The 230,686-nt window shown below is 71.3% G+C and carries 193 protein-coding genes, 8 tRNA genes, 1 pseudogene and 1 riboswitch (2 of these 203 running past the window's edge); of the genes and pseudogenes, 136 read left to right on the plus strand and 66 right to left on the minus strand.

Features of this window, described 5'->3' with window-relative positions; all coding sequences use genetic code 11:
- Both ACF07V_RS15880 and ACF07V_RS15885 read left to right on the plus strand, forming a co-directional pair.
- Window positions 1–1,027, plus strand: the 3' portion of a protein-coding gene (locus ACF07V_RS15880) for an acetylornithine transaminase (RefSeq protein WP_392154580.1). The gene continues 170 nt to the left of window position 1, outside the view; the window shows 1,027 of its 1,197 coding nt (coding positions 171–1,197); its start codon lies off the left edge, out of view; it ends in the stop codon at window positions 1,025–1,027.
- A gap of 7 nt (window positions 1,028–1,034) precedes the next feature.
- A complete protein-coding gene (locus ACF07V_RS15885; protein WP_030214728.1) occupies window positions 1,035–1,565 on the plus strand; it encodes an arginine repressor in 531 nt (176 codons plus the stop codon).
- Window positions 1,566–1,574: 9 nt separating this feature from the next.
- Here ACF07V_RS15885 and ACF07V_RS15890 read toward each other — a convergent pair whose 3' ends face one another.
- Genes ACF07V_RS15890 through ACF07V_RS15900 form a run of 3 tightly spaced genes read right to left on the minus strand, consistent with a single transcriptional unit; the run spans window position 1,575 to window position 4,296 of the window.
- Window positions 1,575–2,267, minus strand: a complete 693-nt coding sequence (locus tag ACF07V_RS15890; protein ID WP_392154582.1) for a L,D-transpeptidase — start codon at window positions 2,265–2,267, stop codon at window positions 1,575–1,577.
- Between the two features lie 46 nt (window positions 2,268–2,313).
- Window positions 2,314–2,913 carry a pyridoxamine 5'-phosphate oxidase family protein gene (locus ACF07V_RS15895; RefSeq protein WP_392154584.1) on the minus strand — a complete coding sequence of 200 codons (600 nt, stop codon included), beginning with the start codon at window positions 2,911–2,913 and terminating at the stop codon, window positions 2,314–2,316.
- Between the two features lie 42 nt (window positions 2,914–2,955).
- Window positions 2,956–4,296 carry a hypothetical protein gene (locus ACF07V_RS15900; protein WP_392154586.1) on the minus strand — a complete coding sequence of 447 codons (1,341 nt, stop codon included), beginning with the start codon at window positions 4,294–4,296 and terminating at the stop codon, window positions 2,956–2,958.
- A gap of 148 nt (window positions 4,297–4,444) precedes the next feature.
- On the opposite strand from ACF07V_RS15900, the gene argH reads away from it, so the two are divergent.
- A complete protein-coding gene (gene argH / locus ACF07V_RS15905; protein WP_392154588.1) occupies window positions 4,445–5,872 on the plus strand; it encodes an argininosuccinate lyase in 1,428 nt (475 codons plus the stop codon).
- An 11-nt stretch (window positions 5,873–5,883) separates the two neighbouring features.
- On the opposite strand, the gene ACF07V_RS15910 is transcribed toward argH, so the two are convergent.
- On the minus strand, window positions 5,884–6,393 hold the full coding sequence (locus ACF07V_RS15910) for an HAD domain-containing protein (RefSeq protein WP_392154589.1): 510 nt from the start codon (window positions 6,391–6,393) through the stop codon (window positions 5,884–5,886).
- Window positions 6,394–6,477: 84 nt separating this feature from the next.
- Between ACF07V_RS15910 and ACF07V_RS15915 the strand changes: the two genes are divergently transcribed.
- Entirely contained in the window at window positions 6,478–7,029 is a 552-nt protein-coding gene (locus ACF07V_RS15915) for a TetR/AcrR family transcriptional regulator (RefSeq protein ID WP_392154591.1), read from the plus strand.
- Complete coding sequence (locus ACF07V_RS15920) at window positions 7,026–8,570, plus strand: MFS transporter (RefSeq protein ID WP_392154593.1); 1,545 nt, start codon at window positions 7,026–7,028, stop codon at window positions 8,568–8,570. The genes ACF07V_RS15915 and ACF07V_RS15920 overlap by 4 nt, the downstream gene beginning before the upstream one ends.
- Window positions 8,571–8,643: 73 nt before the next feature.
- Here ACF07V_RS15920 and ACF07V_RS15925 read toward each other — a convergent pair whose 3' ends face one another.
- Window positions 8,644–9,315, minus strand: coding sequence for a lysophospholipid acyltransferase family protein (locus ACF07V_RS15925; RefSeq protein ID WP_392154595.1), 672 nt, complete (start codon window positions 9,313–9,315; stop codon window positions 8,644–8,646).
- A gap of 239 nt (window positions 9,316–9,554) precedes the next feature.
- Here ACF07V_RS15925 and ACF07V_RS15930 point away from each other — a divergent pair, with 239 nt between their 5' ends.
- The 3 genes from ACF07V_RS15930 to ACF07V_RS15940 all read left to right on the plus strand — a co-directional run bounded on the left by ACF07V_RS15930 (window position 9,555) and on the right by ACF07V_RS15940 (window position 11,970).
- The gene (locus tag ACF07V_RS15930; protein ID WP_392154597.1) at window positions 9,555–10,724 is read left to right on the plus strand and encodes a glycerophosphodiester phosphodiesterase; all 1,170 of its coding nucleotides are present in this window, start codon (window positions 9,555–9,557) and stop codon (window positions 10,722–10,724) included.
- Between the two features lie 114 nt (window positions 10,725–10,838).
- Window positions 10,839–11,444: a sigma-70 family RNA polymerase sigma factor gene (locus tag ACF07V_RS15935; protein ID WP_392154598.1), complete on the plus strand. Its 606-nt coding sequence runs from the start codon at window positions 10,839–10,841 to the stop codon at window positions 11,442–11,444.
- Between the two features lie 37 nt (window positions 11,445–11,481).
- Window positions 11,482–11,970 (plus strand): GNAT family N-acetyltransferase, encoded by a 489-nt coding sequence (locus ACF07V_RS15940; protein ID WP_392154599.1) that lies wholly within the window; start codon window positions 11,482–11,484, stop codon window positions 11,968–11,970.
- Here the strand turns inward: ACF07V_RS15940 and ACF07V_RS15945 are convergent.
- Complete coding sequence (locus ACF07V_RS15945) at window positions 11,967–12,383, minus strand: hypothetical protein (protein ID WP_392154601.1); 417 nt, start codon at window positions 12,381–12,383, stop codon at window positions 11,967–11,969. The two genes, ACF07V_RS15940 and ACF07V_RS15945, sit on opposite strands and share 4 nt — an antisense overlap.
- 2 nt (window positions 12,384–12,385) lie before the next feature.
- The gene (locus ACF07V_RS15950) at window positions 12,386–12,748 is read right to left on the minus strand and encodes a hypothetical protein (protein ID WP_389228155.1); all 363 of its coding nucleotides are present in this window, start codon (window positions 12,746–12,748) and stop codon (window positions 12,386–12,388) included.
- 571 nt (window positions 12,749–13,319) lie between these two features.
- Between ACF07V_RS15950 and ACF07V_RS15955 the strand changes: the two genes are divergently transcribed.
- From ACF07V_RS15955 to ACF07V_RS15990, 8 genes are all read left to right on the plus strand, one after another.
- Window positions 13,320–14,375: a methionine ABC transporter ATP-binding protein gene (locus ACF07V_RS15955; protein ID WP_392154603.1), complete on the plus strand. Its 1,056-nt coding sequence runs from the start codon at window positions 13,320–13,322 to the stop codon at window positions 14,373–14,375.
- Window positions 14,372–15,040 carry a methionine ABC transporter permease gene (locus ACF07V_RS15960; protein WP_351188194.1) on the plus strand — a complete coding sequence of 223 codons (669 nt, stop codon included), beginning with the start codon at window positions 14,372–14,374 and terminating at the stop codon, window positions 15,038–15,040. The genes ACF07V_RS15955 and ACF07V_RS15960 overlap by 4 nt, the downstream gene beginning before the upstream one ends.
- 92 nt (window positions 15,041–15,132) lie before the next feature.
- Entirely contained in the window at window positions 15,133–15,987 is an 855-nt protein-coding gene (locus ACF07V_RS15965; protein ID WP_392154605.1) for a MetQ/NlpA family ABC transporter substrate-binding protein, read from the plus strand.
- Between the two features lie 209 nt (window positions 15,988–16,196).
- Window positions 16,197–16,832 (plus strand): GNAT family N-acetyltransferase, encoded by a 636-nt coding sequence (locus ACF07V_RS15970; protein ID WP_392154607.1) that lies wholly within the window; start codon window positions 16,197–16,199, stop codon window positions 16,830–16,832.
- A 73-nt stretch (window positions 16,833–16,905) separates the two neighbouring features.
- Complete coding sequence (cbiE, locus tag ACF07V_RS15975; RefSeq protein WP_392154608.1) at window positions 16,906–18,150, plus strand: precorrin-6y C5,15-methyltransferase (decarboxylating) subunit CbiE; 1,245 nt, start codon at window positions 16,906–16,908, stop codon at window positions 18,148–18,150.
- A 304-nt stretch (window positions 18,151–18,454) separates the two neighbouring features.
- The gene (gene cobT / locus ACF07V_RS15980; protein WP_392154610.1) at window positions 18,455–21,877 is read left to right on the plus strand and encodes a nicotinate-nucleotide--dimethylbenzimidazole phosphoribosyltransferase; all 3,423 of its coding nucleotides are present in this window, start codon (window positions 18,455–18,457) and stop codon (window positions 21,875–21,877) included.
- Window positions 21,878–22,189: 312 nt separating this feature from the next.
- Window positions 22,190–23,422 (plus strand): uroporphyrinogen-III C-methyltransferase, encoded by a 1,233-nt coding sequence (gene cobA / locus ACF07V_RS15985; protein WP_392154612.1) that lies wholly within the window; start codon window positions 22,190–22,192, stop codon window positions 23,420–23,422.
- 83 nt (window positions 23,423–23,505) lie between these two features.
- Complete coding sequence (locus ACF07V_RS15990; RefSeq protein WP_392154614.1) at window positions 23,506–24,324, plus strand: TrmH family RNA methyltransferase; 819 nt, start codon at window positions 23,506–23,508, stop codon at window positions 24,322–24,324.
- A 32-nt stretch (window positions 24,325–24,356) separates the two neighbouring features.
- Here the strand turns inward: ACF07V_RS15990 and ACF07V_RS15995 are convergent, their stop codons facing one another.
- A complete protein-coding gene (locus ACF07V_RS15995; RefSeq protein ID WP_392154616.1) occupies window positions 24,357–25,529 on the minus strand; it encodes a serine/threonine-protein kinase in 1,173 nt (390 codons plus the stop codon).
- A gap of 502 nt (window positions 25,530–26,031) precedes the next feature.
- On the opposite strand from ACF07V_RS15995, the gene ACF07V_RS16000 reads away from it, so the two are divergent.
- The 3 genes from ACF07V_RS16000 (at window position 26,032) to ACF07V_RS16010 (ending at window position 27,770) form a co-directional block, all read left to right on the plus strand.
- Window positions 26,032–26,199, plus strand: coding sequence for a hypothetical protein (locus ACF07V_RS16000; protein ID WP_351188179.1), 168 nt, complete (start codon window positions 26,032–26,034; stop codon window positions 26,197–26,199).
- A gap of 247 nt (window positions 26,200–26,446) precedes the next feature.
- Window positions 26,447–27,409, plus strand: coding sequence for a phosphotransferase family protein (locus ACF07V_RS16005; RefSeq protein ID WP_392154618.1), 963 nt, complete (start codon window positions 26,447–26,449; stop codon window positions 27,407–27,409).
- Window positions 27,410–27,476: 67 nt separating this feature from the next.
- A complete protein-coding gene (locus tag ACF07V_RS16010) occupies window positions 27,477–27,770 on the plus strand; it encodes a zf-TFIIB domain-containing protein (protein WP_116161966.1) in 294 nt (97 codons plus the stop codon).
- 94 nt (window positions 27,771–27,864) lie between these two features.
- On the opposite strand, the gene ACF07V_RS16015 is transcribed toward ACF07V_RS16010, so the two are convergent.
- The 6 genes from ACF07V_RS16015 to ACF07V_RS16040 all read right to left on the minus strand — a co-directional run bounded on the left by ACF07V_RS16015 (window position 27,865) and on the right by ACF07V_RS16040 (window position 28,434).
- Window positions 27,865–27,939, minus strand: a tRNA-Val gene (locus tag ACF07V_RS16015).
- Between the two features lie 28 nt (window positions 27,940–27,967).
- A tRNA-Val gene (locus tag ACF07V_RS16020) sits at window positions 27,968–28,039 on the minus strand.
- A 27-nt stretch (window positions 28,040–28,066) separates the two neighbouring features.
- A tRNA-Val gene (locus tag ACF07V_RS16025) sits at window positions 28,067–28,141 on the minus strand.
- 34 nt (window positions 28,142–28,175) lie between these two features.
- Window positions 28,176–28,247 (minus strand) — tRNA-Val (locus ACF07V_RS16030).
- A gap of 1 nt (window position 28,248) precedes the next feature.
- Window positions 28,249–28,322 (minus strand) — tRNA-Cys (locus ACF07V_RS16035).
- Window positions 28,323–28,361: 39 nt separating this feature from the next.
- A tRNA-Gly gene (locus tag ACF07V_RS16040) sits at window positions 28,362–28,434 on the minus strand.
- 255 nt (window positions 28,435–28,689) lie between these two features.
- On the opposite strand from ACF07V_RS16040, the gene ACF07V_RS16045 reads away from it, so the two are divergent.
- The 3 genes from ACF07V_RS16045 to ACF07V_RS16055 are packed head-to-tail and all read left to right on the plus strand — an operon-like array spanning window position 28,690 to window position 31,484.
- Complete coding sequence (locus tag ACF07V_RS16045) at window positions 28,690–29,775, plus strand: chorismate-binding protein (RefSeq protein ID WP_392154620.1); 1,086 nt, start codon at window positions 28,690–28,692, stop codon at window positions 29,773–29,775.
- Complete coding sequence (locus ACF07V_RS16050) at window positions 29,772–30,602, plus strand: aminotransferase class IV (protein WP_392154621.1); 831 nt, start codon at window positions 29,772–29,774, stop codon at window positions 30,600–30,602. The genes ACF07V_RS16045 and ACF07V_RS16050 overlap by 4 nt, the downstream gene beginning before the upstream one ends.
- 42 nt (window positions 30,603–30,644) lie before the next feature.
- Entirely contained in the window at window positions 30,645–31,484 is an 840-nt protein-coding gene (locus ACF07V_RS16055; RefSeq protein ID WP_392154623.1) for a GNAT family N-acetyltransferase, read from the plus strand.
- Between the two features lie 13 nt (window positions 31,485–31,497).
- On the opposite strand, the gene ACF07V_RS16060 is transcribed toward ACF07V_RS16055, so the two are convergent.
- Entirely contained in the window at window positions 31,498–32,013 is a 516-nt protein-coding gene (locus ACF07V_RS16060) for a DsbA family protein (RefSeq protein WP_392154625.1), read from the minus strand.
- A gap of 147 nt (window positions 32,014–32,160) precedes the next feature.
- On the opposite strand from ACF07V_RS16060, the gene ACF07V_RS16065 reads away from it, so the two are divergent.
- Together ACF07V_RS16065 and ACF07V_RS16070 are read left to right on the plus strand one after the other, a co-directional pair.
- Window positions 32,161–32,574: a hypothetical protein gene (locus ACF07V_RS16065; RefSeq protein ID WP_392154626.1), complete on the plus strand. Its 414-nt coding sequence runs from the start codon at window positions 32,161–32,163 to the stop codon at window positions 32,572–32,574.
- Window positions 32,575–32,696: 122 nt separating this feature from the next.
- Entirely contained in the window at window positions 32,697–32,861 is a 165-nt protein-coding gene (locus tag ACF07V_RS16070; protein WP_392154628.1) for a hypothetical protein, read from the plus strand.
- A 61-nt stretch (window positions 32,862–32,922) separates the two neighbouring features.
- Here the strand turns inward: ACF07V_RS16070 and ACF07V_RS16075 are convergent, their stop codons facing one another.
- Entirely contained in the window at window positions 32,923–33,480 is a 558-nt protein-coding gene (locus tag ACF07V_RS16075; protein ID WP_392154629.1) for a CGNR zinc finger domain-containing protein, read from the minus strand.
- Between the two features lie 192 nt (window positions 33,481–33,672).
- Window positions 33,673–34,086, minus strand: coding sequence for an SsgA family sporulation/cell division regulator (locus tag ACF07V_RS16080; protein WP_015032345.1), 414 nt, complete (start codon window positions 34,084–34,086; stop codon window positions 33,673–33,675).
- Window positions 34,087–34,276: 190 nt separating this feature from the next.
- Here ACF07V_RS16080 and ACF07V_RS16085 point away from each other — a divergent pair, with 190 nt between their 5' ends.
- Both ACF07V_RS16085 and ACF07V_RS16090 read left to right on the plus strand, forming a co-directional pair.
- A complete protein-coding gene (locus tag ACF07V_RS16085) occupies window positions 34,277–34,699 on the plus strand; it encodes a TIGR02611 family protein (RefSeq protein ID WP_392154631.1) in 423 nt (140 codons plus the stop codon).
- 54 nt (window positions 34,700–34,753) lie between these two features.
- A tRNA-Val gene (locus ACF07V_RS16090) sits at window positions 34,754–34,828 on the plus strand.
- 50 nt (window positions 34,829–34,878) lie between these two features.
- Here the strand turns inward: ACF07V_RS16090 and ACF07V_RS16095 are convergent.
- Entirely contained in the window at window positions 34,879–37,542 is a 2,664-nt protein-coding gene (locus ACF07V_RS16095) for an SCO7613 C-terminal domain-containing membrane protein (protein ID WP_392154633.1), read from the minus strand.
- 101 nt (window positions 37,543–37,643) lie between these two features.
- Here ACF07V_RS16095 and ACF07V_RS16100 point away from each other — a divergent pair, with 101 nt between their 5' ends.
- Both ACF07V_RS16100 and ACF07V_RS16105 read left to right on the plus strand, forming a co-directional pair.
- Entirely contained in the window at window positions 37,644–38,090 is a 447-nt protein-coding gene (locus ACF07V_RS16100; RefSeq protein WP_392154635.1) for an SRPBCC family protein, read from the plus strand.
- Window positions 38,091–38,129: 39 nt separating this feature from the next.
- Window positions 38,130–38,201, plus strand: a tRNA-Val gene (locus ACF07V_RS16105).
- 54 nt (window positions 38,202–38,255) lie between these two features.
- Here ACF07V_RS16105 and ACF07V_RS16110 read toward each other — a convergent pair.
- Window positions 38,256–38,984 (minus strand): 3'-5' exonuclease, encoded by a 729-nt coding sequence (locus tag ACF07V_RS16110; RefSeq protein ID WP_392154636.1) that lies wholly within the window; start codon window positions 38,982–38,984, stop codon window positions 38,256–38,258.
- Window positions 38,985–39,105: 121 nt separating this feature from the next.
- Between ACF07V_RS16110 and ACF07V_RS16115 the strand changes: the two genes are divergently transcribed.
- The 3 genes from ACF07V_RS16115 (at window position 39,106) to thrS (ending at window position 43,109) form a co-directional block, all read left to right on the plus strand.
- Complete coding sequence (locus ACF07V_RS16115) at window positions 39,106–39,672, plus strand: DUF4365 domain-containing protein (protein WP_392154637.1); 567 nt, start codon at window positions 39,106–39,108, stop codon at window positions 39,670–39,672.
- Complete coding sequence (locus ACF07V_RS16120; RefSeq protein WP_392154639.1) at window positions 39,672–40,985, plus strand: hypothetical protein; 1,314 nt, start codon at window positions 39,672–39,674, stop codon at window positions 40,983–40,985. Before ACF07V_RS16115 ends, ACF07V_RS16120 begins: the two co-directional genes overlap by 1 nt.
- A 147-nt stretch (window positions 40,986–41,132) precedes the next feature.
- Entirely contained in the window at window positions 41,133–43,109 is a 1,977-nt protein-coding gene (thrS, locus tag ACF07V_RS16125; RefSeq protein ID WP_392154640.1) for a threonine--tRNA ligase, read from the plus strand.
- Window positions 43,110–43,121: 12 nt separating this feature from the next.
- Here the strand turns inward: thrS and ACF07V_RS16130 are convergent, their stop codons facing one another.
- A complete protein-coding gene (locus tag ACF07V_RS16130) occupies window positions 43,122–43,805 on the minus strand; it encodes a potassium channel family protein (protein ID WP_392154641.1) in 684 nt (227 codons plus the stop codon).
- Window positions 43,806–43,870: 65 nt separating this feature from the next.
- Here ACF07V_RS16130 and ACF07V_RS16135 point away from each other — a divergent pair, with 65 nt between their 5' ends.
- Window positions 43,871–44,434, plus strand: coding sequence for an HIT domain-containing protein (locus tag ACF07V_RS16135; RefSeq protein ID WP_225799511.1), 564 nt, complete (start codon window positions 43,871–43,873; stop codon window positions 44,432–44,434).
- 28 nt (window positions 44,435–44,462) lie between these two features.
- Here ACF07V_RS16135 and ACF07V_RS16140 read toward each other — a convergent pair whose 3' ends face one another.
- Window positions 44,463–46,118: a hypothetical protein gene (locus ACF07V_RS16140; protein WP_392154643.1), complete on the minus strand. Its 1,656-nt coding sequence runs from the start codon at window positions 46,116–46,118 to the stop codon at window positions 44,463–44,465.
- Between the two features lie 176 nt (window positions 46,119–46,294).
- Window positions 46,295–48,511, minus strand: a complete 2,217-nt coding sequence (locus tag ACF07V_RS16145) for an elongation factor G-like protein EF-G2 (protein WP_392154644.1) — start codon at window positions 48,509–48,511, stop codon at window positions 46,295–46,297.
- Between the two features lie 281 nt (window positions 48,512–48,792).
- Here ACF07V_RS16145 and pgsA point away from each other — a divergent pair, with 281 nt between their 5' ends.
- The 16 genes from pgsA to ACF07V_RS16225 all read left to right on the plus strand — a co-directional run bounded on the left by pgsA (window position 48,793) and on the right by ACF07V_RS16225 (window position 65,055).
- On the plus strand, window positions 48,793–49,455 hold the full coding sequence (gene pgsA / locus ACF07V_RS16150) for a phosphatidylinositol phosphate synthase (protein WP_392154646.1): 663 nt from the start codon (window positions 48,793–48,795) through the stop codon (window positions 49,453–49,455).
- Entirely contained in the window at window positions 49,452–50,366 is a 915-nt protein-coding gene (locus ACF07V_RS16155; protein ID WP_392154647.1) for a phosphatidylinositol mannoside acyltransferase, read from the plus strand. Before pgsA ends, ACF07V_RS16155 begins: the two co-directional genes overlap by 4 nt.
- Entirely contained in the window at window positions 50,363–51,517 is a 1,155-nt protein-coding gene (locus tag ACF07V_RS16160; RefSeq protein ID WP_392154649.1) for a glycosyltransferase family 4 protein, read from the plus strand. Before ACF07V_RS16155 ends, ACF07V_RS16160 begins: the two co-directional genes overlap by 4 nt.
- 660 nt (window positions 51,518–52,177) lie before the next feature.
- A complete protein-coding gene (locus ACF07V_RS16165; protein ID WP_392154651.1) occupies window positions 52,178–52,813 on the plus strand; it encodes an MBL fold metallo-hydrolase in 636 nt (211 codons plus the stop codon).
- An 11-nt stretch (window positions 52,814–52,824) separates the two neighbouring features.
- Window positions 52,825–53,367, plus strand: a complete 543-nt coding sequence (locus ACF07V_RS16170) for a hypothetical protein (RefSeq protein WP_369143180.1) — start codon at window positions 52,825–52,827, stop codon at window positions 53,365–53,367.
- 114 nt (window positions 53,368–53,481) lie between these two features.
- Window positions 53,482–54,396, plus strand: coding sequence for a pyridoxal 5'-phosphate synthase lyase subunit PdxS (pdxS, locus tag ACF07V_RS16175; RefSeq protein ID WP_184932491.1), 915 nt, complete (start codon window positions 53,482–53,484; stop codon window positions 54,394–54,396).
- A gap of 6 nt (window positions 54,397–54,402) precedes the next feature.
- Window positions 54,403–54,990, plus strand: coding sequence for a pyridoxal 5'-phosphate synthase glutaminase subunit PdxT (pdxT, locus tag ACF07V_RS16180; RefSeq protein ID WP_392154653.1), 588 nt, complete (start codon window positions 54,403–54,405; stop codon window positions 54,988–54,990).
- 63 nt (window positions 54,991–55,053) lie between these two features.
- The gene (locus tag ACF07V_RS16185; protein ID WP_017242256.1) at window positions 55,054–55,806 is read left to right on the plus strand and encodes a YebC/PmpR family DNA-binding transcriptional regulator; all 753 of its coding nucleotides are present in this window, start codon (window positions 55,054–55,056) and stop codon (window positions 55,804–55,806) included.
- A 122-nt stretch (window positions 55,807–55,928) separates the two neighbouring features.
- Window positions 55,929–56,480: a crossover junction endodeoxyribonuclease RuvC gene (gene ruvC / locus ACF07V_RS16190; protein WP_189804416.1), complete on the plus strand. Its 552-nt coding sequence runs from the start codon at window positions 55,929–55,931 to the stop codon at window positions 56,478–56,480.
- Window positions 56,477–57,109 (plus strand): Holliday junction branch migration protein RuvA, encoded by a 633-nt coding sequence (ruvA, locus tag ACF07V_RS16195; RefSeq protein WP_392154655.1) that lies wholly within the window; start codon window positions 56,477–56,479, stop codon window positions 57,107–57,109. The genes ruvC and ruvA overlap by 4 nt, the downstream gene beginning before the upstream one ends.
- Before the next feature lie 32 nt (window positions 57,110–57,141).
- Complete coding sequence (gene ruvB, locus ACF07V_RS16200; protein WP_392154657.1) at window positions 57,142–58,233, plus strand: Holliday junction branch migration DNA helicase RuvB; 1,092 nt, start codon at window positions 57,142–57,144, stop codon at window positions 58,231–58,233.
- A 165-nt stretch (window positions 58,234–58,398) separates the two neighbouring features.
- The gene (gene yajC / locus ACF07V_RS16205) at window positions 58,399–58,872 is read left to right on the plus strand and encodes a preprotein translocase subunit YajC (RefSeq protein ID WP_392154658.1); all 474 of its coding nucleotides are present in this window, start codon (window positions 58,399–58,401) and stop codon (window positions 58,870–58,872) included.
- A 144-nt stretch (window positions 58,873–59,016) separates the two neighbouring features.
- Window positions 59,017–60,771: a protein translocase subunit SecD gene (gene secD / locus ACF07V_RS16210; RefSeq protein ID WP_392154660.1), complete on the plus strand. Its 1,755-nt coding sequence runs from the start codon at window positions 59,017–59,019 to the stop codon at window positions 60,769–60,771.
- A gap of 1 nt (window position 60,772) precedes the next feature.
- Window positions 60,773–61,843, plus strand: coding sequence for a protein translocase subunit SecF (gene secF, locus ACF07V_RS16215; protein ID WP_392154661.1), 1,071 nt, complete (start codon window positions 60,773–60,775; stop codon window positions 61,841–61,843).
- Entirely contained in the window at window positions 61,840–62,391 is a 552-nt protein-coding gene (locus ACF07V_RS16220; protein ID WP_392154663.1) for an adenine phosphoribosyltransferase, read from the plus strand. Before secF ends, ACF07V_RS16220 begins: the two co-directional genes overlap by 4 nt.
- Before the next feature lie 201 nt (window positions 62,392–62,592).
- A complete protein-coding gene (locus ACF07V_RS16225) occupies window positions 62,593–65,055 on the plus strand; it encodes a RelA/SpoT family protein (RefSeq protein WP_392154664.1) in 2,463 nt (820 codons plus the stop codon).
- A 67-nt stretch (window positions 65,056–65,122) separates the two neighbouring features.
- On the opposite strand, the gene ACF07V_RS16230 is transcribed toward ACF07V_RS16225, so the two are convergent.
- Together ACF07V_RS16230 and ACF07V_RS16235 are read right to left on the minus strand one after the other, a co-directional pair.
- Complete coding sequence (locus ACF07V_RS16230) at window positions 65,123–66,352, minus strand: DUF349 domain-containing protein (RefSeq protein WP_392154665.1); 1,230 nt, start codon at window positions 66,350–66,352, stop codon at window positions 65,123–65,125.
- A 199-nt stretch (window positions 66,353–66,551) separates the two neighbouring features.
- On the minus strand, window positions 66,552–67,346 hold the full coding sequence (locus ACF07V_RS16235) for a peptidylprolyl isomerase (RefSeq protein ID WP_392154666.1): 795 nt from the start codon (window positions 67,344–67,346) through the stop codon (window positions 66,552–66,554).
- 162 nt (window positions 67,347–67,508) lie between these two features.
- Here ACF07V_RS16235 and ACF07V_RS16240 point away from each other — a divergent pair, with 162 nt between their 5' ends.
- The 5 genes from ACF07V_RS16240 to rpsD all read left to right on the plus strand — a co-directional run bounded on the left by ACF07V_RS16240 (window position 67,509) and on the right by rpsD (window position 72,611).
- Window positions 67,509–68,216: an MBL fold metallo-hydrolase gene (locus ACF07V_RS16240; RefSeq protein WP_392154668.1), complete on the plus strand. Its 708-nt coding sequence runs from the start codon at window positions 67,509–67,511 to the stop codon at window positions 68,214–68,216.
- 8 nt (window positions 68,217–68,224) lie between these two features.
- Entirely contained in the window at window positions 68,225–69,487 is a 1,263-nt protein-coding gene (hisS, locus tag ACF07V_RS16245; RefSeq protein WP_392154670.1) for a histidine--tRNA ligase, read from the plus strand.
- A 133-nt stretch (window positions 69,488–69,620) separates the two neighbouring features.
- Complete coding sequence (locus ACF07V_RS16250; protein WP_392154672.1) at window positions 69,621–70,247, plus strand: vitamin K epoxide reductase family protein; 627 nt, start codon at window positions 69,621–69,623, stop codon at window positions 70,245–70,247.
- 42 nt (window positions 70,248–70,289) lie between these two features.
- Window positions 70,290–71,642: a replication-associated recombination protein A gene (locus tag ACF07V_RS16255; protein WP_392154922.1), complete on the plus strand. Its 1,353-nt coding sequence runs from the start codon at window positions 70,290–70,292 to the stop codon at window positions 71,640–71,642.
- Window positions 71,643–71,996: 354 nt separating this feature from the next.
- Window positions 71,997–72,611, plus strand: a complete 615-nt coding sequence (rpsD, locus tag ACF07V_RS16260; RefSeq protein WP_041128255.1) for a 30S ribosomal protein S4 — start codon at window positions 71,997–71,999, stop codon at window positions 72,609–72,611.
- Window positions 72,612–72,672: 61 nt separating this feature from the next.
- Here rpsD and ACF07V_RS16265 read toward each other — a convergent pair whose 3' ends face one another.
- Window positions 72,673–74,889 carry an ATP-binding protein gene (locus ACF07V_RS16265; protein WP_392154674.1) on the minus strand — a complete coding sequence of 739 codons (2,217 nt, stop codon included), beginning with the start codon at window positions 74,887–74,889 and terminating at the stop codon, window positions 72,673–72,675.
- 157 nt (window positions 74,890–75,046) lie between these two features.
- Between ACF07V_RS16265 and ACF07V_RS16270 the strand changes: the two genes are divergently transcribed.
- From ACF07V_RS16270 to nusB, 15 genes are all read left to right on the plus strand, one after another.
- Window positions 75,047–75,484 carry a DUF948 domain-containing protein gene (locus ACF07V_RS16270; RefSeq protein WP_392154676.1) on the plus strand — a complete coding sequence of 146 codons (438 nt, stop codon included), beginning with the start codon at window positions 75,047–75,049 and terminating at the stop codon, window positions 75,482–75,484.
- 6 nt (window positions 75,485–75,490) lie between these two features.
- Complete coding sequence (locus tag ACF07V_RS16275) at window positions 75,491–75,844, plus strand: DUF6167 family protein (protein WP_392154677.1); 354 nt, start codon at window positions 75,491–75,493, stop codon at window positions 75,842–75,844.
- Window positions 75,844–78,528: an alanine--tRNA ligase gene (alaS, locus tag ACF07V_RS16280; protein WP_392154679.1), complete on the plus strand. Its 2,685-nt coding sequence runs from the start codon at window positions 75,844–75,846 to the stop codon at window positions 78,526–78,528. The genes ACF07V_RS16275 and alaS overlap by 1 nt, the downstream gene beginning before the upstream one ends.
- A 2-nt stretch (window positions 78,529–78,530) precedes the next feature.
- On the plus strand, window positions 78,531–78,995 hold the full coding sequence (gene ruvX / locus ACF07V_RS16285; protein WP_030693079.1) for a Holliday junction resolvase RuvX: 465 nt from the start codon (window positions 78,531–78,533) through the stop codon (window positions 78,993–78,995).
- Window positions 78,996–79,097: 102 nt separating this feature from the next.
- On the plus strand, window positions 79,098–80,852 hold the full coding sequence (gene mltG, locus ACF07V_RS16290) for an endolytic transglycosylase MltG (RefSeq protein WP_392154681.1): 1,755 nt from the start codon (window positions 79,098–79,100) through the stop codon (window positions 80,850–80,852).
- On the plus strand, window positions 80,833–81,675 hold the full coding sequence (locus ACF07V_RS16295; RefSeq protein WP_392154683.1) for a shikimate dehydrogenase: 843 nt from the start codon (window positions 80,833–80,835) through the stop codon (window positions 81,673–81,675). Before mltG ends, ACF07V_RS16295 begins: the two co-directional genes overlap by 20 nt.
- A gap of 37 nt (window positions 81,676–81,712) precedes the next feature.
- On the plus strand, window positions 81,713–81,967 hold the full coding sequence (locus ACF07V_RS16300; RefSeq protein WP_392154685.1) for a hypothetical protein: 255 nt from the start codon (window positions 81,713–81,715) through the stop codon (window positions 81,965–81,967).
- Window positions 81,968–82,081: 114 nt separating this feature from the next.
- On the plus strand, window positions 82,082–83,266 hold the full coding sequence (aroC, locus tag ACF07V_RS16305) for a chorismate synthase (protein WP_392154686.1): 1,185 nt from the start codon (window positions 82,082–82,084) through the stop codon (window positions 83,264–83,266).
- Entirely contained in the window at window positions 83,263–83,781 is a 519-nt protein-coding gene (locus tag ACF07V_RS16310) for a shikimate kinase (RefSeq protein WP_392154688.1), read from the plus strand. Before aroC ends, ACF07V_RS16310 begins: the two co-directional genes overlap by 4 nt.
- A complete protein-coding gene (aroB, locus tag ACF07V_RS16315; protein WP_389238305.1) occupies window positions 83,778–84,875 on the plus strand; it encodes a 3-dehydroquinate synthase in 1,098 nt (365 codons plus the stop codon). The genes ACF07V_RS16310 and aroB overlap by 4 nt, the downstream gene beginning before the upstream one ends.
- Complete coding sequence (aroQ, locus tag ACF07V_RS16320) at window positions 84,872–85,318, plus strand: type II 3-dehydroquinate dehydratase (protein WP_392154690.1); 447 nt, start codon at window positions 84,872–84,874, stop codon at window positions 85,316–85,318. The genes aroB and aroQ overlap by 4 nt, the downstream gene beginning before the upstream one ends.
- 346 nt (window positions 85,319–85,664) lie before the next feature.
- Window positions 85,665–86,528, plus strand: coding sequence for an AAA family ATPase (locus ACF07V_RS16325; RefSeq protein ID WP_392154924.1), 864 nt, complete (start codon window positions 85,665–85,667; stop codon window positions 86,526–86,528).
- 59 nt (window positions 86,529–86,587) lie between these two features.
- Window positions 86,588–87,700: an aminopeptidase P family protein gene (locus ACF07V_RS16330; RefSeq protein WP_392154692.1), complete on the plus strand. Its 1,113-nt coding sequence runs from the start codon at window positions 86,588–86,590 to the stop codon at window positions 87,698–87,700.
- A 49-nt stretch (window positions 87,701–87,749) separates the two neighbouring features.
- Window positions 87,750–88,316 (plus strand): elongation factor P, encoded by a 567-nt coding sequence (gene efp / locus ACF07V_RS16335; RefSeq protein ID WP_392154694.1) that lies wholly within the window; start codon window positions 87,750–87,752, stop codon window positions 88,314–88,316.
- 2 nt (window positions 88,317–88,318) lie between these two features.
- Window positions 88,319–88,756 (plus strand): transcription antitermination factor NusB, encoded by a 438-nt coding sequence (gene nusB / locus ACF07V_RS16340; RefSeq protein WP_392154696.1) that lies wholly within the window; start codon window positions 88,319–88,321, stop codon window positions 88,754–88,756.
- A 207-nt stretch (window positions 88,757–88,963) separates the two neighbouring features.
- Here nusB and bldD read toward each other — a convergent pair whose 3' ends face one another.
- A complete protein-coding gene (gene bldD, locus ACF07V_RS16345) occupies window positions 88,964–89,464 on the minus strand; it encodes a transcriptional regulator BldD (protein WP_017242229.1) in 501 nt (166 codons plus the stop codon).
- A 246-nt stretch (window positions 89,465–89,710) separates the two neighbouring features.
- Between bldD and pyrR the strand changes: the two genes are divergently transcribed.
- From pyrR to ACF07V_RS16415, 14 genes are all read left to right on the plus strand, one after another.
- A complete protein-coding gene (pyrR, locus tag ACF07V_RS16350) occupies window positions 89,711–90,280 on the plus strand; it encodes a bifunctional pyr operon transcriptional regulator/uracil phosphoribosyltransferase PyrR (RefSeq protein ID WP_392154698.1) in 570 nt (189 codons plus the stop codon).
- 84 nt (window positions 90,281–90,364) lie between these two features.
- Window positions 90,365–91,345 (plus strand): aspartate carbamoyltransferase catalytic subunit, encoded by a 981-nt coding sequence (locus ACF07V_RS16355; RefSeq protein WP_392154699.1) that lies wholly within the window; start codon window positions 90,365–90,367, stop codon window positions 91,343–91,345.
- Window positions 91,346–91,347: 2 nt separating this feature from the next.
- Complete coding sequence (locus tag ACF07V_RS16360) at window positions 91,348–92,634, plus strand: dihydroorotase (protein WP_392154701.1); 1,287 nt, start codon at window positions 91,348–91,350, stop codon at window positions 92,632–92,634.
- Window positions 92,631–93,212, plus strand: coding sequence for a hypothetical protein (locus tag ACF07V_RS16365; RefSeq protein ID WP_392154703.1), 582 nt, complete (start codon window positions 92,631–92,633; stop codon window positions 93,210–93,212). Before ACF07V_RS16360 ends, ACF07V_RS16365 begins: the two co-directional genes overlap by 4 nt.
- Window positions 93,209–94,351 carry a glutamine-hydrolyzing carbamoyl-phosphate synthase small subunit gene (gene carA, locus ACF07V_RS16370; protein ID WP_392154704.1) on the plus strand — a complete coding sequence of 381 codons (1,143 nt, stop codon included), beginning with the start codon at window positions 93,209–93,211 and terminating at the stop codon, window positions 94,349–94,351. The genes ACF07V_RS16365 and carA overlap by 4 nt, the downstream gene beginning before the upstream one ends.
- A complete protein-coding gene (gene carB, locus ACF07V_RS16375; RefSeq protein ID WP_392154706.1) occupies window positions 94,344–97,652 on the plus strand; it encodes a carbamoyl-phosphate synthase large subunit in 3,309 nt (1,102 codons plus the stop codon). Before carA ends, carB begins: the two co-directional genes overlap by 8 nt.
- A gap of 72 nt (window positions 97,653–97,724) precedes the next feature.
- Window positions 97,725–98,834: a quinone-dependent dihydroorotate dehydrogenase gene (locus ACF07V_RS16380; protein ID WP_392154926.1), complete on the plus strand. Its 1,110-nt coding sequence runs from the start codon at window positions 97,725–97,727 to the stop codon at window positions 98,832–98,834.
- Window positions 98,831–99,667, plus strand: coding sequence for an orotidine-5'-phosphate decarboxylase (pyrF, locus tag ACF07V_RS16385; RefSeq protein ID WP_392154708.1), 837 nt, complete (start codon window positions 98,831–98,833; stop codon window positions 99,665–99,667). The genes ACF07V_RS16380 and pyrF overlap by 4 nt, the downstream gene beginning before the upstream one ends.
- Window positions 99,668–99,964: 297 nt before the next feature.
- Complete coding sequence (locus ACF07V_RS16390) at window positions 99,965–100,288, plus strand: integration host factor (RefSeq protein ID WP_030204477.1); 324 nt, start codon at window positions 99,965–99,967, stop codon at window positions 100,286–100,288.
- Window positions 100,289–100,361: 73 nt separating this feature from the next.
- Window positions 100,362–100,925: a guanylate kinase gene (gene gmk / locus ACF07V_RS16395; RefSeq protein WP_392154710.1), complete on the plus strand. Its 564-nt coding sequence runs from the start codon at window positions 100,362–100,364 to the stop codon at window positions 100,923–100,925.
- Window positions 100,926–100,953: 28 nt separating this feature from the next.
- Window positions 100,954–101,226 (plus strand): DNA-directed RNA polymerase subunit omega, encoded by a 273-nt coding sequence (gene rpoZ, locus ACF07V_RS16400; RefSeq protein ID WP_046907460.1) that lies wholly within the window; start codon window positions 100,954–100,956, stop codon window positions 101,224–101,226.
- 111 nt (window positions 101,227–101,337) lie between these two features.
- Window positions 101,338–102,549, plus strand: coding sequence for a bifunctional phosphopantothenoylcysteine decarboxylase/phosphopantothenate--cysteine ligase CoaBC (gene coaBC / locus ACF07V_RS16405; protein WP_392154711.1), 1,212 nt, complete (start codon window positions 101,338–101,340; stop codon window positions 102,547–102,549).
- 277 nt (window positions 102,550–102,826) lie between these two features.
- The gene (metK, locus tag ACF07V_RS16410; RefSeq protein ID WP_392154712.1) at window positions 102,827–104,035 is read left to right on the plus strand and encodes a methionine adenosyltransferase; all 1,209 of its coding nucleotides are present in this window, start codon (window positions 102,827–102,829) and stop codon (window positions 104,033–104,035) included.
- Between the two features lie 93 nt (window positions 104,036–104,128).
- The gene (locus ACF07V_RS16415; protein ID WP_392154713.1) at window positions 104,129–106,258 is read left to right on the plus strand and encodes a primosomal protein N'; all 2,130 of its coding nucleotides are present in this window, start codon (window positions 104,129–104,131) and stop codon (window positions 106,256–106,258) included.
- Window positions 106,259–106,314: 56 nt separating this feature from the next.
- On the opposite strand, the gene ACF07V_RS16420 is transcribed toward ACF07V_RS16415, so the two are convergent.
- Entirely contained in the window at window positions 106,315–106,833 is a 519-nt protein-coding gene (locus tag ACF07V_RS16420; RefSeq protein WP_392154714.1) for a hypothetical protein, read from the minus strand.
- A gap of 229 nt (window positions 106,834–107,062) precedes the next feature.
- Between ACF07V_RS16420 and fmt the strand changes: the two genes are divergently transcribed.
- The 8 genes from fmt to ACF07V_RS16460 all read left to right on the plus strand — a co-directional run bounded on the left by fmt (window position 107,063) and on the right by ACF07V_RS16460 (window position 114,203).
- The gene (gene fmt / locus ACF07V_RS16425; protein ID WP_392154716.1) at window positions 107,063–107,995 is read left to right on the plus strand and encodes a methionyl-tRNA formyltransferase; all 933 of its coding nucleotides are present in this window, start codon (window positions 107,063–107,065) and stop codon (window positions 107,993–107,995) included.
- A 2-nt stretch (window positions 107,996–107,997) separates the two neighbouring features.
- Window positions 107,998–108,354 carry a hypothetical protein gene (locus ACF07V_RS16430; RefSeq protein ID WP_392154717.1) on the plus strand — a complete coding sequence of 119 codons (357 nt, stop codon included), beginning with the start codon at window positions 107,998–108,000 and terminating at the stop codon, window positions 108,352–108,354.
- Between the two features lie 37 nt (window positions 108,355–108,391).
- Complete coding sequence (locus ACF07V_RS16435; protein WP_392154718.1) at window positions 108,392–109,813, plus strand: RsmB/NOP family class I SAM-dependent RNA methyltransferase; 1,422 nt, start codon at window positions 108,392–108,394, stop codon at window positions 109,811–109,813.
- Window positions 109,814–109,962: 149 nt separating this feature from the next.
- Window positions 109,963–110,646 carry a ribulose-phosphate 3-epimerase gene (gene rpe / locus ACF07V_RS16440; RefSeq protein WP_041128223.1) on the plus strand — a complete coding sequence of 228 codons (684 nt, stop codon included), beginning with the start codon at window positions 109,963–109,965 and terminating at the stop codon, window positions 110,644–110,646.
- A gap of 134 nt (window positions 110,647–110,780) precedes the next feature.
- On the plus strand, window positions 110,781–111,830 hold the full coding sequence (locus ACF07V_RS16445; RefSeq protein ID WP_352021719.1) for a sugar-binding domain-containing protein: 1,050 nt from the start codon (window positions 110,781–110,783) through the stop codon (window positions 111,828–111,830).
- A gap of 51 nt (window positions 111,831–111,881) precedes the next feature.
- A complete protein-coding gene (locus ACF07V_RS16450) occupies window positions 111,882–112,334 on the plus strand; it encodes a ribonuclease domain-containing protein (protein ID WP_392154721.1) in 453 nt (150 codons plus the stop codon).
- Entirely contained in the window at window positions 112,324–112,659 is a 336-nt protein-coding gene (locus ACF07V_RS16455; protein WP_392154722.1) for a barstar family protein, read from the plus strand. The genes ACF07V_RS16450 and ACF07V_RS16455 overlap by 11 nt, the downstream gene beginning before the upstream one ends.
- A 101-nt stretch (window positions 112,660–112,760) precedes the next feature.
- Entirely contained in the window at window positions 112,761–114,203 is a 1,443-nt protein-coding gene (locus ACF07V_RS16460) for a GuaB1 family IMP dehydrogenase-related protein (protein ID WP_392154723.1), read from the plus strand.
- 508 nt (window positions 114,204–114,711) lie between these two features.
- Here the strand turns inward: ACF07V_RS16460 and ACF07V_RS16465 are convergent.
- Entirely contained in the window at window positions 114,712–115,707 is a 996-nt protein-coding gene (locus tag ACF07V_RS16465; RefSeq protein WP_392154928.1) for a GDSL-type esterase/lipase family protein, read from the minus strand.
- A 351-nt stretch (window positions 115,708–116,058) separates the two neighbouring features.
- Between ACF07V_RS16465 and ACF07V_RS16470 the strand changes: the two genes are divergently transcribed.
- Together ACF07V_RS16470 and ACF07V_RS16475 are read left to right on the plus strand one after the other, a co-directional pair.
- Window positions 116,059–117,546: an amino acid permease gene (locus ACF07V_RS16470; protein ID WP_392154725.1), complete on the plus strand. Its 1,488-nt coding sequence runs from the start codon at window positions 116,059–116,061 to the stop codon at window positions 117,544–117,546.
- Window positions 117,547–117,556: 10 nt separating this feature from the next.
- The gene (locus ACF07V_RS16475) at window positions 117,557–118,012 is read left to right on the plus strand and encodes an Lrp/AsnC family transcriptional regulator (RefSeq protein ID WP_015032260.1); all 456 of its coding nucleotides are present in this window, start codon (window positions 117,557–117,559) and stop codon (window positions 118,010–118,012) included.
- A gap of 81 nt (window positions 118,013–118,093) precedes the next feature.
- On the opposite strand, the gene ACF07V_RS16480 is transcribed toward ACF07V_RS16475, so the two are convergent.
- Entirely contained in the window at window positions 118,094–118,648 is a 555-nt protein-coding gene (locus ACF07V_RS16480; protein ID WP_392154727.1) for a Repetin, read from the minus strand.
- Between the two features lie 287 nt (window positions 118,649–118,935).
- Here ACF07V_RS16480 and ACF07V_RS16485 point away from each other — a divergent pair, with 287 nt between their 5' ends.
- Together ACF07V_RS16485 and ACF07V_RS16490 are read left to right on the plus strand one after the other, a co-directional pair.
- Window positions 118,936–119,742, plus strand: a complete 807-nt coding sequence (locus ACF07V_RS16485; RefSeq protein WP_392154728.1) for a carbon-nitrogen hydrolase family protein — start codon at window positions 118,936–118,938, stop codon at window positions 119,740–119,742.
- Window positions 119,743–119,827: 85 nt separating this feature from the next.
- Complete coding sequence (locus ACF07V_RS16490) at window positions 119,828–121,525, plus strand: flavin monoamine oxidase family protein (RefSeq protein ID WP_392154730.1); 1,698 nt, start codon at window positions 119,828–119,830, stop codon at window positions 121,523–121,525.
- Between the two features lie 10 nt (window positions 121,526–121,535).
- Here ACF07V_RS16490 and ACF07V_RS16495 read toward each other — a convergent pair whose 3' ends face one another.
- From ACF07V_RS16495 to ACF07V_RS16505, 3 genes are all read right to left on the minus strand, one after another.
- A complete protein-coding gene (locus ACF07V_RS16495; protein WP_392154732.1) occupies window positions 121,536–122,243 on the minus strand; it encodes a DUF5995 family protein in 708 nt (235 codons plus the stop codon).
- Between the two features lie 73 nt (window positions 122,244–122,316).
- On the minus strand, window positions 122,317–123,711 hold the full coding sequence (locus tag ACF07V_RS16500) for a uracil-xanthine permease family protein (protein ID WP_392154734.1): 1,395 nt from the start codon (window positions 123,709–123,711) through the stop codon (window positions 122,317–122,319).
- Window positions 123,712–123,864: 153 nt separating this feature from the next.
- On the minus strand, window positions 123,865–125,079 hold the full coding sequence (locus ACF07V_RS16505) for an MFS transporter (RefSeq protein WP_392154736.1): 1,215 nt from the start codon (window positions 125,077–125,079) through the stop codon (window positions 123,865–123,867).
- Between the two features lie 119 nt (window positions 125,080–125,198).
- Here ACF07V_RS16505 and ACF07V_RS16510 point away from each other — a divergent pair, with 119 nt between their 5' ends.
- Window positions 125,199–126,323: an ROK family transcriptional regulator gene (locus ACF07V_RS16510; RefSeq protein WP_392154738.1), complete on the plus strand. Its 1,125-nt coding sequence runs from the start codon at window positions 125,199–125,201 to the stop codon at window positions 126,321–126,323.
- A gap of 46 nt (window positions 126,324–126,369) precedes the next feature.
- On the opposite strand, the gene ACF07V_RS16515 is transcribed toward ACF07V_RS16510, so the two are convergent.
- A complete protein-coding gene (locus tag ACF07V_RS16515; RefSeq protein ID WP_392154740.1) occupies window positions 126,370–127,113 on the minus strand; it encodes an SDR family oxidoreductase in 744 nt (247 codons plus the stop codon).
- A 143-nt stretch (window positions 127,114–127,256) separates the two neighbouring features.
- Complete coding sequence (locus ACF07V_RS16520) at window positions 127,257–129,629, minus strand: chitinase C-terminal domain-containing protein (RefSeq protein WP_392154742.1); 2,373 nt, start codon at window positions 129,627–129,629, stop codon at window positions 127,257–127,259.
- 244 nt (window positions 129,630–129,873) lie between these two features.
- A riboswitch (FMN riboswitch) is annotated at window positions 129,874–130,004 on the plus strand.
- A 172-nt stretch (window positions 130,005–130,176) separates the two neighbouring features.
- Between ACF07V_RS16520 and ribD the strand changes: the two genes are divergently transcribed.
- From ribD to ACF07V_RS16575, 11 genes are all read left to right on the plus strand, one after another.
- A complete protein-coding gene (gene ribD, locus ACF07V_RS16525; RefSeq protein WP_392154743.1) occupies window positions 130,177–131,271 on the plus strand; it encodes a bifunctional diaminohydroxyphosphoribosylaminopyrimidine deaminase/5-amino-6-(5-phosphoribosylamino)uracil reductase RibD in 1,095 nt (364 codons plus the stop codon).
- A 2-nt stretch (window positions 131,272–131,273) separates the two neighbouring features.
- Window positions 131,274–131,882 (plus strand): riboflavin synthase, encoded by a 609-nt coding sequence (locus ACF07V_RS16530; protein ID WP_086824182.1) that lies wholly within the window; start codon window positions 131,274–131,276, stop codon window positions 131,880–131,882.
- A gap of 68 nt (window positions 131,883–131,950) precedes the next feature.
- The gene (locus tag ACF07V_RS16535; protein ID WP_392154930.1) at window positions 131,951–132,526 is read left to right on the plus strand and encodes a nicotinamide riboside transporter PnuC; all 576 of its coding nucleotides are present in this window, start codon (window positions 131,951–131,953) and stop codon (window positions 132,524–132,526) included.
- Entirely contained in the window at window positions 132,523–133,800 is a 1,278-nt protein-coding gene (locus ACF07V_RS16540) for a bifunctional 3,4-dihydroxy-2-butanone-4-phosphate synthase/GTP cyclohydrolase II (protein ID WP_392154744.1), read from the plus strand. The genes ACF07V_RS16535 and ACF07V_RS16540 overlap by 4 nt, the downstream gene beginning before the upstream one ends.
- A 62-nt stretch (window positions 133,801–133,862) precedes the next feature.
- A complete protein-coding gene (ribH, locus tag ACF07V_RS16545) occupies window positions 133,863–134,348 on the plus strand; it encodes a 6,7-dimethyl-8-ribityllumazine synthase (RefSeq protein ID WP_024760819.1) in 486 nt (161 codons plus the stop codon).
- A 35-nt stretch (window positions 134,349–134,383) separates the two neighbouring features.
- Window positions 134,384–134,656 carry a phosphoribosyl-ATP diphosphatase gene (locus tag ACF07V_RS16550; protein ID WP_116162050.1) on the plus strand — a complete coding sequence of 91 codons (273 nt, stop codon included), beginning with the start codon at window positions 134,384–134,386 and terminating at the stop codon, window positions 134,654–134,656.
- 51 nt (window positions 134,657–134,707) lie between these two features.
- Window positions 134,708–135,556 carry an ATP phosphoribosyltransferase gene (gene hisG / locus ACF07V_RS16555; protein WP_392154746.1) on the plus strand — a complete coding sequence of 283 codons (849 nt, stop codon included), beginning with the start codon at window positions 134,708–134,710 and terminating at the stop codon, window positions 135,554–135,556.
- A 44-nt stretch (window positions 135,557–135,600) separates the two neighbouring features.
- Complete coding sequence (locus tag ACF07V_RS16560) at window positions 135,601–136,053, plus strand: PH domain-containing protein (RefSeq protein WP_392154747.1); 453 nt, start codon at window positions 135,601–135,603, stop codon at window positions 136,051–136,053.
- Window positions 136,054–136,327: 274 nt separating this feature from the next.
- On the plus strand, window positions 136,328–137,851 hold the full coding sequence (locus tag ACF07V_RS16565; protein WP_392154748.1) for a hemolysin family protein: 1,524 nt from the start codon (window positions 136,328–136,330) through the stop codon (window positions 137,849–137,851).
- Window positions 137,848–138,909 carry a hemolysin family protein gene (locus ACF07V_RS16570; RefSeq protein ID WP_392154749.1) on the plus strand — a complete coding sequence of 354 codons (1,062 nt, stop codon included), beginning with the start codon at window positions 137,848–137,850 and terminating at the stop codon, window positions 138,907–138,909. The genes ACF07V_RS16565 and ACF07V_RS16570 overlap by 4 nt, the downstream gene beginning before the upstream one ends.
- Before the next feature lie 85 nt (window positions 138,910–138,994).
- Window positions 138,995–140,134: a CapA family protein gene (locus ACF07V_RS16575; protein WP_392154750.1), complete on the plus strand. Its 1,140-nt coding sequence runs from the start codon at window positions 138,995–138,997 to the stop codon at window positions 140,132–140,134.
- A gap of 12 nt (window positions 140,135–140,146) precedes the next feature.
- On the opposite strand, the gene ACF07V_RS16580 is transcribed toward ACF07V_RS16575, so the two are convergent.
- Together ACF07V_RS16580 and ACF07V_RS16585 are read right to left on the minus strand one after the other, a co-directional pair.
- Window positions 140,147–142,066 (minus strand): AAA family ATPase, encoded by a 1,920-nt coding sequence (locus ACF07V_RS16580; RefSeq protein WP_392154752.1) that lies wholly within the window; start codon window positions 142,064–142,066, stop codon window positions 140,147–140,149.
- Window positions 142,067–142,397: 331 nt separating this feature from the next.
- A complete protein-coding gene (locus tag ACF07V_RS16585; RefSeq protein ID WP_392154753.1) occupies window positions 142,398–143,027 on the minus strand; it encodes a uridine kinase in 630 nt (209 codons plus the stop codon).
- Between the two features lie 228 nt (window positions 143,028–143,255).
- Here ACF07V_RS16585 and ACF07V_RS16590 point away from each other — a divergent pair, with 228 nt between their 5' ends.
- Complete coding sequence (locus ACF07V_RS16590; protein WP_392154755.1) at window positions 143,256–144,671, plus strand: peptidase C39 family protein; 1,416 nt, start codon at window positions 143,256–143,258, stop codon at window positions 144,669–144,671.
- Here ACF07V_RS16590 and ACF07V_RS16595 read toward each other — a convergent pair.
- Window positions 144,619–145,752, minus strand: coding sequence for a tyrosine-type recombinase/integrase (locus ACF07V_RS16595; protein WP_392154757.1), 1,134 nt, complete (start codon window positions 145,750–145,752; stop codon window positions 144,619–144,621). The two genes, ACF07V_RS16590 and ACF07V_RS16595, sit on opposite strands and share 53 nt — an antisense overlap.
- Window positions 145,753–146,281: 529 nt before the next feature.
- Between ACF07V_RS16595 and ACF07V_RS16600 the strand changes: the two genes are divergently transcribed.
- Both ACF07V_RS16600 and ACF07V_RS16605 read left to right on the plus strand, forming a co-directional pair.
- Window positions 146,282–151,705: a sacsin N-terminal ATP-binding-like domain-containing protein gene (locus ACF07V_RS16600; RefSeq protein ID WP_392154758.1), complete on the plus strand. Its 5,424-nt coding sequence runs from the start codon at window positions 146,282–146,284 to the stop codon at window positions 151,703–151,705.
- Window positions 151,706–152,090: 385 nt separating this feature from the next.
- Window positions 152,091–152,747, plus strand: a complete 657-nt coding sequence (locus tag ACF07V_RS16605) for a hypothetical protein (RefSeq protein ID WP_392154760.1) — start codon at window positions 152,091–152,093, stop codon at window positions 152,745–152,747.
- A 214-nt stretch (window positions 152,748–152,961) separates the two neighbouring features.
- Here ACF07V_RS16605 and ACF07V_RS16610 read toward each other — a convergent pair whose 3' ends face one another.
- The 11 genes from ACF07V_RS16610 to ACF07V_RS16660 all read right to left on the minus strand — a co-directional run bounded on the left by ACF07V_RS16610 (window position 152,962) and on the right by ACF07V_RS16660 (window position 162,011).
- Window positions 152,962–153,852 (minus strand): aKG-HExxH-type peptide beta-hydroxylase, encoded by an 891-nt coding sequence (locus tag ACF07V_RS16610; protein WP_392154762.1) that lies wholly within the window; start codon window positions 153,850–153,852, stop codon window positions 152,962–152,964.
- Between the two features lie 57 nt (window positions 153,853–153,909).
- Window positions 153,910–154,071, minus strand: a complete 162-nt coding sequence (locus ACF07V_RS16615; RefSeq protein ID WP_361931631.1) for a hypothetical protein — start codon at window positions 154,069–154,071, stop codon at window positions 153,910–153,912.
- A gap of 88 nt (window positions 154,072–154,159) precedes the next feature.
- Window positions 154,160–154,879, minus strand: coding sequence for a 2OG-Fe(II) oxygenase (locus tag ACF07V_RS16620; RefSeq protein ID WP_392154763.1), 720 nt, complete (start codon window positions 154,877–154,879; stop codon window positions 154,160–154,162).
- On the minus strand, window positions 154,876–156,759 hold the full coding sequence (locus ACF07V_RS16625) for a radical SAM protein (protein WP_392154765.1): 1,884 nt from the start codon (window positions 156,757–156,759) through the stop codon (window positions 154,876–154,878). Before ACF07V_RS16625 ends, ACF07V_RS16620 begins: the two co-directional genes overlap by 4 nt.
- A gap of 30 nt (window positions 156,760–156,789) precedes the next feature.
- On the minus strand, window positions 156,790–157,656 hold the full coding sequence (locus ACF07V_RS16630; RefSeq protein ID WP_392154767.1) for a hypothetical protein: 867 nt from the start codon (window positions 157,654–157,656) through the stop codon (window positions 156,790–156,792).
- Window positions 157,653–158,576 carry an NAD(P)-dependent oxidoreductase gene (locus ACF07V_RS16635; RefSeq protein ID WP_392154769.1) on the minus strand — a complete coding sequence of 308 codons (924 nt, stop codon included), beginning with the start codon at window positions 158,574–158,576 and terminating at the stop codon, window positions 157,653–157,655. Before ACF07V_RS16635 ends, ACF07V_RS16630 begins: the two co-directional genes overlap by 4 nt.
- Entirely contained in the window at window positions 158,573–159,238 is a 666-nt protein-coding gene (locus ACF07V_RS16640) for a TylF/MycF/NovP-related O-methyltransferase (RefSeq protein ID WP_392154770.1), read from the minus strand. Before ACF07V_RS16640 ends, ACF07V_RS16635 begins: the two co-directional genes overlap by 4 nt.
- 5 nt (window positions 159,239–159,243) lie before the next feature.
- Window positions 159,244–159,675, minus strand: a complete 432-nt coding sequence (locus tag ACF07V_RS16645; protein ID WP_392154771.1) for an NUDIX domain-containing protein — start codon at window positions 159,673–159,675, stop codon at window positions 159,244–159,246.
- Between the two features lie 29 nt (window positions 159,676–159,704).
- Entirely contained in the window at window positions 159,705–160,574 is an 870-nt protein-coding gene (locus tag ACF07V_RS16650) for an isocitrate lyase/phosphoenolpyruvate mutase family protein (RefSeq protein ID WP_392154773.1), read from the minus strand.
- Window positions 160,567–161,253, minus strand: a complete 687-nt coding sequence (locus tag ACF07V_RS16655) for a dTMP kinase (RefSeq protein WP_392154774.1) — start codon at window positions 161,251–161,253, stop codon at window positions 160,567–160,569. The genes ACF07V_RS16650 and ACF07V_RS16655 overlap by 8 nt, the downstream gene beginning before the upstream one ends.
- Window positions 161,250–162,011, minus strand: a complete 762-nt coding sequence (locus ACF07V_RS16660; protein WP_392154776.1) for a hypothetical protein — start codon at window positions 162,009–162,011, stop codon at window positions 161,250–161,252. Before ACF07V_RS16660 ends, ACF07V_RS16655 begins: the two co-directional genes overlap by 4 nt.
- A 306-nt stretch (window positions 162,012–162,317) precedes the next feature.
- Here ACF07V_RS16660 and ACF07V_RS16665 point away from each other — a divergent pair, with 306 nt between their 5' ends.
- From ACF07V_RS16665 to ACF07V_RS16675, 3 genes are read left to right on the plus strand one after another with little or no spacing between them, the layout of a single operon-like run.
- Entirely contained in the window at window positions 162,318–163,730 is a 1,413-nt protein-coding gene (locus ACF07V_RS16665; RefSeq protein ID WP_392154777.1) for a helix-turn-helix domain-containing protein, read from the plus strand.
- A gap of 59 nt (window positions 163,731–163,789) precedes the next feature.
- Complete coding sequence (locus tag ACF07V_RS16670; RefSeq protein WP_392154778.1) at window positions 163,790–164,791, plus strand: asparaginase; 1,002 nt, start codon at window positions 163,790–163,792, stop codon at window positions 164,789–164,791.
- A 27-nt stretch (window positions 164,792–164,818) separates the two neighbouring features.
- Window positions 164,819–165,277: a PPC domain-containing DNA-binding protein gene (locus tag ACF07V_RS16675; protein WP_030745675.1), complete on the plus strand. Its 459-nt coding sequence runs from the start codon at window positions 164,819–164,821 to the stop codon at window positions 165,275–165,277.
- On the opposite strand, the gene ACF07V_RS16680 is transcribed toward ACF07V_RS16675, so the two are convergent.
- The gene (locus tag ACF07V_RS16680; protein WP_392154779.1) at window positions 165,264–165,887 is read right to left on the minus strand and encodes a nucleotidyltransferase domain-containing protein; all 624 of its coding nucleotides are present in this window, start codon (window positions 165,885–165,887) and stop codon (window positions 165,264–165,266) included. The genes ACF07V_RS16675 and ACF07V_RS16680 overlap by 14 nt on opposite strands.
- A 330-nt stretch (window positions 165,888–166,217) precedes the next feature.
- On the opposite strand from ACF07V_RS16680, the gene ACF07V_RS16685 reads away from it, so the two are divergent.
- The 4 genes from ACF07V_RS16685 (at window position 166,218) to ACF07V_RS16700 (ending at window position 168,634) form a co-directional block, all read left to right on the plus strand.
- The gene (locus ACF07V_RS16685) at window positions 166,218–166,700 is read left to right on the plus strand and encodes an ATP-binding protein (RefSeq protein ID WP_392154781.1); all 483 of its coding nucleotides are present in this window, start codon (window positions 166,218–166,220) and stop codon (window positions 166,698–166,700) included.
- Window positions 166,701–167,091: 391 nt separating this feature from the next.
- Complete coding sequence (locus ACF07V_RS16690) at window positions 167,092–167,340, plus strand: hypothetical protein (RefSeq protein WP_392154782.1); 249 nt, start codon at window positions 167,092–167,094, stop codon at window positions 167,338–167,340.
- 338 nt (window positions 167,341–167,678) lie between these two features.
- Window positions 167,679–167,924 (plus strand): hypothetical protein, encoded by a 246-nt coding sequence (locus ACF07V_RS16695; protein WP_392154784.1) that lies wholly within the window; start codon window positions 167,679–167,681, stop codon window positions 167,922–167,924.
- Between the two features lie 485 nt (window positions 167,925–168,409).
- The gene (locus ACF07V_RS16700) at window positions 168,410–168,634 is read left to right on the plus strand and encodes a hypothetical protein (protein ID WP_392154786.1); all 225 of its coding nucleotides are present in this window, start codon (window positions 168,410–168,412) and stop codon (window positions 168,632–168,634) included.
- A 119-nt stretch (window positions 168,635–168,753) separates the two neighbouring features.
- Here the strand turns inward: ACF07V_RS16700 and ACF07V_RS16705 are convergent, their stop codons facing one another.
- Window positions 168,754–169,041 (minus strand): hypothetical protein, encoded by a 288-nt coding sequence (locus ACF07V_RS16705; protein ID WP_392154787.1) that lies wholly within the window; start codon window positions 169,039–169,041, stop codon window positions 168,754–168,756.
- A 407-nt stretch (window positions 169,042–169,448) separates the two neighbouring features.
- Between ACF07V_RS16705 and ACF07V_RS16710 the strand changes: the two genes are divergently transcribed.
- The 9 genes from ACF07V_RS16710 to ACF07V_RS16750 all read left to right on the plus strand — a co-directional run bounded on the left by ACF07V_RS16710 (window position 169,449) and on the right by ACF07V_RS16750 (window position 196,728).
- The gene (locus tag ACF07V_RS16710; RefSeq protein ID WP_392154789.1) at window positions 169,449–170,156 is read left to right on the plus strand and encodes a hypothetical protein; all 708 of its coding nucleotides are present in this window, start codon (window positions 169,449–169,451) and stop codon (window positions 170,154–170,156) included.
- Between the two features lie 53 nt (window positions 170,157–170,209).
- Entirely contained in the window at window positions 170,210–171,514 is a 1,305-nt protein-coding gene (locus ACF07V_RS16715) for a hypothetical protein (RefSeq protein ID WP_392154932.1), read from the plus strand.
- Window positions 171,430–174,771, plus strand: coding sequence for a hypothetical protein (locus tag ACF07V_RS16720; RefSeq protein WP_392154790.1), 3,342 nt, complete (start codon window positions 171,430–171,432; stop codon window positions 174,769–174,771). Before ACF07V_RS16715 ends, ACF07V_RS16720 begins: the two co-directional genes overlap by 85 nt.
- A gap of 23 nt (window positions 174,772–174,794) precedes the next feature.
- Window positions 174,795–177,452 (plus strand): RNaseH domain-containing protein, encoded by a 2,658-nt coding sequence (locus tag ACF07V_RS16725; protein WP_392154792.1) that lies wholly within the window; start codon window positions 174,795–174,797, stop codon window positions 177,450–177,452.
- Window positions 177,453–177,668: 216 nt separating this feature from the next.
- Window positions 177,669–178,871 (plus strand): serine/threonine-protein kinase, encoded by a 1,203-nt coding sequence (locus ACF07V_RS16730; RefSeq protein WP_392154793.1) that lies wholly within the window; start codon window positions 177,669–177,671, stop codon window positions 178,869–178,871.
- A gap of 169 nt (window positions 178,872–179,040) precedes the next feature.
- Entirely contained in the window at window positions 179,041–182,202 is a 3,162-nt protein-coding gene (locus tag ACF07V_RS16735) for a DEAD/DEAH box helicase (protein ID WP_392154794.1), read from the plus strand.
- On the plus strand, window positions 182,199–187,709 hold the full coding sequence (locus ACF07V_RS16740; RefSeq protein ID WP_392154795.1) for a hypothetical protein: 5,511 nt from the start codon (window positions 182,199–182,201) through the stop codon (window positions 187,707–187,709). The genes ACF07V_RS16735 and ACF07V_RS16740 overlap by 4 nt, the downstream gene beginning before the upstream one ends.
- Window positions 187,706–194,413 carry a DEAD/DEAH box helicase gene (locus ACF07V_RS16745; protein ID WP_392154797.1) on the plus strand — a complete coding sequence of 2,236 codons (6,708 nt, stop codon included), beginning with the start codon at window positions 187,706–187,708 and terminating at the stop codon, window positions 194,411–194,413. The genes ACF07V_RS16740 and ACF07V_RS16745 overlap by 4 nt, the downstream gene beginning before the upstream one ends.
- On the plus strand, window positions 194,410–196,728 hold the full coding sequence (locus ACF07V_RS16750; RefSeq protein ID WP_392154799.1) for a UvrD-helicase domain-containing protein: 2,319 nt from the start codon (window positions 194,410–194,412) through the stop codon (window positions 196,726–196,728). The genes ACF07V_RS16745 and ACF07V_RS16750 overlap by 4 nt, the downstream gene beginning before the upstream one ends.
- A 205-nt stretch (window positions 196,729–196,933) precedes the next feature.
- Here the strand turns inward: ACF07V_RS16750 and ACF07V_RS16755 are convergent, their stop codons facing one another.
- The gene (locus ACF07V_RS16755; protein WP_392154800.1) at window positions 196,934–199,522 is read right to left on the minus strand and encodes a DEAD/DEAH box helicase; all 2,589 of its coding nucleotides are present in this window, start codon (window positions 199,520–199,522) and stop codon (window positions 196,934–196,936) included.
- A gap of 157 nt (window positions 199,523–199,679) precedes the next feature.
- On the opposite strand from ACF07V_RS16755, the gene ACF07V_RS16760 reads away from it, so the two are divergent.
- Window positions 199,680–202,676 (plus strand): DEAD/DEAH box helicase, encoded by a 2,997-nt coding sequence (locus ACF07V_RS16760; protein ID WP_392154801.1) that lies wholly within the window; start codon window positions 199,680–199,682, stop codon window positions 202,674–202,676.
- A 673-nt stretch (window positions 202,677–203,349) separates the two neighbouring features.
- Here ACF07V_RS16760 and ACF07V_RS16765 read toward each other — a convergent pair.
- Window positions 203,350–203,532, minus strand: coding sequence for a helix-turn-helix domain-containing protein (locus ACF07V_RS16765; RefSeq protein ID WP_392154803.1), 183 nt, complete (start codon window positions 203,530–203,532; stop codon window positions 203,350–203,352).
- 276 nt (window positions 203,533–203,808) lie between these two features.
- Between ACF07V_RS16765 and ACF07V_RS16770 the strand changes: the two are divergent.
- Window positions 203,809–203,949 (plus strand): annotated as a pseudogene (locus tag ACF07V_RS16770) (peptidase C39 family protein); the annotation flags it as partial.
- Window positions 203,950–204,208: 259 nt separating this feature from the next.
- Here ACF07V_RS16770 and ACF07V_RS16775 read toward each other — a convergent pair.
- A complete protein-coding gene (locus ACF07V_RS16775; RefSeq protein ID WP_392154805.1) occupies window positions 204,209–205,303 on the minus strand; it encodes a chemotaxis protein in 1,095 nt (364 codons plus the stop codon).
- 579 nt (window positions 205,304–205,882) lie between these two features.
- Between ACF07V_RS16775 and ACF07V_RS16780 the strand changes: the two genes are divergently transcribed.
- Complete coding sequence (locus ACF07V_RS16780; RefSeq protein WP_392154806.1) at window positions 205,883–206,359, plus strand: SRPBCC family protein; 477 nt, start codon at window positions 205,883–205,885, stop codon at window positions 206,357–206,359.
- A 94-nt stretch (window positions 206,360–206,453) separates the two neighbouring features.
- Here the strand turns inward: ACF07V_RS16780 and ACF07V_RS16785 are convergent, their stop codons facing one another.
- Complete coding sequence (locus ACF07V_RS16785; protein ID WP_392154807.1) at window positions 206,454–207,266, minus strand: universal stress protein; 813 nt, start codon at window positions 207,264–207,266, stop codon at window positions 206,454–206,456.
- Between the two features lie 267 nt (window positions 207,267–207,533).
- Here ACF07V_RS16785 and ACF07V_RS16790 point away from each other — a divergent pair, with 267 nt between their 5' ends.
- Together ACF07V_RS16790 and ACF07V_RS16795 are read left to right on the plus strand one after the other, a co-directional pair.
- On the plus strand, window positions 207,534–208,994 hold the full coding sequence (locus ACF07V_RS16790) for a basic amino acid/polyamine antiporter (protein WP_392154808.1): 1,461 nt from the start codon (window positions 207,534–207,536) through the stop codon (window positions 208,992–208,994).
- A 51-nt stretch (window positions 208,995–209,045) separates the two neighbouring features.
- Window positions 209,046–210,311 (plus strand): arginine deiminase, encoded by a 1,266-nt coding sequence (locus tag ACF07V_RS16795; RefSeq protein WP_392154809.1) that lies wholly within the window; start codon window positions 209,046–209,048, stop codon window positions 210,309–210,311.
- A gap of 69 nt (window positions 210,312–210,380) precedes the next feature.
- Here the strand turns inward: ACF07V_RS16795 and ACF07V_RS16800 are convergent, their stop codons facing one another.
- Together ACF07V_RS16800 and ACF07V_RS16805 are read right to left on the minus strand one after the other, a co-directional pair.
- Complete coding sequence (locus ACF07V_RS16800; protein ID WP_392154810.1) at window positions 210,381–210,881, minus strand: DUF1269 domain-containing protein; 501 nt, start codon at window positions 210,879–210,881, stop codon at window positions 210,381–210,383.
- 50 nt (window positions 210,882–210,931) lie between these two features.
- A complete protein-coding gene (locus ACF07V_RS16805) occupies window positions 210,932–211,426 on the minus strand; it encodes a DUF1269 domain-containing protein (RefSeq protein WP_392154812.1) in 495 nt (164 codons plus the stop codon).
- A 394-nt stretch (window positions 211,427–211,820) separates the two neighbouring features.
- On the opposite strand from ACF07V_RS16805, the gene ACF07V_RS16810 reads away from it, so the two are divergent.
- Both ACF07V_RS16810 and ACF07V_RS16815 read left to right on the plus strand, forming a co-directional pair.
- Window positions 211,821–212,351, plus strand: coding sequence for a ParH-like protein (locus ACF07V_RS16810; RefSeq protein WP_392154813.1), 531 nt, complete (start codon window positions 211,821–211,823; stop codon window positions 212,349–212,351).
- The gene (locus ACF07V_RS16815) at window positions 212,344–213,657 is read left to right on the plus strand and encodes an MAB_1171c family putative transporter (protein WP_392154815.1); all 1,314 of its coding nucleotides are present in this window, start codon (window positions 212,344–212,346) and stop codon (window positions 213,655–213,657) included. Before ACF07V_RS16810 ends, ACF07V_RS16815 begins: the two co-directional genes overlap by 8 nt.
- Here ACF07V_RS16815 and ACF07V_RS16820 read toward each other — a convergent pair.
- Window positions 213,562–216,036: a LuxR C-terminal-related transcriptional regulator gene (locus tag ACF07V_RS16820; RefSeq protein WP_392154817.1), complete on the minus strand. Its 2,475-nt coding sequence runs from the start codon at window positions 216,034–216,036 to the stop codon at window positions 213,562–213,564. The two genes, ACF07V_RS16815 and ACF07V_RS16820, sit on opposite strands and share 96 nt — an antisense overlap.
- A gap of 231 nt (window positions 216,037–216,267) precedes the next feature.
- Here ACF07V_RS16820 and ACF07V_RS16825 point away from each other — a divergent pair, with 231 nt between their 5' ends.
- Window positions 216,268–216,744 (plus strand): helix-turn-helix domain-containing protein, encoded by a 477-nt coding sequence (locus tag ACF07V_RS16825; protein ID WP_392154818.1) that lies wholly within the window; start codon window positions 216,268–216,270, stop codon window positions 216,742–216,744.
- 66 nt (window positions 216,745–216,810) lie between these two features.
- Here the strand turns inward: ACF07V_RS16825 and ACF07V_RS16830 are convergent, their stop codons facing one another.
- From ACF07V_RS16830 to ACF07V_RS16870, 9 genes are all read right to left on the minus strand, one after another.
- Entirely contained in the window at window positions 216,811–217,497 is a 687-nt protein-coding gene (locus tag ACF07V_RS16830) for a 2OG-Fe(II) oxygenase (RefSeq protein ID WP_392154820.1), read from the minus strand.
- A 73-nt stretch (window positions 217,498–217,570) separates the two neighbouring features.
- The gene (locus ACF07V_RS16835) at window positions 217,571–219,244 is read right to left on the minus strand and encodes a B12-binding domain-containing radical SAM protein (protein WP_392154822.1); all 1,674 of its coding nucleotides are present in this window, start codon (window positions 219,242–219,244) and stop codon (window positions 217,571–217,573) included.
- A gap of 70 nt (window positions 219,245–219,314) precedes the next feature.
- Window positions 219,315–222,434 carry an AAA family ATPase gene (locus ACF07V_RS16840; protein ID WP_392154824.1) on the minus strand — a complete coding sequence of 1,040 codons (3,120 nt, stop codon included), beginning with the start codon at window positions 222,432–222,434 and terminating at the stop codon, window positions 219,315–219,317.
- A 127-nt stretch (window positions 222,435–222,561) separates the two neighbouring features.
- Window positions 222,562–224,112, minus strand: coding sequence for an MFS transporter (locus ACF07V_RS16845; RefSeq protein WP_392154826.1), 1,551 nt, complete (start codon window positions 224,110–224,112; stop codon window positions 222,562–222,564).
- Window positions 224,109–224,807: an iron-containing redox enzyme family protein gene (locus ACF07V_RS16850; RefSeq protein WP_392154828.1), complete on the minus strand. Its 699-nt coding sequence runs from the start codon at window positions 224,805–224,807 to the stop codon at window positions 224,109–224,111. Before ACF07V_RS16850 ends, ACF07V_RS16845 begins: the two co-directional genes overlap by 4 nt.
- A 2-nt stretch (window positions 224,808–224,809) precedes the next feature.
- Entirely contained in the window at window positions 224,810–225,844 is a 1,035-nt protein-coding gene (locus tag ACF07V_RS16855) for a radical SAM protein (protein ID WP_392154829.1), read from the minus strand.
- Complete coding sequence (locus ACF07V_RS16860) at window positions 225,819–226,919, minus strand: radical SAM/SPASM domain-containing protein (protein ID WP_392154830.1); 1,101 nt, start codon at window positions 226,917–226,919, stop codon at window positions 225,819–225,821. The genes ACF07V_RS16855 and ACF07V_RS16860 overlap by 26 nt, the downstream gene beginning before the upstream one ends.
- Before the next feature lie 4 nt (window positions 226,920–226,923).
- Window positions 226,924–227,556 carry a GAF domain-containing protein gene (locus ACF07V_RS16865; protein ID WP_392154831.1) on the minus strand — a complete coding sequence of 211 codons (633 nt, stop codon included), beginning with the start codon at window positions 227,554–227,556 and terminating at the stop codon, window positions 226,924–226,926.
- A complete protein-coding gene (locus tag ACF07V_RS16870) occupies window positions 227,537–228,487 on the minus strand; it encodes a S8 family serine peptidase (RefSeq protein ID WP_392154833.1) in 951 nt (316 codons plus the stop codon). Before ACF07V_RS16870 ends, ACF07V_RS16865 begins: the two co-directional genes overlap by 20 nt.
- A 423-nt stretch (window positions 228,488–228,910) precedes the next feature.
- Here ACF07V_RS16870 and ACF07V_RS16875 point away from each other — a divergent pair, with 423 nt between their 5' ends.
- From ACF07V_RS16875 to ACF07V_RS16885, 3 genes are all read left to right on the plus strand, one after another.
- Window positions 228,911–229,741, plus strand: coding sequence for a DUF429 domain-containing protein (locus tag ACF07V_RS16875; RefSeq protein ID WP_392154834.1), 831 nt, complete (start codon window positions 228,911–228,913; stop codon window positions 229,739–229,741).
- Window positions 229,742–229,787: 46 nt separating this feature from the next.
- A complete protein-coding gene (locus ACF07V_RS16880) occupies window positions 229,788–229,934 on the plus strand; it encodes an SCO1431 family membrane protein (protein WP_392154836.1) in 147 nt (48 codons plus the stop codon).
- A gap of 123 nt (window positions 229,935–230,057) precedes the next feature.
- Window positions 230,058–230,686 carry the 5' portion of an acyl-CoA dehydrogenase family protein gene (locus ACF07V_RS16885; RefSeq protein WP_392154837.1) on the plus strand. It continues 544 nt past the right edge of the window, so 629 of the gene's 1,173 nt are visible here — the first part of the coding sequence; the start codon lies at window positions 230,058–230,060; its stop codon lies off the right edge, out of view.

A 230,686-nucleotide genomic window follows, 5' to 3' on the forward strand; every position in this document is an offset into this window, starting at 1 on the left:
CCCGGCCGTCGTCCAGGCCGTGTCGCGGCAGATCGGGTCCCTCGGCCACGTCTCCAACCTCTTCGTCGCCGAGCCGCCCGTCGCCCTGGCCGAGCGGCTCCTCGGCCTCTTCGGCCGCCCCGGCAAGGTCTTCTTCTGCAACTCGGGCGCCGAGGCCAACGAGGCCGCGTTCAAGATCGGCCGGCTCACCGGCCGTTCCCACATGGTCGCCACCGACGGCGGCTTCCACGGCCGGACCATGGGCTCCCTCGCGCTCACCGGCCAGCCCGGCAAGCAGACCCCGTTCCTGCCGCTCCCCGGCGACGTCACCCACGTGCCCTACGGGGACGTGGAGGCGCTGCGGGCCGCGGTCACCGAGGACACCGCCTTCGTCATCATCGAGCCCATCCAGGGCGAGAACGGCGTCGTCGTCCCGCCCGCCGGCTACCTCAGGGCCGCCCGGGAGATCACCCGCGCCACCGGCACCCTCCTCGTCCTCGACGAGGTGCAGACCGGCATCGGCCGGTGCGGCCACTGGTTCGAGCACCAGGCCCACGAGGGCGTCGAGCCGGACGTCGTGACCCTCGCCAAGGGCCTCGGCGGCGGCCTCCCGCTCGGCGCGACCGTCGCCTTCGGCGAGGCCGCGGAGCTCTTCACGCCCGGCCACCACGGCACCACCTTCGGCGGCAACCCGGTGGCCTGCGCCGCCGGACTCGCCGTCCTGGACACCCTCGGCGCCGACGCGGCCCTCGACCACGTGAAGTCGGTCGGGGAGCGGCTGCGGCAGGGAATCGAGGGTCTGGGGCACCCGCTGGTCTCCCACGTCCGTGGTGCGGGCCTCCTGCTGGGTATCGTGCTCACCGGGCCCCTCGCACCCCAGGTGCAGCAGGCGGCCCAGGACGCGGGCCTCCTGGTGAACGCGCCCGCACCCGACGTGGTACGGATCATGCCTCCGCTGGTCCTCACCGACGCCGAGGCGGACGCCTTCCTCCGGGCGCTGCCCGGGGTCCTGGACGAGGCGAACGGGCAAGGACGAACCGGAGAATGAGACGACGATGACCGACGCGCAGGAGAACGAGCACGGCGGGCCGTCCGTTCCGCAGACCCGCACCGCACGCCACCGCAGGATCGTCGACATCCTCAACCGGCAGCCGGTGCGCTCGCAGAGCCAGCTCGCCAAGCTGCTCGCGGACGACGGGCTGAGCGTCACCCAGGCGACGCTCAGCCGCGACCTCGACGAGCTCGGCGCGGTGAAGATCCGCAACACCGGCGGCGAGCTGATCTACGCGGTGCCCAGCGAGGGCGGCTTCCGCACCCCGCAGGCGCCGCTCGGCGAGTCCGCGAAGGAGGAGCGCATGCGGCGCCTCTCCGGCGAACTGCTGATCTCCGCCGAGGCCTCCGCCAACCTGGTGGTGCTGCGGACCCCGCCGGGCGCCGCCCAGTTCCTCGCGTCGGCCATCGACCAGGCCGAACTCCACGCCATCCTCGGCACCATCGCGGGTGACGACACGCTGCTGCTCATCAGCCGCGACCCGGTCGGCGGGCAGGCGCTCGCCGACCACCTCCTGAAGCTGGCCCAGAAGTAGCCCCCGGGATCAATACCGCGTGATCGCCGTCGGACCGCCCCGCGTTCCGACGGCGATGTGCGGTCGGCGCGCGGGATCCGCCCAGGCGAGGACCGCGCGCATCGCGTCGGCCGGCACGGAGACGCAACCGGCGGTCGCCCCGCGCCCGTTGACGTGCAGGAAGATCCCGGCCCCGCGCCCGCGCACCGGACGCTCGTAGTTGAAGCCGATGACGAGCGCGTACGCGTACTGCGTGCCGTACGAGGCGAGATGCTCGGCCTCGCCGGCCCGGCAGTCCCGGGGCAGCCCCTCGACCCAGCGGTTGTACGCGCGCGAGGCGTTGTCCTGGCACCACCAGGACCGCTCGGTGACCCGGGCGTACGGGAAGCGGGTCCCGGCCGGCCGGGACCGCACCCCGAAGGCGTACGGCAGCCGGTAGAGCCCGGTGGGCGTGGTGTTCGTGCCCTGCCGGCGCGATCCGCCCTCGGCGAGCCCGTTGGCCCCGAAGCGGGCGGGCGCGGATCCCGCCACGACCCACCGCCCGCCGCGCCGGTCCCACCACGTCAGCGTGCCCGTGGTGGAGTCCGTGTCCGAGGCCTCGGCCGTGATCAGCTGGGAGCCCCCGCCGGTGTCGGCCATCCGCGCGGGCAGCGGTGCGGGTGCGGGTGCGGGCGCGGCGCCGAGGGAGAGCAGGGCGGTGCCGAGGGCGAGAAGGGTACGCATGCCGCGACGCTAGGACGGCGGTCGTGCGCCCGCCCGTCGTACGGGGCTATTCGGCGGGCAGCGGGGGCAACGGAAGCGGAAGACCGGGGAGTCCGTCCAGGCTGCTCGCGATGTGGTCCTTGCTCGCGCAGTAGTCGCTGAACTCCCGGTCCGTCTTCCGGTTGAAGTACTCGGCGTGCAGCTGCCGGTCCTCCTGGTACTCCATCAGCGGGACGGCGAACCCGCAGGCGTCGCTGATCCGCCGGGCGTGCACGACGACGATCGCCCGCGCGCTGCCCTGCCCCTCGACGGCCTCGGCCGGGAACCGCGCGAACAGCTCGCCCCACCGCGGATCGTCCCGCAGCACGGCCTCGCCCGTGCCGTGCACCCGCACGACGGTCGGCGGCCCCGAGAAGGCGGTCCACATCAGCGTGATCCGTCCGTTCCCCGGCTCCCGCAGGTGCGCGATCGTCTCGGCGCCGCTGCCGCCGAAGTCGACGTAGGCGAGGGTCAGTTCGTCGAGCACGACGAGCGTGCCCCTGCGGCCCTTGGGGGAGAGGTTCACGTGACCGTCGCCGGTGAGGGGAGCGGTCGCGGTGAAGAACACCGGCTGGTCCTCGATGAAGGACCGAAGCCGTCCGTCGATACGCTCGTACGTCTTTGCCATGGTCCGATTCTCGCCCACCCGGGTGCCGTCCGGCCCCGGGCGTCAGCTCCCGAGCAGTGCCCGGGAGTTGGCGCGCAGCTTCGGCTCGGCGTCGTCGAGCAGCGACCAGGCGATCTCCCGAAGGTCCGGTCCGCCGTGCGCGACGAGCAGTCGGAACGCCCCCACGCGCACGTGCCGGGGGTGTTCGGTCCCGAGCCGGGCCCGCAGCCCCGCCACCGGCAGCCGCTCCCGGTAGGGCACGAGGGCGGTTGCCGTCTCCCGTACGACTCCGGGCGCGGGATCGTCGAGGAGCGGCACCAGGCGCGCCGCGTCCACCGCGTCCAGGCCCCGCAGCCCGGCGACGGCGTGGGCCCGCACTCCGGGGTGCGGGTGGCCCGTGAGGTCCCACAGCAGAGCGGCGTCCTCGCGCGCGCCGCACTCGGCGAGCCCGAGGGGAGCGGCCGGGGGCACCGACGCGCTCGCGCACAGGGCGCGGTAGAGCGGTGCGGCCTCCACGCCGTACTGCCGCAGCACGTACCGCGCGCACGCCCGCACCAGGGCCGACCGGTCCGCCAGGTACGCCTCGGCCTCCCCGGGGCGCCCGGCCGGGCGCAGCGCCGTCACCCCGGCCGCGCGCACCCGCGAGTGGCGGGAGCGCAGCAGCGGCAGGAGCACCTCCTCCCCGGTCTCGGGGCCGACCCCGGCGACGGCGCCGTCCGCGCAGATGTCCTGGATCACCACGTCCGGATCGGTGGCGGCGGCCTCGGCGCAGCGCTCGGGGGAGAGGTGTCGCCGCTCGACGGCGATCCGGTGGGCCAGACGCCGGGTCGCCCGGTCGTCGCGGGCGAGGGCGGTGTCGAGGACGGGCACCGGGCCCTCCCGGAGTTCGGCTTCGAGGAGGGTCCGGGCGGCCTCGCCGTGCCGGCGGCCTGCGATCCGCAGGACGACGGGCGCCAGGGCGGCGATCGCGTCGGGTCCGGCACCGGGGAGCGCGGCCCGCAGCAGGTCGCGGGCCGGCCCCCGTACGGCCTCCGCCCAGTCCGCGCAGCGGATCGCCACCAGGGGCAGCAGCGGCCGCAGGTCCGCGGCGGGAAGGAGGGCCGCGCGGCGCAGGGCCGCCTCGCGTATCCGGCCGTCGGGGTGGCAGAGCGCGAGGGCGAGCTCGGGCGTGCCGGGTTCGCGGCGGGAGAGGTTCAGGGTGGGCAGCGGCGCGTCCCAGGACCAGTGGAAGCGGCGGCCGGTCGCCCACGGGTGGTCCGGCAGCGCGGACGGGCGGGTACGGGCGAGCTGCCGCACGGCGAGGTCGAGACCCGTCCAGGCGGCGGCGTCCGAGGTGTCGATCGCCGAGGCGAGCGGCGTTCCCCGGGCCAGTCGGGTGGCTCCTGCGGTGTGGGTGTCCTCCATGGGCGGAGCGTAGGGACAGGGTGTACCGGGGCGCTCATGATTTTCGCCGCCCCCGGACCGCGATTGACAAAACATACGGCCATCCGCATAGTTATGCCTATCAACGTCGACCTAGCGTCATCCGCCCACGTTCGATCGAGGAGCAGCAGTGAGCAGCAACAACGGTGACGTCCGGCTCTGGGGCGGACGGTTCGCCGACGGCCCGGCCGAGGCCCTGGCGAAGCTCTCCGCTTCGGTCCACTTCGACTGGCGTCTCGCGCCGTACGACATCGCCGGCTCCCGTGCCCACGCGCGCGTGCTGCACAAGGCCGGGCTGCTCACCGAGGACGAGCTGACCCGCATGATCGCCGGGCTCGACCAGCTGGAGGCGGACGTCGCCGACGGCTCCTTCGTCGGCACCATCGCCGACGAGGACGTCCACACCGCCCTGGAGCGGGGCCTTCTGGAGCGCCTCGGCGCCGAACTCGGCGGCAAGCTGCGCGCCGGCCGGTCCCGGAACGACCAGGTCGCCACCCTCTTCCGGATGTACCTGCGCGACCACGCCCGGATCATCGGCGGCCTCGTCGCCGACCTCCAGGACGCCCTCGTCGGCCTCGCCGAGGCCCACCCGGACGTCGCCATGCCCGGCCGTACGCACCTCCAGCACGCCCAGCCGGTGCTCTTCGCCCACCACGTCCTCGCCCATGCCCAGGCCTTCTCCCGGGACGCCGAGCGGCTGCGGCAGTGGGACACCCGGACGGCGGTCTCCCCGTACGGCTCCGGCGCCCTCGCGGGGTCCTCCCTCGGGCTCGACCCGGAGGCGGTCGCGAAGGACCTCGGCTTCGAGCGGGGCTCGGCCGGCAACTCGATCGACGGCACGGCCTCGCGCGACTTCGTCGCCGAGTTCGCCTTCATCACGGCGATGATCGGCGTCAACCTCTCGCGGATCGCCGAGGAGATCATCATCTGGAACACGAAGGAGTTCTCCTTCGTGACCCTCCACGACGCCTTCTCCACCGGCTCGTCGATCATGCCCCAGAAGAAGAACCCGGACATCGCCGAGCTGGCCCGCGGCAAGTCCGGCCGCCTCATCGGCAACCTCTCGGGCCTGATGGCCACCCTGAAGGCCCTCCCGCTCGCCTACAACCGGGACCTCCAGGAGGACAAGGAGCCGGTCTTCGACTCCTGCGACCAGCTGGAGGTCCTGCTGCCGGCCTTCACCGGCATGATGGCCACCCTCACGGTCAACCGGGAGCGCATGGAGGAGCTGGCCCCGGCCGGCTTCTCGCTCGCCACCGACATCGCCGAGTGGCTGGTCAAGCAGGGCGTCCCCTTCCGGGTGGCGCACGAGGTGGCCGGCGAGTGCGTGAAGGTCGCCGAGTCCGAGGGCAAGGAGCTGGACGAGCTCACGGACGAGCAGTTCGGCAAGATCTCCGAGCACCTCACCCCCGAGGTCCGCACCGTCCTCAACGTCCCGGGCGCCCTCGCCTCCCGCAACGGCCGCGGCGGCACCGCCCCCTCGGCGGTCGCCACCCAGCTGGTCGAGGTCAAGGCGGACCTGGTGATCCAGCACGCCTGGGCCGAGGCCAAGAAGTAACCCTCGGCACGTCACAGCGCCGCCGCCCACTCCGCGAGCGCGTCGAAGTCCGGTCGGATCAGTCCGATCCGGGGATCGACGTGCAGCAGCAGGGCGGCGGCGAGGTGTTTCTGCTCCACGTACTCGTGGTCGTACGGCGTGATGTCGTCGTCCACCCATGCGAACGGCCGCCCCGCCGCGTACTCCAGGATGTATTGGGTCTTCCAGAACGTCCCGCGCGGGGCGGCTCCGTGCATCTTCGGCCAGTCGATGAACGGCAGCTCGGGCAGCCCGAGGTGGGGTCCGATCCAGTCGTTCGCCTCGCCCTTCCAGGTCGTCGCCCACACCAGCTCGTACGCCTCCGCCAGCGCGAGCAGCTCGCCCCCGTGGTCCGGGTTGAGCCACACCCGCAGCGGCTTCGTCCCGAACCAGCCGCCGGGCCGCATCCGGTGCGTCGTGTACCCCGCCGGACGCCGCTCGCGCTGCGCCGCGTACGGATTCAGCGGCCCGTCGACATCGATCAGCAGCAGCGGCTTCGTCATCGTCACAGCATTCCGTCCCCGCCTCGGTGAGGCGTTGAAATATCGAATGAGACATTGATGTCTCACTCGGTGTATGGTTGTCTCATGTCAGTCGATCGCACCCAGGTGCTCCGTGCCGCCGCCGCCCTGCTCACCCGCAAGGCGACCGCCACCATGGACGAGGTCGCCCGGGCCGCCGGGATCGGCCGGGCCACGCTGCACCGGCACTTCGCCGGGCGGGACGCCCTGGTGCGGGCGCTCGAAGAGCTCGGGCTGCAGGAGCTGGAGGCGGCCCACGACCGGGCCCGCACCGAAGAAGGGCCCGCCGACGAGGCCGTGCGCCGGCTCGTCGCCGAGGTCGAGGACGTCGCCCCGCTGCTCTCGTTCCTCGTCACCGAGAACCAGCTCTTCGAGGGCGACCAGCAGAACGAAGGCTGGGAACGCCTCGACGCCCGGGTCTCCGCGCTCTTCCGGCGCGGCCAGGAAGAGGGCGTCTTCCGCATCGACCTGACCCCCGCCTGGCTCACCGAGGCCCTCTACGGGCTCATCGGTTCCGGCGCCTGGGCCGTGCAGGACGGCCGGGTCGCCGCCAAGGACTTCCCATACATGATCGCCGAACTGTTGCTCGGCGGAGCGCGCAGGAGCGTGGAGAAGTGACCACCAGCAGCATCAGGACCGAGAGCCATATCGAGGGCGTGCACCGCCCCGGCCGGTGGCTCGCCCTCTCCGTGCTCGTCCTGGCCGTCCTCCTCGTGGCGGTCGACGCCACGGTCCTCGGCCTCGCGACGCCCTTCCTCTCGGAGGACCTCAAGCCCTCCGGCACCCAGCTGCTCTGGATCGGCGACGTCTACTCCTTCGTCATCGCCGGACTCCTGGTCTCCATGGGCAGCCTCGGCGACCGCATCGGCCGCAAGAAGCTCCTGCTGATCGGTGCGACCGCCTTCGGCGCCCTCTCGGTCCTGAACGCCTACGCGACCAGCCCCGAGATGATGATCGTCGCCCGCGCCCTCCTCGGCGTCGCCGGCGCGACCCTGATGCCCTCGACCCTGGCGCTCATCCGCAACCTCTTCCACGACCCCCGCGAGCGCAGCCTCGCGATCGGCATCTGGGGCGCCATGGCCTCGGCCGGCGCGGCCGTCGGACCGGTCGTCGGCGGGTTCCTCCTGGAGCACTTCTGGTGGGGCTCGGTCTTCCTCATCAACCTGCCCGTCATGGCCGTCCTCGTCCTCGTCGGCAGCAAGCTGATCCCCGAGTCGAAGAACCCGAACCACGGCCCCTGGGACCTCCCCAGTGTCGCCCTCTCCCTGGTCGGTGTCATCGGAGTCGTGTACGCGGTCAAGGAACTGGCCTCCCACGGCCTCTCCCTCGACGCCGCCGTCGCCGCCCTCGTCGGTGCCACCGCCCTGACCTGGTTCGTCCGCAGGCAGCTGACCCTGCCCGCGCCGCTCCTGGACATGCGGCTCTTCCGCCACCGCGGCTTCTCCGGAGCCGTCCTCGCCGACCTGCTGACCATCCTCGGCCTCTCCGGCCTGGTGTTCTTCCTGTCCCAGTTCTTCCAGCTGGTCCAGGGCCGCCAGCCCCTGGAGGCCGGCCTCGCCGAACTGCCCGCCGCGATCGGCGCGGTGACGGCCGGTCTGATCGCCGGCCTCGTGGCCCGCCGCTTCTCCGTACGGTCCGTGGTGGCCGGCGGTCTCGCGGCGGTCGGTCTCTCCCTCGCCGTCCTGACGACCCTCGACCAGCACACCGGCTACCCGCTGCTCGGCGCGAGCCTCCTGGTCGTCGGCGTGGGCGCGGGCTTCTCCTTCACGGTGACCGCGGACGTGATCCTCTCCAGCGTCCCGAAGGAGCAGGCCGGTTCCGCCTCCGCGGTCTCCGAGACCGCGTACGAACTGGGCGCCGCGCTCGGCATCGCCATCCTCGGCTCCATCGTGACCGGCGTCTACCGCGGCTTCGCCGCCCCGGCCGGTGTCCCCTCGGACATCGCGTCGGCCGCCCACGAGTCGCTCGGCGGCGCGGTCGAGGCCTCCGGCGGCCTCGCCCCCGAGACGGCGACCGCCCTGGTGACCTCCGCCCAGGAGGCCTTCGTCGACGGCCTGCGCATCGCGGCGGGCGTCGGCGCGGCGGTCCTCCTCGCGACCGCGGTGGCGGCCTGGTTCCTCCTCAAGGGCCAGAGGCTGGAGGAGGGCGTCGAGCACTGACGTGCCCGGTGAACGCGGAGGTGCCCCGTACGGCCGACGGCCGTACGGGGCACCTCGACGTCCGGAGGCGGGACTACGCCGCCTTCGCCTTGGTGGCGTACATGTCCACGTACTCCTGCCCGGAGAGCCGCATCACCTCGGCCATCACCGAGTCCGTCACCGCCCGCAGCACATACCGGTCGCGGTCCATCCCGTCGTACCGCGAGAACTCCATCGCCTCGCCGAAGCGCACCGTCACCCGGCCCGGGCGCGGGAAGCCCGCGCCGCCCGGCTGGATCTTGTCGGTGCCGATCATCGCGAACGGCACCACCGGCGCCCCGGTCATCAGGGTCAGCCGCGCGATGCCCGTACGGCCCCGGTACAGCCGGCCGTCGGGGGAGCGGGTGCCCTCCGGGTAGATCGAGAAGATCTTGCCCTCCTCCAGGACACGGCGGCCCGTCATCAGCGCCGCCACACCACCGCGGCCGCCGTCCCGGTCCACCGGGATCATGCCGACGCTGGTGAAGAACCAGGCCATCGCCCGGCCCTTGAGGCCCTTGCCCGTCACGTACTCGTCCTTGCCGATGAAGTAGACCGGACGGTCCAGGCAGATCGGCATGATCATCGAGTCGATGAAGGTCAGGTGGTTGCCGGCGAGGATCACGGGACCGGTCCCGGGGATGTTCTCGGCGCCCTCCACGCGGGGGCGGAACATCAGGCGCATGACCGGCCCGAGCACTGCCTTGATGATCGCATGACGGGACAACGGTTCCTCCGGTGGGAAGCGGGTCGGCCGAGCGGGCGGACCGACGGTTGCAGCTGGCGACGATACTCGCGGGTCACCCTCACGCGCACATCGGGTTCATCGAGTGGATACGCAGTGTTGACGTGTGTTTCCGCCATGTTCCGCCGAGGTCTGCCGCCCGTAGGGGCCCGCTGCCTAGCGTCGGGGACAACAGTTGACAGGTGCGGGACATCACACCGCGGCACACAGGAGGATCCCTCATGACCCAGGGCGAACGCCGGACCCCGGCACGGCGGACGGTTCTCGGAGCGGCGGGCGCCACCGTCCTCGGCGCCTCCCCGGCCCTCGCCGCCACCGGCACCGCACAGGCCGGCGCCCCGGACGGCACGCCCGGCCGCGGCCACGGCTACCGCTCCCTCCCCGTCCCCACCGTCATCGGCCACCGGGGCGCCAGCGGCTACCGGCCCGAGCACACCCTCGGCTCCTACCGCCACGCCCTCGACCTCGGCGCCCACGTCGTCGAGCAGGACCTCGTCCCCACCCGCGACGGACACCTGGTCTGCCGCCACGAGAACGACATCACCGGCACCACCGACGTCGCCGACCACCCCGAGTTCGCCTCCCGCAAGACCACCAAGACCGTCGACGGCACCTCGCTCACCGGCTGGTTCACCGAGGACTTCACGCTCGGCGAGCTCAAGACCCTGCGGGCCAAGGAGCGCATCCCCGGCACCCGCCAGGAGAACACCCTCTACGACGGCCGCTGGACGGTCCCCACCTTCGAGGAGGTCCTGATCTGGGCCGAGGAGGAGGGCCGCCGCCGGGGCCGCGAGATCTGGCTCCACGTCGAGACCAAGCACCCCAGCTACTTCCGCTCCCTCGGCCTCGGCCTGGAGGAGCGCCTCGCGAAGCTGCTGCGCCGGTACGGACGCCACCGCGCGAACTCCCCGGTCTTCCTCCAGTCCTTCGAGCCCAGCAGCATCCAGCGCCTGGCGAAGCTGGTGGACGCCCCGGGCGTCGTCCTGCTCTCCGGCGCGAGCAGCCGCCCCTGGGACTTCGTCGAGGCCGGGGACCCGCGCACGGTCGCCGACCTGGTCACCCCCGAGGGCCTGCGCTGGATCGCCTCGTACGCGCAGGGCGTCGGCCCCACGCTCGACCTGGTCATCCCGAAGGACGCGAGCGGCCGGCTCGGCACCCCGACCACCCTGGTCCGCGACGCGCACGCCGAGGGGCTGATCCTCCACCCGTACACGCACCGCAACGAGAACGCCTTCCTGCCCGCGGACTTCCGCAAGGGCACGGACCCGACGGCGTACGGCGACGCCTTCGGCGCCCTCAAGCGGTACCTGGAGACGGGGATCGACGGCATCTTCTCCGACAACCCGGACACCGCCCTGCTCGCCGCCGCGGACCTCGCCGCCCGCGGCTGACCCGACTGTCCGACTGATCCGAAGGAGGGGGACGTACGGCTCGTACGCCCCCCTCCCGGGTGGTTTACGCCCCGCACCGCAACCACGGCCGCGCACCCCGGCATCGTGCCGGACATGACCACCCCCGAGACCACCCCCAAGGTCGCCCCCGAGACCGCCCCCGCGGCCGCCCCCGCGGCGGAAGACCGCTCCAACGGCCTCCTCGCCGCCCTCGCCCCGCTGCTCTCCGCCGAGTCCGACGCCGAGGCACCGGCCGCCGGCGTCGACCCGGGCGACCTCGAACAGGCCGTCTGGCTCCGCCTCCTGGAGCAGCTCCAGGAGACCGGCACCGCCCCCGAGAGGCCCGCCGAATGGCTGCGCCGGGCCGTCCGCGCGGAGGCGCGCCGCGCCCGCAGGACCCACGACCGCGAACGCCCCTACCGGGAGGAACCCGTTGACGCACCGGGCGGCGCCGAGCCCCACGGCTCCCCGGAGCACTCCCTGCTGGTCGCCGAGGGCCGCCGCACCCTGCGCGCCGCCGTCACCAGGACACCCGGCCGCTGCCCGAAGGTGCTGACCGCGATGCTCGACCCGGAGGACCCCACCTACCGGGAAATCGCAGGAGAGTTGGGTATCTCACAGGGCAGTCTGGGGCCGATGCGTTCCCGATGCCTGGGATGCCTGCGCAGAATGCTGGCTGCAGAGGTTCCCGCCCCCGGTCGACGGGGAAGGGTGCGGTAAACCGATGATCGACCAGATGAGCGGGAGGCGTGCACACATGGGCCTGAGTGTGACCATCTCAGCAGCGGAACCGCAGGACGCGGAGCACATCCTGAAGCTGCAGTACCTCTGCTACCAGAGCGAGGCGGAGCTCTACGGGGACTGGTCCATCGAACCGCTCACCCAGTCGCTCGACGCCCTGCGCGCCGAACTCGACGAGGGGTACGGGCTCGTGGCCCGGCTCGGCGACGAGGTCGTCGCCTCCGTGCGGGCCCGCATCGACGAGGACGGCACCGTGCGGATCGCCAAGCTCATCGTCCATCCGCGCATGCAGCGGCACGGTCTCGGCGGCCGCCTCCTCGACGGCATCGAGCGCCACTTCGCCCCGGAAGCCGAGGAGACGGCGTCCGCCAAGCGCTTCCAGCTCTTCACCGGCCACCGCAGCGAGGGCAATCTCCGCCTCTACCGCAGCAAGGGGTACGCGCAGGTCGGCACCCGCGAGCTCGGACCGAAGCTCACCCTGGTGACCCTGGAGAAGGCCGCCTAGGCGGCCTTGGCCGCCCGCCGCAGCCACCAGATTCCGGTCAGCGGCAGCAGCACCGGAATGAAGACGTAGCCGTAGCCGAAGTCCGACCAGACCGTCGCGTCCGGGAAGGCGGACGGATCGACCAGCGTCCAGGTCCCCACGATCAGCACGCCCGTGAGCTCGGCGGCGCAGCACACCAGCGCCGCCCTGCGGGCCTTCTCCCCACCGCGTACCAGCGTGTACGTGATGAAGACGTAGACGACCGCGGCCACCGCCGACAGGCTGTACGCGAGCGGGGCACGGTCGAACTCGGTGGCGATCTGGTAGATCGAGCGGGAGACGGCGCCGACCGACATGACGCCGTACAGCCAGACGAGCAGCATGCCCGGCCCCGTGACGAGACGGGCCTTTCCCTGGGCCTCGGTCGCGGTCATGATCAGCCCACCGTCCAGATGTCGTAGAGACGCACTTCGAGCACGGCCAGGACGACCGCGCCGGCCGCCACCGTCGCCGAACCCCACCGGCTGCGCTCCGCGAGCGACATGAAACCGGCGATGGGCACCGCGCACAGCGCACCGAGCAGATAGGCGACGAAGATCGTCGTGCCCTCCTCCGCCTTCTCGCCGCGCGCCAGCTGCACGATGCCGACGATCAGCTGGACCAGGACCAGGAAGGTCACCACGGCCATGCCGATGAAGTGCCAGTCCTTGGTCGGCTGATCACGGAAGGCGGCGAAGCCGCACCAGGCGGCGAGGGCGAGCGCGGCCACGGAGACCGCGACCGTCAGGGCGTCAAGCATGCGCCCGAGGGTATTACGGTCCGAATGGCCCGATGCGCGCGCCCCCCGGCTCGCCGGGGAAGGCCGGGGCCCCGCCGGCCGCGTGGCCTTGGCCACACCCCGTACCCGATCACCCTCCCCGCGGAGACCGGGCCGGGGGTCGGATCCCTCCAGGCCACGCACGCAAGGACGAGCCGACGGCCGGATCCGGCGCGTCCGCATGGCGTCTCAACGGCGTCCGCTATTCGGACAGCTCCCTTCCCTTCGCAGCTGCGCATGTTTTACTTGCAGACATGACCACGACGAGCAGCCGCACCCTTGCGACCGAGGCGAACACGACGCCCGGTGCTCGTTGTATGTGTCGAATGTGCGCCAACTGAGGGCCCCCGCCTGAGCCTCGCGCCCCGAAGCGAGACCCCGACGGCCGAGCCGATCCGACCGCCATCCGGCGCCGGACCGTGCCTGCCCCGCGCACCGCTGCCGCCCGGCCACCAGCCGGAACAGCCTCCCCGTGCGCCTGACTGTCCGAAATGACGAATGCCCCGTGCACGACGGACCCCGCGTCGCGCACTCGACAGTGACGGAAACCCCTGTGATCACCACTTCGGGCCTGACCAAGGTCTACGAGTCGCGCGGCCGGCAGGTCACCGCTCTGGACGGCGTCGACCTCCACGTCCGCGAGGGCGAGGTGTTCGGCGTGATCGGCCAGAGCGGCGCCGGCAAGTCCTCGCTCATCCGCTGCGTCAACCTCCTGGAGCGCCCCACCTCCGGCACCGTGACCGTCGACGGCGTCGACCTCACCGCCCTCGCCGGGAAGGGCCGCCGCGCGGGCAAGGACCTGCGACGGGCGCGCAGCAGCATCGGCATGGTCTTCCAGCACTTCAACCTGCTGTCCTCCCGCACGGTCAAGGACAACATCGAGCTCCCCCTGGAGATCCTCGGCGTCTCCGGCGCCGAGCGCTCCCGCCGCGCCCTGGAACTCCTCGACCTCGTCGGCCTCGCCGACAAGGCCAAGGCCTACCCGGGCCAGCTCTCCGGCGGCCAGAAGCAGCGCGTCGGCATCGCCCGCGCCCTCGCCGGCAAGCCCAAGGTCCTCCTCTCCGACGAGGCCACCAGCGCCCTCGACCCGGAGACCACCCGCTCCATCCTCCAGCTCCTGCGCGACCTCAACCAGCAGCTCGGCCTCACCGTCCTGCTCATCACGCACGAGATGGACGTCGTCAAGACGATCTGCGACTCCGCCGCCCTGATGCAGCACGGCCGCGTCGTCGAGTCCGGCACCGTCGGCGAACTGCTCGCCACCCCCGGCTCCCAGCTGGCGGCAGAGCTGTTCCCGGTCAGCGGCGCCCCCACGGGCCCCGACCGCACCGTCGTGGACGTCACCTTCCACGGCGAGGCCGCGACCCAGCCGGTGATCTCCCAGCTCTCCCGCACGTACAACATCGACATCTCGATCCTCGGGGCGGCGATGGACACCGTCGGCGGGAAGCAGATCGGCCGGATGCGGATCGAACTGCCCGGACGGTACGAGGAGAACGTCGTCCCGGTCGGCTTCCTGCGCGAGCAGGGCCTCCAGGTCGAACTCGTGGAAGACGACGAACAGCAGCCGGCCGCCGCGCCCGTGCTGGTGAAGGAAGGTGCCAAGTGACCTGGTCGGAGATGCAGCCCCTCTTGGAGCAGGGCACCGTCGACACCCTCTACATGGTCCTGTGGGCCACCGTCGTCACCGTCGTCGGCGGCCTGCCGCTCGGCATCCTCCTCGTCCTCACGGACAAGGGCGGACTGCTGCAGAACCGGCCGGTGAACAAGGTCGTCGGTGCGATCGTGAACGTTGGGCGTTCGCTGCCGTTCATCATCCTGCTGATCGCCCTGATCCCCTTCACGACCTTCGTCGTCGGCACCTTCATCGGCCCGACCGCGATGATCGTGCCGCTCGCCATCGGCGCCATCCCCTTCTTCGCGCGCCTCGTCGAGACCGCGATCCGCGAGGTCGACCACGGACTCGTCGAAGCCGTCCAGGCCATGGGCGGCGGCATCCCCACCATCGTCCGCAAGGTGCTGCTCCCGCAGGCCCTGCCCTCGCTGGTCTCGGCCGTCACCACCACCGTGATCGTGCTCATCGGGTACTCCGCGATGGCCGGCGCGGTCGGCGGCGAAGGCCTCGGCTCCAAGGCCGTCACCTACGGATACCAGCGCTTCGACACCACCTTCATGCTGGTCACCGTCGTCGTCCTGGTCGCCGTCGTGACCGTCGTCCAGCTCATCGGCGACGGAGTCGTCCGACTCCTCGCCCGCCGGGGCCGTACCGCGTAACAGCCCCGGGCCACCCCAAGACTTCGTTTTCGAAGAACAGCCCGGACTTGTTGTCCAGGCGTCCACCGCTCCACCGGAAAGAGGCACTCTTCGTGCGTAAGAACATCAAGCTCGCCGCCGGTATCGCCGCCACCGCCGCCCTGGCCCTCGGCCTCACCGCCTGCGGCACGTCCTCGGACCCGTCCTCCTCCAAGGACGCGGCCGGCTCCGCCGACAAGCCGCTCGTCGTCGCCGCGTCCCCGACGCCGCACGCCGACATCCTCAACTTCGTCAAGGACAACCTGGCCGAGAAGGCAGGCCTGAAGCTGGAGGTGAAGGAGTTCACGGACTACGTCCTGCCGAACACCGCCACCGAGACCGGCCAGGTCGACGCCAACTTCTTCCAGCACAAGCCGTACCTCGACGACTTCAACAAGAAGAACAACACGCACATCGTCCCGGTGGTCAACGTCCACCTGGAGCCGCTGGGCCTCTACTCCAAGAGCCTCAAGTCGGTGAAGGACATCAAGGCCGGCCAGACCGTCGCCGTCCCGAACGACACCACCAACGAGGGCCGCGCGCTCCACCTCCTCGCCGAGAACGGCCTCATCACCCTCAAGGACGGTGTCGGCACCGACGCCAAGCTCTCCGACATCACCGACAAGAAGGGCCTGGAGTTCAAGGAGCTGGAGGCCGCCACCGTGCCCCGCGCCCTGAACGACGTCGACGCCGCCGTGATCAACGGCAACTACGCCATCGAGGCCAAGCTCTCCCCGTCGAAGGACGCCCTCGTCCTGGAGAAGGCGGAGGGCAACCCGTACGCCAACTTCCTCGCCGTCAAGGAGGGCAACGAGAAGGACGCCCGCGTGCGGAAGCTCGCCGAGCTCCTCAACTCGCCCGAGGTGAAGAAGTACATCGAGGACACCTACAAGGGCTCGGTCATCCCGGCCTTCGGCGCCGCCCAGTAAGGTCCGCCGACCGGCATCCGCGTCCGAGGGACCGTCAGACCGGTTTCGCCGTACAGTCCTTGTGGCGAAGGCCCCCCGCATCCCGTCCGGTGCGCGGGGGCCTTCGTCGCCCCCTCCCCACACCCGACCCGGCCATGCGCACCGGCGGTCGCATGCTGCATGCTGTGCGTTCACGGTCGATTCGGACGGTCCACGGCATGGAGCTGCGCATGACTACCACCTTTCCGGACATCTCCATCAACACGGACCGGTTGGTGCTGCGCGCGCTCGAAGAGGCGGACGCCCCCGCCCTCGCCGAGATGATGAACGACGAGATGGTCGCCGCCTGGACGGCCGTGCCCCAGCCCTACACCGAGGACGCGGCACGCGGCTGGATCACCGAGTACGCCCCCACCGAACGCTCCGCGGGCCGGGGCCTCGACCTCGCCGTCACCGAGTTCCTGACCCAGCGTCTGGTCGGCATCGTCCAGCTGAGCAACACCAACTGGCGGGTCCGCTCCACCGAGATGTCCTACATCATCGCCCCCTGGGCCCGCGGCGAGGGCTACGCCTCCGAAGCCGCGCTCGCCACCGCCCAGTGGCTCTTCGGCGACCAGAAGTTCGAACGCCTGGAACTGCGCACCGCCGCCGACAACACCGCCTCCCAGCAGGTCGCCCAGAAGATCGGCTGCATCAGCGAGGGCGTCCTCCGCAACGCCTGCATAGCCCGCACCCGCACCGAGGACGGCACCTGGGCCGAACTGCGCACCGACTTCATCGTCTGGGGCCTCCTCCCCGAGGACCTCGACGGCGTCGCCGACCAGATGGCCGAGGCCGGCTACTCCTCCTACACCGACTGGAGCTGAGCCCCCGGAGCGATACCGGGGTACGCTCGGCACGCCCCCGACCTGCGACAACACCACAGGGAGACAGACGACGATGGCCGACCGCGTCACGGTGATCGGCTGGGACGGCTCGCCCCTCACCGCGGCGGCCAGGTCCGCGCTCTCCGCCGCCACCCTGGTGGCCGGCGCCGCCCACCACCTGGCGCTGCCCGAGGTGCCGCCCGGAGCCGAACGCATCCGCCTGGGCAGCGTCGACCTCGCCGCCCGCCGCATCGCGACGCACCGCGGCACCGCCGTCGTCCTCGCCGACGGCGACCCCGGCTTCTTCGGCGTCGTCCGCACCCTGCGCGCCCCCGAGCACGGCCTGGAGGTCGAGGTCGTCCCCGCCGTCTCCTCCGTCGCCGCCGCCTTCGCGCGCGCCGGCATGCCCTGGGAGGACGCCCGGATCGTCGTCGCCCACCAGCGCACCCTCCGCCGCGCCGTCAACGTCTGCCGCGCCCACCCCAAGGTCGCCGTCCTCACCTCCCCGGGCGCCGGACCCGCCGAACTCGCCCTCCTCCTCGAAGGCGTCCACCGCACCTTCGTCGTCTGCGAGGAGCTCGGCACCGACCGCGAACAGGTCTCCGTCCTCACCTCCGACAAGGCCGCCGACCACACCTGGCGCGACCCGAACGTCGTGCTCGTCATCGGCGGCGCGGTCGGCGGCACCCCCACCACCCCCTGGCTGATGGGCCAGGACCCGGCCGCCCGCACGGTCCGCGGCTGGGGACTTCCCACCGAGGAGTACGACTCCGAGGGCGAAGGCCCGGGAACCGGCCGGGCCCGCCCCGGCGAAGGCGCGGACCCCGCCCTCCGAGCCGCCCAACTGGCCCGTCTCGGGCCCCGCACCGGCGACCTCGTCTGGGACATCGGCTGCGCCGGCGGCGCCTTCTCCGTGGAGGCGGCCCGCTTCGGCGCCGCCGTCATCGCCGTGGACACCGACCCGGCCGCCTGCGCCCGCACCGAACGGGCCGCCCGCCGCCACGGAGTGCCCCTCCAGACCGTCCAGGGCCGCGCCCCGCACGTCCTGGAGAGCCTGCCCGAGCCCGACGTCGTACGGATCGCGGCCGGCGGCGTCCCGGTCGTCACCGCCTGCACCGACCGGCGACCGGAACGCATCGTCGCCCACGCCTCCACCCGCGACGAGGCCGAGGCGATCGGCGCCGCCCTCGCCGACGGCGGCTACGCCGTCGAGAGCCTCCTCCTCCAGACCGTCGGACTCGACCCGGACGACTGGTCGGAACGCGAGCGTTCGGTCGTGTTCCTGCTGTCCGGACGCAGGATCGACCGAGCCCCGTGACCCGGCCGCCCCGTCGGGGCAGGGTAGGCTGGCCGATTGTTGTACCGCACCGGGACGTTCGGCACTCTGTTCGTCAATGTCCCGAATTGGTGGCCGCTTTGTGCCATCGATGTGGTACCTGACAAGGGGGGACCGCGCGACGTGGCGCAGTCCACAGCGCACCGTGGCAATTCTCCCTGCCACGATGGCCGAGGGCCGCGACAATGTGTGGGTGTCCGCGTGCTTCGTGCCGCGCGGCGCGCGCGCTCGTTCTTGTCGGCGGGCGCAGGTCTGAAGGAGCACAAGCGATGGGCGAGGGGTACGCATGACGGACACCGGCCAGGTCCCGGGCGAGGGGCTGCCGGAGAACGCAGGCATGGTAGAGCAGCCGGGCATCCCCGCTCCGGGCGCGTACACCTTCCTGGACCCCTCCGAGCACACCACCGAGGACGACGACCTGCTCCTGATGCCGGGCGCCCAGGGCGCCTGGAGCGAGCACCCGCCGGGCGTCGTGCCCGCGCCGCCGGTCGCCGTACCGCCGCCGGCACCCGTGGTTCCGAACCAGGGCGTGCCGCACGCCGCCGTCCAGGAGGCCCCGGTCCCGATGGGCGACCCGCTCACCGACCCGCTGCCGGACCCGCTCACGGGCCCGCTCCCCGACGGGGTCGCGCTGGCCGACGTGCTGACGGCCCCGCAGGGCCAGACCCCGCCGCAGGGCGTGCCGCTGGGAACCCCTGCGCACGGCGTGCCGGTCGTCACCGACCACGGCTACGAGCCGGGCATCCTCGACACCGGCGCGCACGAGGCGGCCGGCCGCGACTCCGGCTCCGTCGACCTCGGCGGCGTCCGCGTGCCCCCGCCCGCGGCGGCCGTGACGCCGCCTCCGCCGCGGCGCCCGCTGCACATGGGCCCGCCGGTGCCCGACGCCACCGGTGGCGTCGTGCTCTCCCTCGCCGACCGCGGCCCGGCCGCCGCCCCGGCACCGGCCCCGCAGCCCGTACCCGCCCCCGAGCCGGTCGTGGCGACGACCCCCGCGCCGATGCCGGTGCGGAACCCGGGCCCGCCGACCACCGGCCCCGAGTACTTCGAGATCGCGCAGGACCAGCAGCTCGCCCCGCAGGGCGCCGAGCCGTGGGTCGCGCAGCCGCAGGAGCCGGTGACGCCCGCAGAAACGGTCGTCCCGCCGGTGGCCCAGTTCGTCCAGGTCGAGGGCTCGGTCCCGACGACCCCGCACCTGGCCCCGGTCCCGGCGCCGGAGGCGCCCCAGGCCGCCGAGCCGACGCCGGTCGCCGAGCCGGCGGAGCCCATCGAGCCGCAGGAGACCCCCGAGGCCCCCGAGGCCGTCGTGGAGCCGGCCCCCGAGCCCGTCCCGGCCCCCGTCGAAGCCGGCCCCGAAGCCACTGTCCCCGCCCCGCGCGAGGCCGAGGCGGCCGTCCCGGTCGAGGCGGCCGAGCCGCAGGTGGCCGAAGCCGCCGTCGAGGCCCCGGCCGGGCCCGCGCAGCCGATCGAGGAGCCGGCGCAGGCCGAGGCCGTCGAGGCAGCGCCCGTCGAGGTCGCGCCGGTCGAGGTCGCGCCTGCAGAGGCCGTCCCGGTCGAGGTCGCGCCCGTCGAGGTCCAGGCGGAGGTCGCCCCCGAGGCCGCGCAGCCGGTCGAGGAGCGGGTGGTCCCGGCCGAGGCCGTCGAGGTCGCGCCCGTGGAGGCCCCGGCCGAGCCGGTCGTGGAGCCCGTGGCCGAGGTCGTACCGGAGGCAGCCGCCCCGGAAGAGCCGGCGACCGCGGAGATCCCCGCCGAGGCCCCCGCCCAGCCCCAGGCCGAAGCGCCGGTGGAGGCCGTGGCCGAGGAGATCCCGGTGGTGGCCGAGGAGCCCGAGGCGGCACCGGTCGAGACGGCCCCCGAGGCCGAGTCGGAACCGCAGGCCCAGACGGAGGCTCAGCCGGAGACCGAGGCGGACACTCAGGCACAGCCGGAGGTCGAGGTCCAGGAACCGTCGGAGATCGAGGCGGAGACCCGCCCGGCCGCCCCGGCCCCGGGATACGACGACGCCGAGCGCGAGGCGGTCCTGCGCGTGATGCGCGAGCGCCGCGACATCCGCAACGGCTTCCGCAGCGACCCGATCCCGCACGAGGTGCTCCTCCGCGTCCTCGAAGCGGCCCACACGGCACCCAGCGTCGGCCACTCGCAGCCCTGGGACTTCGTGGTCATCCGTTCCGCCGAGACCCGGCAGACGATGCACGAGCTGGCCCAGCGTCAGCGCGAGGCCTACGCCAAGTCGCTGCCGAAGGCCCGGGCGAAGCAGTTCAAGGAACTGAAGATCGAGGCCATCCTCGACACCCCGGTGAACATCGTCGTGACCGCCGACCCCACCCGGGGCGGCCGCCACACGCTCGGCCGCTACACGCAGCCGCAGATGGCCCCGTACTCCTCCGCGCTCGCCGTGGAGAACCTCTGGCTCGCGGCCCGCGCCGAAGGCCTCGGCGTCGGCTGGGTCAGCTTCTTCGACGAGCGCGAGATGGTCCGTGCCCTCGGACTTCCCGAGCACCTCGAAGTGGTGGCGTACCTCTGCGTGGGATACGTCGACGAGTTCCCGGACGAGCCCGAGCTGATGCAGGCGGGCTGGTCGAAGCGCCGCCCGCTGGCCTGGGTGGTCCACGAGGAGACCTACGGCCGCCGCGCCCTGCCGGGCGAGGAGCCGCACGACCTCCTCCAGGAGACCGTGGCGAACATCCGCCCGCTGGACGCGAAGGCGCTCGGCGAGGCGTGGGAGCGCCAGAAGCGGATGACGAAGCCCGCCGGGGCCCTGGGCATGCTGGAGATCATCTCCGCCCAGCTCTCGGGTCTCTCCCGCGTCTGCCCGCCCCCGATCCCGGAGCCGGCGGCCGTGGCGATCTTTGCCGGCGACCACGGTGTCCACGCCCAGGGCGTCACCCCGTGGCCGCAGGAGGTCACGGGCCAGATGGTGGCCAACTTCCTCGGCGGGGGAGCGGTCTGCAACGCCTTCGCGAACCAGGTGGGCGCCGAGGTCTGCGTCATCGACGTGGGAGTGGCGTCGGAACTCCCGGCCACCCCGGGCCTCCTGCCCCGCAAGGTCCGCCCGGGAACGGGCGACTTCACCACGGGCCTCGCGATGACCCGCGAAGAGGTGCTGGCCGCGATCGAGGTGGGCATCGAAACGGCCCGCGACCTCGTGGCAGCCGGCAACAAGGCGCTGCTCACGGGCGAGATGGGCATCGCGAACACCACGGCGTCGGCCGCCCTGATCTCGGTCTACACCGGGGTGGACGCGGCCGAGGTCACGGGCCGGGGCACGGGCATCAACGACGAGACGCACGCCCGCAAGGTGGACGTGGTCCGTCGCGCCCTCGACCTGCACAAGCCGGACCCGGCGGACCCGATCGGCGTCCTGTCGGCGATCGGCGGCCTGGAGCACGCGGCCCTCGTGGGTCTGATCCTGGGCGCGGCGTCGCTCCGGACCCCGGTCATCCTGGACGGCGTGTCCACGGGTGCGGCGGCCCTCGTCGCCCGCGCCATCGCTCCCGAGTCGCTCGCGGCGTGCATCGCGGGCCACCGCAGCGCCGAGCCGGGCCACGTGGCCGCGCTCAACAAGCTGGGCCTGCGCCCGCTCGTGGACCTGGACCTCCGCCTGGGCGAGGGCACCGGTGCCCTCCTGGCCCTCCCGCTGGTCCAGAGCGCGGCACGCGCGATGCACGAGGTGGCCACGTTCGACTCGGCGGGAGTCACCGAGAAGTAGGACCACGGCGCGTCCCCCACCCACGCACGGAAGCGGGGGACGCGCGGGAACCGGGTTCGGGACGTAAAGCGTGATGTGTGGCCCGTAGGGGCCTGAAGCCCTCAGGCCCCCGCGGGCGCCGCACATCATGCAGTCCCGAACCCGGTTCCGGAGCGTCCCCCACGTCACGGACGCACCGGCGGGACATCCGTCACACCGTGCCAACCCCAGGTCACAGATATCGTGACCGTGCACGCCCCGTGCACGAGCCGCTCCACCGCCGCAGCGGCACCCTCGCCCGCACCGCCACGCTCTCCGAGGAGCCGCTCACCCATGGCAGAGAACGCCGAGCACCCCGCCTACCCCGTCGGACTGCGCCTCGCAGGCCGCCGCGTCGTCGTCCTCGGCGGTGGCCAGGTGGCCCAGCGCCGACTCCCGGCGCTGATCGCCGCGGGCGCGGCCGTCACCCTCATCTCGCCCTCCGCGACCCCGTCCGTGGACGCGATGGCGGAGACGGGCGAGATCACCTGGATCAAGCGCAGGTACGAGGAGGGCGACCTGGCGGACGCCTGGTACGCCCTGGTGGCGACCACGGACCCGGCGGCGAACGCCGCGGCCTCGGCAGAGGCCGAGCGGACCCGGACCTGGTGCGTACGGGCGGACGACGCCGAAGCGGCCACCGCCTGGACCCCGGCGACGGGCCGCGACGCGGGAGTGACGGTCGCGGTGCTCACGGGCCACGACCCCCGCCGCTCGGCAGCCGTACGGGACGCGATCGTCGAGGGCCTCCGCGACGGTTCGATCGCCGCGCCCGCGCACCGCGCCCGTACCCCCTTCGTCGCCCTGGTGGGCGGCGGCCCCGGCGACCCGGACCTGATCACCGTCCGGGGCCGCAGGCTCCTCGCGGAGGCGGACGTGGTCATCGCGGACCGGCTCGGCCCCCGGGACCTCCTGGACGAGCTGCCGCCGCACGTCGAGGTGATCGACGCGGCGAAGATCCCGTACGGCCGTTTCATGGCCCAGGAGGCCATCAACAACGCACTGATCGAGCACGCGAAGCAGGGGAAGTCGGTGGTCCGCCTCAAGGGCGGCGACCCCTTCGTCTTCGGCCGGGGCATGGAGGAAGCGCAGGCCCTGGCGGCCGAGGGCATCGCCTGCACGGTGGTCCCGGGCATCTCCAGCTCGATCTCGGTCCCGGGAGCGGCCGGCATCCCGGTGACGCACCGCGGGGTGGCGCACGAGTTCACGGTGGTCAGCGGCCACGTGGCCCCGGACGACCCGCGCTCGCTGGTCGACTGGGCGTCGCTGGCGAAGCTCACGGGCACGCTCGTGATCCTCATGGGAGTGGACAAGATCGGAAAGATCGCCGAGGCGCTGATCGCCCACGGCAAGAGCCCGGACACCCCGTTGGCCCTGGTCCAGGAGGGCACGACGGCGACGCAGCGCCGGGTGGACGCGACGCTGGCGACGGTCGCGGAGACGGTCAGGGCGGAGGAGGTCCGCCCGCCGGCGGTCATCGTGATCGGCGACGTGGTGACCGAGAGCCCGGACAAGCTGACGAAGTAACACCACCCGACCCGTCCCACGCACGGCGGGTCCACCCCGCCCCACGCATTGGCACCACACCCCGGACAAGGCAGTATCACCTCGTGGCCGAACTCATCACGATCGACGACCCCGACGACCCGCGCCTGCGCGACTACACCGGCCTGACCGACGTCGAGCTGCGCCGCAGGCGCGAGCCGGCCGAGGGCCTGTTCATCGCGGAGGGCGAGAAGGTCATCCGCCGTGCGAAGCAGGCCGGTTACGAGATGCGGTCGATGCTGCTCTCCGCCAAGTGGGTGGACGTCATGCGGGACGTCATCGACGAGGTCCCGGCGCCGGTGTACGCGATCCAGCCGGACCTCGCGGAACGCGTCACCGGCTACCACGTGCACCGGGGCGCGCTCGCCTCGATGCAGCGCAAGCCCCTCCCGGAGGCGGGCGAGCTCCTCGCCGGCGCCCGCCGTGTGGTGGTCATGGAGTCGGTGAACGACCACACCAACATCGGAGCCATCTTCCGCAGCGCCGCCGCGCTCGGCATGGACGCGGTCCTGCTGTCGCCCGACTGCGCGGACCCGCTGTACCGGCGCTCGGTGAAGGTGTCGATGGGCGCGGTGTTCTCGGTGCCGTACGCCCGTCTGGACACCTGGCCCCGAGGCCTGGAGGCGGTACGGGAGGCGGGCTTCAAGCTGCTCGCGCTGACCCCGGCGGAGAAGGCGACCTCGATCGACGAGGCCGCCCCGCACCGCCTGGACCGGGTGGCGCTGATGCTCGGGGCGGAGGGCGAAGGCCTGTCGACGCAGGCCCTGCGGGCCGCGGACGAGTGGGTCCGGATCCCGATGGCCCACGGGGTCGACTCGCTCAACGTGGGCGCGGCGGCGGCGGTGGCGTTCTACGCGGTGGCGACGGGCCGCCCGGGGGCCTGACCGTCCGGGGCCGGGGCCGGTCGGAACCGGCCCTACCCCTGAAGGGCCTGGGCGGCGGCGATGCCGAGGGCCACGACGAGGGTCACGACCACGAAGACGAAGAGCCGCTGGCGCAGCAGCCGGGGGTTGGCGGGGCGGCGGCCGGTCGACGTGGACCGGGCACCGGGCCGGGTCCCGGGCCGGGACTGAGGCCCTCGCGACCCCCCGGTCCGGGGTCCCGCCGAGGGACGGGAGGAGGGCGCACGCCCCGACCCCCGCTCGGTACCGCGCTCCGGCCCACGCCCACCGGGCACGTCACGATCGGTGTACCGCTCGGTGGGCCGGACGGTGTTGCGTTCCTCGGTCCGCTCCCGCTGCACCGGCGGCCGGGAGACGGGAAGCCCCTGGGCCTCGCGCGCCGCGATCTCCTTGAGCCGCATGGACAGCTGCAGGGTGCTGGGACGGTCTTCGGGGTCCTTGGCGAGGCAGGCCCGGATCAACGGAGCGAGTGCGTCCGGCACTCCGTGGAGCTGCGGCTCCTCGTGTACGACGCGGTAGAGCATGACCTCGGAACTGCCGTGCCCGAAGGGGGAGTCGGCCATGGCCGCGTACGCCAGGGTGGCGCCGAGCGAGAAGACGTCGGTGGCCGGGGTGACGGCGGCTCCGCGCACCTGCTCGGGGGCGAGGAAGCCGGGCGATCCGACGGCGGTGCCGACATGGGTGAGGGTGCTCGCACCCGTCGCCCAGGCGATGCCGAAGTCGATGATCCGGGGCCCCTTGGGCGACAGCAGGATGTTCGACGGCTTGAGGTCGCGGTGGACGACCCCGGCCTCGTGGACGGCGACGAGGCCCTCCGAGAGCGCCGCCCCGATCGAGGCCACGTCGGCGGCGCGCAGCGCGCCCTCCTCGGCGACCCGGTCGTGCAGCGAGGGGCCGGGGACGTACTGGGTGGCGAACCAGGGGCGGTCTGCCTCCAGATCGGCGGCGACGAGCCGGGCGGTGCAGCCGCCCCGGATCCGCCGGGCGGCCGACACCTCGCGGGCGAAGCGGGACCGGAACTCCTGGTCCTCGGCCAGGTCGGGCCGGATCACCTTCAGGGCCACCCGCTGGCCGCGCCGGTCGGAGCCCAGGTATACGACGCCCATCCCGCCGGCCCCCAGCCTGCGGTGGAGCCGGAACGACCCGACGATCCGCGGATCCTCGCGCCGGAGCCGCATCATCGCCATGTCCGTCCCCTCGTCCGTTCGACGTGGCACAGCTTACGTAGTGGCGCCCGTACGCGCTCATAGGCCGCGCCCTCGCAGCGGGATCGATTGTCAGTACTGAGGGGGACACCGGGGGACAGGAGGCGGGCAGCGCGGGCCTCAACCCCCGCCCCCGGAACCCCACTTGGCGAGCCGTCCGCGATCCGGCAGGACACCCCGGAGGACGGCCTCCCGGGCAATCGGCCCCACCGGGGACCAGGGGAGCCGGGGAAGTGAGCGAAGTCACGCCGCCACGCCGTCTCCGGGCGACCCTTCCGGGAAGTCCCCGGGTTCCGGGGGTCCGTCTCCACCCAGGGGAGTACGCCGCACGGCGGGGCGTCATCCTCCGGGAGGCCCGGAAGTCGATACGCGGGCATGACGTGCCGCCGCTTCCCGCTCCCTAGTGTTGAGGTCAAGCGGCGGGTGCAGCACTCGTCCCCCGAGGTCACGCACCCGCCGCGCCGGACAAGACAGGAGAGGAACCATGGCCTACACGGCACACCGGACGACCACCCGGCCTTCGAGCCGCCGTCACCCCCTGGTGGCCACCGCCATGGTCCTCCCTCTCGCGGCCCTGCTCGTGGTCGTCTTCGGCGGCTGGGAAGCGGTGGTCACACAGGCGTCGTCCGTGGGCGTGATGCTGGGGCGCTGAGCGGCGCCCCGGACCCGGGAGAGCGGCCCGGGTCGGGACATCCGGCCATCAACCCCGTGGGGACGGGGGTGCGGCGGACGGCAGCGTGGGGCCGGTCAGCTGGGGAGCTGACCGGCCCTCGCGCATTCCCGGGACCGGTCAGGGCGACGGCGGCGGCCGCGGCACCCCGTACGCTCCGGACGGCCGCCGCCGCGGCACCCCGTACGCTCCGGAAGGCGGCGGCCGCGGCACCCCGTACGCTCCGGGAGTGGATTCAGCACCCCGGACGCCCTCCGGCCCCACCGCGCCCCCGCTCCTCCGCCTGACCGCCCTGGCCCACGCGGCGGCTCACCCGGCGGACGATCCCTGCCGCTGCGCGAGCGGCCTGGTCGGGGTGCTGGCCGACCGGGACGACGGGACCGTCGTACGCCACGGGGGCCTCGTCGCGAAGGCGCACGCGCCCGGTACGGACCCCGAGGCCCATCGCGTACGTCTGGCGCTCGCCGCGCACCCGGAGGTCGGCGGGGTCTTCCTGCCGCCGCTGCCGCCGGCACGGCCCGGCCCCGACGCGCTCGACGACCGCCCGGTCACCCTCTGGCCGTACGGTCCGCCGGTCGCCCCCGAGGACCCCGACGCCGCACCGTGGGAGGAGGCGGCGCGGCTCCTCGCCCTGCTCCACCGCACCCCGCCCCCGCCCGGCCGGGCCGGGCGTCTCCCGGACATGCGGGCCCCCGCCAAGGCGGCCCTGGCCGTGGACCGGATGCGCCGCACGGCCCCGGACCACCCGGCGACCGCCACCGTCCTTGACGCCTGGCGGACGGTCCCGGAGGCCTCCGCCGCGTACCGGCTCCTCTGCCACGGCGACTTCCACCTGGGCCAGCTGGTCCGGGACACCCGCTCGGGGCCCCAGGGGCCCTGGCGGCTCATAGACATCGACGACCTGGGTCTGGGTGACCCCGCCTGGGATCTGGCCCGGCCCGCCGCCTGGTTCGCCGCCGGCCTCCTGCCGCCCGAGGTCTGGTCCCGCTTCCTCGGCGCGTACCAGGAGGCGGGCGGCCCCGCGGTGGGCGCCGATCCGTGGGACCGACTCGACGTGCCCGCACGGGCGCTGACGGTCCAGACCGCCGCCCTCGCGCTCGCCAAGTCCACGGCCGAGCGCCGGCCGCTCGACGAGGTCGAGGAAGTGATGATCGACACCTGTGCCCGCATCTCCGGACATCGAACCGGGTAGGCCCTTTCGGCGTCCACGTAAGGTGAAGCCACCATTCGAACGGCAATGTCAGGGAGTTGAGCCGAGCATGCAGTGTCCCAAGTGCCATGCGGCCATGCACACGTACAACCGCAACGGCGTCCAGATCGAGCAGTGCAGCGGTTGCCGGGGCATATTCCTGGACTACGGCGAGCTGGAGGCCCTGACCCGCCTGGAGTCCCAGTGGGTCCAGCAGGCCCCGCCCGCCCCGCCGGCCTACCCGGCGCAGCCGGCCCCCGCCGCGCCCGCCTGGGGCGCCCCGCACCACGGCGGCCACCACGGTGGTCACCACGGCGGCCACTACCGCAAGGGCGGCTTCGGGCGGATGCTCTTCTCCTCCTGACCCAACGGGACCGGTCCCTCCCGGTCCCACCGGTCTCCCCACCGGGGCACGAAGAAGCCCCCGACCGCGAGCTGCGGCCGGGGGCTTCTTCCTCTGGTGCGCGATACTGGGATTGAACCAGTGACCTCTTCCGTGTCAGGGAAGCGCTCTCCCGCTGAGCTAATCGCGCGGGCACACCCGAAGGTGATCGTACTGCGTGCGCGATACTGGGATTGAACCAGTGACCTCTTCCGTGTCAGGGAAGCGCTCTCCCGCTGAGCTAATCGCGCGGGCGCACCCGAGGGGTGCGTGAAGTGTGGTGCGCGATACTGGGATTGAACCAGTGACCTCTTCCGTGTCAGGGAAGCGCTCTCCCGCTGAGCTAATCGCGCGGGGGATCCGAAGACCCGGGATCCGAAGATCCAGTGGACGATACTGGGATTGAACCAGTGACCTCTTCCGTGTCAGGGAAGCGCTCTCCCGCTGAGCTAATCGTCCTTGGAGGTGGAGACGGGATTTGAACCCGTGTAGACGGCTTTGCAGGCCGTTGCCTCGCCTCTCGGCCACTCCACCAGGAGTGATAACGGGGGTTCGGGAAGATCCCCCACATCGAGCGGACGACGAGATTCGAACTCGCGACCCTCACCTTGGCAAGGTGATGCTCTACCAACTGAGCCACGTCCGCTTGTCGTTTCCGTTCCGCTTGCGCGTCCCGGCGACGTGTTGAACTCTAGCGGATTCCTGGGCCAGTACAAAAACGCGTTTCCGCAGCGTGCTGACCTGCGAGCCCTTCAGGGCGCCCGGCCGGGCCCCGCAGAGGTTCGCGTGGCGTTCACTCGCCGTGTCCCCGGGGTGGCGCGGAGCCCCCACCCCACGCGTCCCTCACGCCCTCTCCGTGAACGACCCGGTGCCCGCGCCCGCCCCGACCTAGACTCGATGCGTGCATGACCTTGCCCCCCTGGCCCGCTTCGGCGGCCTCGTCGCGACCGATCTCCGGGACGTCACCCACGACCCCGAGGCACTGGACTCCGCAGGCTTCTGGGCCGTCTGCGCGGACTTCGAAGGGCGCCTCACCTGCGCGCGCTTCGGGGACGTCCGGCCCGACCCCGTTCCCGCGCCCGTCCCGGGCGGCTGGCGCGGTCCCGCCGCCGGTGACTGGACGTCCTCGCTCGACCGCGCCGCGTACACCGCGGGCGTACGGCGCGTGCGCGAGCACATCGCGCGCGGCGAGGTCTACCAGGCGAACCTCTGCCGGGTGCTGACCGCGCCGCTGCCGGACCCGGCCGCCGCCGACGTCGACGCCCTCACGGCGCTGCTGGCCCGGGGCAACCCCGCCCCCTATGCCGGAACGATCCGCCTGCCCGCCCACGGCGTGGAGATCGCCACCGCGTCCCCGGAGCTCTACCTGCGCAGGGAAGGGGCCCTGATCTCCTCCGGCCCCATCAAGGGGACCGCCCGCACCGCCGCCGACCTCCTCCCCAAGGACCACGCGGAGAACGTGATGATCGTCGACCTGGTCCGCAACGACCTGGGCCGCGTCAGCGAGACCGGCACCGTCGCCGTCCCCGAGCTCTGCGCCGTGGAGGAACACCCCGGCCTCGTCCACCTCGTCTCCACGGTGACCGGCCTGCTGCGCGAGGACGCCGGCTGGCCCGAGCTGCTCGCCGCCACCTTCCCGCCCGGCTCCGTCACCGGCGCGCCCAAGTCCAGCGCGCTGCGGATCATCGAGGCCCTGGAGACCGCGCCCCGTGGTCCGTACTGCGGAGGGATCGGCTGGGTCGACGCCGACGCGGGCACCGGTGAGCTGGCCGTCGGCATCCGCACCTTCTGGATCGACCGCCCCGAGGGCGTGCTCCGCTTCGGCACGGGGGCCGGGATCACCTGGGGCTCCGACCCGGAGCGGGAGTGGGCGGAGACCGAGCTGAAGGCGGACCGGCTCGTCGCGATAGCGTCGGGCGCCTACGAGGCATCGGGCGCCCACGAGTCGGGCGTCCGTGAGGCGAGCGGAAAGGCCACTTCCCGATGAAACTCTGGGTCAACGGCGGGCTGCACGACGCGGAGACCGCCCGGGTCTCCGTACTGGACCACGGACTGACCGTGGGCGACGGCATCTTCGAGACGGTCAAGGCGGAGCGCGGCGAAACGTTTGCTCTCACCCTTCACCTGCAGCGCCTCACCCGCTCCGCCCGCGGCCTCGGCCTGCCCGACCCGGACCTCGACGAGGTCCGCCGGGCCTGCGCCGCCGTCCTGGAGGCCAACCCGATGGAGCTCGGCCGGCTCCGCATCACGTACACCGGCGGGCTCTCCCCGCTCGGCTCGGAGCGCGGCGACGCCGGGACCAGCCTGGTCGTCGCCCTCGGCGAGACGAGCCGCCGCCCCGACTCCACCGCCGTGATCACCGTCCCCTGGACGCGCAACGAGCGGGGCGCCCTCACCGGTCTCAAGACCACCTCGTACGCAGAGAACGTCGTCGCCCTCGCCAGGGCGCGCGAGCAGGGGGCCTCCGAGGCACTCTTCGCCAACACCGTGGGGCAGCTCTGCGAGGGCACCGGCTCCAACGTCTTCGTCGTGGTCGACGGCCGGATCCTCACCCCGCCCGTCTCCTCCGGCTGCCTCGCCGGCATCACCCGGGCCCTCGCCGTGGAGTGGACCGGCGCCGAGGAGGCCGACCTGCCGCTGGACGTCCTCGAGTCCGCCGACGAGATCTTCCTGACCTCGACCCTCCGCGACGTGCAGGCCGTGCACCGGGTCGACGGCCGTGAGCTCGCGGGCGCGCCCGGTCCCGTCACCGCCAAGGCGATGCGGGTCTTCGACGAGCGGGCCGCCGCGGACCGGGACCCGGGGCTCGCGTAAATCCGGATGACGGGTGGCGGCCGGGTGGGTAGAACACCTCTGATGACCACCACCCTGCGGCCGTCCGAGCCGCTCCAGCAGTCCGCCGACGGCGGCCGTTCCCGCAGTTTCGACATCTGTGTGAACAGCCGCCGGGTCGGCTCCGTCCACCTCGCCACCGACCAGGCCTTCGGGGCCGCCTCGGGTCTGATCGACCGCCTTCTGGTCGACGAGCCCGACCGGGGCCGGGGCCGGGCCACGGTGGCGGCGCTCGCCGCGGAGGAGGTCCTTCGGAGCTGGGGCTGCGGCGAGGTGCAGATCTCGGTGCCCGCCGACGCCGGGGCGGCCCTGCGGATGGCCCGCTCCCTCGGGTACACCGAGCGCAGCCGGAACATGGTCAAGGAGCTGCCGGCCGAGCCGCCGCCGCTGCCGGAGGGGTTCACGCACCGGCCGGTGACCGAGCCGGAGTTCGAGGCGTGGTCGGCGAAGTCCCGGGCCGCCTTCGCGCAGAGCTGGATCGACCGGGGAGTCCCGGAGGAGCAGGCGCTCGCCAAGGCCGAGGACGGCCGCCGCCGCTTCCTCCCGCAGGGCCTCGCGACCCCGGGCGTCACCGTGTCCGTCGCCGTGCGCGACGGACAGGTCGTCGGCTATCTGTGGGTGGGCCGGCTGGAGCGCGAGCCCGGGAAGGGGACGGGCTTCGTCTTCGAGATCGAGGTCGTCGAGGGACAGCGCGGCAAGGGGTACGGCCGGGCCCTCATGCTGCTCGCCGAGCACATCGCCCTGGAAGCCGGGGAGAGCCTGATCGAACTGCACGTGTTCGCGGGCAACACCCCGGCGATCCGGCTCTACGAGTCCCTCGGCTACCGCACGACGCTCTACAACAGCGCGAAGCCGCTGCTCTGAGAGCGGCCGGCCACTACGCCTCCAGAAGCCGGTCGGCGATCTCCTCGATCCGCTCCCGCAGGCCCTCCTGGCTCTTGCCGCCGTCCAGGCGCTCGCCGCCGATGACGTAGGTCGGGGTGCCGGTGACCTTGATCGCCTTGCCCTCGGCCTCGTCGGCGTCCACGGTCAGCAGGTGCCGCCCGTCGATCAGGGCGGTGTCGAACTCCTCGGCGTCCAGACCCAGCTCGGACGCCACCTCCAGGAGGACCGGCTCGCCCCGGTCGCCGAGCTCGGCGGTCCTGGCGAGCAGCGCCTCCGTGTACGGCCAGCCCTTGCCCTGCTCGAAGGCCTCCTCGGCGGCCTGGGCGGCGGCGTACGCGTGCTTGTGCTTGGCCAGCGGGAAGTGGCGCAGCTGTACGTCGAGCCGGTCGCCGTACTTCTCGCGGAGGGCGCGGACGTCGTCGAGGGCCTGGAAGCAGTCGGGGCACTGGAGGTCGAACCAGGCCTCAAGGACGACGGGGGAGGCGGGTGCGGTGGTGGAGTCGTTCATGGCAGAAGTCTCCCACTGGGACCTGGGGAGGAGATCCCGGCGGGGGTGACCCGGAGATCTCCCTGAGACCGGGCTCGGGCCATGGCCCCGGACGGTCCCGGCGGTGCAGGATGGAAGGGACGTATCGCCCGGCACCTGGAGGATCGCATGCTCGCCGAGACCATCTGTTCCGCGGTGTCCGCGGCGGGCCTGGGCATCGCCGCGATTTCGGCGTACCGGAAGAAGTTCCTGTCCGCCGCCCGGATCGCGGCCTACGCCCTGGTGCCGCTCGGCCTGGTGATGACGGGCGCGGTCGAATGGATCGCCGACACCGCCTTCAGCCCGGTGGCCTGGGCCGGCTTCGGTGTGCTCGGCATCGCCTGGCTGCTCTTCCTGTCCACCCGGGCCGTGGAGCGGCGCCGGGCCGGCCGTGAGGTGACCGCAGGGGGAGCCGAGCCGAGAGCCGTGGCCCCGGCCGCGTCGGCGCCCTCCCGCGCCGTGACGGCGAAGCCGAAGGCCGGCCAGCCGGCGGGCGAGGACTTCAGCGACATCGAGGCGATTCTGAAGAAGCACGGAATCTGATCACTTCTGGCGCTTCCGGTGTCCGTCCCCGTTCCGTGATCCACGGGAAGGGGTGAACGGCCCCCGCGGTGGGGCGTGTTGCGGGAATCGCCGGGTTCGGGGTGCGTCATCATCCCCCCGAGATGCTGGATACCTCGCGGGAGCCCGTGCCCGCCACCACCGACGCCCCTGCCGAAGAGCCGCGCGGCTGCCTGTTCGCGCTCTCCCAGCCGCCGCTGATGATCTTCCTCGGGGTGATCGGCTGTCTGCTGCTGATGGCGGCCGTGCACGATCTCTTCGTGCTGTGACCTCCGGCCCCCGGCTCTCGGCCGCCGGGCTCTCCGCCGCCGGCCGCCCGGCCCGGGGCGGTCAGCCCGCGGCTTCCTTGCGGCGCGCCCGGTAGGCGGCCACGTGCAGACGGTTGCCGCAGGTGCGGCTGTCGCAGTAGCGGCGCGAGCGGTTGCGCGAGAGGTCCACGAAGGCCCGGCCGCAGTCCGGCGCCTCACAGCGACGCAGCCGCTCCTGCTCGCCGGCCACGACGATGAACGCGAGGGCCATGCCGCAGTCGGCCGCGAGGTGGTCCGCCACGGAGGCGCCCGGCGCGAAGTAGTGCACGTGCCAGTCGTAGCCGTCGTGGTCCGTGAGCTGAGGGGTGGTGCCCGCGCTCGCCACCAGCTGGTTGATCAGGGGTGCGGCGATTCGGGCCTCGGGGGCGGAGAAGACCGCCGCGAACCTCTCGCGCACCTCGCGCACGGCGCGCAGGTCCTCGGGTCCGAGGGCGCCCACGCCGCTGACCTTGTGCGCCTCCAGGAAGGCGTGGAGCTCCAGGATGTCCGCGAGCTCGTCGGCCCGCTCGCCCTGGGGCGCGGTGTTCATCAGATCGACGACGGTGTCGAGGGCGATCCGGGTGTCGTGGGGGATCAGCACGATTCGCTCCCTGGCCGGCCGCGGGCGGGTGCCCGCGGAATGGCGCTGACTTTAGCGCGCCCCGGAAAACGACACCGGCGCCCACCACCGCGCCGGCTGCGCGGTGGGGAGCGCCGGATCTCGTGCTTATGTGACTGACCGCGCGGCGCCGTCTCCCCGAGTCGGACGGCGCCGTGCGGTTCTCGGCCTGGCTCAGCTGTCGGCCAGGATGTGGGAGAGCTCCGTATCGAGATCGAAGTGCCGGTGCTCGGTACCCGGCGGGACCGCGGCGTCGGTCCTCTTCAGGAACGACTCCAGGGCCCTCGCCGGGGCCTCGAGCAGGGCTTCTCCCTCGGGGGAGCTCAACGCGATGCAGACGACTCCCTGACCGTGACTACGGGACGGCCAGACGCGGACGTCGCCCGTGCCGGTGGGCCGGTGCAGCCCCTCGGCGAGAAGGTCGCGGGCGAAGACCCACTCGACCGTCTCTTCGGCTCCGGTGTGGAAGGTGGCGTGCACGGCATACGGATCGGCCGTGTCATACCGCAGGCCCGCGGGTACAGGCAGTGAGGACTCGCTCGACACAACGAGGCGCAGGTGCAGCTCGCAGCTGACCGTGGTGTTCATAAGCGCCAGGGCCTTTCGCTCAGTGTGCGCTCGGGGATTCGCACGTCGGCGAAATCGACATGCCACCTCCGGTGCCGTTGTAAACCCCTCTGTCGGTTTTGTGATCGTTCAGGTAGCTCGTATGGGTGCGTGTGACCTGCGGTAATACAGCCATTCCGGTGGGGGCTCCCGGTCCGGTAGGTTGGGGAGCATGAATGCGGAGAGTGACGAGCGCACCGGGGAGTCCGCGGACGGCCAGGACGCCGAACTGGGATCCCGTGCACCGGAGTTCATCAAGTCGCGGCGAGGCCTGCATCTGAGCTGGCAGGTCGGCGTCTTCATCGTGGGACTCGCCGTGGTCGGCGCCGGAGTGGTGATGCTGCCGCTCCCCGGGCCCGGCTGGCTGGTCATCTTCGGAGGCATGGCGATCTGGGCGACCGAGTTCGTCTGGGCCCAGCTCGTGCTCCGCTGGACCAAGCGCAAGGTCACGGAGGCCGCCCAGCGCGCCCTCGACCCCAAGGTCCGCCGCCGGAACATCATCCTCACCACCATCGGTCTGGTGATCGTCGCGGCACTGCTCGCCGTCTACTTCTGGAAGTTCGGCTTCGTCATGCCGTGGAAGATCGACGAGTGACCTTCCGATGGTTCGGGAGCCCCGCTGACATGGGGTAATGTTTGCGGTGCGCCCGGGCGATTAGCTCAGTGGGAGAGCACTTCGTTCACACCGAAGGGGTCACTGGTTCGAACCCAGTATCGCCCACCACCCGGATCGAAGGCCCGGAGACGGAACACCGTCTCCGGGCCTTCGGCGTCTCACCGCATCCGCGCGAGCCGCTCCCGCAGCCGCCGGGCGTCCCGCAGCCGCTGCTCGTAGGTGGCGCCCACCCCGAGCAGCAGCAGCCCCGCCAGGGCCGGCGGCAGCCAGCGCGGCAGCGCGCCCACCGCCTGCACCACGTACGGCGCCAGCTCGTGCAGCCCGTCCAGGGCGAGCACCGCGCCGCCGAGGACCAGGAGCGCCTGGAGCCGGAAGCGGGCACCGAGGAGCGTCACCACGAGCGCCGCGACCCCCAGGGCCAGCGGGCGGGCCCACTCCGGGTCCGTCCAGGCCGCGAACAGGCTCGGCAGCAGCGTCACCGCGAGACCGGGGCCGTACGCCGTCCAGGACGAGGCCTCCGGGTCCCGGCGGCGCCGCAGGAAGCCGACGGCCAGCGCGGGCACCGTCACCGGGAGCGTGTACGCCTCCGGCGTCGTCACGTCCCAGACGGCGAGCCGCACCCACGTGGCGAGCAGGAACAGCACCGCCGCCGTCCACGAGGCGAACCGCCGCCGCTCCGGCCGTACCGCCGTCGCCGCCGCGATCACGCCGCCCAGGGCCAGCGCGAGCGCGAGGAACGCGGGCCGGGACGCGGCGATCCCGAGGGCGAGCAGCCCCACGGCCCCGCCCGTGATCTCGACCGCCAGGGCCACCGGGCGCGGTGCCCGGGAGCCGACGGCGGCGGTCGCCGCCGGGACGAGCAGCAGCGTCAGCGCCGTCCAGTGGTCCTCGAACCCGCCGGCGGCCGCCGCCGCGAGGACGAGCCCCGTCGCCGCGAGCACCGCGCCGGCGGCCGAGGCCACCCGCCGCGCGCCCGCGCCGAGCACCGAGACCCCGGCCAGGAGCGCCAGCAGCGTGCCGAGCGCGAGGAAGGTGGCGCCCCGGACGTCCAGGGCGAGAGCGACCGCGCTCAGGGCGGACCCGAGCCCGCCGGCGTACGCGGTCCAGCCGAGGACGGTCCCGGGCTCCACGGGCCGGTTCCGGCGCGGGGCGGGCGCCCACGTGGGCCAGGTCCCGGACCCGGCGCCGGGCGCCGTGGTGGGTCCTGCGGGCCCGAAGCCCTCAGGTGCGGGAGCCTCCGGCGCGGCCGGGCCGGCTTCCTCGGGGCCGGACGGCGCACCGGCCTTCGGCGCCGCCGTCCCGGGAGCGGCGGGCGTGCGCAGGCCGCGGGTCAGCGGGCCGGGGCGGATCGCGATCGACAGGGCCGCCGCGGTCGTCAGCAGCTGGAGGGCGAGCGTCGCCGCGTACGGCAGGTCGAGGGAGACCGGCAGGGCCGTGAGCAGCGCCCAGGCGAGGGCGAGGGCGCCGCACCGGGCCCAGAGGTGCCGGAGGCTCGCGAGAGCGGCGACGGCTGCCGCGAGGACCAGGATCGCCGTCGCCGGGTAGGAGGCCAGGGCGCGCGCGGCGTGCTCGCCCGACCAGACGTCCGTCGTCCGGGCCACCGGTCCGAGGAGCCCCGCCACCACCGGCGGCAGCGCCCACGCGACCCCGAGCGCCGCGACACCCGCGCCCGCGCCGGCGAGGCCGAGTCGGATACCGCGCGGCAGACGGATACCGGCGTCGGCCGGGACCGCCGGGTCCGATCCGGCATCGCGAGACTCGCCGGCGGCTGCAGCGGAACCGGCTCCGCCCGCACGGGGCACGCCGCCCCCGGAGGCCGCCCCGCCGGGCGTACCCTCCGTCCCGCCGCCGAGGCGCCACACCGAGGCCAGGGCCAGCGCGCAGAGGACGTAGCCCGGCACCGCCCAGTCGGCGGGGAGCGCCGAGCGCAGGAGGCCGCCCACCGCCGTGAGGGCCGCCAGACCCGCGATCGCCGCGGCCGCCGCCGCGAAGGCGGGCGCGCGCCAGGCCGCGTACAGCGTGACCGCCGCACCCGCCAGGAGGAGCAGGGCGCCGCTCCACGGGGTGACCAGGGACAGCCAGCCGCCCGTCAGCAGGGCCCAGCCGCCCAGGGCGGCCGCGGCCGTGCCCGCCGTGATCCGCACCGCCGCCGGCCGGGTCCACAGCACGACCGCCGCGTCCGCCGTCGCCGTGAGGAGCGCCGCCCAGGCGAAGGCCGTCGACCCGCCGCCGGCCGCGAGGACACCGAGGGGCAACGGCAGCTGCGCGGCGACCACCGCCACCGGCAGGGGGAGCCGCAGCCCGGACAGCGCCGAGCCGTACGCCGTCCACGCGCCCGCCAGGACCGCCGACGCCACCGCCGTGTACCCCAGGCCGTCCGTGTCCGGCAGCGCCACCCGGTGCAGCGCGTACGCGTCGAGAACCGTCAGGACGAGGCCCAGCGCCGCCACCGACTCGGCCGTCGACACCAGACCCTTGCGGAGCAGTGCCACCGGCGTCGCGAGCGCCGCACCGGTCACCACGGCCAGGACCGTCGCGCGGGCGCCGATCCCCATCGAGCCCCAGCTCACCAGGGTGAAGGCGATCGCGGCGATCGTCAGCAGCGTGCCGCCGAGCGTCAGCAGCACGTTCTGCGCGCTCCGCGGCGTCGAGTCCGCGACCGGCCGGGGCGGGTGTGCCGGGGCCGCCGCCGCGACCGGCGGGTACAGCACCTGGATCAGCCAGGCGCGGCGGGCCAGCAACTGGGTGCGGCGCGCGTCGAGTTGCACCAGCTCGCGGTCGACGAGCACCAGCTCGTCCGCGGGCGGCAGGGAGTTGTCCATACCCGGAGTGTGGTCCCGGCCACGGCCGGCGGGAATGCGTCCCGGTACTCAGATTCCCGTGATCCCCGCGATTCCCGTCTGAGTACGTCCACACTGGGGGCATGGACTGGTGCCGGTACCGCTTCCGCTGCGTCTGGCGCCTCGCCGCCCCGCCCGAGGCCGTCTACGCGGTCCTCGAACGCGCCGAGGAGTACCCCCACTGGTGGCCCCAGGTCCGCGAGGTCGTCCCCCTCGACGAGGTCACCGGCACCGCCCGCTTCCGCTCCCTCCTCCCGTACGAGCTCGTCGTCACCGCCCGGGCCCTGCGCCGCGATCCGGCGGCCGGGGTCCTGGAGGTCGGCCTCGGCGGGGACCTGGAGGGCTGGGCCCGCTGGACCCTCACCCCGGAGGGCCGCGGCACGCACGCCCTGTACGAGCAGGAGGTCGAGGTCCGGGCCCGGCTGCTGCGGGCGTTCGCCGTCCCCGGACGGCCCGTCTTCCGTGCCAACCACGCCCTGATGATGCGCGGCGGACGGCGCGGACTCGCGGCCCACCTGCGCGCGGTTTGAACCAGGGGCGCGAAGACCTGTATGGTTCAACCCGTTCCCGGGCGATTAGCTCAGCGGGAGAGCACTTCGTTCACACCGAAGGGGTCACTGGTTCGATCCCAGTATCGCCCACCGGGAGAGGCCGGTCCGCCGAAAGGCGGACCGGCCTTCCGCATTCCCGGCCCCTCACGCCGCCGTGCGCAGCTCAGGCCGCAGCGGCCACGCCGGGTCCACCGTCTCCGGCGTCCCCTGCCGGGTGAACCAGGCCTGGAGGCCCCGCGCCTGAGCCGCGTGCCACACCGCCTGCAGCGTGTGGAGCTCCGCCGGTGTCAGCCGCTCCAGGCGGGACGAGAAGCGCCGCGCCACCGCCCGTACGACATCCATCGCCGCCGTCGCGTCCGCCGCCGCGTCGTGCGCGCCCGCCAGCTCCACCTCGTAGTGCGCGCACAGGTCCGTCAGCGTCCTGCGGCCCTTCCGGTACCGGTCCAGGTGCTTGTCCAGGACCCGCGGGTCGAGCACGCAGAGCGGGGTGCCCGCCGTGTAGTTCCCCAGCGACGACGCCCGGTGCCGGCGCAGTTCGCGGTCCAGGATCGTCAGGTCGAACGGCGCGTTCATCACCACCAGCGGCCGCCCCGCCGCCGACTGCTCGGCCAGCGCGCGCGCCAGCTCCTCCATCACCGGAGCCGGCCACCGGCCGTTCCGCTGGAGGTGATCGTCCGTCAGGCCGTGGACCGCCGTGGCCCCCTCCGGCACCGGTATGCCGGGGTTGACCAGCCAGCGCGTCACCCGCGGACGCGCTCCCTCCGTGTCCTGGACGACGAGGGCGGCCGAGACGATCCGGTCCTCCTCGACGTCAACTCCTGTGGTCTCCGTGTCGAAAGCGGCCAGGGGCCCTTCGTACCAGTGCATCGACATCCCCGAACTCCCTGCACACGTGCGGCAGATGGCCAACCCCCTGCCCCGAAACGGTGATACCCGGACTGTTTGCGTCGTACGCGGACCGGTCACAACACAAGGGACGGGGAAGGAAGAAGACATGGCGCTCGCCCAGCCCGAGTCGGGAGGGCTGCCGCCCCAGCGGCTGGCACCGACGCGCGGCTCACTCGCCACCACCGCCTGCATGGAGACCCTTCAGGTGGGATACCTGCACGCCGTCGCCGCCGCGGCCGGCTGCTCGCTGTCCCAACCCTTTCCGGACAACGGCATCGACTGGCACGTGAGCCACAGCGCTCCCGGGCACACCGTCGACGACGAAGTGACCATCAAGGTGCAGCTCAAGTGCACCTACCAGATACCGCCCCGCCCGCCGGGGAACGCGTTCTCCTTCACCCTCGACAACGACCACCTGGTGAAACTCGCCCGGACACCGGTGTCCGTGCACAAGATCCTGGTCGTCATGCTCGTCCCGAGGTCGCAGGAGGACTGGTTGAGAGCGAGCCACGACCGGCTCGACCTGAGGCACTGCTGCTACTGGATCAACCTGGCCGGACACCCGGTCACGGGACGGCGCCGGACCACCGTGCGCATCCCGACGGCGCGGATCTTCGACGACCGGGCGCTCTGCGAGATCATGACCCGGGTCGGCGTGGGAGGGAGACCTTGATGCACCGGCCGATCGACGAACCCGGGTTCGGGAACGAGGGGGACGGGGCCGGGCGCGGCCCCGTCCCCCCGCCCTACCGGCCCCATCCGGCCCCCGGCGAGACCCCCGGGCCCTGGACCGGCATCCCCGCCCCGCCCATCGGGCCCTGGGCCGACACCCACGGCGCACCCGACCCCGGCAGGGTCGACCCGCGGGTCCTCGGCGCGCTCCTCGCCCGCCACGGCTGGCGGCGCCGCGGCGGCGCCGTCGGCCGCTACAGCCGCTGGACCCCGCCCGGCAGCGGCACCGGCACGAGCCTCCTCGTCCCGGAGAGCCGCGCCTTCCCGGACTGCGAGGACCTGCTCGGCGAGGCGCTCACCGCCCTCGCCCGCAGTGCCACGCCCTCCGCCCGCGAGGTCCTCACCGGCCTGTCCGTCCCCAGCGACGAGATCCGCTGGTGGCGCGACGTGCCCCCGGGCCCGGCCGGCACCGTCCCCTGGACCGTGCAGGAGCAGCTCAGGTCCGCCGCCCGTCAGCTCCTCCTGGCCGGCGCCCTCGCCGTGCGCGGCCGGGCCGGCTATTACGGTGCCCGGCACCGGCGCGCCGCCCAGACGTCCCTGGAGACGGTCGTCGTCGGCGCGGCGCCCGGCGGGCGCGGCCTCACGGCCTTCCTGCCGGTGGAGCCGGGCCGCCCGATCGCCGTCCGGCTCTACCACGCGCTGTACGCGGCCCGCGAGGCCGTCGACTACCAGCGGGCCACCGGCGGCATGGAGGCCTTCGACGCGGCAGTCGAGGCGGGCGTGAGCCGTGAGCTCACCGAGGCGCTCGTCGCCCTCGTCCGGGGCACCGAGGGCGCCCGTGTCGCCCTGGAGTGGGCCCCGGCCGCCGGGGCGCCCGAGGGGTGCGCCGCCCGGCCCGAACCGGTCGAGTTCTCGCCCGGAGACCTGCCCGCGCTGCGGGAGGCGAGCGCCCGCTATCTGACGGACGAGCCCTCCGTGCCGGTCCGGCTCACCGGCGCCGTCGTCCGCATGCGCCGCTCGGGGCCGCGCGGCGAGGGGATCGTACGGCTCCGGGTGCTCGCCGGCGCGGAGGTCCCGCACGTCCGGGTCGCCCTCGACGAGGAGGCGTACCGCACGGCCGGCCACGCCCATCTCGTTGGCCTCCCGATCCGGGTGGTGGGACGTCTGGAGAGCCGGGGCGGCTTCCGCCGCCTCACCGACGCCACCGGGGTCGTGCCCGTCCAGGTCGACGAGACGGAACGGGACCGGCTGCTCAAGGCCCTGCACGAGAACCTCGATTTCTTCGAGGAGGCGTGCGGGCCGGAGGAGGAGTAGGGGCGGCGGAGCCGGGGCCCGGGAAACCCTTTCGCGGGGGGTGCGAACCGCTCGGTAAGATCGGTGGCGACGCGGCACCTCGTCTCTGCCGCGCTTCGCCGGCGCCGGCACCTCGTGTCTGCCTGCGCCCCTATGTATGGAGTACCCGTGTCTGATGTCCGTGTGACCGTCCAGTCCGCCTCGGAGGCAGAGGAGAGGGCGGTGAGCGCGGGCACCACCGCCGGCGCCCTGTTCGCCGACGACCGCACCGTCATCGCCGCCCGTGTGGGCGGCGAGCTGAAGGACCTGTCGTACGAGCTCCGCGACGGCGATGTCGTCGAGGGCGTCGAGATCTCCTCCCCGGACGGTCTCGACATCCTCCGCCACTCGACCGCGCACGTCATGGCCCAGGCCGTGCAGGAGCTCTTCCCCGAGGCCAAGCTGGGCATCGGCCCGCCGGTCCGGGACGGCTTCTACTACGACTTCGACGTCGAGAAGCCCTTCACTCCCGAGGACCTCAAGGTCATCGAGAAGAAGATGCAGGAGATCCAGAAGCGCGGCCAGCGCTTCGCCCGCCGCGTGGTGACCGACGAGGCCGCCCGCGAGGAGCTGGCGGACGAGCCGTACAAGCTGGAGCTCATCGGCATCAAGGGCTCCGCGTCGACCGACGACGGTGCGAACGTCGAGGTGGGCGGCGGCGAGCTGACCATCTACGACAACCTGGACGCCAAGACCGGCGAGCTGTGCTGGAAGGACCTCTGCCGCGGTCCGCACCTGCCCACCACCCGGAACATCCCGGCGTTCAAGCTGATGCGCAACGCGGCCGCCTACTGGCGCGGCAGCGAGAAGAACCCGATGCTCCAGCGCATCTACGGCACCGCCTGGCCGTCGAAGGACGAGCTGAAGGCGCACCTCGACTTCCTGGCCGAGGCCGAGAAGCGCGACCACCGCAAGCTGGGCAACGAGCTCGACCTCTTCTCCATCCCGGACGAGATCGGCTCCGGCCTCGCGGTCTTCCACCCCAAGGGCGGCATCATCCGCCGGGTCATGGAGGACTACTCGCGCAAGCGCCACGAGGAGGAGGGCTACGAGTTCGTCTACTCGCCGCACGCCACCAAGGGCAAGCTGTTCGAGAAGTCGGGCCACCTCGACTGGTACGCCGAGGGCATGTACCCCCCCATGCAGCTCGACGAGGGCGTGGACTACTACCTCAAGCCCATGAACTGCCCGATGCACAACCTGATCTTCGACGCGCGCGGGCGCTCCTACCGTGAGCTGCCGCTGCGCCTGTTCGAGTTCGGCACCGTGTACCGGTACGAGAAGTCCGGCGTCGTCCACGGCCTGACCCGGGCCCGCGGCTTCACCCAGGACGACGCGCACATCTACTGCACCAAGGAGCAGATGGCGGAGGAGCTCGACAAGACCCTCACCTTCGTCCTGAACCTGCTGCGCGACTACGGCCTGACCGACTTCTACCTGGAGCTGTCCACCAAGGACCCGGAGAAGTTCGTCGGCTCGGACGAGATCTGGGAGGAGGCCACCGCGGTCCTCCAGCAGGTCGCCGAGAAGCAGGGCCTCCCGCTGACCCCCGACCCGGGCGGCGCCGCGTTCTACGGCCCGAAGATCTCCGTGCAGGCGCGGGACGCCATCGGCCGCACCTGGCAGATGTCGACCGTGCAGCTCGACTTCAACCTGCCGGAGCGTTTCGACCTGGAGTACACCGCCCCGGACGGCACCAAGCAGCGCCCGGTCATGATCCACCGCGCGCTGTTCGGCTCGATCGAGCGGTTCTTCGCCGTGCTCCTGGAGCACTACGCGGGCGCGATGCCGCCGTGGCTGGCCCCGGTCCAGGCGACCGGCATCCCGATCGGTGACGCGCACGTCGACTACCTGCACGAGTTCGCCGCCAAGGCGAAGAAGCAGGGCCTGCGGGTGGAGGTCGACTCCTCCTCGGACCGGATGCAGAAGAAGATCCGGAACGCGCAGAAGCAGAAGGTCCCGTTCATGATCATCGCGGGTGACGAGGACATGGCCGCCGGCGCCGTCTCCTTCCGCTACCGCGACGGCTCGCAGGAGAACGGCATCCCCGTCGACGAGGCGATCGCCAAGCTCGCCAAGATCGTCGAGGACCGCGTCCAGGTCTGACGACCTGAGCCTTCAGGAGGCCCCCGGGGAATCCCCCGGGGGCCTCTCGTCGTCCCGGGTGAAGGCCTGGATCAGCCAGGACGAGAAGGAACCCGTCACCGCGCCGAGCAGGGCCAGGCCCACGCCCATCATGCCGACGGCCACGAGGCGGCCCATCGGCGTCACCGGGGTGACGTCGCCGTAGCCCACCGTCGCCAGGGTCGCGCACGCCCACCACACCGAGTCCCCGAACGTGAGGATCGTCGCGCCCGGCGCGTCGTGCTCGTAGGCGTAGACGGTCAGCGCCCCCGCGAAGCCGAGCAGGCTCGCCGTCATTCCCGCGTACGCCATGACCCGGGCGTAGAGCGTGAGCCGGGGCTTGTCGTGGCGGCGCTGCACCCGGTCGTAGACGCTCACCACCCGCAGCGGGCGGAGCAGCGGCAGGATCACCACGACCGTGTCGAGGAGGTGGTGGCGCACGAAGCGGAGCAGGCCGAGACCGCTCAGCCTGACCCGTACGACATAGTCCACGAGGAAGACCGTCCACGAGGCGTACGTCAGCGCGAGACACAGGTCCCGCGCGAACCCGGGCAGATCGTGGCCCAGGATCCGCACCGCGTACGTGGCGAGAAAGACCAGGGACGTGACCGTGAGCGGGGTCTCCATCCACCGGTCCCAGCGATCCTGGGCGGGGGGGATCAGCGGTCTGTCTCTCATCGGATCAGCATGGCCGCTGCATGGATCTTCCGCCCCGGCGACACGTTCCGAACGGGCGACGCAATATGCTGCTGAGCATGACGACTGAGCCGGAACAGCAGATCGGAGTGGGGACGCAGGACGCGTTCCAGCGCCTGTGGACGCCTCACCGGATGGCGTACATCCAGGGCGAGAACAAGCCGACCGGGCCGGGGGCCGAGGACGGTTGTCCGTTCTGTGTGATTCCGTCGAAGTCGGACGAGGACGGTCTGGTGATCGCGCGCGGCCAGGGCGTCTACGCGGTGCTCAACCTCTACCCGTACAACGGTGGTCACCTGATGGTGGTCCCGTACCGTCATGTCGCCGACTACACCGACCTCGACGAGGCGGAGACGGTCGAGCTCGCCGCCTTCACCAAGCGGGCCATGGTCGCGCTGCGGGCGGCCTCGGGCGCGCACGGCTTCAACATCGGCATGAACCAGGGTGCCGTCGCGGGCGCCGGCATCGCCGCGCACCTGCACCAGCACGTGGTGCCCCGCTGGGGCGGGGACACCAACTTCATGCCGGTCGTGGGCCACACCAAGGTGCTGCCCCAGCTGCTCGCCGACACCCGGAAGATGCTGGCCGACGCCTGGCCGGCCACCCTCTGAAACGTCTGAACGCCACGGAGGACCCGGGTCAGGCGTCGTAGACGTCGGCCTTCTTCGGGCCCGGGTCCTGGATCCCGCCGCTGAGGACGAGCGAGCGGTTGGTGAAGCGCTCCGTCTCCACGTTGTGCTCGTCGAGGACCTTCAGGGTCGCGGCGTGGACGGCCCGCAGCACGGGCGTGGCCATGCGGATGGCGTCGTCGGCCATGAAGCGGTTCTTCCAGAGCGGCCCGGCCCAGACGTGCCGCAGACCGAACGGCTCCGGCAGGGTCATCTTGCCGCCGAGGAACTCCAGGACCGGCGGGTACCAGGTGAGCGGAGCGCGCACCGCGAGCCGCACGATGTCCTGGGTCGTGAGCAGCGGCTGCTGGATCTCCTTCGTCTCCCAGAAGCGGACGGTCTTCGCGACCTCCTTGGTCTTCGCCTTCGGCTTCGTGGTGAAGAGGCCGTGGACGGGGCCGAGCGCGTGGCCCGTGACCTCGATCCGGAGCGTGTGGTGGAGCGAGGTCACGGTCACCATCATGGTGAGGACGAGATTTCCGTCGTAGAGCGTGAACTGCACGCCGAGGTAGTGCCGGTTGCCCGCCCCGAACTGCTGCTCGTTGCAGATGCGCTGTATCTCGTGCGGCTTCACCTGGTAGTGGACGATGTTGTCGCCCTCGGGGCGGGTGACCTCGTCGGCGCCCTCGCCGACCGTGGAGACGATCCAGTGCTTGACGGTCGGCTTGGGGAAGCCGGTCTTCAGCGAGCCGCGCTCCAGGAGCGCCAGCTCGTCGTGGATCCTGCGGACGACGTCCCAGGAGCGGAAGGCGTGGAGTTCCTTCCCGGCCTGCGGGACCAGCTCCTCGGCGAGCGCCCAGCTGCCCCAGCGGGTGCCCAGACCGAGGATCCCCTTCGTGCCCGCGTAGAACACGATGTTGGACTGCTGCTCCGCGGAGAGCTTCTCCAGGTTGACCCGGAGCGCCTCCGCCGACTTCTCGCCCGGGTCCTGCGGGACGGACTTGGGGACGTGGGGGCCGATCCCGCCGCCGCCGAGCAGGCCCGACCAGCGCTCGCGCAGGTCGACGGCGGCCTTCAGGCAGATCCGGCCCGCGAGGTACCAGCCGACGACCGGGGCGACGACCATCGCGCGCAGGTAGTTCGACAGGATCCCGTCGTAGGGCAGCTTGATCAGGACGAGCACGGCGAAGATACCGGCGGCCCAGAGGAGGGCGGTGCCGAGGGCGCTGTTGCGCTTGTTCTCGGAGCCGGAGACGAGACGGCGGAGCTGGATGACGCCGAGCCACAGCAGCAGACCGGGCAGGAAGAGGACGCCGCAGAAGAAGGTGACCAGGGTCAGCTTGATGTCGCGCTGCCTGCGCAGATGGGTGGCGGCCAGGCAGTGCTCGACGACCGGCTGCGGCTCGGCCCCGAACGACTGGATCAGGGCCTTGCGGGCGCCGCCGAGCATGCGGACCTGGACCGCCCGGGAGAAGGCCTCGCCGAGGTCGGGGCTGAAGAGCCCCCACTTCCCCTCCTTGACCGCTGTCTTGTAGAGGTCGTTGTCCGCTTCCTGGATCGTCTTCAGCGGACTGTCGCGGTACGCGGCGGAGGCGAGCGCGTTCGTCGCGCCCGTGCCGCCTCCCGTGCTCTGCAGGGGGATCTGTGCCCCGGGTCCGAAACCGTCGATCGCCACTGCCGCCCCCATCGCGCGCGAGTACCTGTGCGGGCTGTTCCCAACTGCCGTGCCCCGCACACCTTCTGAGCTGGGCACCACAGCGTAACCGGGTACGGCCGGATGCGTCACGGCCTGTGGATGTCGTCGGCCGAATGACGTCCGCCCGGCGAGTGCCGGGCGGACGTGGGCCCCTGTCACTCCGTCAGTCAGGAGCCCTTTTCGGCCTGTTCGCGGATCTTCTCCGCCAGGTGCGGGGGCATCGGTTCGTGCCGGGCGTAGGTGCGGTCGAACCGGCCGGTGCCGTGCGAGATCGAGCGCAGGTCGATCGCGTACCGTCCGATCTCGATCTCCGGCACCTCGGCCCTGACCACGGTCCGTCCCGGACCGGCCTGGTCGGTGCCGACGACCCGGCCGCGCCGCCCCGACAGATCGCTCATGACCGGGCCGACGTACTCGTCGGGGACGAGCACCTCGACCTGGGCGACCGGCTCCAGGAGATGGACGGGCACCTCGGCGGCCGCCTCGCGCAGCGCGAGCGCCCCGGCGGTCTGGAAGGCCGCGTCGGAGGAGTCCACGGAGTGGGCCTTGCCGTCCCGCAGGGTGACCCGGATGTCGACGAGCGGATGGCCGGTCGCCAGACCGCGCGCGGCCTGCGCCCGGATCCCCTTCTCGACCGAGGGGACGAACTGGCGCGGCACGGCCCCGCCGACCACCTTGTCGACGAACTCGACGCCACTGCCCGGCGGCAGCGGCTCCACGTCGATCTCGCAGATGGCGTACTGGCCGTGGCCGCCGGACTGCTTGACGTGCCGGCCGCGGCCCGAGGCAGGAGCGCCGAAGGTCTCCCGCAGCGCCACCTTGTACGGCACGGCGTCGACCTGCACCCCGTACCGGCCGCGCAGCCGCTCCAGGGCGACGTCCTGGTGGGCCTCGCCCAGGCACCACAGCACCACCTGCCGGGTGTCCTGGTTCTGTTCGAGCCGCAGGGTCGGGTCCTCGGCGACGAGCCGGGCCAGGCCCTGCGAGAGCCGGTCCTCGTCGGCCTTGCCGTGGGCCTGGACGGCCAGCGGCAGCAGCGGCTCCGGCATGGTCCACGGCTCCATCAGGAGCGGATCGTCCTTGGCGGAGACGGTGTCGCCGGTCTCCGCGTGGCCGAGCCGGGCGACACAGGCGAGGTCCCCGGCGATGCACTCCGCGAGCGGGCGCTGCTGGCGGCCGAAGGGCGAGGTGAGCCCCCCGATCCGTTCCTCCGCCTCGTGCAGCGCGTGGCCGTTGTGGGACGGGTCCGCGAGGCCGTGACCGGAGACGTGCACGGTCTCGTCGGGGCGCAGCGTCCCGGAGAAGACCCGGACCAGGGAGATCCGGCCCACATAGGGGTCGGCGGCCGTCTTGACGACCTCGGCGACCAGCGGCCCTTCGGGGTCGCAGGTGATCGGGGGCCGGGAGCGGCCGTCGGGGGTGGTGACGGCGGGCGCCTCGTGCTCCAGGGGGGAGGGGAAGCCGCCGGTGATCAGCTCCAGGAGTTCGAGGGTGCCGAGGCCCTGTGTCCCGCCGTCGGCGGCGGGGGCGGCCGCGAGCACCGGATGGAAGGCGCCCCGGGCGACGGCCTTCTCCAGGTCGTCGACGAGGGTCTTCAGATCGATCTCCTCGCCGCCCAGGTAGCGGTCCATGAGGGTCTCGTCCTCGCTCTCGGCGATGATCCCCTCGATGAGCCGGGCGCGGGCCTCCTCGATGAGCTCCCGCTGCGCCTCGTCGGGCGGGTTCTCCCGGCGCTCCCCGGAGGAGTAGTCGAAGATCCGCTCCGAGAGCAGGCCCACCAGGCCGGTGGCGGGCGCGTGCCCGTCGGCGCCCTCGGCACCGCGCACCGGCAGGTACAGCGGGAGGACGGCGTCGGGGTCGTCCCGGCCGAAGAGCCCGGCGCAGACCGAGGTGAGCTCGGTGAAGTCGGTGCGGGCCGTGTCGAGGTGGGTGACGACGATGGCGCGCGGCATCCCGACGGCGGCGCACTCCTCCCAGATCATGCGGGTGGAGCCGGCGACGGCGTCGGCCTCCTGGGCGGCCGAGACGACGAAGAGGGCCGCGTCCGCCGCGCGCAGACCGGCCCTCAGCTCCCCGACGAAGTCGGCGTACCCGGGGGTGTCGAGGAGATTGATCTTGTACCCGTCCCAGCCGACCGGGACGAGGGAGAGCTGTACGGAGCGCTGCTGGCGGTGCTCGATCTCGTCGTAGTCGGAGACGGTCGCGCCGTCCTCGACCCGCCCCGCCCTGTTGACCGCTCCGGCGGTCTGCGCGAGGGCCTCGACGAGGGTCGTCTTCCCTGATCCGCTGTGGCCGACCAGCACCACGTTCCGCACGGCCGAGGGCCGGTCGGCCGTAGGAGCCCTGCCGGCGGCTCCGGCGGGGGTCTTCGCCTTGTCACCCATGATGTTTCCTCCCGACTGCTCGCACGGTGCGGCGGGACGCGGGCGCGGGGGAGTGGTGTGTCGCGGTACGGCTCCAGCGGTGCCCGCGGTGGTCCTTCGAGCTTTGCACCGACGCCAGGACGCGTCCATACGTCGTACACCGCGGAGCCCCCCGGAGGGACCGTCGGCGGGACGCCGACGCGACCGGGCGGGTGCCCGCCCGTACGCCGGGACGCTCGTGGCTACGATGGGTGAGCCGGTGGTCATAGGGGCCGCGCGGCCCACCGAACCTCGGGAAGGCCATGCTGAACAAGTACGCGCGTGCCTTTTTCACGCGTGTCCTCACACCGTTCGCCGCGTTTTTGCTCCGCCGGGGCGTCAGCCCCGACGCGGTCACGCTCATCGGCACGGCGGGGGTGATGGCCGGTGCCCTGGTCTTCTTCCCCCGCGGAGAGTTCTTCTGGGGGACGATCGTCATCACCCTCTTCGTCTTCTCCGACCTCGTCGACGGCAACATGGCCCGGCAGGCGGGGATCTCCAGCCCATGGGGCGCCTTCCTCGACTCGACGCTCGACCGGGTCGCCGACGGCGCGATCTTCGGCGGCTTCGCGCTCTGGTACGCCGGCAAGGGCGACGACAATATCCTGTGCGCCGTCGCGATCTTCTGCCTCGCGAGCGGCCAGGTCGTCTCGTACACCAAGGCCCGAGGCGAATCGATTGGCCTGCCCGTCGCCGTGAACGGCCTGGTCGAGCGCGCCGAGCGCCTGGTGATCTCGCTGGTCGCCGCCGGTCTCGCCGGACTCCACGCCTTCGGCGTGCCGGGCATCGAGATCCTGCTCCCGATCGCCCTGTGGATCGTGGCCGTCGGCAGCGCCGTCACCCTGGGTCAGCGGGTCGTGACCGTACGCCGGGAATCGGCCGAGGCGGAAGCCGCCGCGGCCGGGAGCGGTGGGGCGGCCTCGTGAGCACCCTCAGGGAGCGTCTGAGCGACGGGCTGTACGGCGCCGGCTGGGCGACCGTGAAGAAGCTGCCGGAGCCGGTGGCGACGGGCCTCGGCCGGCGGATCGCCGACTTCGCGTGGAAGCGGCGCGGCAAGAGCGTCCTGCGTCTCGAGTCCAACCTCGCGCGCGTGGTGCCGGACGCCACGCCCGAACGGCTCGCCGAACTGTCGCAGGCCGGCATGCGCTCGTACATGCGGTACTGGATGGAGTCCTTCCGGCTGCCGACCTGGACCAAGGAGCGGGTCGAGCGGTCCATCGACATCAAGGACCGCCACCATCTGGACGAGGGCCTCGCCTCGGGGCGCGGCGTCATCCTCGCCCTGCCGCACCTGGCCAACTGGGACCTCGCGGGCGTCTGGGTGACCCGCTCGGTCGGCGTGCCGTTCACCACGGTCGCGGAGCGGCTCAAGCCCGAGTCGCTGTACGACCGGTTCGTCGCCTACCGCGAGTCCCTCGGCATGGAGGTGCTTCCGCACACCGGCGGCTCCGCCTTCGGCACCCTCGCACGCCGGCTGCGGGCCGGCGGCCTGGTCTGCCTGGTCGCCGACCGCGACCTGTCCGCCTCCGGCACCGAGGTCACGTTCTTCGGGGACACGGCACGGATGCCGGCGGGCCCGGCGATCCTCGCCCAGCAGACCGGCGCGCTGCTGCTGCCCGTGACGCTCTGGTACGACGACACGTCGGTCATGAAGGGCCGGATCCACGCGCCGATCGACGTACCCGAGTCGGGTACGCGCGCCGAGAAGACGTCCCTGATGACACAGGACCTGGCCGACGCCTTCGCCGGCGGCATCGCGGACCACCCGGAGGACTGGCACATGCTGCAACGACTGTGGCTCTCGGACCTGGAAGAGCGGGAGGAGCCGGGCGCGTGAAGATCGGGATCGTCTGTCCGTACTCCTGGGACGTGCCGGGCGGCGTCCAGTTCCACATCCGCGACCTCGCCGAGCACCTCGTCCGGCTGGGCCACGAGGTCTCCGTCCTCGCCCCCGCCGACGACGACACCCCGCTGCCGCCGTACGTGGTCTCCGCGGGCCGGGCCGTGCCCGTGTCCTACAACGGCTCGGTGGCCCGGCTCAGCTTCGGCTTCCTCTCCGCCGCGCGGGTCCGCCGCTGGCTGCACGACGGCACCTTCGACGTCGTCCACATCCACGAGCCGACCTCCCCGTCGCTCGGGCTGCTCACCTGCTGGGCGGCGCAGGGGCCGATCGTGGCCACCTTCCACACCTCGAACCCGCGCTCACGCGCCATGATCGCCGCCTACCCGATCCTCCAGCCCGCCCTGGAGAAGATCAGCGCCCGCATCGCGGTCAGCGAGTACGCCCGGCGCACGCTCGTCGAGCACCTCGGCGGCGACGCGGTCGTCATCCCCAACGGCGTCGACGTGGACTTCTTCGCCCGCGCCGAACCGAAGAAGGAGTGGCAGGGCGAGACCCTCGGCTTCATCGGCCGCATCGACGAGCCGCGCAAGGGCCTGCCCGTCCTCATGCGGGCCCTCCCGAAGATCCTCACCGAGCGGCCCGGGGCGCGGCTCCTCGTCGCCGGACGCGGCGACGAGGAGGAGGCCGTGGCCTCGCTGCCGCCCGAGATGCGCTCCCGGGTGGAGTTCCTCGGCATGGTCAGCGACGAGGACAAGGCGCGGCTGCTGCGGAGCGTCGACGTGTACGTGGCCCCCAACACCGGCGGCGAGAGCTTCGGCATCATCCTCGTCGAGGCGCTGTCGGCCGGCGCGCCGGTCCTCGCCTCCGACCTGGACGCCTTCGCGCAGGTCCTCGACCAGGGGGCGGCCGGCGAGCTCTTCGCCAACGAGGACGCCGACGCGCTCGCGAACGCGGCCATCGCGCTCCTCGGCGACGCACCGCGGCGCAAGGAGCTGAGCGCCCGGGGCTCGGCCCATGTGCGGCGCTTCGACTGGTCGACGGTCGGCGCGGACATCCTCGCGGTGTACGAGACGGTGACGGACGGGGCGGCGGCGGTGGACACGGACGAACGCACGGGCGGCCTGAGAGCCCGCCTGGGCCTGTAGGACGGCTGCGCGGGGCCCCGCCGGCCTGTAGGACGGCTGCGCGGGGCCCCGCCTCCACCTGCTGCTGGGCGGGTGCCCCCGCCCACCCGCCCCCTGCGCCCACGCCCGCGCGTGGTGCCCCCGCCCACCCCCGTGTGGGCCCACGCCCCCGCCGGGCGGCGCCCGCCCACCCGCCGTGTGGGCCCGCGCCTCCGCTGGGCGGTGCCTGCGCCCACCCCCGCGCGGTCCACGCCCGCGCGTGGCGCCCCCGCCCACCCGCCGTGTGGTCCCGCGCCTCCGCTGGGCGGTGCCTGCGCCCACCCCCGCGCGGTCCACGCCCGCGCGTGGCGCCCCCGCCCACCCGCCGTGTGGTCCCGCGCCCCCGCTGGGCGGAGCCCCCTCCCACCCCCGTGTGGGCAATCGTCCCGCTGGGGCGATGGGGGTCCCCCCTGCTCGAGCGAAGCCGAGAGCTTGGGGGAGGGTGGGCACACGGGACGGCGCCCTCAGCGGCGCCTCCGCCTTCCGTGCCTGGACCCGCACCCCACGCCGCGGTGCCCATCGTGGTGCGGGTCAGGGCGCGGGAGCCTCTGGCGCCGGCAAGGGCGCCGTCCGTTGCGCCCACCCGTTCCGCCCCGGGCGGAACGCATGCCCACAACGAGGGGCCGCGGGCAGGCTGCTCGTATGGAAACGATCACCCGGCTCGACCTCGGGCACCTCACCCGCCCCGCCGAGGAATGGGACGGCCCCCACGCGCGCGTGGAACCCGTCCTCGGATATCTCGTGCGGCACGCGGGCGTGCGGCTGCTCTTCGACACCGGGATCGGGACCGGGTCCCCGGAGACCGACGCGCACTACCGGCCCGTCCGGCACCCGCTGCCCGTCGGCCCGGGCGACGTCGACCTCCTCGTCAACTGCCACCTGCACTTCGACCACATCGGCGGCAACCAGCGATTCCCGACCACCCCCGTCCTCGTCCAGCGCACCGAGCTCGCCCGAGCCCGCGCCGGCGCGTACACGATCGACGAGCTGCTGCCCGGCGTCCGGTACGAGGAGCTGGACGGCGAGCACGAGATCGCGCCGGGCGTCCGCGTCGTGCCGACCCCCGGGCACACCGACGGCCATCAGTCCCTCGTCCTCGACCACGGCGACCGCGTCACGGTCCTCGCGGGCCAGGCGTACGACTTCGCCCACGAGTTCGGCAGCCCGTACCTCCCCTGGCTCGACCGGCTCGGCGAGCTCGCCGACGGGCGTCCCGCGCGTGTCCTGTTCGCCCACGACCGTGACCTTTGGGAAGGGGTGCTGCCCCCGCCCCGGTAGCCTGTGCGCCCGTGACCGAAACCCTGATCTGGACCGTCGTCGCGCTGATCCTCATCGGCGTCTATCTGAGCTGGACCGCCGGGCGGCTCGACCGGCTGCACTCGCGCATCGACGCCGCCCGCGCGGCCCTGGACGCGCAGCTCCTGCGCCGGGCCTCGGTCACCCAGGAGCTCGCCACCTCCGGCGTCCTCGACCCCGCCGCCTCGATCGTGCTGTACGAGGCCGCGCACGCCGCCCGGCAGGCCGAGGAGGACCAGCGGGAGGTCGCCGAGAGCGAGCTGAGCCAGGCGCTGCGGGCCGTCTTCGGCGAGCCCGAGCAGGTGGAGCTCGTACGGGCGGCGCCCGGCGGCGAGGAGGCCGCGGGGGAGCTGGCGCAGGCCGTCCGCCGGGTGCCGATGGCCCGCCGCTTCCACAACGACGCCGTGCGGGCCGCCCGCGCGCTGCGCCGCCACCGCAAGGTCCGCTGGTTCCGGCTCGCGGGCCACGCGCCCTTCCCGCTCGCCTTCGAAATGGACGACGAGCCGCCCGTTGCCCTTGCCGATCGCCCGGCCTGACGCTCGTAACCTGGGAAAACGATCCACCGGGTCCACATTGGCCCTTGATGTGGACCGCAGGTGGCCTGTTTCCTCATCTTGTCGTCAACCCCCGTTGTCACGAGTGAGGTATCCGTGTCCACCACGCCTTCCACCACCTTCCAGTCCCCCGAGACCGGCACCGCGCGCGTGAAGCGCGGCATGGCCGAGCAGCTCAAGGGCGGCGTGATCATGGACGTGGTCAACGCCGAGCAGGCGAAGATCGCCGAGGACGCCGGCGCCGTGGCCGTCATGGCCCTGGAGCGGGTCCCCGCGGACATCCGCAAGGACGGCGGCGTCGCCCGCATGTCCGACCCGAACATGATCGAAGAGATCATCGGCGCGGTCTCCATCCCGGTCATGGCCAAGTCCCGCATCGGCCACTTCGTCGAGGCCCAGGTCCTGCAGTCCCTCGGCGTCGACTACATCGACGAGTCCGAGGTCCTGACCCCGGCCGACGAGATCAACCACTCCGACAAGTGGGCCTTCACGACCCCCTTCGTCTGTGGTGCCACCAACCTGGGCGAGGCCCTGCGCCGCATCGCCGAGGGCGCGGCCATGATCCGCTCGAAGGGCGAGGCCGGCACCGGCAACGTCGTCGAGGCCGTCCGTCACCTCCGCCAGATCAAGAACGAGATCGCCAAGCTGCGCGGCTTCGACAACAACGAGCTGTTCGCCGCCGCCAAGGAGCTCCGCGCCCCGTACGAGCTCGTCAAGGAGGTCGCCGAGCTCGGCAAGCTGCCGGTCGTGCTGTTCTCCGCCGGTGGTGTCGCCACCCCCGCCGACGCCGCGCTCATGCGCCAGCTCGGCGCCGAGGGCGTCTTCGTCGGCTCCGGCATCTTCAAGTCGGGCGACCCGGCCAAGCGCGCCGCCGCCATCGTGAAGGCCACCACCTTCTACGACGACCCGAAGGTCATCGCGGACGCCTCCCGCAACCTGGGCGAGGCCATGGTCGGCATCAACTGCGACACCCTCCCCGAGTCCGAGCGCTACGCGAACCGGGGCTGGTAAGCACCCATGAGCACCCCCGTAATCGGTGTCCTGGCGCTCCAGGGCGACGTACGGGAGCACCTGATCGCCCTGGCCGCGGCTGACGCCGTGGCCAGGCCGGTCCGGCGCCCCGAGGAGCTCGCCGAGGTCGACGGCCTGGTCATCCCCGGTGGCGAGTCCACCACGATCTCCAAGCTGGCCGCCCTCTTCGGCCTGATGGAGCCGCTGCGCGAGCGCATCGCCGCTGGCCTGCCCGTGTACGGCACCTGCGCCGGCCTGATCATGCTCGCCGACAAGATCCTCGACCCGCGCTCGGGCCAGGAGACCTTCGGCGGCATCGACATGATCGTCCGCCGCAACGCCTTCGGGCGGCAGAACGAGTCCTTCGAGGCCGGTGTCACCGTGGCGGGGATCGACTCTCCCGTCGAGGGCGTCTTCATCCGCGCCCCGTGGGTGGAGTCCGTCGGCGCCCAGGTCGAGGTGCTCGCCGAGCACGAGGGCCACATCGTCGCCGTCCGGCAGGGCCGGGCCCTCGCGACCTCCTTCCACCCCGAGCTCACCGGTGACCACCGCATCCACGAGCTGTTCGTCGACATGGTGCGCGCGGAACGGTGACACGATCCCGGTAGGATCTCTGGGGTTCGTTCAAGAAGTGGGTTACGCGAAGGAGACAGGCAGATGTCCGGCCACTCTAAATGGGCTACGACGAAGCACAAGAAGGCCGTGATCGACGCCAAGCGCGGCAAGCTCTTCGCGAAGCTGATCAAGAACATCGAGGTCGCGGCCCGCACCGGCGGCGCCGACCCGGACGGCAACCCGACGCTCTACGACGCCATCCAGAAGGCGAAGAAGAGCTCGGTCCCGAACAAGAACATCGATTCCGCGGTGAAGCGCGGCGGCGGCCTCGAGGCCGGCGGCGTCGACTACGCCACGATCATGTACGAGGGCTACGGCCCGAACGGTGTCGCGGTGCTCATCGAGTGCCTCACCGACAACCGCAACCGCGCCGCCTCCGACGTGCGCGTCGCCATGACCCGCAACGGCGGCTCCATGGCGGACCCGGGCTCGGTCTCGTACCTGTTCAACCGCAAGGGCGTCGTCGTGCTCCCCAAGGGTGAGCTGTCCGAGGACGACGTCCTGGAGTCGGTGCTCGAGGCCGGCGCCGAGGAGGTCAACGACCTCGGCGAGTCCTTCGAGATCATCAGCGAGGCCACCGACCTGGTCGCGGTCCGTACCGCCCTCCAGGAGGCCGGCATCGACTACGACTCGGCCGAGTCCAGCTTCGTCCCGACCATGCAGGTCGAGCTCGACGAGGACGGCGCGCGCAAGATGTTCAAGCTGATCGACGCCCTGGAGGACAGCGACGACGTGCAGAACGTCTTCGCCAACTTCGACGTCAGCGACGAGGTCATGGAGAAGGTCGACGCCTGATCGCGGACCTTCCGAGCAGCGGGCCGACGGGACACACCCCGTCGGCCCGCTGCGTTGTCAGTGGCAGCCGATAGCCTGCACAAACAGACTTGCGATCAGCTGGTGATCAGGGAGGGGGCGGCGTGCGCGTACTCGGGGTGGACCCCGGGCTGACCCGGTGCGGCGTCGGCGTCGTCGAGGGCGTCGCCGGCCGGCCCCTGACCATGCTCGGCGTCGGCGTGGTCCGCACGGCCGCGGACGCCGACATCGGCGTCCGGCTCGTCGGCATCGAGCGTGGCATCGAGGAGTGGCTGGACCGCTTCTCTCCCGAACTCGTCGCCGTGGAGCGGGTGTTCAGCCAGCACAACGTGCGTACGGTGATGGGCACCGCCCAGGCCAGCGCGGTCGCCATGCTCTGTGCCTCCCGGCGCGGCATCCCCGTCGCCCTGCACACCCCCAGCGAGGTCAAGGCCGCCGTCACCGGCAGCGGCCGCGCCGACAAGGCGCAGGTCGGGGCCATGGTGACCCGGCTCCTGAGGCTCTCCGCCCCGCCCAAGCCGGCCGACGCCGCCGACGCCCTCGCCCTCGCCATCTGCCACATCTGGCGGGCCCCCGCCCAGAACCGTCTGCAACAGGCCGTCGCCCAGCACGCCGCTGCCCGGCCCGTCACCGCGCTGAAAGGCCGTACCCGATGATCGCCTTCGTGAGCGGCCCGGTCGCCGCCCTCGCCCCCACGACCGCCGTCGTCGAGGTGGGGGGAGTGGGCATGGCCGTCCAGTGCACCCCGAACACCATCGCGGGACTGCGCCTCGGTGAGCACGCCCGGCTCGCCACCTCCCTGGTCGTGCGGGAGGACTCCCTCACCCTGTACGGCTTCGCCGACGACGACGAGCGGCAGGTCTTCGAGCTCCTCCAGACCGCCAGCGGCGTCGGCCCCCGCCTCGCCCAGGCCATGCTGGGGGTGCACAGCCCCGACGCGCTGCGCCTCGCCGTCTCCACCGGCGACGAGAAGGCCCTCACCGCCGTCCCCGGCATCGGCAAGAAGGGCGCGCAGAAGCTCCTCCTCGAACTGAAGGACAAGCTCGGCGCCCCGCTCGGCAGCAGCGGCCTGGTCGGTGCCCAGCGCGCCGCCGCCGCGGGCCCCGCGCCCTGGACCGAGCAGCTGTCCGCCGCCCTGATCGGCCTGGGCTACGCGAGCCGCGAGGCCGAGGAGGCCGTCAGCGCCGTCACCCCGCAGGCCGAGGCCGCCCTCGCCGAGACCGGCTCCGCCCCCGTGCCCCAGCTGCTGCGCGCCGCGCTGCAGACCCTGAACCGCGCCCGCTGACCGCCCGTACGAACGAGAAGGCAACCACCACCGTGAACTGGGACGACGACAGCACCGCCGAGCCGGACGCGCGGATCGTCGGCGCCTCCGCCGAGGGCGACGACCAGGCCGTCGAGGCGGCCCTGCGCCCCAAGGACCTCAGCGAGTTCGTCGGCCAGGAGAAGGTCCGCCAGCAGCTCGACCTCGTCCTCAAGGCCGCCCGCCAGCGCGGTGCCACCGCCGACCACGTGCTGCTGTCCGGCGCGCCCGGCCTCGGCAAGACCACCCTCTCGATGATCATCGCCGCCGAGATGAACGCGCCGATCCGCATCACCTCGGGCCCCGCCATCCAGCACGCCGGCGACCTCGCCGCGATCCTCTCCTCCCTCCAGGAGGGCGAGATCCTCTTCCTCGACGAGATCCACCGGATGTCCCGGCCCGCCGAGGAGATGCTCTACATGGCGATGGAGGACTTCCGCGTCGACGTCATCGTCGGCAAGGGCCCCGGCGCCACCGCCATCCCGCTGGAACTCCCGCCCTTCACCCTCGTCGGCGCCACCACCCGGGCCGGACTCCTGCCGCCGCCCCTGCGCGACCGCTTCGGCTTCACCGCCCACATGGAGTTCTACGACCCGGCCGAGCTCCAGCGCGTGATCCACCGCTCCGCCGGACTCCTCGACGTCGAGATCGACCCCGACGGCGCCGCCGAGATCGCCGGCCGTTCCCGCGGCACCCCCCGCATCGCCAACCGTCTGCTGCGCCGCGTCCGGGACTACGCCCAGGTCAGGGCCGACGGAGTGATCACCAGAGAGGTCTCCGAGGCGGCCCTCAGCGTGTACGAGGTGGACAGCCGCGGCCTCGACCGGCTCGACCGCGCCGTCCTGGAGGCCCTCCTCAAGCTCTTCGGCGGCGGACCGGTCGGTCTGTCCACCCTCGCGGTCGCCGTGGGGGAGGAGCGCGAGACCGTCGAGGAGGTCGCCGAACCCTTCCTCGTACGCGAAGGACTGCTGGCCCGCACACCCCGTGGCCGGGTCGCCACTCCGGCGGCATGGACGCACCTCGGACTCGTTCCGCCGCAGGCAGCGGGCCCGGGAAGCGCAGGGTACGGCACGGGATCGGGACAACAGGGGCTCTTCGGGGCGTGACGGTGTCGACACTCGCCCGGACCGGAACCAGGGTGCGATGCTGGACGTTGTTCCAACGATGCGGACTCGCCTAGACTCCGCCGTTGCCGCCCTTTCTGGTCGGCGCGCCCACCCCCGAAGATCAGGCCGCGGGTTCTCCGCGACCGTGCGAAGGAAACCCGTCCCGTGAGCATCGTGACCCTCCTCCCCTTCATCGTCCTCATCGGGGCCATGTTCCTGATGACCCGCTCTGCCAAGAAGAAGCAGCAGGCGGCGGCGCAGATGCGCAACGAGATGCAGCCCGGCACCGGCGTACGGACGATCGGGGGGATGTACGCCACCGTCAAGGAGATCGGCGACGAGACCGTTCTCCTCGAGGTCGCGCCGGGCGTGCACGCGGTCTACGCCAAGAACGCCATCGGCGCGGTCCTCGAGGACGCCGAGTACAACCGGATCGTCCACGGCGACGACGAGGAGTCGGACACCGACACCGTCGTCCCGGACGACGCCTCCTCGCTGACCGAGGCCGCCGAGGCCACGGACGCGGAGACCGCCGAGGACGCGCCGAAGGCCGACCTGACGAAGAAGTCGGACGCGGCCGAGGCCGGCGCCGAGGGTCAGAAGGACGGCAAGGCCGACGGCGAGACCGACGCGAAGTAGTCGCGGCCGGGGACCGCGCGCACGCCCACCGGCGGGCGCGGTCCCCGGAACGGTTCCACGTCTGCGGGGGCAGGTCCCCACACACACTTCGTGGCCGTCTCACGCATACCCGGCGTGAGGCGGTTGGACAGGGAGATACGACAGGTGGCAGCACCGAAGAAGGGCCGAAGGCCGGCGGGGGGACAGAGCCGTCCGGGCCGCGCCCTGGCACTCATCCTGATCGCCATGGTCGCGCTCACCGGCGGGATGTTCTGGTCGGGGCACACCACCCCGCGCCTCGGCATCGACCTCGCCGGCGGCACGTCGATCACGCTCAAGGCGAAGGCCGAGCCCGGCCAGGAGTCGGCGGTCAACGAGACCAACATGAACACGGCGGTCGGCATCATCGAGCGCCGTGTCAACGGTCTGGGTGTCTCCGAGGCCGAGGTTCAGACGCAGGGCGCCGAGAACATCATCGTCAACATCCCTCGCGGGACGAACGAGAAGCAGGCCCGCGAGCAGGTCGGCACCACCGCCCAGCTCTACTTCCGGCCCGTTATCGCCGTCGCGGCCGCCGCGCCGCAGCCGGCTCCGAGCGCCACGCCCTCCGGCTCGGCCTCGCCGAAGCCGTCCGCCTCGGCCTCCTCCGGCGCGAAGGTCGGTGAGAAGTCGGCGACCCCGACCGCGACCGCCTCCACGCAGGGCCGTGCGCTCACCGAGGGCCTCAAGGCCCCGAGCCCGACGCCCACCGCGAGCTCCTCCGCGAAGCCGAAGGCCACCGCGACCCCGCAGGCGACCCCGAAGCCCGACCCGGCCACCGCCGCTCTGCAGCAGAAGTTCGCCACGCTGAACTGCCTCGACCCCAAGGCGCGCGCCGCCGTCGGCCAGGGCGTCAAGGCGACCGAGCCCACCGTCGCCTGTGGCGAGGACTCCCCGGGCGTGTGGTCGAAGTACCTCCTCGGCCCGGCCGAGGTCGACGGCAAGGACGTCGACGACGCCAAGGGCGTGCTCGACCCGCAGCGCGGCATCTGGATCGTCACGATGGACTTCACCGACGCCGGCTCGAAGAAGTTCCAGTCGATCACCAGCAAGCTGTCGCAGCAGGCCGACCCGCAGAACCGGTTCGCGATCGTCCTGGACGGCGACGTCGTCTCGGCGCCCTCCGTGCGCCAGACGCTCAGCGCCAGCGCCGAGATCTCCGGCAACTTCAACCAGCAGTCCGCCCAGGACCTCGGCAACGTCCTGTCCTACGGCGCCCTGCCGCTCACCTTCCAGACCCAGAGCGTCGACACCGTCACCGCCGCGCTCGGCGGGGACCAGCTGCAGGCCGGTCTCATCGCCGGCGCCATCGGTCTCGGACTGGTCATCATCTACCTGGTCGCCTACTACCGCGGCCTGTCGCTGATCGCCATCCTCAGCCTCGGCGTCTCGGCGCTCCTCACCTATGTGCTCATGGCCCTGCTCGGCCCGGCCATCGGCTTCGCGCTGAACCTGCCGGCCGTCTGTGGCGCCATCGTCGCCATCGGCATCACCGCGGACTCGTTCATCGTCTACTTCGAGCGCATCCGCGACGAGCTCCGCGAGGGCCGCACGCTCCGCCCGGCCGTCGAGCGCGCCTGGCCGCGCGCCCGCCGCACGATCCTGGTCTCCGACTTCGTGTCGTTCCTGGCCGCGGCCGTGCTGTTCATCGTGACCGTCGGCAAGGTCCAGGGCTTCGCGTTCACGCTCGGTCTGACCACCCTGCTCGACATCGTCGTGGTGTTCCTCTTCACCAAGCCGGTCATGACGCTGCTCGCCCGGACCAAGTTCTTCGGCAACGGTCACAAGTGGTCCGGCCTGGACCCGAAGCGGCTCGGCGCCAAGCCGCCGCTGCGCCGCACCCGCCGTGCCCACGCCCCCGTCGACGCGAAGGAGGCGTGAGATGTCGAAGCTCGGCGATCTCGGCGCCCGGCTCCACCGCGGTGAGGTCGGTTACGACTTCATCGGCAACCGCAAGATCTGGTATGGCCTGTCCATCCTGATCACCATCACCGCCATCGTCGCCCTGGCCGTCCGCGGCCTCAACATGGGCATCGAGTTCCAGGGCGGCGCCGTCTTCACCACCCCGAAGTCGGACGTCTCCGTCAGCCAGGCGCAGGAGTACGCGGAAGAGGCCTCCGGCCACGACGCGATCGTCCAGAAGCTCGGCAACGGCTCCCTGCGCATCCAGGTCGGCGGCCTCGACACCGCGAAGTCCGACCAGGTCCGCGCGGAGCTCTCCAAGGACCTGAACATCCCCGAGGAGAAGATCGCGGCCGAGCTGGTCGGCCCCAGCTGGGGTGAGCAGATCGCCACCAAGGCCTGGACCGGCCTCGGGGTCTTCATGATCCTCGTGGTGATCTACCTGGCCATCGCCTTCGAGTGGAGAATGGCGGTCGCGGCACTCGTCGCCCTCATCCACGACCTCACGATCACGGTGGGCATCTACTCCCTGGTCGGCTTCGAGGTCACCGTCGGTACGGTCATCGGTCTGCTGACGATCCTCGGCTACTCGCTGTACGACACCGTCGTCGTCTTCGACTCCCTCAAGGAGCAGACGAAGGACATCACGAAGCAGACCCGCTACACCTACAGCGAGCTGGCCAACCGCTCGATCAACGGCACCCTGGTCCGTTCGATCAACACCACCGTGGTCGCGCTGCTCCCGGTCGCCGGCCTGCTCTTCATCGGTGGCGGCGTCCTCGGCGCCGGCATGCTCAACGACATCTCGCTGTCGCTGTTCGTGGGCCTCGCCGCGGGTGCGTACTCCTCGATCTTCATCGCCACGCCGCTCGTGGCCGATCTCAAGGAGCGCGAGCCCTCGATCAAGGCGCTCAGGAAGCGCATTCAGGCCAAGCGCGCCAGCGCCGCCGCCAAGGGCGAGCCGCTGGACGCGGCGGACGACCTGTCCGCCGAGGCCGCCGTCGTGGGCCCCCGGGCCGGCCGTCGCGGCACCCAGGAGCACCGAGGATGACCGCCGAGGCCCAGGACGTCACCGAGCTCCTGCTCAGCCGCATCCGTGACGTCCCCGACTACCCGAAGCCGGGCGTGCTGTTCAAGGACATCACGCCCTTGCTCGCGGACCCGGTGGCGTTCACGGCCCTCACCGACTCCCTCGCCGCGCTGTGCTCCGCGCACGGCGCGACGAAGATCGTCGGACTGGAGGCCCGCGGCTTCATCCTGGCCGCCCCGGTGGCCGTCCGCGCGGGCCTGGGCTTCATCCCGGTCCGCAAGGCCGGCAAGCTCCCCGGGGCCACGCTCAGCCAGGCGTACGAGCTGGAGTACGGCACCGCCGAGATCGAGGTGCACGCCGAGGACCTGGCCGCGGGCGACCGCGTCATGGTCATCGACGACGTCCTCGCCACCGGTGGCACGGCCGAGGCCTCCATCGAGCTGATCCGTCGCGCGGGCGCCGAGGTCGCGGGCGTCGCGGTCCTCATGGAGCTCGGCTTCCTCCCGGGCCGCGCCCGGCTGGAGCCGGCCCTGGGCGGCGCACCGCTCACGGCACTGATCACGGTCTGACATCGGGGTTCACCCCGATCGGGGCGCTCCGGGGAATCCCCGGGGCGCCCCTCCGCGTTCTCCGGAACACCCCCCGGCCGCGGGGCGCTGCCCCTCCGGGAGCCGTCCGAAACACGGGCGCGTGAGCACGGGAACGGTTGGCTCGATACCATGGCCTTTCCGGGCCTGACCGGGGGACCCGGCACCGCACGAGGAGCGCTCTTGCCAGACGAGGCCCAGTCACTCTCCGCCGCGCAGCCCGACCCGAAGGCCGAGAAGGCCGCGCCGGGGACCGGCACGCCCCAGAACAAGCCGGCGGAGACCAGGCCCACGCCGGCTGCGCCCGCCCCCGCGCCCGCCGCCCCCGAGCGGCCGGCGCCCGCCCGCTCCGGCGGCTCGTCCAACCGCGTCCGCGCCCGCCTCGCCCGGCTCGGTGTCCAGCGCTCCTCCCCGTACAACCCGGTCCTCGAACCGCTGCTGCGGATCGTCCGCTCCAACGACCCCAAGATCGAGACGGCGACGCTCCGCCAGGTCGAGCGGGCCTACCAGGTCGCCGAGCGCTGGCACCGCGGCCAGAAGCGCAAGAGCGGCGACCCGTACATCACGCACCCGCTCGCCGTCACCACCATCCTCGCCGAGCTCGGCATGGACCCGGCGACCCTGATGGCCGGACTGCTCCACGACACCGTCGAGGACACCGAGTACGGCCTGGAGGACCTGCGCCGGGACTTCGGCGACCAGGTCACGCTCCTCGTCGACGGCGTCACCAAGCTCGACAAGGTCCGGTTCGGCGAGGCCGCGCAGGCCGAGACCGTCCGCAAGATGGTCGTCGCCATGGCCAAGGACCCGCGCGTCCTGGTCATCAAGCTCGCCGACCGCCTGCACAACATGCGCACGATGCGCTACCTCAAGCGGGAGAAGCAGGAGAAGAAGGCCCGCGAGACCCTCGAGATCTACGCGCCCCTGGCCCACCGCCTGGGCATGAACACCATCAAGTGGGAGCTGGAGGACCTCGCCTTCGCGATCCTCTACCCCAAGATGTACGACGAGATCGTCCGGCTCGTCGCCGAGCGCGCCCCCAAGCGGGACGAGTACCTCGCGATAGTGACCGACGAGGTCCAGGCCGACCTGCGGGCCGCCCGCATCAAGGCGACCGTCACCGGCCGCCCGAAGCACTACTACAGCGTCTACCAGAAGATGATCGTCCGCGGCCGTGACTTCGCGGAGATCTACGACCTGGTCGGCATCCGCGTCCTCGTGGACACCGTCCGCGACTGCTACGCGGCCCTCGGCACCGTCCACGCGCGATGGAACCCGGTCCCCGGCCGGTTCAAGGACTACATCGCGATGCCGAAGTTCAACATGTACCAGTCGCTGCACACGACGGTCATCGGGCCCAACGGCAAGCCCGTCGAGCTCCAGATCCGGACCTTCGACATGCACCGGCGCGCCGAGTACGGCATCGCCGCGCACTGGAAGTACAAGCAGGAGGCCGTCGCCGGCGCCTCCAAGGTCCGCGCCGACGTGCCGAAGAAGGCCGGCAAGGACGACCACCTCAACGACATGGCGTGGCTCCGCCAGCTCCTCGACTGGCAGAAGGAGACCGAGGACCCCAGCGAGTTCCTGGAGTCCCTGCGCTTCGACCTCTCCCGCAACGAGGTCTTCGTCTTCACGCCGAAGGGCGACGTCATCGCGCTGCCCGCCGGCGCCACCCCCGTCGACTTCTCGTACGCGGTCCACACCGAGGTCGGCCACCGCACGATAGGAGCGCGGGTCAACGGGCGGCTCGTGCCCCTCGAATCGACCCTCGACAACGGCGACCTGGTCGAGGTCTTCACCTCCAAGGCCGCCGGCGCCGGGCCCTCCCGCGACTGGCTGGGCTTCGTCAAGTCCCCGCGCGCCCGCAACAAGATCCGCGCCTGGTTCTCCAAGGAGCGCCGCGACGAGGCCATCGAGCAGGGCAAGGACGCCATCGCGCGGGCCATGCGCAAGCAGAACCTGCCGATCCAGCGGATCCTGACCGGCGACTCCCTCGTCACCCTCGCCCACGAGATGCGCTACACCGACATCTCCTCGCTGTACGCGGCGATCGGCGAGGGCCATGTCACGGCCCAGTCCATCGTGCAGAAGCTGGTCCAGGCCCTCGGCGGCGAGGAGGCGGCCACCGAGGACATCGAGGAGGCCGCCCCGCCGACGCGCGGCCGCTCCAAGCGCCGCTCCAGCGCCGACCCCGGTGTCGTCGTCAAGGGCGTCGAGGACGTCTGGGTGAAGCTGGCCCGCTGCTGCACGCCCGTGCCCGGCGACCCGATCATCGGGTTCGTCACCCGGGGCAGCGGCGTGTCGGTCCACCGCAGCGACTGCGTCAACGTGGAGTCGCTGTCCCGGGAGCCGGAGCGGATCCTGGAGGTCGAGTGGGCCCCGACCCAGTCCTCGGTCTTCCTCGTCGCCATACAGGTCGAGGCCCTGGACCGCTCCCGGCTCCTCTCCGACGTCACCCGGGTCCTCTCGGACCAGCACGTCAACATCCTGTCGGCGGCCGTCCAGACCTCCCGCGACCGGGTGGCCACCTCCCGCTTCACCTTCGAGATGGGCGACCCGAAGCACCTGGGCCACGTCCTGAAGGCCGTACGGGGCGTGGAGGGCGTCTACGACGTCTACCGCGTGACCTCGGCCCGCCGGCCGTAGCGGCACCCACGAGGAAGGCCCCCGGCGCGATGCCGGGGGCCTTCCTCGTACCAGCGGGTCCGGGGCGTCAGCCGCCGAACTCCTCCAGGCCCTTCAGCGCCTGGTCGAGCAGGGCCTGACGGCCCTCCAGCTCACGCGCCAGCTTGTCGGCCTTGGCGTCGTTGCCGGCGGCACGGGCCGCGTCGATCTGCTTGCGCAGCTTCTCCACGGCGTCCTGCAGCTGACCGGTCAGACCGGCGGCACGCGCACGCGCCTCCGGGTTCGTCCGGCGCCACTCGGCCTCCTCGGCCTCCTGGATCGCCCGCTCCACCGTGTGCATCCGGCCCTCGACCTTGGGACGGGCGTCACGCGGGACGTGGCCGATGGCCTCCCAGCGCTCGTTGAGGGAACGGAAGGCCGCGCGCGCCGCCTTCAGGTCCGTCACCGGCACCAGCTTCTCGGCCTCGGTCGCGAGCTCCTCCTTCAGCTTGAGGTTCTCGGTCTGCTCCGCGTCCCGCTCGGCGAAGACCTCGCTGCGCGCCGCGAAGAAGACGTCCTGGGCGCCGCGGAAGCGGTTCCACAGGTCGTCCTCGTGCTCGCGCTGGGCGCGGCCGGCCGCCTTCCACTCCGCCATCAGCTCGCGGTAGCGGGCCGCCGTGTTGCCCCAGTCGGTGGAGTTCGACAGCGACTCCGCCTCGGCGACCAGACGCTCCTTCGCCTTGCGGGCGTCCTCGCGCTGGGCGTCGAGCGACGCGAAGTGCGCCTTGCGCCGCTTCGAGAACGCCGAGCGGGCGTGCGAGAACCGGTGCCACAGCTCGTCGTCGGACTTGCGGTCGAGCCGGGGAAGGCCCTTCCAGGTGTCCACGAGCGCCCGCAGCCGCTCGCCCGCGGAGCGCCACTGCTCGCTCTGGGCCAGCTCCTCGGCCTCGGTGACGAGCTTCTCCTTGGCGGTGCGCGCCTCGTCGGTCTGCTTGGCCTTCTGGGCCTTGCGCTCCTCACGGCGCGAGTCGACCGTCTCGACGAGCTTGTCGAGGCGGGTCGCGAGCGCGGCCAGGTCACCGACGGCGTGGTGCTCGTCGACCTGCTGCCGGATGTGCTCGATCGCCGCGGTGGCGTCCTTCGCGGAGAGGTCGGTGGTCCTCACCCGCTTCTCGAGGAGGCCGATCTCGACAACCAAGCCCTCGTACTTGCGCTCGAAGTAGGCCAGGGCCTCCTCAGGGGTGCCGGCCTGCCACGATCCGACGACCTTCTCGCCCTCGGCCGTCCGCACGTACACGGTGCCCGTCTCGTCGACACGGCCCCACGGGTCGCTGCTCACAGCGCCTCCTCACCATGATGCCGTCGCGGGGTCGTACCCCCCGGGCATCGTCCACAGTTTCCCGGCGGGCCTCGCCCGCCATCGCAGCGCGGCCGACGGCCCACGCTGCACAACGCCAATCTAGGCGAACGGCGGCCCGGCTGTCCGCACTCAGCGCGACCGAGATTGGACGGTCACGCCGGCGTGCGGACGAGCGGGCTCACTTCTTGGTGACGGTCGCCTTCTCGATGGTGACCGGCTTCTTGGGGGCGCCGTCCGTGGCGCCGCCCTCGACACCGGCCTTCGCCACGTCCTGGACCGCCTTCAGGCCCGCCGCGTCGATCTTCCCGAAGGGGGTGTAGGTCGGCGGCAGCTTGGTGTCCTTGTAGACGAGGAAGAACTGCGAGCCGCCGGAGCCCGGCTGTCCCGTGTTGGCCATGGCGACGGTGCCGGCCGGGAAGGTCACCGTGCCGTCCGCGCCCGCCTTGCCGAGGGCGGTCAGGTTCTCGTCGGGGATCGTGTAGCCGGGGCCGCCGGTGCCGTCGCCCTTGGGGTCGCCGCACTGGAGCACGTAGATGCCGTCCGTCGTGAGGCGGTGGCACTTGGTCCCGTCGAAGTACTTCTTGTCGGCGAGGTGCTTGAAGGAGTTCACCGTGTGCGGGGTCTTCGCCGCGTCCATGGCGATCGTGATCTCGCCCTCGTTCGTCTTGAGGGCCATGGCGTACGTGGCCTTCTGGTCCACGGTCAGCTTCGGCTCCGGGCTCGCCGACTCGCTCTCCGTGGGCGCCGGGGTGGTGGGCGTGTCGGTCGCCACGTTGTCCGAGCCCTTCGAGGAGTCGTCCGTCAGTGCCACGGAGGCGTAGACGGCTCCGCCCGCGGCCAGCACCACCGCGAGGGAGGCCGCGATGACGGTGTTGCGGCGCTTCGCCTTGCGCCGGTTCTCCTCCCGCCGCTGCTGCTGCCGCGCGTACTTCTCCCTGGCAAGCTGCCGCCGCCGCTGATCGCTGGTGACCACCGGGTCCGCTCCTGTCGCTCGGTTGTTCCTGTCCTGGCCGGATGTGCCCGTACCGTATACGGGTTGGCTGTGGAACCGGCACCGCCGGTAGGCTCTGATCTGCCGCATTCCGTGTTTCCACGAGTTCCGCGCCCGCGTGCCGGACGACAACTAAGGACGAACGTGCTGATTGCCGGGTTCCCCGCCGGGGCCTGGGGGACCAACTGCTATCTGGTCGCCCCCGCCGCAGGCGAGGAGTGCGTCATCATCGACCCGGGCCACCAGGCCACCCAGGGTGTCGAGGAGACGCTGAAGAAGCATCGGCTCAAGCCCGTCGCCGTCGTCCTCACCCATGGACACATCGACCACGTCGCCTCCGTCGTCCCGGTGTGCGGCGCCCATGACGTCCCCGCGTGGATCCACCCGTCCGACCGCTACATGATGAGCGACCCGGAGAAGGCCCTCGGCCGCTCCATCGGGATGCCCCTCATGGGCGAGCTGACCGTGGGAGAGCCCGACGACGTGCGCGAGCTCACCGACGGCTCCCAGCTGAAGCTCGCCGGTCTGGAGTTCTCCGTCGCCCACGCGCCCGGCCATACCAAGGGGTCGGTGACCTTCCGGATGCCCCAGACCACGGAGATCCCCTCCGTGTTCTTCTCCGGGGATCTGCTGTTCGCCGGCTCCATCGGACGCACCGACCTTCCCGGCGGTGACATGGACGAGATGCTCGCGTCGCTGGCCCGCGTGTGCCTGCCGCTCGACAACTCGACCGTGGTGCTGTCGGGACACGGTCCCCAGACGACCATCGGCCAGGAGCGCGCCACGAACCCCTACCTTCGGGACGTGGCCGCCGGCCTCGGGAGCACGGACGCTCCCCGACGAGGAATGTGACGACTTTCGTGAGCACCTTCAAGGCCCCCAAGGGCACGTACGACCTGATCCCGCCCTACTCCGCCAAGTACCTGGCGGTCCGGGACGCGATCTCCGGACCGCTGCGCAAGTCCGGCTACGGCTACGTCGAGACCCCCGGCTTCGAGGACGTGAACCTCTTCGCCCGCGGCGTCGGCGAGTCCACCGACATCGTCAGCAAGGAGATGTACGCCTTCGAGACCAAGGGCGGCGACAAGCTCGCCCTGCGCCCCGAGGGCACCGCCTCCGTGCTGCGCGCCGCCCTGGAGGCGAACCTCCACAAGCAGGGAAACCTGCCGGTCAAGCTCTGGTACTCCGGCTCGTACTACCGCTACGAGCGCCCGCAGAAGGGCCGCTACAGGCACTTCTCCCAGGTCGGCGCCGAGGCGATCGGCGCCGAGGACCCGGCGCTCGACGCCGAGCTGATCATCCTGGCCGACGAGGCGTACCGCTCGCTGGGTCTGCGGAACTTCCGCATCCTGCTGAACTCGCTCGGCGACAAGGAGTGCCGCCCCGTCTACCGCGAGGCCCTGCAGACCTTCCTGCGCGGTCTCGACCTGGACGAGGAGACCCTGCGCCGCGCCGAGATCAACCCGCTGCGCGTCCTCGACGACAAGCGGGCCGACGTCCAGAAGCAGCTGGTCGACGCCCCGCTCCTGCGCGACTACCTGTGCGACGCGTGCAAGGCGTACCACGAGGAGGTGCGCGCCCTGATCACCGCGGCGGGCGTCGTCTTCGAGGACGACCCGAAGCTGGTGCGCGGCCTGGACTACTACACCCGCACCACCTTCGAGTTCGTGCACGACGGTCTGGGCTCGCAGTCGGCGGTCGGCGGCGGCGGCCGCTACGACGGCCTCTCCGAGATGATCGGCGGCCCCGCGCTGCCGTCGGTGGGCTGGGCGCTCGGCGTGGACCGCACGGTCCTCGCCCTGGAGGCGGAGGGCGTCGAGCTCGACATCCCCGCCGCCACCAGCGTCTTCGCCGTCGCCATCGGCGAGGAGGCCCGCCGCCTCCTCTTCGGCAAGGTCACCGAGCTCCGCAGGGCCGGCGTCGCCGCCGACTTCTCCTTCGGGGGCAAGGGCCTCAAGGGCGCCATGAAGGACGCCAACCGCTCCGGTGCCCGCCTCGCCGTCGTCGCCGGCGAGCGCGACCTCGCCGAGGGCGTCGTGCAGCTCAAGGACATGGAGTCCGGCGAGCAGCAGGCCGTCTCCCTGGACGAGCTCGTGGACGCCGTACGGGCCAAGCTGGCCTGATCCGCCGTGAGGAAGGGCCCGGACCGCACTGTGGTCCGGGCCCTTTCCTTATCTCCCGCGAACGGCCGGACGACAGGTCGGTGTTGCAGAATGACCGTGCCCACAAGGCCGGTCGAGCGAGGGAAAAGGTGACATGGCGAAGGCAGCGGTGGACGAGGTCGGCTCCGGCCGGGACGGCGGCGGCACGATCGGAGCGAGCCGGGCCTTCTCGTGGCTCCTCGTGATCACCGGAGCGGCCGGACTGCTCGCCGCCTGGGTCATCACCATCGACAAGTTCAAGCTCCTCGAGGACCCCAACTTCACCCCGGGCTGCAGCCTCAACCCGATCGTCTCCTGCGGCAGCATCATGAAGAGCGAGCAGGCCTCGGCCTTCGGCTTCCCCAACCCGATGCTCGGCCTCGTCACCTACGCCATGGTGATCGCGATCGGCGTCGGCCTGCTGGCCGGGGCCCGCTACCGCCGCTGGTACTGGCTCGGCCTCAACGCCGGAACGCTCTTCGGCGTCGGCTTCTGCACCTGGCTGATGTACCAGTCGCTGTACGAGATCAACGCGCTCTGCCTGTGGTGCTGCCTCGCCTGGGTCGCCACCATCGTCATGTTCTGGTACGTCACCTCGCACAACGTGCGCCTCGGCGTGATCCCCGCCCCCGGCGGCCTGAAGACCTTCTTCGACGAGTTCACCTGGATCCTGCCGGTCCTGCACATCGGGATCATCGGCATGCTGATCCTGACCCGCTGGTGGGACTTCTGGACCAGCTGACGGAGGCCGGGCTGTCGGTGCGGTGACCTAGGCTTCATGACTGTGGAGCCCGACCTCTTTACCGCAGCAGCCGAAGACCGCCAGGAGAAGGACCCGGCCAGCAGCCCGCTGGCCGTCCGGATGCGCCCCCGCACCCTCGACGAGGTGGTGGGGCAGCAGCACCTGCTCAAGCCCGGATCGCCGCTGCGCCGACTCGTCGGGGACGGCGACGGCGGCCCCGCCGGCGCCTCCTCGGTGATCCTGTGGGGCCCGCCGGGAATCGGGAAGACGACCCTGGCGTACGTCGTGTCGAAGGCGACGAACAAGCGCTTCGTGGAGCTGTCCGCGATCACCGCCGGCGTCAAGGAGGTCCGGGCCGTCATCGACGGCGCCCGGCGCGCGGTCGGCGGTTACGGCAAGGAGACCGTCCTCTTCCTCGACGAGATCCACCGCTTCTCCAAGGCCCAGCAGGACTCGCTCCTGCCGGCCGTCGAGAACCGCTGGGTGACGCTGATCGCCGCCACCACCGAGAACCCGTACTTCTCCGTCATCTCCCCCCTCCTCTCCCGCTCCCTGCTCCTCACCCTGGAGCCGCTGACCGACGAGGACCTGAAGGGCCTGATGGCCCGGGCGCTCACCGGCGAGCGGGGACTCGGCGGGGCCGTGACCCTGCCGGAGGACGCCGAGGCGCACCTCCTGCGCGTCGCCGGCGGCGACGCCCGGCGGGCCCTGACCGCCCTGGAGGCGGCGGCGGGCGCGGCGATCGCCAAGGGCGAGCCGGAGATCACCCTCCAGACCGTCGAGGAGACCGTCGACCGCGCGGCCGTCAAGTACGACCGGGACGGCGACCAGCACTACGACGTGGCCAGCGCGCTCATCAAGTCGATCCGCGGCTCGGACGTGGACGCGGCCCTGCACTACCTGGCGCGGATGATCGAGGCGGGGGAGGACCCGCGCTTCATCGCCCGCCGGCTGATGATCTCCGCGAGCGAGGACATCGGCGTCGCCGACCCCAACGCCCTGCCGATCGCCGTCGCCGCCGCGCAGGCCGTCGCCATGATCGGCTTCCCCGAGGCGGCCCTCACCCTGAGCCACGCCACCATCGCCCTGGCACTCGCCCCGAAGTCGAACTCCGCGACGACCGCGATCGGCGCCGCCCTCGCCGACGTCCGCAACGGTCTCGCGGGCTCGGTCCCCCCGCACCTGCGCGACGGCCACTACAAGGGCGCGGCGAAGCTGGGCCACGCCCAGGGGTACGTGTACCCCCACGACGTACCGGGCGGCATCGCGGCCCAGCAGTACGCCCCGGACTCGATCCACGGCCGCCAGTACTACGAACCCACGCGCCACGGGGCGGAGGCGAGATACGCGGACGTGGTGGAGCGGGTGCGGGCGCGCCTGAAGGGCGACGACTAGAACCGTCCCCGGTGCGAGGCCGCCCCGTGGACCCGGTACACTGGTCCGGATTGCTGCGTCCCGTGCCCGACCCCGGTCGGCACCACCAGAACGGGACAGTCAGCCGGAGACCCGGCCCTCGGGCGGGGTTTCCAGGAGCGTCGCGCACCTTCGAAGGTGTCGCGGGCCACCCATCACCACCCGGATTCCCGGGAGCGGCGATGGGTCGTTCGCGTGCTGCACGTATGTGCCCAGACCTGGGAGCGGCTGCCCGGCAGGTCCGTCCCATACGGACCAGACGGGTTTCCCGGGCTGCGGATGCGACCTCCCCTAACCCTGGTGAAGCCGTATTCGTACAGATAGAGAGGTTGGTTCATGGCGAACCAGTCCCGTCCCAAGGTCAAGAAGTCGCGTGCCCTCGGCATCGCGCTGACCCCGAAGGCCGTCAAGTACTTCGAGGCCCGCCCCTACCCGCCGGGCGAGCACGGCCGTGGCCGCAAGCAGAACTCGGACTACAAGGTCCGTCTGCTCGAGAAGCAGCGTCTGCGCGCCCAGTACGACATCAGCGAGCGCCAGATGGCGCGCGCCTACGACCGCGCCAAGAAGGCCGAAGGCAAGACGGGCGAGGCGCTGGTCGTCGAGCTCGAGCGTCGCCTCGACGCCCTGGTCCTGCGTTCGGGCATCGCCCGCACCATCTACCAGGCCCGCCAGATGGTCGTGCACGGTCACATCCAGGTCAACGGTGGCAAGGTCGACAAGCCGTCGTTCCGTGTCCGTCCGGACGACGTCGTCATGGTCCGCGAGCGCAGCCGCAACAAGCCGCTGTTCGAGATGGCCCGTGAGGGTGGCTTCGCCGCCGACGGCGAGACCCCGCGTTACCTGCAGGTCAACCTGAAGGCCCTGGCCTTCCGCCTCGACCGCGACCCGAACCGCAAGGAAATCCCGGTCATCTGCGACGAGCAGCTGGTCGTCGAGTACTACGCCCGCTGATCTCGGCATTGGCGGCACCCCCAGCGGCAGCGCTGGGGGAGTAGTACCACCCACGCGGTGTTCAGCCCGCCGCTTCCCCGCCCTTTCCGGTGGGGGAGCCGGCGGGCTTCCGCGTTCCCGGGACCCCCGCCGACCTGCCCGTACGGAACGGACGCGGGGCCGTCGCGTCCGCCGGACCGACGAGGGCCGGATCCCGGCGCCTCGCGAGCGCGCGCTCCACGACCTCGTCGAGCGGGAGACCCCGGCCCTCCTGGACCGCGACGCCGAACGCCTCCGCACCCAGGGCCTCCGCCGCCCGCTGCTCGCACAGCGCCCGCGGCCCGTCGAAGGCCTCCGAGCCGAAGAGGCGGATGCCCACCGTGTCCCACACCGGCACCACGGCGCCCTGCAGGACCGCCGCCTCCGCGGGATCCCCCTCGCTGACCGTCACGAGCGCGAGCAGCTCGATCGCCAGGACGAGACCGACCAGGTCACGGAAGGTGTGGTTGATCGAGACGCACTCGGTGAGCAGCTCCCGTGCCTCCCCGAACGCGTCCCGGGTCCACGCCGAGTACGCCAGGACGTAGAGGGCGTAGGCCCGGGTCCAGAGCTCCCCGCGCTCCTCGCAGACCTCCCGCACCTCACGGCAGATCGCGACCGCCCCCTCCAGGTCGCCCCGGAAGGCCCGGGCCATCGCCACCTCGACCTGGCCCATCAGCACGTTGCTGTTCAGCTCGCCGAGCTCCCGGTAGGAGTCCAGGGCCCGCCCGATCAGCGACTCGGCCCGCGGCAGATCGTCCGAGAGCAGTGCGAGGCAGCCCATCCGGTGCGTCGCGTACGCCTCCGCCAGCGCGTTGCGCGAGGACCGGGCCCGCTCCCCGCACTCGTGGAGCGCCGCCACCGCGGCCGTGCCGTCGCCCTGGAGCACCGCCACGTACCCGAGCACCCACAGCGCCTTGAGCCGGGCCTCCTCGTGCCCGGACTCCAGCGCGAGCGCCCGCTCCAGCCAGTGCCGGCCCTCCGAGAGGCGCCCGCAGCCGACCCAGGCGAACCAGAGCGTGCCCGCCAGATGCTGGGCGAGATGGGCGTCCTCCGGGAGTTCGAGGCACAGGTCGAGCGCCGCCCGCAGATTGGGCAGCGCCGCGTCCGTACGGGCCGCCACCTCCGGCTGGCGGGGGCTGAACCACTCCAGCTCGCACCAGGTGGCGAGGCCCATGTACCAGTCGCGGTGCCGCCGCCGCATCCGGTCCGTGTCGCCGAGCGCCGCCAGCCACTCCGCCCCGTACGCGGCGACCGTGTCCAGCAGCCGGTAGGCGGGGCCCGCGGGCGTGTCCTCCCGCGACAGCAGCGACTGCGCGAGCAGGCCCCCGAGCTGGTCGAGGATCCGCTCGGGCGGCAGCTCCCGGCTCCCGCACACGTACTCCACCGCCTCCAGGTCGAAGGGGCCGGCGAACACCGAGAGCCGTGCCCACAGCAGCCGCTCCTCGGGGGTGCACAGCTCGTGGCTCCAGCCGATCGCGGTGCGCAGCGTCTGATGGCGGGGGAGGACCCCGCGCTCCCCGTCCGTCAGGAGCCGGAAGCGGTCGTCGAGACGGTGCAGCATCTGCTCCACGGAGAGGAGCGGAAGGCGGCCGGCCGCGAGTTCGAGGGCGAGCGGGATGCCGTCGAGCCGCCGGCACAGCTCCCGTACGGCCGCCGTACCGGGCTCCGGGGCCAGGACCGGCCCCGTACCCGGGACGAGCGGGACGGCCGGAGTCACCGGCACCACCGGCGCGCCCGCCTCCGCCGCCCGCTCCGCGAGCAGCGCCACCGCGTCCGCCTCGCCCATCGGGGACAGCGCGAACACGGCCTCGCCCGCGACCCGCAGCGGCCGCCGGCCGACCGCGAGCACGGTGAGACCGGGCGCGTGGGCGAGGAGCTCCCGCACCAGCGGCGCACAGCTCTCCACCAGGTGCTCGAAACCGTCCACGACCAGCAGCATCCGCCGCTCCGCGAGGTGCTCGACGAGGACCTCGCGCGGTGCCTTCGGCGTGTGGTCGGTGAGCCCGAGCGCCTCGACCAGGGCGTACGCGACCAGGTCCGGGTCGCGCAGCGGCGCCAGCTCGGCGAGCCGCACCCCTTCGCCGTAGCGTTTCTGCGCTCCCGCGGCAGCCCGCAGTGCCAGGCGCGTCTTGCCGACCCCGCCGACGCCCACGACCGTGACCAGGCGGGATGTCTCGAGGAGCGCCGTCAGTGCGGCCTGCTCGGCGGCCCGTCCGACGAACCGGTTCAGCTCTGCCGGTAGATTGCTCCGTCGCATGGGACACGGAGCGTACTCACCCGCACGCGCTCCGTACAATCGGGTTGCCGCAACTCCCGTCCCACGGGCGGTAATGCGGTACGGCAGGACAGCCCGGGCGCGATAGGGTCGGGGGACGACTTTCACAAGGCCCAACGACAGCAGAGAGCGGTGCACAGTGACCGGTGGAGAGGTTGCCGGGATCCTGGTGGCCGTGTTCTGGGCGATCCTCGTCTCCTTCCTCGCCGTGGTGCTGGTGAGGCTGGCGCAGACGCTCAGGGCGACCACCAAGCTGGTGGCGGACGTGACCGAGCAGGCCGTTCCCCTGCTGGCCGACGCCTCCGCGACCGTCCGCTCGGCGCAGACCCAGCTCGACCGGGTCGACGCCATCGCCTCGGACGTCCAGGAGGTCACCTCCAACGCCTCCGCGCTGTCCACGACCGTCGCCTCCACCTTCGGCGGCCCGCTCGTCAAGGTGGCCGCCTTCGGCTACGGCGTCCGCAAGGCGCTCGGCCGGGGCCGTGACGCGCAGGACGCGCCGCGGAGCGCTGTCGGCCGTACTGTGATCGTCGGCCGTACCGTGCCGTCCTCGCGACGCCGGAAGCAGAAGGGCTGAGCCGCGATGTTCCGCCGCACGTTCTGGTTCACGGCCGGCGCAGCCGCCGGCGTGTGGGCCACCACCAAGGTCAACCGGAAGCTGAAGCAGCTGACCCCCGAGAGCCTCGCGGCCCAGGCGGCGAACAAGGCTCTCGAGACCGGCCACCGCCTCAAGGACTTCGCCCTCGACGTGAGGGCGGGCATGGTCCAGCGGGAGGCCGAGCTGGGCGAGGCGCTCGGCCTTGACGCCCCCGTGGACCAGGGCCCGGAGCTCCCGGAGCCGCGCCGGAGGGCCGCGCTCGGCCAGGCCGCGCGCCCGACCACCTATTCGTTTTCCAAGATGCCTTCGAGTTCGTACAACCGGAATGAGGACCACTGATGGAGTCGGCTGAAATCCGCCGCCGCTGGCTGAGCTTCTTCGAGGAGCGCGGGCACACCGTCGTCCCTTCGGCGTCGCTCATCGCGGACGACCCGACTCTGCTGCTCGTCCCGGCCGGCATGGTGCCGTTCAAGCCCTACTTCCTGGGCGAGGTCAAGCCTCCCTTCACGCGCGCCTCCAGCGTGCAGAAGTGCGTGCGCACGCCGGACATCGAGGAGGTCGGCAAGACCACCCGGCACGGCACGTTCTTCCAGATGTGCGGCAACTTCTCCTTCGGCGACTACTTCAAGGAAGGCGCCATCAAGCTCGCCTGGGAGCTGCTGACCACCCCGGTGGAGCACGGCGGCTACGGGCTCGAGCCGGAGAAGCTCTGGATCACCGTCTACCAGGAGGACGACGAGGCCGAGCAGATCTGGCGCGACGTCGTCGGCGTCCCCGCCGAGCGCATCCAGCGCCTCGGCAAGAAGGACAACTACTGGTCGATGGGCGTCCCCGGCCCCTGCGGCCCGTGCTCCGAGATCAACTACGACCGTGGCCCCGACTTCGGCGTCGAGGGCGGCCCGGCCGTCAACGACGAGCGGTACGTGGAGATCTGGAACCTGGTCTTCATGCAGTACGAGCGCGGTGAGGGCTCCGGCAAGGACGACTTCCCGATCCTCGGCGAGCTGCCGTCGAAGAACATCGACACGGGCCTCGGCCTGGAGCGCCTGGCGATGATCCTCCAGGGCGTCCAGAACATGTACGAGACGGACACCCTCAAGGTCGTCATCGACAAGGCCACCGAACTCACCGGCGTCGACTACGGCAAGGCCCACGAGAGCGACGTCTCGCTCCGCGTGGTCGCCGACCACATGCGCACCTCCGTGATGCTCATCGGCGACGGCGTCACCCCCGGCAACGAGGGCCGCGGCTACGTCCTGCGCCGCATCATGCGCCGCGCCGTCCGCAACATGCGCCTCCTCGGCGCCACCGGCCCGGTCGTCCAGGACCTCGTCGACACCGTGATCAACACGATGGGCGAGCAGTACCCGGAGCTGGTCACCGACCGCAAGCGCATCGAGACCGTCGCCCTCGCCGAAGAGGCCGCCTTCCTCAAGGCCCTCAAGGGCGGCACGAACATCCTCGACACCGCCGTCACGGAGACCAAGGCCGCCGGCGGCACGATCCTCGCCGGCGAGAAGGCCTTCCTGCTCCACGACACCTGGGGCTTCCCGATCGACCTCACCCTGGAGATGGCCGCCGAGCAGGGCCTCTCCGTGGACGAGGACGGCTTCCGCCGCCTGATGAAGGAGCAGCGGGACCGGGCCAAGGCCGACGCCAAGGCCAAGAAGACCGGCCACGCCGACATGACCGCGTACCGGGAGATCGCCGACAGCAACGGCGCCACCCAGTTCACGGGCTACACCAACACCGAGGGCGAGACCACGGTCGTCGGCCTCCTCGTGAACGGCGTCCCCTCGCCGGCCGCCTCCGAGGGCGACGAGGTCGAGGTCGTCCTCGACCGCACCCCCTTCTACGCCGAGGGCGGCGGCCAGATCGCCGACCAGGGCCGCATCAAGCTGCACAGCGGCGCCGTCATCGAGGTCCGCGACGTCCAGCAGCCGGTCCCGGGCGTCTCGGTCCACAAGGGCTCCGTGCAGGTCGGCGAGGTGACCGTGGGCTCCACCGCCTACGCCACCATCGACGTCAAGCGCCGCCGGGCCATCGCCCGCGCCCACTCCGCCACGCACCTGACGCACCAGGCCCTGCGTGACGCCCTCGGCCCGACGGCCGCCCAGGCCGGTTCCGAGAACCAGCCCGGCCGCTTCCGCTTCGACTTCGGCTCGCCGAACGCCGTCCCCGGCGCCGTCCTCACCGACGTCGAGCAGAAGATCAACGAGGTCCTCTCGCGCGAGCTGGAGGTCCACGCCGAGGTCATGCCGATCAACGAGGCCAAGCGCCAGGGCGCCATCGCCGAGTTCGGCGAGAAGTACGGCGAGCAGGTCCGTGTCGTCACCATCGGCGACTTCTCCAAGGAGCTGTGCGGCGGTACGCACGTCGGCAACACCGCCCAGCTGGGTCTGGTGAAGCTGCTCGGCGAGTCGTCCATCGGCTCCGGCGTGCGCCGCATCGAGGCCCTCGTCGGCGTCGACGCGTACAACTTCCTCGCCCGCGAGCACACGGTCGTCGCCCAGCTCCAGGAGCTCGTCAAGGGCCGTCCGGAGGAGCTGCCGGAGAAGATCTCCTCGATGCTCGGCAAGCTCAAGGACGCCGAGAAGGAGATCGAGAAGTTCCGCGCGGAGAAGGTCCTCCAGGCCGCCGCCGGGCTCGTGGACTCCGCCCGTGACATCCGCGGCGTCGCCCTCGTCACCGGGCAGGTCCCGGACGGCACCGGCGCCGACGACCTGCGCAAGCTGGTCCTGGACGTCCGCGGCCGGCTGGATCAACTGTCGGGGGCGTCCGACCGCCCGACCGTCGTGGCCCTGTTCACCACGGTGGGCGGCAAGCCGCTGACGGTCATCGCCACCAACGAGGCCGCCCGCGAGCGCGGTCTCAAGGCCGGCGAGCTGGTCCGCACGGCCGCCAAGACCCTCGGTGGCGGTGGCGGCGGCAAGCCGGACGTCGCCCAGGGCGGCGGCCAGAACCCGGAGGCCGTCGGCGAGGCCATCGCCGCGGTCGAGCGCCTCGTGGTGGAGACGGCGTGACGATGCGCCGCGGCCGCCGTCTCGCGGTCGACGTCGGGGACGCCCGGATCGGGGTCGCCTCGTGCGACCCCGACGGGGTCCTCGCGACGCCGGTGGAGACCGTGCCGGGACGTGACGTCCCGGCCGCCCACCGGCGGCTCCGCCAGATCGTCGAGGAGTACGAGCCCATCGAGGTCGTCGTGGGCCTGCCCCGCTCGCTCAGCGGGCGGGAGGGCCCGGCCGCGACCAAGGTCCGCGCCTTCGCGCGGGAGATGGCCAAGGGCATCGCCCCGGTGCCGGTCCGGCTCGTCGACGAGCGGATGACCACCGTCACCGCGACCCAGGGCCTGCGGGCCTCGGGCGTGAAGGCGAAGAAGGGGCGGTCCGTGATCGACCAGGCCGCCGCTGTGATCATCCTTCAGAACGCTCTTGAGTCCGAACGGGTATCAGGTAATCCGCCCGGCGAGGGCGTCGAAGTGGTCATCTGATCGCGATACGGTAACGTTCCGCGCGATGCGGCGGTGTTCGAACAGCTGCCGCACTACGTAGAGGCGGATCGTCCGGAAGCCTCGCGGCTGTTTTGGGGATCGATGACTGAGTATGGCCGGGGCTCTGGCTCCGAACCGTGGCACCCCGGGGACCCGCTCTACGGGGACCAGGGGTGGGAGGGCCAGCAGCAGTACCCGCACCCGCAGCAGCCGAACCAGTACGGCCACGGCGGCCAGGGCTACGCGGACCCGTACGCCCAGGGCGGTCACGCCGGGCAGGGCTACGGGGGCGACCCGTACCAGCAGCAGGCGCAGCAGCAGTACCAGCAGCAGCCCCAGCAGCAGTACGTCGATCCCCAGTACCAGCAGCAGGCGCAGCATCAGCAGTACCAGCAGCCGCAGCAGTACCAGACGGGATACCCGGGCGGTTACGACCCGCCCGGGCACCCCGCACAGCAGTACGACGGCGGCTGGGAGACCGGCCAGGCGGCGATGGCCTACGGCGCGCCGCCGGCCGATCCGTACGGCGGCCAGAACCCGGACCTGTACGGCACGCCCGAGGCGTACCCGCCGCCCCAGCCGCCCGGCCGCCGGCAGCACCCGCCGGAGCCGGTCGTCGACTGGGCGCCGGAGGAAGAGGCGCACCCGGAGCCGGAGGAGGAGAAGCACCCCTTCTTCACCGGTGGCGACGACGAGGACGACGACTACGACGAGGAGCCGGGGCGCGGCCGCGGCTCCCGCGACGACGACCGCGAACGCCGGAGCAAAGCGAAGAAACGCAAAGGCAAGAACGGCGTGGCCTGCCTGGTCGTCGCCCTCGTCCTGGCCGGCGGCGTCGGCGGCGTCGGCTACTTCGGCTACCAGTTCTGGCAGGGCGAGTTCGGCGCGGCCCCCGACTTCGTGGGCGCGGGCAGTGGCGAGGTCCAGGTCGAGATCCCGAAGGCCGCGGGCGGCTATGAGATCGGCAACATCCTCAAGAAGGCGGGCGTCGTCAAGAGCGTCGACGCCTTCGTCTCGGCGCAGCAGAAGAACCCCCGGGGTCTGTCGATCCAGGCGGGTGCCTACACCCTGAAGAAGGGGATGTCGGCCGAGGCCGCGGTCACGCTGATGCTGAACCCGGCCAGCCAGGCCAACCTGATCATCCCCGAGGGCAAGCGGAACGCCTGGGTCTACGAGAAGCTCGACGAGCGTCTCGACCTCACGCCCGGCACCACGAAGAAGATCGCATTCGCGAAGGCGGACTCGCTCGGCCTGCCCGACTGGGCCAAGAACCACGAGGACGTCAAGGACCCGCTGGAGGGCTTCCTCTTCCCGGCGAGCTACCCGGTCGCCAAGGGCGGCAAGCCCGAGGACGCGCTCCGCAAGATGGTGTCGCGCGCGAACCAGGAGTACACCAAGCTCGATCTGGACGGGAAGGCGAAGGAGCTCGGGGTCAAGGGGCCCTGGGAGCTCCTCACGGTCGCGAGCCTGGTCCAGGCGGAGGGCAAGACCCACGACGACTTCCGCAAGATGGCCGAGGTCGTCTACAACCGCCTCCAGCCGGACAACCGCGAGACGTACCAGCTGCTCCAGTTCGACTCGACCCTCAACTACCTGAAGGGTCAGAGCGAGATCAAGATCTCCGAGCAAGAGGCGAACACCAACACCGACCCGTACAACACGTACAAGCACAAGGGGCTCCCGCCGGGACCGATCAGCAACCCGGGCGGCGAGGCGCTGGCCTCCATGCTCAACCCCACGAACGACGGCTGGATCTACTTCGTGGCCACGGACGGCAGGAACAAGACCGAGTTCGCCAAGACGCACGCGGAGTTCCTCAAGCTGAAGGACAAGTTCAATGCCAACTCCGGCCAGTGAGGCGCGCCGCCGCGCGGCCGTCCTCGGTTCGCCGATCGCCCACTCGCTCTCCCCGGTCCTGCACCGGGCCGCGTACGCGGAGCTCGGGCTGACCGACTGGTCGTACGAGCGCTTCGAGGTCGACGAGGCCGCGTTGCCCGGCTTCGTCGGCGAGCTGGACGCGACCTGGGCCGGGCTCTCGCTGACCATGCCGCTCAAGCGGGCGATCATCCCGCTGCTCGACGAGATCAGCGACACGGCCGCCTCCGTGGAGGCCGTCAACACCGTCGTCCTCCGGGAGGACGGGCGCCGGGTCGGCGACAACACCGACATCCCCGGCATGATCGCCGCGCTGAGCGAGCGGGGCGTCGAGAAGGTGGAGTCGGCGGCCGTCCTCGGCGCCGGCGCCACCGCCTCCTCAGCGCTCGCCGCCCTCGCCCGGATCTGCGCGGGCCCCGTCACCGCCTACGTACGGAGCGAGGCACGGGCCGAGGAGATGCGCGGCTGGGGCGAGCGGCTCGGCGTGGACGTCCGTACCGCCGACTGGGAGCGCGCGGCGGAGGCCTTCGGCGAGCCGCTGGTCGTCGCGACCACCCCGGCCGGCACCACCAACGCCCTGGCGAACGACGTCCCCGACCGGGTCGGCACCCTCTTCGACGTCCTGTACGACCCCTGGCCGACGGCCCTCGCGGCCGCCTGGTCCGACCGCGGCGGCAAGGTCGTCGGCGGCCTCGACCTCCTCGTCCACCAGGCCGTCCTCCAGGTCGAACAGATGACGGGCGTCCCGAGGGCCCCGCTCGCGGCCATGCGGGCGGCGGGGGAGCAGGCGCTGGCGGCTCGGTAGGCTCCATCCGTACCGAGTCGATCACGGGGGAGCGGCAGTGGACACGGGTGGGGAATTCGTCCTGGCCTCGCGATGGGACGTGTCCTGGGACATCGTGCGCGCGGTCGTCATGGGGTTCCGCCACGACTTGCCCGAATGGGTGAGGTATCCACTGCTCGCGCTGGGCTGCACCCTGCTCGTCCACCACGGCCTCGACTGGCTGCGCGAGCGGTTCGGCGCGCCCCTGGAGCACAGCGAGGCCGACCACGGGAGCGGCGAGGCCGTCCAGGAGAGCGAGGCCGACGTCCGATAGCTGGACCGGAGGGCCGGTTCGTCCCCCGGACGTGGGAGGATCGGGGGTGGCGGGCCAGGGCCGCGCACCCGGCCGCGTCGTTGCAGTGCCCAGGCGCGAGCATGAGGAGCATCGTTGAGCAGGTTGCGTTGGCTGACCGCTGGGGAATCCCACGGACCCGCGCTGGTCGCGACGCTGGAGGGTCTTCCCGCCGGCGTCCCGGTCACCACTGAGCTGGTGGCGGACCACCTCGCGCGGCGACGCCTCGGCTATGGGCGTGGCGCCCGCATGAAGTTCGAGCAGGACGAGGTCACCTTCCTCGGCGGCGTCCGGCACGGACTCTCCCTCGGTTCCCCGATCGCCGTCATGGTCGGCAACACCGAGTGGCCCAAGTGGGAGAAGGTCATGTCGGCCGACCCGGTCGACCCCTCGGAGCTCAAGGAGACGGGCCGCAACGCGCCCCTGACCCGGCCCCGGCCCGGCCACGCCGACCTCGCCGGCATGCAGAAGTACGGCTTCGACGAGGCCCGGCCGATCCTGGAGCGCGCCAGCGCCCGGGAGACCGCCGCCCGTGTCGCCCTCGGCGCCGTCGCCCGGTCCTTCCTCAAGGAGGCCGCCGGCATCGAGATCGTCTCGCACGTCGTCGAGCTGGCCGCCGCCAAGGCTCCGTACGGCGTCTACCCGACCCCCGCCGACGTCGAGAAGCTCGACGCCGACCCGGTCCGCTGCCTCGACGCCGACGCGTCGAAGGCGATGGTCGCCGAGATCGACCAGGCCCACAAGGACGGCGACACCCTCGGCGGCGTCGTCGAGGTCCTCGCCTACGGCGTGCCCGTCGGGCTCGGCTCGCACGTCCACTGGGACCGTCGTCTCGACGCCCGGCTCGCCGCCGCCCTCATGGGCATCCAGGCCATCAAGGGCGTCGAGGTCGGCGACGGCTTCGAGCTCGCCCGCGTGCCCGGCTCGAAGGCCCACGACGAGATCGTGCGCACCGAGGACGGCATCAAGCGCACCTCCGGCCGCTCCGGCGGCACCGAGGGCGGTCTGACCACCGGCGAGCTGCTGCGCGTCCGCGCCGCGATGAAGCCGATCGCGACCGTCCCGCGCGCCCTGGCCACGATCGACGTCGCCACCGGCGAGGCCGCGGCCGCCCACCACCAGCGCTCCGACGTGTGCGCCGTCCCCGCCGCCGGCATCGTCGCCGAGGCCATGGTCGCGCTCGTCCTCGCGGACGCGGTCGTCGAGAAGTTCGGCGGCGACAGCGTGCCCGAGACCCGCCGCAACGTGCGGTCGTACCTCGACCACCTGACCATCCGGTGACCGGCGGACCCCTGGTCGTCCTCGTCGGGCCCATGGGCTCCGGCAAGTCCACGGTGGGCGCGCTCCTGGCCGAACGGCTCGGCGCGCCCTACCGGGACACGGACGCCGACATCGTCGCCGCCGAAGGACGCGAGATCTCCGACATCTTCGTCGAGGACGGCGAGGAGCACTTCCGCGCCCTGGAGCGGGCCGCGGTCGCCACGGCCGTCGCCGAGCACGAGGGCGTTCTCGCCCTCGGCGGCGGCGCGATCCTGGACGCCGGGACCCGCGCCCTGCTCGCCGGGCTGCCCGTCGCGTACCTCTCGATGGACGTCGAGGAGGCGGTCCGCCGCGTCGGCCTGAACACCGCGCGGCCGCTGCTCGCCATCAACCCGCGCCGCCAGTGGCGCGAGCTGATGGAGGCGCGCCGCCATCTGTACACCGAAGTCGCCCGGGTCGTCGTCAGCACGGACGAGCGCACCCCCGAAGAGGTCGCCCAGGCGGTCCTCGACGCACTGGAGTTGAAGGACGTATGACGGACCAGGACCAGGTGACCCGTATCCAGGTCGGCGGTTCCGCGGGCACCGATCCGTACGAGGTACTGGTCGGGCGGCAGCTCCTCGGTGAGCTGCCCGGCCTGATCGGCACCCAGGCCAAGCGGGTCGCCGTGATCCACCCGGAGGCGCTCGCCGACACCGGCGAGGCGCTCCGCGCCGACCTCGCCGAGCAGGGCTACGAGGCGGTCGCCATCCAGGTGCCCAACGCCGAGGAGGCGAAGACCGCCGAGGTCGCCGCCTACTGCTGGAAGGCGCTGGGCCAGACCGGCTTCACCCGCAGCGACGTCGTCGTCGGTGTCGGCGGCGGCGCCACCACCGACCTGGCGGGCTTCGTGGCCGCGACCTGGCTGCGGGGCGTGCGCTGGATCGCCGTGCCGACCACCGTCCTGGCCATGGTCGACGCGGCCGTCGGCGGCAAGACCGGCATCAACACCGCCGAGGGCAAGAACCTCGTCGGCGCCTTCCACCCGCCCGCCGGGGTCCTCTGCGACCTCGCGGCGCTGGACTCGCTGCCGGTGCACGACTACGTCAGCGGGCTCGCGGAGATCATCAAGGCCGGCTTCATCGTCGACCCGGTGATCCTCGACCTCATCGAGGAGGACCCGCAGGCCGCCCGTACCCCGGCCGGTCCGCACACCGCCGAGCTACTCGTCCGCTCGATCAAGGTCAAGGCGGAGGTCGTCTCCGGCGACCTCAAGGAGTCCGGCCGCCGCGAGATCCTCAACTACGGCCACACCCTCGCCCACGCCATCGAGAAGAACGAGCGGTACAAGTGGCGCCACGGCGCCGCCGTCTCCGTCGGCATGGTCTTCGCCGCCGAGCTCGGCCGTCTCGCCGGGCGGCTCGACGACGCCACCGCCGACCGGCACCGGGCGATCCTGGAGTCCGTCGGCCTGCCGCTCACCTACCGCGGCGACCAGTGGCCGAAGCTCCTGGAGACCATGCGGGTCGACAAGAAGTCCCGCGGCGACCTGCTGCGCTTCATCGTGCTCGACGGGCTCGGCAAGCCGACCGTCCTGGAGGGCCCGGACCCGGCCGTCCTGATCGCGGCGTACGGCGAGGTGTCCGCGTGACCGAGACGCGTCCGGTTCTGGTGCTCAACGGCCCCAACCTGGGCCGTCTCGGCTCCCGCGAGCCCGACATCTACGGCGCCACCTCGTACAAGGGGCTCGTCGAGTCCTGCCGGACCCTCGGCGCGGAGCTCGGCTTCGACGTCGAGGTGCGGGAGACCAACGACGAGGGCGAGATGATCCGCTGGCTCCACGAGGCCGCGGACCGCTCGGTCCCCGTCGTGATCAACCCCGGCGCCTTCACGCACTACTCGTACGGGATGCGGGACGCGGCCGCCCAGCGGACCGCCCCGCTGATCGAGGTGCACATCTCGAACCCGTACGCCCGTGAGGAGTTCCGGCACACCTCGGTCGTCGCGGCCGTGGCGACCGGGACGGTCGCCGGGTTCGGGATCGGTTCCTACCGGCTGGCGCTGCGGGCGCTCGCCGAGGAACTCGCCGAGTGACCGAGCCCGACGGGGCCTGACGGAGCCCGACAGGGCACCAGGGGGCGTCCCCGGCCGTTCCCCCTGTGGGGGCAGGGGGCGGTAACGTTCCGCCGTCCACGGACACACCGGTCCGGGGATCCGACAGGCGTACGAGACGGAGTGGCACCGGATGCAGCACGCAGTGGGGGGTCCGGCGGGCGGCGGGGACCCCGGCGGTCAGCCGCCCGTTCCGCCGCCGGGCCCGCCGGGGGCCCCGTACCCGGGGCCGGCGTCCGGGGCGCCGCGGCTCGGTGTGCATCCGACGGTCCAGGCCGGGGCCCCGCAGCCCCCGCACGCCGCACCGGGCTGGGGCGGCCCCGGAGGCATACCGCAGCATCCGGCGGCCCCCCAGCACCCGGCGGCACCCCACCCCGCCGGCGCGCCCCACCCGGGCGCCCCGCCGCATCCCAGCTCGGGGCAGCACCCCGCCGCCCCGCCGCATCCCGGCTCGGGGCAGCACCCGGCCGCCCCGCCGCATCCCGGCTCGGGGCAGCACCCCGCCGCCCCGCCGCATCCCGGTTCCGGGCCGCACCCCGCCGCCCCGCCGCGCGCCGACCTCACCGGGCACGTGCCGCTGCCGCCCGTGAGCGCGCCCCTCGCGCCGCCCGTGGAGCACGGCGCCGGGACCGGCGCGGCGACCCTCGCCGTACTCCTCATCGGCCCCGCGGGCGCCGGCAAGACGACCGTCGCCCGGCACTGGGCCCAGCGCCGTCGCGTCCCCACCGCGCACATCAGCCTCGACGACGTCCGCGAGTGGGTCTGCTCCGGCTTCGCCGACCCTCAGTCCGGCTGGAACGAGCACTCCGAGGCGCAGTACCGGCTCGCCCGCCGCACCTGCGGCTTCGCCGCGCGCAACTTCCTCGCCAACGGCATCTCCTGCATCGTCGACGACGCCGTCTTCCCCGACCGGCCCGTCGTCGGCCTCGGCGGCTGGAAGCGCCACGTCGGCCCCGGCCTGCTGCCCGTCGTCCTCCTGCCCGGCCTGGAGATCGTCCTGGAGCGCAACGCCGAGCGCAGCGGCAACCGGCGCCTCTCGGACGAGGAGGTCGCCGCCATCCACGGCCGGATGGCCGGCTGGTACGGCTCGGGCCTGCCGATCATCGACAACTCCACGTACGACGTCGAGACCACCGCCCGCGTCCTCGACGACGTCCTCGCCCGCGCGATCGCGAGCCCGCCCACCTGGTGACCCGCCCGTACGGCCGTTCTGAACAGGACGGCCCGGCGCCGCGCTCGTAGGCTCGGAGCATGTCAGAGGTGTATGCGGACCGCCGTGTGCGGCTGCGCGACCGGTGCGCGGCCGCGGGCAGCCCGGCGGCCCTGGTCTCCCGTCCCGCCAACGTCCGCTATCTCGCGGGTGGTTCGCCGCCCGGCGCCGTCCTGCTCGTCGGGCCGGAGCCGGAGACGGACGTCCTGCTCTGTCCCGTCGCCCCCGGTGGCGAACCGGCCGACGGACGGCTCGACGAACTGCTCCGGCAGCAGGTCCTGCCCACCGGAGGAGGCGATCCGGCGGTCGCCGCCGCCGACCACGCCCGCCGGGCCGGCGCGGACGCGCTCGCCGTCGAGGAACACCACCTGACGGTGGCCCGGCACCGGGCCATGGGCTCCGTCGCCCCCGGACTGCGCCTCGCCGACCTCGCCTGCGCCGTGGAACAGCTCAGGATCGTCAAGGACGAGGACGAGATCGCCTGTCTGCGGATCGCGGCGGAGATCGCCGACCAGGCCCTCGGCGAGCTCCTGGAGTCGATCCTCGTGGGGCGGACCGAGCGCCACCTCGCCCTGGAGCTGGAGCGGCGGCTCGTCGACCACGGCGCCGACGGGGCCGCCTTCCCCACCTCGGTGGGCACCGGCCCGCACTCCGGGCGCCGCGGGCACCGGCCCACCGACCGCCGGGTCGAGGAGGGCGATTTCCTCTCCGTCTGCCTCGGTGCGGACTACCGGGGCTACCGGTGCGAGATCGGCCGCACCTTCGTCATCGGCACCACCCCCGCCGACTGGCAGATCGAGCTGTACGAACTCGTCTTCGCCGCTCAGCGGGCCGGACGCGAGTCCCTCGCACCCGGCGCCGAATACCGGGACGTGGACCGGGCGGCCCGCCAGATCCTGGACGGCGCGGGGCACGCGGAGGCCGCCGTGCCCCTCACCGGGCACGGTGTGGGGCTCGAAATCGACGAGGACCCGCAGCTCTCACCCTCGGCCATGGGTAAACTGGACGCTTGTGTGCCGGTCACCGTCGAACCGGGGGTCCACCTCCCGGGCCGGGGCGGGGTCCGGATCGATGACACGCTCGTCGTGCGCCAGGAGGCGGACGGCGGACCCGAGCTACTCACCATCACGACCAAGGAGCTGCTCGCGCTGTAAGGCGCGTACGCCTCCCAGGTCCCACGTCAGTCCAGGAGATTCCGCAACCGTGGCTTCCACGAACGACCTCAAGAACGGCATGGTGCTCAAGCTCGAAGGCGGCCAGCTCTGGTCCGTCGTCGAGTTCCAGCACGTCAAGCCCGGCAAGGGCCCGGCTTTCGTGCGCACCAAGCTCAAGCACGTGCTCTCCGGCAAGGTCGTCGACAAGACCTTCAACGCCGGTACGAAGGTCGACACGGCCACCATCGACCGCCGCGACATGCAGTTCTCCTACATGGACGGCGACTACTTCGTCTTCATGGACATGGAGACGTACGACCAGCTGCACATCGACCGGAAGAACGTCGGTGACGCCGCCAACTTCCTCATCGAGGGCTTCACCGCCTCCGTGGCGCAGCACGAGGGCGAGGTGCTCTACGTCGAGCTCCCGGCCGCCGTCGAGCTGGTCATCCAGCACACCGACCCGGGCGTCCAGGGCGACCGCTCCACCGGTGGCACCAAGCCCGCCACCCTGGAGACCGGCCACGAGATCCAGGTCCCGCTCTTCATCACCACCGGTGAGAAGGTCAAGGTCGACACCCGCGACAGCAGCTACCTCGGCCGGGTGAACAAGTAACCGTGGCCGCTCGGAGCAAGGCGCGCAAGCGCGCCTTCCAGATCCTCTTCGAGGCGGACCAGCGTGGTGCCTCCGTCCAGGAGGTCCTCGCGGACCAGGTGCGGCTCGCGCGGTCCGACGACCGTCAGCCGCCGGTCAACGACTTCACCATGCAGCTGGTCGAGGGATACGCCGCCCACGAGGCGCGGATCGACGATCTCATCGCGACCTACGCGGTGGACTGGGACCTCGACCGGATGCCCGTCGCCGACCGGAACATCGTGCGCCTCGGTGCGTACGAGCTGCTCTGGGAGGACGGCACGCCCGACGCCGTCGCGATCGACGAGGCGGTGCAGCTCGCCAAGGAGTTCTCCACCGACGAGTCCCCGACGTTCGTCAACGGCCTCCTGGGGCGCTTCAAGGACCTGAAGCCGCGCCTGCGCCGGGACGCGGACGCCTAGTCCCGTACGGCACGCGAAGGGGCCCGCAGCACCGAGTGCTGCGGGCCCCTTCGCGTACCCGCCGGAGACAGGGATCCGGAGATGCGGATCGCCGGATCCCTGGAGCCCCGGATCTCCGCGGATCTCCGGGAAAGAGCAACGGGCCCGTGGACGTCGGATGACGTCCACGGGCCCGGCGGTACGTTTCTGCTGTTCCCTCGTAAGGGGTCAGTTGTCCTCGTGGGCGACCGCGCGGCGCGCGTCCGCGTCCAGGACGCCCCAGCTGATCAGCTGCTCGGTGAGGACCGAGGGGGACTGGTCGTAGATCACGGCGAGGGTGCGCAGGTCGTCCTGGCGGATCGACAGCACCTTGCCGTTGTAGTCGCCGCGCTGCGACTGGATCGTCGCGGCGTAGCGCTGGAGCGGGCCCGCCTTCTCCTGCGGGACGTGGGCCAGGCGCTCCAGGTCAAGGACCAGCTTCGGCGGCGGCTCGGCGGCCCCGCCCGGAGTCGTGCCCGGCAGGAGCTCCTGCACCGGCACCCCGTAGAAGTCGGCCAGCTCGGCAAGACGCTGCACGGTCACCGCGCGGTCTCCGCGCTCGTACGAGCCGACCACGACCGCCTTCCAGCGGCCCTGGGACTTCTCCTCCACCCCGTGGAGGGACAGACCCTGCTGGGTGCGGATGGCACGGAGTTTGGCCCCGAGCTGCTTTGCGTATTCGCTGGACATAACGCTCCCGGACGCTGTGACGACATGCGGCTGCGCCGCGCGGCTGGTAACTCACTGTGAGGTTACGCAGCGTTACACCTACCCGTCAAGCCGAATGGTCCGTACCGCCCCCTCCCGGGGGACGGCGCCCGGAGGGGCGACAGGGGTGCGCGGGAAATGCCCCGCCCGCCCCTGGTAGAGTGAACGGCGCAAATCCGACGTCCTTTAAGAGCCGTCCCGTGAGGCGGAGAAGGAGGTCCGTTTTCCATGGACACTCAGCAGCAGTACGGCGACGAGGCGCGGCCCGTTCTCGAGGCCCCCGACATCGCGCGGGTCCTGACCCGCATCGCCCACGAGATCGTCGAGCGCGCCAAGGGCGCCGACGACGTGGTCCTCCTCGGCATCCCCACCCGCGGCGTCTTCCTCGCCCGCCGGCTCGCCGAGAAGCTCGAATCGATCACCGGCACCAAGATCCCGGTCGGTTCCCTCGACATCACCATGTACCGGGACGACCTGCGGCTGAAGCCGGCCCGCGCCATCGGCCGCACCGAGATCCCCGGTGACGGCGTCGACGGCCGCCTCGTCGTCCTCGTCGACGACGTCCTCTTCTCCGGACGCACCATCCGCGCCGCCCTCGACGCCCTCGGCGACATCGGCCGCCCGCGCGCCGTCCAGCTCGCCGTCCTCGTCGACCGCGGCCACCGCGAACTTCCGATCCGCGCCGACTACGTCGGCAAGAACCTCCCCACGTCGCTGCGGGAGACGGTCAAGGTGCAGCTCGCCGAGGAAGACGGTCGCGACACCGTCCTGCTCGGCTCCAAGCCCGCCTCCTCCTAGCCGGACCGGCACCCCCGACGGGTCCGGGGCACAGCCCTGCGCACCCGCACGCCCTCACCCTCCCCACCACGGAGCGAAACCCCGATGATGCGTCACCTCATCTCGGCCGCCGACCTCACCCGCGACGACGCCGTCCAGATCCTCGACACCGCCGAGGAGATGGCCCGGGTGGCCGACCGGCCCATCAAGAAGCTGCCGACCCTGCGCGGCCGGACCATCTGCAACCTCTTCTTCGAGGACTCCACCCGGACCCGGATCTCCTTCGAGGCCGCCGAGAAGCGCCTCTCCGCCGACGTGATCAACTTCGCGGCCAAGGGCTCCAGCGTCTCCAAGGGCGAGTCCCTCAAGGACACCGCGCAGACCCTGGAGGCCATGGGCGTCGACGCCGTCGTCATCCGGCACAGCGCCTCCGGCGCCCCCTACCGGCTCGCCACCTCCGGCTGGATCGACGCCCCCGTCATCAACGCCGGCGACGGCACCCACCAGCACCCCACCCAGGCCCTCCTGGACGCCTTCACCATGCGCCGCCGCCTCGTCGGCCGCGACGCCGGCATCGGGCAGGACCTCGCCGGCAAGCGCATCACGCTGGTCGGCGACGTCCTGCACAGCCGGGTCGCCCGCTCCAACGTCGACCTGCTCCACACCCTCGGCGCCGAGGTCACCCTGGTGGCCCCGCCGACCCTGGTCCCCGTCGGCGTCGAGACCTGGCCCTGCGACATCTCGTACGACCTCGACAGCGTGCTGCCGAAGTCCGACGCGGTGATGATGCTGCGTGTGCAGCGCGAGCGGATGAACGCCGCCTTCTTCCCGACCGAGCGCGAGTACTCGCGCCGCTACGGGCTGGACGGCGAGCGGATGGCGAAGATGCCCGAGCACGCCATCGTCATGCACCCCGGCCCGATGGTCCGCGGCATGGAGATCACCGCCGAGGTCGCCGACTCCGACCGCTGCACGGTCGTCGAGCAGGTCGCCAACGGCGTCTCCGTCCGGATGGCCGTCCTCTACCTGCTTCTGGGCGGCAACGAGTCCGCCGTCAGCCACACCCGCACCGAGGAGAACAAGTAACCATGAGCAAGATCCTTATCCGCGGTGCCCAGGTCCTCGGCGGCGACGTCCAGGACGTCCTCATCGACGGCGAGACCATCGCCCAGGTCGGCACCGGCCTCTCCGCCGAGGGCGCGACCGTGATCGAGGCCGACGGCCAGATCCTGCTGCCCGGCCTCGTCGACCTCCACACCCACCTGCGCGAGCCCGGCCGCGAGGACTCCGAGACCGTCCTCACCGGCACCCGCGCCGCCGCCTCCGGCGGCTACACCGCCGTCTTCGCCATGGCCAACACCCACCCGGTCGCCGACACCGCCGGCGTCGTCGAGCAGGTCTACCGCCTCGGCAAGGAGTCCGGCTACTGCGACGTGCAGCCCATCGGCGCCGTCACCGTCGGCCTGGAGGGCAAGAAGCTCGCCGAGCTCGGCGCCATGCACGACTCCGCCGCCGGCGTCACCGTCTTCTCCGACGACGGCAAGTGCGTCGACGACGCCGTGATCATGCGCCGTGCCCTGGAGTACGTGAAGGCCTTCGGCGGCGTCGTCGCCCAGCACGCCCAGGAGCCCCGCCTCACCGAGGGCGCCCAGATGAACGAGGGCGTCGTCTCCGCGGAGCTCGGCCTCGGCGGCTGGCCCGCCGTCGCCGAGGAGTCGATCATCGCCCGCGACGTCCTCCTCGCCGAGCACGTCGGCTCCCGCGTCCACATCTGCCACCTCTCCACCGCCGGCTCCGTCGAGATCGTCCGCTGGGCCAAGTCCCGCGGCATCGACGTCACCGCCGAGGTCACCCCGCACCACCTCCTCCTCACGGACGAGCTGGTCCGCTCGTACAACCCCGTCTACAAGGTCAACCCGCCGCTGCGCACCGAGAAGGACGTCCTCGCCCTCCGCGAGGCGCTGGCCGACGGCACGATCGACATCGTCGCCACCGACCACGCCCCGCACCCGCACGAGGACAAGGACTGCGAGTGGGCCGCGGCCGCCATGGGCATGGTCGGCCTGGAGACCGCCCTCTCCGTCGTCCAGCAGACGATGGTCGAGACCGGCCTCCTCGACTGGGCCGGCGTCGCCGAGCGCATGTCCTTCGCCCCCGCCCGCATCGGACAGGCCAAGGGCCACGGACGACCCGTCTCGGCAGGTGAGCCCGCGAACCTGACGCTGGTCGATCCGGCTTACCGTGGTGTCGTGGACCCCGCGGACTTCGCCTCCCGCAGCCGCAACACCCCCTACGAGGGCCGTGAGCTGCCGGGACGCGTCACCCACACCTTCCTGCGGGGCCGGGCAACGGTCGTGGACGGGAAGCTGGCGTGACACCACTCATCGCAATCGCCGCAGAGGCTGCCGACAAGAAATCGGCGGAGGTGACCGACTGGGCCGGGCGGCTCGGCTGGGTCGCCGGACTGCTGCTCTTCGTCGTCCTCGTGTACTGGCTCATGCGCCAGGGCTGGAAGTGGCGCGGCAGCCTCCAGTCGGACCTGCCCGAGCTCCCCACCGCGCCGGAGACCACCGGTGAGGCGAAACTGACTCTCAGCGGGCGCTACCACGGGTCCACGACCGCCGGGCAGTGGCTCGACCGGATCGTCGCCCACGGCCTCGGCACCCGCAGCCGCGTCGAGCTCACGCTCACCGACGCCGGGATCGAGGTCGTACGCCCCGGGGCGAACGACTTCTTCGTGCCGGCCGCCGCCCTGCGCGAGGCCCGCCTCGACAAGGGCATCGCCGGCAAGGTCCTCGCCGAGGGCGGGCTCCTGATCCTCACCTGGGAGCACGGCGGCAAGCAGCTCGACTCCGGCTTCCGGTCCGACCGGGCGGCCGAGCACACGGCCTGGGTCGAGGCCATCAACTCCATGAACGCCGTAACCACCACGACGGAAGGCATCGCACGATGACGACCTCCACCAGGGGAGCCGCCAAGGCTCCCGCCGTACTCGTCCTGGAGGACGGCCGCGCCTTCCGCGGCCGCGCCTACGGGGCCGTGGGGGAGACCTTCGGCGAGGCCGTGTTCTCCACCGGCATGACCGGCTACCAGGAGACCCTCACCGACCCGTCGTACCACCGCCAGGTCGTGGTCATGACCGCCCCGCACGTCGGCAACACCGGCGTCAACGACGAGGACCCCGAGTCCGGCCGCATCTGGGTCTCCGGCTACGTCGTCCGCGACCCCGCCCGCGTCTCCTCCAACTGGCGCTCCCAGCGCTCGCTGGACGAGGAGCTGGAGCGCCAGGGCGTGGTCGGCATCTCCGGCATCGACACCCGCGCCCTCACCCGCCACCTGCGCGAGCGCGGCGCCATGCGCGTCGGCATCTTCTCCGGCGACGCGGTCGCCGACGAGGCCACGCTGCTCGCCAAGGTCCAGGCGCAGCCCCAGATGAAGGGCGCGAACCTCTCCGCCGAGGTCGCCACCAAGGAGACCTACGTCGTCCCCGCGATCGGTGCGAAGAAGTTCACCGTCGCCGCCGTCGACCTCGGCATCAAGGGCATGACCCCGCACCGGATGGCCGAGCGCGGCATCGAGGTCCACGTCCTGCCCGCCACCGCCACCGCCGAGGACATCTACGCGGTGAACCCGGACGGCGTCTTCTTCTCCAACGGCCCCGGCGACCCGGCGACCGCCGACGGCCCCGTCGCCGTCATGCAGGCCGTCCTGGAGCGCAAGACCCCGCTCTTCGGCATCTGCTTCGGCAACCAGATCCTCGGCCGCGCGCTGGGCTTCGGCACCTACAAGCTGAAGTACGGCCACCGGGGCATCAACCAGCCCGTGCAGGACCGCACGACCGGCAAGGTCGAGGTCACCGCGCACAACCACGGCTTCGCCGTCGACGCGCCCCTCGACAAGGTCTCCGACACCCCCTACGGGCGTGCCGAGGTCTCCCACGTCTGCCTGAACGACAACGTGGTGGAAGGCCTCCAGCTGCTCGACCAGCCGGCCTTCTCCGTCCAGTACCACCCCGAGGCGGCCGCGGGCCCGCACGACGCCGCGTACCTCTTCGACCGCTTCGTATCCCTGATGGAGGCCGAGCGTGCCTAAGCGCACCGATATCCAGTCCGTCCTGGTCATCGGCTCCGGCCCGATCGTCATCGGCCAGGCCGCCGAGTTCGACTACTCCGGAACCCAGGCCTGCCGCATCCTCAAGGCCGAGGGCCTCCGGGTGATCCTGGTCAACTCCAACCCGGCCACGATCATGACCGACCCGGAGATCGCCGACGCCACCTACGTCGAGCCGATCACCCCCGAGTTCGTCGAGAAGATCATCGCCAAGGAGCGCCCCGACGCGCTCCTGCCCACCCTCGGTGGCCAGACCGCGCTCAACACCGCGATCTCCATGCACGAGCAGGGTGTCCTCGAGAAGTACGGCGTCGAGCTCATCGGCGCCAACGTCGAGGCCATCAACAAGGGCGAGGACCGCGACCTCTTCAAGGGCGTCGTCGAGGCCGTCAAGGCCAAGATCGGCTACGGCGAGTCCGCCCGCTCGGTCATCTGCCACTCCATGGACGACGTCCTCAAGGGCGTCGAGACGCTCGGCGGCTACCCCGTCGTCGTCCGCCCCTCCTTCACCATGGGCGGCGCCGGCTCCGGCTTCGCCCACGACGAGGAGGAGCTGCGCCGCATCGCCGGCCAGGGCCTCACGCTCTCCCCGACCACCGAGGTGCTCCTGGAGGAGTCCATCCTCGGCTGGAAGGAGTACGAGCTGGAGCTCATGCGCGACAAGCACGACAACGTCGTGGTCGTCTGCTCCATCGAGAACTTCGACCCGATGGGCGTCCACACCGGTGACTCGATCACCGTCGCCCCGGCGATGACGCTCACCGACCGCGAGTACCAGCGGCTGCGCGACATCGGCATCGCGATCATCCGCGAGGTCGGCGTCGACACCGGCGGCTGCAACATCCAGTTCGCCGTCAACCCGGACGACGGCCGGATCATCGTCATCGAGATGAACCCGCGCGTCTCCCGCTCCTCCGCGCTCGCCTCCAAGGCGACCGGCTTCCCGATCGCCAAGATCGCGGCCCGTCTGGCCGTCGGCTACACGCTGGACGAGATCCCGAACGACATCACGGAGAAGACCCCGGCGTCCTTCGAGCCCACGCTCGACTACGTCGTCGTCAAGGCCCCGCGCTTCGCCTTCGAGAAGTTCCCGCAGGCCGACTCCACCCTCACCACCACGATGAAGTCGGTCGGCGAGGCCATGGCCATCGGCCGCAACTTCACCGAGGCGCTCCAGAAGGCCCTGCGCTCCCTGGAGAAGAAGGGCTCGCAGTTCACCTTCGTCGGCGAGCCCGGCGACAAGGCCGAACTGCTGCGCGAGGCGGTCCGCCCGACCGACGGCCGCATCAACACCGTCATGCAGGCCATCCGCGCCGGCGCCACCCCGCAGGAGGTCTTCGACGCCACGAAGATCGACCCGTGGTTCGTCGACCAGCTCTTCCTGATCAAGGAGATCGCCGACGAGCTGGCCGCCGCCGAGAAGCTCCACCCCGAGCTGCTCGCCGAGGCCAAGCGCCACGGTTTCTCCGACGCCCAGATCGCCGAGATCCGCGGCCTGCGCGAGGACGTCGTCCGCGAGGTCCGGCACGCCCTCGGCGTCCGCCCGGTCTACAAGACGGTCGACACCTGCGCCGCCGAGTTCGCCGCCAAGACCCCGTACTTCTACTCGTCCTACGACGAGGAGTCCGAGGTCGCCCCGCGCGAGAAGCCCGCCGTGATCATCCTGGGCTCCGGCCCGAACCGCATCGGCCAGGGCATCGAGTTCGACTACTCCTGCGTCCACGCCTCCTTCGCCCTGAGCGACGCCGGCTACGAGACCGTGATGGTCAACTGCAACCCGGAGACCGTCTCGACGGACTACGACACCTCCGACCGCCTGTACTTCGAGCCGCTGACGCTCGAGGACGTGCTGGAGATCGTCCACGCCGAGACCCTCGCGGGCCCCGTCGCCGGTGTCGTCGTGCAGCTCGGCGGCCAGACCCCGCTCGGTCTGTCGCAGGCGCTCAAGGACAACGGCGTGCCGGTCGTCGGCACCTCCCCGGAGGCCATCCACGCCGCCGAGGACCGCGGCGCGTTCGGTCGCGTCCTCGCCGAGGCCGGGCTCCCCGCGCCGAAGCACGGCACCGCGACCACCTTCACCGAGGCCAAGGCCATCGCCGACGAGATCGGCTACCCCGTCCTCGTACGCCCCTCGTACGTGCTCGGCGGCCGCGGCATGGAGATCGTGTACGACGAGTCCCGCCTGGAGTCGTACATCGCCGAGTCCACCGAGATCAGCCCCACCCGGCCGGTCCTGGTCGACCGCTTCCTCGACGACGCCATCGAGATCGACGTCGACGCGCTCTACGACGGCACCGAGCTCTACCTCGGCGGCGTCATGGAGCACATCGAGGAGGCCGGCATCCACTCCGGCGACTCGGCCTGCGCCCTGCCCCCGATCACCCTCGGCGGCTTCGACATCAAGCGCCTGCGCGCCTCCACCGAGGCCATCGCCAAGGGCGTCGGCGTCCGCGGCCTGATCAACATCCAGTTCGCGATGGCCGGCGACATCCTCTACGTCCTCGAGGCCAACCCGCGCGCCTCCCGGACCGTCCCCTTCACCTCGAAGGCGACCGCCGTCCCGCTCGCGAAGGCCGCCGCCCGCATCTCGCTCGGCGCCACCATCGCCGAGCTGCGCGCCGAGGGCCTGCTGCCGAAGACCGGCGACGGCGGCACCCTGCCGCTCGACGCGCCGATCTCCGTCAAGGAGGCCGTGATGCCGTGGTCGCGCTTCCGCGACGTGCACGGCCGCGGCGTCGACACCGTCCTCGGCCCGGAGATGCGCTCCACCGGCGAGGTCATGGGCATCGACGCGGTCTTCGGCACGGCCTACGCCAAGTCGCAGGCCGGGGCCTACGGCCCGCTGCCCACCAAGGGCCGCGCGTTCATCTCGGTCGCCAACCGCGACAAGCGCTCGATGATCTTCCCGGCCCGCGAGCTCGTCGCCCACGGCTTCGAGCTGCTGGCCACCTCCGGCACCGCCGAGGTCCTCAAGCGCAACGGCATCAACGCCACGGTCGTCCGCAAGCTCAGCGAGGGCGAAGGCCCGAACGGCGAGAAGACCATCGTCCAGCTCATCCACGACGGCCAGGTCGACCTGATCGTCAACACCCCGTACGGCACCGGCGGCCGCCTCGACGGCTACGAGATCCGTACGGCCGCGGTGGCCCGCAGCGTCCCCTGCCTCACCACGGTGCAGGCGCTCGCCGCGGCCGTCCAGGGCATCGACGCGCTCAACCACGGCGACGTGGGCGTCCGCTCGCTCCAGGAGCACGCGGAGCACCTGACCGCGGCCCGCGACTAGCAGCCCGTACGAGGAGGGGGACACCGGCAGTACTGCGGTGTCCCCCTCGTCATGACCTGGAGCCACCCCAGCATGTACAAGTTCTTCTTCAACCTGGTCTTCAAGCGCATGGACCCCGAGCAGGCCCACTACATGGCCTTCCGCTGGATCCGCCTCGCCGCCCGCGTCCCGGTGCTCCGCACCTTCGTCGCCGCCGTCCTCGCGCCCCGCCACAAGGAGCTGCGCACCGAGGCCCTCGGCCTCCGCATGCACGGCCCCTTCGGGCTCGCCGCCGGCTTCGACAAGAACGCCGTCGCCATCGACGGCATGTCGATGCTCGGCTTCGACCACGTCGAGATCGGCACCGTCACCGGCGAGGCCCAGCCCGGCAACCCCAAGAAGCGCCTCTTCCGGCTCGTCCCGGACCGCGCCCTGATCAACCGCATGGGCTTCAACAACGAGGGCTCCGCCGCCGTCGCCGCGCGCCTGGGCGCCCGCAAGGCGGTCTTCAGGACCACCGTCGGCGTCAACATCGGCAAGACCAAGGTCGTCCCCGAGGCCGAGGCCGCCGCCGACTACGTGAAGTCCACCGAGCGCCTCGCCGCGCACGCCGACTACCTCGTCGTCAACGTCTCCTCGCCGAACACCCCGGGCCTGCGCAACCTCCAGGCCACCGAGTCCCTGCGCCCGCTCCTCACGGCCGTCCGCGAGGCCGCCGACCGCACGGTCACCGACCGCCGGGTCCCGCTCCTCGTCAAGATCGCCCCGGACCTGGCCGACGAGGACGTCGACGCGGTCGCCGACCTCGCCCTGGAGCTCGGCCTCGACGGCATCATCGCCACCAACACCACCATCGCGCGCGAGGGCCTCGGCCTGAAGTCCGACCCCGCGCTGGTCAAGGAGACCGGCGGCCTGTCCGGCGCGCCCGTCAAGGAGCGGTCCCTGGCGGTCCTGCGCCGCCTCCACGCGCGCGTGGGCGACCGCCTGGTCCTGGTGGGCGTCGGCGGCATCGAGAACGCCGAGGACGCCTGGCAGCGCATCCTCGCCGGCGCCACCCTCATCCAGGGCTACAGCGCCTTCATCTACGAGGGTCCGTTCTACGCCCGCGCGATCCACAAGGGCCTCGCCGCGCGCCTCGCGGCCTCGCCGTACGCCACCCTCGCCGAGGCCGTCGGCGCCGACAACCGAAAGGCCGCGAAGTGACCCTCTCCTTCGGAACCCGCCTGCGCACCGCCATGGACGAGCGCGGCCCGCTCTGCGTCGGCATCGACCCGCACGCGGCCCTGCTCGACTCCTGGGGCCTGGCCGACGACATCGCCGGCCTGGAGCGCTTCACCTTCACCGTCGTCGAGGCCCTCGCCGAGACCGTGGCCGTCTTCAAGCCGCAGTCCGCCTTCTTCGAGCGCTTCGGCTCGCGCGGCATCGCCGTCCTGGAGCGCGCCACCGCCGATCTGCGGGCCGCGGGCGGCCTGGTCGTCATGGACGCCAAGCGCGGCGACATCGGCTCCACCATGGCCGCGTACGCGGAGACCTTCCTGCGCAAGGACTCCCCGCTCTTCTCCGACGCCCTGACGGTCTCCCCGTACCTCGGCTACGGGGCCCTGAAGCCGGCCGTCGACCTGGCCCGGGAGTCCGGCGCCGGCCTCTTCGTGCTCGCCCTCACCTCCAACCCGGAGGGCGCGGAGGTCCAGCGGGCGGTCCGCGAGGACGGCCGGACGATCGGCGCGACCATGCTCGCCCACCTCGCCGAGGAGAACGCGGGGGAGACCCCGATGGGCTCCTTCGGCGCGGTCGTCGGCGCCACCCTCGGCGACCTGTCCTCCTTCGACCTGGACATCAACGGGCCGCTCCTCGCCCCCGGCATCGGCGCCCAGGGCGCGACCCCCGCCGACCTCCCGGCCGTCTTCGGCGCGGCGGTGCGCAACGTCGTCCCGAACGTCAGCCGCGGGGTCCTCAGGAACGGACCGGACGTGGCCGCCCTGCGGGACTCGGCGCACCGCTACGCGGACGAGATCCGCGCGGCCGTCGCCGGCTGACGGGTCTCCCGGACAATCCGCAGGTCGGAGGGGCGGGAACCCCGGAAGGTGAGCCGTCTCACCACTTGACGAAATCTTGGCTCAAAACCGGGTCGTTATGCCGGAAAAGTCCTGGTCGGTCGATGCTGACCAGGACTTTTCTGCTGTTCTCGCTGACTGGAGCGGCCTCGGCCGCTAGTCTCCGGGGCAGAGCAGGCGTTCAACGGCCACTCCGTTGATCGTTGCTCCACTGGTGTGGGGCGTCCAGGTTCCTCACCGGTCCGTATCCGACAGATCGACATCCGAGGTGACGTAGGCGTGGCTCTTCCGCCCCTTACCCCTGAACAGCGCGCAGCCGCGCTCGAAAAGGCCGCCGCGGCTCGCCGGGAGCGGGCCGAGGTCAAGAATCGACTCAAGCACTCCGGCGCTTCCCTGCACGAGGTCATCAAGACCGGCCAGGAGAACGACGTCATCGGCAAGATGAAGGTCTCCGCCCTGCTCGAGTCCCTGCCGGGCGTGGGCAAGGTCCGCGCCAAGCAGATCATGGAGCGCCTCGGCATCTCCGAGAGCCGTCGTGTCCGTGGTCTCGGCTCCAACCAGATCGCCTCCCTGGAGCGCGAGTTCGGCAGCACCGGCGCCTGATCCGGCGGCCGGTCCGGCTTCCGATCCGGGACACGCGTCCCGGGCACGCCGGTGAAGCTGGAATAATCGCTGCATGGCAGCAGAGGTACGTCCGCGGCTGACCGTGCTCTCCGGCCCCTCAGGGGTCGGCAAGAGCACGGTCGTCGCTCATATGCGCAAGGTCCACTCCGAGGTCTGGCTCTCGGTGTCGGCGACGACACGGAAGCCCCGCCCCGGCGAGAAGCACGGCGTCCACTACTTCTTCGTCTCGGACGACGAGTTCGACAAGCTGATCGCCAACGGTGAGCTCCTGGAGTGGGCCGAGTTCGCGGGCAACCGCTACGGCACGCCGCGGGGCGCCGTCCTGGAGCGCCTCGACTCCGGCGAGCCCGTGCTCCTGGAGATCGACCTCCAGGGCGCCCGTCAGGTGAAGGACTCCATGCCGGAGTCCCAGCTGGTCTTCCTCGCCCCGCCGAGCTGGGACGAGCTGGTCCGCCGGCTCACCGGCCGCGGCACCGAGTCGCCCGAGGTCATCGAGCGCCGGCTGCAGGCCGCGAAGGTCGAACTGGCCGCCGAGTCGGAGTTCGACACCACCCTCGTCAACACCTCCGTCGAGGACGTCGCACGCGAGCTGCTAACGTTGATGCACGTTGTCTGATCTTTTTTCCATCTTCGGAAGGTAGAGCGTGTCCTCTTCCATCACCGCGCCCGAGGGCATCATCAACCCGCCGATCGACGAGCTGCTCGAGGCCACGGACTCGAAGTACAGCCTCGTGATCTACGCGGCCAAGCGCGCGCGTCAGATCAACGCGTACTACTCCCAGCTCGGCGAGGGCCTGCTGGAGTACGTGGGTCCGCTGGTCGACACCCACGTCCACGAGAAGCCGCTCTCGATCGCGCTGCGCGAGATCAACGCGGGCCTGCTGACCTCGGAGAAGATCGCGGACCCCGCGCAGTAGAGCAATCCACGTTGTAACGCTTGTCACCACAGGCCCGGCGGAACATCCGCCGGGCCTGTGGTGTCTCATGGAGTCGTACGCATCCGAGTGCGGGGAGCAACAGTGAGCGTGGTGGCCAAGCCGAAGGTCGTCCTGGGCGTGAGCGGCGGCATCGCCGCCTACAAGGCGTGCGAGCTGCTGCGCCGGCTGACCGAGTCGGGCCACGACGTGCGCGTCGTGCCCACCGACTCCGCCCTCCACTTCGTCGGCGCCGCCACCTGGTCCGCGCTCTCCGGCAACCCGGTCTCCACCGAGGTGTGGGAGTCCGTCCACGAGGTCCCGCACGTGCGGATCGGCCAGGCCGCCGACCTCGTCGTCGTCGCCCCCGCCACCGCCGACATGCTCGCCAAGGCGGCCCACGGCCTCGCCGACGACCTGCTGACCAACACGCTGCTCACCGCGCGCTGTCCGGTCGTCTTCGCCCCCGCCATGCACACCGAGATGTGGGAGCACCCGGCGACCCAGGAGAACGTGGCCACGCTGCGCCGCCGAGGCGCCGTCGTCATCGAGCCCGCCGTCGGCCGCCTCACCGGTGTCGACACCGGCAAGGGCCGGCTCCCGGACCCGGCGGAGATCTTCGAGACCTGCCGAAGGATCCTGGCCCGCGGCACCGCCGCCCCCGACCTCGCCGGGCGCCACGTCGTCGTCAGCGCCGGCGGCACCCGGGAGCCCCTCGACCCCGTCCGCTACCTCGGCAACCGCTCCTCCGGGAAGCAGGGCTACGCCCTCGCGAAGGCCGCCGCCGCCCGCGGCGCCCGGGTCACCCTCGTCGAGGCGAACACCGGCATCGCCGACCCGGCCGGGGTCGACGTCGTCCACGTCGGCACCGCCGTCCAGCTCCGCGAGGCCGTCCTGAAGGCGGCCGGCGACGCCGACGCGGTCGTGATGGCCGCCGCCGTCGCCGACTTCCGCCCGGCCGTCTACGCCACCGGCAAGATCAAGAAGACGGACGACGGGGGCGCGCCCACGATCGAGCTCGTCCGCAACCCCGACATCCTCGCCGAGCTGGCCGCCGACCGCGCCCTGCCCGGTCAGGTGGTCGTCGGTTTCGCCGCCGAGACCGACGACGTCCTCGCCAACGGGCGCGCGAAGCTCCGCCGAAAGGGCTGCGACCTGCTCGTGGTCAACGAGGTGGGGGAGCGCAAGACCTTCGGCTCCGAGGAGAACGAGGCCGTGGTCCTCGCGGCGGACGGCGCCGAGACCCCGGTGCCGTACGGGCCGAAGGAAGCGCTCGCCGAGACGGTCTGGGACCTGGTCCTGCCCCGGCTGCGTCCCACGACCTGACGGATCCGTCCGCCTCCGCGGAGGGTGGTGAGGTCGGCGCGAAGTCATTCCCCGGAGGCGCGAAACGCCGCCCCAGGAGTGATTTGCGCCCCACCCGGGTGGGCACGTCTGCCTTGCCGGACACCGGTTCCACCCGCTCACTGGTATTCGCCAGGCGAGACACCTGGTCCATTGTCCGACCACGACCGATAGACTGTTCGTGGAACGTCGCGGGGCGCAGCCCCCTGCCGGTCCGCGTCACGAGTAGCCAGCAGCCGCTGCAACCCCAGGGAGCGTTGTGTCCCGTCGTCTGTTCACCTCGGAGTCCGTCACCGAGGGCCACCCCGACAAGATCGCTGACCAGATCAGCGACACCATTCTCGACGCCCTGCTGCGCGAGGACCCCACCTCGCGCGTCGCCGTCGAGACGCTGATCACCACCGGCCTGGTGCACGTCGCCGGTGAGGTCACCACCAAGGCGTGGGCGGACATCCCGACCCTCGTCCGGAACAAGATCCTCGAGATCGGTTACGACTCCTCGAAGAAGGGCTTCGACGGCGCCTCCTGCGGCGTGTCGGTGTCCATCGGGTCGCAGTCGCCGGACATCGCCCAGGGTGTCGACACGGCGTACGAGAAGCGTGTCGAGGGCGACGAGGACGAGCTGGACAAGCAGGGCGCCGGCGACCAGGGCCTGATGTTCGGCTACGCGTCGGACGAGACCCCGGAGCTGATGCCGCTCCCGATCTACCTCGCGCACCGGCTCTCCCGCCGTCTCACCGAGGTCCGCAAGAACGGCACCATCCCGTACCTGCGTCCCGACGGCAAGACCCAGGTCACCATCGAGTACGACGGCGACAAGGCCGTCCGCCTCGACACGGTCGTCGTCTCCTCGCAGCACGCCTCGGACATCGACCTCGAGTCGCTGCTCGCGCCCGACATCCGCGAGTTCGTCGTCGAGCACGTGCTCAAGCAGCTCGTCGAGGACGGCATCAAGCTCGACACCGACGGCTACCGCCTGCTCGTGAACCCGACCGGCCGCTTCGAGATCGGCGGCCCGATGGGCGACGCCGGCCTCACCGGCCGCAAGATCATCATCGACACCTACGGCGGCATGGCCCGCCACGGTGGCGGCGCCTTCTCCGGCAAGGACCCGTCCAAGGTCGACCGCTCGGCCGCCTACGCCATGCGCTGGGTCGCCAAGAACGTCGTCGCCGCGGGCCTCGCCTCGCGCTGCGAGGTCCAGGTCGCCTACGCGATCGGCAAGGCCGAGCCCGTCGGTCTCTTCGTCGAGACCTTCGGCACCAACACCGTCGACACGGACAAGATCGAGCACGCCATCGCCGAGGTCTTCGACCTCCGCCCGGCCGCGATCATCCGCGACCTCGACCTGCTCCGCCCGATCTACTCCCAGACCGCCGCCTACGGCCACTTCGGCCGCGAGCTGCCGGACTTCACCTGGGAGCGCACGGACCGCGTGGACGCCCTGAAGAAGGCCGCCGGCCTGTAATCCCAGGCCTCAGGCGACGAAGCCCGGTACCCCGTGGGGGTGCCGGGCTTCGGCCATGTCCGGCTGTCGGTGGCGTCTGGTAGGTATGGGGCTGTGAGCAGCGAGAACGAGAAGTCCGACGAGCCCGAGCAGCTCGCGCTCATCCGGGAGACCGTCCGGAGGGCGAAGGTGCCGCGGGCCAAGCCGCGGACCTGGCGGGGGGCCGCGCTGGCCAAGGAGCTGCCGGTCGCGCGGGTCGTCGTGAACAAGGGCGCGCTCCACCTCGACCAGTTCTTCGACTACGCGGTCCCCGAGGAGCTGGACGAGGCCGCCCGGCCCGGGGTGCGGGTCCGGGTGCGGTTCGGGGCCGGCGCCCACCAGGTGCGGGGCGGGCGGCGCGAGGGCGGGCGGCTCATCGACGGGTTCCTCGTGGAGCGAAGGGCCGAGTCGGACTACTCGGGGCCGCTCGCCGCGCTCGCCGACGTCGTCTCGCCGGAGCCGGTGCTCGGGCCGGAGCTCCTCGGGCTCGCCCGGGCCGTCGCCGACCGGTACGCGGGAAGCCTCGCCGATGTCCTCCAGCTGGCCGTCCCGCCGCGCAACGCGACCGCGGAGCGCAAGCCCTCGCCCGAGCCGCTGCCGCCGCCCGCGCCGCCGGAGCCGGGGAGCTGGACGCGGTACGAGCGCGGGCCCGCGTTCCTGGACTCCCTCGCCCGCGGCGGGACACCCCGGGCCGTGTGGAACGCGCTGCCGGGGCCGTACTGGGCCCAGGAGATCGCCCGGGCCGTCGCCGCGACCCTCGCCTCCGGGCGGGGCGCGCTCGTCGTCGTCCCCGACGGGCGGGCCGCCGGCCGGGTCGACGCGGCCCTGACCGAGATCCTGGGGGCGGGCCGGCACGCGCTGCTCACCGCCGAGGCGGGCCCCGAGAAGCGATACGAGCAATGGCTCGCCGTGCGGCGCGGCGCGGTGCGGGCCGTCGTCGGCACCCGGGCCGCGATGTTCGCCCCCGTACGCGACCTCGGACTCGCCGTCATCTGGGACGACGGCGACGGCAGCCACAGCGAACCGCACGCCCCCCAGCCGCACGCGCGCGAGGTGCTGCTGCTGCGAGCCGCCCACGACCGGTGCGCCTTCCTCCTCGGCTCCACCAGCTGCACCGTCGAGGCCGCGCAGCTCGTCGAGTCCGGCTGGGCCCAGGCGCTGGGCGCCGGACGCGAGCAGGTCCGCAGGTCCGCGCCCCTGATCCGTACCGTCGGCGACGGCGAACTCGCCCGCGACGAGGCCGCGCGCGCGGCCCGGCTGCCCTCGCTCGCCTGGCAGACCGTACGGGAGGGCCTGAAGACCGGGCCGGTGCTCGTGCAGGTCCCCCGCCGGGGATACGTACCGAGGCTGGCCTGCGAGCGCTGCCGCACGCCCGCCCGCTGCCGGCACTGCGCCGGGCCCCTGGAGGCCCCCGAGCAGCAGGAGCTGCGGTGCGGCTGGTGCGGGCGCGGCGCCCCCGACTGGCACTGCGTGGAGTGCGGCTCGACCCGGCTGCGCGCCCAGGTGGTCGGCGCCCGGCGGACCGCGGAGGAGCTGGGCCGGGCCTTCCCCGCCGTACCGGTACGGACCTCCGGACGCGACCACGTCCTGGACAGCGTGCCCGGGCGCCCCGCGCTCGTCGTCTCCACCCCCGGCGCCGAACCCGTCGCCGAGGGCGGCTACGCGGCCGCGCTGCTCCTCGACGGCTGGGCCATGCTCGGCCGGCCCGATCTGCGCGCGGGCGAGGAGGCGCTGCGCCGCTGGATCGACGCCGCCTCGCTGGTCCGCGGCCAGGCCGAGGGCGGCACCGTCGTCGTGGTCGCCGAACCGACCCTGCGGCCCGTCCAGGCGCTCGTCCGCTGGGACCCCGTCGGGCACGCCCGGCGCGAGCTGGCGGAGCGGGCCGAGCTGGGCTTCCCGCCGGTCTCCCGGATGGCCGCCGTGTCCGGGCCGCCGGAGGCCGTCGAGGGCTTCCTGGCGGCCGCCCCGCTGCCCATGGACGCGGAGATCCTCGGGCCCGTGCCGCTGCCGGTGGTGCGCCCCGGCGGCACCCGCCGTCCCGGCGACCCGCCGCCGGGGGAGCAGTGGGAGCGGGCCCTGGTCCGGGTCCCGCCGGGCAGCGGCGCGGCCCTGGCGGCCTCGCTCAAGCAGGCCAGGGCGGGGCGGCTCGCGCGTGGCGGCGGGGACCCGGTGCGGATCCGGGTGGACCCGCCGGACATCGGCTGACACGGGAACGGCCGCCCACCCCTGTGCGGGGCGGGCGGCCGTGGAGGGCTCAGGGGTCAGCCGTTGCGCGGGCCGGGGAAGGCCGGCGGGCGCGGGTCCTCGCGGAGGGTGGCGCTGCCCGAGGTGGGCTGCGGCGGCATCGAACGGGCGGCGGGGACCGCGGGGAGCGTCCGGGTCACGCCCGGCTCCACCGCGTGGTCCTGCTCCACGGCCGCCGCCGGCTGGGGCGCGCGCCGGGCGCCGTAGCGGCGGTGGACGGCCTGCTTGGTGACCCCGAGCGCGGAACCCACCGCGTCCCAGGAGAATCCGAGCGAGCGGTCGAAGTCGACCGCCGCGGTCACCAGGGTCTCGACACTGTCCCGCAGCTCCTGGGCGAGACGTACGGTCGGGGCGGGCGCGCGCCCGTAGACGACGAAGCCCGTCGACGGGCCGGAGCGGCGAGGGCGGTAGACATTGCCCAGCTGGGCCGTGAGCGTGCGCAGTGCGTCCACCTGCCGCCGGACCCGCTCGATGTCCCGCACCAGGAGGTGCAGACTTGCCCGGGCTTGGGCGTCGTGGGTTGCGTGGTCGGCCATGTGAAAGCCTCTCGAACCGGCGTTTAAGGGGGCGGGCCGCGGTGGGGGAACAGCGGCCCGATTCGGTCAATCTCTCTTGACCAACGCGCCACCGGGGCTTGGGTCACGCTGCGGGGGCGTACACGCATATGCGCGGGGCGCTCGTCCTCCCGTACGCCCCCTTCCCCGTCCGGCGCCTAGACTGGTGCGCTGCCCGCAACGCCACCGGAGAGACAGGCAGTCGCCACCCATGAAGCTCGTCTTCGCAGGCACCCCCGAGGTCGCCGTTCCCGCCCTGGACGCCCTGCTCGCCTCCGGGCGCCACGAGGTGGCCGCCGTGGTCACCCGGCCCGACGCCCCGGCGGGGCGCGGCCGGCGGCTCGTCGCCAGCCCGGTGGCCCAGCGGGCGGAGGAGGCCGGGATCGAGGTCCTGAAGCCGGCCAGGCCCCGCGACGAGGAGTTCCTCGCCCGCCTGCGGGAGATCGCCCCGGACTGCTGCCCGGTCGTCGCGTACGGCGCGCTGCTGCCCAAGGTCGCCCTCGACATCCCGGCGCGCGGCTGGGTCAACCTGCACTTCTCGCTGCTGCCCGCCTGGCGCGGCGCGGCGCCCGTGCAGCACTCCCTGATGGCCGGCGACCAGGTGACGGGCGCGTCCACCTTCCTCATCGAGGAGGGGCTCGACTCGGGCCCGGTCTACGGCGTCGTCACCGAGGACATCCGGCCCACCGACACCAGCGGCGACCTGCTCACCCGGCTCGCCTTCGCGGGCGCCGGACTGCTCGCCGCGACCATGGACGGCATCGAGGACGGCACGCTCAAGGCCGTCCCCCAGCCGATCGAGGGCCTCACCCTCGCCCCGAAGATCCAGGTCGAGGACGCCCACGTCGACTTCGCCGCCCCCGCGCTCCGGGTCGACCGTATGGTCCGCGGCTGCACCCCGGCCCCCGGCGCCTGGACGGTCTTCCGCGGCGAACGCCTCAAGCTGATCCAGGTCACCCCGCTCCCGGACCGCACCGGCCTCGCCCCGGGCGAGCTCGCGGTCGGCAAGAACAACGTGTACGCGGGCACCGGCTCGTACGCCGTCGAACTGCTCTGGGTCCAGCCCCAAGGCAAGAAGCCGATGAAGGCCGCGGACTGGGCCCGCGGCGTCCGCATCGCCCCGGACGAGCGGCTCGGCGCCTGACGGTGCCACTGCCGCTCCCCGAGGGGTCCTGGTGGGACTGGGAGGTCCGTCACTACGACGGCAGTCGGCTCACCCTCGTCGCAGACCACGACCTCTCGTACCACCACGGGCTCGAAGTCGTGTTCACGGACACCGTCTACGTCCGGTGCCCGATGGACTTCAGGGACCCGGAATTCCGCGCCCCCACGGCGGAGGAGCGCGCGGAGGTCGCCCGTCTCGTCGGCGCCGAGCCGCCCGTGCTCGTCGCCTTCGAGGCGGACGGCGGTGGCACGGAACCGGCCGTGTGTCTGATCGCGGCCGGGGACTGGGCGATCCGCCAGGGGTGTTTTCCCCGGCAGGCGCGGGCGGACGTACGCTGAGGGAGTTCGACCCCTCATTTCGTCACGCGGAGCACCTTTGAGCGAGCAGGCACGTCGTCGTCCCCACAAGCCCTACCGGCGGCCCCAGAAGGACCCCGTCCGGATGCTTGCCTTCGAGGCGCTGAGGGCGGTGGACGAGCGGGATGCCTACGCGAACCTGGTGCTGCCGCCTTTGCTGCGGAAGGCTCGCGAGAAGGAGGGACCCGAGAAGTTCGACGGGCGGGACGCGGCGCTCGCGACCGAGCTCGTGTACGGGACGCTGCGCCGCCAGGGCACGTACGACGCCATCATCTCGGCCTGCATCGACCGGCCGCTGCGTGAGGTCGACCCGCCCGTGCTCGACGTCCTCTCGCTCGGCGCGCACCAGCTGCTCGGGACGCGGATTCCCACCCACGCCGCCGTCTCCGCCAGCGTCGAGCTGGCCCGCGTGGTGCTCGGCGACGGGCGGGCCAAGTTCGTGAACGCCGTCCTGCGGAAGATCTCGCAGCAGGACCTCGACGCCTGGGTCGAGCAGGTCGCCCCGCCGTACGACGAGGACGCCGAGGACCACCTCGCCGTCGTCCACTCGCACCCCCGCTGGGTCGTCTCGGCGCTCTGGGACTCCCTCGGCGGCGGCCGTGCCGGGATCGAGGACCTCCTGGAGGCGGACAACGAGCGCCCCGAGGTCACCCTCGTCGCCCGCCCCGGCCGCTCCACGACCGAGGAGCTCGCCGCCGCCACCGAGACCCTGCCGGGCCGCTGGTCGCCGTACGCCCTGCGGATGGCCGAGGGCGGCGAGCCCGGCGCCATCGAAGCGGTCAAGGAGGGCCGGGCCGGCGTCCAGGACGAGGGCAGCCAGCTCGTCGCGATCGCCCTCGCGAACGCGCCCCTGGAAGGCTCCGACTCCCGCTGGCTCGACGGCTGCGCCGGCCCCGGCGGCAAGGCCGCCCTGCTCGGCGCCCTCGCGGCCGAGCGCGGCGCCTTCCTGCTCGCCTCCGAGAAGCAGCCGCACCGCGCCCGCCTGGTCGAGCGCGCCCTGGCCGGCAACCCCGGCCCGTACCAGGTGATCGCCGCCGACGGCACCCGCCCGCCGTGGCGCCCCGGCTCCTTCGACCGCGTCCTCGTGGACGTGCCCTGCTCGGGCCTCGGCGCCCTGCGCCGCCGTCCCGAGGCCCGCTGGCGCCGCCGCCCCGAGGACCTGGACGGTTTCGCCCCGCTCCAGCGCGCCCTGCTCACCGAGGCGCTGAGCGCGGTGCGCGTCGGGGGGATCGTGGGGTACGCGACCTGTTCGCCGCACCTCGCCGAGACCCGGGTCGTCGTCGACGACGTCCTCAAGAAGACCGGGGGCGCCGAGCTGATCGACGCCCGCCCGCTGCTGCCCGGCGTCCCGGCGCTCGGCGACGGGCCGGACGTCCAGCTGTGGCCGCATCTGCACGGTACGGACGCCATGTATCTGGCGCTGCTGCGCCGGACCGCCTGACCGAGAGGGCGCGACCCCTCGATCACCTGACCGTAATCACCCGGTCCGTCCAGGTCCCGGACTCGTCGCTTCGTACCGAAATTGGTCTGGACCGGATTCGAAACCGCTGAGCGGCAAAGAAGTGCCCAAGAACGTGGGAGGCTTGGCACATGGCGCAGATCAACCCCAGCATCCTGTCCGCGGACTTCGCCCGGCTCGCCGATGAGGCGAAGGCCGTCGGCGGCGCCGACTGGCTGCACGTCGACGTGATGGACAACCACTTCGTGCCCAACCTGACGCTGGGCGTGCCGATCGTGGAGTCGCTGGCCCGCGCCACCGACACCCCGCTCGACTGTCACCTCATGATCGAGGACCCGGACCGCTGGGCCCCGCAGTACGTGGAGGCGGGGGCCGGTTCGGTCACCTTCCACGTCGAGGCGGCCGCCGCGCCGGTGCGCCTCGCGCGCGAGATCCGGGCCAAGGGCGCCAGGGCCTCGATGGCGCTCAAGCCGGCCACGCCCATCGAGCCCTACGAGGACCTGCTCCCCGAGCTCGACATGCTGCTCATCATGACCGTCGAGCCCGGCTTCGGTGGCCAGGCCTTCCTCGACATCATGCTGCCCAAGATCCGCCGTACCCGGGAGCTGATCTCCAAGCACGGTCTGGAGCTGTGGCTCCAGGTCGACGGCGGGGTCGCCGAGTCCACGATCGAGCGGTGCGCCGAGGCCGGCGCGGACGTCTTCGTCGCCGGTTCCGCGGTGTACGGAGCGGCCGACCCGGCCGCGGCCGTCGCCTCGCTCCGGGCCCGCGCGGAGGCCGCGACGGCGTCCGCCGCGTGGGCGTGTGGCCACTGAGCCTCCGGCGGATGAACGCGGTCCGTCGGGCCGTCGACAGGACTGATCAAGGCCCGTCGTTTCTGACAGGATGAACGGCGAGTCCAGAGTGTGAACGACATCGGTATGTGACTTCCGTACGTGAACAGCGGTACGTGAACAGCAGTGAGGAGATCGCGGTGGCGGGTATGTCGGCGGGACGGTCAGCCCTGCGGATGGGCCCCGCGGAGCTGGTGCAGGCGGCGGCCATGGCCCGCCGCTTCTACCTCGAGGGCAAGTCCAAGATCCAGATCGCCGAGGAGTTCGGCGTGAGCCGCTTCAAGGTGGCCCGGGTCCTGGAGACCGCCCTGGAGCGCGACCTCGTGCGGATCGAGATCCGCGTACCGGCCGAGCTGGACGCCGAGCGCTCCGACGCGCTCCGTGCCCGCTACGGGCTGCGCCACGCCGTCGTCGTCGAGTCCCCGGCGGAGGGCGACGACGAGTCGCCCGACCCGGAGAACCTCGGCGAGGTCGCGGCCGACCTGCTCGGCGAGCTCGTCACCGAGGGCGACGTCCTCGGCCTGGCCTGGGGCCGCTCCACCATCCACATGGCGGCCGCCCTCGACCGGCTGCCGCCCTGCACGGTCGTCCAGCTCACCGGGGTGTACGACGCCGGGACCGCCGAGCGCGGCTCCGTCGAGGCCGTACGGCGCGCCGCCCAGGTCTCCGGCGGCGAGGCCCACCCCATCTACGCGCCCATGCTGCTGCCCGACCCGGCCACCGCGGCCGCGCTGCGCAGCCAGACCGGCATCGCCCGGGCCTTCGAGTACTTCGACAAGGTCACCGTCGCCTGCGTCTCCATCGGCTCCTGGGAGCCGGGCATCTCGACCGTCCACGACATGCTCTCCGACGCCGAGCGGGCCCACTACGCCTCCCTGGGCGTCGCCGCCGAGATGTCCGCGCACCTCTTCGACACCGAGGGCCGGCGGGTCGGCCGCGACCTCGGCGAGCGCTGCATCACCGTCGAGGCGGACCGGCTGCGCCGCATCCCCGAGGTCGTGGCGATCGCCGGCGGCCAGCGCAAGGCGGCCGCGATCGGCGCGGTGCTCCGCTCCGGGCTCGTCACCAGCCTGGTCACCGACCGCGCCGCGGCGGACTACCTCCTCACCGAGTCCAGCCCGGGCACGCACCCGGCGCTCGACCGCAAGGACCCCGACGGCAGCTGAACACCGCTTGTCGAGAGGGGCCGGAGCCGACCGTGACGATATGTTCGGGACATGCTGCTCCGGCCCCTGCGCGTTCTCCTCGCGCTCGTCCTCGCCGTCCTCCTGGCCGGGTGCTCCTCGGCGGGCGGCGGCGGGACCGGTACCGCCGCCCAAGCCCCCACCCGTACCACCGCGACCTCCGGGACCGGCGCGGCCTCCGCGCCGACCGGGACCTCCGGGCTCCCCACCGTACGGATCTCGCAGCTGCCGCCCGAGGCGCGGCAGACACTCGCCCTCATCGCGCGCGGCGGGCCCTTCCCGTACGCCAAGGACGGCACGGTCTTCTCGAACTTCGAGCGGGTCCTGCCCCGCGAGGAGCGCGGCTACTACCACGAGTACACGGTGAAGACCCCCGGCGAACGCGACCGGGGGGCCCGCCGGATCGTCACCGGACGCGGCGGCGAGACCTACTACACCGACGACCACTACGAGACCTTCCGGGAGGTGGTCACGGATGAGGCTTGACGACCCCGTCGTCCTCGACCTGACCGGAGTCACGGACAAGGCCGCCCTCATGGACCGGTGCGCCGAGGCACTCGCCCTGCCCGACTGGTTCGGCCGCAACTGGGACGCCCTCGCCGACTGCCTCACCGACCTGCCGGAGCCGGTCACCCTCGTCGTCACCGGCTGGCAGGCGTACGCCAGGACGCGCCCGCGTGAGTGGGGAACCGCCCAGGAGGTCTTCGCCACGGCCGTCGAAGAACGCCCCACGAGCCTCTCCGTCCTCCTCGTCCTCGGCGAGCCTTCGGAGGATCCGACAAAGGGCATGTCGCAAGCCTCGGATGATTAGCCCGGGGCTGGTATTCGTACCGGCGTGGGACAATGAACTACGTGCTTTTTCCCCTGGCTGAAATGCCTAGGGGCCGATCCGAACGACTGGGATGTCAGCACGTGCGTTTCCTCAATGACGTCAAGCCGCCCTACGACCTGACGTACGACGATGTGTTCATGGTGCCGAGCCGCTCGGCCGTCGGTTCCCGCCAGGCCGTGGACCTCTCCTCGCCCGACGGGACCGGGACGACCATCCCGCTCGTCGTCGCCAACATGACCGCCATCGCCGGCCGCCGGATGGCCGAGACCGTCGCCCGCCGCGGCGGCCTGGTCGTCATCCCGCAGGACATCCCGATCGAGGTCGTCACCGACGTCATCTCGTGGGTGAAGAGCCGCCACCACGTCCTCGACACCCCGATCGTGCTGGAGCCGCACCAGACCGTCGCCGACGCGCTCTCGCTGCTGCCGAAGCGCGCCCACGACGCCGGTGTCGTCGTCGACGAGGACCGCCGTCCGGTGGGCGTCGTCACCGACGCCGACCTCTCCGGCGTCGACCGCTTCACGCAGCTCTCCGAGGTCATGTCCAGGGACCTGCTGCTCCTGGACGCCGACATCGACCCGCGCGAGGCCTTCAACACCCTCGACGCCCACAACCGGCGCTACGCCCCGGCCGTGGACGCGGACGGCAAGCTCGTCGGCATCCTCACCCGCAAGGGCGCCCTGCGCGCGACCCTGTACTCCCCGGCCGTCGACGCCCAGGGACGGCTCCGCATCGCCGCCGCCGTCGGCATCAACGGCGACGTCGCCGGCAAGGCCAAGCAGCTGCTCGACGCGGGCGTCGACACGCTCGTCATCGACACCGCGCACGGCCACCAGGAGTCGATGATCTCCGCCATCCGGACCGTGCGGGCGCTCGACCCGCAGGTCCCGATCGTCGCGGGCAACATCGTCGCCGCCGAGGGCGTCAAGGACCTCATCGAGGCGGGCGCCGACATCATCAAGGTCGGCGTCGGCCCCGGCGCCATGTGCACCACCCGCATGATGACCGGCGTCGGCCGGCCGCAGTTCTCGGCCGTCCTGGAGTGCGCCGCCGAGGCGAAGAAGTACGGCAAGCACGTCTGGGCCGACGGCGGTGTCCGTCACCCGCGCGACGTCGCCATGGCGCTCGCCGCCGGTGCGTCCAACGTGATGATCGGCTCCTGGTTCGCCGGGACGTACGAGTCCCCGGGCGACCTCCAGCACGACGCCAAGGGCCGTGCGTACAAGGAGTCCTTCGGCATGGCCTCGGCCCGCGCCGTCCGCAACCGGACGTCGGACGAGTCCGCGTACGACCGCGCCCGCAAGGCGCTGTTCGAGGAGGGCATCTCCACCTCGCGGATGTTCCTCGACCCGCAGCGTCCGGGCGTCGAGGACCTGATCGACTCGATCATCGCGGGCGTGCGGTCGTCCTGCACCTACGCCGGTGCGGCCTCGCTCGCCGAGTTCGAGGAGAAGTCGGTGGTCGGGATCCAGTCGGCGGCGGGCTACGCGGAGGGCAAGCCGCTGCACGCGAGCTGGAGCTAGTCCTTAGTGTGCCGTCGGGCCCCCGGGAGAACCACCTCCCGGGGGCCCGCCGTCGTTGCGCGCCCCGCCCCCGTTGTGGGCATGCGTTCCGCCGGGGCGGTGTCCACCCACCCGCCCCCGTTGTGGGCAATCGTCCCGCTGGGGCGATGGGGGTCCCCCCTGCTCGAGCGGAGCCGAGAGCTTGGGGGAGGGTGGGCACAACGGACCCGCGCCTTGCCGGCGCCAGAGGCTTCCGAGCCTGGACCCGCACCACGTTGTGCGCCGCCACTCGTGGTGCGGGTCCAGGCGCGGAAGGCGGAGGCGCCGCCAGGGGCGCCGTCCCGTGTGCCCACCCGTCCCGCCCCAGCGGGACGATTGCCCACACGGGCGGGGGCAGCGGGTCCACGCGGGCGGCGGCGCGGGCGCGCACGGGCGGGCGCAGGGCCACGCGGGCGGGGGGCGCGCGTCCACACCGGCGGCGCGGGTCCACGTGGGCGGGGGCGCCGCCCAGTTGGCGCGTGGCGGGGTCTCACGGGTCCGGGGGCAGGGTGCCGCGCAGCGCCGTCGCCACCGCCGTGCCCAGACGCTTGTGGCCCGCGTCGTTCGGGTGCAAGCCGTCCGCCAGGTGTTCCGGGCCCAGGAGCGGCCGGCCCGAGAGGACCCGCAGGTGGGGGTCGCCTTCCGCCGCCAGGTCCCGGCCCGCCCGCTCCATGGCCCTGCGCAGCTCCGTGAGCGTCGCGCCGAGGGCGTTGCGGGTGTGCTCCGCCTCCGGGCGCAGGACCGGCGAGACGATCAGGAGCGGCGTGTCCGGGTGGCCCCGGCGGACGAGGCCCACGAAGGCGCGGACGGTCGCGTAGAGCCAGTCCGCCGTGGCGGGGACCCGGGACCAGCAGTTGGTGCCGAAAGCGAGGGTGATCAGATCGCCCGGGAGCCGGGCCAGGTGTTCCGCCAGGGGCAGCTCGCCCCGGGCCCCGCCCGCGTATCCCAGGTTCACCGTGTCCAGGCCCAGGAGCCGGCCCGCCGTGGCCGGCCACGAGTGCGCCGGGCGGGTCGACCACCAGCCCTCGGTGATCGAGTCGCCGTGGACGAGCCAGCGGGGCCGCGCCGGGGCGGGCGAGAGGGCGCCCCCGACGGCCCGCAGGGCGAGCGGCACGGGCGCCTGGCCCTCCGGGAGGTGGAGGGTGAACACGCCGCCCTCCGGGGGCAGGGGGAGCCTCACGACGGCCTCCGGTGCCGGAGTCGCGTTCGTCTCGCCGACGAGCCGCGTGCCCCGCCAGAGCGCGAAGCAGTGGCGCAGTTCCCGCAGCGGGTCGTCCGGCGCCGGGACGGTCGCCCGGTAGCGGAGGTCCACCGCGCGCGTACCGGGCGTGGCCGTGAACTCGATCCGTACCCCGATGGGCAGCGCGGCCCGTTCGGCGATGTCCCACGGCAGCCGTTCGAGGTCGTCGGGGTCGGCGCGTACGGGCCGGCCCTGGTCCAGCCAGGCCGTGCCGCGCAGGAACGGTGCTGGGTCGAGCCAGTGCACGGGGTCTCCGATCGTGGCGTCGGGAGCGGTCGTCAGGGGCTCGCAGCGTCGGTCATTCCGCACGAGGAGTCCATACGCGTGCGCGTGCCGGTTCACACCCCGATGTGTCGATTCATGCGGGGGAGCGCAATGTTTGCCCGTCTGTGCCCGAAGCGCGCAATGATCATCCGGCACTGCGCAACAACCCTGCATTACGACTGCGAAGCACTTCCCCTTAGGCTCGTGCCCCGTACCAGGAGTGGCGGCGACCGCCTGCTCGGCGGTTTCCGTCCCCCGTGGGCCTGCTTCGGCATGCCCACGCACCGCCGCGGTCCCGCTTCCGCCTACAGGCAGCGATAAGGAGCCTCCGCAGTGCTGGATCACGGCGCAGCCCCACCGGTCGACGACACGACCACCCCGAAGACCTCCGTTCTCGGCGCACTGGTCCGGCGCAAGCCGGTGGAACGCCTGGTCGACGAGGGTGGCCAGGGTGAGGGCGGCAGTCTCCGCCGCTCGCTCTCGATGTGGCAGCTGACCATGATCAGCATCGGCGCCACGCTCGGCACCGGCATCTTCGTCGTCCTCGGCGGCGCCGTGCCGAAGGCCGGCCCGGCCGTCACGATCGCCTTCGTGATCGCCGGCCTGACGGCCCTGTTCTCGGCTCTCTCGTACGCCGAGCTGGCGGGCTCCATACCGGTCGCCGGGTCCTCGTACTCGTACGCGTACGCAACGATGGGCGAACTCGTCGCCTGGGTCTGCGGCTGGTGTCTGGTCCTGGAGTACGGCGTCTCCGTCGCCGCCGTCGCGGTCGGCTGGGGCGAGTACCTCAACGAGCTGCTCGACGGCACGATCGGCGTCACGATCCCCGACGTGCTCTCCTCGGCCCCGGGCGAGGGCGGCATCATCAACCTGCCCGGTCTGATCGTCGTCCTGCTCGCGATGGTGTTCCTGCTCGGTGGCGCCCGCGAGTCCGCCGTCGTCAACACGATCATGGTCGTGGTGAAGATCGCCGCGCTTGCCCTCTTCTGCGCGATCGGCTTCATGGGCTTCAAGTCCGGCAACTACAAGGACTTCATGCCGCTCGGCATGACCGGTGTTGGCGCCGCGAGCGCCAGCCTCTTCTTCTCGTACATCGGCTTCGACGCCGCCTCCACGGCCGGCGAGGAGGCGAAGAACCCCAAGCGCGACCTGCCCCGCGCGATCATGCTCTCGCTGCTCATCGTCACCGCCCTCTACGTCCTGGTCGCCGCCGTCGCGGTCGGCGCGTGGAACTGGAAGGAGTTCGAGGGCTCCGAGGCCACGCTCGCGGCGATCATGAACGACGTCACCGGGCAGACCTTCTGGGGCACCATGCTCGCCGCCGGCGCGGTCATCTCCATCGCCAGCGTCGTCCTCACCGTGCTCTACGGCCAGACCCGCATCCTCTTCGCGATGTCCCGCGACGGTCTGGTCCCCAAGGTCTTCGGCAAGGTCAGCGGCAAGACCGGCACCCCGCGCATCAACACGGTCATCGTCTCGCTCTTCTGCGCCGTCCTCGCGTCGGTCGTCCCGCTCTACAAGCTCGTCGACGCCACCAGCATCGGCACGCTCTTCGCCTTCGGCCTGGTCAACATCGCGGTCATCGTGCTCCGCCGCACCCGCCCGGACATGCCGCGCACCTTCAAGGTGGCCCTCGGCCCGGTCTTCCCGATCCTCGGCCTGGGCTTCTGCGTGTACAACATGTTCGGCCTCGACGCCGTCACCTGGGTGGTCTTCGGTTGCTGGATGGCCGCCGGGCTCGTGTTCTACTTCCTGTACGGCATGCGCCGCTCCCGACTGGCCACGGCTCCGGCCCTGGCAGAGGCTCCAGCAGAGAAGTGATCCACCCGTAGTGCGACTCAACGACCTCGACGAACGCATCGTCCACGCCCTCGCGGAAGACGCCCGCCGCAGCTACGCCGACATCGGCTCGCTGGTCGGACTCTCCGCCCCCGCCGTGAAGCGGCGCGTGGACCGGCTCCGGGCCGAGGGTGCCATCACCGGATTCACCGTCCGGGTGGACCCGGCGGCGCTCGGCTGGGAGACCGAGGGCTTCGTCGAGATCTACTGCCGCCACAACACCTCGCCGGACGACATCCGGCGAGGTCTGGAGCGGTACCCCGAGGTGGTGTCCGCGTCGACCGTCACCGGTGACGCGGACGCCGTCGTCCAGGTCTTCGCCTCGGACATGCGCCACTTCGAGCGCGTCCTGGAACGGATCGCGGGCGAGCCCTTCGTGGAGCGCACCAAGTCCGTCCTGGTGCTCTCGCCGCTGCTGCGGCGCTTCTCCTCGGGCTCGCCGGCGTAGCACCCGCGGGTGCGGGCGGCCCGGGCGGTGCGGGCCGTGGTTCCCGCACCGCCCCGCGCCCGCCCACCCCCGTGGGGCGGTCTACTCGGTCGGGTAGACGAACTCCCAGGGCAGCACCTTGAAGTCGCCCGTCCCCTCCTCGACCTTCTCGAACGGCGCGCCGCTGATGCACGGCGGCACCTTGTCCTTCTGCGGGTCCGCGGTCATCCAGGTGTAGCCGAGCCGGTCACCGGCGGGATCGTCGTGCACCGTGACGCCGACGCGCGCCTTCTTGAACTCCTTCACATCGGTCTCCACGACGACGCCGGACACCACGGCCACCTTGCCGCCCGTGGTGAGGCAGTCCACCTTGACCTTCGCGTATCCGCCCCAGTCGCCCTTGTAGTGGCTGAAGCGGAACGTTCCGGTGGCCTTCATCGGATCCTGCCGGTCGGCCCCGGCCAGATGCGCGTCGAAGCTGAACGTGATGTCGTCCCCGGCCGGCCGGTACAGCTTCGCGGTGCCGGTCAGCGCGGCGGCCTCCGAGACGGCGGCCGGGGCGGGGGAGTGGTCCCCCGAGGCGACGGCGACACCCCCGGCCCCCAGCGTGAGCAGAATCGCGGCGGCGACGGCGACGGTCTTCGTGCGGCGCTTCATCGTGGTCCCTTTCGGCAGGTCGTCCGGCGGGTCTTCCGGACGACCACCACTCTTCCGCGCAGGTCCCGCCGCGGCGTCGCGCCACAGAACGGTCCTCGTCTCCGCCGCGCGGCGGGGGAGCCGTACGACCCCGGTCGGAGCCGTACGCAACGAATCGACGCCCCGGCCGTCGATCGCGCAACGGTTCGACGGTCGGTCCGCAACGCTGCCGCCTTGTCCCGGGAGAGCGCGAAACCGTACCGTTTTTGACGTCTTCCCCCTCAACTTTCGACCCCCGAGGATCGCCGATGCCCGCGCTGCGCACCGCCCTGCTCCAGAGCTCAGGCGAGCTCGGTGACGTGGCCGCCAACCTCAAGATCCTCGACGAGGCCGCCGCCCGCGCCGCGGCCGCCGGCGCGAGCGTGCTGCTCGCCCCCGAGCTCTTCCTCACCGGCTACGCCATCGGCGCCGACATCGCGCGCCTGGCCGAGCCGTCCGACGGCCCCTCCGCCCGCGCCGTCGCGGCGATCGCCGTGCGCCACGGCCTGGCCGTCGGCTACGGCTACCCGGAGCGGGACACCGAGCGGCACGGCGTCCTGTACAACGCCGCGCAGCTCATCGGCGCCGACGGCGTGCCGCTCGTGCAGTACCGCAAGACCCACCTCTTCGGGGGCTTCGAGACGCAGTGGTTCACCCCCGGTGACCAGCCGGTCGTCCAGGCGGAGCTCGACGGGCTCACCGTCGGCATGATGATCTGCTACGACGTCGAGTTCCCCGAGAACGTGCGGGCGCACGCGCTGGCCGGTACGGACCTCCTCCTCGTACCGACCGCGCTCATGCACCCCGCCGAGGTCGTGCCCCTCTCCGTGGTGCCGGTCCGCGCCTTCGAGAACCAGCTCTACATCGCGTACGCCAACCGGACCGGCCCCGAGGGCGACTTCGAGTTCGTCGGCCTCTCCACCCTGGCCGGCCCCGACGGCACTCCCCGGGCCCGCGCCGGTCGCGGCGAGGACCTCGTCCTCGGCGACGTCGACCCGGCCCTCCTCGCGGCCTCCCGCGAGGAGAACCCCTACCTCCGCGACCGGCGCCCGGACCTCTACGGCCCCCTCGTCTGAGCCGAGTCCGAGCCGAGTCCGCACCGGCCCCCGCCGCCCCCACCCTCCCCGCTTCACCTTTTTCCGTGCAAGGAGTCCGTACCCCATGACGTCCACGGTGCCCACGACCGCCGTCCCCCACAGCGACGGCCAGCCGCCGATCACCATGTTCGGTCCGGACTTCCCGTACGCCTACGACGACTTCCTGGCCCACCCGGCCGGGCTCGGCCAGATACCGGCCACCGAGCACGGCACCGAGGTCGCGGTCATCGGCGGCGGGCTCTCCGGCATCATCGCCGCCTACGAGCTCATGAAGATGGGCCTCAAGCCCGTCGTCTACGAGGCCGACGAGATCGGCGGCCGGCTGCGCACCGTCGGCTTCGAGGGCACCGGCACCGAGGGCCTCACCGCCGAGATGGGCGCCATGCGCTTCCCGCCCTCCTCGACCGCGCTCCAGCACTACATCGACCTGGTCGGCCTGGAGACCAAGCCCTTCCCGAACCCGCTGGCCGAGTCGACCCCGTCGACCGTCGTCGACCTCAAGGGCGAGTCGCACTACGCCACCACCGTCGACGACCTCCCGCAGGTCTACCGCGACGTGATGAACGCGTGGAACGCCTGTCTGGACGAGGGCGCCGACTTCTCCGACATGAACCAGGCCATGCGCGAGCGCGACGTCCCGCGCATCCGCGAGATCTGGTCGAAGCTCGTCGAGAAGCTCGACAACCAGACCTTCTACGGCTTCCTCTGCGACTCCGAGGCCTTCAAGTCCTTCCGGCACCGCGAGATCTTCGGCCAGGTCGGCTTCGGCACCGGCGGCTGGGACACCGACTTCCCCAACTCCATCCTGGAGATCCTCCGCGTCGTCTACACCGAGGCCGACGACCACCACCGCGGCATCGTCGGCGGCTCGCAGCAGCTGCCGCTGCGCCTGTGGGAGCGCGAGCCGGAGAAGATCGTCCACTGGGCGCAGGGCACCTCGCTCAGCTCCCTGCACGAGGGCGCCCCGAAGCCGGCCGTGACCCGGCTGAACCGGACCGCCGGCAACCGGATCACGGTCACCGACGCCTCCGGCGACATCCGTACGTACCAGGCGGCGATCTTCACCGCCCAGTCCTGGATGCTGCTGTCCAAGATCGCCTGCGACGACTCGCTCTTCCCGATCGACCACTGGACCGCGATCGAGCGCACCCACTACATGGAGTCCTCGAAGCTGTTCGTCCCCGTCGACCGGCCGTTCTGGCTGGACAAGGACGAGGAGACCGGCCGGGACGTCATGTCGATGACGCTGACCGACCGGATGACCCGCGGCACCTACCTCCTGGACGAGGGCCCGGACAAGCCGGCCGTCATCTGCCTCTCGTACACCTGGTGCGACGACAGCCTGAAGTGGCTGCCGCTCTCGGCGAACGAGCGCATGGAGGTCATGCTGAAGTCGCTCGGCGAGATCTACCCGAAGGTCGACATCCGGAAGCACATCATCGGCAACCCGGTGACGGTCTCCTGGGAGAACGAGCCCTTCTTCATGGGCGCCTTCAAGGCGAACCTGCCGGGCCACTACCGCTACCAGCGCCGCCTGTTCACGCACTTCATGCAGGACCGGCTGCCCGAGGACAAGCGGGGCATCTTCCTCGCCGGCGACGACATCTCCTGGACGGCCGGCTGGGCCGAGGGCGCGGTGCAGACGGCGCTCAACGCGGTCTGGGGCGTCATGAACCACTTCGGCGGCGCGACCGACGGCACCAACCCGGGTCCGGGCGACGTGTACGACGAGATCGCCCCGGTCGAGCTGCCGGAGGACTGAGCCGTACGGTTCAGGGCCTGGTGAGCGGGGTCAGCAGCATCCGGCCCACCAGGCCCACCGACCGGTCGAGGCGCTCGGTGAACTCCCCGGCGAGCTCGGGCAGGCCGCGCAGCTGCCAGAGCGAGCGCGCGGCGAGCCACGCGCCGTCCCTCGCCCGGTCCAGGCTCCAGCAGCCGAGCAGATGTGTCAGCGGGTCCGCGATCTCCAGGAGGTCCGGGCCCGGCATCAGTTCCTCCCGGATGCGCTCCTCCAGGAGGACGAGGATGTCGCCGACCCGGTCGAACTCGTCCTCCAGGTCGTCCGGCGCGCACTCCAGGGTCCGGCAGGCGTCGACGACCGCGAGCGCCAGGTCGTGGCCGATGTGGGCGTTGATCCCGGCGAGCGCGAACTGCAGCGGCCGTACGCCGGGATGGCGGCGGTAGTGGAAGAGGGGCCGCCAGCACGCGGGCGCGGGGCGGCCGGTGGTGACGGCGTCGACCGCCGCGAGATAGCGCTCGGCGAACCGGACGTCGAGGGTGGCGGCGGCCCTCCGGTCGGCGAAGGTGCCCGCCTCGATGGCGTGGCCGATCTCCTCGGTGACCGTCAGATAGACCCGGTTGAAGACGGCGACCCCGTCGGCCGGATGCCAGGCGCCCCGCAGGGCCCGCATCCGGTCCACCACGGGGTCGACCGCCAGGAACTGTCCGATCCGCTCTTCGGTACACCGGGTCTGCGCCATGGGGGCAGGCTCCCAGCCGCCGGGCCCGGCAGGGAACTCATCGGGCCCGGCTTACCCAGAACGGGCGAATCACTCAGTTCTTCGACACGTTGTCCGGCTGCGTCTCGTACGAGCTGGTGCCGGCGTCGAGGAGCGGCTCCTGCGTCTTGAGGTGCGCCGGGGCGAAGGCGCGCAGCACGTGGTAGCCGGTGATGACGACGATCGTGCCGAGGGCGATGCCGCCCAGCTCGAAGGTGTCGGTGAAGGTCAGCTTCACGCCGCCGACGCCGATGATGATGCCGGCGGCGGCAGGGACCAGGTTGAGCGGATTGCGCAGGTCGACCTTGGCGTTGATCCAGATCTGGGCGCCGAGCAGGCCGATCATGCCGTACAGGATGACGGTGATGCCGCCGAGGACACCGCCGGGGATCGCCGCGACGACCGCGCCGAACTTGGGGCAGAGACCGAAGAGCAGCGCGAAGCCGGCGGCGGCCCAGTAGGCGGCGGTCGAGTAGACGCGGGTGGCGGCCATGACGCCGATGTTCTCGGAGTACGTGGTGTTCGGCGGGCCGCCCACGGCCGTCGACAGCATCGAGGCGGCGCCGTCTGCGGCGATCGCGGTGCCGAGCTGGTCGTCCAGGTTGTCGCCGGTCATCTCGCCGACGGCCTTGACGTGTCCGGCGTTCTCGGCGATCAGGGCGATGACCACGGGCAGCGCGACGAGGATCGCGGACCACTCGAAGCTCGGGCCGTGGAGGGACGGCAGGCCGATCCAGTCGGCCTGGGAGACGCCGGAGAGGTCGAGCCGCCAGTGGTCGGTGACCTGGCCGCCCGGGGACACCGAGTGGATCTTGCCGAAGACGAGGTCGAAGACCCAGGAGATCGCATAGCCGAAGACCAGGCCGAGGAAGATCGCGATCCGGGACCAGAAGCCGCGCAGACAGACCACGGCCAGGCCGGTGAACAGCATCACGAGCAGGGCCGTCCACTGGTCCTGCGGCCAGTACGTCGAGGCGGTGACCGGCGCCAGGTTGAAGCCGATCAGCATGACGACGGCGCCGGTCACGATCGGCGGCATCGCCGCGTGGATGATCCGGGCGCCGAACCTCCGGACGGCGAGACCGGCCAGGAAGAGCACCGCGCCGACGACGAGGACCGCGCCGGTCACCGTGGCGCTGGTGCCGCCGGAGGCGCGGATGGCGGCGGCGACGCCGACGAAGGAGAGCGAGCAGCCCAGGTAGGACGGGACGGTGCCGCGGGTCGCGAGCAGGAAGATCGCGGTCGCGACACCGGACATCATGATCGCGAGGTTCGGGTCGAGCCCCATGAGGACCGGGGCGACGAAGGAGGCGCCGAACATCGCGACGACGTGCTGGGCGCCGAGGCCGACCGTACGGGGCCAGGAGAGCCGTTCGTCCGGACGGACGACCGCTCCCGGAGCGGGTGTTCTCCCGTCGCCGTGCAGGGTCCAGCGCACGCCGAGGTTCATGAGGTCGCTCCCGTTCTCCGGTTCCGGCGGCCGTGTCGCGACCGCAAAAGATCAGCCACATGGTATGCGCGGTATGTGCCACCGCCGGACCGGATTCCGGACGACCGGCACCGGAGGCCCCGGCCTGATCCGACGTGAATGGTCGGACACCCCCTAGCCCACCGGGCCGGCGCTCTTCGCGGGCGCGGGTGTCGACGACGCCGCCTCCCGGCCGCCCGTCCTGAGCACGCCCGCGCCGAGCACGAGACCCAGGGCGAGCAGGGTGACCAGGCCGAAGGAGAAGACGAGCGAGGTCGCGTCGGCGATGCCGCCGATCGCCGAGGGGGCGATCAGCCCCGAGGTGTACGTGATGGTGGCGACGCCCGCGATGGCCTGGCTCGGGTTCGGGCCGCTGTGCCCGGCCGCGGCGAAGGCCAGCGGGACGACGACGGCGATCCCGAGCCCGATCAGACCGAAACCGGCCATCGCGACGGCGGCGTGCGGGGCGAGGACCACCAGGACCCCGCCGAGGGTGGCGACGGCGCCCCCGACCCGTACCGTACGGACCGCGCCGAAGCGGTCCACCACCCGGTCGCCGACCAGCCGCGCCACCGCCATCGTCAGCGCGAAGGCGGTCGTGGAGGCGGCCGCGAGCCCCGCCGAGCTGCCCAGCTCGTCCCGGAGGTAGACGGCCGACCAGTCGAGGCTGGCGCCCTCCGCGAACACCCCGCAGAAGCCGATGGCGCCGATGATCAGCGCGGACCTCGGCGGCAGCGAGAAGCGCGGCGGCGGCTCCTCCTCCGGGGTGCTGCGGACGTCCAGCACGCCCTGGCAGAAGACCAGGCCGAGTGCGGTGAGCACGAGGGCCGCGATCAGGTGGTGGAGCCGGGCGTCGCCGCCGAGGTGCGCGGCGACCGTGCCGGCGGCGGAGCCGAGCAGGGCGCCCACGCTCCACATGCCGTGCAGGCTGGACATGATGGACCTGCCGAGCCGGTTCTCGGTCTCGACGCCGAGCGCGTTCATCGCCACGTCGGACATGCCCGCCGTCGCCCCGTACACGAGGAGCGCGCCGCACAGCCCCCAGATGTTCGGGGCGAGCGAGGGCAGGGTGAGGGCGAGCGTCCACAGGGCGAGCAGGCCGCGGAGCGCGGTGCGGGCGCCGAAGCGGTGCGAGACGGCCCCGGCGAGCGGCATCGCGAGGGAGGCGCCGAGCGCGGGGAAGGCGAGCGCGAGCCCGAGCTGCCCGGCGCTGACGCCCGCGTGTTCCTGGATCCAGGGGATCCGGGTCGCGAAGCTGCCGGTGACCGCGCCGTGGACGCAGAAGACGGCGGCGACGGCGAAGCGCGCCCGCCGGAGGCGATCGGTGCTTGTGACGGTCTCCGCCGCCATGGGCCCTCCCTGTGGTCGTGGTGGTGCCTCGTTGTGCCGCGTAAACTATCAGGAACCCTGCCTGATAAATAGACCGTGGGAGGGAGTCCCGCTCCCCACGCGTCTGAGAGGATCGCCGCATGGCCGCATCCCCGAGCACCGCACGAGCCATCAACGACCGGTTCGCCCTGCGACTGCTCCAGGACGAAGGTCCGTTGACGGCCACTCAGCTCAAGACGCTCACCGGACTCTCCCGCCCGACCGTCGCCGACCTCGTCGAGCGGCTCCAGGGCTCGGGCCTCGTCCACGTCGTCGGCGAGGCCGGAGCCGAGCGCCGCGGTCCCAACGCCAAGCTGTACGGGATCGTCGCCGACCGCGCCCACCTCGCCGCCCTCGACGTCCGGACCCGCTCGGTCTCCGTCACCGTCGCCGATCTCCTCGGCACCACCCTCGCCGAGGCCTCCGTCCCCGTCGGCGACGACCACGGCACGGGACCGGCCGTCGAGAAGGCGGTCGCGCTCCTGGAGCGGACCGTGAAGGAGGCGGGCGCCGACCGGCTGCACAGCGTCGCCGTCGGCGCCCCCGGGCTCATCGACCCCGCCACCGGCGAGCTGCGCGACTCCTCCGGGCTGCCCGCCTGGCACCGGCGGCTCGTCGGCGTCCTCCAGGAACGACTGCCCGCCCACGTCCTCGTCGAGAACGAGACCAACCTGGCCGCCGTCGCCGAACTCCGCGAGGGCGCCGCCCGCGACCGCGAGGACTTCGTGCTGCTCTGGCTCGGCCAGGGCGTCGGCGCCGCCGTCGTGCTCGACGGCCGGCTGCGCCGGGGAGCCTCCGGCGGCGCGGGGGAGATCGGCTTCCTACCGGTCCCGGGCACCTCCGGGCTGCCCTCGGCCACCGGCTGCGACGGCGGCTTCCACGAGCTGGCCTGCGCGGCGGCCGTGGACACCCTCGCCGCCGCCCACGGCCTCGACCCGGCGGACGCGCTGGCCTCGGGCCACGGCCCCTTCCTCGACGCCCTCGCCCGCCGCCTCGCCGTCGGCGCGGCCGCCGTCGTCTCCGTCCTCGACCCCGGCTGCGTGGTCCTCGCCGGGGAGACCGGCCACCAGGGCGGGGCCGGGCTCGCCGCGCGCGTGGAGGCCGAACTCGCGGCCCTCTCCCCGCTCCGCACGGAGGTCCGCGCCACCGCCCTGGGTGACGCGGCGGTCCTGCGCGGCGCCCTGCTCCGGGCGCGGGACGCGGCCCAGGACGAGCTGTTCCCGTAGGCCAAGGGGGCGTCCTGCCGATCAGGCCGGGCTCGCCGAGACACCCCTAGGGGGTGTCGTAGCGCCGCGCGAGGTACTCCTCGAAGGTCACCCGGCCCACCGCCCGTTCCGGCGCCAGCAGGTCGCCGCGGCGCAGTCCCGCGTAGACGCGGCCCGGCAGTGGCATCTCCAGGAGGCGGCGCCGGCCGCCGGTGGCCCGCAGATAGGCATGGGCCAGCTCCGGGAACGTACGGATCTCCGGGCCGGCCATGTCCTCCACCCGGCCCGCCGGGGGCCCGGCGGCGAGCTCGGAGAGGCGCGCCGCCACCTCCGTCACCTCCACCGGCTGGGCCCGGACGTCCCTGGGCAGCGGCATCACGGGCGGCTTGGCGAGCACCTGGAAGAGCTGGACGACCAGATCGTGGAACTGGGTGGCGCGCAGCAGGGTCCACGGGGTGCCGGAGCCCTGGATCATGCGCTCCACGGCGTACTTGGTCCGGAAGTAGCCGAGCGGCACCCGGTCGACACCGATGATCGAGATGTACAGCAGGTGCGGCACCCCGGCCCGCCGCACGGCCTCGATCAGGAGGCGGGCCGCCTCCTTGTCGCCGCGCCGGATGTTGCTGCAGTGGACGACAGCGTCCACCCCGTCGACCGCCCGGTCGAGCACCGGTCCGCCCTTGCGCAGGTCGACGGCGTACGGCGGTGAGTGCCGGCTGAGCACCCGCACCTCGTGGCCGTCGGCGCGCAGCCGCTCGCAGACGGGCCGTCCGAGCGTTCCCGTGCCGCCGGTCACCAGGATCGTGCTCATGCCTCAAGCCTGACCGCCCCGGAGCGGGAACGCGACCGCGCCGCGCCCCGGACAGGGGGGCGCGGCGCGGTGGGCCCGGCGGCGGCAAGGGCCGTGAGTGACCGCCGCCGGGGGTTCAGCCGAGGGTCGTCGGAGGGAGCGCTTCAGCAGGCGCCGAGGTCCTTCCAGACGCCCCAGTCACCGGTCGTGCCCGGCTCCTCGTTCTGGGTCCACCACTGGGCCTTCCACTTGTGGCCCTTGTGGGAGACCTCGTTGCCGGCGTTGTAGATCGTGCCGGCCACGTACGCCGGGGCGGTGCAGCCCGTGGTGGGCGGCGTCGTCGGAGGCGTGGTCGGGGGAGTCGTCGTCGGCGGGGTGGTGGGCTCGGTCGTCGGGGGCGTGGTCGGCGGGGTGGTGGTGCCCGGCTCCACGACCGTCGTGCCGCGCGCCAGGTCACCGGCGAGGGCGTACGTCGTGCCGTTGATGTTCACCGTCCAGTTGGAGGGGGTGGACACCGGCAGGTAGTAGTTGAAGGCCAGGTCGACCGTCGCGCCCGGGGCGAGGGACTGCCAGGCCGGGAGCTTCAGGGAGACGCGGTGGAAGTCGCCCTTCAGGCCGCCCACGTTGGAGCCCGTGTGGTCGCTGCTGATGACCTTCGTGCCGAAGCCGGACTGGTCGGAGGCGTTGTTCGGGGCGGAGGTGCCGTAGTCGAACTGGAACTCCGTACCGCCGGGCAGGGTCGTCGCCGTGTTGTTGGTGATCTTGATCTTCGGGGTGATCGGGTAGTTCGAGTCGCCCAGCTTGAACTCGGTGAACTGGGTGTCGATCTTCACGGCCTGGGTCGGCAGCGCCTTGTTCGACTTCTTCGCGCCGTACGGGGTGGCCGCCTTGAACTTGTCGTACATCAGCGAGGTGAGCGTGGAGCCCATCTCGTACTGGCCCTTGGTGGCGTTCCAGGCGTAGTCGCCGGCCATCTCCCAGACCATGGTGCCGCCGATGCCGCGGTCGACCACGTAGTCGGCCTTGGCGGCCACGGACTGCTCGTCCTCGGTGGAGAGGAAGACCTTCTTCTCGGCGTTCCACAGCCACGGCGCGACCAGGGTCGCGTCGTACTTGCGGGCGTAGGTGCCGGTCAGCGTGGTGGTGGCGGGGAAGCCGTACTGGGTGACGTAGTCGCCGACGATCCCCTTCTCCAGGTTCTTCGCGTGCCACATCGGGTTGGATCCGGCGGGCGACTCGACACCGTTGGTGTCCTTGTCGTGCCAGAGGTTGTCGATGCCGGTGGCGCCGTCGCCGCACTTGGTCAGGCCGGCTCCGGCCGGACAGGTGGTCGCGGAGGCCTTGCCCCACAGGCCGTCGGTGCCGCCCTGCACGTTCTTGTGGCCGCGGGTGTAGTACGGCAGGCCGATGTTGATGCGGCCGGCCGGCATGGAGCCGCGGAAGTAGTGGTACGCCCAGTCGGTGTTGAGGTAGCCGATGGAGCCGTACTGCGAGGAGCCGTAGACGTTGGCCGCGGCGAGCTCGGCGTCCTTGCCGTCGTCGAAGAGCGAGGCGTTGGGGCCGACGTACTCGTTCCAGGCGCCGTGCAGGTCGTAGGACATGATGTTGACGTAGTCCAGGTACTTCTGCATCTGGAAGGTCTCCATGCCGCGCAGCAGGTAGCCGGAGGAGGGGGCGGCGACGGTCAGCAGGTAGTGCTTGCCGTCGGTGGCGCCGGCCGTGTCCAGCTTCTCGCGCAGGGACTTCATCAGGGCCGCGTAGCCCTGCACGAGCCCGGCGCGGCGCGCGTTGGCGAGCTGCCAGTCGAGCGGGTTGCCCGCGTCCTTCATCGTGGTCGGGTACTCGTAGTCGATGTCGACGCCGTTGAACCCGTACTTGCGGATGAAGTCGACGGCCGAGTTCGCGAAGGTGTCGATCCCGGCCTGGTTGACCGAACCGTCGGCGTTGGTGGCCATCGAGTAGAAGCCGCCGGAGTTGACCCGGTCGCCGTTGTCCGCGAAGTAGCCGCCCGTCTCCGCCCAGCCGCCGACCGAGATCAGCGTCTTGACGTTCGGGTGCTGCTTCTTGAACTTGTTGAGCAGGTTGAAGTGGCCCTTGTACGCGTAGGCGGGGTCCATCTCGGCGCCCGCGACACCGGGCCAGGTCATCCCGGTGGCGGCGTTGTCGGGGCCGTCCGTGCCCACGGAGAGCTTGTTGTCGCCGCCGATGTGGCCGAAGGCGTAGTTGATGTGGGTGATCTTGTCCCACGGGATGTCCTTGGCCAGGTACGCGGGCTGGCCGTTCTTGCCGGTGCGCCAGCCGGTGAAGTATCCGATGACCCGGCGCTGGTGGTCCGCGCCCATCTTCTCGCGGCCCTCGGTGTCGTAGACCGAGCAGTACGGGACGTCGACGCCCGGGGTCTTGTAGAGCCCGTCGGGACGACAGGACTCGTTGTCGGCGGCGTACGAGACGCCGCCGGAGAGGGAGCTGAGCAGCAGCCCGGCGACGGCGGCACCGGACGCGAACAGCGAGGCTCTCTTGGCGGTGGGGGACAGCACGGTGGGGCCCTCCTGGGGAGGCGGGGGAACACGCAACGAACAAGGGGGTGGTACGTGTTGGGCCCGTGGAGTGCGCACGCCGACGGGCCGTTACCTCGGAGGTGACACGGAGATTAAGAGGACTAGACCAGTGCGTCAATAGGTCTGGACCAAAGAAGGCAACTCTGGGAGTCTGTGAGCCAACCCACAGGGTTCGGGTCTGGCGCCCCACGCCGCTCGTGGCACACTGGCCCTGTATCAGCAGCAGCGCACTCCGGGGTCGGTGTAATTCCGAACCGGCGGTATAGTCCGCGACCCGTCCGCAAGCCAGCGGCCGGTTGACCAGGTGAAATTCCTGGACCGACGGTGAAAGTCCGGATGGGAGGCAGTGCGCGGCGGGCGACCCCTCTCCAGGGGTGTGCCGGCCGTACGTCCGCTGGTGGCCGTCTTCCGTCGGCGCACCCGCAGACCTCCGGCCGTACCGGCATACCCATGCGAAGCGTCGTACCCGCTCTCTGTCGTCATCGACAGGCCCCGGAGTCCGTGCCCGAAGAGGCAGGAGGACCCGGTGGCCCAGCAGGCCGACACCACCGCCATGCGACGCGCCGTCGAGCTCGCCGCACGCGGACTCGGCGCCACCAGCCCCAACCCGGTCGTCGGCTGCGTCATCACCGACGCCTCCGGACACCAGGTCGGCGAAGGCTTCCACCAGCGCGCCGGCGGCCCCCACGCCGAGGTCCACGCCCTGCGCGCGGCCGGCGTCCTGGCCCGCGGCGGCACGGCCTACGTCACCCTCGAACCCTGCAACCACACCGGCCGCACCGGCCCCTGCGCCCAGGCTCTGATCGAGGCCGGGATCAGCCGGGTCGTGTACGCGGTCGCCGACCCGAACCCGCAGGCCACGGGCGGTGCCGACACCCTCCGCGCCGCCGGGATCGAGGTCGAGCAGGGCCTCCTGGAGGCCGAGGCCGAGGCCGGCAACATCGCCTGGCTCACCTCCGTGCGCGCGGGCCGCCCCTTCGTCCGCTGGAAGTACGCCGCCACCCTCGACGGCCGGATCGCCGCCGCCGACGGCACCTCCCGCTGGATCAGCTCCGCCGAGTCCCGCGCCGACGTCCACCGGCTGCGCGCCGAGGCCGACGCCGTCGTCGTCGGCGGCGGGACGCTGCGCGCCGACGATCCGCACCTCGCCGTCCGCGGCATCGAGGACGTCACCCAGCCGCTGCGGGTCGCCCTCGACACCCGCGCCGGGGTGCTGCCCACCGCCCGGATCCTCGACGACGCCGCGCCCACCCTGCTGGTCGTCGGCGAGGACGCCGACACCCGGCACCTGCCCGGCGTCGAGCTGCTCCGGCTGCCCGTGCACGACGGCCGCATCGGCGTGCACCAGCTGCTCACGCAGCTGTACGCGCGCGGTGTCCGCTCGATCCTCCTCGAAGGCGGCCCCACCCTCGCGGGCGCCTTCATCGCCGCGGGCGCCGTCGACCAGGTCGTCGGCTACCTCGCCCCGGTACTCCTCGGCGCGGGCCCCGCGGCCCTCGCCGACGCCGGAATCTCCACGATCACGCATGCGTTGCGGCTCGACGTCATCGACACCGTGCGCATCGGATCCGATATCCGCATCACCGCCGTTCCCACCGTCCCGACCCCCAAGGGAGCCTGACCGTGTTCACCGGAATCGTCGAAGAACTGGGCGAGGTCGTCGCCGTCGAGCAGCTGGAGGACGCCTCCCGCTTCCGGCTGCGCGGCCCCCTGGTCACGGAAGGCGCCCAGCACGGCGACTCCATCGCCGTCAACGGTGTCTGTCTCACGGTCGTCGAGTTCGGCGACGGCGAGTTCACCGCCGACGTCATGGCCGAGACCCTCAAGCGGTCCAGCCTCGGCGCCCTCGAAGTCGGCTCCCGCGTCAACCTGGAGCGGCCCATGGCCGTCGGCGGCCGCCTCGGCGGTCACATCGTCCAGGGCCACGTCGACGGCACCGGCACCATCCTGGAGCGGACCCCGTCCGAGCACTGGGAACTGGTCAAGGTCGGCCTGCCCGCCCACCTCTCCCGGTACGTCGTCGAGAAGGGCTCGATCACGGTCGACGGCGTCAGCCTCACCGTCGTCGAGGTCGCGGACGACTGGTTCACCATCAGCCTCATCCCGACCACCCTCGACCTGACCACGCTCGGCATCAAGCAGTCCGGCGACCCGGTCAACCTCGAAGTGGACGTCATCGCCAAGTACGTCGAGCGGCTGCTCGGCGCGGACGCCAAGGAGAACGAGAAGTGAACTGGCTCAACTCCGGTCTCAACTCCGAGGCGTTCACCGTCCTCGACCAGAAGATCATCTGGTCCGACATGATCGGCAACATCTTCGGACTCGCCGCCCTCGCCCTCGGCTGGCGCCGCTCCGTCTGGACCTGGCCCGTCCAGTTCCTCGCCGGTCTCATCCTCTTCAGCGCCTTCTTCGGTCACCTCGCGGGCAGCGCCGGCAAGCAGGTCGTCGTCATGCTCGTGGCGCTGTACGGCTGGTGGCAGTGGCAGCGCGGCAAGGGGAAGGGCGCGGACGGCCACATCGCCGTGCGCTTCGCCACCTGGGGCGAGCGTGCCGCCATGGTCGCCGCGGCCGCCGTCGGCACCGTCGCGGTGGCCATGCTCTTCAAGGCCTTCCCGGACCTGTCCTGGGACCCCTGGCCCGACGCCTACATCTTCGTGGGCACCGTCGTGGCCATGTACGCCCAGGCCCGCGGCATGGTCGAGTTCTGGTTCGCCTGGCTGCTCGTCGACCTGGTCGGCGTCCCCCTGAACTTCGCCAACGGCTACGCCTTCTCCGGCTTCGTCTACGTCATCTACGGCGCGCTCGTCCTGTGGGGCATGCGCGACTGGTGGCTGCGCTCCCGCGCCACCACCGTCCTGGAAGGAGCCCACGCATGAGCGCCCATCCCCTCTGGGACGCCACCGACCTCGCCCTCGACCCCGTCGAGCAGGCCATCCGCGACATCGCCGCCGGCCGGCCCGTCGTCGTCGTCGACGACGAGGACCGCGAGAACGAGGGCGACCTCGTCATCGCCGCCGAGAAGGCCACCCCCGAGATCGTCGCCTTCATGATGAGCGAGTGCCGCGGCCTGATCTGCGCCCCCATGGAGGACGAGGAGCTGCGGCGCCTCGAACTCCCGCAGATGGTCGAGCACAACACCGAGTCGATGCGCACGGCCTTCACCGTCTCCGTCGACGCGTCCCCCGCCCACGGCGTCAGCACCGGCATCTCCGCCGCCGACCGCGCCACCACCCTGCGGATGCTGGCCTCCGGCAGCCACGAGCCCTCCGACTTCGTCCGCCCCGGCCACATCTTCCCGCTGCGCGCCAAGCCCGGCGGCGTCCTCGCCCGCAACGGACACACCGAGGCCGCCGTCGACCTCGCCCGCCTCGCGGGCCTCCGCCCGGCCGGCGCGATCGTCGAGATCGCCGGCGAGGACGGCGTGATGCTGCGCCTGCCCGAGCTGGTCCCGTTCGCCCGCAAGCACGGCCTGACGATCATCTCCATCGAGGACCTGATCGCCTACCGGCGCTCCGCCGAGCCGACCGTCCGCCGCGAGGCCGAGGTCCATCTGCCCACCGCGCACGGCGAGTTCACCGCGTACGGCTACCGCTCCACCGTCGACGGCGTCGAGCACGTCGCCCTCGTCCACGGTGAGATCGGCGACGGCGAGGACGTCCTCGTCCGCGTCCACTCCGAGTGCCTCACCGGCGACATCTTCCACTCCCTGCGCTGCGACTGCGGCCCCCAGCTGCAGGCCTCCATGGACCGCATCACCGAGGCCGGGCGCGGCGTCGTCGTCTACCTGCGCGGCCACGAGGGCCGCGGCATCGGCCTGCTGTCCAAGCTGCGCGCGTACGAGCTCCAGGAGCGCGGCCGCGACACCCTCGACGCCAACCTGGAGCTCGGGCTGCCCGCCGACGCCCGCGACTACGCGGCCGGCGCGCAGATCCTCGGCGACCTCGGCGTCCGCAGCCTGCGCCTGATGACCAACAACCCCGAGAAGATCGACGCCCTCACCTCGCACGGCCTGAGGGTCGAGGGCCGGGAGCCCATGCCGGTCCAGGCCGGCGAGCACAACCTCCGCTACCTGCGCACCAAGCGGGACCGGATGGGGCACGACCTGCCCTGGCTGGACGGCTCCCCGGCCTCCACCTGCAACAACCAGTGATCACGTACGTACGAATCGACTGAACGGCCAATCGGCCAATCGTTCCATCGGCTAGGAGAGACATGAGCGGCAAGGGCGCACCCGTCCTCAGCGTGAAGAACTGCGGCGACCTCCGGGTCGCGGTCATCGCGGCGCAGTGGCACGAGAAGATCATGGACGGACTCGTCGACGGCGCCCTGCGCGCCCTCAGCGAGCTCGGCATCGACGAGCCGACGCTCCTGCGCGTCCCCGGCAGCTTCGAGCTCCCGGTGGTGGCGAAGGTCCTCGCCGGGCGCGGTTACGATGCCATCGTGGCGCTCGGCGTCGTCATCCGCGGCGGAACGCCGCACTTCGAGTACGTGTGCCAGGGCGTCACCCACGGCCTCACCCAGGTCTCGATCGACACCGGCGTACCCGTCGGATTCGGCGTCCTCACCGTCGACAACGAGGAGCAGGCGCTCGACCGCGCCGGCCTCGAAGGATCCTCCGAGGACAAGGGCCACGAGGCCGTCACCGCCGCCGTCGCCACCGCGACGACGCTGCGCACGGTCAGCGAACCCTGGCGCTAAGTACGCGACCCTTACCCCGTACTCTTAGGACCATCATGGCGAACAAAACCTTCGAAGAGCTCTTCGCCGAGCTCAAGCTCAAGGCCGAGACCGGCGACCCTGCCACCTCCCGCACCGCGGAGCTCGTGGGCAAGGGCGTCCATGCGATCGGCAAGAAGGTCGTCGAGGAGGCCGCCGAGGTCTGGATGGCCGCCGAGTACGAGGGCAAGGAAGCTGCCGCCGAGGAGATCTCGCAGCTGCTGTACCACGTCCAGGTGATGATGGTCGCCCGCGGGATCTCGCTCGACGACGTCTACGCCCACCTCTGAGCACACGCGTCTCACCCTCCCCAAAACTCCCAGGCAAAGGAAGCTCACCCCATGCTGCGCATCGCCGTCCCCAACAAGGGTTCCCTCTCCGGACCTGCGTCGGCAATGCTCCATGAGGCCGGCTACCGCCAGCGCAAGGAGTCCAAGGAACTGGTGGTCGTCGACCCCGACAACGAGGTCGAGTTCTTCTACCTGCGGCCGAAGGACATCGCGATCTACGTCGCCTCCGGGAAGCTGGACATCGGCATCACCGGCCGTGACCTGCTCCTGGACTCCGGAGCCAGCGCCGAGGAGATCCTCCCGCTGAACTTCGGCCGCTCCACCTTCCGCTACGCCACCCGCCCGGGCACCGCGAACGGCCCCGAGGACTTCGGCGGCATGACGATCGCCACCTCCTACGAGGGCATCGTCGCCAAGCACCTCGCCGACCAGGGCATCGACGCCTCCGTCGTCCACCTGGACGGCGCCGTCGAGACCGCGATCCAGCTGGGCGTCGCCCAGGTCATCGCGGACGTCGTGGAGACCGGCACCAGCCTGCGCAACGCGGGCCTGGAGGTCATCGGTGAGCCGATCCTGACCTCCGAGGCCGTCGTCATCCGCCGCCACGGCGCCTCCGACGACCACCCGCAGGTGCAGCAGTTCCTGCGCCGCCTCCAAGGCGTCCTCGTCGCCCGCTCGTACGTGATGATGGACTACGACTGCCGGGCCGAGCACCTGGAGCAGGCCGTCGCCCTCACCCCGGGCCTGGAGTCGCCGACCGTCTCCCCGCTGCACAACGAGGGCTGGGTCGCCGTCCGCGCGATGGTCCCCGCCAAGGAGGCGCAGCAGATCATGGACGACCTGTACGAGATCGGCGCCCGCGCCATCCTCACCACCGCCATCCACGCCTGCCGCCTCTGACGGCTCCAGGCCCGCACGTCCCACCAGGCACTGAGGAACCCCCGATGTCGCAGTCCACGACGCCCGACCTTCCGGTCACCTTCCGCCCCGGTCGCACCCGGGCGATCCTGCTGACCATGGGTCTCGCGATGTTCGTCGTCATCACGGCCGTCGCGCTGATGCTGGAGCGTCTCGGACCGGGGGAGCGGGCCAGCTTCGTCTTCACCGCGGCGCTGCTCTCCGGGGTCCTGGTCCTCCTCAGCCGGCCCAAGGTCGTCGCCGACGAGGACGGCGTGACGGTCGTCAACATCACCAGGAGCCGCCGCCTCGCCTGGGCGGAGATCCTCAAGGTCAACCTCCGCCCCGGCGACCCCTGGGTGTTCCTGGACCTGAGCGACGGCACGAGCATGCCCGCGCTCGGCATCCAGCCCGGGATCGCCAAGGAATCGGCGATCCGCGACGCCCGCGCCCTGCGGGCCCTCGCGGAAAGCCGCGGAACCAGCGCGGAGACCCGCTGACACCCCGATCCGGCCTGGCGGAACCGCCGATCCGGCCCTGGGGCGGGCTGGGGGAAACCCCGATCCGTCCCCCATCCGGGGCCGACCCCCTGCCCCTCGGGGCGTTCACGTGACTACTCTGGAGACGGTGGTGCCGAGCGGCACCACCGTCTCGCGTGTGCAGGGCCGCAGCCGCGGCCCGCGAGACCACCCTTCGACCCGAGGAGTGACTCCCTCCAGCAATGGACGGATCGTCCGGTAGTACCTGCGCCGCCCCCTCCCTGGAGGCGGCGGCATGATCATCTCCCTTCTGCTGCTCTCCGCGGCCTTCCTCCTGATCCTCGCCAACGGCTTCTTCGTGGCCGCCGAGTTCGGTCTCGTGACCGTCGAGCGCGCCGAGGCCGAGCGGGCCGCGGCCGCCGGAGACCGGCGCGCCCGCACCGTCGTCACCGCGCTGCGTGAGCTGTCCTTCCAGCTGTCCGGCACCCAGCTGGGCATCACCATCACCTCACTGGTCGTCGGCATGCTGGCCGAGCCCGCGCTCGCCGGACTCCTCCACGGGCCGCTGACCGCGACCGGACTGCCCGAAGGGGCCGTCTCCGGGATCTCCGTGGTGATCGGCATGCTGCTCGCCTCCGCCGTCCAGATGGTGGTCGGCGAACTGGTGCCGAAGAACTGGGCGGTCTCCCGGCCGCTCCAGGTCGCCCGCTTCGTCGCCACCCCGCAGCGCCGCTTCTCCGCGCTGTTCCGGCCGGTGATCTCCCTGCTCAACCGGGTCGCCAACCGGCTGGTACGGCTCCTGGGCGTCGAGCCCACCGAGGAGCTGGACTCGGTCCGCACCCCCGGCGAGCTCGTCTCGCTGGCCCGGCACTCCGCCCAGGCCGGCGCGCTCGAACAGGACACCGCCGACCTCTTCGTACGGACCCTGTCCCTCGGCGGCCTCACCGCCGAGCAGGTCATGACCCCGCGCGTGAAGGTCAGTGCCCTCCAGTGGGACGCCACCGCGGCCGACGTCCTCAACCTCACCCGGGCCACCGGCCTTTCGCGCTTCCCGGTCTACCGCGACCGCATCGACGAGATCGTCGGCATGGTCCACCTCAAGGACGCGCTCGCCGTCGCCCCGCACGCCCGCCTGCGCACCCCCGTCGGACGGATCGCGGTCCCGCCGCTCCTCGTCCCCGAGACGCTGCCCGCCCAGACGCTCCTGGAGCGGCTGCGCCGGGAGCAGCCGATCGCGGTGGTCGTCGACGAGTACGGGGGCACGGCCGGCGTGGTCACCCTGGAGGACATCGTCGAGGAGCTCGTCGGCGAGGTCCGCGACGAGCACGACACCGCCGCCGACGGCCGGCCCGAGCTGGCCCAGGCCCCTGCCGAGGACGGCCGTCCCGCCTGGGAGGCGGACGGCTCCTGCCGGGTGCACACCCTGCGCCGGATAGGCCTCGACGTGCCCGACGGGCCGTACGAGACCGTCGCCGGGCTCGTCGCCGACCTCCTCGGCCGCATCCCGGCCCCCGGGGACCGCGCCGAACTCCCCGGCTGGCGGCTCTCGGTGCGCCAGGTGGACCGCTACCGCGCCGAACGGGTTCGGATCGTCCGTACGGCCCCGGACGCGGAGGCGACCGGGACACCGGCCCACGACGCGGACCTTTCGGGGACACCGGCCCACGACGCGGACGTGTCCGGGAGGCCGATCGCCGCCCCCGACCCGGTCGGAGCGTCGGTCGCCGCCACGGCCCCGGTCGGAGCGTCGGTCTCCGGCACCGGCCCGGCCGCGGCGTCCGCCGCCTCCGTGCCCGTCCCCGCGGAGGCCGGCCGATGAGCACCCTGCAACTCCTCTTCGCCGTCCTCCTGGTCCTCGCCAACGGCTTCTTCGTCGGGGCCGAGTTCGCCCTCGTCTCCGTCCGGCGCAGCCAGATCGAGCCGCTCGGCGGCGCCAGGGCCAAGCAGGTCCTGCACGGCCTGGAGAACCTGCCGCAGATGATGGCCGCCGCCCAGTTCGGCATCACCGTCTGCTCCCTGACGCTCGGCGCCGTCGCCGAGCCGACCGTCGCCCACCTCCTCGAACCGGTCTTCCACACGATCGGTGTCCCCGAGGGACTGATCCATCCGCTCGGCTACGTCATCGCCCTCGCCGCGGTCGTCTTCCTCCACCTCGTGATCGGCGAGATGGTCCCGAAGAACCTGGCGATGGCCGACCCCGAGCGCACCGCCCTCTGGCTCGCGCCCGGCCTCGTCGGCTTCGCCCGGCTCTGCCGGCCGGTCACGGCCGCGCTCGGCGCCTGCGCCCGGCTCGTCCTGAAGGCGTTCAAGGTCGAGCCGAAGGACGAGGTGGAGGCCGTCTTCACCAGCGCCCAGCTCGGCCGTCTCGTGGAGGACGCGGGCCAGGCGGGCCTGCTCGACCCGGTCGAGCAGGAGCGCCTGGAGGACGCCCTCGAACTGGGCAGCCGCCCGGTGACGGACGTCCTCATCGCCCCCGCCTCCCTCGTCACGGTCCCGCCGTCGGTCACGCCGCGCGAGATCGAGGAGCTGACCGTACGGACCGGGTACTCCCGGTTCCCGGTCCGCGCCGAGGGCCGGGCGACCTTCATGGGCTTCGTGCACGTGAAGGACGTCCTGGACCTGGACGAGCGGGAGCGTGCGGTGCCGCAGCGGCTGTGGCGCCCGATGGCGACGCTCCGCGCGGAGCTGCCGCTCGACGACGCCCTCACCGTGATGCGCCGCGCCGCCACCCATCTGGCGCAGGTCGCGGACGGTTCGGGCCGGGTCCTCGGCCTGGTCGCCCTGGAGGACGTCCTGGAGATGCTGGTGGGCGAGGTCCGCGACCCCGCCCACCGCGTGCAGTCGCCGTCGGGACCGGCTCCGGTAGCCGTCCCCTAGGCCCCGGCGGGTCCGTGACGTCCGCCGTCGGGCAGGACGTCACGGACCCGCGCAGCGCCGAACGCCCTGCGACTAGCCTGGGAGCATGGGCGGCGGCGGTCTGACCGGACTGTTCCTCTGCGGAGACGTGATGCTCGGCCGGGGGATCGACCAGATCCTTCCCCATCCGCTGGATCCCGCCCTGCCCGAGCGGTACGTACGGGACGCCCGGGACTACGTGACCCTCGCCGAGGCGCGCTACGGGCCCGTGCCCCGGCCGGTCGCCCCCACCTACCCCTGGGGCGAGGCGCTCCGGCTGATCGACGAGGCCGGGCCGGACGCCCGCGTGGTCAATCTGGAGACCTCCGTCACCCGCCACGACGTGCCGGTGCCCGGCAAGGCCGTCCACTACCGCATGTCGCCCGCCGACCTGCCCGCGCTCACCGCCGTCCGGCCCGACGTGGTCGTTCTCGCCAACAACCATGTCCTCGACTACGGGCGGCGCGGACTGGACGACACCCTCGACGCCCTCGCCGGCGCCGGGCTGCGCACCGCCGGCGCCGGGCGGGACGCCGAGGAGGCCACCCGGCCCGCGGTGGTGCCGCTGCCGGGCGGACGCCGGCTGCTCGTCCACGCGCTCGGCCTGGCGTCCAGCGGCGTGCCCCGCGACTGGGCCGCCACCGATCGCGCGGGAGGCGTGCACTACGCCGAGGGGCCGTACGACGCGGCCGCGACCCGGCTGGCCGGCCGGCTGCGTACGGACCGGCGCCCCGGAGACCTGGTCGTCGTCTCGGTCCACTGGGGTTCCAACTGGGGCTACGCCCCGGACCGCGCCCAGGTCGCCTTCGGGCACGCCCTCGTCGACGCGGGCGCCGACCTCGTGCACGGGCACTCCTCGCACCACCCGCGGCCCCTGGAGGCGTACCGGGGCAGGCTCGTCCTGCACGGGTGCGGCGACCTCGTCAACGACTACGAAGGGATCACCGGCCAGGAGCGGTACCGCGACGACCTGCGCCTGCTGTACTTCGTCACCGTCCACGACGAGGACGGCACCCTGGCGGAGGTCCGGCTCGTGCCGCTGCGCAGCCGACGGCTGCGGCTGGAAAGGGCCCCGCGGCAGGACGCGCGATGGCTCCATGACGTGCTCGGCCGGATCAGCCGCCCCTTCGGCATCCGGATCGACTCCGCGCCCGGGGGAGAGGACGACGGCCCGGCCCTGACGGCCCGGCCCCTGCGAGGGCCGTGAGACGCCCCGGCGTCAGTACCCCGGGGGCTCCTGCTGGGGGCCGCGGTCGACCGGGCCGCGGCCCGACAGGACCTCGCCGTACGCCTGCATGAGGTCGGCGAGCCGGAGGGTGGCGAGGTCCTCCCGACTCGGGGTCCCCGGGTAGCCGGAGAGCCGCAGGTCGCGGTAGGCGCACGACTTCTCGTACAGGGTGCGCAGGAAGCGCCCGTTGCCGAGCTCGTCGATCCAGCCCTGGTCGACGACGTGCCCGCTGATCGAGCGGAGCTCGTCGAGGGCCTCCTCGTCCCAGCCGTCCCCGTTGGCCGCGGCCAGGACCTCGCCGATGGAGGTGAGTTCCAGCGGCCGGTACGAGGGGAAGTCGACCCGGGTGGTGAACCGCGAGGACAGACCGGGGTTGGTGCTGAGCAGCCGGTCCATGCCCTCGGGGTAGCCGGCCAGGATGACCACGAGGTGGTCCCGGTTGTCCTCGGCCCGCTTCAGGAGCACCTGGAGGGCCTCGTCGCCGTACGCGTCGCCCTTGCTGTAGCCGCTGTTGGAGAGCGCGTACGCCTCGTCCACGAAGAGCACACCGCCGACCGCCGAATCGATCAGCTCATTGGCCTTGACCGCGGTCTGCCCCAGGAACTCACCCACCAGATCGGCCCGTTGGGCCTCCACGAGATGGTCGCCGCCGAGCAGCCCGAGGGCGTAGAAGACCCGTCCCAGGATCCGGGCGACCGTGGTCTTCCCGGTGCCCGAGGGGCCGGAGAAGACGAAGTGGCGTTTGGGCGGCTGGACCGGAAGACCCTGCCCGGCGCGCAGCCGCGCCATCTCCAGCTGCGCCGAGAGCGCTTTGACCTGGCGCTTCACCGGTTCGAGCCCGACCATGCCCTCCAGCTCGGCGAGCGCCTCCGCGAGGAGCACCGGATCGGTGGGCCCGGCCGGGAAGCGCGGGGGCATCGGCTGGCCGGGCAGCGGCGCCTTCTGGCGTACGGTCTCCGGCGGCGCGACGGGGGCGGTCGGCGGCACCGGTTCGGGGGCGAGCCGCAGCCCGTCGCCGAGTCCGCCGGGGTCGGGCTCGGCGCCCGGCACGGTGTCCACCGCGTCCTGGCCGAGGCCCCCACCGAGGGCGCTCGTCGCGACCGTCGCGAGCCCGGCCGGGTCGTCCACCCCGTCGTAGCCCTCGAAGCCGTCGTACTCGGCGATCGCCGCGAGCCGCGCCGCCGTGTCCATGAACGCCGGGTCGATCCGGTGCACCGCGCGGTAGAGCGGCAGGGCGGCTGCGCTGCGCCCGGTGCCCTCGTGGGCCCGGGCGAGCCAGTACCGCAGCTCCTTGCGCTGAGGCTGCTCGCTGCGGCACCGCATCAGCGAGGCGGAGAGGAGCGGCTCGGCCTGGCTGTACATCTCCAGGCGCACCCGGGCCATGCCGCCGAAGAGTCCCGCCTCGATGCCGAGCAGCGGATCGTCGACGAGGGTCTCCGTGTGCCGGACGAGCTGGTCCCAGTCCTTGACGAGATAGGCGCGGCAGGCGTGCAGGAAGCGCACCTGCGGGTCGGTGTCGACCGGGGGGAGGCCCGCGAGGGCGCGGTCGAGCTCGGGCACATGGCGGCCGTCGAGCCAGTGGGAGGCGTGCGCGAGCAGCAGGTCGCGCGGGCTCTCCAGGACGGGCTGCACCCACCAGCCCAGCCAGTACCAGGAGTTCAGGGTGCGCCGGTACCGGGTCCGCTGCTCGCCGAAGCGGTCGCGGTTGCGGTACATGCGCAGCAGTGCGGTCGTGGTGTCGACCCGGAGCGCGTGCAGCCCGAGCCAGGCGTCCGCCATCCCGGGATCGATCCGTACCGCCGTCCGGAACTCGTCCTCCGCCTGCGGATACGCGCCCATCGTGTAGGCGTCGACTCCGCGCAGCCAGGCGAGCTCGGCCGGGGCCTGCGAGCCCTGCGTGCCGATGTCCATCGAGTCCCCCACAACCGTCTTCGCATGGACGGGATTTGACCGCACCTGGGGGCATCGTACCTGCGCAGGGGGTGCGTGCTTAAGGAGAAGCGCATGATCCGGAAGCGGTGACCCTGGGTGAGCGTCAGGGGGCGCGAAGGGGGTGGGAGAGGGCTCGGAGAGGGCCTGGAAAGGGTTTCCGAGGGCAGAACGAAGCCCCCGATCACGGGGGAACAACCGGGGGCTTCGTGTCTGCGGCAGCTCCGAAAAGCCGCACATTCAGAACGTAAGACCTGTGCGCCCCGTCGGTCAAGCGAAGTTGAGGCACTTGCGGAAGCGGACTTCCGGCCCCTCAGTTCACGGACATGACGCCGTCACTGTGTGTGATGATCTGGTGCGCGCCTGCTGTCACGGACGGCCCGGGAAGCCAGTCGTACCCCTCTGAGCACTCCCGTACCAGGGTGTCGGCGAAGGGCCGGGAGGGGTCCTCGGCGAAATGGCGAGTCTCCGCCACGGTCCAGCCGTCCCAGAAGGAGGCCTGCTCCGGCCCGTCCCGCCGGCGCCCGCGTTCCCAGGACTCCTCGGCACCGCGCTCCATCCACAGCAGCCACGCCAGGAACGGCCGCACCAGCCGCCGGCCGGCACCCACGCCCTCGACGAGGACCACCGGTGCCGGGGGCAGCGCCCGGGCCTCCCCGAAGCGCCGAAGCCGCCAGTCGTACGGGCGGTAGGCGGCGGTCTCGCCGCGCGACAGCGGCTCCAGGACCTGCTCCCGCAGCCGGCCGGTCCACGCGAAGAGCTCCTCGTGCGTGGCGAGGTCGTCGAGGCGGAGGACGGGGGCGTCGCCGAGGGCGGCGGCGAGACGGGACGCGAGGGTGGACTTGCCGGAGCCGGCGTGACCGTCGACCGCGATCAGCCGGACCGGTCCGCAGGAGGGCGGCAGCCGGAGCAGTGCGTGGGCGGCGCGGTCGAGGTCGTTCATGGGGCCCAGGGTAGGGGAGGGGAGGACCGTCGCAGGTCAGGGAGGTACCGCCGCCAGTGGTGGAGACCAATATTGGTGCGGCGACGCGGGTCGAAGTGCTGGCGGAGGGCCCGCGGGAGCCGGGATAGTGGGCCGCGCGCAGCCCCGCCGGCACCGTTCCCTTTGCGCAACAGCCATGTGTGTCCACAGTTCCGTACGCCCACCGTTCTCGACTGGGGGTCACCGCCCATGACCAGCTCCACCCCGCGCAGAACCGTCCTGGCCGCGGCGCTCGCGGCCGCCGCGGGAACGGCCGCCGCCGGCCCCGCCGCCGCGGCCGTCCCCACCGCACCGGCCGTCCCCACCGCAGGCCCCGACTGCGCCGTCTCCGACTGCGCGGCCGACGACGGCGAGCGGGGCCACGCCCCCGCCGCCGGTCTCGTCGACAACCGCTTCTGGTCCTCGTACACGGACTGGAGGTGCGGCACGGCGGCCGGTACGAAGGCGGTCGCCGGCCTCCGCCCCGGCCTGGTCCTCGCCACCCCCGCCGGGCGGCTCGACTACACCGACCCGCACACCGGCCGCACCTCCGCCTGGGAGTACGCGAGCTGGACCTCGCCCGTCCACACCCCGGCCGTGCCCGCCACCGAGGTCATCGCCTCCTGGAACGCCGAGACACCCCCCGGCACCTGGCTCCAGGTCGAACTGTCCGGCACCTACTCCGACGCCGGCACCACCCCCTGGTACGTCCTCGGCCGCTGGGCCTCCGGCGACGACGACATCCGGCGCACCTCGGTCGACGACCAGACCGACGGCAGGAGCACCGTCTGGACGGACACCTTCGCCATCGACGACGCGTCGAGCGGCCTGCGGCTGAGCTCGTACCGCCTCCGTCTGACCCTGTACCGCACCCCGGGCAGCGACCTCACCCCCACGGTGTGGCGGCTGGGCGCCATGGCCTCGGACATCCCGGACCGCTTCACCGTCCCGGCCACCGAGCCGGGCCTCGACCACGAACTGACCGTCCCGCGCTACTCCCAGAACACCCACGTCGGCCAGTACCCCGAGTACGACAACGGCGGCGAGGCCTGGTGCAGCCCGACCTCCTCCCAGATGATCGTCGAGTACTGGGGACGCCGGCCCACGGCGGATCAACTGGCCTGGGTGAACCCGGCCTTCGCCGACCCCCAGGTCTGCCACGCGGCCCGCTTCACCTACGACCACCAGTACCAGGGCTGCGGCAACTGGCCCTTCAACGCCGCCTACGCGGCCGCCTACCCCGACATGAACGCGGTGGTCACCCGCCTCCGCTCCCTCACGGAACTCGAATCGCTGATCGAGGCCGGCATCCCGGCCATAACGTCCCAGTCCTTCCGCAAGGAGGAACTGACCGGCGCCGGTTACGGCACCTCGGGCCACCTGATGACCGTCATCGGCTTCACGCCAGAAGGCGACATCATCGCCAACGACCCCGCCTCACCGAGCAACGAGGCCGTCCGCCGGGTCTACCGACGGCGCGAGTGGGAGAACATCTGGCTGCGGACCAAGCGTTATGACGCAAACGGCAAGGTCAGGAGCGGTACGGGAGGTGTCTGCTACCTCTTCTGGCCGGTCAAGTCAGCACCAAGTCAGCACCGCGCACTGCAGGCACTCGGCCTGGTGTGAGCATGTGCGGCCCGACGGTCGTCTCGACGACCTGACGGCAGCGCTCCTGGCCGTCCTGCGTGAGGTGGCCGTACCGGTCCACCGTGACCTTGATCGAACGATGTCCGAGCCAGCGAGACACCTCGTGAATGGACACTCCGTTGGTCAGGGCCACGGTGGTCCATTTATGCCGCAAGTCGTGCGGGTTGTACGCAGGAAGCTCGAGCCGCCTGATGGCGCGGTCCCACGACTTGCGCAGAAGATCGGGATACGGCATTCCGCCGCTCGCATTGCGGATCGGAAGCCGGTCGATGAACGGCTCAAGGGAAGCAGGCACGGGTATGTCGCGCCACTCGCCCTCTTTCCGATGCTTCAACGGGGCGTATTTCGGCGTGTACTTTCCGGAGGCGTCCTTGTAGCGAATCACCTGCCGCCGGATTCGCAGGGTGCCGTCACGCATATCCTCCGGGAAGACTCCCAGAGATTCCCCTATACGAAGTCCGCAACACGTCATGAGCCATACCGCCGGAGACAGCCGAGGTCCGATCTCCTTGGCGATGGCGGTTATCTCGTCGAAACTGGGCAGCTTCCTGTCGTCGACAGGGATGACAGGGTTCTCCAGCTTCTCGGCCTGTGTCATGGGATTCACGGGAATCCGCCTGTGGCGCACAGCGTGGGAGAACAGCGCCGAGAGGGCGATGTGCCGGGACTCGATGGTGTTGAGGGCCGCCCCATCCCGGCGCCAGCGTGCGTACAGACCCTCGATGTCCGCTGCGGTGACCTGCGAGATCATCTTGCTCCCCAGGTGGGGGACCACGTGGAGGCGGACGATGCGCTCGTACGACTCCAGGGTGCCGGCGGAAGCGGTCTTCTTCCCGAGCCAGTCGTCCGCGTACCGGCGGAGCGACACCTTGCCGGCGTCGGGGTCGACGTAGATGTTCTCGCGCTTGTCGCCTTCCATCTTGGTGGCGAAGTCGACCGCGTCCTTCTTCCGAGCGAACGACTTCTCCCGCTGACGCCCGGTGCGTCCGCCCGGCTCCCGGTATCGGACAGTCCACCGCTTGCCGGACACGGCAGAACCGTTGTCGATGATTTGAGCCAACCTGTTCACCCATCTCTGCTCACACGGCCGTTGGCCGTGTTTTTCGGTGTGGGTGGTGTTGTAGTCGATGTTTCCGGCCGCGCCAAATCTCCGGGCACCGGAGGATTTGGCGGCCCACGTTTACGCGGACGGTAAGACCGCGATCGCGCTGGCGCTAGGGCGCACCGCTCCGTAAGGCCGTGCGCGTCCTGCCTGCGTGCGCATCTGAGCTGGTCGAGGCCGATGTCAAGCGTGGCTTGCCTAGAATCACTGGCCCACGGCCATGTGGAGATCCTCTTTGAACTCCGCGCTCGACCCATCCGCGATCCGACCTCCACTCGCCGCGCGGGCCTCTCCTCGCAGGATCAAGCCCTCGCCTCACGGACACGCGGTGAAGCAGGGGAAACCTTGAACTAGTTCGAGTCTCGTGCGACGGCAGGCCAAAACGTTAAACTTAGCTTCGAGCCGTGCTCCACACGGTGGTCCCCTCACGCCCCGGTGTCAGTGCGGCGAGATACCGTCCTCACCACGCTGAGGTGAGGGGAGAACCATGGCGACGAACGCCCGGGCCGAGCAGCTGCGGGATTACGGCCGGTCCGTGCTGGAGGGGGCCCGGTCGGAGCAAGTCCTGCGCATGGCACGTCAGGTGAACGCCGTGTCGTACACGAGCGCGCGAGAGTACGCCGGCCGCTCACTCTTCGAGTTGCTGCAGAACGGCTACGATGCGCATCCGAGGGACCGTCGCGACGGACAGGTCCACGTCCTGCTGGACGAGGCGGAGGGCGAGTGGGGGACGTTGTACGTCGCCAACGGCGGCACGCCCTTCACCTGGCGGAACGTTGAGCGGATCTGCGAGCTTGCCCAGAGCTCGAAGGAGATCGGCGAGGGCATTGGGAACAAGGGCGTCGGGTTCCGCAGCATCCTGCTGATCAGCGACGCGCCTGAGATCTATAGCGCAGACCCTGATAGCCCGCTCGGCTCGGAACTGGATGGATACTGCTTCCGCTTCGCGCAGAGGGCCGACGTGGAGGAGTTCCTTGGCGGTGAGGGCAACGCCCATGAGGTGGCCGCCACATATCCGCCGTTGCAGGCACCTCTGCCGCTGGACGACGTGCCCCCGACCTGTCGGCAACTTGCTGCCCAGGGGTACGTCACCGTCGTCCGACTGCCCTTGCTGAGCGAGTCCGCCCGGGCCGAGGTCTGGTTGCGGATGCGTGAGCTCGCGGGGGCGAAGGTACCTGTGATGCTGTTCCTCGACCGGCTCGCCAGCCTGACGCTGGAACGGCGGGCCGCGGCGGAGGCGGGCGAATTGGACGACGGCCAAGAGGCGCATGAGCGGCACGAGCTGACCCGCTCCGAGGAGTGCTTGGCAGTGGCGCAGGATGGCGCCGGGCACGGACTCGCCGTCTCCTGCGCGACCGTGGATCTGGGGCCGTCCGGCACCTTCCTGGTAGCCCGGAGCACCGTCGAGAAGGAACGGCTGAACAGCACGCTCGCCGAGGCCGTGGGCTCCGGGCTCCTCGACGACACGTGGCAGGAGTGGAAGCGGTCCGCCGTCGTCGAGGTCGCACTCCCGCTGCCCGCCCCGCGCCGACTGCTGCAGGGGCAGATCTACACCTTCCTGCCGATGGGCGAGGACCAGGCCGCGCCCTTCCCTGGGCACGCGAACGCCCCGTTCTTTACCAAGTTCGACCGCACCGGGATCCCCTCCGACAACCCCCTCAATGTTTTGCTGCTCGATGCGGTCGCCGAGACCTGTCTGGCGGCCGCCGCGGTATTGCGCGCCTCGCCCGAGCCGTCCATGCGGCAGCTGGCCGTGGACCTGGTGAGCTGGGAGAACAAGAAGGACTCGGTGGGGCGGCTCAGCGCGGCGGCTCTGCGCGTGCATGGGAGCGAACTGGCCGACGTACCGCTCGTGCCCGTCCTTGCCGCGGACGGCGCCCCGCCGGCGGCGGGCTGGGCGCCGCCCCGGGGCGCCGCCCTGTGGCCGGACCTCGACCTGACGGTCCTCACGGCACACCGCGCGCACAAGGCCGGAATCGTGGTGGCTGATCCCGAGATCGGCAGCGACCGGTTGAAACGGCTGGCCACCCTGTGCCGCGCCCTCGCGTGCCCGTGGGAGCCAGCCCCGGAGCTCCTCGCCGACCACGTGGAGCGGATCGTCGGGGCCCTTCCGCTCCCCAGGTCCGGCGAGTCCCCCGAGGAGTGGAGCGCGCTGTACGAGGACCTCGCCGCCCTCTTCGAGGGCCACGGGCGGGTTCTGCATGACAGGCGGTTGCTGCTCGCGGAGGACTGCACGCTGCGGCACACCAACCGTCCCCCCGGCAGGGCGGGTACGGCCACGAGCACGCGTGCACAGGGCAAGCCGAGTGGTCAGGGTGCCCGCCGGGAGGCGTTCTTCCAGCCGGTGCGCACGGAGGCGAACCGGGCCAAGGGCCCGTCCGTCCCCTCCCTGCTCGGCAGGCGGTTGTTCTGCCTGCACCCGGGGCTGGTCTGGAAGGACTGCGGCGAGCGTACGCGTGGGCGTTCCGCCCGCGTCTTCCTCGAGGAGGAGGGGCTCGTCCGGCCGTACGACACGAAGGGCCTGCTGGACCACGCACGGCAGCAACTCAACACGAGCACCGATCTCCAACTGCGGCTCCGGACCCTGCGGTTCGTCTTCCGGCTGTGGCAGGCTCAGCGTTCGCTGGACGGGACGGAGGTCTTCTCGCTCGGACTGTACGTGCTGTCGGCGGACGGTCGGATGATCAGGGCGAGCAACGCCGTTTTCGGCCGGGGCTGGGGCCGTGAGTCCGTCGGTGAGGACCTGGCGTCGGTGGTCGCCGCCGGGCAGGACGTGTCGAAGAGCCTCAAGGCGATTGCCGGACGCCTCCTCGCCGCCCCCGAGGAGTTCGCCAAGGGGGACGCGACCACTGCTGAGGAGTGGCGGTCGTTCCTGAAGGAAGCCGGGGTGGCCGACGGGCTGGTCCCGGTCAGCTCCCCCGACGCCTTGCGTCGAGTAAACCAAGGGCAAAACCTCACCGCTCGGCAGCTGGTCCACATGGCGAAGGTGTCTGCCGAGGTGCGGGAGCAGTGGGAGCCGCACGTCCGCAATTGGTCCCGTGCCTATTACCCCCGGACGCCGTACTGGGGCACCCCCGCCTGGCAACTCCCTGGCCAGGACGTCGTCGGACGCCTCGGTCAGGAGGCCCGGCTGGCGTACGCACGGCTCGTCCTGCACGGCCTGGCCGACTGGAAAGACACGAGTTTCACCAGCGTCTGGACAAGTGCCGGCAGCCAGAGCTCCCCGGACAAGGAACGTGTCCCGACCCCGCTCGGCACCTTCGTCCGCGAGCAGCCGTGGCTCCCAGTGCGGGGCCGCGACCGGGCCGTCCGGTTCGTCCGGCCGGCCGACGCCTGGCATTGCCCGCCCGGGCTGGAGGAGGAGCCCTCGTACGCACCCACTGTCGACCATCGGCTGCGTCACCTCCTGGAACGTGGGAAGGCGGGCGCCCGGCTGCGGGAGATGGGGCTGCCGACCTGGGGCAACTCCTGGGACAGCGATCGCCTCATCGCCGCGCTGGGACGGCTTGCGGCGGAGGGTGCACTAGGGACGGAGGACCGGCCCGCTGCGCAGCGCGCCAACGAACGCGCCTGGAGGTACCTCGTACAGCAGCCAGATCCCGCACTGCCCGAGGACGCCAGTCTGCTCGCCGAGTCCGGAGACCGGCTGATCAGCGTACCGCTGTCCGACCTGGGCGGTGGGGCGACCGATAGCGATGGTGATGCCGTGCTCTACGTCAGCGGTGAACGCGACGGTCTGACAGCCCTGCTGGTACGGGAGATGGGGCGTCCTCTGCTGACCATTCCGGATGTCTCCGCGGAGGCCGCCAAGCTGCTGGCGGCCGAACACCCCTCCACCGTCCGGCACACCGACGACCTGGTGTTCACAGTGACCGTGGACGGCGCACGCGTGGACCCCGTGGCCATGGGAGAGCCGCTGGTTGACCAACTGCCCTGGCTCACGCTGGCTGTGGGCGTCCTCGCCGACCACCTGGCGCGCGGCCCCCGCGCGAGCGAGGCCGAGCTGAACGAGCTGATGTCCCTGGTCCGGAGCGTACGCCTGCACCGCTACCACTCCTGGGACATCGAGCTCGACGGTCGACCCGTCACGTTGCCGGGCCGCCTCGGCGGAGTGCTACCGCTGCCTGATCCGAAGCATCCGCTCGTCCTTGCCCCGGCAGGCGAGCCGGGCTGGCCCGAGACCACCCGCATCGTGGTGGCGGTTGCCGAGTTGCTGGGGCGGCGGGAGTTCGGTGACCGGCTGCGTCTCGCCGCCCACCAGCTCGCCTCCCGCCACGCCGACTTGCACGAGCCGGGCCAGGAGGAGCTCGCCGACGCCCTGGAAGTCACGATCCACCAGGTCAAGGAGACGAGCCGCCGCATCGATGGAGCCATCGGTGTGGTCCTGGAGCGCTGTCGGCCCTTCCTCGTCCATCTACTCGGCACAGAGGCAGCGAACTCGCTGCTCCTGCCGCCGCCGGGCGACACCAAGGAGTTGCAGGCTCACCTTGACGACTACGCCACCGAGCTCCCGGTACCCGTATCCGAGTTCATCGACAGGGCTCGCGCGGCGCGCGGTACAGACGAACTGCGCCGTGACCTGGGCATCGGATTCGCCGAGCTGAACGACACTCTGCGCGCGATGCACCCGCCCCTGGAACCGGTCAGCCACGCCGACGAGCACGAGGAGGCGCTCCGCACCTACCTGGACCCACGCAAGAAGGAGATCGTCAACCGGCTGCGCTGGGCGGTGCTGGAGGACTTCGACGCACGCCGTCCGATGCCCGACTGGCCCTCGGTTAAGGCCCTGGACTGGATCACCGCGCCGGAGGCATGGGCGTACACCGTGGACACGGCCGACACGGGGAGCCTGGAGGCGCACGTGGAGGAGCAGCTGGCGCTGCGCCTGGGCCGCCCGGTGTCGTTGCCCCGTTCGGGCGAACGCCTGCCCGCCCCCGACCAGGTACGCCCCGCGAACCTCCGTACGATCAGCGGCCTGGCCGCCGACCTCGCGGTCCTGGTCAGGGCAGCCGGACGCCCTCTGCCTGCGGCCCTGACCGGAGCCGAGCCCGCAGAGGAGGTCACCGCGCGTCTGGAGGCCGCGGGCGCGCTGGACTTCCGTCCCCTGTCCCCCGCCGACGTCGTCGGCTGGCTGGCGGTCCTCGGCCAGTGGCCCGAGGGGATGGCGGTCGACACAGATCCCGGACGGCACGGGTTGTCCGAGGCCGACCTGGATCGGGTGCGTAATGCGGCGGACCACGAGCGTCGCGAACGGGAGCGCAAACGGCGGTCGATCACCGTCGGCGGCCGTGCCTTCGACGTGCATTCCGGTGACTACACCGCCCTCACCCGCGAACTCGACCGGCTCCTGCACAGCGGCTCGGCGCCGGGCATCACCGCAGCCGGACCGTTCCGCTTCACGGACCCCCGCCCCCGGACCGGGCGCACCGAGCCCACCGGTCGCACGCGCGGATGGAACTACGGGGGCAGCTCGGACAGCGGGCTCACCACGGCCCAGCGGGAGGCCATCGGGTACGTGGGCGAGTGGTACGCGTACCAGTGGCTGTGTGCGCGCTACCCGGACCGTATGGACGAGACCAGCTGGGTGTCGGGCAACCGCCGCAAGGCCTTTCCCGGCGCATCCGGCGACGACGGCCTCGGCTACGACTTTCGGGTCGGCTCCGGCCGCCAGCCCTACCTCTACGAGGTGAAGGCGACCGCAGGCGAAGGCGGGCGCTTCGAGCTGGGAGAGAGCGAGGTCCGCGCGGCCCGCCAGAACGCGGGCAACGACCGCTGGCGCCTCCTGGTGGTCACTCACGCCCTCAACCCTCACAGGGTGGCCATCCAGATGCTCCCCAACCCCTACGGAAAGCGCGGCCGGGGCCGCTACCGCGAGGAGGGCGGAGCACTGCGCTTCTCGTACCTGCTGTGACTTTGACGGTTAACCCCAGTGCGAGATGAGTCGGGGTTAAACGTCAAGGTGAGCCGGTGTGTGCGCCGATGGCGAGTGTCCCCGTCTCGGATGATCTGGTTCGGTTATGCCGTTTCGAACTTCTACCACGCGCGCAGGGTGCGGACTGCTCCGGACAGAGGTTCCGCGAACTGACGGTCGGACGCCGCAGGTTCTGGAAGAATTGTCGCTAGCAACCACTGGAGGAGCGGGGCGCCGGGTGAGGGAAGCCGCCGAGGTGCTCAGCAGGGTGGCCGTGATCGGGTCCCGGATGGCACAGCACGCGACTCAGCCGCAAGCCAAGGAGACTGTGATTGCGTTGATCGATGGAGAATCTGATAGCGGCGATGCAGGGGTGGACGGATAGATGACGGGTGACTTTGGCCCCGACCGCTTGCGGCAGCTCTTCGGCGACCCGAACGAGGACGGGGTCTACCTGGTCGGCGTCGTGGAGTTCTCGGACGATGCGAGCGAGGACCAGTGGTCGTATGTCGGGAACACTCAGATGGGGACCCTGGAGTCAGTTGCCAGCAGGCTCGGCTATGAGCGGCGTGACATCACGATTGTGGAGCCTTACCGAGAGCCTGGCCGTGGGGTGCTGCCGGACGGAACAGAGCTGGCGGTCACCTCGACCACCGTGCGAGGGAGCGCATCCTGGCATCGGAGTAGCCGGGAGCCAACGCCGGAGGAACGGCTCCGGTGGGCAGGGCATCCAGTGCCGCTGCCACCTCCGCCCGAGCCGGTGCCGGTCGGTCCCAACATGGAGACGGCGAGGCCTCGGATCGAGGAGCATCAGGGCGAGGTCTTCTACACGAAGACCGGCAAGCCCTTCACCTACCGGACCAACCACTACACCCTGGTCATCGTCGAGAGCCGGCGCAACGTGCAGTGGCACGAGATCAGGTCAGCGCTGGAGGCATGGCCGATCGCGGGGCCGTCGGAGATTCCACGATGCCCCGAACGTTCTGGGCGGTACGTCTACGGGATCGTGTCCGACGAGCGGATCCGGCAAGGGGACTGGTGACAACCTTGGACCTGCGGCTCTGTGGCGGCTGATGCGATGCTCGCCGAACCGCACCCCAGCGTGGAGGCTTCGGCCCGTCCTGGTCAGAACGCTGGGGACGGTAGACCCCGGCATCAGGTCTGGTAAGCGGACCTGAGAATGCTCTCCCTGCCGGGTGAGAGGTCCGTCGGCTGGCGCACGCGGGCTCCGCTGCTGCGCCGACCGCTCGAGGATCCTAGGCCGGTCGAACGACCCTGCGTAAGGCGCGGCTGACGTGATCACGGACCACCGCCGCGGACACGTAGGAGAGCGCCTCCGGCAGGGACTCGGACACGGAGGCGAACTGGCTCTCCTGCTGGCGCAGGTGGGCGTCAAGGAAGGGAACCATCGCACCCGTGGCGCTGCAGCGGGCCTGCCGCGCGTACAGCACGGTGAGGGAGAAGGCCCAGCAGGCATGCAGGAAGCCGAAGACGGGGCGAGGGGTTCCCCGCCAGGGGGAGAAGAAGGTGACGTCGGTGGGGAGGCTGACGTCGTGCGCGGTCAGGGCGTCGTTGAGCCAGTGGTGGGCGGCCTCGTGGACGAGGTCGCGGGCCAGGACCTCGGGGTGCGCGGTGTAGTCGGTGAAGACCGTGCCCGGGAGGCGGGTGAGGGCCCAGCTGTGGAGGGTCTCGTCGAGTCGGCGGCGGTTGAGCAGGCAGATGACGGGGGCGTGCTGGGTGAGCAGGGTGCCGAAGCCGTGCTCGGTCGCGGAGGCAAGGGCGGCACGAACGAGGCGATGGGCCTCGGGTGGGGCAGGGTCGGTGTCGGGGCCGACGAGGTAGTACGCGGTTTCGGAGATCTCCGAGCGGAGCAGGTCCGCGGGGCGCGGGCTGAGCACGATGTGCGGGCCGGCCGACAGGTGGGTCAGGTCTCGGACCGTCGTACGGCGGTACCAGGCGAGGCGGTCCGCGTCCCGGGCGCGCGCCGCGTGTTCGGCACCTTCGAGCAGGTGGTGGGCGACGGCGTAGTCGAGGGCGGACGCGCCGAGGCGGTTGCCGAGTACGGAGGCGATCCGGCTGGTCCGTTGGCGCTGATGGTCGGCGATACCGTCGAGGGCGACCAGGGCTTCCGGGGAGAGAGCGCTCATCTGGGGCTCCGGGAGTGGAACGGGGCCGGACCGGGACGGGCCCGGCCCCGTGGCGGGTCAGGACTCGGTGGTGGGCTCAGCGGCGTCAGGCTGCACCGTGGTGGCCAGCCAGGTCTCGGTGGCCGCGTTGGAGGTGTGCGCGGTGGTGCGCACGGCGTCGCTGTCACGCAGGGACGCGACTGCCTCCAGGAACTCGTCGAACGTCTTGTCGTCTGCCACTGCTCTCTCTCCTCAGGTCGGGGCGGTGGGTCGGGGCGAAGGGCTGGTGCGGGCGGGCCGCGAGGGTCGGTCACGGATGCATGGCTCCTTACTCGGAGACGAGGAGGGTCAGGAACTTGCGAACGCGGCCGGCGCGGACCGGTTCGGTGCCGTGGACGAGCTGGCTGCCGAAGACCACGAGAGTGCCGGGAGAGGGTGCGACGCTCCATCGGGTGCGGGGCATGGCGCGAAACCAGGGGGAGGACATGTCCGTTCCGTCGTGTGCGAAGCGCATCCCCGGGGCGTAACCCGACCCGGTCGGCGCCTCGTCGGTGGTCCAGACGTCGTCGCTTCCCGTGGTCTCCACGTAGAACGCCCCGCCTGTGTCCTGGGTGTCCGTGAGCGTGACCGTCGCGGCGGCGATCTGGCGGGGACGGGTGAGGGGATCGGGGGCGATGCCGTCCGCATGCGGGGTGATGTACTGGCCGGCGCCGTACTCGAGGTAGATCCACGGCCCGTGGCCGGTGACCGACGGCAGGGTGCGCGTGACGGCGGCCATGTGGAGCTTGAGGGCCTGGTCGAGGAGGGCGGTCGCCTCGTACGGGATGTCGGTCATCTCGATCCGGCCGGCCGGCTCGTAGACATCCTGCGCGTCGGCGGGGGAGTGACCGGGGATCTCGTGGATGGTCGTCTGGCGGCCCGCGCCGTACCGGTCGCGCCCGAGGGAGCCGAGCGCGTCGTCCATGACGTCGTTGAGGCGCTCGATCTCGTTCGGTCTGAGGAAGCTCTCCACGGTCCGGATGGACAGCGTCTCAGCGATGTGGATCACTGCGCGCCTCCATCACTGGAGTGGGCTACGGCCGTGCAGGCGCAGAGGGCGGACGGCGGGGCAGAGGCGGCTTCGGCCAGGGCCTCCGTGAGTACGTGCACGGCGTCGGCGAGGTTCTCGAAGTACTCGGCAGACCTGGTGCCGGCAGAGGGTACGAGATGGAGGTCGAGCGTCGGATACACCCGGCCGGTGGTACGGCACGTGAGCTCGTTGCGGCCGAGGAACAGCGAACACGCTCCGGGCAGGGAGGACTCGGCTTGGCCGGCGGCGCGGCACAGGCGCGCTGCTGTTCGCGCGTACTCGGCGCGGTCGCGCGGCAGGATGCCGACCGAGAGGAACCGGGGCTCGGCTCCGGGGAGGTCGGCGTAGGCGTGGCCCTGGCAGCTGTCATAGGTGACGGTGTTCCAGCCCGCGGTGAGCGCGTCGACGATCGGGCGGACGCCGGGCTCGATGCCCTCGTGCCACTGGGGGTGTCGCGGGTCGAGATCGTCCGCCTCGTGAATGCCGGGGAGGCCGACCGTGTTGATGTTGCCGTGGGCGCTTACCTGGAGGCGTGCTGGCGGGCGCGGTGCGGCGGGGTCATCCCAGCGGGCCAGGAACGCCACGACGTGGCGCATGTCGTTGGGGCGGACGGGACGCCAGTGCAGCCGGGAGCAGGAGGCACCGGGCGGGAGACTCGGCTGGGCGAGCAGGGCGGCGACGCCGTCGATCAGGCGCATGCGGTGGTCGCAGTACGCGTCTTCGTCGCCCGCGGCGGCGAAGCGAAGGCGGATCGCCGGGCAGCCCGCGCCGCAGGTGTCGCGGTAGTCGCAGGTCGTGCACTTGGTGAGCAGGGAGCGTGCCTGCCGGAGCAGGGAAGAGCTGCCCTGGGCGACGGCCACGTCCGCCTCAGTGTGTACGTCACCGAGTGCGGCCAGGCCGGCTTGCGGCCAGGGCAGCTCGTCGCAGCTTCCTAGGCGGTCATCGGGATAAAGGGTGAGGACGTGGTCGCACTTCAAGTCGGAGAAGTGACAGGAACGGGTTTGCAGGCCCCTCAGGCGGCGGACGACGGAGACGACGGGCTCCAGCTTGACACGGCGGAACAGGCCGTCGGCGACCCAGTGGTGGGCGGCCTCCAGCACGAAGTCGGCGTACTGACGCGGCGCGACTGCCCAGGCCGGGCCGCTGGGGCCGATGGCCCGTCGCTGGAGTGCCCGGCTGGTCGGCGTACGGGATCCCGTCACCGTGGTGGAACGGGTGACCGCAGCGTCGAAGCACGGCACCAGGCTGACTGTCGTCACGGCGGGAAAGGAGGCGAGGTGCTCCATGACCTCGGAGGCCCGGCCGAGGATGTATGGGGTGACGGCGCAGATGAAGCCGACGCGGTGTTCCCGACGGCCGAGGAGTTCCAGGGCTTCGAGCACTCGGGGGTACGTGGGGCGGCCGTCGTAACCCACGCGCCACGAGTTCCCGAGCGCGTCCCCGTCGAGGGAGAGGCCGATCTCCAGCTCCGGGCAGTGCCGCTCGAACAGGTCCAGCCAGGCGTCGTCGAGCTGGAGGCCGTTGGTCTGGAGGCTCACGCGGATGACGTTCGGCTGTGCGGCGAGCGCGTCCAGGATCTCCGCGATCCGTTCCCGGCCGGCGGTCAGGGGCTCCCCGCCGTGGAGTTCGACGCTGAGCGGACGCCCGGAGAAGATCGAACCGAGGCGGTGGACCTGTGCCGCGCTGATCCGGGCGCCGCCCGGTGACTCCTTGCGCTTCTCGAAGCAGTACAGGCAGTCGATGTTGCAGGTCTCCCCGCGGAGCTTGAGGATGACGGAGACGGCCGTGTCCGTCCCGGTGCTCGACAGCGGGGCGTAAAGACTCTCCAGGTCGATGGAGGCGGTGCGGGTGACGGGCATCAGAGGACTCCGGAGGAGGAGAGGCGCGGTCTACGCGACATCGGTGGAGACCGTGGACAGCCACCCGAGAAGCTGTCCGCCGGTGATGGGGATGTGGACGTCGCCACGGCGAAGGAACCACCCGTCGGTGTACCGCTGGGGCAGCCAGCCGGCGTCAGGAGCACCCAGATTGGGAGCCTTCTGCAGCGGGTCTTCGACGGGCCAGCAGTCCAGAAGCGCTCTCGTCACGCCTCGCTGAACCGGACGGAACCACTCCCACGTCTCTGCGCGAGCAGGGTCGATCGACGGGCGGGGCTGCGCGTCTGCAAGCAGTGGCAGCCACTTGTCGCCCAGGACCGGGTGGCCGGCCGCCGCGCAGCCGAGCGCGGTGAGGCAGGTCTCCATCTTCCGGCACACGACGCCGGCCGATTCGGCCAAGCCGTCCTCGACGAGGCCGGTCAGGTCCTCCGCGAGACTAGCCGCAACCTCGGCCTGGTCGGCGACCGCCCAGCGTCGGTAGCCCTGGCGCTCCCCGGGATCGAGCACCGGATCCCAGCGCCCGGAGCCGTATGAGAGGGCGGTACGCAGACACATGAGGTCGTGCATCGAGGCGCGTACCCGGCGGAACGATCCGAGGTCGTCGCGGCGCACGTCGAAGGAGCGGAGCAGGTGACGGAGTTCCTCGGCCCGCTGCGGCGCCGTCGCCTGGAGGTCGACACGGACGCCGTCCACGATGCGCGACTCCCACGCCGGAAGGGCGCCGTCCACGATGCCACGCAGGTCGATGTCGCTCGCCGCGTGGGCGAAGCCGCAGGCGAGGGCTCCCTCCAGCCAGACCTCACGAGCCTCGCCGGACGCGAGCAGCGCCTGGGCGACTCTGTCGGCGATCTCCCGGCGCAGTCGTGCCGATGGGTTCATTGGTGGCCTCCCTCGATCAGGATCTTGTCGTCAGCGGTGATCTCCCTGAGGAGATCTATGGCCCATATGTCGAGCGCGCCGCGCACGTCGGACCGCTGGGCACCTATGTGAGGTGAGGCCAGGAGGTTGAGCGGCGTCGTGGAGTCGGTGAGGAGCGGCAGATGCTTCCGCTCGACCGGGTCGAGGGCGAGGCCCGAGAGCCTCCCGTCCGCCAGCGCCCGCAGGCAGGCCGCGACGTCGAGGGTCTCCAGCCGCCCTGCGCAGATGAGGAGAGGCCGCTGCGGAGCGACGCGTGCGAGGAAGTCCTCGCCGATGAGCTGCTCGGTCGTGGGACGCAGCGGCAGAGCGATCACGTGTACCTGCGACTGCTCCATGAGGGCTGACGGCGACAGCTCCCGCAGACCGGGAGGGTTCGACGGCCACGCGGCGAAGGCCGTGCGGCCCACGTAGGGGGCGAGGGCCCAGTCGGCGGCCAGCCCGACCGGACCTGCGCCCCAGATACTTGCGGCCAGGGTGCCGAGTGACGTACCCATGCACGCCTGCTTCTCGTGCCGGCCGAGCAGCAGCGCGTGATGCCCCAAGGGGATCCGCCGGGCCAGGGCGAGGGCAGCGGCGAGAACCCACTCGCCCACGGCGCCCGCGCCGGCCTCGGCGTTGCGATGCAGTGTGATGCCACGGTGCCGGAGGGCGTTCACGTCGATGTGGTCGATGCCGGAGCCGGTCCGTACGACGTGCCGCAGGCGGGGGAGCGCGTCGAGCTCCCGCTCGCCGAGACGGACGCCGGAGCGCAGGACGAGCACAGCCGTGTCGGCGGGCATAGGCGAGTCCAGGTTCGGCAACTCGTGTACGAGGACATCGGGCAGGGCGCGGCGGATCGCGCTCGCGTCCGCCGCACCGCGTAGCACCAGGACAGCGCTCATCCGGGGAACTCCGGCTTCTCGTACCGGCCGAAGGCGAGATCGCCCTCGCCGACGACGACGGTCACGGGCGAAGGCCCGCCGAAGTACACGTCGCAGGCGCGCTTAACCCCGGGGAGCCCGTCCCAGGCCCGTGGATTGACCGCCGTGTCCGCGTAGTCGTCGACGAGCAACACGCCCGTCGGCACCAGGCGGGTGACGCAGTGCGTGAGTCCCGTGAGGGTCGAGTCGTAGAAGTCGCCGTCCAGGTAGGCGAACGCGATCTGCTCAGGCAGCTCATTTGGAAGGGTCTCGTCGAACCATCCCGGATGGATGACCGGTGCCGGCCTGCCCCATGCCGCGTGCGTCGCGCGCACGTCGTCCGGGGACGACCGGAGCTCGCCCGCCATCAGATGATCCGAGTCCTCGGCACCGGGCGCGGGCATGCCCTGGAAGGAGTCGTAGACGTGGATCTCACGATTGCGGTCGCCCAGCGATTCGAGCACGCCACGGATCCAGAGGGCCATCGCGCCCTTGTAACAACCGAGTTCGACCACCGGTCCCGGCAGACCGCGGGCTGTCAGGTCGGCGAGCTCGTCGGCGATCACGCGGAGCCGGTCGGCACAGACCGTGCCGACGTGCTCCCGCAGCAGCCACTCCCGCAGATCCTTCAGCATCGGATCCATGAAGGTCACCACCTGTCCACGAAAGGGTCGGCGAGCTCCCCGTTCAGCGCCGCCGACAGCGGGCGGTTGATCCGGGGCAACAGGTACACGTCGCCCAGACGTTCCAGCGGAACCCACTCGAAGCCCACCTGGATGGGGTCCGGCGGTTCCGGCATGCGCGGCTCCGCGTCGTCCACCTGCTCCGCGAGGAAGTTGAACTGAACCTTCTGTACGTCCCCGAACTCGCCCTGCCACGACTCGGGGACGTACTCGACGACGCACAACAGACGCCGGGCCACGACCTGCAGGCCGGTTTCCTGCACGACCTTGCGGTTCACGGCTTGGCGCAGGTCCTCGCCGACCTGGGCCTTGCCGCCGGGAAGGTTGTAGTGGAACCCGGCCTCGTCGTCGTACGACAGCAGCAGGACGGCGCCGTCGCGCACGATCGCTGCCTTCACGGACACGCTGATCCGAGGCAGCTCGGGCGTCAGAGGCACGACAGCGCCTCCGGCTCGCCGACGCGCATCAGGTCGCCGACCTCCGCCAGAGATCCCGCGACGGTGGAGCGGAAGCTCCCTCCACGCCGGAACTGACGGGCGGCGGTGCGCATACCCGCGAGGGCGGCACGGCTGAGCTGGTTCGCGTAGATGCAGAGGCGGAAGCCGGCCTCGCCGAGTTCGGCGGCGCTCAGGTCGGGGAACGCCGTGGGCACGCTGACCAGAGGCACGCCGTGACTCCACGCTCGCCCGATGCCCCGCGCCTGCTCACCGGTCGCGTCCTTGGAGTGGATGAGTACCGCATCCGCTCCCGCCTCGGCGTACGCCTCGGCACGGGCGATCGCCGTGGCCATGTCCTCACCGGCGATCAGGGCCTCGGTGCGGGCCACGACCACGAGGCCGTCACCGGCGATCTTCCGTATGCGCCCCACCTGCTCGCACAGCAGGTCCCGGTCGGCGAGGCTCTGGGCCCGGTGGGCCGCGAAGCTGTTGCACTTCGGGTACGCGCTGTCCTCGACACACACCGCCGCGGCTCCGGCGCGCATCAGGTCGTACGCGAACCGCTCCGCCGTGCGCCCCGAGCCGCCCGCGTTGTCGATGTCCACGACGACGGGCAGTTCGGTGACACGGCCGAGCGAGGCGACCACGTCGGACAGGTCCCGGGGGCCCAGGACGTTGGCGTCCGGCAGCCCGGAGGCCGCGGATACCTCCAGGCCGCTCACCCACAGGGCGTCGAAGCTCGCCTCCGCTGCGACGTGTGCGGCGAGTGCGTTCACCGCACCGATCGCCAGGAGCGGGTGCTTCCGCGCGCTGTCGGCGAGGGCCCCACGCAGATGCATCGCCTTCGTGCCGTCAGCCATGGGTCTCTCCTCCTTCCGTGCGGGCGGCGACCGGCGGCACCAGCTGCCGTTCACGCAGTGCGTCCCAGGCGGCGAGCAGCACCTCGGATCGGGGTCGGCGGGCGTCCAGGCGGACCACGTCGCCGAGGAGCGGGAACTCGTCGGGCTTCGAGACCACGGCCTCGTAGGTCTCGCGAACCCGGCTCTGGACGTCGTGCACGTCCCAGTCGCCCCGGACGGCGTCACCCTGGCGGGACTGCGCCCGGCTCATCGAGGCGTCGGTCTCCAGGTCCAGGACGAGCGTGAGATCGGGGGCCGCGGTGAGGTGCGCGGCCAGCGTCTCGTACGTCTCCGACGCCCTCATGCCGTGCTTCACCGCGAAGAAGGCCAGCTCGCTGAGGAGCCAGCGATCCGCGATCACTGGCCGGGCCGGCCGCTGGGGGAGCACGAGACGATCCAGCGTGGCCCGCTTGTCCGCCGCGATCGCGGACAGGTAGGCGTCACGGTTCCCGGCGTTCGGCTGGTACTTGCCCGTGACGATGGCGGCGGCTTGGTCGGCGGCGAGGAAGTTGGTCGTGAGCATGCACAGCGGGGTGACGCCGTAGAGCCCCTCCCAGAGCCGGAACAGGCCCTTGCGCAGCGTCGTCTTGCCGGTGCCGTCGAGCCCCTCGATGACGATGAACGGATAGCGGTGGTTCATTCGACCTGCCCCGCCCCCGTGCCGCCTGCGTACTTGGTGAAGCGGCCCCGCCAGCGCGCCGTGGTGGACACCAGGTCCACGAGCCGGAGCTCCGCCAACTCGTCGATGAGGCGAGGCAGCTCGGGCTCGGCGCAGATGCCGGCCTCGATGGCCCGGCAGTACGCGGCGCGGAGGTCCGGGTCGTCGTCGGAGTCACGCAGCGCCGCCTCCAGCACCCGCGTGGCCATGCCGTGGGCCACGACGCCCGCCGCGGCGCCCAGGGCCTGCTCATGGAGCGGGCTCGGGTGTGGCTCCAGCGTGATGTGGTGCACCCCGCGGTGGCGGATGACCGCGAAGAAGCCCACCCACCATGCGGCGGCGCCGCTGACAGCGGTCACGGCGTCGGACCAGGCCATCTCGGACTGCTCCGCGAGGATGTTCTGGGCGGCGGTGTCGGCGGCGCGGTGGAGCGCCCCGCGCTGGTTCCGCGACTCCGCTCCGTGCCGCTGGGGCAGCTCCCACCAGAAGCCGAGCCCGGCGGCCTCCAGCAGCGCCATCGCGGACCCGTTGGTTGCCGGCAGCAGAGACGGGCGCTGGGCCAGCACGGAGACATCGGCGCCCGGCACGTCGGGCAGCGCCTTCTTCTCGGCGACGGCAGCCCGCCATTCGTCGAGATGGAGATGGAGCCGCTGGGTCAGCAGCCCGTCCGCCAGCGTCTGCCAGGCGTGGGCCAACGGCGGCGAACCGGGGGGCCGTGGCGGCAGGGTCAAGGAGGTCACAGGTCGGATCCTCACGTCCGGGGAGTCGCGGCAGGCGGCTCCGGTCGGTGGTGCTCCACCACGATGGCCGCCACGAAGACCTACGCCTATGAGTGTTTATGAGCCCCAGCAGCGGAACGTGTCCGGGCGGTCGCAGAGCGAGGGAGAATGCCGACCATGGTCGACAGTGGACAGCGGCGGTGTGCGCGCTGCGGTGCCCTTCTCAGTCGCTTCAACGCCGGTACGCGATGCGCCTCGTGCCAGGATGGGCTGGCCGCCCGACGGGCCGACCCGGCCTTCTGGCGTGATCCGACGGTCCGGCGAGCCGTGGCCGCATGGGAACTCGGCACCGTCGTCAAGCTGTTCAGGAAGCATACGGGCCTCTCCCAGGCCGGCGTGGCGCGGATGGTCAGCATCGACCAGGCCGAGGTCAGCAGACTCGAGCGCGGGCTCAAACAGATCCGCGACCGACGGCAGTTCGTCCAATGGACCGATGCGTTGGGAGTTCCGGAGGAACTGCTCGGGCTCCTCCCCATGGCCGATCCGCACACCCCAGATGCCACGAGCCGGCCAGGAACGGCGGACACCGGAGCCCGTGGGTACGTGGCGCTGCCCGAAGGCCCAAGCCAGCTCCTGTTACCCGCCGGCCGGTCCGTCCCGACGACGGCGATTCCCGTGCTGACCCTTCCCGCAGCCTCCTTCCTCGGGGACAGCCTGCGACTCGACTCCCGCCCGGAGCTGGACGCCTGGCGCACCATGCCGATGCGCGCGCTCGTCGTCGCGAACCGCACGGTCGACGGGGCGGTCCGGCAGTTCGTCACCGACGCCAGGCCGAGCGGCGTACGCGGCACCGCCTCCGACCCGGTCGACATCCCGGCCGCGTACGAACTGGACGACCTGACTTACGGCATCCTGTGGGCCATGTCGGGATTCGAGGCGGCCCTGCTCGGCGACGACCAGGCCCTGCACACCTCGCTGGCTTCGCTCACCGCTTCCCCAGGCTCGCCGCTCGCCTCCGACCACGGCCTGACCGAAGTGTCCACGATGCTGATCGGCTCGGAGACCGCAGCCCGGTACATCCTGGGTCACCGTGACCACCTGGGCGACGCGCCCGTCTTCTGGACCAGGGAACAGCGCGGCGAGGAGGCCGCCACCTGGCTGTTCTTCCGGCACAAGTACCGCTACCTCGAACGAATGGCGCCCCGGCGTCCAGGCAGTACCAGCGGCCGGGGGTTCTGCGTCCCCGAGACGGCGGTCGCCTCCTCGCCGGCGTACGAGCGCGTCCTGATGTTCCTCGCCATCGCGCTCATGGAGTCCTTCAGTATCCGTACCTGGGTGACGGACGACGGAGGCTTCGCACACACCGACGGTTTCGTCCTCTCTCACGGGCGCCGAGCTGTCATCGCCTCATGGGTACGGACCGAGGGGGCGTCCCACCTCGCGGTCACCGCGCGGCCGGGGGCTTTACGGACGTTCGCCGACGTGACCGGCCACGTCAGCCACCACTCGGCCACGGCGGCCGAGCAGGCCGGACAGCGCCTCGCGGCAACGGCGGAGTACCTCGGTCTCGACGCCTCCTGGCTCGGACGCCGGTGCGCGCAGTTGTCGGCCGCCGGCACGGAGCGGCTGGCCCGGCCGCGCAGCCGGCTGCTGGGCCTCGAAGGGCTGGAGGCCGCCTGCCGCTTCGTGGCCGAACAGCTGGTGATCATTCCGCGTACCCGGACGGCACCGACCCGATAGCCTGCCTGGACCACTCGCGAGGCCGCGCTCGGCGGCGTCCGGACAGGGGAGCAGGGGACATGACGGAGTCGGTCAGGAACGTGGCGGTCTTCTCCCTCGGCGGCACGATCGCCATGACCACCGATCCCGCCACCGGAGGCGTCGTACCAGCGCTCTCCGCCCACGAACTCCTCGCCGCCGTACCCGCCCTGGCCACGAGCGGCATCGGCCTCAAGGTGCGGGACTTCCGACGTCTGCCCGGCGCCTCCCTGACCTTCGAGGACCTCACCGCGCTGTCGGCCGCGATCGCGGCGGAGCTGGAGACCGGGGACGTCGACGGCGTCGTCATCACCCAGGGCACCGACACCATCGAGGAGACCGCCTTCCTCCTCGACCTCTACCACGGCCACGAGCAGCCGGTCGTCGTCACCGGCGCGATGCGCAACCCCACCCTCCCCGGCGCCGACGGTCCGGCCAACCTCTACGCCGCTGTCCTGGCCGCCGCCGACCCTGGACTCCGGGGCGCCGGCTGCCTCGTCGTCCTCGGCGACGAGATCCACTCGGCCCGGACCGTCCGCAAGTCCCACACCACCAGCCCAGCCGCCTTCACCTCCCCGTCGTGCGGACCGATCGCGCGGGTCGCGGAGAACCGGGTGCGGATTGCGGGCGGCCTACCGCCCCGCGGACCGCTCGTCGGAGCCCCCGACCGTGAGGCACGTGTCGGGCTCTACGTCGTCACCCTTGGCGACGACGGTGCACTGCTCGACCTGTGGGACGGCAACTGCGACGGGCTCGTGGTCGCGGCCTTCGGCGTCGGCCACGTCCCGGAGCGTCTCGTGGAAGGGCTCACCAAGCTCGCGTCCTGCATCCCCGTGGTCCTTGCCTCCCGCATCGGCAACGGCCCCGTCCTGTCCGACACGTACGGCTTCCCCGGCTCCGAGAAGGACCTCCTCGGACGAGGACTCATCGGCGCCGGAGACCTCGGACCGTACCAGGCGAGGCTCCTGCTGCAGGCCCTGCTCGCCCAGGGCGCCGACGGGGCGGCGGTCCGACAGACCTTCACCGCCGCCTTCGCCCGCTGACCCCACCTCTTCAGGAGACACCCGCACATGCGCGCTCACGAGCTGACCGTTGGCCGTACCTTCGGCGTCACCTTCGACCACGGGGAGGACTTCTTCGAAGCGCTGTCCACCTTCTGCCGGGACAACGGAGTACGGCAGGGCTACATCCCCTCGTTCATCGGGGCCTTCGCGGAGGCCGAGATCGTGGGTGCCTGCGAGAAGCTCGCCGACCCGGACGCACCGGTCTGGGCGAAGACGTACGTCACCAACGTCGAGGCGTTCGGCGCGGGCACGCTCGCCCACGACCCGGCCACCGGCGGGATACTTCCGCACATCCACGTGTCCGCCGGCCTGAAGGCGCAGTCGGCCGACGGCAGGACGAGCCACCTCCTCAGCGCCAAGGTCCAGTTCCTGAGCGAACTGATGGTCGTGGAGGTCACGTCGCCCACCATGACCCGGCCCCGGAACCCCGACCTCTACGACGTCCCGCTGCTCACGTTCGGCTGATCGGCAGGAGCCGGCGGAGCCAGTGGTGGGTGGGCGCGATCACCTTGATCGCGTCCGCCAACCAGGCGCGTGCCGGAGCGTCGAGCAGCGGCAGTACCGCTTCGAAGTCGGTCTCGTCCTTGTCCCGGGTCGCCTTCGCCTTGTAGAAGAGCTGCACCTCGGGCGCGAGATACGGGATGCCCGTCTCGCTCGTGCGCCCGACCTTGTCGATCGGGAGGCGGATCGACGGGTCACGCCGCGAGACCCACTGGGTGCCCTCGGCCTCGTCCAGCATGAGCTGCACCGACCAGGGCGCCTTGGGCGTACGGCGGCACCAGATGTCGTGGAGCGGCGGCCGAAGGACCTCTCCAGGGCGCCATGGTCGAAGCTCCCCCTGGCCGGGCGGGTCCGCCACGTACAGGTCCCAGTCGGCCAGCAGTTCACGTACGAGGGCCTGGTCGCGCCGGAGGACGAGGACGTCGAGATCGCCATGTGCGCGCAGCTCTCGGCCGACCGCGAGTTCGATCGCGTAGCCACCGGCGATCCACCACGGGAAGTCTGCCTTGGCGAAGACCGCGGCCACATCCTCGGGACGATCCGGCACCCAGCGTCCCAACACGTCAGCACTCACCTGCCCATACTCCCAGTGATCAGAGGGGCGGAGGCGAAGGTCGTCGGTGGGTCGGCGGTCTCGCTGGAGCACCCTGTCGCCCGCTCGCACCCCCTGGTGCTCATAAACGCCCATGAGCACCAGGGACACCGGCATCCATCGTTGAGTGCGTGACTCGCTACTGGCCTCGTGGCCGGTGCTTGAGCCACGATCCTTCCGGGGCGGCGTGCCCGAAGCCAGGTGCTTCTTACGGCCGTATGCCTCTCAGCGGCGTACTGGCCGCATTTCCGCGACCACGTCGCATCCCCGGGAGTAGGCCATCGCCGTCACCTACAGGAGGTCCGTCGCCCGATGATCAGCGCGCCATCCGCCGCTCTCGGCCTCGTGTACCGCTGGACCGACCGCACTCCCAACCCGACGGGCGAAGCCCGCGCGGTTCTGCGACGTGTCCTCAAGGACCTGGGGCTGTCTGGGGACCTCATCAGTGACGGCGTCTTGGCCGTCTCGGAGCTCGTGGCGAACGCGCACGAGCACGCGTGCGGCCCGTACGAGATGCACGTCCGCTCAGCCGCCGGGAGGTACATCTGCGAGATCCATGACAGAGACCCTCTGCTCCCCGCGGGCCTCTACAGCGGTGCCACGTCGCCTTCGGACGCCGAACCGGCCGGGGGGCCGGGCAGGGTCCTTGTCGAGCGTGGACGAGGACTGCACATCGTGAACGAGCTGGCACAGGGACAGTGGGGGTTCCGCGTTACGGAACGCGGCGCCAAGGCCGCCTGGATCGTGCTGGCCGGGCTTGGCGGCGCGCCAGTTCCATGCAAGAACGGTGACTGACCTCGTTTTCGACGGGAGATGGCCGTAGAAACTCCACGTGCCTGGAGCGGCGGGCTCTCCTTGCCAATGCGTACGGTCCATCAGCCAGCCTGGTAGCCGAGGACTCGTCCACCACTCTCCGAGGGTTCGAGGAGGCTTCGCCGAACACTCCTCGAACCCTCGATCCGGCCGCCCGTCGCCGCGCCCCCCCCGCGAACGCACGGGCGAGGTCCTCGCCGCCCGGCAGGAGACCTTCGGTGACATCGTCGGCGTCAGACAGCACGAGGGAGTGAAAAGTACAGGTCAGGGCACATTCACCGAGCCCTCCCTGAGCCCTCCCCGAAGCCTCGGGGAGGGCTCGGCGCCTGGATCTAGGATCTAGGATCCTGGATCCGTAGTCCCTACGGGGCGCATGGCGTCCGCGGATGGCGTCTCGGCCAACCAGCTCGTCGGCGAGTACGTTGCCGCCTGTGGCGACCGTCCGCCGAGCGACGTGATTGGCCACCTCGGCCGGATCACCAAGAAGCTCCCAGCCGAGGGCATCGCGCCGGACCGGCGAACTTCGCGGCCAACCCCAAGCACCTCGAGCATGCTGACCAGCATGGTCAGCGAGGCCACGATCGCGCTCTGGCAAGTTGGCGCGGCCGGGGTTCCGGTCTAACGTGTCCGTCCACCCGGCGTGGACCAATCCGGCCGGTGCCGCTGCCGCCTATACCGAGGAGCTGTAATGCGCACCCATCACCGCGAACCGCAGACCCTCGGCGAGGACACCCAGGACCGGACAGCCCGGGCCGGTGAGCCCGAGAGCTTCTCCCCCGTTGGAGGCTCTGTCGGCCGGGATGCCCCCGCGCTACCGGGCCGCCGTCGCCGACCACCCTCAGGTCCTGGACTGGGCCCGCACCGTCGCCGGGGCCGCCGTCGTCCCAACCAGGAAGCCCGACGACAGGTCACCACTGGACCCAACCTGCTGATGGCTGGCGTCGTCAGCGCGGGCTGAGCTTGTCGTACGACATCATCCACGCGGTACGGATCAACGAGGGCGCGGTCGCCGACACAAAGCTCCGGCTCGGAGACGCGGTGCTGTCCACCATGACCTCGCTCGCCCTGGCCGGCGCCGTCCACTCCTACATTCTCATCCTCCTCATGCCGGTCGAGGATGGTGACCGGAAAGGCCTCAGTCACTTCGGTCAGGGTGACCGGCCCAGCGGCATTGAGACCGGCCGGGCCGACCAGGTCGGTCAGTGACCGCAGCCCGGTCAGACCGAGGTAGGGCACCCGGTCACTGACCGGGGACGCCGAGCTGCCGGTCATCGGTCTCCCGGTCACCCGACCGGGGTTGTCGACCACCCGGAAAGGGCTCTGACCTGGGCGGTCAGCCGGACGGTGAGCCGCCAGTCAGCGGTGTCCCGGTCGCTGACCGGGAACCCTGGACACCGAGTGTCCGGCGGTCAGACCCGGACACCGAGGAGCTGCTGGAGATCGCCCGGTCGGCGGTCAGAACTCAGGACAAGCTGACCCGCAAGGTGGTCGCCCAGGCGATCCACGGTCAGCAGGTCCCCCTGCCCAGCGACACCCTGACCGCCCTGATGGCCCAGCTCCGCGCCCCGCACGGTCAGCCGGTCACCTCCGCCTGGAACTGACCGGGCAACCGGGGGCGGATGACCGAACCGGCCACCCGCCCCAGGCACCCAGCTCGCACCTCTCCTCGAAACGAAGCGGAGAACGCCCCCGTGCACATCAACCCGGCCATCGCCGCCGAAGTCGACTCCTGGCTGACCGTCCTGCAGAGACGTGGTCACCTTCACCACGTCCAGTCAGAGCCCGACGGCACCTGGATCGTGCAGCGCGAATGGCACGACCGCCCCTGGACCCTTCACCATCCGGTCCTCGCCATGGACTGGGTCAAGGACCTCGTCTGCAAAATCCAGCAGCAGAACCCCGAGACGAGCTGGTGACCAGCGACGACCCGGCGGTAACCACCGTCGGACCGCAGCCTGACCCCACCACGGATCCCGGCGGAGCAAGCTATCGCGTACGACGGTCCTACGGCCCGTTGTACGCACCTGCCCCCGCCTCAGAGGGCGAAGGGAGCCCGGCTGGTCCCCGAGCGAGGGCGCACGGGGACCAGCCGGGCAACCGGCACCAGGGGGCGCCGTTCCCTCCCGAGGCATCCCGCACCGAACATATTGCGGGTGAAGCCCTCCTCCAGCACGACTGTGTCCGGGGCGAGCCTGGGATAGACCAGGGGCGCCTGGTGCCTCGGACAGAACAGGACCGACGCCACGTTCACCAGCCGCCGGTAGGCGATGTAATGCCGCAGCGGCACCATGGCCTCGTCCCACGCCGTCAACGTCTCGTCCACCTCCGCAAACAGACCCCGCAGGCACTCGGGGATCAAATGGTGCGTCAGCCCTTCGGTGGGGCAGCTGAGCACCTGTCCGCAGGCCAGCGTGCGGTGGGTGGGAAGTTAGGTGAGCAGGTCTGCGGAGCATCCCGAGATGGAGTGATGAATTCAAGGAGCTTCATCGCCCATTCGCTCCGTTGAACCGGTGTCTCGTGGGGTTTGGTGCCCGAGGGCTGTCACTGGGCTGCCGTAGCCTGGCCAGCGTGCCACTAACTCCAGCCTCGCGCGGCCCGAACGGCGGCGCGGAGGCAGCGCATTTCGGCATGGATCTGAGGCGTAGGAACATCGTCTGGGCGTGCTGGCCGATGGCGTGGTCGCGACGATGGCTCTGCGTGTGATTCACCCTGGGGAAGAAGGCCGAGGCGATGTGGGATGGTCTGAACAGCCGTCAGCGCAGCTACTTGCTTGCCTGCTTTCGTGAAGACCAGGAAGCGGAGCGCCGAGCCAGGGCGGCCCGGTCCACCTATCAGGACCCAGGGCCAGCGTCTGCATGGCGCAAGCTGCCGTTTTCGATCAAGGCCGAGCTTCCGTTTGCTGAGTACACCACGATTCAGAGACGCCTCCGCGAGGACGGCCACCTCGACGCCGGAGCCGGGGCCACCCTGCATGCTCTCGCCCGCAGAGGACTTTTAAAGATCACTGAAGACCGCATCGACGTTCCAGAGGTCGGTCTCGTTGCCCGAGTCCTGGTGGAACTGACCCGTGATGGTCGGGCATGCGCCCGTGCCGGGCTCGGTATTTCCCCTGCGCCACGCCGTCCCAAGCATCTGCTGTCGGAGTGGCTGTGGGGGAATCTGGCAAGGGTCGCCGCCGCCGGTCCCGACGGGCTGCCCGAGGACGTGATGGGAGGCAAGGCCAAGTACTACCTCGGTACCGGCTATCGCCCCAACGGCAAACCGAGCCGGGGCTACATCGACTCTTTCGCCATTCGCACTGAGAAAGGGCGCGGGACGTTCGTCCTCGAGTACCGGTGGCGGATCACCGAAGCCGGAAGAAAGCACATCAACGCATACCGCGCTGATTATCAGAGTGTGTACCCCGATGTCCAGATCAACGCCCCAGATCCACTGTAACTCTCCAAATCGCCGCCCGACTGTCGTACCCCAGGTCTATGGTGCTCCGCGTGATGCCCATCTCGATGTCCGAGTCGATCGGCCATGACGTAATCCGGCAGATGGTGATGCGGGCGGCGGCCATGTCAGCCAAGGCCCTCACGAGCACCGACCAGTCCCCCGAAGGCCGTCTGCGCACTCTCATGGAGGGCCACGGGGAGGTCCTCGCCGCCCGTGGTCCCGGCCAGCCGCTCCCCTTCGACGCCTTCCTGCAGATGCTGACTGGCGACCTCGCCCGTCTCCTCCCCGACGGGGTTCCGCCGGAGGAGATGACCGGCGTTCACCTCATCAATGACGACGGCCTGTTCGAAGAGGACCTGTACGACCTGGACCAAGAACAGCGGGAGGTCGCGCGAGCCGTCCACAAGGCCACCCGGGAGGGAAGGTCCACATCCCTCGCGGAACTCGAACAGGAGATGGACCAGGTCACCGTCTACTCGGGGCTGAGGAAGCGTGGGACCCAAGATGCGTACGTCAAGGGCCGTTCCGACCTGTCGCGGATGCCGGCCGGGACCGAGACGGAGGTACGGCGGCTGAACCTCCCCAGCATCGTCGGCCAGTTCTACCGGCCCATCAGTTTCGCCGCACTCTACGAGCAGTGGTGGTTCGCCTGCCCCGTGTGCCGCTGGCCGATGAAGGTCACCCAGCACCGTTCCCGTAAATCGGTCACCGGCAGGGTCCGCTGCTTCTACCGGCCGCACGCGGAACTGATGGGAGCCTCATACACCTTCAAGATCCCCGATGCTGGGAAGCCGCCGTCGCTGATCCCTGGCGCACCACCCCCGGCCCCCACCGGAGCGGCGTCCGTCCTCGCCCCCGACCTGCGAGGGCCCGTGCCGCAGCCACTGCCGGCCGCCGGGTATCTCGCGCTGACGCGCGGACCGTGGCGTTACACCACCGTCCCTGGCCTCGTCGAGATCGCCTTGTACGACGCGCTACGCTCACGCGGCTTTGCCGCCGCCCCAGAGCCCTACATGAGCCCCGCCGGCCTGGGCGTCGGGGGCGAATGTCCCGGCGCCGTCACCGTGTGGCCCTACCAGGATGCTTATGACCTGCACGTGGATGTGTGGCACCACAACGGCGAGACGGAGTCCTTCCTGCTCGACATCAAGGACTTCACTTCGGAGAAGCTGCTGGCGAAGAAGATCCAGGCTGACGGTGGCGATGCGGGGGGCGCGGAGTGGATTGTCGTCCCCGATCACCGAGAAGCCTCCCTTCCTCTGCTGCGCGGGGTGTGCGAGGAGTTCCGCCTGAGCGTGGCCACCGCGGGCGACATGGGCGAGAAGATCTGCAGGAGGGCGGGAGTCCGATGGGCCTGACAAGCAAGCTCCGCAAGGACGACGCGGCGGTCTTCTGTGCGCTGGCGCTCACCGCCTACTACTTCCCCGGTCCGCCCGACGAGCATGGGCAGCCCACCGCCAGGTTCAGGTACGCCGCGTTCCTTCTGTCCGGCCAATACGACAAGTGGTCTGCCTGGGCGAGCCTCCCGCATGAGGAGAAGCAACGCATCGCCGACGTTCTCGTCAACTCTCCGGGCGAGTTCGCCAGCGCTCCGGCCTTCGCGCAGGCCGCACGTAAACGCCTGGCCGCACCTCCTGCCGGGCAGGCCCCCCAGTTCGTCCCAGTCGGTGAACCGGCCGTGGCGGAAGCTGCCTCACTCCGGGTCGGAGACGATCTCCTGGGCTATGTGGACCGCACCCTGAAACGGGTCCACAGGGATCACCCCCGCCCCAAGCCTGCGCCGCCCGCCACAGCCGGGGTGTGGATGACCCGCAAGCTCTACGCCGGCGGCATCGGAGAGATCCAGGGCCGCGCTGTTCTTCCCACGTTCGCGGGCAGCTCCGAAACCGACCCGCACCAAAGCCCGCCGCATGTGTACACCGCCGCCCACACGCCGAACGTCGAGATCCCTACCAGCGACCTTCTCGACCTCGCCAGGCAGCTGGATCAGCGGCTCAAGCCCGAAGGCCGGCACCTGCACCAGGTCCTCAAGGCGCTCTTCGGCCAGCTGAACACTACGGACATGATCTCTCCGAAGGAGATGATCCGCCTCTGCGCCGGTGCCACCGAGATCTTCAACGCCCCAACCGGTACCGGGAAGAGTGTCCTCGTCCGCGTCATGGCCTCGTGGTTCGCCATCAACAGGCTGACCCTCGCGATCGTCCTGCCCACTGTCGAGGCGACCCTCGCGGCAGCGTGGGACATCAGCCAGGACCTCGCATTCCTTGGCCACCCCGAGACGTGTACGCCCCTGATGTCTCCCTACGGACTGCACGAGCGAGCCATGAAGGTCGCCTCCCGCATTGAGGGCTCGATCGCCGAGCAGTCGGCCAAGATCCGGTGGAAGATCAGCCAACTCTCCTACGGCTGCTCGCTGAACCGCTTCACCGAGTCCACACACCCCTACCCGGCCGGCTCGGAATCGTGCATGAGTCTCTACCCTCTGCCTCCGGCCAAGGGAACTCGACGCTGCCCGTTCGTGCCGGTGTGCGGGAAGTACCAACAGCACCACAACGCGTGTACCGCCTCCGTGGTGGTGACCAACCACCACAACTTCATGATGGGACGGATGCCCATTGGCATCACCCTCGACGATCGGCCCACCGATGGCCTGAGCGTGGCCGAATTCCTGCTGCGCCGCTGCCATGCCACCCTCATCGACGAGATCGACCAGTTCCAGTCCACGGCCATCGGGAAGTGCTCCAGCGAGCTGGTCCTGGACTCCCGCCTTGACAAGAAGATCCCGCTCCAGCAGCTCCACGACGAGCTGGGCAAACAGCCGCCCGCCACAGTCAAGGAACTCGTCCCGCCAGTCACCTACGCCCGCTACCTCACCGAGTTTCTGCTGGCCGCCGTCTGTGAGGGCCAGCTCCACCTGCGGCACTACGAGGGCGACGGTGGCCCCGTCGGTGACCGGGTGGGTATGAACAGCACCGGATGGCACATCTCCGGAGGCCGGGACCGCCGTCTGATCCACCTGCTGTTCCCCGAATCAGGCATCACGAGCGAACACGAGATCCCGCAGGAGCTGTTCGACAAGCTCAACGCTCTCAGGCCGCCCAAGCCCGGCCAGGACCCACTCGCTGACCCTTTCAGCACCGTGGAGCTGGAAGACCCGTACCAGGAAGTCCGCGGCGTCCTCGGCGAGCTTCTCGGCCATCGCGGTACCGATCTGCTCACCCACGCCCAGCACCGCCTGGACGACCTCCTCAGTGACATCGTCAAGAACGAGCACGACCGCGCCGAGGCCGTCGAACTGCTCATCGTCCGCACCTGGCTGTCCGAGCTGGACGACACCCTCAACGACCTCACGGGCAAGACGGCCCAACTTCGCTCCAGCGGCTTGGCCTCGGCACGCGCCCTCGCCGAACGCCTCGAACGAGGCATCGGAGCCAACATCCTCCCGTTCGGCATGCTCGGCCGAGCCCTGTTCGGCTACCGCGTCACCGGCCTGGACGACCCTGCCAAGACCGGCGAGCTCACCTCCCAGAGCATCACCGGAGACCCGCACACCTACACCGCCCAGCTGGGCAGCATCGTCTCCCTCGCTCTCGCCGGCGTGGAGCGGCCCGTCATGGGCCTATCAGCGACCGCGTACTTCCCGCAGGCCGTCCGTGAGCACATCCACAGCACGGTGAAGTGGTGGATGACCGACGCCGCGCCGGACAGCATCCGCGCCAAGAAGCACACCATCACCGACTCCCTCAACAACCCCATCCAGATCTCAGGGCTCCCCCAGAACCTCAAGGCCGCCGCCCTCAAAGCGCTCGGCGAGAGCCTGTACGACACCCGCATCCACCCCGAACTCGAACGCTTGGAAAAGGAGGACAAGGACCGCGCCCACGCCGCCGTGGTGGTCAACTCCTACCTGCACTGCCGCTACATCGCCCTGGGCATCTACAACTCCGGAAACTACACCGGCGGCCTGTGCGTCGCCGTCCCACCGGACAAGGAACGCCGCAGCGATTTGCCGCCGCTGCCCGCCGGCATCGTCGAACTGACACCTGAGGAGTTCGAGACCTTCCCCAGCAAGGGGAAGATCCTCATCGTCCCCATGGCACGCATCGCCCGCGGCTTGAACATCGTCATCGGCACCAAGTCGGCGATCACCCCCGTCTACCTGTGCACCCGCCCGCTGGCACTCTTGAGCGATCCTCCGGAGATGTACGCCTCGGTCAACGCCGCCGGCCTCAACAGCCTGCCGAAAGAGCCCAGTGACGACCCCGTCGCCGCTCTCACAGCAGCACGCACTGAGGCGTGGCGACGCCTCAGCCTGATCATGCGCTCCGCGCCCGGTTTCGGGTCGACCCACAAGGTCCTTCAGGAGGAGATCGTCGCAGGCATGGTCGTGGACATGATCCAGCTCGCCGGACGAGCACGGCGCGGCGGAACGGACATGACCCTGCACCTCGTGGACTACGCCTTCCATCGCGACTCGTGGCAGGCCGACCTCGCCAGCATCCTCCAGCGGATGCACACCAACTGGGACGAGGACGAGCGTCGCCGCATGAACGACATCTACCGCGAAGCCCTCGCCGCCTTCCTCGCCTACGCCGGAATCGACCCGGCCGCATGACCTCCGAAGGAGAAGCCGTCCGCATGTCCTCCCGACCGCCCAAGGCGACTCAGCGTCTCGACCTCCTCGCCCTCCGGGCCACGCCCAGCCTCCTCACGGACACCACCGTCCACATCCGCGACTGCGGCCCGGCCGGCGTCAAGCTGTGGAGCATTTTCGACAACGCCTACCGCAGGCGGGCCGGGCGGGACGAGGTCCAGGCCCCGCACTCCGTCGCGACGACGGCCCTTCGCGCACTCACCGGCGGGTACGTCTGGCTCGACGCCAAACGAGCCGTCCTGGCCAGCCGCGACCCCATCGACGACGACACGGTCCGCGACGTATTCACCCTGCTGTACGGGCTGGCGACGGGCGAAGACGTCGATGACATCGACCTGAACCAGCCGGTCAGCATCGCGGAGAAGTTCGCCTCCACCCCCCAGGAGCAGCGCGCGCTCGCCGACTACCTGCTGCACTCGCCCAGTGGGCAGCCCGACGCCCTCGGCTGGGTCTACGAGACAGTCGCCTGGGACCTCGCCCGCCGGATCGCGGCCGAACCCTGGGCGATCGACGGCCTGTCTGTCCGGCTTCGCCCCGACACGGCGGGCGGCCTCGTCGCATGGGACGACCCGTGGCCGGATGAGACCGGAACACGGTTCCGCCTGCCGCGGGTCCGGCTGCGGATGAAGACCGGGCCCAACGTGAAGGACCCCTTGATCCTCGTCTCCGCCTCGGCGACCCGTATCAGCAGCTCCATGGACTTCGCCCGCACCGTCCTCGCCGAGCAAGACCGCGCGGGCCGGCCCCTGGTCGAGGTCGAACTCGACGGCCGGGGACGCCTGCGCAACGTCAACCGGCTCGCCCTGCAAGCTCTTTCCCGGCTCGGCATGGGCCGCTCCGTCCTCCACGAGGTCGACCGGCAGATCCAGGCCGACAGGCTGGCCCGCCAGCAAGCCCAGGAGAACGGTGAGGAGAGGCCCACCCCGCGGCCACTGGGCACAGTGCGACCCATCATGGCCAAGAACTTCTACTTCCCCGTCGGCTCGGGTGTCGGGATGGACTACTACCGGGGGCTGTACGACCACATCCAGACCACCCTCGGCGACAACTGCCAACCCCTGTATGGCTTCTTCGAGGGAGGCAACTTCAAGCAGGCCAAGAAGGACGAAGTCCTCATGGAGCCGCTTGACGTCACCCGCTCCCTGGACGCCATGGGCCTCGAACACCTGCGCATCGTCTGCCTGTGGGCGACCGACGAAATCCGTCAGCGGATGATCAACGCACTCGCCCGCGCTTACGGACTCGACCTCGCCAGCCTCAACCCCGCCGAAGGCAAGAGCGTCACCCTGCACGGCACCCGGGTCAGCGTCGTCTTCCACCACGTTCCTGAATTCCTCCAGCACGGATCCGCAGCCGGCAGGACCGCACTCACGGCAGACCTGGTCTCCTTGAAGGCGGCATCAGGAGAGATCGTCGGCGTCTGGGCGGAAACCGAGTACGGCGACGGGAAGAAGGGCTCTCCGCCGAGGCCGAAGGACAGCGAAGACGCGAAGCACCAGACGCACCGGATCCTCGCCAAGATGGGTCTGGTGGTCCAGTACATCGACAGTGCTGTCCAGACCGGCATCGACAAGTCCACCGGCATGGACCACCAGAGTCTGTCTTGCCTCATGGATCTCTACCGCAATCTCGGGTTCATCGACCGGCGGATCTCCCGCGTTCTGATCAAGCCCATCGGCGAGCTGCCCGCCGACGGGGTAGCGCACTGCGGCGTTCATGTCCGCAGGCAGTCGCGCAGGCCGGGCGAGAGGGACGCCAGGATCTCTGTCTCCGCGAGTGTCCTCAAGCCACCCACTGTGTCGGACGGTGCGTGGACGCTCCACGGATGGTCCTACACCGACCGCACTTGGAGGCCGTACCACCTGGCCGAAGCCGCCTTCCACGCCGCCGACTACCCGGCCGGGAAGATGACGGAATTCATGGACAACTTCGCCGGCTACTCCAGCACCGCCAAGGTCATCGACCAGGCACTGGAAGACCTCGCCGACTACCTGGGTGGCACCCCGTACACGATCACCGTGGACGGCGTCGCCTGCCGGCGGCTGTGGAAGGGCCTGAACAACAGGACCCAGGGCCAGCCGCCCGAGCCCAACACCACCTGGCTCCCGGGTTCCACCATCGCCCCCAGGTACCGGCCGATCGCCGTGATTCGCCTCAACACCACCGACGAGGAGGTCCCCCGTCCGGTGCAGGTGACCATCACCGACGAGGACGACAGCGAGATCAAGACGAAGGAACGCACCACCCAAGTCTTCCGGATCGACCCCGACCTCGGCGAGCAGTGCACCTGGCTGCTGGTCAACACCACCCACCAGTTCGACGGCAACGGCGCCGGCAGACAGGGCTCGAAGAAGACCCGCTACGGCGCACTGCCGTGGAACAAGGGTAAGAACGAGATCAAGGCGAACTACTACGCCATGACCGCGACCGAGATTTTCCCGATCACCATGAACAACGACCACCGCCGAGAACTGATGATGGTCACCGCCAGGCTCTGCCACCAGGCCCTCGCCTGGAAACACCGCACCCGCTACCCGATCCCCCTCCACGCGGCCCTCCAGATGGACAAGGACCACCCGCAGTACCGGCGCACCATCACGCCCGAGGACCTCGACGGCGAGATGAGCGGCGAGGACGAGTAGCCTCGTTACCTCTCCGTAGCGGCTTGATTTCGGACACGGAGCCGGGAAGATCGGCCCAGTCCGATGTGATCACTTTCTCGCGTGGGAGGCCGATCGGTAGGCTGTGGGCGTGATTCGTCGGTGCTCCTGCCCCCTGTGCTCTGCTCCTTCTACGGCGGAGCGGGGGCAGGTGCCGAGCGAGGCTGTGCTGTTGTTGCGGGAGTCAGGGGGTGTGCAGTGAGCAGCGCGCCTCTGCCGTCGCGTATCGGTCCGTACGTCGTCGAGCGCCGGCTTGGCGCGGGCGGGATGGGGGAGGTGTACCTCGCCTACTCGGTCGCCGGCGAACCGGTCGCGGTGAAGGTGATCCGGCCCGACCGTACGGACCCGCACACACGTGCCCGGTTCGAACGCGAGGCGGCGATCGCGCGCACGATCTCGGGTACGGGACGTGTAGCCCGTTTCATCGAGGCGGACCCGTTCGCCGAGCAGCCCTGGCTGGCCATGGACTATGTCCCTGGCCGGCCGCTTTCCGAGGTCGTGCGGGACCAGGGTCCGCTGTCCGCTCCGCTCGTGGCGAGCCTGGGCGCGCTGCTGGCCGAGGGGCTTGCCGCTGTGCATTCCGCGGGCCTGGTGCACCGTGACCTGAAGGCGCAGAACGTCATTCTCGGTGATTTCGGCCCGGTGATCATCGACTTCGGCCTCGGTGCTTTCGTCGGAGCGTCCAAGGGGTCGCTCACGCAGGCTGGCATGGTCATCGGCACGGTTCGCTGTATGCCGCCCGAGCAGGCCCTGGGCGAGGTGGACGTCACGCAGGCCGCTGACGTGTACGGCTTGGGCACCGTACTTCTGTATGCGGCGACCGAGCGCTACCCGTACGACGGCGCCCGGTGGGAGGCCGTCGCCGCGCAGGTGGTCAACTCCGAGATAGGCCCCGATCTGTCCGGGCTGCCCGATGAGCTGGCCCCGATCGTGACGGGCATGCTGGCACACAAAGCGGACGACCGGCCCTCCCTAGAGGAGGTGACCAGGCAGTGTGCCGACCTCATGCGTCAGCTGGGCACGAGTCCGGCTCGTGCACGGCGCGCTCTGATCCAGGAGACCACGGCGAAGGACCATTCCACGATGGTGCTGCCGCAGCCTGATGGACCGATGCTGGACCGGCTCGACTCACTCGAGAAACTGCTGCGCGAAGAGCCGGCGATTGCGGTGGAAGAGATCTCTGTCTCGCCACCCGGCGGTGAATCCGGTCCGGACTCACCAGCCGCGAGCGACACCGAGAGCCCACTCCCGCCCACGTCCGTGCAGGTACCCGAGCCCGCGAGCGGAAGCCCGGCTGCGTCCACACCGCAAAGGGGCCGCCCTCCCGCTTCCCGGAGGGTTGCTGAGGAGTTGCGCGAGCGCTACGCGGTGGGGTCTGCGCTCGCCTGGTCGAAGCGCTGAAACGCTCTTCCACTCTTCTACCGGCGAGGCCGGTCCAGGGGCGATAGCAAAGAGCGAGCGCGTCGGACCTGGATTCGTCGGCGCCTGTCTCACCACTCGGCCGCCTCGAAGGTCGACCCGCCACGACCACACTGCACATACGAGCACACAGTTCACAGAGGAGCACCACGTGACCACGGCGATGCAGCCCGAGGTTCCTGAAGGGCGCGACGCCGATCCGGCGCAGTCGGCATACCCGGCCGGTGCCAGGCCGGTCTTCGCCCCCGGCGCCCAGGTGCGCATCCGCCACGAGCAGTGGCTGGTCAAGTCCGTCTCGGAGTCCCGAGACGGACTCATGGTCGAGGTCAGCGGCGTTTCCTCGTTCGTCCGTGGCACGGATGCGATCTTCTACTCCGGCCTTGACGTGATCGAGGTGCTCGATCCGCGCAAGACCCAGCTCGTGCCCGACGAGACCTCCAAGCACGCCAAGGCGCGCCTCCACCTGGAGGCGGTCATCCGCAAGACCGCGCTGCCGCAGACCGAGCACGGCATCGCCCTCGCCGACTCCTTCCTCATGGACCGGCAGCAGCACCAGCTGCGCCCCGCCGAGCTGGCGCTGTCCATGCGCAACCCGCAACCCCGGCTGCTGATCGCCGACGTGGTCGGCCTGGGTAAGACGCTGGAGATCGGCATCACGCTCTCGGAGCTGATCCGGCGGGGGCGCGGCGAGCGCATCCTCGTGGTCACGCCCGCCCATGTCCTGGAGCAGTTCCAGCGCGAGCTGTGGACGCGTTTCTCCCTGCCGCTGGTGCGCCTGGACTCCACCGGTATTCAGCGCATCCAGCAGGAGATCCCGGCAGGCCGGAACCCGTTCGCCCACTTCAAGCGCGTCATCGTCTCCGTCGACACCCTCAAGTCGGCGACGTACGCCCACCACCTGGAGAACATCACCTGGGACGCGGTCGTCATCGACGAGTCGCACAACCTCGTGAACAAGGGCACCCGCAACAACCGTCTCGCCCGCCGCCTCGCCGAGCAGACCGATGCGCTGATCCTTGCCTCCGCCACTCCGCACAACGGCGACGCCGAATCCTTCGCCGAGCTGATCCGGATGCTCGACCCGGCAGCGATCGCCGACCCCAAGAACTACAAGGTCGCCGACCTCGACCACCTCTACATCAGGCGCACTAAGACCGACCGCGAGGTACGCGACAGCCTCAAGGGCAAGCCCTGGGCCGAGCGCGGCGACTCCCTGCCCGTACCGGCCCCGGCGACACCGAAGGAGATCGCCGTCCTGGAGAAGCTCGCGAGCGAGTGGACCCCGGGAGACCCCAGCCGATCGTCGGTGTGCGCCGATCCGCTGGTCGGCTACAACTTCCTCAAGGCGTTCCTCTCCTCCCACGTCGCCCTGCGGAAATCCCTCGCCAACCGCCGCGCCTACCTGGACGACCCGAAGAAGGGCAAGGCCAAGGCCGCAGCGGACACCCCCGAGCGCCGCGCCGCGCTCGCCGCCGAGAGCAAGGCGCTCGCGGAGCTGGAAGCGCTGGTCGCGGACTTCACCGACCAGGACTCCGCCAAGCTCGACGCTCTCGTGCGCACACTGAAGGACGAGCTCGGCGTCGGCCCGCGCTCCGAGCGCCGCGTCGTGATCTTCTCCGAGCGGGTCCACACCCTGGACTGGCTGGCCCGGGAGGTCCCGGCCCGGCTTGGCTTCAAGAAGAACGAGGCGAAGACCGACGCGACGCGTCCGTGGAAGGCGTACGGCGGAGCCGTCGAGGTCATGCACGGCGACACCACTAACGACCAGCAACAGCAGGAGATCGTCGACCGCTTCGGCCGGCTCGAAGAGCCGGTACGGCTGCTGTTCACCGGTGACATCGCCTCCGAGGGCGTCAACCTGCACCACCAGTGCCACGACCTCATCCACTACGACCTGCCCTGGTCTCTCATCCGCATCGAGCAGCGCAACGGACGCATCGACCGGTACGGGCAGGCGATCAGCCCCGAGTTCCGTGCCCTCACCCTCACCGCCGACGTGCCCTGGCGGCGCGATGAGGAGAGCGGCGAGATGCTCACGCTCGACGACCGGCTCGTCGGCGCGCGCCTGCTGCGGCGCGAGGCCCAAGCGCACGAGATCGAGACTGGCGAGGGCAGCGCCGAGGCCGTCACCGGCCTCTATAACGACAAGAAGGAAGAGGACCGCCTCACCCGCGACCTCATCAAGGGCGGCACTGTCGAGCGCTCCATCAAGCAGTCGCAACAGGAGTCAGGAGGGGTCCTCGCGGGACTCCTTGCCGGCGCCAACGCTCGGCTCGCCGACCCCACGGCCCCTCCCGCCGCCCTCGGTACGGCCCCCGTGCCCGAGGCCGACGTCCCCCACGTCTTCACCGACACCAAGGCGTACTTCCACGCAGCGATGGACCTCATCTACCCGGAGGCCGAGCGCGCGGCCCTCGGCTGGAAGCCCGAGACGACCCATGGCCGAATCGAGTTCACTCCGCCCGACGACCTGCAGTACCGCTTCCGGGCGCTGCCGAAGTCGTACCTGGAGCAGGAGAAGATCCTCACGACGTCCAAATACGACGGCACCCTGAGCGTCACCTTCGACAAGAAGTACGCCGCCGACCGCCTGGAGGCCGCCCGCAACGCCAAGCAGGGCAAGACCGACCAGCCGACCTCTCAATGGCCCAACGTCTCCTATGTCTCCGACATCCACCCCGTGCTCGACTGGGTGACGGACAAGGTCCTCGCCAAGCTCAAGTACGACGAGGCGTTCGTCCTCGCCTTCCAGCCCGACCCCGCCAAGGCCAAGCGGATCGACGCCACCCTGCCCGAAGCCCTCACCGGCCCGGTCTACCTCCTGCAAGGCGTGTACTCCAACGCGGCGGGCAAGCCGACGGTCGTGGAGTGGATCGCCGTCACCGGGCTCGCCGCGGGCAGCCCTCGTGTATGGCGCATGGACTCGACGTTCCTCGCCGCCTGCGGCGTCGGCCCCGACATGCCCGGCCGCGCCCGGCCCGTCGCCCCCGACCTCCTCCAGGAACTCGTCCCCGCGGCCGTCGACGCGGCCGAGACCCACCTGCGCGAGCGCCGCGCCGACTACGACAAGCAGGTCGACTCCTACCTCGCCCCGTACGAGGACCGGGTGCAGGTCTGGGAACAGGGCGCCCTGATCGCCGTCGGCAACCAGCAGCGCCGCATCCAGCAGGTGTACGACACCGCCGCCCGCCGCCGCGACCTCGTACGCCGCCTGCGCACCGACGGCGACCCGATGCTGCGGGTCCTCTGTGTCCTCGAACCCCTTCACGCCACCACCGCGTCCAGCACGCACGCCGAGGAGTCCGCACGATGAGCTACGCCTACGACTCCTTCGCCAATCGCGGCGAATACCTCTCCGCCCACTACTTCAGCGAGGAGCTGGAGAACACCCTCAAGAAGGGCAAGGCGGGCGACGAGGGCCTGTTCACCCTGTGGACCGGCCGCGAGACCGACCCCCACGATCCCCAGCCCACCCCGCGCGAACTCCTGCCCCGGCTCCGCGGCGACTACCTGGCCACCGTGCGACCCTTCCTGCACCTCCGCGCCCAGCAGGAAGAGCTCGGCAGCACGTACGACGACCCGACGGGGGAGTGGGCCGAGCACATCACCACCTGGCACACCACTGTCCTCAAAGCCCTTGGCTACGGTGAGCGGCCCAAGCAGCCGATCACCGTGCACAATGCCGGCAAGGAGTACGAGCTCCAGGTCGCCTGGTACGGAGACGGCATCGTCGCCCTCGACTGCGGCTGGACCGACTCCCTCGACGACGCCCTCGACCCCGACGAGGCCGGACGGGTCCTCCACCCCCTCAAGACCACTGACGGCCTCCTCGAGGTCGGCGAGAAGCTGGCGGGCTGGCTCTTCCAGAGCGAACTCCACGAGCCCGGCGGCGACGCGCCCCGCTTCGTCCTGCTGCTCTGTGGTGGCGTGCTCGTCCTCGCCGACCGCAGCGCCTGGGCCGAAGGCCGCTATCTCGCCGCCAGTCTGGACGCGGCCCTCGCCCGTAACGACACGGCGAAGGCCGGCGAGCTCTCCCTCCTCGCCGCCCTCTTCTCCCACAACATGCTCGCGCCCCGCCCCGACGGCAAGGGCCGACGCATCGACGACCTCCTCAAGGCGTCCCGGGACAACGCTGTCGGCGTCAACTCCGAGCTGCGCAAGGGACTCCAGCAGTCGGTCGAGATCATCGCGAACGAAGTGCTCGCCCGCCTGCGCGAGGCGAAGGTCAAGCCGCGGGAGATCGAGGACCTCAGGAAGGGCCCGTTCGCCAAGCAGCTCACCCGCGAATCCCTGCGCTACCTCTACCGCATCCTCTTCCTCCTGTACGCGGAGGCCCGCCCCGAGCTGGGTATCCTGCCCGCCGACGACTCCACCTACGAGGCCGGCTACTCAATCGCCCGGCTGCGCGAGCTGGTCGCGCGCGAGCGCAAGCTGGTCGACGAGGACAGCCGAGACGACTTCCACCTCTACGCCTCCCTCGACGTCCTCTTCAACAAGGTCAACTTCGGACACCGCCCGCACGGCACCGAAGCGGACGATGCCAAGCCCGCCGCCGAGCGTAGCGAACAGCGCGGCCTCCGCTTCGAGCCGCTGCGCAGCGAGCTGTTCGACCCGAAGGCGATCACCCTTATCGGCAGCGGCGTCCTGGACCCCCGGTGGGACGAGGACGGGGACGAGGAGCCGCAGTGGCTGGACTTGCGGCTGCGCAACGAAGCCCTGCACCAGGTACTGCGTCTGCTCACCCTGAAGGAGGCCGGCCAGAAGGGCCGGCAGGGCGGCTTCATCTCCTACCGCAACCTCGGCATCAACCAGCTCGGCGCCGTCTACGAAGGTCTGATGTCGTACACCGGCATCATCGACGAGAAGAAGGAGCTGGCCGAGGTCGCCAAGCCCGGTGCCAAGAAGGCTGGCAAGCAGTATGGCGACCCCGAGAAGGGCTCCTGGCTCGTCCCCGCCGACCGGCTGAACGACTACCGGGAGAACACGCACGTTGTGTACTCCGCCCAGGACACCGAACAGCACGGCCTGCGCGGCCCCAAGAAGTACCCCCCGGGCCGGTTCGTCTACCGCCTTGCCGGCCGCGACCGCGAGACCTCCGCCTCGTACTACACCCCCGAATCCCTCACCGAGGTCACCGTCGAGCTGGCGCTCAAGCACCGCCTCGACCAGGAGAAGGACGCCGACGGCAGCACGGTACGGACCCGCGCGAGCGAACTCCTGCGCTACACCATCTGCGAACCGGCCCTCGGCTCCGGCGCGTTCCTCAACAAGGCGATCGACCTGGTCGCCGAGGAGTACCTCAAGCGTCGCCAGGAGGAGCTGGGCGCCAACCTGGACACGTCGAAGGCGCTCGAAGCGAAGCAGAAGGTGAAGGCGTACATCGCCCTTCACAACGCGTACGGCATCGACCTCAACGAGACCGGCGTCGAGCTCGCCGAGGTGTCGCTGTGGCTCAACACCATGCATCCCGGTATGCGTGCCCCGTGGTTCGGTCTGCATCTGCGGCGTGGCAACTCCCTGATCGGGGCGCGGCGGTGGGTGTACGAGGCCGAGCGCATCAAGAAGGAGCGGACCATCGGCGCGCAGACGCCGACCAAGCTGCCGTTCCGGGCGTCGGAGGACGGTGCGGAGCAGCCGCTGCCGGACGGGGCCGTGCACCAGTTCCTCCTGCCGACACCTGGGTGGGGTGCGGTCGCGGGGGCGAGCGGCGACGCGAAGAAGCTGGTCGAGCAACTCGCCGGGTCACAGGTGGACCAGCTGAAGGCATGGAAGAAGGGCGTTCAGACCAAGCCCAAGACGACGGGCGGCAAGGCGAGCCAGCTCGCCCGGCTGCAGGCCGTGGCCCGTCGGGTCGAGTTCCTGTGGAAGCTCGTCGCCAAGCGCATGGAACTCAGCGAGCAGGAGATCGCCCGCACGATCGATGTGTGGGGGACGGGCCGCGAGGAGGACGCGGAGGAGTACGCCTTCCTCCGCCGCGACAAGCAGAACGCGGACCAGAGCTTGCCGCTGACCAAGGAGCAGGTCTTCAAGGACCTCTTCGAGGCGGAGGGCTCCCCGTACTGGCGCCTGAAGCAGGTCATGGACGCGTGGTGCGCGCTGTGGTTCTGGCCGCTGGACAAGGTGGGGCTGCTGGACGGGACGGACGCGGAGTACGCCACGGCTCCGGTGGTGACAGCGGAGGCGGGGGCAGATCTGGACGCCCTGTTGTCGTCGGTGGCTGGGTTGGCTGGGCCCACCGCCGGCAGCGAGACGTCGTTGCCTGCGCCCGAGCCCACGGCCGTGCCGCGATTCGTCGAGAGACGGATGCTGTTCGCCATGGACGGTGACCAGATGTCCCTGGGGGAGGACGGGGTCGACGAGGAGCTCGTGAAGAAGGAGGAGGTCAAGAAGGCGCGTACCCCCTCCGTGCCGAGGAAGCCCCGTGGACCGGTACGCCGGCGTGACGTCATCCCGCTTGCGGACCTGGACGACTGGATCGCCTTCCTGGAGTCCATGGTGGGCACGGAGCCCATTCGGGAAGACGGCTTCGCTGCATCCATCGACTCCCTGGTGGAGCTGGCGCTCCTCGAAGACCTGGTCCAAGTCGAGATGGGCATGGACGACGCGCTGAAGGCGGTCGAGACGCGGTATCCGTGGATGCGGGTCGTCCGCGACATCGCCGAGGAGCAGGGCTTCCTGCACTGGGAGCTGGACTTCGCGGGCGTGTTTGCCAGTGAGGCAGGGGGCTTCGACCTGCAGGTGGGTAACCCGCCGTGGGTGCGCCCAGAGTGGAAGGAAGACCCGGTCCTCGCGGAGTACGAGCCGTGGTTCATGCTCACGGAAAAGCCGAAAGCGGAGGAGAAGGGACGGCGGCGGCGGGACGAACTCGCGCGTGAGGAGGTGCAGCAGTACCTGCTCGGTGAGGTGACGAGTACGGTGACGATGGCGTCGTACCTCGCAGCATCATCGGTGTACCCCCTGGTGGCGGGCACTCGGCCCGATTTGTATCGGGCATTCATGTGCGAGATTTGGGACCACACCGGGCGCGGTGGGGCGGCCGGGATGGTACACCCCGACACCCATTTCGCGGGCGACAAGGAAGCTGCGCTGCGGGCTGCGGCGTACGGGCGGCTGCGGGTACACGGGGGGTTCGTCAATCAGCGCCGGATCTTCCCCGAACCTGTTGGTCACGCGACAGAGTTCGGTGTTCACATCTACGGCGAACACGGCGAGATTGACTTTGTCAACTTGTCGTGGCTCTTTGCCGCGGATGTTCTCCGACAGTCCTTTGGCGCCACGGATGACGGTGACGACCCAGGCGTGAAGTACAAGGGAAGCTGGGACGAACGCCCCCATCCCAAGCGAGTCGTCAGAGTGACCTCCAACACCCTGGAGCGGTGGCAGAGACTTGCTGGTGATAGTGGGCCTCTGGAGCACACTCGGCTGCTCACGCCAGTGAGTACTGCGGAGGACGCGGCGATCGACGCATTGGGGGCGTATCCTCTGCGTCTCGGCATGCTAAAGCCTAGGATTTCTGTTGGCTTTGATGAAGGTGCATCTAAGAAGGCACAGTTCGGTCCGGGTAAGGACCAGCGCCTCATCGACTACAACACTGGGATCAACGGCCAGGACGACTACGAGGCGACAGCATGGAGTGATGTCATCCTCAAGGGGCCGCAGATCGCCGTTGCCAACCCGATGTTCAAGCAGCCCAGTCAGGGCAGCGGTGAGGCACGCGGCCTCGACCCGAAGACGCTCGTTGATGACGCGGTACCCGAGTCCGAGTACCGGCGCGTGGCGCCGAGTGACGTCTTTGTGGGTGAACAGGACAGGTGGGTTGACTGGGAGAAGTACGAGGCGCTGGTCGCTTCGCCGGAGGAGTGGGAGCTGGCCTGGCAGCAGCTCGCTGAGAAGATGCAGCCGGAGGAGGTAGAGGACGAGCACGTCGAGAAATTCCTGCTGTCCAAGGCTAGTAGGCCGTACACGCATTTCTATCGAATCGCTTGGCGGCGGATGATCGCCCCTGATACTGAACGCAGCCTCTATATTGCGATGTTGCCGCCAGGGGTATCGCACATCGATGGCATGTGCAGCAGTTCGGTTCTTGACCGTCGTGTCGACACTTTGAACGCTGGGCTGTGGGCGGGAATCCCCAGCGACTATCTGCTGCGTACCAGCGGTGACAGTCACCTCAATCCCGCTCGGGCTGCAGGCATGCCTGCAGCCAATGTGGGCCACCCGCTGGCCCCCGCGCTCCTCCTTCGTACCCTCCGTCTCAACGCCCTCACCACCGCCTACGCCGAGCTCTGGTCAGAGCTCTACGACCCGAAGTGGCCCGGCTACGAGCCCTGGGCCATCAATTGGCCCAACCTCACGACCGAGCTGCACGACGTCACCCCCACCTGGCAGCGCGACACCCCGCTCCGTACCGAGTACGCCCGTCGTGCTGCCCTCGTCGAGATCGACGCGCTCGTCGCCGTCTGGCTCGGCATCGACGCGGACACGCTCATCGCCATGTACCGGGCCCGCTTCCCGATCATGCAGGACTTCGACCGGGTGACCTGGTTCGACGTAGCCGAGCGGAAGATCGCCGGGAAGCACCACACGTACGGCTTCGACCAGACCAAGGACCACTGGACCCAGTTCGAGGCCTACCAGGAGGCCTTCGAGAAGGACCCTGAGACCACCGTCCCCGTCCCCGACGGCTACACCGCCCCCTTCTACAAGGCCGAACGCGAGCGCGAGATGCGTGAAGCACACGCCTACTTCAAGAAGCGTCTCGACGAAGCCGTGAGCAAGGGTCTGTGGGACCCGGAGAAGATGGAGGTTCCGACCCGGTGAGGCCGACCCTCGAAGCACAGGGACTCAAGGAGAGCCTGCTCCAGTACCTGTCCACGACGTACGGCCTCGCCGACGAGGGCGTACGGAAGGCGCTGCACGCCTTCCTCGGAGACGAGACGACGGGCATGTTCCGCGGCCCGTACCTTCGGCTCCGTACCCCCTTCACCCCGGCCGACGACGGCTGGGAGCAGCACCTGGACTGGGTACGTACGGACGACTGGAGGCCGTACGCCCATCAGGCCCGTGCCTTCGCCCGGCTCACCTCGAAGGACGGGCACGTACCTCAGCCCACGCTGGTCACGACGGGTACGGGCTCCGGCAAGACCGAGTCGTTCCTGTACCCCGTGCTCGACCACTGCGCCCGCGAGCGCGCGGCCGGGAACAGCGGGGTCAAGGCGATCTTCCTCTATCCGATGAATGCCCTGGCGACCGACCAGGCGGCCCGCATCAACGCACTGCTCACCGACTACGACGAGCTGAGCGGTGTACGGGCCGGCCTGTACATCGGGGACAAGGCGGCGACGCACTACGACCGGGTCTACACGCGCCGGCAGGACATGCAGCTGTCGCCGCCGGACATCCTGATCACCAACTACAAGATGCTCGACCTGCTCCTGCAGCGTGTCGCCGACGCGCCGCTGTGGGACGGCAGCGACATCCGTTATGTGGTCGTAGACGAGTTCCACACGTACGACGGCGCGCAGGGCACCGACGTAGCCATGCTGTTGCGCCGCCTCGCCATCGCCGTCGGCGCGAGTCGGCCCGGTAAGCCGCTCGGCACGATCACTCCCGTCGCCACCTCCGCGACCCTCGCCTCCGGCACCGACGCCGATGGGGTGCGGCAGCTGCTCTCCGTGGCCAGCAACGTCTTCGGCGCCGAGTTCACCGAGGACGCGATCGTCGGTGAGAACCGGCTGACGGTCGAAGAGTTCATGCTCGACGAGTCGATCACGGACGCGAAGTTCCTTCCCGGCCAGGCCGCACCCCCCGAGGCGCTGACCGCCCTACCGGATCCGGCTTCCGGCTCCGAGGCGCTCGCGGACCTCGCCGAAACCGTCACCGGACGCCGGACCACCGATCCGGGCGTCCTCGGTGCCGCGCTCAAGCGCAACCGCCTGACGTATGCGGTCCTGAAGGCCTTCGACGGCACGGCGTGCACCTACGACGAGGTGCTCGACGTGATGCGCCGCAGTGGGGCGAAGAGCTGGGACGAGGCGATCACGACGCGGCCGCAGGTCGCGGCGGTGGCACTCGCCCGCTTCGTCGCCTTGCTGTCCATGGCACGCGACCCGGAGACGCCGACCGGGATCAGCCGCCCCTTCGTACAGGTCGAGGTGCACCAGTGGGCGCGGTCCGTCACACGCATGCTCCGGGGCGTACTGCCTTGGCCGAAGGCAGAGTTCGCTTGGGACACGGTCGGGGCGGAGAGCCGGCTGCGTACGACGCCCGACACGACCACCTCGCGTGACACCAAGGTCTTCCTGCCCGCGGTGTACTGCCGCGAGTGCGGGCGCTCCGGCTGGTCGGTGCTCGCCCCCGAGTCGGACCTGGAGGAGCTGAACTTCGAGGCCCACAAGATTCGCCGGGCCACCGTCACGGCCAACAAGTCCAAGGTGCGCACCCTGGTGGCGGCCACGGACAACGAGGCTCGCGAAGGCAATGGCCGTACCGCCATGAACCGGGCGGAGCAGAGGTCGCTGACCACCGGCGGGGCGGGCGTGCTCATGGTGCTCGACGGTTCTTCCCGCCGCTTGCGCCTGCCCGACCCCCAGGACGATTACGACGACGAGGGCAACCCGCAGCCCGCCGGACCCGATTCGGTCTTCGTGCTCGTCCAGCTCGGGGACACCGCGGAACGGGCCGCCAAGGACGACTGGTGCCCGGCGTGCGGCACGCACAACGCCATTCGCTTCCTTGGTACGGGCTCCGCCGCGCTCGCCGCCGCGTCCATCACCCAGCTCTTTACCGGCGGGGAGATGGACAAGGAGCAGCGTGAGACGAAGACGCTGATGTTCAACGACTCGGTGCAGGACGCCGCGCACCGGGCCGGTTTCGTTGCCTCCCGCTCGTACACCTTCTCCTTGCGGGCCCTGTTCACCAAGCACCTGAGCGAGCAGCGGTCCACCGCGCTGAACGACCTCGTCGCCGATGTCGTCCTGTCCACCACCGACCGTGAGACGCTCGCCGCCGTCGTCCCGCCGGACCTGCACGACGACGCGGGAGTCGCACGTCTGCTGTCGGGCAAGGGACGCGGCGGGGACAAGAGGACCTGGGACCTGATCGGTGAGCGGTTCGCGTTCGAGGCCGTGATGGAGTTCGGCCACCGTTCCCGCAACGGCCGTACCCTCGAACTGACGCGTACCGCTGCCGCCTGGGTGGGTATCCCCGACGAGCGGGCGGCCGTCGCGATCGTACGTTCCGCCCACGAGGAGTCCACCCATCATGGGCTGGCGCTTACGGGGCATGGTGACGCCCGGTATCTAGCGTTCCTGCGCGGCCTGCTGGAGCGGCTGCGTACACGGGGAGCGGTCGGGCATCGGTGGCTGGACAAGTTCCTCGACGAGGCGGGCACGAGCCGCTACTACATCTGGGGTGGCCGCCCGCGTGGCATGAAGGCCTTCCCCCGGGGAGTCTCCGCGCCGAGTTTCCTGCTCGCCCGGCCCAAGCAGAAGAGCGAGTTCGACTTCGCCGCCGGGCGTCTGTCCTGGTATCAGTCCTGGGCTCAGCGCTGCTTCAACATGACCCGCGAGCAGGCCGACGAGTTCTGGGTGCGGCTGCTGCCCCAGCTCACCGACGCCGGGCTGCTCTCGGTGCGTACCCCGCGCGACACGGCCGTCCGCGTCTATGGCCTCCAGCCGGGCGCCGTCCGCCTGCAGTTGTTGTCCGAAGCCCAGGTCAACGTGTCGTATGTGCGCTGCCCGAAGTGCTTCTGGGAGCAGACCGTTCATCCCTCACTGCTGGCGCAGTACCACGGGCAGCCCTGCCAGTCGTACCGCTGCTCGTCCGGACGTCTTGTCGCGGGTGACCGCTGGCTGGAGACCGTGGACCGGCACGACCGGGACCGCGACTACCGCGACGACTACTACCGCAGCCTGTACCGGCGAGCCGGCACCTACCAGGTCATTACCGCCGAGCACACCGGTCTGCTCTCCCGTGCCAAGCGGGAGCGCGTCGAGGAGGCCTTCCGTAAGGGCGAGGGGTTCAACGACCCCAATGTGCTGTCCTGCACACCCACCCTGGAGATGGGCATCGACATCGGCGACCTGTCCGCCGTCGTCCTCGGCGCCCTGCCGCGCCGTCCGGCCAACTACGCTCAGCAGGCGGGTCGGGCTGGGCGCCGTACGGGCAATGCCTTCCTTCTCACCATCCCCGACCGCTCTCGCCGCGACCTGTATTTCCTCGACCGGCCGCGGGACATGATCGACGGGCGGATCGTACCGCCGGGCTCGTACCTGTCGGCCATCGAGATCCTGCGCCGCCAGTACACCGCCCACCTCCTCGACCTCGCGGCACGCGGCCGCCTGTTGCGCGAGGACGGCAAGCCGCTGGCCGCCCTGTCGCGCCGTGTCGACGAGCTCTTCGGACCTTCCGGTTACCTCGCCGACTTCACCGAGGCCGCACTCGCCCACAGTGAGGAGCTCGTCGCGGGCTTCCTCGCGCTGTTCCCGACCGGCGTGAGCGAGACCGCCCAGGAGGAGCTGAAGCAGTACGCGGTCCGGGGCATCCGCAGCGCGATCGAGAAGGCCGAGCGGGAGTGGGAGCGCGAGAACCAGAAACTGCGCACCCGTATCCGCACGATCCGCTCCGCCATCGACGAGCTCAAGGACGGCGACGACGAGCAGGCGCGTACGAAGGCGGAGCTGGAGGCCGAGCTGGGCGCCCTTTCGAAGCAGGGAGCCACGCGTCAGCGTCAGCCGGCCCAGACCGTGCTGTGCGACCTCGGTCTGCTGCCCAACTACGCCCTCATCGATGCCACGACCACCCTGGAAGCCACGGTCTACTGGCCCGAGGGCACCACACCCGAGGGGCGGGACAGCTACAAGTCGAAGCCGTTCTCCTACGGGCGACCGCGAAGCTTCGCGCTCTCCGAGCTCGCTCCCGGCAACACCTTCTACGCCGAGGGCTACAAGCACCGGATCACCGGCATCGACATCGTCACCGGCCGGGACCAGGACTGGCGCCATTGGCGCTTCTGCCCCTCGTGCGGCTACGTCCGCACCGAGAACGCCGAGCACGACATCACCCCCTGCCCGCGCTGCGGGGAGGCGGGCATCGCCGACTCCGGCAGCCTGTGGCAGATCGTCCAGCCCAGCGTCGTCACCGCCCGCGACAAGCGCGAGGACGCCAGGATCGGAGACGAGAGCGACGACCGCGACCGCCGCTTCTACACGGTCGTGGACATGGTCGACATCGCGCCCAAGGACTTCGCCCCGGGCAAGTCCTGGCGGCACACCAAGGAGATCTTCGGCGTCGACTACACCCGCCACGCCGTCATCCGTCGCGTCAACGCCGGACCGCTCAGCATCGGAGCCCAGGAGAACGACCAGCTCGCAGGGCGGCCCGTGCGCATCGCCCCCTTCCACGTGTGCACCGCCTGTGGAGCCGCGACCGCCGACGGCCGGCCGGTCTTCGACGACGACCGCGACGCCGTCGACACCTCCGCCAACCGCCAGCGCGAGGTCAAGCACCACACCCCTTGGTGCCCGCTGCGGCGCGGCAAGCAGGATGTGCCCCAGGAGCCCGTCCTGCTCGCCCACGAGCTGGAAACCGAAGCGCTGCGCATCCTGCTGCCCGCCGCGACCGTCCTCGTCGAGGAGCGGGTCCACTCCTTCCAGGCGGCCCTGAGGCTGGGCGTGGACGAAGCCTTCGGAGGCGACCCCCAGCACCTCGATTCCACCCTCGCCACCATGCCGGACCGTGAGACCGCGGAGAAGCGGCATTTCCTGGTCCTGTACGACCGCCTCCCGCACGGCACCGGCTATCTCGACCGGCTCACCGACCCGGCAGCCTTCCGGCAGGTACTCGAGGGCGCGCGGCGGCTGCTCGATGAGTGCCCCTGCAACGGGGAGGCCGTGGCGGCCTGCCACCGTTGCCTGTACCGCTACGCCGACGAGCAGTACATCGACCGTGTCTCCCGCCAGGCCGCCCTGGAGATTCTCGACGAACTCCTCGGCACCGACACCGACGCGTGGAACACCAAACCGGTCGGCAACACCGACCAGATCGGCCTCGACGGACAGGTCGAGTCCGACCTCGAGGCACGCTTCCTCAACGCCCTGCGCGGGTGGGTCGGCCAGCGCGGCGACGCCGTCCTGGAGGAGAGCGGAGACAACAGCGCCTACCTGCGTCTCGACGAGGTCGGCACCATCCACGGCTGGCGTCTGACCGCCCAGCGCAACGAGGGGTTCACCCGTACCGACTTCACCTTCGAACGCACCGAGGGTCCCAAGCAGAAGATCACCGTCTACCTCGACGGGCACCGCTACCACGCCACCCGCCGGCACAACCGGCTCGCCGGCGATGCCGACAAACGCAACCGGCTCCGGGCCGACGGGCGCATCGTCTTCCAGCTCACCTGGGACGACCTCGACGCCTTCGAGCGGCAGACCGGCACGGCACAGGCTTCCTCGGGACGGGAGGCGGCCGAGCCGGTATGGCCGCCCTACCCGCACAGTGCCCAGGACATCGCCAAGCGGCTCTACGCCGATCGTGGCGGCGATGATCTCGCCGCCACGGGCTTCGCCGACCCGATGACCATGCTCCTCGCGTACCTGCGCAGCCCGGACGACGCGGCCTGGGGCAGACGGGCCTCGGCCGTGGTCGGCGGACTCCTCGGAACCGGCCAGGAGATCCTGGTCGGCAACGGCACCCCCGACCAGACCCGTCAGTCGCTCGACTGTCTTCTCGACGCCTGGGGTCGCACCGACGGCACAGACCCGGCCCCCGTCCAGGGCACCGGCACGCTCAATCTGTTCCAGACCAGCGAAGAGTCCGGCCTTCCCGTCGCCTTCCTCGTCGACGGAGCCACCGGCCACTGGTCCGCCCTGGTCTGCCTCGACGACACGGCACCCGACCAGCTCGGCACGCCCGAACACAAGGCACGATGGCGCTCCTGGCTCCAGTGGTCCAACATCCTGCAGTTCCTCGCCCACGACGGCGGCGACGGTGTTCAGCTGACCACGGCCACCGCGGCGAAGTGCGACACCTCGGTTCTCAAAGCCTTCGGCGGCCTCGGCGAACTCGAATCCCTGGTCGTGCAGTACGGCACCGGCACGCCCGCGCCGCAAACCCCCGTAGTGGAGGCACCCGAGGCCACCCCGCTCGAAGCGAAGCTGCGGGACCTGCTGTGGGACCGGGAGATCCTCGAGTACCTCGACGAGGACGAACCCGACGCCCCCCTCACCCGCCTCGCCCACGCCCTGGCCGACGGTGGCAAGGCAGCCCCCGCCTACGGCTTCGAACTCGGCGAGCGCGGATGGCTCGCCGACTTCGCCTGGGACCACGACGACCAGCGGATCGCCGTCATGGCCGAGCCGTACGACCACGAGGACGAGGAGAGCGACAAGACCTGGCGCGCCTACCGCGACGCCGGGTTCACCATCCGCTCGGCCGACGAATGGCTCGCCGATCTCGACGCCCTGCTGACCACGCTCCCCGACGCCACCACCCGCCCCGACTCCGAAGAACAGGGTGCCGCACGATGACCGCACGCCTCAGCCTCTACCAGAAGGCCGAAAACGAGCTCTACAGGATGGAGTCGTCGGTCAAGACGAAGTTCTACGACTTCTGTCACCAGTTCCGCCTCGACCCCGACCACCCCAGCCTCGACCTCAAGCCCCTCAAGGGCGACGGCCGGATCTTCCGCGCCAAGATCGACCGCTCGTACCGGGCACTTCTCGCCCGGGCCGGTGTCGGCGCCGACGGCATCCCGCAGTGGCTGATCGTCGCCGTCCGCCACCGCAAGGACGTCTACGAGGAACTCACCGTCGCCATCAACCGGATCACCGGTGAGATCGAGTTCGTCGACCTCGGCATCGTCGGCCAGAGCGTCCTGCAGCGCGCGGGACTCCAGCTCACTCCGGCTCCGGACGAGCAGACTGTGCAGGACGTGCCGGTCGAGCCCACGCCCGCACCCGTCGCGACGCCGGAACCTGCCGTCCCCGCGGAACCGCTCCTCGCCGGCTGCGCCCCCGAAGACCTGCGCCGGCTCGGTGTCGCCGACGCGCTCATCGACCTCGCCCTCACCGTCACGACCGACGAGGAACTCGACCAGCTCATCGCCGGCGCCCCGCGCCTGACCGCCGAGGTCCTCACTGGCCTCGGCTCCGGCATGTCCGTGGACGAGGTCGAGCGTGAGATCACCCAGCCCGCAGCCACCGAACTCGAGCCGGGCTTCGAGGACGACATGGCGGCGGCCCTCACCCGTACCGCGGTCACCACGGTCGACGACGACATCCGCAACGTCCTCGCCGAGGGTGACTTCCGCGCCTGGAAGGTCTACCTCCACCCCACCCAGCGTAAGATCGTCGAGCGGAACTACGGCGGCGCCGCCCGCGTCAGCGGTGGCCCTGGCACCGGCAAGACCATCGTCGCGCTGCACCGCGTGGCCCGTCTCGCCGCCGCTCTGCCGCCCGGCCGCAACAAGCCGATCCTGCTGACCACCTACACCAAGAACCTCACGGCCGACCTGCGCTCCCGGCTCACCTCACTCATGGACCCGACACTGCTCGGCCGCGTCGACATCAAGCACATCGACCAGCTCGCGCAGAGCGTCCTCAACGAGAACACCGCGCCCGGCTCGCAACGCAGCCTGATCACCGACGACAGGGCCCTGGACATCCTGCGCGAAGTCCTCTTCGAGCACGACGAGCAGCGCTGGGGCGCCGAGTTCCTCTTCGACGAATGGGAGCAGATCGTCCTCGGCCAGTCCCTCGCGACCCGCCAGGACTACTTCAAGGCCCGCCGCGCCGGCATGGGACGCGCCCTGAGCCGCCCTGAACGCGCCGCCATCTGGAAGCTGCTCGACCAGTTCACCCTGCGCCTCAACGGCCTGGGCCGGGAGACCTGGGCCCAGGCCGCCGAACGGGCGGCCCGCTACGAGATGGAACGCGCCCACAAGATCAAGGTCCGGGCCGAACGTAAGGCGGACATCGGCGGCGGCGATCTGGTCCACCTCGACGACAACAGCTCCGCGATGCGCTACCTGCGTCATCGCTACCAGCACATCGTCGTGGACGAGGCCCAGGACCTCAGCCCCGCCCACTGGAAGATGCTGCGCGCCATGGTCGCGACCGGCGAGGGCGACCTCTTCATCGCCAGCGACACCCACCAGCGGATCTACGACCGGCAGGTCACCCTCTCCACCGTCGGAGTCCACATCCGCGGCCGTGCCTCGAAGCTGACGCTCAGCTATCGCACCACCCAGGAGATCCTCGACCAGGCGGCCAAGGTCGTCAGCGGGGCGACTTACGACGACCTTGACGACGGTACCGACACCCTCGACGGCTACCACTCCCTGCTGCACGGCCCGGCCCCCGAGTACGTCGCCTGCGCCGATTGGACCGACGAGATCGCCCAGCTCGCCGAGGCCCTCAAGCAGTGGCGCGCGGACATCACCCAGCCCGCCGCGGACGGCACCGTACGCGACCCGAGCGGCACCATGGCCGTATGCGTCGCCGACGGCGAAATGGCCGGCCGCGTTGCCGCCGATCTGGAGATGAAGCACGGCATCACCACCGCCACCCTCACCAAGGACGGCCCGCAGGGCAGCGGCGAGGTCCACATCGGCACGATGCACCGGTTCAAAGGGCTCGAATATCAGAAGCTCGCGATCATTGGTGCGAGCGACGGCATTCTTCCGCGCACCGCCCTCGTCGAGCAGTACGAGAAGACCGACCCCACGCGGTACGAACGCGAGCTCAAGAAGAGTCGTAACCAGCTCTTCGTCGCCACCACCCGAGCCCGTGACGCATTGCGGATCTCTTGGCACGGAAAGCCCAGTCCGTTCCTGCCTTTGTAGCTGACCGAGGCGATTCCGCCCCGCGGTGACGATCTACCGCGGGCGGAGCGCGCCGGCAACCCGGTCCTTCGCGTGCCGAAGGGTGAGGTGCGGCATTGATCGCCCGAGATCCAGCCAGCCCTGTGGGGCTCCTGCCGTGACGGCGGTGAGAGAGATGAGGATGCCTGGATCAGCCGACGGCAGTCGGCTCCGGCTCTCGCGCCCCTCAGCTGTCCGAGAGGAGGCGCTCGCGCTCGGCCGCCACGATCTCGCGTGCCAGCTCGGCGTCCGTGATGTCGAACGCTTCAGGGGCGCTGTCCGCCGTCTCGGAGACACGGGCGAAATCCGCGAAGAGCTGGTTCTTGTGAACCAGGATCTCGATGATGCGCTGGTCGACGCCTTCCTCGGAGAGCAGGCGGTGTACCTGTACCGACTCCAATTGCCCCATTCGGTGGGCGCGGCCGATGGCTTGCCATTCAGTCGTCGGCTTGAGCTGAGGCTCGCAGATCACGACGACCGATGCCGACTGAATGTTCAGGCCGACGCCGCCCGCCACGATTTGTGCGACGAGGGCGGCCCCGTGAGGAGCTCGGGAGAACTCATCGACCATGCTCTGTCGCATCGCGGCGGGTACTGAGCCGGTCAGCGGCCCGAAAACCTTCCCGGGAAGGTTCGACGCCACTTCGTCGAGGACGTCACGGAAGTACGAGAAGACCAGCACCTTGCGTTGGTTCTCCTCCGCCTCCTGGACGATGTCGATGAGGCGCTGCATCTTCTCGGACTTGGCACCGGCGCGCAGGGCGGCCTGGCGCATGGCCATGAAGTTGCCGTCGATGACGGCGGCCCGGTAGTGCTGCTCATCGATGCTGGACATCGGCAGCCACTCGTCGATGTCGAGCCGCTCCGGGAGCTCAGTGAGGACGTCTTCCTGATTCCGGCGGAGGTATGCGGGTGCCACCTGCTTCCGGAACTGACGGGGAGATATTTCCGATCCGTTGACCGGAAGGTCCGGCCGGAGGTAGCCGATGAGATTACGGAATTCCTCGATCCGGTTCTCCAGCGGGGTGCCGGTGAGGAGGACCGCTCGCTCGCAGCGCTCTATCAGGGCCGTGGAGCGCTGGGTTCGTTTGGCTTGCGGATTCTTGATGTAGTGCGCTTCGTCGAACACCAGGCACGCCGGTTCGGCACGTTCGGGAATTCGACCGTCCAGCCATCCGAGGATGTCGTAGGTGGTGACTGCGACTCCTCCGCTGCGGATCCACGACTTCAGCGCGTCGTCGCGTGCAGGTCCATGGAGGCGGTATGCCCGCAGATCGGACTTGGCCTGGACTTCGCGTACCCAGTTGGTCACGACGGCGGCCGGGCACACGACCAGGAAGTGGGAGGAGCCCTTGGCGCGCAGGTGGGTGAGTACGGCGAGGGACTCGACGGTCTTCCCCAGGCCCATCTCGTCGCCGATGACGACCTTCCGCTGCACGATCGCGAAGCGGGCGCCGAAGGACTGGTATCCGCGGAGGGACGCCTTCAGATGAGTGGTGTCGAGGGTGAGATCCCTGACCGCCTGGACGATCTCGGCCGGCAGGTGGCCTTGGCTCTTCTCGGCGTCGTCGGCCAGGAATCCGAGCTCCGCGAGCATCGCGTAGTAGTCGGCCGGCCGGGAGATGAAGTCCTCCCAGGGGTCGCCGCCCGCGCCGCTGTTCCCGCCACTGAGAACCGCCCCGCGTCTCTCGACGGCAGCCAGCGCGGTACGCAACTCGGCGACGGCCCGGGCCTGGGGGACTAGTACCACGTGGGAGGTTCGGGCATCAAGGTTCTGGAGGAGCGGTCGTACCGCGTCGGCAGCGGCGAGGTCCGCTGTCGCGCTGCGGATCGAGCGCGCCGCGTCCCAGGCTCGCATGGCCGCGAGGAGCTTAGTGGTGGCCTGTGAGCGGTTCTTGATGTCGATGCGGATCGGCATCTCGTCCATGGTGGTCTGCCAGATGGTCTGCGCGGCGCCGACCATCCGGTTGCCCGTCGTGTCTCCGACCCCCGGGAGCGACCGGATCCGTGACTGCTGGTCGAGGACCTGCTGCACGTTCCTGATTCCGGCATCGACCAGCGCCGTGATGCGCAGTTGGCCGCTGGTCGCGTCCTTGAGCCGTTCGACGGGCATCTCGGCGACCAGCTTGCGAACCTCGCCCTGCCGGACGGCGTTGCCTGCGGCGTCGACGGCCCTTCTGAACTCGCTCTCGCGGTGCAGAGCCAGGTCGATCGCGGTGATCGCGGTCTTGGCGGCATCTAGCTCAGGCCGCCCGACGAGTTCGGCCCGGGCGCCGAGGCGCCAGCCGAAGCCGACCCTCTCGTCGAGGACATCTGAGGGCCCGACTGCCGGGGCGGCCTTCCCGTCCCACGCCGCCAGGCCTTCCAGTTCGGGTACGAGCCGGGTGCTAGTGACCCCCTCGTGAAGTGACAGGAGATAGGTTGCGGCCTGCTCCGCTTCTTCCTTGCGGCTCTTGCCCGAGAAGATCCGGCGGGGACCGAACAATGCACGGACAGCCGTCAACGCCCGGCCGGCGTCGTCGGTCAGCCGTCGGATGCCCTGCTGGGTATCGGCTGTGATCGCGGGAAGGGCTTGGCGGCAGGCCAGGGCGGTCACCAGGCCGGCATCAGAGGGCGAGACCTGCAGGACGCGCCATGAGGTGGTGGTCTTGGTCCCGAGTGAGACCATGCGGTCGAGGAGCTGCTTGGCGGCGTCCTCCGCCGCCGACTCGACGGGCCCACGTCGCTCGGCGATGTCCACCGCGAGCTTGTGCCAACCGCCGACGTCGTCCACCACACCACGCAGGTGATGACGTGCTTCTCGTTCCATTGCCCCCGCCGACTCGCATGACCTCTGGGAAGATTAGCGACCCCCGTCGATCACGTCGACGGGATCACGACATCGCCGGAACGTCCGAGTGGCGTTCGCAGGCTGCCAAGCGGAGGTTGTGCACGTGCTGCTCGAGGAGCTCAGGCCGGGTCTGCGGATCGACGGGCTCGTGCCGGCGGAGGTCGTCACGCTCATCGCCGCCCAGCCGCACGGTGGAGACGCGGTCGAGCTGACTTTCAAGACGGCCGGGGGCGCCCTCGATCAGCAGATCGTCTTCCGGAGGGACGAGGGCAGGCTGAGCATTGCCCGCAGCGGTAGCCGCGCCTTCGACGCGAACGTACGTGACTTCCAGCTGGTCGCCGAGGCTCAGAGGATCTCGTTGGCCGGCTTGTTCGACCCGATGCTGGCCGTGGCGACCAGCGACGTCCAGCCGCTCCCGCACCAGATTCGCGCCGTTTACGGCGAGCTCATGCCCCGTACGCCGCTGCGTTTTCTGCTCGCCGACGATCCGGGTGCGGGAAAGACGATCATGGCCGGGCTCTACATCAAGGAGCTACTGCTGCGCGATGATGTCAAACGGTGCCTCGTCGTGGCTCCAGGAGGCTTGGTCGACCAGTGGCAGGACGAGCTCTTCTTCAAGTTCGGCCTCCGCTTCGACCTGCTCACGAACCAGCTCGCCGACTCGCCGCTCGATCTCAATGTCTTTGAGGCCCACCCGCTTCTCATCGCGCGCATGGACCAGCTCTCCCGTAACGAGCACCTGAAGGCACAGCTCCGGGACACGGAATGGGACCTGATCGTCGTAGACGAGGCGCACCGCATGGGTGGTCACTACTTCGGCGGCAAAGTGGAGAAGACCAAGCGGTTCCAGCTCGGCGAGACGCTCGGGGAGATCACGCGCCACCTGCTCCTGATGACCGCGACCCCGCACTCGGGAAAGGAGGAGGACTTTCAGCTCTTCCTCACCTTGCTGGACCGAGACCGGTTCGAGGGCAGGCAGAAGAGGAGCACCGACATCAGCGGGATCATGCGGCGCATGATCAAGGAAGACCTGCTTACATTCGAGGGCAGGAAACTCTTTCCCGAGCGAGTGGCGGAGACCGTCCCCTACGAACTCACGGCACTCGAGTACGACCTCTACGAGGACGTCACCCACTACGTCCGCGAGGGGATGAACCGCGCCGACCGCATCGGCGGCACACGCAAGAACACCGTGGGTTTCGCACTCACCGTGCTGCAGCGACGACTGGCCTCCAGCCCCGAAGCGATCTACAAGAGCCTCGTGCGGCGCACCGAGCGCCTGGAGCGCAGGAAACAGGAGATCCTCGACGGCACCAGTCGCGAGAGCATGCCCACCGTTGACATTGCTTCCTTCGATCACGACGACTTCGACGCCGAGGAGATCGAGGAGATCGAGGAGGAACTACTCGACGCCGCGACGGCGGCACGGACGGTCGATGAGCTCGATGCCGAGCTCGTCGAGCTGAGGACGTTGGTGCGGACGGCGCAGCGGGTCCGCGAGGCGGGCACCGACCGGAAGTGGACCGAGCTGTCTGCCCTCCTCCGGGACCACGCGCTGGTGACGGACGCGGAGGGGCACCCGCGGAAACTGATCGTCTTCACCGAGCACCGCGACACCCTTCGCTATCTGCAGGCCAAGATCAGCTCGCTGCTCGGGAGGGCCGATGCCGTCAAGGCCATTCACGGCGGCGTACGCCGAGCAGAACGCCGGCAGATCACCGAGGAGTTCACCAAGAACCGCGACGTTCGGATCCTGCTGGCCACCGACGCCGCGGGCGAGGGCCTCAACCTGCAGGCCGCACACCTGATGATCAACTACGACCTGCCGTGGAACCCCAACCGCATCGAGCAGCGCTTCGGCCGCATCCATCGCATCGGCCAGGAGGAGGTCTGTCGGCTCTGGAACCTCGTTGCATCCAACACCCGCGAAGGTGAGGTCTTCACGCGTCTGCTGGAGAAGCTCGACCAGATGCGCGAGACGTACGGCGGGAAGGTCTTCGACGTCCTGGGAGAGGCATTCGCGGAGACTCCGCTGCGAGACCTGCTCCTCGACGCGATCCAGTACGGTGAGCAGCCGGCTGTCAAAGGCAGGATGCACGAGGTAATCGACAGCACCGTCGGGGACGGCCTCAAGAGTCTCCTGGACGAACGTGCGCTCGCTTCGGAGCACCTCTCGGATGCCGATCTCGGTGTTCTGCGCGCCACCATGGACGATGCTCGCGCCCGGCGTCTTGAGCCGCACGACATCGAATCTACCTTCAAGGACGCCTTCACCCGGCTCGGCGGCCGGATTGTTAAGCGGGCGCAGGGTCGTCACGAGATCGCCCACGTGCCGCAACATGTCCGTTCGGCAGGCAACGGTCCCATCGCCACCAAGTACGACCACGTCACCTTCGACCTCGGCCGGGTCCAGCCCGACGACCGCGCCCACGTCGACCTGATCGCCCCCGGCCACCCACTGCACGACGCCGTCATGGCGGAAACCATCCGGAACTTCAGCGGCGCCCTCAACAGGGGCACCATCCTCGTCTCGGCCGCTGTCGACGCGCCACACCTGCTCGTCGGGGTCGAAGAGGAGGTCGTGGACGGTACCGGCGAGTCGGTGGCCCGACGGTTCTCCTACGCCTACGTCGACAGCTGCGGCACCGTGCACCCGGCCGGCCCCGCGCCCTACCTCGACTGTGCTGCGACGCCCGACAGTGCGGCGACCGACATAGCGCACGGACTGCCTTGGCTGGCGGACGCCGAGTCGAAGGCGACCAGCTGGATCATCGCCAACCAACTCCCCGAATACCTGGCCGAGGTCCAGCCCCGTCGCCTGGCAGAGTTGATCAAGACACGGGAACTGGTGACCAAGCGCCTGACCTCGGAGAGCGAGCGGCTGCTCCTCGATGCCGCAGCGGCCTCCGAGAAGGAACGGAGAGGTGAGAAGCCCAAGGAGTCTTCGGAGAGCCTCCACCGCAAAGCCGTTGAGCTCGACGTGCGGCTCCGGAAGCGTCTCGACCTGCTCGACCAGCAGCAGCAGATGTCGACGAAGCCACCGCGTATCCTCACCGCGGCGCTCGTGCTGAGCGCCTCCGATCTGCCCTCTTGCGAGTGAAGAACATATTTGTGTGATTGCGAGGAGGGCCTGAAGCGCGGCATCCGCCCCCAGTGCCTGAGTCCGACGGACGCGCGCTCGACAGGGTTGCGGAGCCTGGCGCGGACGGAGCATGTCTGTTTCCCAATCGCTGTGTCGCTGGCCCTTCGGCCGCCTGCTGGGAGCACATAGCGTCGGCGGTTTCCTGGAAACCGGAGTCCGAGGTGGTCTCCACGTAGGCGGCGGCGTCGGTGACGCCTGGACGACGCCGTCGGCGGGGGCAGCCGTCAGGTCGAGGGCCGATCCAGGGCGCGGCACGGAGAAAGCGTAGTCCTCCGCTAGCGGTGGTCAGAGCTTGGAAATTCAGCCCATGCCCAGGCGGCGCTTTGCACCCGAGGCCGCGTCCGGAGGAACGCATCCTCATGAGCGCGGTTATGCGAGCTCTCGACGCCGTGCGTAATGGCGAAGCGTGAAATACGTGGTGCCGAGAGTCTTCAGCTCTCGTCGCCGTGGCCAGGCCGTGAGATTGGTAAGAGGCACCTCTCCGCGTTCGGAAGGGAGGGGTTGGGGGCTTCCGCTGCCCCAGCAGGAAAGGACCTGACGGCGCCGAAGGGTATGAATTCGCCGGACGGGAATTCGAACCTTGCGCTCGGCGATGATCACGTGAGGCAGCTGCGCGACGACTCCTTGTGCTTCATGCTTCGACCATTCGGCACCGCTCTTCCAGCCATTTTCGGACCTCCGTCGGCGAGAACCGAAGCTGCTGGCCTACGCGGAAGCTTGGCACTTCTTCTTTGAGATGGTTGTCGTAGACCCAAGAAGCCGGCTTCCCGAGATAGGCGGCAAGCGCCTTGACGTCCCACATCGGCTCACTCACAAACAGTTCCTCTACGCTTGCTTCAGGTGCTCGCGAGGACGGTAGTGAGGAAAGACGGCCGCACCAAGCGGGTGGAGGCCTGCGTCGCGACGAGGGGCGCAGAGTCAGCACCGATCCAGCACGACGCACCCGAACGGACCGGAACGGACGTCAGCGGAAGTCAGCACCAGGTCAGCACGAGCGCGTCTGCGCTCGATTCGCCTTGCGCGGCCCGTGCCTCTGACCTGCATGTTTGTGTAGGAGGGCGTCGTGTGGTAAGAGGCGCCCTCCCATTTGGAGAACATCTGGCTCCGCACCAAGCGTTACAACGCGACCGGCAAGGTGGTCTCCGGTACGGGAGGGGTCTGCTACCTCTACTGGCCGGCCGAGCCGACACCGGGTCAGCACCGCGTGCTGAAGTCGCTCGGCCTGCTGTGAGCGGGTGCGGCCCCACGGCCACCTCGACGATCTGACGGCAGCGCTCCTGGCTGTCCTGCGTGAGGTGGCCGTAGCGGTCCACCGTGGCTATGGCTCCACTGTTTTCGCTGTTCCGCAGAACGCTCTCGACGGCCTTGGCCGGTGGAGGAGCGGATCAGCTCAGAACCACCGCTCTCACGTGGGCCGAGACTCCTGGGGCCGCTTCATGGCATCGCCCGCGTCTGCCCGTACGGAACCGGTACCCATGACCGGGCGGGTGTCAGTAGCGCAATGCGGCTGCGATGCGCTGCTGGTCGACGAGGGTGTCGCCGGGGACGAACCGGACTTCTGCGCCGGTCTCCAGGGCCTGCTCCACGATCTCGTCGACCATGTCGTCCCGCGCCGCGGGGTCGTCGGCGGTGGCGAGTTCGAGGTGGTCGCCCTTCTCCCGGACGACGGTGCGGTAGTCGTCCTCGACGGCGAGGAGACGTACGCGTCCCTGCTTGACGGCCTGCCACACTTCGTCGATCCCGCCCGCGAACTGCTTCTGGCCGCGGGCGACGTCGAGTTCGGCGACGACGGTGGACGCGGTCGCGGCCTGACGGGCGGCGAGCGAGGGGGTGACGGCTTCGTGGACGGCGGCGGCCGGGCCGGCGGCGAGGCCGCCGTGCTGGATCGTCACGGTACCGGCGCCGAGGGGGCCGAGTTCCTCCAGGAGCGCGAGGGCTGCGGCGGAGCCGACGACGTACAGGGGGCGGGGGTCGGCGGCCAGTACCCTGCGCAGGCGCTCGTGGGCGTCGCGCAGGAACTGCCGGGTGGCCTCGTCCTGGAAGGTGCTGGGGAGGTCACCGATGCGTTCCTTGCGTTCGGCGTCGGGGTCCTCAAGGCTCCTCGTGAGCGGGAAGCCGTCGTCGGTGGCCTCGGCTGCGCGCTCGGCGTCGCCGCTCCACAGGGAGACCCGGTCGGCGGCCACGGCCAGCGCCCAGTACGGCTGCTCCGCGGCGCCGGCTGCGACGAGATTGCGGGTGAGGAAGGTGTCGGCCACCACGACGCGCTCCGGAACGGCACGGGCCACCGTCCACACGTGGTGCTCGCCGGGCGCCGCGTAGATCACCAGCCCGTCCTCGGCGTGGACCAGGTCCACGTCCTTGACCGCCTGGTCCAGCTGGGCGAGCACGTCCAGGCGCCGCTCACGGGTCACGTCGGGGTCGGCGTTCAGGGCCTTCTCGGCCTCGGCGACGAGATTGCGCAGACGTACGGGGTCCTGGGAGTCGTCCGGCTCACGGCGGTGCGTCGGCATGACCAGGGAGACGGCCGGGTACGGGCGGGGCTGGCGCAGCCGGCCGAGTACGTCGCTGCTGAGCACGGGGTCCATGACGGGAGCCTGCCTTCTGGATCGGTCGGACGAGTGGACGTCGCGAGGCGGGGAAGGGCCGGAAAGGCCGAGGGCCGGGCGGCGGAGGGATACGACGCGCCGCCCGGCCCTGTGCGCGGCGCGCCCCTACCGGCCCACAAGGCGCCATCTTGTCCCGATATGGCATGGGTGGCGAGTTGGCGCCGGGGGGAGGCGCACAGGGGGGTGCCGACCCGCCCGCGGGCCTGGGTGTGCCTGGGCGGGCCGGGCCGTCTGCGTGGCGCTCCGCGGGGCGCTCGCGCGGCGGACCGCCGGGAGGGTGATGTCGTCGGCGGACCGGCCGACGGCGCAGGCCGGGGATCTGGCCTCCAGGTCGGGTGGCCGCGGGGGCCTGGCCACAGGGGGAGTGGTTACGACGACGGCCGTGTGTGGGGAGTGGTCACGATGACGGCCGTGTGTGGGGAGTGGACACGTCCCTACCGCCCCGCGGGCGCGGTGGCCGATGCGAGGCACGCCGCGCAGGCTGGGAGGGAACGTCGCTGAGAGCGTCGGCCGAGTCCCATGGGCCGCCGCTCGCCACCGGAGAGGGAGGCGGTCGCAGTGTCCCGGAATCGCCGCTTGATCCTGAGCCCGCCGTCCCGGGTGTGGGGCCTGCTGTCCGACGGACATCGCTACGGGGAGTGGGTCTCGGGAACGCAGCAGGTCGTCGCCGCCGACCCGCACTGGCCCGAGGTGGGCGCCCGGCTCCGTGTCCGGGTGGGCGTCGGCCCCCTCACCCTCGACGACACCTGTGTCGTCCGCATCTGCGAGCCCGAACGCCGTCTGGAACTGGAGGCGAAGGCGGATCCCTTCGGCGCGGCCCGCATCGCCATGAACCTGATCCCGTGGGGCGAGAACACCCTCTTCCTCCTCGAATGGCACCCCCTGCGGGGCCCCGGCACCCGCATGCACGGGCTCCCCGTCGACTACCTCGTCTCCATTCGCAACGGCATGATGCTGACGAAACTCGCCCGCATCGCCGTCCGCGAACAGCACGACAGCGCCGCCGACCTGCCCTCGGGGGTCGTCGGCCGGTAAGCGTCGAGCCCGTCCCGCCGATCCGACGCCCCGCACCTCGGGTCGGTCCGGCCTCGGCGAGCGGCCCGGCGCCGCTCCCGTCCCCCTTTCGGCCCTACGTCGTCCTGCGCACGGTCACGACGGGGCAGTGCGCGTGCGTCATCACGGCCTGGCTCACCGACCCGAGGAGCAGTCCGGCCAAGCCGCTGCGCCCGCGCGCGCCGACAACCAGCAGTTGAGCGGCCTTGCTCGCCTCGAGCAGGGCCTCGCGCGCCGCGCCGTCCACCAGGTCGCGTGTGACGGTGACGCCCGGGTAGGTGTCGGCGTGGCCGGCGGTCGCCCGGGCCAGTAGCTGTTCCGTCGGCTCAGGGGCCCCTTCGACCGGGGCCTTGTCCGGCTGCCACGCGTGAACCACCACGAGCGGGGCCCGGCGCTGCGCGGCTTCGGCGAAGGCGACGTCGACGGCCTCGTCGCTGTCCGAGGAGCCGTCGATCCCCAGGACGACAGGCCCCGCGCCGGCGGACGCCCGGTGCGTTTCACGGACCGTCATCACCGGGCAATGGCTCCGGGCGGCCAAGGACACCGGCGTGGATCCCAGCATCAGGCCCGCGAGGCCTCCCACACCCCTGGAGGCGACGACGATCAGCTCCGCAGGGCGCGACTCGGCTTCCAGTACGTGCACCACATCGCCCGTCACCACGACCCCGGTCACCACGAGCCCGGGTGCCACGGCACGGACATGGGAGACAGCGTTGTGGACCAGCGTCCTGGAAGCCGGGTCGGGCACCACGAGCCTGGGCTTGATCGGCACCTCGGCATGCACCACACGCAGCTCCGCACCGCGTCGTACCGCCGCCGCTGCGGCGGCCTCCACCGCGGTGAGGCTCATCGCCGAACCGTCCACGCCGACCACGACCGGTTCGCCCATGGCTCGCCGCTCCACTTCACGCTCTGGGTTCCCAGCCTCGCCCCGCCGGAACACCGCTGCAATTCCTCCGCGCAAACGCGCGACGCGATGGAGCGCCCATCGGGACAAAAGGTTCATTACGTCATAGATTTCTGATCCACTGGGCAGGTTGGTCCGGGCGCCTGCCGCCGTCTTCGAACAGGGGCGCGATGAGGGCGACCGGTCCACCGTCGGCGCGTGGCCGACGGGCAGACCTTCCCCGGCCCTCGCGGCGCTGAGAGGTGCGCGATGACCCATGCCGACCAGCATGCCGCCACGGACCAGGGCGCATCCCCACCGACAGCCAAGCTCACGCTCCTGACGCTCACCGCGATGGTCGTCGGGTCCATGGTGGGGGCCGGCGTCTTCTCCCTTCCCCGGCGGTTCGCCCAGGAGACGGGGGTCGCCGGTGCGCTGATCGCCTGGGCGGTGGCGGGCGTCGGCATGCTGATGCTCGCCTTCGTCTTCCAGAACCTGGCGGTGCGGCGGCCGGACCTGGACGCCGGCGTCTACGCGTACGCCAAGGCCGGCTTCGGCGAGTACCTGGGCTTCTTCTCCGCCTTCGGCTACTGGGCGAGCGCGTGCGTGGGGAACGTGACCTACTGGGTGCTGATCATGTCCACGATCGGAGCGATCGCGCCCGCCCTCGGCGACGGCGACACCGCGCTGGCGATCATCCTGTCCTCCGTCGGGCTGTGGTGCTTCTTCCTGCTCATCCGGCGCGGGGTGAAGGAGGCGACGGCGATCAACAGGATCGTGACCGTCGCCAAGCTGGTGCCGATCATCGTCTTCATCATCCTGGCGCTGTTCTTCCTCGAACCGTCCGTCTTCGCCGACAACTTCGGTGGCGCGGACTACGCCGGGTCCCTGTTCAACCAGGTCCGCGGCACCATGCTCGCGACCGTCTTCGTCTTCCTCGGCGTGGAGGGCGCCAGCGTCTACTCCCGCCACGCCAAACGCCGCGAGGACGTGGGGCGGGCGACGATCCTGGGCTTCCTGAGCGTCTTCGCGATCTTCGCCTCGGTCACCATCGTGTCGTACGGCATCCTGCCGATGAGCGAGATCGCCGAACTCCGCCAGCCCTCCATGGCCGGAGTCCTGGAGGCGGCGGTCGGCACCTGGGGGAAGGCGTTCGTCAGCGTCGGCCTGATCATCTCCGTCCTCGGCGCCTATCTGGCCTGGACACTGATGGCCGCCGAGGTGCTCTTCGTCGCCGCCAAGGACGAGGACATGCCGCGCTTCCTGGGCCGGTCCAGCGGCGACGACGTGCCCGTCCCCGCGCTGTTGCTGACGACGGCTCTCAGCCAGATCGTCCTCGTCGTCACGGCCTTCTCCGACGACGCGTTCAACTTCGCCCTCGATCTGACCAGCGCACTGAGCCTGATCCCCTTCCTGCTGGCCGCCGCGTTCGCCGTGAAGATCGCGCTGAGACCGGAGCAGGAAAAGGTGACGGGACGGACCACCCGGAGGGAACTGGTCGTCGCCGCCGTCGCCACCCTCTACACGGCATTCCTCCTCTACGCGGCGGGGCTCAAGTTCGTCCTCGTCTCCTTCATCGTCTACGCCCCCGCCACGTTCCTCTTCGTCAAGGCCCGCCGCGAACAGAACCGGCGCCTCTTCTCCCCCAAGGAGGCCGTCATCTGCGCCGTCTCCGTCGCCGGGGCCGCCGTCGGCGTCATCGCCCTCGCCGCCGACTGGGTCGAGCTGTGACCCGTCGGGCCGCACCTCCGCCCCTCCACCACTCCACCGGAAAGGCTGCCCATGACCACCCCCGAGACTGGTACCGCCAAGGCCCCGCTCGGTGTCCACTCCGAGGTCGGACGGCTCCGCAAGGTGCTCGTCTGCTCCCCGGGGCTCGCCCACCGCCGCCTCACCCCGACCACCGCCGACGACCTCCTCTTCGACGACGTGATGTGGGTGGAGAACGCCCAGCGCGACCACGCGGACTTCGTCAACAAGCTCACCCAGCGGGGCGTCGAGGTCGTCGAGCTGCACAACCTCCTCACCGAGACCATGGCCATTCCCCAGGCCCGGGCGTGGCTCCTGGACCGGAAGATCGTCCCCAACGAGGTGGGCCTGGGGCTCGTCGACGACACCCGCGCCTACCTCGACTCGCTCCCACCCCGTGCACTCGCCGAGTACCTCATCGGTGGGCTGTCGACCGCGGACCTCCCGGAGGAGTTCCGGTCGGGGTACGTGGCACTGGCCCGGGAGGGCGTCGGCGCCCGGGAGTACCTGATGCCGCCGCTGCCCAACACCCTGTACACCCGGGACACCACCTGCTGGCTGTACGGGGGGCTCACGCTGAACCCCCTCTTCTGGCCGGCCCGTCACGGCGAGACCCTCCTGATGAAGGCGCTCTACACCTTCCACCCGGACTACAAGGGCTCGACCGTCTGGTGGGGCGACCCGGAGCGGGACTGGGGCCAGGCCACGTTCGAGGGCGGCGACATCATGCCCGTCGGCAACGGCGTGGTCCTCATGGGGATGAGCGAGCGCACCTCCCGTCAGGCCATCACCCAGGTCGCCCGCTCGCTCTTCGAGAACGGGGCCGCCGAGCGGGTGATCGTCGCCGGCATGCCGAAGCTCCGCTCGGCCATGCACCTGGACACCGTCTTCACCTTCGCGGACCGCGACATCGTCACCCTGTACCCCACGATCATGGACGCGGTCCGCACCTTCTCGCTCCGTCCCGGCGACAAGGCGCCCGGCGTCGAGATCACCGACGAGGGCGGCGCCCGATTCGTCGACGTGGTCGCCAAGGCCCTCGGCCTTCCACAGCTGCGGGTGATCGAGACGGGCGGTGACGTCTACGCCTCCGAGCGGCAGCAGTGGGACAGTGGGAACAACGCCGTCGCGCTGGAGCCGGGCGTCGTCTTCACGTACGACCGCAACACCCAGACCAACACGCTGCTGCGTAAGGCGGGTGTCGAGGTCATCACCATCGTCGGCGCCGAACTCGGCCGCGGTCGCGGCGGCGGCCACTGCATGACCTGCCCGCTGATCCGCGACGCCGTCGACTTCTGAGCCGGCTGCTCGGCGGGCGGAGGCGGCAGTGATGCCACCCCCGGCATCACGCCGGCCTCCGCCCGCCCGTCAGTCGTCCGACGACGGCCCGGCGAGCTGTTCGGCGAGCTCGCGCTCGCTCTCCTCCGAGAGCGTGGTCTTGAGCACCGTTCCGCCGAACCGTCCCATGGCTTCGGCGAACCTGTCCTCGCTGAGCTCGGACGCCATGACGACGACAGCCGCCGTGCCGGGCCGGAGCAGTTCCTGCACCTTGCCACGGAACCTGCTGTCGACACCCATCTGGTTCAGCTTGCCGATGAGGCCGCCGACGGCGGCTCCCACCACGCCCATGGCCGGAGTCAGGATCACCATGCCGAAGACCATTCCCCAGAGGGCGCCGGCCGTGGCCGAGATGGCCACCTCCTCGCTTCTGGCCGGCGTGTCGACATGCGTCCTGCCGTCCGCGTCCACCGATACGACGGCCAGCCCGTTGAACTTCAGGACCTGCTCGTCGCGAAGTTCCTGCACGGCCGCGAACGCCTTGTCGGCGACCGCCTTGTCCTCGTATCCGATCACGATCAGCTCGGACATACGGGTTCTCCTTCTGTCTTGAGGGGGGACGGCGGCAGTCGTGGTCGCGACTACGGCTCCTGAGGGCCGGCGAGCTGTTCGGCCAGCTCCTGCTCGTCCTCGTCACTGAGCGAGGTCTTCAGGACGGTGCCTCCGTGCCGTCGCATTGCCGTGGTGAACTTGTCGTCGGTGACCTTCGACGCCATGATCACGACCGCTGCGGTGCCGGGTCTGAGAAGGTCCCCCACCTGCTGACGGAACCGGTCGTCGACGCCGGATTTGCTGAGCTTGCCGACGATCCCGCCGAGCGCCGCCCCGGTCAGCAGTCCGACCCCGGGTACGAGGAACAGGATCCCGAAGATCGCGCCCCAGAGCGCCCCGGAGGCAGCGGAGACGCCGACGATGCGGCTGGAGGTGTCGACGTGCGTCCGACCCTCGTCGTCCACCGCGACAACCGCCAGGCCGTTGAGGTGAACGACATAGTCCCGCTGGAGTTCCTGCACGGTGGCGAACGCCTGCTCGGCCACGTCGGGATCGTCGTATCCGATGACGAAGAGCTCAGCCACTTCCGCCTCCTCGAATGGGCGGCCCTCACGTGACACCTCTGCCAGGGCCCACAAAGCGTCATCTTGTCCCGATATGCCGAGGATGGCGACCCGATGAACCCATCCCAGCTATCGGGAGGCGCAGTGGTTCGCAGCCCCGAACGGTGGAGCAGCGCGCGTGAGGTGGCCGTACCGGTCCACCGTGACCTCGATCGGGCGACGAGGCGTGCAAGGGGAGCGCGACATGCGCTCTGCCGGCGCACGACGGGACGTGCGTACAATCCGAAAAATATGCGCTACCGGTTCAGCTGATCCTTTCAGAGCGAATGTCCGAGCGGTCCGGGGGAGGGACGTCGGGTCGCTCGACGGCAGCAGACGCGGAGCGGTGGCGCCGTTCCGGTGGGAGGGGTCCCTGATGCTCACCGATCGGTCGCACAGACGCCTGTGGCGGAAGGTTCGCGCCCTCTCGGAGGGGCTCGAACTGCCGGACCCCTTCGACGCCGAGACCTTCCTGGCCCTCGTGGCCGAACGGCGTGGCCGCCCCGTCGAGGTCCTGCCGGTCGCGGTCGACGCGGGGATCCCGTGCGGTCTGCTGGTGACCACCGACCACGCCGACTACGTCCTGTGCACACCGGGGACCAGCGCACTGCACCGGCAGCACATCCTCGTGCACGAGGCGGCCCATCTGCTCTGCGGACACGACCGGTTGCCCACCCCCGAGACACCGGGCGTACGCGCGCTGCTGCCCGGACTCTCGCCCGACCTGGTGCGCCGGGTCCTGGGCCGCACCGTGTACGCCGAGCCCGCCGAGCAGGAGGCGGAACTGCTCGCCTCTCTCATCCTGCACCGCGTACTGAGGGAAGGTCCCGTGCAGGGACGGGACCACGGACCGGCCGGAACCCTCGTCGGGGCCCCCTCCCGCCGCCCCGAGCGGCCCCGTGTCTGACCTGCTCGCGTACCTCCCGGTCGTCGCCGCGCTGTGGCTGGGCTGCTACGAACTGCGTCTGCTGCGCGACGGAAGCGACTCGCCCTTCGCGGTGCGCCACCTCTGCCGCTTCGGGTTCTGCATGGCCGCGGCGATGGCCCTGCTGACCGCTCCGACGACGTATCCGGAGTGGCTGTGGCCGTGGTTCCCGCCGCTGACCCACCTCCTGGGCCGCGAGACGGAGATGGCCGCCCTCGCCTTCCTCCCGCCGGCTGTCATCGAGATCGGTCTGCCCCGGCCCCGACTCCTGACCACGCGGCTGCACACCGGCGTCACCCTCGCGGCCGTCGTGCTGTGCGCGGTGCCGTTCCTCTCCTCCGGCGTACGCACCCGGCACGGCTCGCTTCTCGTGGAGGGGACCGGAGCGGTGCTCCTCGCCTCCAGCGACACGGTCTTCACCGCCTACAGCCTGTGGTGCCTGGCCATGTTCCTGGTCCCGGTGCACCGGTTCGCCCGGGGGCTGGGTCCCGGCGCGCTGCGCACGGGCCTGCGCCTCGTCACGGCCAGTGTCGCGGTGGGCCTCGTCTGGGCCCTGTGGGGGGTGTCCTCGATCGTCACCGTGGCCGTGGACAACCGGCAGAGCGTCGGGCTCGACCCGGTGGGCCGGATGCTCGGTCTGTGCTGCCTGGTGCTCGGTGTCCTGGGCGGCACCGCCGGGGGCTGGCTCTCCGTCACCACCGGGGTCGGGCGGTGGCTGCGGGCCTACCGGACCCACCGTGCCCTGGAGCCGCTCTGGTCGGCGCTACGGGCCGTGTCCCCCGGTACGGCCCTGGACCTGGGCTGGCCGTCGGCGCGTCTGTTCTCCCTGCACCGGTCCGAGTTCGCCCTCTACCGCCGGGTGATCGAGATCCGGGACGGCTACCTGGAACTCCGTCCTTTCGTTCCCCCCGACGCCCGCGCACTGTCGGACGCGGCGCTGGCCCGGTTCCCCGTGCCGGCCACGGACCGCGCGGCGATGGCCGAGGCCGCGGTCATCGCCGCCGCACTGGAGTCCGCCAGGATCGGCCACCGCGCCTCCGGGGACCAGGACGTCGCGCTCGCGTACCCGGTCAACTGCTCGGTCGAGGAGGAGGCGGCGTGGCTGGTCCAGGTGGCCGAGGCGTTCACCGTGGCCGGGCTCGTGGAGCACATGCGCCACCGGGTGGGGCGCCCGGCGTGTCGGGCCCCGTCGTCACCGTCCCGCCTGGGACGGGATGAGCGTCGGCCCGGGCAGGGCGGGGCCGGACGGAGCAAGGGCCGTGCGGAGGAACAGGGGCGGTTCCGGTGACGGGCGCAGGCCGGAGTGGTGCATCCAGCTCGCTATCTCCACACGGGAGGAACAGCCCAGCTTCTTCATCGTGTCCCGGATGTGGTTGACCACGGTCCACTCCGAGATCGCCAGCCGGTGGGCGATCTGCCGGTTGCTCAGACCGGCCGCCACCAGGCGCGAGACCTCGGTCTGGCGCGGCGTCAGCGGATCGATCCTGGTGCGGGTGTCCGGGGGTAAGGGGCCCGCCGGAGTGGCGGCGGGAGGGACGGGGGCCGGGACGAGGGAGGCCAGGAGGTCCGGGAGCGACACCTTGGAACCCTCGACCAGGGCACGGGAGAAGGCGGCCTCGCCCAGCAGCTCCCGCACCGGCTCCTCCAGCCGGGCCATGGCAAAGTCGGGCGTGCCCGCCTCCTCGGGGAACGCGCCGCGCCAGGTGTGGAAGGCGCCCAGGCCGCGGGCGGTGCCGATGGCGCGTTCGACGACGTCGGGCAGGGCGGGACTGCCCACCGTGGTGGCGATGGCGCCGAGGACGGCCGGCGGCCCCAGGGCGCGCAGGGCCGACAGCGCCCGCTCGCAGTAGTGCGCCGTGGCCTGGGCGCGTCCCTCCGCGGCCGCGAAGACGGCCAGGTGGAGCAGGGCGGTACCGGCGGCGAGCGTGTCGCGCCCCTGCTGGGCCTCGGCCAGCACCTCCAGTGCGGTGGCCGCCGCTGCCGCCGTGTCACCGAGACGGAATCCCGCGAGCGCGGCCTCCAGCGACACGTACCGGGCCTCGTGGCGGTCGCCGTCGGACCGGTGCCGGTCGGCCGCCTCGTGGAGCAGGGCGGCGCCGCGGCAGGGGTCGGCGGCCATGACGCACAGGGCCCGCAGTCGCGTCACCCGCGCGGAGAGCCCCGCGGCTCGGGCGGCATCCGCCGTGATCCGGTCCAGCAGGTCCGTGGCGGCCTCGGGCTGGCCCGCCAGGATGCCCGCCTCGACGAGCAGGAGGTCGACGCGGATCCGGTCGCGGTGACCGGTCGCGGTCCACGACGGATCGGGGCGGAAGCGCCCTTCGGCCCAGGTGCTCCAGCCGCCCGTGGCCCACCAGTAGACGCGGATGCCGTCGACGAGGTCGAGCGCCTCGCCGGTCCGCCCGTGGCGGAGCAGCGTCTCCAGTGCCGTACGGAGGTTGCGTTCCTCGCTCCAGAAGGCGATCAGGCCCGAGCGCTGGTGCCCCGAGATGATCCGGTCGGCGGCGGCGCGGGCCAGGGCCGCGTAGTAGCGGGCGTGCGCCAGCCGGGCCGCGGCGTCCTCGGGCGGCGGGAGCCGGCGCGCGGGTCCGTCCGGCGGCAGCCGCAGCCGGAACCGGGCCGTGCCGTCCAGGCGGCCGGACGGCAGGGTGGAGGCGGTGAGCAGATGGCCGCGCAGCAGGGTCTCCAGCGCCGAGGAGAACTCCTCCGGCGCGACGGCGGTGATGTGGCGCAGCGCCTCGGGGCCGAAGCCGCCGCTGAACACCTGGCAGTGGGCCAGCAGCCGGACCGGCGTGCCGTCGGCGGCCGGGGGAGGGGCGTCGCGCGGATCGCCACCGGGCGCCGCGGAGGGATCGCCGCCCTCGGCGCGGAACCGGTCGCCGTCCTCGCCGCGGAGCGGGTCGCCGCCCTCGGCGCGGAACCGGTCGCCTTCCTCGGAGTGGAGCGGGTCGCCGTCCTCGGCGTGGACCGGGTACGGGACGGTCCGGTCGCCGAGCGAGGCCCACGCCACCTCGGGGCTCTCCAGTGCGGCGACCCGCGCGGTGCGGCAGAGCGCGCCGGGATTGCCGCCCACCTCGACGCAGGTCCGTGCGATGACCTGGTGGTTGTGCGGCTGGAGGGAGAACGCGGGGTTGATCGTGCGCAGACAGGCGAGGTACATCTGCACCGAGGGGACGCGCGCCAGTGTGCCGAGATCCAGCGCCGAGCAGTCGAGGGGCACGGGCAGCGGGTCCACCGGGAAGGGGACGAGGCCGTGGGCGGCGGGGGGCTGGCGGGCCGTGCCGAGAACCACGACGGACGCGACCGCGCAGGCCCGAAGCAGCCGGTGGTGGTCCGAGCGGTCGAGGTCGTCGACGAGGAGGAGCGGCCGGGCCCCTCCCGCGTCCCGGTCGGCGGTGAGGCCGGCGAGGAGGTCGAGCGCGCCGTCCGCGCAGGGCTCGGACGCGGTCTCCACGCGCACGGTGGTGGCGCCGGTCGCCGCGTGGTACGCGGCCGCCGCCTCGGCCGCGAGCCGCGTCTTGCCCGCACCCGGGACGCCGGTCAGCAGCACTCCGGGGGCTGAAGGATCCGTCAGCAGTGCCGACAGCGCGGCGATCTCGTCGTCCCGTCCGACCATGTCGGCGGGGAACGCGGCGGGTGGGCGTGCGCCGGACGGGCGGAAGTTCGTCACAGATGAAGGTACGGGGATCGTCAAGGACGGCTCCGAGAGGTGGACCCAGGCGGGTGGGGACAGCCAGGTGTTTCAGCTGAGATGAACGACCATTTCGCAGTTTTCATATCCGTTTACGACTTCAGCATGGCTGTCGACTCTGGGGGTGTCAACTACAGTGAAAATCAACGGATTTGCCTTCGCCTGTGCGGGTAAGCGTGCGGGAGGGCGGCGGCGGAAGGGAGGCAGGCGGTGGCCGAAACGGAACCCACACCGTCGTCACTGAGCCGGAAGATCGACGCGCTCTTCCGGCTCGCCCACAGGCCCGACGGCCTGCCCTTCAGCAACGAGGAGGTCGCCGCCGCGTGCCGGGAGGCCACGGGGGTGTCCTTCTCGACCACGTACCTGTGGCAGCTGCGTACCGGGCGCAGGACCAACCCGACGAAGCGCCACCTGGAGGCCTTGGCCGACCACTTCGAGGTCCCGGTCTCCTACTTCTTCGACGACGAGCACGGTGCGAAGATCGCCGCGGAGATCGAACTCCTCGGCGCCCTGCGGGACGCCGGGGTGCGCAGCGTGGCACTGCGTGCGGTGGGGCTCTCCTCCGAGGCGCTCGGCACCGTCAGCGACCTCATCGACGTGATCGCCGTCCGTGAGGCGGCCGCCCGGCGTGCCCAGGACGAGGGGGAGGACCCGCCCGCGGCGGAACCCCGCGACGACCGGGCCTGAGGGGCGACCGCACCGTGCTGGACGGGGCCCCGTCCGGGGCGACGGGCGGGTGCCGGCGCGGCCCGGTCACCGCGGCCGCTCGGCGGGCCGGCGCAGGAAGAAGCCCGCGACGGAGCCCCGGACCCGGTCCCCGGCGTGCGGCTCCACCTTCTTGATCATGTGCGGTACGCCCGACCGCAGGACGACCAGCCGGTTGGGGCGCGGGGCGACGTAGTGTCCGACCCGCGAGGTGAGCCGGGCGTTCCGTTCGGCGGACGGCGCCCCGGGTGTTCCGCCGGAGACGAGCAGTTCGGCGCCCCAGGACGCCTGCCACTCGGGGTGCACATAGAGCACGAACGAGGCGGCCCGGTCGCCGGAGTCGTCGTGCCAGGCCAGTCCGGAGCCCTGCGGGTAGAGGAAGGGGCGGCAGCTGAGGGCGTGCCAGTCCGTTCCGAACCGCCCGGTCCACGGCTCGATACGGGTTTCCTCCTCGGCCAGTTGCTTCACCACGGCGTCGGTCGCCCCGCCGGACGGGTGTCGAGCGTGGTCGGCGAAGCGTCCCGCGAAGTGGCCTTCCGGGTCGTGCAGCGTGCCGGACCCGCTGAGGGGACTGCCGTCCAGCAGCCCGTAGACCTTGTTCCACGCCCCGTCCCGGCGCCCGTGCACGAAGTGGTACTCCTCGGTGCGCAGTTGCTCCCACAGCTCGACCGCCGCCTCAGGGGCGAGGAAGTCGTCGAAGACGGCGAAGTCGTCCGTGCTCCAGGTCAGTTCCATGGGTGTCCTCCGTGGATGGGGAAGGCGGTACGGCAGGGGAGGGGCCGGGTGCGAAGGCGGGGGGCGGGACCGGTCAGGCGAGGGCGGTCCGGAGGTCCCCGGTGCCCACCGGGACGGGTGGTTGTGCGGCCGCCTCCCGGAGCAGTCGCTGCGTCATGCCCGCCGCCCGCGGGTCGCCCGAGCCCAGCACCAGCCGCAGCATCTCGGCCGCGGGCCCCGAACGTCCGTGCGCGAGGTGCACGGTGGCCACGTTGAGGGGGCGCAGCCAGTCCGGCTGCCGGGCCTCCTTCACCGGCCCCTCGTCGATGAAGGTCACTCCGGGGCAGTCGGACAGCCGGTCGGCGAGGTGGGCCGCCAGCTCCCGGGGCGGCATCGGCTCGCAGTACACCAGCGGTGTCAGCAGGTCGGCCGCGGGGACGGTGCGGGGTCCGCCGGCACCGGTCGGGGAGAGCGGCCCGTCCGCCCGGTACAGGTGCCGGGGGTCGAGAGGGGTGCGGGCCAGGGGCGTGTGCGGGTAGACCCGCAGCCCGCAGGAGTAGCCCACCGACACGCCCCGGTCGGCCAGCCGGCGGATGTGGCGGATCGCGTTCTCCAGGGTGGCGGCCGTCTCGCCGGGCTGGCCGAACAGCACCCCGATCTGCACGTCCATCCACTCCGGCCGGCGCCGCAGCAGCAGACCGAAGGTGTCCTCGACGTCGGACATCCGGTAGTTCTTGTGGTGCCCGCGCAGCATCCGGTCGTCGAAGGCGTCCACCGAGAAGCTCGGACGCACGCAGCGGGACCGGATGAGGGCGTCCATCAGCCGCTCGGAGAACGGTCTGACGTTGAAGTAGCCGTGCCAGCTGATCACTTCGCCGTGGCGGCTGCCGGCCAGTGCCTCGCACACCTCGGTCAGCGCCCCTTCGTACGGGAGGTTGACCTCGGGGGCGGCCAGATGGAAGTGGGTCAGTCCGTACCGCTCGACGTAGTGTTCCGCCTCGGCGGCGACGGCCCGGGCGGGGCGCGCGTCCACCCTGCCGACGTTCAGCGGATCGACGCAGTACGAGCAGCGCAGCGGGCAGCCCGCGTGGCTGCGCAGCGCGGTGGGGATGCCCCGGGCCTTGGCGAACAGCACGTACTCCGGTGCGATCCGCGGCAGCGCGGTGGTGGGCCGGGACACCACGTCGGGCCGCGGCCGCAGTCCGGGCCCCAGGGCTCCGTCGGCGGTGCGCACCAGACCGCCGGGGAGCGTGGACAGCGTCTCGGCGACCACCTGCCGCACGCCCCGTGTGCCGCCCTCGGCGACCACGCGCGCCAGCAGCGCGGTGAACGCGGCCTCACCGGGACCGGCGAGTCCGAAGTCCAGCCCGAGCCGGTCCATCACCTCCACCGGGCAGGAGGTGAACGCGGCGCCGCCCGCCACCACCGGAAGGCCGGGGTCCCAGGCGCGCAGCGTCGCGGTCAGCTCGGCGACGGGCGCCAGGTAGTCCACCACGTCGATCCACCGCCCGTCCGCGCCGGCCTCCGTGTCGCAGGCGACCACGGCGTTGTCGATGTTGCGGATCGACAGGGCGACGAGGTCGGGCCGGACCCGGTCGAGCACCTCGGCCAGCAGGCCGGTGTGGTCGAGCGATTCGAGGAACGGATTGCACACGGACACCTCGACCGGAAGTCCGCTTCCGGAGACCGCGGCCCGCAGGATCTCCAGTCCGTACGGGCCGACCGGCAGGACCTGGTGGGGGTTGGCGTAGAGCAGGAGGACACGCACGGGCGGCTGCTTTCTCGGATTTCTCGGATTTCTCGGAGTTTCCTCGCGGGGACGGGTCGTGCGGTGACGGCTATGCCTGCGGGGCGCGCACGCCCAGGTCCTGTTTGGCGTCGATCGCCCGCTGGAGCGCGGTCAACGCCCGCCCGGCCACCGGGAGGCCGGTACGGCGGGCGAGGACGGCGCTGCAGAGCAGGGGTGTGATCACCGCGCCGCTGCCGCGCACCGTGCCCAGATGGCGGACCACGGCGTCGAGGTGCGTCGCGGCCGGTTCCGGGTCGCCGGCCCGCAACGCCCGTACGGCGCGGGCCTGCAGGGCGACGGTGTACTCCGCCCAGGCCTCGGCAGGCGGAAGGGGCACTTCGTCGAGCGCGGGCCCGCCCCCTGCGGCGCCGGACCGTCCTTCACCGGACGCCTCCCGGGCCAGCTCGGCCTGGAGGCGGGACAGCGACGCCTGGCGGGCCATGCCGAGGGCGGCGCAGCGATCGCCCTGGGCGGTCCACCAGCCGGCCGCGGCACCCCAGTCGCCGGAACGGGCCGCCAGGACGGCCCGCCAGCCCGCGATGGTCGCGGCCCCGGTGCCCTGGCCCAGATCGCGCAGCACCTCCTCGGCCTCGTCCATCGCGGAGTCGGCCGCCGCCCGGTCGCCGGACATGTGACGCACCAGCGCCAGCGCGACGCCGGTGGCCGAGCTCAGCAGCCGGGAACCGGCGACCTCCTGATGCAGCCGCTCGCAGTCGGCGAGCGCGGCGGGGACCGGAGTGTCGCCGTTGACCAGGGCCATCGCCAGGTTGGCGTAGACCTCGGTCAGGCCCAGACAGGTCCCGGCGCCGTCGGCCGACCGTTGCGCGGAGCGCAGCGCCCGCTCGGCGGCGGGGTGGTCGCCCGCCCGCAGGGACTGGAGCCCGGCGTACAGGTGTGCCCCGACCCGGGCCTCGGGCTCGGGGGAGGCGACCGCGGCGAGGTAGTGCGGATCGTCCGGTACGGCGGGCGCGTCGCCGGTCAGATAGGTGCGGGAGTACAGCGAGTTGAGGCGGGCGTGAATCCGGGCGGCCGGGGCGGCCCGGTCCGGGTCCGACAGCACCCGCTCGACGCGTTCGAGGGCCGCCTGGGGCATTCCCTGAGTGCCGAGGGCGTACGCCTCCAGGACATCCAGGTCGTGGCCCTGCGCGCGGTCCGTCTCCGCCAGTGCGCGGGCGCGTCCGGTGAGCGTCAGCACCAGCTCGGGTCGCCCGCGGGAGAGGGCGAAGCGGGCGGCGACGCCGAACGCGGTCACGGCGGACTCGGCGGCCCGCGCCGTCCGGTCGGAGCCGGGCTCCACCCCGCGCAACGCGGTGTGCGCCGCCTCCCAGTGTCCGGCCAGCAACTCGGCGACGGCGGGGCGCCGTTCGGCCACCGGTTCCAGGGAGCGGGCGAGCCTGGCGTGCGCGTCGGCGGTCTCGGAGAGCGTCAGCCGCCGCAGTGCCACCTCGGCCACGACCGGAAAGGCCGGGGCCAGGCGGCCCTTGTGGGCGTCGGCGGACTCCACAAGACCGGCTTCGAGGAGGCACGCCGCGGCCGCGGCGACCCTGTCCGGGGCCATCAGGGCGCCCAGGTCTTCCAGGGACAGGTCCCGGCCGGCGGCGGCGAGCAGGACCAGGAGTTCCTGCGCGTCGGCGTCCAGCCGGTCCAGCCGGGCACCGAGCGCGGCGTGCGCGCTGGGTGGCGCCCAGTCGTCGCCGGGCTGGGCGAAGCGGCTCAGGACGACCATCTGCTCGATGTACCGGGGGATGCCGCCGGCCCGTGAGGCGATCTCCTCGGCGGCGGAGTCGGGGGCGGGGAGGGCGCCGGGGGCCGGGTCGCGTCCGGGGGCGCCGGTGCCGGCGGGCCGGGAGCGGTCGGCGGCGGCCGGGTCGTGCTGCGCGGTGAGCAGCCGGTGGGCCAGCCGCCGCGCGTCGGGCCGTCCGAGTGGCGGCACGGTGAGCCGGTGGTCCCCCCGGCCGGCCAGCGCCTCGGGGGCCGAGACGCCGACCAGCAGCACCACGACCGGCCGCCCCGGTGTGGCGGTCAGCTCGTCGAGCAGGTCGGCCAGTGCCCCGGGGGTCCACTCGCTGTGCTCGACCACCAGAAGCAGGGGCCGTGTGCCCCGCAGGCGGTCCAGTGCCGCGGTGAGCGCACGGCCCAGCTCGCCGCGGTCCTGGGCGAGGGCCTGTTCGGCACGAGTGGAGGCGCCGGTCAGCTGCACCGTCACGTCGACCCTGTCGTGGCCCTGCCGTGCGGCGTTCTCGATCTCCTCCAGGAACAGACAGCAGGCCAGCAGGTCGAGTCCGGTCCCGGCGGGCGGGCAGCGCAGGACGGCTGTGGCCAGGCCGGCGCAGTGGTCGAGCGCCTCGGTGACCAGCCGGGACTTGCCCACCCCGGAGGGGCCCCCGACCAGGATCAGGGTCGGGTCGGCGGCAGCGGCGGCCGCGTCGATGCGGGCGGCCAGCTCGCCGACCAGGTCGGCCCTTCCGACGGTGCCCGCGCCGGGGGTCTGGGTGTCGGCCGGACCGACGATCCAGGCCGGGACGGACCGGGCGAAGCCCTTGGCGGTGATCGGTTCGATCGCCCGCAGCGGGAAGTGGTCCTGCAGCTGGAGCCGGGTGGCCAGGTCCACGATCACCCCGTCGTCGGGGGCGTGTCCCTGGAGCCGGGCCGCCCGGTTGAGCACCGAGCCGATGACGAAGCTCGACGTCCGCCCGCTGACCGCGACATGACCGGAGGCGACCGCGCAGCGCACCGGGAAGTCGCCCGCCAGGAGCTCGCCCAGGCCCCGCGCGTACTCGCCGGTGCGGTGCGCGATGGCGGTGGCGGCGGAGACGGCGGTGGCGGCGGCCGACTCGCCGTGCCCCTCGACGCCGAACACGGCGACGACCGCGTCGCCGATGAACTTCTCCACCTTGCCGCCGTAGCCCTCCACCAGCGAGCCGACCAGGGAGAAGTAGCCGTCCAGGACGGCCGCCCACCGGTCGGGTTCGAGGGAGGTGGCCAGCCCGGTGGAGCCGACCACGTCGCAGAAGACGACGGAGACGAAGCGCAGGCCGCTGGCGGGAGTGGCGGGCGGGCCGATCTCCGCTCCGCAGGCCATGCAGAAGCGGGCCGCCGACGGGTTGTCCACACCGCAGCCGGTGCACCGGCTCGCGGTGGTTACGATGGGACCGGTGGGCTTGCTCATGCTGTCCTCCCCGTTCACTGAGCGGCAATCGGGTGGTTCACGACGCTTGCCCCGTCGTGAACCACCCGGTCTCTGCTACGGCCCAGACGTCACCGGTCCGGGGCCGATCCCCTGACGAGGGCCGGCACTACCAGAGGTAGCCACCGCTGGGGTCGGAGAGCGAGTGGCCCTCGACGTCCGAACCCGCGGCCTCGACCCGGGACTTGACGCTCAGCAGGACGTTGATCTCGTCCTCGGTGAGGGACTTGAGCACCGCCTGCTGGGCCTCGTTGGCGTCGTTCAGGGAGAATCCGGCTTCGGCCAGCTTGTCGATCTTGTCTGCCATGGTGATCTCCTCGGTTGACGAGCCCGCGGGTTTCCCGCACGGGGCTCTGGTTTCCCGGTGCGGCGCACCGGAGTTCAGGGGGGCCGGGCCGGTCGTCGGCTCCTCGGCCGGGCCTGCTCCGTCGTCCGTGCCGGACGGCGGAGCGGTGGGCGGTACGCCGCCGAGCTTGGCGGCGACCGCGACAGCGGTGAGCAGGAGGGCGGCGCCCGCCAGCAGCAGGAGGCTTCCGAGCCCGATCCACCCGACCAGGGCGGCCGCCAGCGCGGGGGCCAGCACGTTCAGTACGGCCGGCACGGAATTCATGAGCGCCCATACCCGGCCGGTCAGTTCGACCGGCGTCTCGGAATGTACGACGCTGGGGAAAGTGACCAGAATTCCGGCGCTCGCTATTCCCAGAAGGAAAATAACACACAGCCAGACGGCGGAGTCAATACGCATTTCACGGGAAATCGCGATTCCGATGACGACGATGATGCAGCCGATCACCAGGACCGACCCCGCCATGGTGAGGAAAGGCCGAAGGCGCGCCGCGAAACGTCCCATGAGCAGCGAACCCGTGACCCCGCCCAATCCGACGGCGGACACCATGTAGCCGATGTAGGGCGTGCCCATTCCCAGTGCCGGCACGATCAGGGCGGCCATGGAGTCGTAAAGGAAGACGACGAACATCAGGCTGCACATGACGAACAGAAGGGAACGCAGCAGACGCGATCCGAAGACGTGCTGGAATCCTTCCCCCAGTTCTTTGAAATAGTGCAGATCCGTACTCCGGGAAGGCGACGACGTGGCGCGCAGGGCACGGGCGGCGATCACCCCGACGAGAAACGTGCACGCGTTGGCCGCGAACACCGCCCGGGGCGACATGAAGGCGACCATCAGACCACCGAGCGCGGGCCCGAGGATCTTGACCGACTGCATCGCCGTCTGGAGCAGCACGGTGGCGGCCTGGACACCGTCGGGCGGCACCGAGACCCGCAACTGGATCTGGCCCGCGAGCCCGCCGACCGAGCCCAGCGCCGAACGGACCAGCACCAGCCCGGCCGCCCAGTACACGCCGGGGGCGACCACCAGGCCCAGGGTGAGCCCCGCCTGCACGAGGTCGGTGAGGATCAGCACCCGGCGCGACGGCCGGCGGTCCACCAGCACCGCCAGGAACGGGGTCGCAAGGAGCGGCAGCATGCTCGCGGCCACCACCAGCGCCAGATCGCCCGCGCCGCCGTGCCAGACCGTGGTGACCAGCACCAGCAGCGCCACCTGGTCCAGCCAGTCGCCCAGACCGGAGACCACCGTGCTCGTGTACAGCAGCCGGAAGTCGCGGCCCGCCAGCGGGCCCGGAACCCGCACGCGGCTCATCCGGCCAGGGACACCGGGGCGCGCCGGTGGACCCGGCCGAGTACGTCCTCCATCACCTCGATCAGCCCCCTCATGGAGTGCAGCGCGCTCACACCGAGCAGTTCCTCCTGCGCCGGGTCGAGCGGCAGCCGGTCGATCAGCCGGTGCACGTCGTCGCGGTGCTGCACGTCCAGCTGGGCGTGCCGGGCGATGGTGCGGAACGACGCCTCCGGCAGCCCGGTCCGTGCCGCCAGGTCACCGGCAAGACCGGGACCGGGCGGGTTGCCCTCCAGGACCGCGATGTGCCCCACGAGTGCCACGGGATGCGCATGGCGCAGCCAGTAGTACTGCGAGCCGACCAGCGAGGCGACGGCCGCCCCCGGCAGCGTCGTGCGCAGCGTCCCGGGATCACCCCCGGCCACCGCGTAGTCGTCGGCGACCCACTGGTCGTGCCCGTACTCCTCACGGATGTGCTTGGCCAGGTAGCGGCCCACCAGATCGGCCACCGGGTCGCCCTGGCGGGCCGTGCACTGCTCGACGGCCGCCAGCATCAGCGGCACCGTGGCCCGGATCGTCCCGTGCAGCGTCCTGAGCCACTCCAGGTACACCTGATCGCTGTGCGGATGGGTCCACATCTGCCGGGACGCGGCGTCGACCGCCGGCATCAGCAGCCCGATCTTGCGGCGCAGCGCCTCCGACCTCGTCTGCTCCTCCACCGTCAACCGCCTTCCCTCAGGGCCACGCCGAGTGCTGTCACGGAGTCCGCGGCCCGCCCCGGGCGCCCGGCGATGTCGTACGCCTTCCAGCAACCGCCGCAGACGTTCTCGAAGCGTTCCTCGCGCAGGGCCTCGAAGCCGGGCAGGTCGGCCGCCGCCCCCGGTCCCAGGCGCCCCATCAGCCTCAGCAGCGGATCGTCCCGGAACCCGGTCAGCGCCTGCGCCACGCCCTCGGGCCGCCGGGTCGGGGTACGCAGCGCGGACGGCCCGTGACCGGTGATCAGCCCCTCGTTGCAGCAGGGGATCACCACCCCGTCGTAGCGGACCGTGGGAGAGCCGAGCAGGGTGCACGCCGCCAAGGCCCCCACCTCGTGTCGGCTCCGGATGGCGAAGACCCCCGAGCCCCGTCCGTACCGGAGGGGGGTGATCAGCTTGGTCTCGGCCTCGTCGGCCCACCGCGGGCCGAGCGCCTCGGCCAGCAGCCCCTCGGCCACCCGCGCGCCGCCGCCCGTGTCCAGTTCCTGGACGACGATGCGGCAGCCGGCCCGGTGGGCCGCGCGCAGCGCGCCGACGAACCGCCGGCTCGACACACCGCCCTGGTGGAAGCCGTCCGTGCTCAGGAAGAGCGTGGAGATCCGCGGCAGCAGCCGCCGTACCCAGCCGGGCACCGAGCCGCTCTCGCGCGCCCAGTACCCGCTGGTGAAGACGATGGTCTCCAGACCGGCGTCGGCGAACGCCCCGATCGCGTACGCCAGCGCCCGCTGCTCGGCGAAGGGCTCGCCGCCGGAGACCGCCACCGACCGCAGGCCGGGGAGTGCGACGATCCCGGCGACGACGTCGTGGAACACCTCCCAGTCGGCGACCCTCCCGCCGTCCGCGCGGGCGTCCACCGAGCAGTGCGCACAGCCGACCGGGCACTGGTCGGTGATGTACAGCAGGACCGACTCACCGCGACGGTGGCGCATCGCCTCGGTGTCCGCCAGCGTGGGGCGGCCGCGGACCGCCTCGCTGTCAGCGCGCGTAGGACGGCTGTTCACGGTCCGCCTCCCATCCCAGGGACACCAGGCCGCCGTAGCGGCTGGAGCGGCGGTCCGAGAAGGCGGTCCCGTCCACCTGCTCGACCATGCGGCGGGCGGCGGCCTCCACCTGCCGCCCGGAGTCGCTGCGCAGGTACTCCGTCACCCGCGCCTCGGCCGAGGCGTCTCCGGACAGCGCGACGCAGTTGCCGCACATGCCCTTGTCGCACGGTCCGTCCGAGAACCGGGCGGCCACGAAGCTGGGTCCGAGCACGCGCAGCGCCCGGTACAGCTCCCGGCGCAGGAACTTCTCGCGCAGCTCGGGCCACGAATCGCGGGACGCGTGGCCGAGGATCAGGTGCTCCGGCATGCGCCGCTCCACCAGGTCCTGGTTGCAGCAGGCGTAGACGGTGCCGTCGTACGTGACCAGCGGCCACGTGATCCGGTCGCACGGGTCGACGGGCGCGACCGGGACGCCGGAGGTGGGCGTGGGAGTCAGCCCGCCGAGCTGGCGGCCCCGGCCGATCGGACTCAAGGTGCCCACCAGGATGGGTACTTGGTCGTGGAACTCGCGGCGCACGTCGTCGATCAGGCCCTGGAGGTAGGGGTCGTCGTCCCCCCGCCCGGTGAGCTGGAAGCTCACCTGCGGCACCAGCTCGCGTATGCGGTGCATCGCCCGGAAGACGTCGGCCCGGCCCACCTCGCGTTCGTGGAACTCGTCGAGGCTGGCGGCGAAGTGGTCCACCTCGCGGATCGCCGCGGACACCGGGGCAGGCAGCCCCCGGTTCTCCCGGGCGAACCACATGCCCGACAGCACGTACGAACGGGAACCCACGGACCGGGCGGTGCGGGCGAGGTCGGCGACGAGCGCGGCCCGCAGCAGTGCCTCGCCGCCGGACATCAGCAGCAGGTCCGGCCGGGTCTCGTGGTCGAAGGACTCCACGATCCGGCGGAACGGCGTCTCGGGATGCTGTTCGCTGGTGGTGGAGGAGTCGGTGGAGCAGTGGGCGCACGACAGCGGGCAGCGGCGGGTCAGGGCCAGATAGAGGCCGGCGGCGGGCTTGTTGCGGATGGCGCCGATTTCCAGCAGGTGCACGGAATCACCCCCTTCTCGATGACAGGGCGCTGGCGATCTCCTCGAGCGAGGCGAGCGTCCGCGCGGCATTCGGGTCGTCGGTGCTGGCCAGGTCGGCCACCAGGCTGGTCAGCCGTTCCGCGGCCGCCGCGTGCCGTCCGGCGGGGCCGGGCGGCGGGCCCGCCAGCGCCAGGGCCGCCGCGCACTGGCGCGCCAGCTCCGAGACCAGCTCCAGGCCGGCGGTGGTGCTGCGCGGGCCCAGCACCGGGTCGAGCACCTCCAGAACGCCGAAGACGGACCCGTCGGTGTCCAGCGGCGCGGCGATGATGGCGTTCGGTATCCGGCCGGTGGAGGCCGCGAAGTCCCTGTTGAACTGGGGGTGGTTGTCGAGGTTGTCGGCGATCACCGCCTCCCCGCTCTGGAAGACCCACCCGGCTATGCCGCTGTAGTCGGGGATGCTCCAGCCCACCAGGCTGTCCTCCTGCGGGTCGGAGATGGCCTCCAGGACGAGTGCCCCGCCCGCCGCGTCGTGCAGGAAGACCGACGAGGCGGGGGCGCCGAAGACAAGCCGGGCCAGTCGTACGGTCGAGCGCAACACCTCGTCGCGCCGGGACAGCGGAGAGCCGCTGAGAGGGGCGTCATGCGCCGGATTCGTCATGGCCGGCTCCTTCGGCGGACGGGGTGGATGAGAGGGGCGGGGCGGACGCGTCGGACCGGGCGGGTGAGCCGGGCGGGTCCGGTACGGCGGAAGCGGTGACGGGGGTGGGGGCACGGGGTGGGTCGGACGCGTCGGTGAAGTTGTCCGAGAGGGAGGCGAGCACGTGCTTGACCTCGCTCACCGGAAGATGCGGATGCTTTCCGAGGATGCGGGCCACGAACCCGCTGACATGGGGGGTCGCGAAGCTGTTCCCGGAGAGGAACGACCGGCCGCCGTCCATCCAGGGGACCTCGATTCCGACACCGGCCGCGAAGAACTCGACCGGGGGCTGCGGACTGACCTCGATGCGCTCCGCGTCGGCGATCTCGTGCGACCCGACGGAGATCACCGAGGGGAAGATCCAGGGATAGCTGCGGACCGGGCTGTTGTGCGCCGAGGCCACGATCGCCACCCGGTTGAAGTACGCCTCGTCCGCGATGTCGTGCAGCGAGGCCTTGAAGTCGCCCTTGCGCGAGGAGAGGCTGAGGTTGACGACATGGAAGCGCTCCGCCACCGCCCAGCGCAGGGCGGCCAGCAGCATGTTGCCGTCGCCCGCGAGCCGCGGCCCCAGGATCCGTACGCTGGTCAGGCTCACGTCCGGCGCGATCCGCCGGATGATCGCCGCGCACGCGGTGCCGTGACCGGCGGCGTCGCCCTCGTCGTCCGGGACGATCCGGTAGCTCGGCCGGCCGTCGCCCGCGGCGTCCGGCTCGACGCGTTCCACCGCGTACGACCCCTCCAGGGGCCCGATCTCGGGATGGTCCGGCGTGACTCCGCTGTCGATGACGCAGATCCGGACTCCCGCTCCGCGCGACCCGCCCCAGGCCCATTCCCGGTCCACCGCCGTGGAGGCCGCGACGGATGACCGGTCGACGAGTTCCCCCGCGTTCATGTGGGCGAATCGGATCGTTGCTCGACGAAACGCTGTAGTGGTCAATGGAGCCTTCCGGTCACTCGTGGCTCTCTCGTACGGCGCGTTACCGAACCGTCGGACGTGCCGGACCGTCCCGCTGTCGAACGGCTGAGCGGTGCCCGCGGACCGATTCTGTCCGAGGGCCCGGGCCCTCGGACATCCCAGTTGTCTGGGGTGCTTTCCGGCCGGTCCTGCCCCTCGCGGCGCGGAAACTGACAGTTCTCTGCGTCGGCCGGTCGGCTTGCGCGGGGGAGGGGGGAGGGCCGCCGTGGGTTCGGGTCGTCGGCCTGGTGGGTCTGGACCTTGAGGCGGACGGCGCAGCCGGTGAAGATGGTGCCCAGGAGGCGGGTGCAGACCATGACTGCGGACAAGCGGGCGGGGACCGTCGCGGGGGGCCCGCCCATGGTGACGGTCGGCATCGACCTGGCCGGCTACTCGGGAACGACCGGGGTCTGCCGCGTCACCTGGGCGGAAGAACCAGTCGTCGAAATCCTCGGTGCCCGAAACGACGAAGACCTGCTGACGGCCATGCGGACCGCCGACAAGACCGGCCTGGATGCGCCTCTCGGCTGGCCGGTGGCGTTCGCGTCCCTGCTCGCGGCCCACCAGACCGGCACGAGGCTGCCCGCGCGCTCCCGCTACCTGCCGCACTCGGACGGTCGCGACGGGCTGGGCAGGTTCACTCATCGCCTGACCGACGACGTGGCCTGGAAACGCACCGGGGCGGGGAGACAGCGCCCGCTCTCGGTCGCCGCCGACAAGCTGGGCATCGTCGCCATGCGCGCGGTGGACCTCATGGAACGTCTGGCCGAGGAGGGTCCCCCCATCCCCCGGGACGGCTCCGGCTCGATCGTCGAGGTCTACCCGGCGTTCGCGCTGATTCAGTGGGGGCTTGCGAGCAAGGACAGCTACAAAGGCTCCAAACCCGGCGCGCCGACCGCGCGGGCCGGGATCCTCGCGAACCTCGCCGACGGCTTGGGTCTCCACATCGACGAACACGTGCTCGACCGGTGTACGCGCAGCGACCACGACCTGGACGCCTTGATCTCGGCGGTCGTCGCACGGGCCGCCGCATGCGGAATGACCCATGCGGCGACCACCGAGGAGGAGCGTGCGACGGCCGCGGTCGAGGGCTGGATGCACCTCCCCAGACGAGACGTCCCGCTCATCGCCGTGCGTGCCGGAGCGACTCCGCCTCCGGCGGCACCACACCCCCGCCGCCCGGAGACGTGACCGACGTCCTACCTCCGGGCCGCCCCCGTGGCGCAAGGTGGTCGGCATGACCTCCACCACCCACTCCCGTCTCCTCACCCGCGCGCGGACCGGCGGCCCCCGTGAAGACGGCCCCAAGATCCTGGAGCACGTCCTCGGCTGGACCCTGGTCGTCCTCCTCGCCGTCCTCGTCACCCGGGCCGGGCTCATGTGACCCCACGCCGGTCGACCGGCAACCGTGTGGATCACCGGCGGCCACGTGATCCTCCGGTACGGAACGGGCATACTCCCCCCGATCGCAGCGCCCCGCGCGCCCGGCAGGGAGGAGCGTCCGGCCATGGCCGACAGCACCGCGGACGGCGTGGAGCGCCGGCTGCCCACCGACGAGGCCCGGGAACTGCTCTCCCTGGTGCGTGACATCGCCCGCCGGGAGATCGCCCCGCACGCCGCGGAGGAGGAGGCCGCCGGCCGCTTCCCCCGCGAGCTGTTCGCGCTGCTCTCCCGCTCCGGGCTGCTCGGACTGCCGTACGACCCCGAGTACGGCGGGGGCGGCCAGCCGTACGAGGTCTACCTCCAGGTCCTGGAGGAGCTCGCCGCCGCCCGGCTCACCGTCGGGCTCGGTGTGAGCGTCCACTCCCTGTCCTGCCACGCGCTCGCGGGCTTCGGCACCGAGGAGCAGCGGGCGGCGCACCTGCCCGCGATGCTGGGCGGCGGGCTCCTCGGCGCGTACTGCCTCTCCGAACCCTCCGCCGGCTCGGACGCGGCGGCCCTGCGGACCCGGGCCGTCCGGGACGGTGACGGATGGGTGATCGACGGCACCAAGGCCTGGATCACCCACGGCGGGATCGCGGACTTCTGCACGGTCATGGCCCGCACCGGCGGCCCCGGCGCGCGCGGCATCACCGCCTTTCTGGTGCCGGGGGACGCGCCGGGGCTGAGCGCGGCCCCTCCCGAGCGGAAGATGGG

The organism is Streptomyces sp. NPDC015661 (assembly GCF_043077765.1).
GTDB lineage: Bacteria > Actinomycetota > Actinomycetes > Streptomycetales > Streptomycetaceae > Streptomyces.

Coding starts and splice junctions, on each gene's coding strand:
- ACF07V_RS16360 (WP_392154701.1), top strand. CDS start 91,348: ATGAGCAAGATCCTTATCCGCGGTGCCCAGGTCCTCGGCGGCGACGTC.
- ACF07V_RS15890 (WP_392154582.1), bottom strand. CDS start 2,267: ATGCGTACCCTTCTCGCCCTCGGCACCGCCCTGCTCTCCCTCGGCGCC.
- ACF07V_RS16080 (WP_015032345.1), bottom strand. CDS start 34,086: ATGAACACCACGGTCAGCTGCGAGCTGCACCTGCGCCTCGTTGTGTCG.
- ACF07V_RS16085 (WP_392154631.1), top strand. CDS start 34,277: ATGAATGCGGAGAGTGACGAGCGCACCGGGGAGTCCGCGGACGGCCAG.
- ACF07V_RS16145 (WP_392154644.1), bottom strand. CDS start 48,511: ATGGGTGACAAGGCGAAGACCCCCGCCGGAGCCGCCGGCAGGGCTCCT.
- ACF07V_RS16065 (WP_392154626.1), top strand. CDS start 32,161: ATGCTCGCCGAGACCATCTGTTCCGCGGTGTCCGCGGCGGGCCTGGGC.
- rpsD (WP_041128255.1), top strand. CDS start 71,997: ATGGCGAACCAGTCCCGTCCCAAGGTCAAGAAGTCGCGTGCCCTCGGC.
- ACF07V_RS16450 (WP_392154721.1), top strand. CDS start 111,882: ATGCTGCTCCGGCCCCTGCGCGTTCTCCTCGCGCTCGTCCTCGCCGTC.
- ACF07V_RS16880 (WP_392154836.1), top strand. CDS start 229,788: ATGACCTCCACCACCCACTCCCGTCTCCTCACCCGCGCGCGGACCGGC.
- ACF07V_RS16875 (WP_392154834.1), top strand. CDS start 228,911: ATGGTGACGGTCGGCATCGACCTGGCCGGCTACTCGGGAACGACCGGG.
- ACF07V_RS16590 (WP_392154755.1), top strand. CDS start 143,256: ATGACCAGCTCCACCCCGCGCAGAACCGTCCTGGCCGCGGCGCTCGCG.
- ACF07V_RS15910 (WP_392154589.1), bottom strand. CDS start 6,393: ATGACGAAGCCGCTGCTGCTGATCGATGTCGACGGGCCGCTGAATCCG.
- ACF07V_RS16535 (WP_392154930.1), top strand. CDS start 131,951: ATGATCGGCAACATCTTCGGACTCGCCGCCCTCGCCCTCGGCTGGCGC.
- alaS (WP_392154679.1), top strand. CDS start 75,844: ATGGAGTCGGCTGAAATCCGCCGCCGCTGGCTGAGCTTCTTCGAGGAG.
- ACF07V_RS16185 (WP_017242256.1), top strand. CDS start 55,054: ATGTCCGGCCACTCTAAATGGGCTACGACGAAGCACAAGAAGGCCGTG.
- ACF07V_RS16115 (WP_392154637.1), top strand. CDS start 39,106: ATGGCGCTCGCCCAGCCCGAGTCGGGAGGGCTGCCGCCCCAGCGGCTG.
- ACF07V_RS16060 (WP_392154625.1), bottom strand. CDS start 32,013: ATGAACGACTCCACCACCGCACCCGCCTCCCCCGTCGTCCTTGAGGCC.
- ACF07V_RS16740 (WP_392154795.1), top strand. CDS start 182,199: ATGAGCTACGCCTACGACTCCTTCGCCAATCGCGGCGAATACCTCTCC.
- ACF07V_RS15885 (WP_030214728.1), top strand. CDS start 1,035: ATGACCGACGCGCAGGAGAACGAGCACGGCGGGCCGTCCGTTCCGCAG.
- ACF07V_RS16480 (WP_392154727.1), bottom strand. CDS start 118,648: ATGAAGCGCCGCACGAAGACCGTCGCCGTCGCCGCCGCGATTCTGCTC.
- ACF07V_RS16570 (WP_392154749.1), top strand. CDS start 137,848: ATGAGCACCCTGCAACTCCTCTTCGCCGTCCTCCTGGTCCTCGCCAAC.
- ACF07V_RS15940 (WP_392154599.1), top strand. CDS start 11,482: ATGGGCCTGAGTGTGACCATCTCAGCAGCGGAACCGCAGGACGCGGAG.
- carA (WP_392154704.1), top strand. CDS start 93,209: ATGACGACCTCCACCAGGGGAGCCGCCAAGGCTCCCGCCGTACTCGTC.
- ACF07V_RS16265 (WP_392154674.1), bottom strand. CDS start 74,889: ATGCGACGGAGCAATCTACCGGCAGAGCTGAACCGGTTCGTCGGACGG.
- fmt (WP_392154716.1), top strand. CDS start 107,063: ATGAAGCTCGTCTTCGCAGGCACCCCCGAGGTCGCCGTTCCCGCCCTG.
- ACF07V_RS16625 (WP_392154765.1), bottom strand. CDS start 156,759: ATGCCCGTCACCCGCACCGCCTCCATCGACCTGGAGAGTCTTTACGCC.
- ACF07V_RS16650 (WP_392154773.1), bottom strand. CDS start 160,574: ATGGCTGACGGCACGAAGGCGATGCATCTGCGTGGGGCCCTCGCCGAC.
- ACF07V_RS16610 (WP_392154762.1), bottom strand. CDS start 153,852: ATGAGCGCTCTCTCCCCGGAAGCCCTGGTCGCCCTCGACGGTATCGCC.
- ACF07V_RS16095 (WP_392154633.1), bottom strand. CDS start 37,542: ATGGACAACTCCCTGCCGCCCGCGGACGAGCTGGTGCTCGTCGACCGC.
- ACF07V_RS16670 (WP_392154778.1), top strand. CDS start 163,790: ATGACGGAGTCGGTCAGGAACGTGGCGGTCTTCTCCCTCGGCGGCACG.
- ACF07V_RS15950 (WP_389228155.1), bottom strand. CDS start 12,748: ATGCTTGACGCCCTGACGGTCGCGGTCTCCGTGGCCGCGCTCGCCCTC.
- ACF07V_RS16070 (WP_392154628.1), top strand. CDS start 32,697: ATGCTGGATACCTCGCGGGAGCCCGTGCCCGCCACCACCGACGCCCCT.
- ACF07V_RS16775 (WP_392154805.1), bottom strand. CDS start 205,303: ATGGACCCCGTGCTCAGCAGCGACGTACTCGGCCGGCTGCGCCAGCCC.
- ACF07V_RS16565 (WP_392154748.1), top strand. CDS start 136,328: ATGATCATCTCCCTTCTGCTGCTCTCCGCGGCCTTCCTCCTGATCCTC.
- cbiE (WP_392154608.1), top strand. CDS start 16,906: ATGGCCGACCGCGTCACGGTGATCGGCTGGGACGGCTCGCCCCTCACC.
- pdxT (WP_392154653.1), top strand. CDS start 54,403: ATGAGCACCCCCGTAATCGGTGTCCTGGCGCTCCAGGGCGACGTACGG.
- ACF07V_RS16050 (WP_392154621.1), top strand. CDS start 29,772: ATGAAACTCTGGGTCAACGGCGGGCTGCACGACGCGGAGACCGCCCGG.
- ACF07V_RS16355 (WP_392154699.1), top strand. CDS start 90,365: ATGATGCGTCACCTCATCTCGGCCGCCGACCTCACCCGCGACGACGCC.
- ACF07V_RS15930 (WP_392154597.1), top strand. CDS start 9,555: ATGACCCAGGGCGAACGCCGGACCCCGGCACGGCGGACGGTTCTCGGA.
- ribH (WP_024760819.1), top strand. CDS start 133,863: ATGAGCGGCAAGGGCGCACCCGTCCTCAGCGTGAAGAACTGCGGCGAC.
- ACF07V_RS16725 (WP_392154792.1), top strand. CDS start 174,795: ATGTCCTCCCGACCGCCCAAGGCGACTCAGCGTCTCGACCTCCTCGCC.
- ACF07V_RS16455 (WP_392154722.1), top strand. CDS start 112,324: ATGAGGCTTGACGACCCCGTCGTCCTCGACCTGACCGGAGTCACGGAC.
- ACF07V_RS16575 (WP_392154750.1), top strand. CDS start 138,995: ATGGGCGGCGGCGGTCTGACCGGACTGTTCCTCTGCGGAGACGTGATG.
- ACF07V_RS15935 (WP_392154598.1), top strand. CDS start 10,839: ATGACCACCCCCGAGACCACCCCCAAGGTCGCCCCCGAGACCGCCCCC.
- ACF07V_RS16795 (WP_392154809.1), top strand. CDS start 209,046: ATGACCACCCCCGAGACTGGTACCGCCAAGGCCCCGCTCGGTGTCCAC.
- ACF07V_RS16505 (WP_392154736.1), bottom strand. CDS start 125,079: ATGGCGGCGGAGACCGTCACAAGCACCGATCGCCTCCGGCGGGCGCGC.
- ACF07V_RS16840 (WP_392154824.1), bottom strand. CDS start 222,434: ATGAGCAAGCCCACCGGTCCCATCGTAACCACCGCGAGCCGGTGCACC.
- gmk (WP_392154710.1), top strand. CDS start 100,362: ATGGCAGCAGAGGTACGTCCGCGGCTGACCGTGCTCTCCGGCCCCTCA.
- ACF07V_RS16010 (WP_116161966.1), top strand. CDS start 27,477: ATGCAGTGTCCCAAGTGCCATGCGGCCATGCACACGTACAACCGCAAC.
- ACF07V_RS16550 (WP_116162050.1), top strand. CDS start 134,384: ATGGCGAACAAAACCTTCGAAGAGCTCTTCGCCGAGCTCAAGCTCAAG.
- ACF07V_RS16785 (WP_392154807.1), bottom strand. CDS start 207,266: ATGGGCGAACCGGTCGTGGTCGGCGTGGACGGTTCGGCGATGAGCCTC.
- ACF07V_RS16000 (WP_351188179.1), top strand. CDS start 26,032: ATGGCCTACACGGCACACCGGACGACCACCCGGCCTTCGAGCCGCCGT.
- secF (WP_392154661.1), top strand. CDS start 60,773: ATGTCGAAGCTCGGCGATCTCGGCGCCCGGCTCCACCGCGGTGAGGTC.
- ACF07V_RS16690 (WP_392154782.1), top strand. CDS start 167,092: ATGGCGTCCGCGGATGGCGTCTCGGCCAACCAGCTCGTCGGCGAGTAC.
- ACF07V_RS16865 (WP_392154831.1), bottom strand. CDS start 227,556: ATGACGAATCCGGCGCATGACGCCCCTCTCAGCGGCTCTCCGCTGTCC.
- cobA (WP_392154612.1), top strand. CDS start 22,190: ATGGCAGAGAACGCCGAGCACCCCGCCTACCCCGTCGGACTGCGCCTC.
- ACF07V_RS16540 (WP_392154744.1), top strand. CDS start 132,523: ATGAGCGCCCATCCCCTCTGGGACGCCACCGACCTCGCCCTCGACCCC.
- ACF07V_RS16750 (WP_392154799.1), top strand. CDS start 194,410: ATGACCGCACGCCTCAGCCTCTACCAGAAGGCCGAAAACGAGCTCTAC.
- ACF07V_RS16830 (WP_392154820.1), bottom strand. CDS start 217,497: ATGGAACTGACCTGGAGCACGGACGACTTCGCCGTCTTCGACGACTTC.
- rpe (WP_041128223.1), top strand. CDS start 109,963: ATGGCGCAGATCAACCCCAGCATCCTGTCCGCGGACTTCGCCCGGCTC.
- mltG (WP_392154681.1), top strand. CDS start 79,098: ATGACTGAGTATGGCCGGGGCTCTGGCTCCGAACCGTGGCACCCCGGG.
- ACF07V_RS16100 (WP_392154635.1), top strand. CDS start 37,644: ATGGACTGGTGCCGGTACCGCTTCCGCTGCGTCTGGCGCCTCGCCGCC.
- ACF07V_RS16380 (WP_392154926.1), top strand. CDS start 97,725: ATGTACAAGTTCTTCTTCAACCTGGTCTTCAAGCGCATGGACCCCGAG.
- ruvA (WP_392154655.1), top strand. CDS start 56,477: ATGATCGCCTTCGTGAGCGGCCCGGTCGCCGCCCTCGCCCCCACGACC.
- ACF07V_RS16560 (WP_392154747.1), top strand. CDS start 135,601: ATGTCGCAGTCCACGACGCCCGACCTTCCGGTCACCTTCCGCCCCGGT.
- ACF07V_RS16275 (WP_392154677.1), top strand. CDS start 75,491: ATGTTCCGCCGCACGTTCTGGTTCACGGCCGGCGCAGCCGCCGGCGTG.
- bldD (WP_017242229.1), bottom strand. CDS start 89,464: ATGTCCAGCGAATACGCAAAGCAGCTCGGGGCCAAACTCCGTGCCATC.
- ACF07V_RS16870 (WP_392154833.1), bottom strand. CDS start 228,487: ATGAACGCGGGGGAACTCGTCGACCGGTCATCCGTCGCGGCCTCCACG.
- cobT (WP_392154610.1), top strand. CDS start 18,455: ATGACGGACACCGGCCAGGTCCCGGGCGAGGGGCTGCCGGAGAACGCA.
- ACF07V_RS16635 (WP_392154769.1), bottom strand. CDS start 158,576: ATGAGCGCTGTCCTGGTGCTACGCGGTGCGGCGGACGCGAGCGCGATC.
- aroB (WP_389238305.1), top strand. CDS start 83,778: ATGACGGACCAGGACCAGGTGACCCGTATCCAGGTCGGCGGTTCCGCG.
- ACF07V_RS16845 (WP_392154826.1), bottom strand. CDS start 224,112: ATGAGCCGCGTGCGGGTTCCGGGCCCGCTGGCGGGCCGCGACTTCCGG.
- ACF07V_RS16490 (WP_392154730.1), top strand. CDS start 119,828: ATGACGTCCACGGTGCCCACGACCGCCGTCCCCCACAGCGACGGCCAG.
- ACF07V_RS16810 (WP_392154813.1), top strand. CDS start 211,821: ATGCTCACCGATCGGTCGCACAGACGCCTGTGGCGGAAGGTTCGCGCC.
- ACF07V_RS15895 (WP_392154584.1), bottom strand. CDS start 2,913: ATGGCAAAGACGTACGAGCGTATCGACGGACGGCTTCGGTCCTTCATC.
- ACF07V_RS16510 (WP_392154738.1), top strand. CDS start 125,199: ATGGCCGCATCCCCGAGCACCGCACGAGCCATCAACGACCGGTTCGCC.
- ACF07V_RS16790 (WP_392154808.1), top strand. CDS start 207,534: ATGACCCATGCCGACCAGCATGCCGCCACGGACCAGGGCGCATCCCCA.
- ACF07V_RS16055 (WP_392154623.1), top strand. CDS start 30,645: ATGACCACCACCCTGCGGCCGTCCGAGCCGCTCCAGCAGTCCGCCGAC.
- ACF07V_RS16685 (WP_392154781.1), top strand. CDS start 166,218: ATGATCAGCGCGCCATCCGCCGCTCTCGGCCTCGTGTACCGCTGGACC.
- ACF07V_RS16420 (WP_392154714.1), bottom strand. CDS start 106,833: ATGGCCGACCACGCAACCCACGACGCCCAAGCCCGGGCAAGTCTGCAC.
- ACF07V_RS16640 (WP_392154770.1), bottom strand. CDS start 159,238: ATGGATCCGATGCTGAAGGATCTGCGGGAGTGGCTGCTGCGGGAGCAC.
- ACF07V_RS16120 (WP_392154639.1), top strand. CDS start 39,672: ATGCACCGGCCGATCGACGAACCCGGGTTCGGGAACGAGGGGGACGGG.
- ACF07V_RS16515 (WP_392154740.1), bottom strand. CDS start 127,113: ATGAGCACGATCCTGGTGACCGGCGGCACGGGAACGCTCGGACGGCCC.
- ACF07V_RS16330 (WP_392154692.1), top strand. CDS start 86,588: ATGTCAGAGGTGTATGCGGACCGCCGTGTGCGGCTGCGCGACCGGTGC.
- pgsA (WP_392154646.1), top strand. CDS start 48,793: ATGCTGAACAAGTACGCGCGTGCCTTTTTCACGCGTGTCCTCACACCG.
- ACF07V_RS15915 (WP_392154591.1), top strand. CDS start 6,478: ATGTCAGTCGATCGCACCCAGGTGCTCCGTGCCGCCGCCGCCCTGCTC.
- ACF07V_RS16715 (WP_392154932.1), top strand. CDS start 170,210: ATGCCCATCTCGATGTCCGAGTCGATCGGCCATGACGTAATCCGGCAG.
- ACF07V_RS15970 (WP_392154607.1), top strand. CDS start 16,197: ATGACTACCACCTTTCCGGACATCTCCATCAACACGGACCGGTTGGTG.
- pyrR (WP_392154698.1), top strand. CDS start 89,711: ATGGACACTCAGCAGCAGTACGGCGACGAGGCGCGGCCCGTTCTCGAG.
- ACF07V_RS16485 (WP_392154728.1), top strand. CDS start 118,936: ATGCCCGCGCTGCGCACCGCCCTGCTCCAGAGCTCAGGCGAGCTCGGT.
- ACF07V_RS16710 (WP_392154789.1), top strand. CDS start 169,449: ATGTGGGATGGTCTGAACAGCCGTCAGCGCAGCTACTTGCTTGCCTGC.
- ACF07V_RS16165 (WP_392154651.1), top strand. CDS start 52,178: ATGGAAACGATCACCCGGCTCGACCTCGGGCACCTCACCCGCCCCGCC.
- ACF07V_RS16600 (WP_392154758.1), top strand. CDS start 146,282: ATGGCGACGAACGCCCGGGCCGAGCAGCTGCGGGATTACGGCCGGTCC.
- hisG (WP_392154746.1), top strand. CDS start 134,708: ATGCTGCGCATCGCCGTCCCCAACAAGGGTTCCCTCTCCGGACCTGCG.
- ACF07V_RS15945 (WP_392154601.1), bottom strand. CDS start 12,383: ATGACCGCGACCGAGGCCCAGGGAAAGGCCCGTCTCGTCACGGGGCCG.
- ACF07V_RS16250 (WP_392154672.1), top strand. CDS start 69,621: ATGGCGAAGGCAGCGGTGGACGAGGTCGGCTCCGGCCGGGACGGCGGC.
- ACF07V_RS16580 (WP_392154752.1), bottom strand. CDS start 142,066: ATGGACATCGGCACGCAGGGCTCGCAGGCCCCGGCCGAGCTCGCCTGG.
- ACF07V_RS15900 (WP_392154586.1), bottom strand. CDS start 4,296: ATGGAGGACACCCACACCGCAGGAGCCACCCGACTGGCCCGGGGAACG.
- ruvX (WP_030693079.1), top strand. CDS start 78,531: ATGCGCCGCGGCCGCCGTCTCGCGGTCGACGTCGGGGACGCCCGGATC.
- ACF07V_RS16800 (WP_392154810.1), bottom strand. CDS start 210,881: ATGTCCGAGCTGATCGTGATCGGATACGAGGACAAGGCGGTCGCCGAC.
- ACF07V_RS16500 (WP_392154734.1), bottom strand. CDS start 123,711: ATGAACCTCGGCGTGCGCTGGACCCTGCACGGCGACGGGAGAACACCC.
- ACF07V_RS16140 (WP_392154643.1), bottom strand. CDS start 46,118: ATGGGGGCGGCAGTGGCGATCGACGGTTTCGGACCCGGGGCACAGATC.
- ACF07V_RS16605 (WP_392154760.1), top strand. CDS start 152,091: ATGACGGGTGACTTTGGCCCCGACCGCTTGCGGCAGCTCTTCGGCGAC.
- ACF07V_RS16220 (WP_392154663.1), top strand. CDS start 61,840: ATGACCGCCGAGGCCCAGGACGTCACCGAGCTCCTGCTCAGCCGCATC.
- ACF07V_RS16110 (WP_392154636.1), bottom strand. CDS start 38,984: ATGTCGATGCACTGGTACGAAGGGCCCCTGGCCGCTTTCGACACGGAG.
- ACF07V_RS16495 (WP_392154732.1), bottom strand. CDS start 122,243: ATGGCGCAGACCCGGTGTACCGAAGAGCGGATCGGACAGTTCCTGGCG.
- ACF07V_RS16295 (WP_392154683.1), top strand. CDS start 80,833: ATGCCAACTCCGGCCAGTGAGGCGCGCCGCCGCGCGGCCGTCCTCGGT.
- ACF07V_RS16130 (WP_392154641.1), bottom strand. CDS start 43,805: ATGAGAGACAGACCGCTGATCCCCCCCGCCCAGGATCGCTGGGACCGG.
- ACF07V_RS16655 (WP_392154774.1), bottom strand. CDS start 161,253: ATGAACCACCGCTATCCGTTCATCGTCATCGAGGGGCTCGACGGCACC.
- ACF07V_RS16675 (WP_030745675.1), top strand. CDS start 164,819: ATGCGCGCTCACGAGCTGACCGTTGGCCGTACCTTCGGCGTCACCTTC.
- ACF07V_RS15995 (WP_392154616.1), bottom strand. CDS start 25,529: ATGGCGATGATGCGGCTCCGGCGCGAGGATCCGCGGATCGTCGGGTCG.
- ACF07V_RS16135 (WP_225799511.1), top strand. CDS start 43,871: ATGCTGCTGAGCATGACGACTGAGCCGGAACAGCAGATCGGAGTGGGG.
- ACF07V_RS16585 (WP_392154753.1), bottom strand. CDS start 143,027: ATGAACGACCTCGACCGCGCCGCCCACGCACTGCTCCGGCTGCCGCCC.
- ACF07V_RS16630 (WP_392154767.1), bottom strand. CDS start 157,656: ATGAACCCATCGGCACGACTGCGCCGGGAGATCGCCGACAGAGTCGCC.